The 227725-nt window shown below is 63.4% G+C and carries 220 protein-coding genes, 5 tRNA genes and 2 pseudogenes (1 of these 227 only partly in view); 134 read left to right on the top strand and 93 right to left on the bottom strand.

Features of this window, described 5'->3' with window-relative positions; genetic code table 11:
* Window positions 1-100 precede the first annotated feature (100 nt).
* The 3 genes from AWB77_RS12370 to AWB77_RS12360 form a co-directional block, all read right to left on the bottom strand.
* A complete protein-coding gene (locus tag AWB77_RS12370) occupies window positions 101-589 on the bottom strand; it encodes an SRPBCC family protein (RefSeq protein WP_061134713.1) in 489 nt (162 codons plus the stop codon).
* A gap of 39 nt (window positions 590-628) precedes the next feature.
* Window positions 629-1027 carry an OsmC family protein gene (locus AWB77_RS12365; RefSeq protein ID WP_061134712.1) on the bottom strand — a complete coding sequence of 133 codons (399 nt, stop codon included), beginning with the start codon at window positions 1025-1027 and terminating at the stop codon, window positions 629-631.
* Between the two features lie 138 nt (window positions 1028-1165).
* Window positions 1166-2038: a pirin family protein gene (locus AWB77_RS12360; RefSeq protein ID WP_061134711.1), complete on the bottom strand. Its 873-nt coding sequence runs from the start codon at window positions 2036-2038 to the stop codon at window positions 1166-1168.
* A gap of 165 nt (window positions 2039-2203) precedes the next feature.
* Between AWB77_RS12360 and AWB77_RS12355 the strand changes: the two genes are divergently transcribed.
* Entirely contained in the window at window positions 2204-3166 is a 963-nt protein-coding gene (locus AWB77_RS12355) for a LysR family transcriptional regulator (protein ID WP_061134710.1), read from the top strand.
* A gap of 350 nt (window positions 3167-3516) precedes the next feature.
* Here the strand turns inward: AWB77_RS12355 and AWB77_RS12350 are convergent, their stop codons facing one another.
* The 10 genes from AWB77_RS12350 to AWB77_RS12305 all read right to left on the bottom strand — a co-directional run bounded on the left by AWB77_RS12350 (window position 3517) and on the right by AWB77_RS12305 (window position 11060).
* Complete coding sequence (locus AWB77_RS12350) at window positions 3517-3939, bottom strand: ExbD/TolR family protein (protein ID WP_061134709.1); 423 nt, start codon at window positions 3937-3939, stop codon at window positions 3517-3519.
* 18 nt (window positions 3940-3957) lie between these two features.
* Window positions 3958-4704, bottom strand: a complete 747-nt coding sequence (locus AWB77_RS12345) for a MotA/TolQ/ExbB proton channel family protein (RefSeq protein ID WP_061134708.1) — start codon at window positions 4702-4704, stop codon at window positions 3958-3960.
* Window positions 4705-4733: 29 nt separating this feature from the next.
* Window positions 4734-5468, bottom strand: a complete 735-nt coding sequence (locus AWB77_RS12340) for an energy transducer TonB (protein ID WP_061134707.1) — start codon at window positions 5466-5468, stop codon at window positions 4734-4736.
* Between the two features lie 106 nt (window positions 5469-5574).
* The gene (locus tag AWB77_RS12335; RefSeq protein WP_061134706.1) at window positions 5575-5763 is read right to left on the bottom strand and encodes a hypothetical protein; all 189 of its coding nucleotides are present in this window, start codon (window positions 5761-5763) and stop codon (window positions 5575-5577) included.
* A 10-nt stretch (window positions 5764-5773) separates the two neighbouring features.
* Window positions 5774-6010, bottom strand: a complete 237-nt coding sequence (locus AWB77_RS12330; RefSeq protein ID WP_061134705.1) for a (2Fe-2S)-binding protein — start codon at window positions 6008-6010, stop codon at window positions 5774-5776.
* Window positions 6011-6190: 180 nt separating this feature from the next.
* Window positions 6191-7072, bottom strand: coding sequence for a glutamate racemase (murI, locus tag AWB77_RS12325; RefSeq protein WP_061134704.1), 882 nt, complete (start codon window positions 7070-7072; stop codon window positions 6191-6193).
* A gap of 4 nt (window positions 7073-7076) precedes the next feature.
* Entirely contained in the window at window positions 7077-7553 is a 477-nt protein-coding gene (gene bfr / locus AWB77_RS12320; RefSeq protein ID WP_008350427.1) for a bacterioferritin, read from the bottom strand.
* A 215-nt stretch (window positions 7554-7768) separates the two neighbouring features.
* Window positions 7769-9292, bottom strand: a complete 1524-nt coding sequence (locus AWB77_RS12315) for a fumarate hydratase (RefSeq protein WP_061134703.1) — start codon at window positions 9290-9292, stop codon at window positions 7769-7771.
* A gap of 50 nt (window positions 9293-9342) precedes the next feature.
* Window positions 9343-9927, bottom strand: coding sequence for a TIGR00645 family protein (locus tag AWB77_RS12310; RefSeq protein WP_074168878.1), 585 nt, complete (start codon window positions 9925-9927; stop codon window positions 9343-9345).
* A gap of 224 nt (window positions 9928-10151) precedes the next feature.
* Window positions 10152-11060 carry a DMT family transporter gene (locus tag AWB77_RS12305; protein WP_061134701.1) on the bottom strand — a complete coding sequence of 303 codons (909 nt, stop codon included), beginning with the start codon at window positions 11058-11060 and terminating at the stop codon, window positions 10152-10154.
* 307 nt (window positions 11061-11367) lie between these two features.
* On the opposite strand from AWB77_RS12305, the gene acs reads away from it, so the two are divergent.
* The 4 genes from acs to AWB77_RS12285 all read left to right on the top strand — a co-directional run bounded on the left by acs (window position 11368) and on the right by AWB77_RS12285 (window position 15908).
* Complete coding sequence (gene acs / locus AWB77_RS12300; protein WP_061134700.1) at window positions 11368-13350, top strand: acetate--CoA ligase; 1983 nt, start codon at window positions 11368-11370, stop codon at window positions 13348-13350.
* A 77-nt stretch (window positions 13351-13427) separates the two neighbouring features.
* Window positions 13428-13754, top strand: coding sequence for a DUF4212 domain-containing protein (locus AWB77_RS12295; RefSeq protein ID WP_063936506.1), 327 nt, complete (start codon window positions 13428-13430; stop codon window positions 13752-13754).
* Entirely contained in the window at window positions 13751-15775 is a 2025-nt protein-coding gene (locus tag AWB77_RS12290; protein ID WP_061134698.1) for a VC_2705 family sodium/solute symporter, read from the top strand. Before AWB77_RS12295 ends, AWB77_RS12290 begins: the two co-directional genes overlap by 4 nt.
* Window positions 15776-15818: 43 nt before the next feature.
* Window positions 15819-15908 (top strand) — tRNA-Ser (locus AWB77_RS12285).
* Window positions 15909-17031: 1123 nt separating this feature from the next.
* On the opposite strand, the gene AWB77_RS12275 is transcribed toward AWB77_RS12285, so the two are convergent.
* On the bottom strand, window positions 17032-17970 hold the full coding sequence (locus AWB77_RS12275) for a CHAD domain-containing protein (protein WP_244158525.1): 939 nt from the start codon (window positions 17968-17970) through the stop codon (window positions 17032-17034).
* Window positions 17971-17987: 17 nt separating this feature from the next.
* On the opposite strand from AWB77_RS12275, the gene AWB77_RS35755 reads away from it, so the two are divergent.
* Both AWB77_RS35755 and AWB77_RS12270 read left to right on the top strand, forming a co-directional pair.
* On the top strand, window positions 17988-18179 hold the full coding sequence (locus AWB77_RS35755; protein ID WP_157694802.1) for a hypothetical protein: 192 nt from the start codon (window positions 17988-17990) through the stop codon (window positions 18177-18179).
* An 82-nt stretch (window positions 18180-18261) separates the two neighbouring features.
* On the top strand, window positions 18262-19848 hold the full coding sequence (locus AWB77_RS12270; protein WP_061134696.1) for an inorganic phosphate transporter: 1587 nt from the start codon (window positions 18262-18264) through the stop codon (window positions 19846-19848).
* Window positions 19849-19868: 20 nt separating this feature from the next.
* Here AWB77_RS12270 and AWB77_RS12265 read toward each other — a convergent pair whose 3' ends face one another.
* On the bottom strand, window positions 19869-20372 hold the full coding sequence (locus AWB77_RS12265) for a hypothetical protein (RefSeq protein WP_061134695.1): 504 nt from the start codon (window positions 20370-20372) through the stop codon (window positions 19869-19871).
* 210 nt (window positions 20373-20582) lie between these two features.
* Window positions 20583-20858, bottom strand: coding sequence for a hypothetical protein (locus tag AWB77_RS12260; RefSeq protein WP_061134694.1), 276 nt, complete (start codon window positions 20856-20858; stop codon window positions 20583-20585).
* 343 nt (window positions 20859-21201) lie between these two features.
* Here AWB77_RS12260 and AWB77_RS12255 point away from each other — a divergent pair, with 343 nt between their 5' ends.
* Window positions 21202-21666: a hypothetical protein gene (locus AWB77_RS12255; RefSeq protein ID WP_244158524.1), complete on the top strand. Its 465-nt coding sequence runs from the start codon at window positions 21202-21204 to the stop codon at window positions 21664-21666.
* Between the two features lie 437 nt (window positions 21667-22103).
* Window positions 22104-22697, top strand: a complete 594-nt coding sequence (locus AWB77_RS12250; protein WP_244158523.1) for a DUF2968 domain-containing protein — start codon at window positions 22104-22106, stop codon at window positions 22695-22697.
* A gap of 61 nt (window positions 22698-22758) precedes the next feature.
* Here the strand turns inward: AWB77_RS12250 and AWB77_RS12245 are convergent, their stop codons facing one another.
* On the bottom strand, window positions 22759-23070 hold the full coding sequence (locus tag AWB77_RS12245) for a hypothetical protein (protein ID WP_374728687.1): 312 nt from the start codon (window positions 23068-23070) through the stop codon (window positions 22759-22761).
* Here AWB77_RS12245 and AWB77_RS12240 point away from each other — a divergent pair.
* The gene (locus AWB77_RS12240; protein WP_061134690.1) at window positions 23069-23311 is read left to right on the top strand and encodes a hypothetical protein; all 243 of its coding nucleotides are present in this window, start codon (window positions 23069-23071) and stop codon (window positions 23309-23311) included. The two genes, AWB77_RS12245 and AWB77_RS12240, sit on opposite strands and share 2 nt — an antisense overlap.
* Before the next feature lie 59 nt (window positions 23312-23370).
* Here the strand turns inward: AWB77_RS12240 and AWB77_RS12235 are convergent, their stop codons facing one another.
* On the bottom strand, window positions 23371-23877 hold the full coding sequence (locus AWB77_RS12235; protein WP_061134689.1) for a PRC-barrel domain-containing protein: 507 nt from the start codon (window positions 23875-23877) through the stop codon (window positions 23371-23373).
* A gap of 122 nt (window positions 23878-23999) precedes the next feature.
* Between AWB77_RS12235 and AWB77_RS12230 the strand changes: the two genes are divergently transcribed.
* The gene (locus AWB77_RS12230) at window positions 24000-24671 is read left to right on the top strand and encodes a reverse transcriptase-like protein (protein ID WP_061134688.1); all 672 of its coding nucleotides are present in this window, start codon (window positions 24000-24002) and stop codon (window positions 24669-24671) included.
* 12 nt (window positions 24672-24683) lie between these two features.
* Here the strand turns inward: AWB77_RS12230 and AWB77_RS12225 are convergent, their stop codons facing one another.
* On the bottom strand, window positions 24684-25427 hold the full coding sequence (locus AWB77_RS12225) for an SDR family oxidoreductase (RefSeq protein ID WP_061134687.1): 744 nt from the start codon (window positions 25425-25427) through the stop codon (window positions 24684-24686).
* A gap of 307 nt (window positions 25428-25734) precedes the next feature.
* Here AWB77_RS12225 and AWB77_RS12215 point away from each other — a divergent pair, with 307 nt between their 5' ends.
* The 4 genes from AWB77_RS12215 to AWB77_RS12200 all read left to right on the top strand — a co-directional run bounded on the left by AWB77_RS12215 (window position 25735) and on the right by AWB77_RS12200 (window position 29383).
* Complete coding sequence (locus tag AWB77_RS12215; protein WP_061134810.1) at window positions 25735-26811, top strand: porin; 1077 nt, start codon at window positions 25735-25737, stop codon at window positions 26809-26811.
* Between the two features lie 66 nt (window positions 26812-26877).
* On the top strand, window positions 26878-27510 hold the full coding sequence (locus AWB77_RS12210; RefSeq protein ID WP_061134685.1) for a LysE family translocator: 633 nt from the start codon (window positions 26878-26880) through the stop codon (window positions 27508-27510).
* Window positions 27511-27734: 224 nt separating this feature from the next.
* Entirely contained in the window at window positions 27735-29267 is a 1533-nt protein-coding gene (locus AWB77_RS12205; RefSeq protein WP_061134684.1) for a peptide MFS transporter, read from the top strand.
* A 39-nt stretch (window positions 29268-29306) separates the two neighbouring features.
* Window positions 29307-29383 (top strand) — tRNA-Met (locus AWB77_RS12200).
* Window positions 29384-29689: 306 nt separating this feature from the next.
* On the opposite strand, the gene rpsU is transcribed toward AWB77_RS12200, so the two are convergent.
* From rpsU to AWB77_RS12180, 4 genes are all read right to left on the bottom strand, one after another.
* Window positions 29690-29902: a 30S ribosomal protein S21 gene (gene rpsU / locus AWB77_RS12195; protein ID WP_006999077.1), complete on the bottom strand. Its 213-nt coding sequence runs from the start codon at window positions 29900-29902 to the stop codon at window positions 29690-29692.
* Between the two features lie 164 nt (window positions 29903-30066).
* Window positions 30067-30405 (bottom strand): 2Fe-2S iron-sulfur cluster-binding protein, encoded by a 339-nt coding sequence (locus AWB77_RS12190; RefSeq protein WP_061134683.1) that lies wholly within the window; start codon window positions 30403-30405, stop codon window positions 30067-30069.
* Window positions 30402-30995, bottom strand: a complete 594-nt coding sequence (locus AWB77_RS12185) for an IMPACT family protein (RefSeq protein WP_061134682.1) — start codon at window positions 30993-30995, stop codon at window positions 30402-30404. The genes AWB77_RS12190 and AWB77_RS12185 overlap by 4 nt, the downstream gene beginning before the upstream one ends.
* Window positions 30996-31049: 54 nt before the next feature.
* Complete coding sequence (locus tag AWB77_RS12180) at window positions 31050-31589, bottom strand: GNAT family N-acetyltransferase (RefSeq protein ID WP_061134681.1); 540 nt, start codon at window positions 31587-31589, stop codon at window positions 31050-31052.
* 272 nt (window positions 31590-31861) lie between these two features.
* Here AWB77_RS12180 and AWB77_RS12175 point away from each other — a divergent pair, with 272 nt between their 5' ends.
* The 13 genes from AWB77_RS12175 (at window position 31862) to AWB77_RS12115 (ending at window position 45675) form a co-directional block, all read left to right on the top strand.
* The gene (locus AWB77_RS12175) at window positions 31862-33448 is read left to right on the top strand and encodes an EAL domain-containing protein (protein WP_061134680.1); all 1587 of its coding nucleotides are present in this window, start codon (window positions 31862-31864) and stop codon (window positions 33446-33448) included.
* 49 nt (window positions 33449-33497) lie between these two features.
* Window positions 33498-33908, top strand: a complete 411-nt coding sequence (locus AWB77_RS12170) for a hypothetical protein (protein ID WP_082852643.1) — start codon at window positions 33498-33500, stop codon at window positions 33906-33908.
* Window positions 33909-34182: 274 nt separating this feature from the next.
* Window positions 34183-34872 carry an ABC transporter permease gene (locus tag AWB77_RS12165; protein ID WP_061134679.1) on the top strand — a complete coding sequence of 230 codons (690 nt, stop codon included), beginning with the start codon at window positions 34183-34185 and terminating at the stop codon, window positions 34870-34872.
* A gap of 23 nt (window positions 34873-34895) precedes the next feature.
* The gene (locus AWB77_RS12160) at window positions 34896-35627 is read left to right on the top strand and encodes an ABC transporter permease (RefSeq protein ID WP_061134678.1); all 732 of its coding nucleotides are present in this window, start codon (window positions 34896-34898) and stop codon (window positions 35625-35627) included.
* 21 nt (window positions 35628-35648) lie between these two features.
* A complete protein-coding gene (locus tag AWB77_RS12155; protein ID WP_061134677.1) occupies window positions 35649-36476 on the top strand; it encodes an ABC transporter ATP-binding protein in 828 nt (275 codons plus the stop codon).
* Window positions 36477-36532: 56 nt separating this feature from the next.
* Window positions 36533-37504 carry a GlxA family transcriptional regulator gene (locus AWB77_RS12150; RefSeq protein WP_244158536.1) on the top strand — a complete coding sequence of 324 codons (972 nt, stop codon included), beginning with the start codon at window positions 36533-36535 and terminating at the stop codon, window positions 37502-37504.
* Between the two features lie 110 nt (window positions 37505-37614).
* Entirely contained in the window at window positions 37615-38841 is a 1227-nt protein-coding gene (locus AWB77_RS12145; protein ID WP_061134675.1) for an aspartate aminotransferase family protein, read from the top strand.
* A gap of 16 nt (window positions 38842-38857) precedes the next feature.
* A complete protein-coding gene (gene aruF / locus AWB77_RS12140; protein WP_061134808.1) occupies window positions 38858-39904 on the top strand; it encodes an arginine/ornithine succinyltransferase subunit alpha in 1047 nt (348 codons plus the stop codon).
* Window positions 39901-40932, top strand: coding sequence for an arginine N-succinyltransferase (gene astA, locus AWB77_RS12135; protein ID WP_061134674.1), 1032 nt, complete (start codon window positions 39901-39903; stop codon window positions 40930-40932). Before aruF ends, astA begins: the two co-directional genes overlap by 4 nt.
* Window positions 40933-40944: 12 nt before the next feature.
* Window positions 40945-42417 carry a succinylglutamate-semialdehyde dehydrogenase gene (astD, locus tag AWB77_RS12130; RefSeq protein ID WP_061134673.1) on the top strand — a complete coding sequence of 491 codons (1473 nt, stop codon included), beginning with the start codon at window positions 40945-40947 and terminating at the stop codon, window positions 42415-42417.
* 15 nt (window positions 42418-42432) lie between these two features.
* Window positions 42433-43773 (top strand): N-succinylarginine dihydrolase, encoded by a 1341-nt coding sequence (gene astB, locus AWB77_RS12125; RefSeq protein ID WP_061134672.1) that lies wholly within the window; start codon window positions 42433-42435, stop codon window positions 43771-43773.
* Complete coding sequence (gene astE / locus AWB77_RS12120; RefSeq protein WP_061134671.1) at window positions 43757-44767, top strand: succinylglutamate desuccinylase; 1011 nt, start codon at window positions 43757-43759, stop codon at window positions 44765-44767. The genes astB and astE overlap by 17 nt, the downstream gene beginning before the upstream one ends.
* Before the next feature lie 104 nt (window positions 44768-44871).
* A complete protein-coding gene (locus AWB77_RS12115) occupies window positions 44872-45675 on the top strand; it encodes an ABC transporter substrate-binding protein (RefSeq protein WP_061134670.1) in 804 nt (267 codons plus the stop codon).
* Window positions 45676-45742: 67 nt separating this feature from the next.
* Here the strand turns inward: AWB77_RS12115 and AWB77_RS12110 are convergent, their stop codons facing one another.
* The 6 genes from AWB77_RS12110 to AWB77_RS12085 form a co-directional block, all read right to left on the bottom strand.
* Window positions 45743-46135: a type II toxin-antitoxin system death-on-curing family toxin gene (locus tag AWB77_RS12110; protein WP_063936504.1), complete on the bottom strand. Its 393-nt coding sequence runs from the start codon at window positions 46133-46135 to the stop codon at window positions 45743-45745.
* Window positions 46135-46317: a hypothetical protein gene (locus tag AWB77_RS12105; RefSeq protein WP_061134669.1), complete on the bottom strand. Its 183-nt coding sequence runs from the start codon at window positions 46315-46317 to the stop codon at window positions 46135-46137. Before AWB77_RS12105 ends, AWB77_RS12110 begins: the two co-directional genes overlap by 1 nt.
* Window positions 46318-46384: 67 nt before the next feature.
* Window positions 46385-47248: an efflux RND transporter periplasmic adaptor subunit gene (locus AWB77_RS12100; RefSeq protein ID WP_061134668.1), complete on the bottom strand. Its 864-nt coding sequence runs from the start codon at window positions 47246-47248 to the stop codon at window positions 46385-46387.
* Between the two features lie 39 nt (window positions 47249-47287).
* Window positions 47288-47491 carry a DUF1656 domain-containing protein gene (locus tag AWB77_RS12095; RefSeq protein ID WP_061134667.1) on the bottom strand — a complete coding sequence of 68 codons (204 nt, stop codon included), beginning with the start codon at window positions 47489-47491 and terminating at the stop codon, window positions 47288-47290.
* Entirely contained in the window at window positions 47478-49670 is a 2193-nt protein-coding gene (locus AWB77_RS12090; RefSeq protein WP_061134666.1) for an FUSC family protein, read from the bottom strand. Before AWB77_RS12090 ends, AWB77_RS12095 begins: the two co-directional genes overlap by 14 nt.
* Window positions 49671-49672: 2 nt before the next feature.
* Entirely contained in the window at window positions 49673-51184 is a 1512-nt protein-coding gene (locus AWB77_RS12085) for an efflux transporter outer membrane subunit (protein WP_279616182.1), read from the bottom strand.
* Between the two features lie 169 nt (window positions 51185-51353).
* Between AWB77_RS12085 and AWB77_RS12080 the strand changes: the two genes are divergently transcribed.
* Entirely contained in the window at window positions 51354-52292 is a 939-nt protein-coding gene (locus AWB77_RS12080) for a LysR family transcriptional regulator (protein WP_061134664.1), read from the top strand.
* 126 nt (window positions 52293-52418) lie between these two features.
* Window positions 52419-52577, top strand: a complete 159-nt coding sequence (locus tag AWB77_RS35750) for a hypothetical protein (protein ID WP_157694801.1) — start codon at window positions 52419-52421, stop codon at window positions 52575-52577.
* An 18-nt stretch (window positions 52578-52595) separates the two neighbouring features.
* Here AWB77_RS35750 and AWB77_RS12075 read toward each other — a convergent pair whose 3' ends face one another.
* The 5 genes from AWB77_RS12075 to wrbA all read right to left on the bottom strand — a co-directional run bounded on the left by AWB77_RS12075 (window position 52596) and on the right by wrbA (window position 56759).
* Entirely contained in the window at window positions 52596-53306 is a 711-nt protein-coding gene (locus tag AWB77_RS12075) for an SOS response-associated peptidase (RefSeq protein WP_061134663.1), read from the bottom strand.
* A 28-nt stretch (window positions 53307-53334) separates the two neighbouring features.
* Complete coding sequence (locus AWB77_RS12070; protein ID WP_061134662.1) at window positions 53335-54138, bottom strand: metallophosphoesterase; 804 nt, start codon at window positions 54136-54138, stop codon at window positions 53335-53337.
* Window positions 54135-55589, bottom strand: a complete 1455-nt coding sequence (locus AWB77_RS12065) for an FAD-binding oxidoreductase (RefSeq protein ID WP_061134661.1) — start codon at window positions 55587-55589, stop codon at window positions 54135-54137. Before AWB77_RS12065 ends, AWB77_RS12070 begins: the two co-directional genes overlap by 4 nt.
* 157 nt (window positions 55590-55746) lie before the next feature.
* Window positions 55747-56142, bottom strand: coding sequence for a DUF2069 domain-containing protein (locus tag AWB77_RS12060; protein WP_061134660.1), 396 nt, complete (start codon window positions 56140-56142; stop codon window positions 55747-55749).
* Window positions 56139-56759 (bottom strand): NAD(P)H:quinone oxidoreductase, encoded by a 621-nt coding sequence (gene wrbA / locus AWB77_RS12055; RefSeq protein WP_061134659.1) that lies wholly within the window; start codon window positions 56757-56759, stop codon window positions 56139-56141. The genes AWB77_RS12060 and wrbA overlap by 4 nt, the downstream gene beginning before the upstream one ends.
* 96 nt (window positions 56760-56855) lie before the next feature.
* On the opposite strand from wrbA, the gene AWB77_RS12050 reads away from it, so the two are divergent.
* A complete protein-coding gene (locus tag AWB77_RS12050) occupies window positions 56856-58163 on the top strand; it encodes a YihY family inner membrane protein (protein ID WP_061134658.1) in 1308 nt (435 codons plus the stop codon).
* Window positions 58164-58181: 18 nt separating this feature from the next.
* Here AWB77_RS12050 and AWB77_RS12045 read toward each other — a convergent pair whose 3' ends face one another.
* The 3 genes from AWB77_RS12045 to AWB77_RS12035 all read right to left on the bottom strand — a co-directional run bounded on the left by AWB77_RS12045 (window position 58182) and on the right by AWB77_RS12035 (window position 60834).
* Window positions 58182-58502 (bottom strand): Mpo1-like protein, encoded by a 321-nt coding sequence (locus AWB77_RS12045; protein WP_061134657.1) that lies wholly within the window; start codon window positions 58500-58502, stop codon window positions 58182-58184.
* A gap of 155 nt (window positions 58503-58657) precedes the next feature.
* Window positions 58658-59500: an alpha/beta fold hydrolase gene (locus AWB77_RS12040; protein WP_061134656.1), complete on the bottom strand. Its 843-nt coding sequence runs from the start codon at window positions 59498-59500 to the stop codon at window positions 58658-58660.
* Entirely contained in the window at window positions 59497-60834 is a 1338-nt protein-coding gene (locus tag AWB77_RS12035; RefSeq protein WP_061134655.1) for an O-acetylhomoserine aminocarboxypropyltransferase, read from the bottom strand. The genes AWB77_RS12040 and AWB77_RS12035 overlap by 4 nt, the downstream gene beginning before the upstream one ends.
* 249 nt (window positions 60835-61083) lie before the next feature.
* Here AWB77_RS12035 and AWB77_RS12030 point away from each other — a divergent pair, with 249 nt between their 5' ends.
* The 3 genes from AWB77_RS12030 (at window position 61084) to aroC (ending at window position 64806) form a co-directional block, all read left to right on the top strand.
* Window positions 61084-61536, top strand: a complete 453-nt coding sequence (locus AWB77_RS12030; RefSeq protein ID WP_035503407.1) for a CBS domain-containing protein — start codon at window positions 61084-61086, stop codon at window positions 61534-61536.
* Window positions 61537-61702: 166 nt separating this feature from the next.
* The gene (locus tag AWB77_RS12025; RefSeq protein ID WP_061134654.1) at window positions 61703-63646 is read left to right on the top strand and encodes an MFS transporter; all 1944 of its coding nucleotides are present in this window, start codon (window positions 61703-61705) and stop codon (window positions 63644-63646) included.
* Window positions 63647-63699: 53 nt separating this feature from the next.
* Window positions 63700-64806, top strand: coding sequence for a chorismate synthase (gene aroC / locus AWB77_RS12020; protein ID WP_061134653.1), 1107 nt, complete (start codon window positions 63700-63702; stop codon window positions 64804-64806).
* A 43-nt stretch (window positions 64807-64849) separates the two neighbouring features.
* Here the strand turns inward: aroC and AWB77_RS12015 are convergent, their stop codons facing one another.
* A complete protein-coding gene (locus tag AWB77_RS12015; RefSeq protein ID WP_061134652.1) occupies window positions 64850-66523 on the bottom strand; it encodes an electron transfer flavoprotein-ubiquinone oxidoreductase in 1674 nt (557 codons plus the stop codon).
* Between the two features lie 202 nt (window positions 66524-66725).
* Here AWB77_RS12015 and AWB77_RS12010 point away from each other — a divergent pair, with 202 nt between their 5' ends.
* Together AWB77_RS12010 and AWB77_RS12005 are read left to right on the top strand one after the other, a co-directional pair.
* Window positions 66726-67499, top strand: coding sequence for an SDR family oxidoreductase (locus AWB77_RS12010; RefSeq protein ID WP_061134651.1), 774 nt, complete (start codon window positions 66726-66728; stop codon window positions 67497-67499).
* A gap of 36 nt (window positions 67500-67535) precedes the next feature.
* Window positions 67536-67991: an acyl-CoA thioesterase gene (locus tag AWB77_RS12005; protein ID WP_061134650.1), complete on the top strand. Its 456-nt coding sequence runs from the start codon at window positions 67536-67538 to the stop codon at window positions 67989-67991.
* Here AWB77_RS12005 and AWB77_RS12000 read toward each other — a convergent pair.
* Window positions 67968-68513: a LuxR C-terminal-related transcriptional regulator gene (locus AWB77_RS12000; RefSeq protein WP_061134649.1), complete on the bottom strand. Its 546-nt coding sequence runs from the start codon at window positions 68511-68513 to the stop codon at window positions 67968-67970. The two genes, AWB77_RS12005 and AWB77_RS12000, sit on opposite strands and share 24 nt — an antisense overlap.
* A gap of 221 nt (window positions 68514-68734) precedes the next feature.
* Here AWB77_RS12000 and AWB77_RS11995 point away from each other — a divergent pair, with 221 nt between their 5' ends.
* The 14 genes from AWB77_RS11995 to AWB77_RS11930 all read left to right on the top strand — a co-directional run bounded on the left by AWB77_RS11995 (window position 68735) and on the right by AWB77_RS11930 (window position 82284).
* Window positions 68735-69439, top strand: coding sequence for a CoA transferase subunit A (locus AWB77_RS11995; RefSeq protein ID WP_061134648.1), 705 nt, complete (start codon window positions 68735-68737; stop codon window positions 69437-69439).
* 3 nt (window positions 69440-69442) lie between these two features.
* Window positions 69443-70084: a CoA transferase subunit B gene (locus AWB77_RS11990; RefSeq protein WP_061134647.1), complete on the top strand. Its 642-nt coding sequence runs from the start codon at window positions 69443-69445 to the stop codon at window positions 70082-70084.
* 205 nt (window positions 70085-70289) lie between these two features.
* A complete protein-coding gene (locus tag AWB77_RS11985; protein WP_061134646.1) occupies window positions 70290-71210 on the top strand; it encodes an alpha/beta fold hydrolase in 921 nt (306 codons plus the stop codon).
* A 63-nt stretch (window positions 71211-71273) separates the two neighbouring features.
* Window positions 71274-71627 (top strand): RidA family protein, encoded by a 354-nt coding sequence (locus tag AWB77_RS11980; protein WP_061134645.1) that lies wholly within the window; start codon window positions 71274-71276, stop codon window positions 71625-71627.
* Window positions 71628-71659: 32 nt separating this feature from the next.
* Window positions 71660-73894 carry a RelA/SpoT family protein gene (locus tag AWB77_RS11975; RefSeq protein WP_061134644.1) on the top strand — a complete coding sequence of 745 codons (2235 nt, stop codon included), beginning with the start codon at window positions 71660-71662 and terminating at the stop codon, window positions 73892-73894.
* A gap of 78 nt (window positions 73895-73972) precedes the next feature.
* A tRNA-Val gene (locus AWB77_RS11970) sits at window positions 73973-74049 on the top strand.
* 293 nt (window positions 74050-74342) lie between these two features.
* Window positions 74343-76250: a threonine--tRNA ligase gene (gene thrS, locus AWB77_RS11965; RefSeq protein ID WP_061134643.1), complete on the top strand. Its 1908-nt coding sequence runs from the start codon at window positions 74343-74345 to the stop codon at window positions 76248-76250.
* Window positions 76251-76297: 47 nt separating this feature from the next.
* Window positions 76298-76825, top strand: coding sequence for a translation initiation factor IF-3 (gene infC / locus AWB77_RS11960; protein WP_074168877.1), 528 nt, complete (start codon window positions 76298-76300; stop codon window positions 76823-76825).
* A 233-nt stretch (window positions 76826-77058) separates the two neighbouring features.
* On the top strand, window positions 77059-77256 hold the full coding sequence (gene rpmI, locus AWB77_RS11955) for a 50S ribosomal protein L35 (RefSeq protein WP_061134642.1): 198 nt from the start codon (window positions 77059-77061) through the stop codon (window positions 77254-77256).
* A gap of 28 nt (window positions 77257-77284) precedes the next feature.
* Window positions 77285-77644, top strand: a complete 360-nt coding sequence (gene rplT, locus AWB77_RS11950; protein ID WP_008350196.1) for a 50S ribosomal protein L20 — start codon at window positions 77285-77287, stop codon at window positions 77642-77644.
* A gap of 180 nt (window positions 77645-77824) precedes the next feature.
* Window positions 77825-78838, top strand: coding sequence for a phenylalanine--tRNA ligase subunit alpha (gene pheS, locus AWB77_RS11945; RefSeq protein WP_061134641.1), 1014 nt, complete (start codon window positions 77825-77827; stop codon window positions 78836-78838).
* Between the two features lie 77 nt (window positions 78839-78915).
* Entirely contained in the window at window positions 78916-81348 is a 2433-nt protein-coding gene (gene pheT, locus AWB77_RS11940; RefSeq protein WP_061134640.1) for a phenylalanine--tRNA ligase subunit beta, read from the top strand.
* A gap of 62 nt (window positions 81349-81410) precedes the next feature.
* On the top strand, window positions 81411-81815 hold the full coding sequence (locus AWB77_RS11935; protein ID WP_061134639.1) for an integration host factor subunit alpha: 405 nt from the start codon (window positions 81411-81413) through the stop codon (window positions 81813-81815).
* Between the two features lie 88 nt (window positions 81816-81903).
* The gene (locus AWB77_RS11930; protein WP_061134638.1) at window positions 81904-82284 is read left to right on the top strand and encodes a MerR family transcriptional regulator; all 381 of its coding nucleotides are present in this window, start codon (window positions 81904-81906) and stop codon (window positions 82282-82284) included.
* A gap of 92 nt (window positions 82285-82376) precedes the next feature.
* Here the strand turns inward: AWB77_RS11930 and AWB77_RS11925 are convergent, their stop codons facing one another.
* From AWB77_RS11925 to AWB77_RS11910, 4 genes are all read right to left on the bottom strand, one after another.
* Entirely contained in the window at window positions 82377-82724 is a 348-nt protein-coding gene (locus AWB77_RS11925; protein WP_061134637.1) for a hypothetical protein, read from the bottom strand.
* A gap of 137 nt (window positions 82725-82861) precedes the next feature.
* A complete protein-coding gene (locus AWB77_RS11920) occupies window positions 82862-83116 on the bottom strand; it encodes a hypothetical protein (protein ID WP_061134636.1) in 255 nt (84 codons plus the stop codon).
* Window positions 83117-83215: 99 nt separating this feature from the next.
* Window positions 83216-83292 (bottom strand) — tRNA-Pro (locus AWB77_RS11915).
* 89 nt (window positions 83293-83381) lie between these two features.
* A complete protein-coding gene (locus AWB77_RS11910) occupies window positions 83382-83651 on the bottom strand; it encodes a hypothetical protein (protein WP_244158521.1) in 270 nt (89 codons plus the stop codon).
* Between AWB77_RS11910 and AWB77_RS36825 the strand changes: the two genes are divergently transcribed.
* The gene (locus AWB77_RS36825; protein WP_244158520.1) at window positions 83650-83919 is read left to right on the top strand and encodes a hypothetical protein; all 270 of its coding nucleotides are present in this window, start codon (window positions 83650-83652) and stop codon (window positions 83917-83919) included. The genes AWB77_RS11910 and AWB77_RS36825 overlap by 2 nt on opposite strands.
* Window positions 83920-83936: 17 nt before the next feature.
* On the opposite strand, the gene AWB77_RS11905 is transcribed toward AWB77_RS36825, so the two are convergent.
* The 3 genes from AWB77_RS11905 to AWB77_RS11895 all read right to left on the bottom strand — a co-directional run bounded on the left by AWB77_RS11905 (window position 83937) and on the right by AWB77_RS11895 (window position 86642).
* Window positions 83937-84827 (bottom strand): LysR family transcriptional regulator, encoded by an 891-nt coding sequence (locus AWB77_RS11905; RefSeq protein ID WP_061134634.1) that lies wholly within the window; start codon window positions 84825-84827, stop codon window positions 83937-83939.
* Window positions 84828-84892: 65 nt separating this feature from the next.
* Window positions 84893-85816 carry a LysR family transcriptional regulator gene (locus AWB77_RS11900; RefSeq protein ID WP_061134633.1) on the bottom strand — a complete coding sequence of 308 codons (924 nt, stop codon included), beginning with the start codon at window positions 85814-85816 and terminating at the stop codon, window positions 84893-84895.
* 7 nt (window positions 85817-85823) lie between these two features.
* On the bottom strand, window positions 85824-86642 hold the full coding sequence (locus tag AWB77_RS11895) for an IclR family transcriptional regulator (protein ID WP_061134632.1): 819 nt from the start codon (window positions 86640-86642) through the stop codon (window positions 85824-85826).
* A 210-nt stretch (window positions 86643-86852) separates the two neighbouring features.
* On the opposite strand from AWB77_RS11895, the gene AWB77_RS11890 reads away from it, so the two are divergent.
* Genes AWB77_RS11890 through pcaC form a run of 6 tightly spaced genes read left to right on the top strand, consistent with a single transcriptional unit; the run spans window position 86853 to window position 91990 of the window.
* Window positions 86853-87545 (top strand): 3-oxoacid CoA-transferase subunit A, encoded by a 693-nt coding sequence (locus AWB77_RS11890; protein ID WP_061134631.1) that lies wholly within the window; start codon window positions 86853-86855, stop codon window positions 87543-87545.
* 12 nt (window positions 87546-87557) lie between these two features.
* Entirely contained in the window at window positions 87558-88214 is a 657-nt protein-coding gene (locus AWB77_RS11885; RefSeq protein WP_061134630.1) for a 3-oxoacid CoA-transferase subunit B, read from the top strand.
* A gap of 22 nt (window positions 88215-88236) precedes the next feature.
* Window positions 88237-89439, top strand: coding sequence for a 3-oxoadipyl-CoA thiolase (gene pcaF, locus AWB77_RS11880; protein WP_061134629.1), 1203 nt, complete (start codon window positions 88237-88239; stop codon window positions 89437-89439).
* Between the two features lie 4 nt (window positions 89440-89443).
* A complete protein-coding gene (locus tag AWB77_RS11875) occupies window positions 89444-90811 on the top strand; it encodes a 3-carboxy-cis,cis-muconate cycloisomerase (RefSeq protein ID WP_061134628.1) in 1368 nt (455 codons plus the stop codon).
* Window positions 90812-90815: 4 nt separating this feature from the next.
* The gene (gene pcaD / locus AWB77_RS11870; protein ID WP_061134627.1) at window positions 90816-91604 is read left to right on the top strand and encodes a 3-oxoadipate enol-lactonase; all 789 of its coding nucleotides are present in this window, start codon (window positions 90816-90818) and stop codon (window positions 91602-91604) included.
* A gap of 2 nt (window positions 91605-91606) precedes the next feature.
* On the top strand, window positions 91607-91990 hold the full coding sequence (gene pcaC, locus AWB77_RS11865; RefSeq protein WP_008350165.1) for a 4-carboxymuconolactone decarboxylase: 384 nt from the start codon (window positions 91607-91609) through the stop codon (window positions 91988-91990).
* A gap of 64 nt (window positions 91991-92054) precedes the next feature.
* On the opposite strand, the gene AWB77_RS11860 is transcribed toward pcaC, so the two are convergent.
* Together AWB77_RS11860 and AWB77_RS11855 are read right to left on the bottom strand one after the other, a co-directional pair.
* Window positions 92055-93344: a DUF3443 domain-containing protein gene (locus AWB77_RS11860; RefSeq protein ID WP_061134626.1), complete on the bottom strand. Its 1290-nt coding sequence runs from the start codon at window positions 93342-93344 to the stop codon at window positions 92055-92057.
* A gap of 10 nt (window positions 93345-93354) precedes the next feature.
* Window positions 93355-93816 carry a DUF2844 domain-containing protein gene (locus AWB77_RS11855; protein ID WP_061134625.1) on the bottom strand — a complete coding sequence of 154 codons (462 nt, stop codon included), beginning with the start codon at window positions 93814-93816 and terminating at the stop codon, window positions 93355-93357.
* A gap of 418 nt (window positions 93817-94234) precedes the next feature.
* On the opposite strand from AWB77_RS11855, the gene bamC reads away from it, so the two are divergent.
* Together bamC and AWB77_RS11845 are read left to right on the top strand one after the other, a co-directional pair.
* Window positions 94235-95425, top strand: coding sequence for an NlpB/DapX family lipoprotein (gene bamC, locus AWB77_RS11850; protein ID WP_061134624.1), 1191 nt, complete (start codon window positions 94235-94237; stop codon window positions 95423-95425).
* Window positions 95426-95886: 461 nt separating this feature from the next.
* Window positions 95887-96177, top strand: a complete 291-nt coding sequence (locus AWB77_RS11845) for a putative quinol monooxygenase (RefSeq protein WP_061134623.1) — start codon at window positions 95887-95889, stop codon at window positions 96175-96177.
* Between the two features lie 27 nt (window positions 96178-96204).
* Here the strand turns inward: AWB77_RS11845 and AWB77_RS11840 are convergent, their stop codons facing one another.
* The 3 genes from AWB77_RS11840 to AWB77_RS11830 all read right to left on the bottom strand — a co-directional run bounded on the left by AWB77_RS11840 (window position 96205) and on the right by AWB77_RS11830 (window position 99071).
* Entirely contained in the window at window positions 96205-96465 is a 261-nt protein-coding gene (locus AWB77_RS11840; protein ID WP_035503563.1) for a hypothetical protein, read from the bottom strand.
* A gap of 155 nt (window positions 96466-96620) precedes the next feature.
* A complete protein-coding gene (aceB, locus tag AWB77_RS11835) occupies window positions 96621-98231 on the bottom strand; it encodes a malate synthase A (protein WP_061134622.1) in 1611 nt (536 codons plus the stop codon).
* Between the two features lie 18 nt (window positions 98232-98249).
* A complete protein-coding gene (locus AWB77_RS11830) occupies window positions 98250-99071 on the bottom strand; it encodes a haloacid dehalogenase type II (protein WP_061134621.1) in 822 nt (273 codons plus the stop codon).
* A 138-nt stretch (window positions 99072-99209) separates the two neighbouring features.
* Between AWB77_RS11830 and AWB77_RS11825 the strand changes: the two genes are divergently transcribed.
* Together AWB77_RS11825 and AWB77_RS11820 are read left to right on the top strand one after the other, a co-directional pair.
* A complete protein-coding gene (locus AWB77_RS11825) occupies window positions 99210-100112 on the top strand; it encodes a LysR family transcriptional regulator (protein WP_061134620.1) in 903 nt (300 codons plus the stop codon).
* A gap of 131 nt (window positions 100113-100243) precedes the next feature.
* Window positions 100244-100678 carry a universal stress protein gene (locus tag AWB77_RS11820; RefSeq protein WP_061134619.1) on the top strand — a complete coding sequence of 145 codons (435 nt, stop codon included), beginning with the start codon at window positions 100244-100246 and terminating at the stop codon, window positions 100676-100678.
* Between the two features lie 137 nt (window positions 100679-100815).
* Here the strand turns inward: AWB77_RS11820 and aceA are convergent, their stop codons facing one another.
* The 3 genes from aceA to AWB77_RS11800 all read right to left on the bottom strand — a co-directional run bounded on the left by aceA (window position 100816) and on the right by AWB77_RS11800 (window position 104913).
* Window positions 100816-102123: an isocitrate lyase gene (aceA, locus tag AWB77_RS11815; RefSeq protein ID WP_061134618.1), complete on the bottom strand. Its 1308-nt coding sequence runs from the start codon at window positions 102121-102123 to the stop codon at window positions 100816-100818.
* A gap of 394 nt (window positions 102124-102517) precedes the next feature.
* Entirely contained in the window at window positions 102518-104179 is a 1662-nt protein-coding gene (locus AWB77_RS11805) for a DEAD/DEAH box helicase (protein ID WP_061134806.1), read from the bottom strand.
* A gap of 464 nt (window positions 104180-104643) precedes the next feature.
* Window positions 104644-104913, bottom strand: coding sequence for an acyl-CoA-binding protein (locus tag AWB77_RS11800; RefSeq protein WP_061134805.1), 270 nt, complete (start codon window positions 104911-104913; stop codon window positions 104644-104646).
* 190 nt (window positions 104914-105103) lie between these two features.
* Here AWB77_RS11800 and tsaB point away from each other — a divergent pair, with 190 nt between their 5' ends.
* From tsaB to AWB77_RS11780, 4 genes are read left to right on the top strand one after another with little or no spacing between them, the layout of a single operon-like run.
* Window positions 105104-105907: a tRNA (adenosine(37)-N6)-threonylcarbamoyltransferase complex dimerization subunit type 1 TsaB gene (gene tsaB, locus AWB77_RS11795; protein WP_061134616.1), complete on the top strand. Its 804-nt coding sequence runs from the start codon at window positions 105104-105106 to the stop codon at window positions 105905-105907.
* Complete coding sequence (rimI, locus tag AWB77_RS11790) at window positions 105904-106398, top strand: ribosomal protein S18-alanine N-acetyltransferase (protein WP_061134615.1); 495 nt, start codon at window positions 105904-105906, stop codon at window positions 106396-106398. The genes tsaB and rimI overlap by 4 nt, the downstream gene beginning before the upstream one ends.
* The gene (locus tag AWB77_RS11785; RefSeq protein WP_061134804.1) at window positions 106385-107278 is read left to right on the top strand and encodes a uracil-DNA glycosylase; all 894 of its coding nucleotides are present in this window, start codon (window positions 106385-106387) and stop codon (window positions 107276-107278) included. The genes rimI and AWB77_RS11785 overlap by 14 nt, the downstream gene beginning before the upstream one ends.
* Window positions 107278-108255, top strand: a complete 978-nt coding sequence (locus AWB77_RS11780) for a DUF1853 family protein (protein ID WP_061134614.1) — start codon at window positions 107278-107280, stop codon at window positions 108253-108255. The genes AWB77_RS11785 and AWB77_RS11780 overlap by 1 nt, the downstream gene beginning before the upstream one ends.
* 12 nt (window positions 108256-108267) lie before the next feature.
* Here the strand turns inward: AWB77_RS11780 and thiD are convergent, their stop codons facing one another.
* Genes thiD through lplT form a run of 4 tightly spaced genes read right to left on the bottom strand, consistent with a single transcriptional unit; the run spans window position 108268 to window position 111871 of the window.
* Window positions 108268-109074, bottom strand: a complete 807-nt coding sequence (gene thiD / locus AWB77_RS11775; protein WP_061134803.1) for a bifunctional hydroxymethylpyrimidine kinase/phosphomethylpyrimidine kinase — start codon at window positions 109072-109074, stop codon at window positions 108268-108270.
* A gap of 10 nt (window positions 109075-109084) precedes the next feature.
* Window positions 109085-109732, bottom strand: coding sequence for a thiamine phosphate synthase (gene thiE / locus AWB77_RS11770; RefSeq protein WP_061134613.1), 648 nt, complete (start codon window positions 109730-109732; stop codon window positions 109085-109087).
* Between the two features lie 2 nt (window positions 109733-109734).
* Window positions 109735-110550, bottom strand: coding sequence for a hydroxyethylthiazole kinase (gene thiM, locus AWB77_RS11765; protein ID WP_061134612.1), 816 nt, complete (start codon window positions 110548-110550; stop codon window positions 109735-109737).
* A gap of 13 nt (window positions 110551-110563) precedes the next feature.
* A complete protein-coding gene (gene lplT, locus AWB77_RS11760; protein WP_061134611.1) occupies window positions 110564-111871 on the bottom strand; it encodes a lysophospholipid transporter LplT in 1308 nt (435 codons plus the stop codon).
* Window positions 111872-112152: 281 nt separating this feature from the next.
* On the opposite strand from lplT, the gene alr reads away from it, so the two are divergent.
* The 3 genes from alr to AWB77_RS11745 all read left to right on the top strand — a co-directional run bounded on the left by alr (window position 112153) and on the right by AWB77_RS11745 (window position 115072).
* The gene (alr, locus tag AWB77_RS11755) at window positions 112153-113223 is read left to right on the top strand and encodes an alanine racemase (protein ID WP_061134610.1); all 1071 of its coding nucleotides are present in this window, start codon (window positions 112153-112155) and stop codon (window positions 113221-113223) included.
* Between the two features lie 37 nt (window positions 113224-113260).
* On the top strand, window positions 113261-114646 hold the full coding sequence (gene radA / locus AWB77_RS11750) for a DNA repair protein RadA (RefSeq protein WP_061134609.1): 1386 nt from the start codon (window positions 113261-113263) through the stop codon (window positions 114644-114646).
* A 162-nt stretch (window positions 114647-114808) separates the two neighbouring features.
* Complete coding sequence (locus AWB77_RS11745) at window positions 114809-115072, top strand: DUF2866 domain-containing protein (protein ID WP_061134608.1); 264 nt, start codon at window positions 114809-114811, stop codon at window positions 115070-115072.
* Here AWB77_RS11745 and AWB77_RS11740 read toward each other — a convergent pair.
* Together AWB77_RS11740 and AWB77_RS11735 are read right to left on the bottom strand one after the other, a co-directional pair.
* Complete coding sequence (locus AWB77_RS11740; protein WP_061134607.1) at window positions 115069-116091, bottom strand: CaiB/BaiF CoA transferase family protein; 1023 nt, start codon at window positions 116089-116091, stop codon at window positions 115069-115071. The genes AWB77_RS11745 and AWB77_RS11740 overlap by 4 nt on opposite strands.
* A gap of 16 nt (window positions 116092-116107) precedes the next feature.
* A complete protein-coding gene (locus tag AWB77_RS11735) occupies window positions 116108-118048 on the bottom strand; it encodes an ATP-binding cassette domain-containing protein (RefSeq protein ID WP_061134606.1) in 1941 nt (646 codons plus the stop codon).
* A 154-nt stretch (window positions 118049-118202) separates the two neighbouring features.
* On the opposite strand from AWB77_RS11735, the gene AWB77_RS11730 reads away from it, so the two are divergent.
* Entirely contained in the window at window positions 118203-118694 is a 492-nt protein-coding gene (locus AWB77_RS11730) for a glutathione peroxidase (protein ID WP_061134605.1), read from the top strand.
* Between the two features lie 6 nt (window positions 118695-118700).
* Here AWB77_RS11730 and cls read toward each other — a convergent pair whose 3' ends face one another.
* The 6 genes from cls to dapC form a co-directional block, all read right to left on the bottom strand.
* Complete coding sequence (gene cls / locus AWB77_RS11725; protein ID WP_061134604.1) at window positions 118701-120191, bottom strand: cardiolipin synthase; 1491 nt, start codon at window positions 120189-120191, stop codon at window positions 118701-118703.
* Window positions 120192-120318: 127 nt separating this feature from the next.
* The gene (gene prmB, locus AWB77_RS11720) at window positions 120319-121203 is read right to left on the bottom strand and encodes a 50S ribosomal protein L3 N(5)-glutamine methyltransferase (RefSeq protein WP_061134603.1); all 885 of its coding nucleotides are present in this window, start codon (window positions 121201-121203) and stop codon (window positions 120319-120321) included.
* Between the two features lie 30 nt (window positions 121204-121233).
* Complete coding sequence (gene dapE, locus AWB77_RS11715; RefSeq protein ID WP_061134602.1) at window positions 121234-122370, bottom strand: succinyl-diaminopimelate desuccinylase; 1137 nt, start codon at window positions 122368-122370, stop codon at window positions 121234-121236.
* A 98-nt stretch (window positions 122371-122468) separates the two neighbouring features.
* Window positions 122469-122837, bottom strand: a complete 369-nt coding sequence (locus AWB77_RS11710; RefSeq protein ID WP_061134601.1) for an ArsC family reductase — start codon at window positions 122835-122837, stop codon at window positions 122469-122471.
* Window positions 122838-122839: 2 nt separating this feature from the next.
* Complete coding sequence (dapD, locus tag AWB77_RS11705) at window positions 122840-123667, bottom strand: 2,3,4,5-tetrahydropyridine-2,6-dicarboxylate N-succinyltransferase (RefSeq protein ID WP_061134600.1); 828 nt, start codon at window positions 123665-123667, stop codon at window positions 122840-122842.
* A gap of 41 nt (window positions 123668-123708) precedes the next feature.
* Window positions 123709-124926 carry a succinyldiaminopimelate transaminase gene (gene dapC, locus AWB77_RS11700; protein WP_061134802.1) on the bottom strand — a complete coding sequence of 406 codons (1218 nt, stop codon included), beginning with the start codon at window positions 124924-124926 and terminating at the stop codon, window positions 123709-123711.
* A gap of 210 nt (window positions 124927-125136) precedes the next feature.
* Here dapC and AWB77_RS11695 point away from each other — a divergent pair, with 210 nt between their 5' ends.
* The 5 genes from AWB77_RS11695 to def all read left to right on the top strand — a co-directional run bounded on the left by AWB77_RS11695 (window position 125137) and on the right by def (window position 133981).
* Window positions 125137-126114 (top strand): DMT family transporter, encoded by a 978-nt coding sequence (locus AWB77_RS11695; RefSeq protein WP_061134801.1) that lies wholly within the window; start codon window positions 125137-125139, stop codon window positions 126112-126114.
* Between the two features lie 148 nt (window positions 126115-126262).
* A complete protein-coding gene (smc, locus tag AWB77_RS11690; protein ID WP_061134599.1) occupies window positions 126263-129778 on the top strand; it encodes a chromosome segregation protein SMC in 3516 nt (1171 codons plus the stop codon).
* 153 nt (window positions 129779-129931) lie between these two features.
* Window positions 129932-131182: a cell division protein ZipA C-terminal FtsZ-binding domain-containing protein gene (locus AWB77_RS11685; protein WP_061134598.1), complete on the top strand. Its 1251-nt coding sequence runs from the start codon at window positions 129932-129934 to the stop codon at window positions 131180-131182.
* Window positions 131183-131372: 190 nt separating this feature from the next.
* Window positions 131373-133451 (top strand): NAD-dependent DNA ligase LigA, encoded by a 2079-nt coding sequence (ligA, locus tag AWB77_RS11680; RefSeq protein ID WP_061134597.1) that lies wholly within the window; start codon window positions 131373-131375, stop codon window positions 133449-133451.
* The gene (gene def / locus AWB77_RS11675) at window positions 133448-133981 is read left to right on the top strand and encodes a peptide deformylase (protein ID WP_061134596.1); all 534 of its coding nucleotides are present in this window, start codon (window positions 133448-133450) and stop codon (window positions 133979-133981) included. Before ligA ends, def begins: the two co-directional genes overlap by 4 nt.
* 71 nt (window positions 133982-134052) lie before the next feature.
* Here def and AWB77_RS11670 read toward each other — a convergent pair whose 3' ends face one another.
* From AWB77_RS11670 to map, 4 genes are all read right to left on the bottom strand, one after another.
* Entirely contained in the window at window positions 134053-134289 is a 237-nt protein-coding gene (locus tag AWB77_RS11670) for a hypothetical protein (RefSeq protein WP_061134595.1), read from the bottom strand.
* A gap of 267 nt (window positions 134290-134556) precedes the next feature.
* A complete protein-coding gene (locus AWB77_RS11665; protein ID WP_061134594.1) occupies window positions 134557-136665 on the bottom strand; it encodes a pseudouridine synthase in 2109 nt (702 codons plus the stop codon).
* Between the two features lie 6 nt (window positions 136666-136671).
* Complete coding sequence (locus AWB77_RS11660) at window positions 136672-139251, bottom strand: [protein-PII] uridylyltransferase (RefSeq protein ID WP_061134593.1); 2580 nt, start codon at window positions 139249-139251, stop codon at window positions 136672-136674.
* A 63-nt stretch (window positions 139252-139314) separates the two neighbouring features.
* A complete protein-coding gene (gene map / locus AWB77_RS11655; RefSeq protein WP_061134800.1) occupies window positions 139315-140124 on the bottom strand; it encodes a type I methionyl aminopeptidase in 810 nt (269 codons plus the stop codon).
* 402 nt (window positions 140125-140526) lie between these two features.
* On the opposite strand from map, the gene rpsB reads away from it, so the two are divergent.
* From rpsB to AWB77_RS11575, 16 genes are all read left to right on the top strand, one after another.
* Window positions 140527-141279, top strand: coding sequence for a 30S ribosomal protein S2 (gene rpsB, locus AWB77_RS11650; protein ID WP_008350088.1), 753 nt, complete (start codon window positions 140527-140529; stop codon window positions 141277-141279).
* Between the two features lie 141 nt (window positions 141280-141420).
* Window positions 141421-142302, top strand: coding sequence for a translation elongation factor Ts (tsf, locus tag AWB77_RS11645; RefSeq protein WP_061134592.1), 882 nt, complete (start codon window positions 141421-141423; stop codon window positions 142300-142302).
* A 260-nt stretch (window positions 142303-142562) separates the two neighbouring features.
* The gene (pyrH, locus tag AWB77_RS11640) at window positions 142563-143276 is read left to right on the top strand and encodes a UMP kinase (RefSeq protein WP_008350086.1); all 714 of its coding nucleotides are present in this window, start codon (window positions 142563-142565) and stop codon (window positions 143274-143276) included.
* Between the two features lie 93 nt (window positions 143277-143369).
* Entirely contained in the window at window positions 143370-143930 is a 561-nt protein-coding gene (gene frr, locus AWB77_RS11635) for a ribosome recycling factor (RefSeq protein ID WP_061134591.1), read from the top strand.
* Window positions 143931-144013: 83 nt separating this feature from the next.
* Complete coding sequence (gene uppS, locus AWB77_RS11630; RefSeq protein ID WP_061134590.1) at window positions 144014-144796, top strand: polyprenyl diphosphate synthase; 783 nt, start codon at window positions 144014-144016, stop codon at window positions 144794-144796.
* Window positions 144790-145602 carry a phosphatidate cytidylyltransferase gene (locus AWB77_RS11625; protein ID WP_061134589.1) on the top strand — a complete coding sequence of 271 codons (813 nt, stop codon included), beginning with the start codon at window positions 144790-144792 and terminating at the stop codon, window positions 145600-145602. Before uppS ends, AWB77_RS11625 begins: the two co-directional genes overlap by 7 nt.
* Window positions 145603-145620: 18 nt before the next feature.
* Window positions 145621-146838 (top strand): 1-deoxy-D-xylulose-5-phosphate reductoisomerase, encoded by a 1218-nt coding sequence (locus AWB77_RS11620; RefSeq protein ID WP_061134588.1) that lies wholly within the window; start codon window positions 145621-145623, stop codon window positions 146836-146838.
* 7 nt (window positions 146839-146845) lie between these two features.
* Entirely contained in the window at window positions 146846-148228 is a 1383-nt protein-coding gene (gene rseP / locus AWB77_RS11615; protein ID WP_061134587.1) for an RIP metalloprotease RseP, read from the top strand.
* Window positions 148229-148305: 77 nt separating this feature from the next.
* The gene (bamA, locus tag AWB77_RS11610; protein ID WP_061134799.1) at window positions 148306-150618 is read left to right on the top strand and encodes an outer membrane protein assembly factor BamA; all 2313 of its coding nucleotides are present in this window, start codon (window positions 148306-148308) and stop codon (window positions 150616-150618) included.
* Window positions 150619-150724: 106 nt separating this feature from the next.
* Window positions 150725-151231, top strand: a complete 507-nt coding sequence (locus tag AWB77_RS11605; protein ID WP_061134586.1) for an OmpH/Skp family outer membrane protein — start codon at window positions 150725-150727, stop codon at window positions 151229-151231.
* A 28-nt stretch (window positions 151232-151259) separates the two neighbouring features.
* Window positions 151260-152351: a UDP-3-O-(3-hydroxymyristoyl)glucosamine N-acyltransferase gene (lpxD, locus tag AWB77_RS11600; RefSeq protein ID WP_061134585.1), complete on the top strand. Its 1092-nt coding sequence runs from the start codon at window positions 151260-151262 to the stop codon at window positions 152349-152351.
* 151 nt (window positions 152352-152502) lie between these two features.
* Window positions 152503-152961 (top strand): 3-hydroxyacyl-ACP dehydratase FabZ, encoded by a 459-nt coding sequence (fabZ, locus tag AWB77_RS11595; protein WP_061134798.1) that lies wholly within the window; start codon window positions 152503-152505, stop codon window positions 152959-152961.
* Between the two features lie 62 nt (window positions 152962-153023).
* Window positions 153024-153812, top strand: coding sequence for an acyl-ACP--UDP-N-acetylglucosamine O-acyltransferase (lpxA, locus tag AWB77_RS11590; RefSeq protein WP_061134584.1), 789 nt, complete (start codon window positions 153024-153026; stop codon window positions 153810-153812).
* A gap of 12 nt (window positions 153813-153824) precedes the next feature.
* Window positions 153825-154991 (top strand): lipid-A-disaccharide synthase, encoded by a 1167-nt coding sequence (gene lpxB, locus AWB77_RS11585; protein ID WP_061134583.1) that lies wholly within the window; start codon window positions 153825-153827, stop codon window positions 154989-154991.
* Window positions 154991-155695, top strand: coding sequence for a ribonuclease HII (gene rnhB / locus AWB77_RS11580; RefSeq protein WP_061134582.1), 705 nt, complete (start codon window positions 154991-154993; stop codon window positions 155693-155695). Before lpxB ends, rnhB begins: the two co-directional genes overlap by 1 nt.
* A 17-nt stretch (window positions 155696-155712) precedes the next feature.
* The gene (locus tag AWB77_RS11575) at window positions 155713-156489 is read left to right on the top strand and encodes a TrmH family RNA methyltransferase (protein WP_061134581.1); all 777 of its coding nucleotides are present in this window, start codon (window positions 155713-155715) and stop codon (window positions 156487-156489) included.
* A gap of 6 nt (window positions 156490-156495) precedes the next feature.
* Here the strand turns inward: AWB77_RS11575 and ppsR are convergent, their stop codons facing one another.
* Window positions 156496-157314, bottom strand: a complete 819-nt coding sequence (gene ppsR / locus AWB77_RS11570) for a posphoenolpyruvate synthetase regulatory kinase/phosphorylase PpsR (protein WP_061134580.1) — start codon at window positions 157312-157314, stop codon at window positions 156496-156498.
* A gap of 503 nt (window positions 157315-157817) precedes the next feature.
* Here ppsR and ppsA point away from each other — a divergent pair.
* From ppsA to AWB77_RS11555, 3 genes are all read left to right on the top strand, one after another.
* A complete protein-coding gene (gene ppsA / locus AWB77_RS11565; protein WP_061134579.1) occupies window positions 157818-160235 on the top strand; it encodes a phosphoenolpyruvate synthase in 2418 nt (805 codons plus the stop codon).
* 97 nt (window positions 160236-160332) lie between these two features.
* Window positions 160333-160764, top strand: coding sequence for an NfeD family protein (locus AWB77_RS11560; protein ID WP_061134578.1), 432 nt, complete (start codon window positions 160333-160335; stop codon window positions 160762-160764).
* A gap of 19 nt (window positions 160765-160783) precedes the next feature.
* Entirely contained in the window at window positions 160784-161710 is a 927-nt protein-coding gene (locus AWB77_RS11555; RefSeq protein WP_061134577.1) for an SPFH domain-containing protein, read from the top strand.
* A 51-nt stretch (window positions 161711-161761) separates the two neighbouring features.
* On the opposite strand, the gene smpB is transcribed toward AWB77_RS11555, so the two are convergent.
* Entirely contained in the window at window positions 161762-162211 is a 450-nt protein-coding gene (gene smpB / locus AWB77_RS11550; protein ID WP_061134576.1) for an SsrA-binding protein SmpB, read from the bottom strand.
* Between the two features lie 119 nt (window positions 162212-162330).
* Here smpB and AWB77_RS11545 point away from each other — a divergent pair, with 119 nt between their 5' ends.
* Both AWB77_RS11545 and AWB77_RS11540 read left to right on the top strand, forming a co-directional pair.
* Complete coding sequence (locus AWB77_RS11545; protein WP_014191146.1) at window positions 162331-162768, top strand: type II toxin-antitoxin system RatA family toxin; 438 nt, start codon at window positions 162331-162333, stop codon at window positions 162766-162768.
* Entirely contained in the window at window positions 162765-163088 is a 324-nt protein-coding gene (locus tag AWB77_RS11540; RefSeq protein WP_061134575.1) for an RnfH family protein, read from the top strand. Before AWB77_RS11545 ends, AWB77_RS11540 begins: the two co-directional genes overlap by 4 nt.
* Window positions 163089-163095: 7 nt before the next feature.
* Here the strand turns inward: AWB77_RS11540 and AWB77_RS11535 are convergent, their stop codons facing one another.
* Window positions 163096-164055 carry a DMT family transporter gene (locus AWB77_RS11535; protein WP_061134574.1) on the bottom strand — a complete coding sequence of 320 codons (960 nt, stop codon included), beginning with the start codon at window positions 164053-164055 and terminating at the stop codon, window positions 163096-163098.
* A 212-nt stretch (window positions 164056-164267) separates the two neighbouring features.
* On the opposite strand from AWB77_RS11535, the gene guaB reads away from it, so the two are divergent.
* From guaB to ltaE, 21 genes are all read left to right on the top strand, one after another.
* On the top strand, window positions 164268-165728 hold the full coding sequence (gene guaB, locus AWB77_RS11530; protein WP_061134573.1) for an IMP dehydrogenase: 1461 nt from the start codon (window positions 164268-164270) through the stop codon (window positions 165726-165728).
* A gap of 15 nt (window positions 165729-165743) precedes the next feature.
* The gene (locus AWB77_RS11525) at window positions 165744-166553 is read left to right on the top strand and encodes a hypothetical protein (RefSeq protein ID WP_061134572.1); all 810 of its coding nucleotides are present in this window, start codon (window positions 165744-165746) and stop codon (window positions 166551-166553) included.
* 166 nt (window positions 166554-166719) lie between these two features.
* Window positions 166720-168303: a glutamine-hydrolyzing GMP synthase gene (gene guaA, locus AWB77_RS11520; protein ID WP_061134571.1), complete on the top strand. Its 1584-nt coding sequence runs from the start codon at window positions 166720-166722 to the stop codon at window positions 168301-168303.
* 24 nt (window positions 168304-168327) lie between these two features.
* The gene (gene thpR / locus AWB77_RS11515; protein ID WP_061134797.1) at window positions 168328-168888 is read left to right on the top strand and encodes an RNA 2',3'-cyclic phosphodiesterase; all 561 of its coding nucleotides are present in this window, start codon (window positions 168328-168330) and stop codon (window positions 168886-168888) included.
* 91 nt (window positions 168889-168979) lie between these two features.
* The gene (ddpX, locus tag AWB77_RS11510) at window positions 168980-169543 is read left to right on the top strand and encodes a D-alanyl-D-alanine dipeptidase (protein WP_061134570.1); all 564 of its coding nucleotides are present in this window, start codon (window positions 168980-168982) and stop codon (window positions 169541-169543) included.
* A 13-nt stretch (window positions 169544-169556) separates the two neighbouring features.
* A complete protein-coding gene (locus AWB77_RS11505; RefSeq protein ID WP_061134569.1) occupies window positions 169557-171140 on the top strand; it encodes an ABC transporter substrate-binding protein in 1584 nt (527 codons plus the stop codon).
* Window positions 171141-171211: 71 nt separating this feature from the next.
* Complete coding sequence (locus AWB77_RS11500) at window positions 171212-172186, top strand: ABC transporter permease (protein ID WP_244158533.1); 975 nt, start codon at window positions 171212-171214, stop codon at window positions 172184-172186.
* Between the two features lie 19 nt (window positions 172187-172205).
* Window positions 172206-173117, top strand: a complete 912-nt coding sequence (gene nikC / locus AWB77_RS11495; RefSeq protein ID WP_061134796.1) for a nickel transporter permease — start codon at window positions 172206-172208, stop codon at window positions 173115-173117.
* 1 nt (window position 173118) lies between these two features.
* Window positions 173119-173979, top strand: coding sequence for an ABC transporter ATP-binding protein (locus AWB77_RS11490; protein ID WP_061134567.1), 861 nt, complete (start codon window positions 173119-173121; stop codon window positions 173977-173979).
* Window positions 173976-174719, top strand: coding sequence for an ABC transporter ATP-binding protein (locus tag AWB77_RS11485; protein ID WP_061134566.1), 744 nt, complete (start codon window positions 173976-173978; stop codon window positions 174717-174719). Before AWB77_RS11490 ends, AWB77_RS11485 begins: the two co-directional genes overlap by 4 nt.
* A 277-nt stretch (window positions 174720-174996) precedes the next feature.
* On the top strand, window positions 174997-175389 hold the full coding sequence (locus AWB77_RS11480; protein WP_061134565.1) for a DnaJ family domain-containing protein: 393 nt from the start codon (window positions 174997-174999) through the stop codon (window positions 175387-175389).
* A complete protein-coding gene (gene tadA / locus AWB77_RS11475) occupies window positions 175386-175994 on the top strand; it encodes a tRNA adenosine(34) deaminase TadA (protein ID WP_074168876.1) in 609 nt (202 codons plus the stop codon). Before AWB77_RS11480 ends, tadA begins: the two co-directional genes overlap by 4 nt.
* A complete protein-coding gene (ldcA, locus tag AWB77_RS11470; protein WP_208601515.1) occupies window positions 175988-176911 on the top strand; it encodes a muramoyltetrapeptide carboxypeptidase in 924 nt (307 codons plus the stop codon). Before tadA ends, ldcA begins: the two co-directional genes overlap by 7 nt.
* 298 nt (window positions 176912-177209) lie before the next feature.
* A complete protein-coding gene (locus tag AWB77_RS11465; protein WP_061134563.1) occupies window positions 177210-177932 on the top strand; it encodes a GntR family transcriptional regulator in 723 nt (240 codons plus the stop codon).
* A gap of 385 nt (window positions 177933-178317) precedes the next feature.
* Window positions 178318-179823 carry an NCS1 family nucleobase:cation symporter-1 gene (locus AWB77_RS11460; protein ID WP_061134562.1) on the top strand — a complete coding sequence of 502 codons (1506 nt, stop codon included), beginning with the start codon at window positions 178318-178320 and terminating at the stop codon, window positions 179821-179823.
* A gap of 52 nt (window positions 179824-179875) precedes the next feature.
* Complete coding sequence (locus tag AWB77_RS11455; protein WP_061134561.1) at window positions 179876-180610, top strand: aspartate/glutamate racemase family protein; 735 nt, start codon at window positions 179876-179878, stop codon at window positions 180608-180610.
* Between the two features lie 133 nt (window positions 180611-180743).
* Window positions 180744-181694, top strand: coding sequence for an allantoinase PuuE (gene puuE / locus AWB77_RS11450; RefSeq protein ID WP_061134560.1), 951 nt, complete (start codon window positions 180744-180746; stop codon window positions 181692-181694).
* Window positions 181691-182215, top strand: a complete 525-nt coding sequence (gene uraD, locus AWB77_RS11445) for a 2-oxo-4-hydroxy-4-carboxy-5-ureidoimidazoline decarboxylase (RefSeq protein ID WP_061134559.1) — start codon at window positions 181691-181693, stop codon at window positions 182213-182215. The genes puuE and uraD overlap by 4 nt, the downstream gene beginning before the upstream one ends.
* Before the next feature lie 70 nt (window positions 182216-182285).
* Window positions 182286-183293, top strand: a complete 1008-nt coding sequence (gene alc, locus AWB77_RS11440) for an allantoicase (RefSeq protein ID WP_061134558.1) — start codon at window positions 182286-182288, stop codon at window positions 183291-183293.
* Window positions 183290-183793: an ureidoglycolate lyase gene (locus AWB77_RS11435; RefSeq protein ID WP_061134557.1), complete on the top strand. Its 504-nt coding sequence runs from the start codon at window positions 183290-183292 to the stop codon at window positions 183791-183793. The genes alc and AWB77_RS11435 overlap by 4 nt, the downstream gene beginning before the upstream one ends.
* A 110-nt stretch (window positions 183794-183903) precedes the next feature.
* Complete coding sequence (gene ltaE / locus AWB77_RS11430; protein WP_061134556.1) at window positions 183904-184908, top strand: low-specificity L-threonine aldolase; 1005 nt, start codon at window positions 183904-183906, stop codon at window positions 184906-184908.
* Window positions 184909-184968: 60 nt separating this feature from the next.
* On the opposite strand, the gene AWB77_RS11425 is transcribed toward ltaE, so the two are convergent.
* Both AWB77_RS11425 and uraH read right to left on the bottom strand, forming a co-directional pair.
* On the bottom strand, window positions 184969-186162 hold the full coding sequence (locus tag AWB77_RS11425) for a urate hydroxylase PuuD (protein ID WP_061134555.1): 1194 nt from the start codon (window positions 186160-186162) through the stop codon (window positions 184969-184971).
* A 72-nt stretch (window positions 186163-186234) separates the two neighbouring features.
* The gene (gene uraH, locus AWB77_RS11420) at window positions 186235-186588 is read right to left on the bottom strand and encodes a hydroxyisourate hydrolase (protein WP_061134554.1); all 354 of its coding nucleotides are present in this window, start codon (window positions 186586-186588) and stop codon (window positions 186235-186237) included.
* Between the two features lie 474 nt (window positions 186589-187062).
* Here uraH and AWB77_RS11415 point away from each other — a divergent pair, with 474 nt between their 5' ends.
* The gene (locus tag AWB77_RS11415) at window positions 187063-188433 is read left to right on the top strand and encodes an 8-oxoguanine deaminase (RefSeq protein WP_061134553.1); all 1371 of its coding nucleotides are present in this window, start codon (window positions 187063-187065) and stop codon (window positions 188431-188433) included.
* Window positions 188434-189125: 692 nt separating this feature from the next.
* Here AWB77_RS11415 and AWB77_RS11410 read toward each other — a convergent pair.
* A complete protein-coding gene (locus tag AWB77_RS11410) occupies window positions 189126-190058 on the bottom strand; it encodes a LysR substrate-binding domain-containing protein (protein ID WP_008349998.1) in 933 nt (310 codons plus the stop codon).
* 271 nt (window positions 190059-190329) lie between these two features.
* Between AWB77_RS11410 and AWB77_RS11405 the strand changes: the two genes are divergently transcribed.
* The 4 genes from AWB77_RS11405 (at window position 190330) to AWB77_RS11390 (ending at window position 195158) form a co-directional block, all read left to right on the top strand.
* Window positions 190330-191904, top strand: coding sequence for an ABC transporter ATP-binding protein (locus AWB77_RS11405; RefSeq protein WP_061134552.1), 1575 nt, complete (start codon window positions 190330-190332; stop codon window positions 191902-191904).
* Window positions 191905-191911: 7 nt separating this feature from the next.
* Window positions 191912-193018, top strand: a complete 1107-nt coding sequence (locus AWB77_RS11400; protein WP_061134551.1) for an ABC transporter permease — start codon at window positions 191912-191914, stop codon at window positions 193016-193018.
* A 16-nt stretch (window positions 193019-193034) separates the two neighbouring features.
* A complete protein-coding gene (locus tag AWB77_RS11395) occupies window positions 193035-193964 on the top strand; it encodes an ABC transporter permease (RefSeq protein ID WP_061134550.1) in 930 nt (309 codons plus the stop codon).
* Window positions 193965-194072: 108 nt separating this feature from the next.
* Window positions 194073-195158, top strand: a complete 1086-nt coding sequence (locus tag AWB77_RS11390) for a BMP family ABC transporter substrate-binding protein (protein WP_061134549.1) — start codon at window positions 194073-194075, stop codon at window positions 195156-195158.
* Window positions 195159-195268: 110 nt separating this feature from the next.
* On the opposite strand, the gene AWB77_RS11385 is transcribed toward AWB77_RS11390, so the two are convergent.
* The 4 genes from AWB77_RS11385 to AWB77_RS11365 form a co-directional block, all read right to left on the bottom strand.
* Window positions 195269-195478, bottom strand: a complete 210-nt coding sequence (locus tag AWB77_RS11385; RefSeq protein ID WP_061134548.1) for a dodecin — start codon at window positions 195476-195478, stop codon at window positions 195269-195271.
* 233 nt (window positions 195479-195711) lie between these two features.
* A complete protein-coding gene (locus tag AWB77_RS11375; RefSeq protein ID WP_061134546.1) occupies window positions 195712-196203 on the bottom strand; it encodes a hypothetical protein in 492 nt (163 codons plus the stop codon).
* 316 nt (window positions 196204-196519) lie between these two features.
* Entirely contained in the window at window positions 196520-196963 is a 444-nt protein-coding gene (gene mscL, locus AWB77_RS11370) for a large conductance mechanosensitive channel protein MscL (RefSeq protein WP_061134545.1), read from the bottom strand.
* 159 nt (window positions 196964-197122) lie between these two features.
* Window positions 197123-198508: a DUF2252 domain-containing protein gene (locus AWB77_RS11365; protein ID WP_061134544.1), complete on the bottom strand. Its 1386-nt coding sequence runs from the start codon at window positions 198506-198508 to the stop codon at window positions 197123-197125.
* A gap of 271 nt (window positions 198509-198779) precedes the next feature.
* On the opposite strand from AWB77_RS11365, the gene glgX reads away from it, so the two are divergent.
* Entirely contained in the window at window positions 198780-200978 is a 2199-nt protein-coding gene (gene glgX, locus AWB77_RS11360; RefSeq protein WP_061134543.1) for a glycogen debranching protein GlgX, read from the top strand.
* 346 nt (window positions 200979-201324) lie between these two features.
* Here the strand turns inward: glgX and AWB77_RS11355 are convergent, their stop codons facing one another.
* The 3 genes and pseudogenes from AWB77_RS11355 to AWB77_RS37435 all read right to left on the bottom strand — a co-directional run.
* A complete protein-coding gene (locus tag AWB77_RS11355; protein ID WP_061134542.1) occupies window positions 201325-202533 on the bottom strand; it encodes a tetratricopeptide repeat protein in 1209 nt (402 codons plus the stop codon).
* 126 nt (window positions 202534-202659) lie between these two features.
* A complete protein-coding gene (locus AWB77_RS11350) occupies window positions 202660-203340 on the bottom strand; it encodes a PspA/IM30 family protein (RefSeq protein ID WP_061134541.1) in 681 nt (226 codons plus the stop codon).
* Window positions 203341-203604: 264 nt separating this feature from the next.
* A pseudogene (locus AWB77_RS37435) lies at window positions 203605-203934 on the bottom strand (plasmid mobilization protein); the annotation flags it as partial.
* A 487-nt stretch (window positions 203935-204421) separates the two neighbouring features.
* Here AWB77_RS37435 and AWB77_RS11340 point away from each other — a divergent pair.
* Window positions 204422-206974, top strand: coding sequence for a penicillin-binding protein 1A (locus AWB77_RS11340; protein ID WP_061134539.1), 2553 nt, complete (start codon window positions 204422-204424; stop codon window positions 206972-206974).
* Between the two features lie 61 nt (window positions 206975-207035).
* On the opposite strand, the gene AWB77_RS11335 is transcribed toward AWB77_RS11340, so the two are convergent.
* On the bottom strand, window positions 207036-207467 hold the full coding sequence (locus AWB77_RS11335; protein WP_061134538.1) for a copper chaperone PCu(A)C: 432 nt from the start codon (window positions 207465-207467) through the stop codon (window positions 207036-207038).
* A 7-nt stretch (window positions 207468-207474) separates the two neighbouring features.
* Window positions 207475-207840, bottom strand: coding sequence for a copper resistance CopC family protein (locus AWB77_RS11330; RefSeq protein ID WP_061134537.1), 366 nt, complete (start codon window positions 207838-207840; stop codon window positions 207475-207477).
* 25 nt (window positions 207841-207865) lie between these two features.
* Between AWB77_RS11330 and AWB77_RS37555 the strand changes: the two genes are divergently transcribed.
* Together AWB77_RS37555 and AWB77_RS11320 are read left to right on the top strand one after the other, a co-directional pair.
* Window positions 207866-208471 carry a hypothetical protein gene (locus tag AWB77_RS37555; RefSeq protein WP_445343884.1) on the top strand — a complete coding sequence of 202 codons (606 nt, stop codon included), beginning with the start codon at window positions 207866-207868 and terminating at the stop codon, window positions 208469-208471.
* A gap of 16 nt (window positions 208472-208487) precedes the next feature.
* Window positions 208488-208564, top strand: a tRNA-Met gene (locus AWB77_RS11320).
* A 33-nt stretch (window positions 208565-208597) separates the two neighbouring features.
* Here AWB77_RS11320 and AWB77_RS11315 read toward each other — a convergent pair.
* From AWB77_RS11315 to tssC, 8 genes and pseudogenes are all read right to left on the bottom strand, one after another.
* Complete coding sequence (locus tag AWB77_RS11315) at window positions 208598-208900, bottom strand: hypothetical protein (protein ID WP_061134535.1); 303 nt, start codon at window positions 208898-208900, stop codon at window positions 208598-208600.
* A 16-nt stretch (window positions 208901-208916) separates the two neighbouring features.
* Window positions 208917-209573 (bottom strand): recombinase family protein, encoded by a 657-nt coding sequence (locus AWB77_RS11310; RefSeq protein ID WP_374728686.1) that lies wholly within the window; start codon window positions 209571-209573, stop codon window positions 208917-208919.
* A gap of 7 nt (window positions 209574-209580) precedes the next feature.
* A pseudogene (locus AWB77_RS37430) lies at window positions 209581-209793 on the bottom strand (IS256 family transposase); the annotation flags it as partial.
* Window positions 209794-209941: 148 nt separating this feature from the next.
* Entirely contained in the window at window positions 209942-210217 is a 276-nt protein-coding gene (locus AWB77_RS11300) for a PAAR domain-containing protein (protein ID WP_061134533.1), read from the bottom strand.
* Between the two features lie 27 nt (window positions 210218-210244).
* Window positions 210245-210679, bottom strand: coding sequence for a type VI secretion system baseplate subunit TssE (tssE, locus tag AWB77_RS11295; RefSeq protein WP_061134532.1), 435 nt, complete (start codon window positions 210677-210679; stop codon window positions 210245-210247).
* 19 nt (window positions 210680-210698) lie between these two features.
* Window positions 210699-211358, bottom strand: coding sequence for a DotU family type IV/VI secretion system protein (locus tag AWB77_RS11290; RefSeq protein ID WP_061134794.1), 660 nt, complete (start codon window positions 211356-211358; stop codon window positions 210699-210701).
* 5 nt (window positions 211359-211363) lie between these two features.
* Window positions 211364-212710 (bottom strand): type VI secretion system baseplate subunit TssK, encoded by a 1347-nt coding sequence (tssK, locus tag AWB77_RS11285; RefSeq protein WP_074168873.1) that lies wholly within the window; start codon window positions 212708-212710, stop codon window positions 211364-211366.
* Between the two features lie 22 nt (window positions 212711-212732).
* The gene (gene tssC, locus AWB77_RS11280) at window positions 212733-214130 is read right to left on the bottom strand and encodes a type VI secretion system contractile sheath large subunit (protein WP_341844965.1); all 1398 of its coding nucleotides are present in this window, start codon (window positions 214128-214130) and stop codon (window positions 212733-212735) included.
* A gap of 298 nt (window positions 214131-214428) precedes the next feature.
* Here tssC and AWB77_RS11275 point away from each other — a divergent pair, with 298 nt between their 5' ends.
* The 9 genes from AWB77_RS11275 to AWB77_RS11250 all read left to right on the top strand — a co-directional run.
* Window positions 214429-216750 (top strand): type VI secretion system Vgr family protein, encoded by a 2322-nt coding sequence (locus AWB77_RS11275; protein ID WP_061134530.1) that lies wholly within the window; start codon window positions 214429-214431, stop codon window positions 216748-216750.
* 18 nt (window positions 216751-216768) lie between these two features.
* Entirely contained in the window at window positions 216769-219744 is a 2976-nt protein-coding gene (locus AWB77_RS11270; protein ID WP_082852641.1) for a lysozyme family protein, read from the top strand.
* A gap of 18 nt (window positions 219745-219762) precedes the next feature.
* On the top strand, window positions 219763-220341 hold the full coding sequence (locus tag AWB77_RS34325; RefSeq protein WP_074168872.1) for a lysozyme inhibitor LprI family protein: 579 nt from the start codon (window positions 219763-219765) through the stop codon (window positions 220339-220341).
* A 336-nt stretch (window positions 220342-220677) separates the two neighbouring features.
* Window positions 220678-221079 carry a hypothetical protein gene (locus AWB77_RS35740; protein WP_157694799.1) on the top strand — a complete coding sequence of 134 codons (402 nt, stop codon included), beginning with the start codon at window positions 220678-220680 and terminating at the stop codon, window positions 221077-221079.
* Window positions 221076-221828, top strand: coding sequence for a glycoside hydrolase family 24 protein (locus tag AWB77_RS35735; protein WP_157694798.1), 753 nt, complete (start codon window positions 221076-221078; stop codon window positions 221826-221828). The genes AWB77_RS35740 and AWB77_RS35735 overlap by 4 nt, the downstream gene beginning before the upstream one ends.
* 3 nt (window positions 221829-221831) lie before the next feature.
* Window positions 221832-222365 (top strand): hypothetical protein, encoded by a 534-nt coding sequence (locus AWB77_RS34320; RefSeq protein ID WP_082852640.1) that lies wholly within the window; start codon window positions 221832-221834, stop codon window positions 222363-222365.
* A 46-nt stretch (window positions 222366-222411) separates the two neighbouring features.
* Window positions 222412-222873, top strand: a complete 462-nt coding sequence (locus AWB77_RS11260) for a hypothetical protein (protein WP_061134527.1) — start codon at window positions 222412-222414, stop codon at window positions 222871-222873.
* Between the two features lie 176 nt (window positions 222874-223049).
* Entirely contained in the window at window positions 223050-224270 is a 1221-nt protein-coding gene (locus AWB77_RS11255; RefSeq protein ID WP_063936507.1) for a KPHS_23130 family T6SS system protein, read from the top strand.
* A 55-nt stretch (window positions 224271-224325) separates the two neighbouring features.
* Window positions 224326-227725 carry the 5' portion of an ImcF-related family protein gene (locus AWB77_RS11250; RefSeq protein WP_244158519.1) on the top strand. Its footprint extends 98 nt past the window's final position, so the window shows 3400 of its 3498 coding nt (coding positions 1-3400); its start codon is at window positions 224326-224328; the stop codon falls past the right edge of the window.

Genomic DNA, 227725 nt, shown 5'->3' with positions numbered 1-227725 from the left:
TAACTATTCCTATTTGCAACTAGAGTTTCCGATTGAAGCGCAAGTTCCGATAGTCAAGTTCGATGCGGCCGCGAAACTGCCGCCGCATCGTGAAAGCGCCTCAGTGCAGGGGCGTCTCGCCCTTGCGACCGTGCGCGTATTGCCGAATGAGCCGCACCGTGTCGATATCCGATTCGCGATAGGCCGACTTCACGATTTCCTGCGTCTGCCGTTCGTCGGGCGTCGCGTTCTCGTTTTCCGGCAGCGTCGTGCTGTACGTGAAGCGCAGGAAAAGCTGCAGCGCGTCCAGCTGTTCGATCGCCATGGTGAGCGAGCCGCCGACGTATTCGGCGGTCGGCAGGATGTCATAACGCACGCTGGAATCCGGCATCAGCGTCACGCGATCGCGCACGGTGGCCTGGCCGTAATGGAGCTCGCGTTCCATTGTGTCGCCATCGCGCGAAAGGATGTCGCAGCTATCGAGGCCCAGCACGAACAATTGCGGCTGCTCGGCGCGCAGCACGAGACCTTCCCAGAGCTGCTCGCGCGTGAGCGACTCCAGAAGCGGGTTGAGCGGATCGTTGATCTGGATCAGGTGTTCGAAATTCAAGACGACGTTTCCTTGGACGTTCGTGGTGTCCGCGATGTATTACTGCGGCGCGAGGCCGGACTCGATGTGAATCGCGCCGGACAGGACCTTGTGCATCGGACACGCATTGGCAATTTGCAAGAGCCGTTCCCGCTGTTCATCGCTCAGCGCGCCGGTCAGCGTGATGCGCCGGTCGATGTTCGTCCCTTCCGCCGTGCTCTTCATCGACAAATCGACATGCACGCCTTCGAGCGGCCATTCCTTGCGCTTCGCATACATCTTGAGCGTGATGGACGTACACGCGCCGAGGCTCGCCAGCAGCAGCGACGCGGGTTCCGGACCGGTATCGCCGCCGCCGAGGCTGGCCGGCTCGTCCGCGATCCACGAATGCGTGCCGTCTTCGAGACGCACTTGATAGTCGATGCCGCCGATGCTGGCGCTCACGGAAGGTCCGGCCATGCGTTGCTCCTGGTTCGGTGATTCGATGATTCGGGTTGTGACCGCAAGAATGACGAAAACGGCGCGGCAAGAACGGTCATTGTGACGCAATGTGTCCGTTCCTGCCGCACCGTTTCGCGGTTTCCGCGTTTGGCTCGCTCAGTGCGTGATCGCGCCCATGCGCCCCGCCTGATAATCGATGACGGCTTGCCGGATCTCATCCTCCGTGTTCATCACGAAAGGACCGTAGCGTACGACCGGCTCCTTCAGCGGCACGCCGCCAATCAGCAGAAGCTCAACGGGCTCGTCGCCGGCGGCAAGCGCGATCGTGTCGCTGTCGTCGCGGAAAATCACCATCTGCTGCGCGCGCACCGGCTGGCTTTGCGGGCCGTACAGCGCGGTGCCAGAAAGCGGATACGCGAACACGCGGTAATCGCGCGGCACGGCCAGTTCGACCTTCGCGCCCGGCTTCAGCGAAAAGTGCTGATACAGGATCGGCGTGCGCGTCTCGATCGCGGCCTTCACGCCGAGCGCCTCGCCCGCGATGACCTTTACGCTGACCGTGCCGTCTTCGCTCGTCGCGACGGGAATGCGCGCCGACGGAATCTCCTGATAGTGCGGCGCGATCATCTTGTCGCGTTGCGGCAGGTTGACCCAAAGCTGCAGGCCGTGCACGCGGCCGCCACGGCGCGTGAACTCCTCGGCCGGCATTTCGCTGTGCACGACGCCCGCGCCGGCGGTCATCCATTGCACGTCGCCGGGACGCAGCGTCCCCGAATGGCCCGCCGAATCCTTATGGCCGAATTCGCCTTCGAGCATGTACGTCACCGTCTCGAATCCGCGATGCGGATGGTCGGGTGCGCCTTTCGCCTCGCCGGGCGCGTAGTCGGCGGGACCCATTTCGTCGAGGAGCAGGAACGGATCGAAATCCATCAGAAGACGGGTCGGAAACGGGCGATGCACGACGAACCCGCCGCCTTCGACAGTGCGGGTCGCCGGAATGATGCGTTCAATGCTGCGGCTGGTGGACATGGTGGTCTCGCGTCGGAAATACGGAAAAGAGGGGAATAGCGATAAATTTGAAACACAGGGCTATTATATGGGCCGCATTTCGCGGTAAAAGGCGTCGCGGCGCAATGGATTGTCCCGCTGGCGATAACGACCGCGTTCACTTCATCCCCGATCCGACGAGCGACCATGAAAGCCGACTCGCATGACCTGAACGATCTGATGTATTTCTCGCACGTCGTCGAGCACGGCGGGTTTTCGGCGGCGGAGCGCGTGCTGGGCATTTCGAAGTCGCGTTTGTCGCGGCGCGTGTCGGAACTTGAGGCATCGCTCGGCGTGCGTCTTTTGCAGCGATCGACGCGCAAGCTCGCACTGACCGAGGCCGGCCAGCTCTTCTATCAGCATTGTCAGGCGATGCTCGCCGAAGCGCAGGCGGCGGTCAACGTCGTGCAAAGCCTGCGCGATTCGCCGCGCGGCACGGTGCGCGTGAGCGTTCCGGTGACCATCGCGCAGACGTTTCTGTCGGCGGTCATGCCCGATTTCATGCATCGCTTTCCGGAAGTGCGGATCGTGTTGCGCGTGACGAACCGCGTCGTCGATCTGTTCGAGGATGCCGTCGATGTCGCTTTGCGCGTGCGCTCCGAGCCGCCCGCGAACTCGAACGTCGTCGCGCGCCCGCTGTGGCGCACGGAGCAGATGCTCGTCGCCGCGCCGTCGCTGCTGCGATCGAACGCGCCGCCGATGACGCCTGCCGAACTTGCCCAGTACGACACGATCGACACGCCATCGGCGGATGGCCGTCACGTCTACCGGCTGATCGCGCCCGACGGCTCGCGGCACGAATTCGAGCACGAGCCGCGCCTCGTCACGGCGGATTTGTCGATGATCCGCGAAGCCGTGATGCGCGGCGTCGGCATCGCGGCGCTTCCGGAGATGATGTACGGCGCGCCGCTGCGCACGGGGCAGCTATCGCCGGTGATGCCCGGCTGGACGTTTCCGTCGCCGCAACTCTACGCGGTGTTCTTGTCGCGGCAGGGCATGGTGCCCGCCGTGCGCGCGTTCGTCGATTTTCTCGTGGAGTCGATCGGCAGCGGTCAGCGCTTTCCCGGAGAATGTCCTGTTCACGAAGCGCCGGAACGGGAAACAGTTTGACCGCATCGGCGATTGTCATTGATTTATGACATTGAAGCGCGCGCTTGCGATGGACAGATTCAATTGATCGTCAAAAATTGTGGCGGTATATTGAAGTTCCCTTCGCTAAGGAGCTCCTTATGCGAAAACTGACGGCTGCTCTGATAGTTAGCCTGATAGGGTTGATTGCACTGTCCGTGTCGACCACGGCTGCTGCATGTGACGGGACTTCTGGTTCTGGCTACTCGAACCCGAAGTGACCGCCTCACCCGAATGCGCCGCGCGCGCACGAAAAAAGGCCTTCATCCGACGATGAAGGCCTTTTACTTTGTGCGCGCGGAAATAGGGCGCGTCCGTGCGTCGTCCGTGCGTTACTTGCCGCTCTTCGGCTCGGTGACGAAACCGATCTTCGTCAATCCGCCCGCCTGCGCCGCAGACATCAGATCGGCGACTTTCTCGTACGCGACCTGACGGTCCGCGCGCAGGTGAATCTCCGGCTGCGGATTCTGCTGCGCGGCCTGCGCGATACGCGCGTCGAGCGTGGCTTCGTCGATCGGCTGATCGTCCCACAGCGTCGTGCCGTCGGCCTTGATCGCGATGTTCACGTGCGCGGGCTTCTCGTCCTGCGGCTGGCTGCTCGCGTGCGGCAGATCGATCTTGACCGCGTGATGCATGGCCGGAATCGTGACGAGGAAAATGATCAGCAGAACCAGCATGACGTCGACGAGCGGCGTCATGTTGATCTCGCTCATCATGCCGTCGTCTTCGTCTCCGGCGAAAGGGCTCATGGCCATGATGCGACTCTCCCCGGCTTACGACGCGCGCGTCGCGAGACGCAGGCTGTCGCTCGACGCGTTCGTCGCGCGCTTGGTCGACGAAAGTTTCGTGCCCGTGACGAAGAACGCGTGCAGGCCGTGGGCGAAGCGGTTCAGCTTCGTGACGATGCCTTTGTTCGCCCGCGTCAGCGCGTTGTAGCCGAGCACCGCCGGAATGGCGACGAAGAGGCCGAACGCGGTCATGATGAGCGATTCGCCGACCGGGCCGGCGACCTGATCGATCGATGTCTGGCCCGTCGCGCCGATGGTCAGGAGCGCGTGATAGATCCCCCACACCGTGCCGAACAGCCCGACGAACGGCGACGTCGAACCGATCGACGCAAGCACCGCGAGACCCGCTTGCATGCGGCCGACGCCTTCGTCCATCACGTCCTTCAGGCAGCGCGTGATCCAGTCCGACACGTCCATGCGGTCGTGCAGATGCGGCTGCGTCTGGTGATGATGTTCGGCGGCTTCCTGACCGGCGAGCGCGAGCGCGAGAAACGGATTGTCCGCCGGGCTCGACGACTGGCTGCCGAGCTTCTTGATGCCGTCGTTGAAATCGTCGGAATGCCAGAACGCCTGTTCGGCGTTCTTGGTCAGGCGCTTCAGACGCACGACGTTCCATGCCTTCACGACGATCACCGTCCATGAAAGCACCGACATGATGACGAGCGCGAGCGCAATGCCCCGCGTCACGAAGTCGCCTTGCGCCCATACGTGCGCAATCCCGTAGTTTTCCATTTCTCGTTCCTTGTATCTAAAAAAACAGGCTAGTCGTTCAGGCTGAAGACGAACGGGACCGTGGCGGTCGCGCGAATCGCTTCGCCGTTTTCCTTGTAGGGGCTGCATGCGCTGCCGCGCACCGCGTCGAGCGCCGCGTCATCGAGGCGCGACGAGCCGCTGCTCTTTTGCAGCGTGACGTTTTCGATCTTGCCAGAGAGACCCACCGTCAGCCGGATCACCGCCGTGCCGGTTTCGCCGCGGCGCTTGGACATCGCCGGATAGTCCGGCTGGGCGATGTTGCAGCTCAAATGCGCGACGTTCTTCGGCGCGGCCAGATCCATGCTCGGTTTGCCGATGGCCGGCGCGGCCGGCGCTGGCTGAGGCGGCGCGGGCGGGGCCGGCGGCGTGGGTTCCGGCGCGGGCGCGGCGATTTGCGACGGCGCTTCGGTGACCGGCATCGGCGTGGGCTTCGGCTCGACTTTCGGCTTGACCTTCGGCTTGGGCTGCGGCTTCGGAACGGGCTGCGGCACCGGCTTGGGCGGCGGCGGCGTTTCGACCGCGACTGGCTGCGGCGCGGGCTGCGGCGTTTCGCTGATCAGTTGCGCGGTGATCGATTTGGCCTCGATCGGACGCGGCAGCGGCGCATTGCGCGTCGTCAGCGCGACGCCGAGCAGCGCGGCATGAATGACGACGACGGCGACGCACGCCGCGATGACGCGCGGATTCGTGTTCGATGCCGGCGCCGTCTGGAAAGCGGCGGGAGAAGTGGTCGGGGACTGCATTCTTATTGGCTGCTTGCGATGCTGCGTGAATGCCGGCCGGCGACGTTGCCATCCAGCTCGAGGTCCAACGACTGCACAGGCGCGGTGCGGAAGAAACCGGACGACATCATTTTCGAAAGATGAGCAGGAAGATAAACAGGGTGGCCACGAAGCAGATCAGCAATTCCATCTTTCCCTCCAGGGGTAAAGGGTTGCGCGGCTGGCTCGGAGTGACCGGAAGTTCGAAGGTAACCTGGCTTGCTGAAGGCGGTGAAACGGCCGGCTGCGCTCGGAAGCGCGAGGCCGGCATGGCCATGCGACTAGCGTCAGGCAGCCTGGCGCTCGTAGAACGTAAGCGGTGCGACCTGTTCGCGCTGCTCGACGCCGCAGCGAGAGGCGCACACGCCGCTTTTCGCGAGGACATCGCGAACGCTTTCTTCGCACTTGCCGCAACACAGCGCGACGCCGAGTTCGAATTGCAGTTCGTCGAAGGAATCGACGCCTTCGGCGATGGCAGTTCGGATCTTGCGGTCGGACACTGATTTGCAGACACAGACAATCATGATCTTCGCTTCGCAATAGTTAGCGTTAATGCGAATTATTATCATTCGGTATTGGCGCGTTTGCAAGCGGGGCTCAGTGTTTTTTGTAACAGACCACGAAAGTGAGCGAGTTTATTGCTTAGAGCCTTGCCTGGCGCGGGAAAGCGCGCAGTAGGACGCTGCGCGCGGCGAGAGAAACCCTCAGGCGATGTCGGGTTCAGCGAGACGTGTGCGACGCGAAGGGATGTCTACATGTTCGACTTTGGCGTCGAGCTGGAGCAGTGCCGCGGCGAGCTGGCGTTGCGATTCGCCGTCGGCGGTAGAGCAGAAGCGCGGCATCGACTCGGCTGCGCCGGCGGGATTTTTGAGCGCGTGCGCGTCGAGCAGACGATCGAGCTGCCGCGCAATGGCGACGCTCGTATCGACGATCTGCAGCCGCTCACCGGCGATGTCGCGGATCGCGCGGTCGAGAAACGGGTAGTGCGTGCAGCCGAGCACGAGGGTATCGGCGCCGGCATCGAGCATCGGCGCGATATAGCTTTCGAGCAGCGCCATCAGCGCCGGCGACGACGTGTCGCAGCGTTCGACCGCCTGAACCAGCCCGTGTCCCGGCTGGCAGATGAAGCGGCAGTCGCCCGCGTAACGGTCGAGCAGCGACTGGAAACGCGCGGAGCGCAGCGTGACGGCGGTCGCGAGCACGCCGACCACGCGCGACTTCGACGCCGCCGCCGCGGGCTTCACGCCCGGCTCCACGCCGACGAGCGGAATGGGCAGACGTTCGCGCACGAGGGCGATCGACTGCGCGGTGGCCGTGTTGCACGCGACGACGAGCGCCTTCGCGCCCTGTCCGACGAGCCATTCGCCAATCGCCATCGCGCGGTCGACGATGAAGTCGTCGTCGCGCTCGCCGTACGGCGCGTGCAGCGAATCGGCGACGTAGATCAGATGCTCGTGCGGCAGGCCCGCGCGCACGGCGCGCAGCACGGACAAGCCGCCGAGTCCGGAATCGAAAATGCCGACCGGCGCGCTCGCGGTCGACGCGGCAAGCTCGTTCGGCATCGGGAAGGGCGCTGCGGCAGACATGCGCTTATTCGTGGTCGCCCATCATGGTCTGCTGGTAGTTCTGGATGCCGACCTTGTCGATCAGATCCAGTTGCGTTTCCAGCCAGTCGATGTGCTCTTCGGTGTCATGCAGGATCTTTTCGAAGATTTCGCGCGAGACGAAATCACGTACCGATTCGCAATATGCGATGGCTTCCTTGCAGGTCGATTGGGAAATCTGCTCGAGCTTCAGATCGCATTCGAGAATTTCCTTGGTCTCTTCACCGATCAGCAACTTGTGCAGGTCTTGCAGGTTCGGCAGTCCGTCGAGCATGAATACGCGCTGAATGAGCCAGTCGGCATGCTTCATTTCACCGATGGATTCGTCGTACTCATGCTTGTTGAGTTTCTCGAGGCCCCAGTGCTGATACATCCGAGCGTGCAGGAAGTATTGATTGATCGCGGTCAGTTCGTTCTTGAGTTGCGCGTTCAGATATTCGATGACTTTGGCGTCGCCTTGCATAATTTCGTTTCCTGTTCGTAACGTGGGGCTTCTGGAAAGATAAACCTTGAGCGTGACAATGCCAAGGTTGAGTAGAAATTTTTTGTTTCAGACAAAACTGAGAATGAAAACTTTTCTCGACTGGCGGCTTATCAAAGAAAAAGCCGGGCGGCTTGCCCGGCTCTTGTCAGTCGATCACATCGATAAATCGACAATCATCCTTCGATAAGCAGCGATCAGGCCGTCGCGACCGGAATCTTGCCGATCTTCGCCTGCCATTCGGCGGGGCCCGTCTTGTGGACCGACGTGCCGCTCGAGTCCACAGCCACCGTGACCGGCATGTCCTGCACGTCGAATTCGTAAATCGCTTCCATGCCGAGGTCTTCGAACGCGAGGACCTTCGCTTCGCGGATCGCCTTCGACACGAGATACGCCGCGCCGCCGACCGCCATCAGATACGCGGCCTTGTGATTCTTGATCGCCTCGATCGCGACCGGGCCGCGCTCGGCCTTGCCGATCATTGAAATGAGGCCGGTCTGCGCGAGCATCATCTCGGTGAACTTGTCCATGCGCGTGGCCGTGGTCGGGCCTGCGGGACCGACCGCTTCGTCGCGCACCGGATCGACCGGGCCGACGTAATAGATCACGCGGTTCGTGAAGTCGACCGGCAGCTTTTCGCCCTTCGCGAGCATGTCGGCGATGCGCTTGTGCGCGGCATCGCGGCCCGTCAGCATCTTGCCCGACAAGAGCAGCGTCTGGCCCGGCTTCCACGATGCGACTTCTTCCGGCGTCAGCGTGTTCAGATCGACGCGCTTGCTCGTCTCCGTATTCGGCTGCCACGTGACCTTCGGCCAGGCGTCGAGCGGCGGCGCTTCGAGCTTCGCCGCGCCCGAACCGTCGAGCGTGAAGTGCGCGTGGCGCGTCGCCGCGCAGTTCGGAATGATCGCGACCGGCTTCGACGCCGCGTGCGTCGGCGCGGCCATGATCTTCACGTCGAGCACGGTGGAAAGACCGCCGAGACCTTGCGCGCCGATGCCGAGCGCGTTCACCTTCTCGTGCAGTTCCACGCGCAGTTCTTCGATCCAGTCCTGCGGTCCGCGCGCGATGACGTCCTGAATGTCGATGGGGTCCATCAGCGATTCCTTCGCCATGACCATCGCCTTTTCAGCCGTGCCGCCGATGCCGATGCCGAGCATGCCCGGCGGGCACCAGCCCGCGCCCATCGTCGGCACGGTCTTGATGATCCAGTCGACGATCGAATCCGACGGATTCAGCATCGCGAACTTCGACTTGTTTTCCGAGCCGCCGCCCTTGGCCGCGACCTGCACGTCGACCTTGTCGCCCGGCACGATCTCGTAATGGATCACGGCCGGCGTGTTGTCCTTCGTGTTCTTGCGGCCGCCTTCGGGCGGCGACACGATCGACGCGCGCAGCACGTTGTCCGGATTCAGATAACCGCGGCGCACGCCTTCGTTGATCATGTCGGTGACGCTCATCGTCGCACCGTCCCAGCGCACGTCCATGCCGACCTTCACGAACACCGTGACGATGCCCGTGTCCTGACAGATCGGGCGCTTGCCTTCCGCGCACATGCGGCTGTTGGTCAGGATCTGCGCGATCGCGTCCTTCGCGGCGGGGCTTTCTTCCAGCTCGTAGGCGCGGCCGAGCGCCTGGATGTAGTCGAGCGGATGGTAGTAGCTGATGTACTGCAGCGAATCAGCGATGCTCTGAATCAGGTCTTCCTGCTTGATGACGGTCATGGCTTCAGCTCTGGGGGACGAAATTATGTGCTGGCGTTCTGGGCGACGCTTCACTCGATTGCGTTACGGGGCGGCGAAAAGGATTCGTCGTGAAAATGGCGCGGATGCGTATGCGTGGTCAGCCGGTCGACATACGCCATGATGAGGGCGGAAACGAGGAACGCGACGTGAATGATCACCTGCCACAGCACGGTATGGAACGTGTGCTGGTCGGGATTGATGAAGGTTTTCAGCAGATGGATCGACGAGATGCTGATGAGCGCCATCGACAGCTTCACTTTCAGCACGCCCGCGTTGACATGATCGAGCCATTCCGGTTCGTCCGGATGACCCTCCACGCCGAGGCGCGACACGAAGGTCTCGTAGCCGCCCACGATCACCATGATGAGCAGGTTCGAGATCATCACCACGTCGATCAGGCCGAGCACGACGAGCATGATGTTGGTTTCGTCGAGCGTCATCGCGTGCGTGACGAGGTGCCACACTTCCTTCAGGAACAGCACGACGTAAACGGCTTGCGCGACGATCAGGCCCAGATACAGAGGCACCTGGAGCCATCGGCTCATGAAGATGACTTTCGGCAGCACTCTCATGGAGCGGGGCTGCGGGGGCGAAGCATGCTTGGGAGCGGACATGGGCGGCTTTTCAGTCGGAGCGGGTCGAACCGGAATGATGGCTGGCGATTATGACGAACCAAAACGTGCAAATCGCTTGCAAAAGCGCGTGCGGAGCGTTTGCGGAGTGTTGCAATACGCCGGCGAGCGCGCGCATCGGCGCATTCGCGGTGTCGGGAAGCCCGCTATTGTAGCGTGTCGTCGCGGCGACTTCCCAAAAGCTTTCGGAATCCGCTGAGCGTTTCCTAGGCGCCGGTTTCGCCCGGCACGGCGCGTGCGGCGCGCGCTTTCAGGCTCGCGAGCGCGATGCCCGTCACGACGCACGCAAGCGCGATGCCGTGCGCAAGCGTCGGCCGCTCGTCGAGGAACGCGATGCCGTAGAGCGCCGCCGCGACCGGCAGCACGGCGCAGAACACGCCCGCGAGACTGCCGTCGACATGGCGGATGCCTTTCATCCACAGCCAGAACGAGAAGATGCTCGCCGAGAGTCCATACCATAGGACGAGCGCCCACGTACTCCACGCGACGCCCGTCCACTCGAAGCCCGCGAGCGAACCCGCGCCGAGCGGCAGCATGAGCAGAAGGCCGATAGCGTGCGTGTACGCGCAGATGTCGATGGCGGGCAGCGTCTGCGTGAGACGGCGCGACAGGATCACGTAGAGCGATTCGCAGCACACCGCGCCGAGCACCATCAGATTGCCGGGCAGCGAGCTCGCGCCCGTATCGCCCGCGCTGCCCGTCTGCGCGACGTTGATGACGAGCACGCCTGCGATCGCAAGTCCGATCGATGCCAGCGCGCGAGCGCCCGGTTTCTCTTTCAGGAAGAGCCACGCGAAGATCGCGACGACCGCCGGAATCGTGCTCGTGATGACGCCCGCCGCGACCGCGCTCGTGCGCGCGACGCCGTTCAACATCAGCAAGGTGAAGCCGAACGTGCCGAAGAACGCCTGCAGGAAGAGATTGATCCATTCGCCGCGCGCGACGCGCTTCATCTTCGACCAGCGCAGAAGCGGCCAGAGCACCGCGAGCGCGATCACGAAGCGCAGCAGCGCGAGGAGCGGAACGGGCACATGCGCGACGATCGACTTGCCGATGCCGACATTGCTCCCGACGAGCAGCATGGCTGCGATCAAAAGAAAGGCGTAGCGATTCAAGCTGGATACCGCGCGGTTAGTTCAGTTACGATTGTGGGGACGCATTGTAGAAGCCGCGCGGACTCCGTGTATACCCCGTGCCTGTTGGCCCTGTTACGTAAGAAGCGGGTAAGTTGAGCGGCTTATCTTGAATTCAATGCGATGACATTCGTCCGCGCCCGCGCCGCGCGGTAGAAGGAGACAAGGTTCGATTCGGCCACGCCCGGACGTGTCCCGTTCTCGAGCCTCACCAACATGCGGTGCGCGCAGCCCAGTGCACGATGCGCGCGCCGCCGGATTTCAGAAACACCATCAGGAGAGGTTGTCGATGTCTGCGATCGAATCGGTTCTTCAGGAAAAACGTGTGTTCCCGCCGTCGGCCAAGGCGACCGCGGGTGCGGCAATCTCCGGCATGGACGCCTACAAGGCGCTTGTAGCGGAAGCGGAGCAGGACTACGAAGGCTTCTGGGCGCGCATCGCGCGCGAGACGCTCGGCTGGCACAAGCCGTTCACGAAGGTGCTGGACGAATCGAAGGCGCCTTTCTATACGTGGTTCGAGGACGGCGAACTGAACGCGTCGTACAACTGTCTGGACCGTCACGTCGAAGCGGGCCGGGGCAACGAGAACGCGATCATCTTCGAAGCCGACGACGGCACCGTCACCAACGTCACCTATCAGGATCTGCTCGAGCGCGTGTGCCGCCTCGCCAATGCGCTCAAGAAGCGCGGCGTGAAGAAGGGCGACCGCGTCGTGATCTATCTGCCGATGTCGGTGGAAGGCGTCGTTTCGATGCAGGCGTGCGTGCGCATCGGCGCGACGCATTCGGTCGTGTTCGGCGGCTTCTCGTCGAAGTCGCTGAATGAACGTCTCGTCGATGTCGGCGCGGTCGCGCTCATCACCGCCGACGAACAGATGCGCGGCGGTAAAGCGCTGCCGTTGAAGAGCATCGCCGACGAAGCCCTCGCGGCGGGCGGCTGCGAGAAGGTGAAGGACGTCATCGTGTATCGGCGCACGGGCGGCAAGGTCACATGGACCGAAGGCCGCGACGTGTGGCTGCACGAGATCGTCGGGAACGAAGCGGCGCAATGCGAGCCGGAATGGGTCGGCGCGGAGCATCCGCTTTTCATCCTGTACACGTCCGGCTCCACGGGCAAGCCCAAGGGCGTGCAGCACAGCACGGCGGGCATTCTGCTGTGGGCCGCGCAGACGATGAAGTGGACCTTCGACATGAAGCCGGGCGACATCTTCTGGTGCACGGCGGATATCGGCTGGATCACCGGGCACAGCTATATCGCGTACGGTCCGCTCGCGATCGGCGCGACGCAGGTCATGTTCGAAGGCGTGCCCACTTATCCGCACGCGGGCCGCTTCTGGGAGATGATCGCGCGCCACAAGGTCACGATCTTCTACACGGCGCCCACCGCGATCCGCTCGCTCATCAAGGCATCGGAGGCGGACGCGAAGGTGCATCCGAAGAGCTTCGATCTGTCGACGCTGCGCATTCTCGGCACGGTCGGCGAGCCGATCAATCCGGAAGCGTGGATGTGGTATCACGAGAACGTCGGCCGTGGCCAATGCCCGATCGTCGATACGTGGTGGCAGACGGAAACCGGCGGCCACATGATCACGCCGCTGCCGGGCGCGACGCCGCTCGTGCCGGGTTCCTGCACGCTGCCGCTGCCGGGCATCATGGCCGCGATCGTCGATGAAACCGGTCAGGACGTGCCGAACGGACAGGGCGGCATTCTGGTGGTGAAGCGTCCGTGGCCGTCGATGCTGCGCAACGTCTGGGGCGATCCGAAGCGGTATCAGACGAGCTACTTCCCCGAAGAACTCGGCGGCAAGCTGTATCTCGCGGGCGATGGCGCGGTGCGCGACAAGGAGACCGGCTACTTCACGATCATGGGCCGCATCGACGACGTGCTGAACGTCTCCGGTCACCGTCTCGGCACGATGGAAATCGAGTCGGCGCTGGTTGCCAATCCGATGGTCGCGGAAGCCGCGGTCGTCGGCCGCCCGGACGATACGACGGGGGAAGCCGTGGTCGCCTTCGTCGTGTTGAAGCGCGCGCGTCCGGAAGGCGATGAAGCGAAGCAGATCGCAACGGAACTGCGCAATTGGGTCGGCAAGGAAATCGGCCCGATCGCGAAGCCGAAGGACATCCGCTTCGGCGAGAACCTGCCGAAGACGCGGTCGGGCAAGATCATGCGGCGACTGTTGCGCTCGCTCGCGAAGGGCGAGGAAATCACGCAGGACGTCTCCACGCTGGAAAACCCCGCGATTCTCGACCAGCTCGGCGAAGCGCGGTAAGCCGCAAAGACCGCGGCCCGCAATGGGCGGCGGTCTTTCCTGATTGCCGGCGTCACGCGGTTTTGTTAAAAGACCGCATGTCCGATGCCTCCAGTTCCACGCCCGCCTCACCGCCGCCCGTATCGGCGGCGATGGCGCGCGCGCATCGCCGGTACTGGCGCTTCAATCTGGCGCTGATCGCGGTGCTGATGACGATCGGCTTCATCGTCTCGTTCGGCGTGCCGCTTTTCGCGCAACGCTTCGATCACGTGCGCGTCGCCGGGTTTCCGCTGCCGTTCTACTTCGGCGCGCAAGGCGCGATTCTCGTCTACGTCGCGCTGATCTTCGTCTACATCGTGCTGATGCAGTTCGCCGATGCGCGTCTCGCGCGGGCCGTGCGCGCCGAACAGGGCGACGCCGCATGAAGCTCACGAACCGGCTGATCCTTTCCTACACGCTCTACACGCTCGGCTTCCTGCTGTTCATCTTTCTCATGGAGCGCATCGAGCGCACGACCGGACCGGGCACGTGGATCGGCTATGTTTTCCTGTTCGTGCCGATCGCGGTGTACGCGGTCATCGGTTTGCTGTCGCGCACGTCGGATCTCGTCGAATACTACGTGGCGGGGCGGCGCGTGCCGTCGGCGTTCAACGGCATGGCCACGGCGGCGGACTGGCTCTCGGCGGCATCGTTCATCGGTCTCGCGGGCTCGATCTACGCGAGCGGCTACGACGGCCTCGCCTATGTGATGGGCTGGACCGGCGGCTATTGCCTCGTCGCGTTCCTGCTCGCGCCGTACGTGCGCAAGCTCGCGCGCTACACGATTCCCGATTTTCTCGGCACGCGATTTTCGAGCAACACCGTGCGCGCGCTCGCGGCGATCGCGGCGATCCTGTGTTCGTTCGTTTATCTCGTCGCGCAGATTCAGGGCATCGGACTGATCGCGTCGAGGTTCATCGGCATCGAGTTTTCCATCGGCATCTTTTGCGGACTCGCGGGCATTCTCGTGTGCTCGTTTCTCGGCGGCATGCGCGCGGTGACGTGGACGCAGGTCGCGCAATACATCATCCTCATCAGCGCGATGCTGATTCCCGTATCGATGATCGCGCATCGCGAGGGGCTCGGCTGGTTTCCGCAATTCAACTACGGCCGTGTGATGGAACGCGTCGAGACGCTCGAGCGCGCGGTCGCTGTTTCGCCCGATGAAGCCCGCGTGCGCGCCGACTATCAGCGGCAGGCGGCGCGGATGCAGCAACGCATCGATGCGCTGCCGCGGTCGTTCCATGACGAGCGCGCGCGCCTTGTCGGAGAAATCGCGGAGTTGCGGCGGCATAACGGCCCGCTGCGCGAGATCAACGAGCGCGAGCGCGACCTTGCGTCCTTTCCGCGCGATCCCGCCGATGCGCAGGCGAAATGGTCGCGTGAGCGCGATGCACTGATCGATCGCATCGCCGCGCCCGTGCCGATGACCGAGCCGTTCGCGCCCGGCTCGTCCACCGACGAGAGCGCGCGCGTGCATCGGATCAACTTTCTGTCGCTGCTGCTGTGTCTGTCGATCGGCACGGCGAGCCTGCCGCACATCCTCACGCGCTACAACACGACGACGTCGGTGTCGTCGGCGCGGCGCTCGGTCGGCTGGACGCTCTTTTTCGTCGCGCTGTTCTATCTGACGGTGCCGGTGCTCGCGGTGCTCATCAAGCACGAGATTCTCACGGGGCTGGTCGGTCACCGGTTTGCCGATCTGCCGCAATGGGTGACGCAGTGGCGGCGCGTGGAGCCGTATCTGATCCGCATCAGCGACGTGAACGGCGATGGCATCGTGCGCTGGGCGGGCATCCAGATGCAGCCGGACATGGTCGTGCTGGCGGCGCCGGAGATCGCGGGATTGCCGTACGTGATTTCCGGGCTGATCGCCGCGGGCGCGCTGGCGGCGGCTTTGTCGACGGCCGACGGGCTGTTGCTGACGATCGCCAATGCGCTGTCGCACGACGTGTACTACTGCATGGTCGACAAGCGCGCGACCAGTCAGCGGCGCGTGACGATCTCGAAGATTCTGCTGCTTGGGGTGGCGTTGCTCGCGTCGTATGTGGCGTCGCTCAATGCGGGCAATATTTTGTTTCTCGTGGGGGCGGCGTTTTCGCTGGCGGCGTCGAGTCTCTTTCCGGCGCTCGTGCTCGGCGTGTTCTGGAAGCGCACGACGCAGCGGGGCGTGGTCGCGGGCATGATCGCGGGGCTCGTCGTGTGCGTGTATTACATTGTGTCGACGTATCCGTTTTTCGTGCAGCTAACGGGCTTTGCGGGCGCGCGCTGGTTCGGCATCGAGCCGATCAGTTCAGGCGTATTCGGCGTGCCGGCAGGTTTCGCGGTGGCGATCGCAGTGAGTCTTCTGGATCGCAAGCCGGATGAATACACCCGTGCGCTCGTCGATTACATTCGTCATCCATAGGGGCTGGCGCAGGCGCGGGAACTTGGTATAATCGCGGTCTTCCGGAGAGATGGATGAGTGGTTTAAGTCGCACGCCTGGAAAGCGTGTATAGGGTAAAACCTATCGGGGGTTCGAATCCCCCTCTCTCCGCCAGACTTCCAAGCCCTTGATCATCAAGGGCTTTTCTATTTCTGCGCTGCGTTTCTCAAGCGTGCAGTTCAGAAGCCAGCTTCGTCAAATCAAACGATAAACGCAACAGGACGCCGTTTCGCGATTCCCACGTTCCGAGTCGAATCGGCGAATAGTTTCGTCATTCTCCTGGCGACAACGCGATCGTCGGAAAAATTCGGATGACTGAATGGAGGTTGACCGCGCCCGATCGATGAAACGAACCAAGCGGGAGGAGATGTCGTAAGAGTAATGAGTGCCGGCATGACTGCGCCTCTAATAATGCTCGATCAACTCTCGCACATGGCAGGGCGCAGCGGCCAAACAACCCACCTCTTACGACATCCAGAAGGATAGTCGATGCGCGCGGGAAAGAAATCGGAATAGTCGCGTAATCACCGGCGTACTGGCTTTCGGGCGAATGCTGCAATCGGATCGTCGTCCGCTGGGGTCACGGCGGGCGCGACTGGCGCCTTCCTGTTTTCCCGCGATACGGCCGACTTCGACTTCGCCCGCGCGGTCTCTGCGCTCGGCATCCACTGTTCGGTGTAATGCGCACTGACGAGCGTGGCGCTGGAGAAGAGCGCGATGCCGACTGTCACCATAAGGACGTTCAATTCTCGCATATAGGAGTTTGATCTTGAACTGTTCGACTTGACGTAACGATCGCTCTGCGCGCCGGCCTTAAGCGACCGGAACCGTACAGCCTCGCAGAGACGAAAGCCACGCATTTAAGCCGCTCCGACGATAAAAAACGCTCGGACAAGTCCTATTACCTCGCCGCACGACGATCCTTTACTTTCGAAAGGCGCCGGCGATCAGTCGCGCGATTCCGCGCCAGAATGGGCACCGGCAGTTCGGCGCGACGATCCGCGATGCATCGATGTCGCGCTGCCAGGTTGCGCTTTCCTGGTCGTCGCGCGCGCGTGTTACGAGTGTCCCGAAGTACATGGCAGAACCCCTTTCCCGGTATCGATGACGGACGGCGTCGTCTTGTGCGACAGCCATGCGTTCAGGATGCCGACGTTTCATCGGCGGTAAAGCCCGGCTGAAGCGGGAAGCGCAGCCACGCGGGGAGATGGGCGAAAGGAGGGTGCTTGACCGCGCCTCAGGCGCAATGCGGCAGCGAGCGCAGGCGCTTGACCGCCGCGCGCGACTCGTCGCGGGCGGCTTTGCTGAGCCAGCGCGCCGCTTCGTGGAGAGCCGTCTTGTCGCCGAGGCCCGGCGCGACGCGCCGCAGCAGGGCTTCGCTCGCCAGGACGTCGTGCAGCGGCACGAGCGCGGCCTGGGCGGCGAGCAGATGCGCCATCGAACGGCGCTGTCCGCGCTCGAGCACCGGCGCGAACAATTCCAGCAGACATTGCAGCCGCGTTGCCGCTTCCTCGATGCCATGCAGGGCTTTCGCATCGACACGCTTCATCCTGGCCGCGCGATATTCACGCTTGCCGAGCAGATCGTCGGCGAGCGAGACGCGCTGGCGTGCGAACGCTTCGAGCGTGCGGTCTTCGGCGCGCGCTTCCAGACGTCGACGCGCATCGGCGAGCGCGCGACGCAGCAACACATCGACGTGAGCCTTGCGCAGCGTCACGCAACTCGTGGCCGACGCCTCGCGCCGTTCCTGCCGCAACGTACGGACGACGGGCTCGATGCGCTGGCGGCGATCGCCGGCGTGCGCAAGGAGATCGCACGCGGCGTCGAGTTCATGCGGCTCGCCGGCGACGTCAGCGAGACGTTTGAAGCGCTTGCGCACGACGCGCGCTTCCTTTTCGTCGAGCAGCGGCTCGAAGGCCCACCACAGCGCGCGCAGCCGACGAAGCGTCGAGCGCAGTCCCTCGAGCAATTCAGCGTCGGCGCGTTCGGCCATTAGTTCGGTGTGCCGAAAGGCCTCGCGCGCGAGCGGCGCGCTCAGCATGACGAATGCATCGGCGACGGGCTGATCGCGAAGCGCGAACGGATCGGCAGGGCGCGCTCGCGCGGTAGCGGCATGCGGGCCGGGCGCACCGCTCTGGTTCTTGCGGACCGGTGCTGGATCGAAGTTCAGTGTCATCGTCTCGGAATGTGCACTTGTATCGCACGACGTTTCTTTATTGTTCGCGTGTGCGCCGGTCATCCCCGCCGGTGGGTCATTGCGTGATGCTGGCCGAAAACTTAGAGATGCGGAATGTCACCGGTGTGACAGCGCCGGGAATTCCGGATGAAATCGATCTCGTGCCCGTCGCGCACGTGGATGCTGCGCATGGCGAAAGTTTTACGTGAACTGTTGACACAAAAGATTCACAGTCGGAAGCGTCGACGAATCGTATGCTTTGCTCCGCCACGGCAAACGCGCGAGGCGATCATGCCCGACATCGCATTTCCCCAGCAAGGCGGCGTCAGCGAACGCACGCGCCGCACCAGTCTCCTCGTTTTCCTGCTCATACTCATCGGCGGCGTCGGCTACGTCGGGCTGCATCTGGCGAACGATCTCGAATCCGTCCGGATGAGTTCAGTTCTCCCTTACTTCCTGCTCGGCGTCGCGCTTCTGATCGCGCTCGGTTTCGAGTTCGTCAATGGCTTTCACGATACCGCCAACGCGGTCGCGACCGTCATCTATACGCACTCCTTGACGCCGAATGTCGCGGTCGTCTGGTCGGGCACGTGGAATTTCATCGGTGTGCTGGTGTCTAGCGGCGCGGTCGCGTTCGGCATCCTGCAGTTGCTGCCTGTCGAACTGATTCTCCAGGTCGGCAGCAGCGCGGGCTTCGCAATGGTCTTCGCGCTGCTCATCGCGGCGATCATCTGGAATCTCGCGACGTGGTACTTCGGCTTGCCCTCGTCGAGTTCGCATACGCTGATCGGCTCGATCCTCGGCGTGGGGCTCATGAATCAGCTCTTGCGCGGACCGAACGGCACGAGCGGCGTCGACTGGTCGCAGGCCGCGGGCGTCGGCAAGTCGCTGCTGTTTTCGCCGATCGTCGGCTTCATCTGCGCGGGGCTGCTGCTGCTTCTGCTCAAGGCGCTCGTGCGCGTGCCGGCGCTCTACAAGGAGCCGAAGAAGAATCATCCGCCGCCGTTCTGGATTCGCGCGCTGCTGATTTTGACGTGCACGGGCGTGTCGTTCGCGCACGGTTCGAACGACGGCCAGAAGGGCATGGGCCTCATCATGCTGATCCTGATCGGCACGGTGCCCACGGCTTACGCGCTCAACAAGGCGGTGAATCCCGCCGAAACGCAGAACTTCGTCGCCGTGGCGCACGAGGCATCGGCGACATTCGCGAAGTATCTGAACGGCGCGCCGCCTTCATCCGATGCGCGCGAGGACGTGCAATCGTATGTCCGCACGCGCCAGCTTTCGCCCGCGACGCTGCCCGCGCTCAGGCAACTAACCGATATCATCGCGAATCAGGTCGGCGCGTCGGGATCGCTTGCAGCGGTGCCGCAGAATATCGTCGATAACGTGCGCAACAACATGTATCTCGCGTCCGAAGCGATCCGCCTGATGGAGAAGGCGAACACGCCCGCGTTCGTGCCTGCGGACCGCGCCGTGATCGACAACTACAAGAAGCAGCTCGACCACGCGACGAAATTCATTCCGACGTGGGTGAAAGTCGCGGTGGCGATCGCGCTCGGACTCGGCACGATGGTCGGCTGGAAGCGCATCGTCGTCACGGTGGGCGAGAAGATCGGCAAGCAGCATCTGACGTACGGGCAGGGCGCGTCGGCCGAACTGGTCGCAATGCTGACGATCGGCGCGGCGGATGCCTACGGCCTGCCGGTCTCGACGACGCACGTGCTGTCTTCAGGCGTCGCCGGGACCATGGCGGCCAACGGCTCGGGGCTGCAGTGGAGCACGGTGCGCAGCCTCGTGCTCGCGTGGGTGCTGACGCTGCCGGCGTCGATCGCGCTCGCGGCCGGCCTTTACTGGGTGTTCAGGAATCTCTTCTGAGTCCGCTGATTTCGCCGCGTTCAGGTGTTCGCCGGGCGGCCGGTCTTGACCGTCTCGAGCGCCTTGATCGCTTCGACGAGGCGTTTCTCCGGCGCGGCGTCGAGCATCGCGAGTGCGGCGCGCAGCAGTTCGCTCTTCTTCACGCGCACGCCGTTTTTTTGGCACTTGTCCTTCAGCGCGGCGATTTTTGCATAGTCCGACTTGGGCATCGTGAAGCTGTCGCGCACGACCTTTTCTTTCTTCACGCGCTTGGCCTTCGCGTCGGTTTTCGGCTGGCTCTCGACTGCCGTCTTCGCGACCTTCTTCACCGCGGGCGTCTTTGCGGCGGGCTTCTTCGTCGAAGGGTTCGACGTTGTTTCCGGGGCGGCTGCCTTCGCACGAGTTTCCGGCGTCGCGGCTGCCTTCGCCTGCGTCTTCGTTCTGGTTTTGCCTTTGGGCTTCTCGGCGTCGGGCGCCTTGTCGTCGGCGCTCTTGGGGAAGTGGAATGCCTTCTTGGTCGGCGCCTTGACTTGCGGTGTGCTCATCCGTTTTCTCCTCGCATAGGTGGAGAAAACAGTATATACGGTTTATCGCGGGCGCCTTTCGTCGACGTTCGTGGAAACGCATGACACTTCAACGCGATAGGCGCGCGAGCCCCGGGACTTATCTACACCCTTGTCCACCGAAACAGTGCATAAGCGAGCAACGGGCGCCGGCCAGATGGCCGGCGTCGTGGACGAAACACGCGTAGCACGCTATTGCTTGATCGTTCCGGTCGATTGCGAGCCCTGCGCCTGACCCGGCGACATGCCTTGCTCGCGCTGTTGCATCAGCGTGCCGCTGCCGGACGTGCCGGACTGCACGCCACCTTGCGATGCATCGCCCGTGCGCGGGGCGGGCATCGTCTCATTCTTGCCAGGCTGCATTTGCTGCTGGCGCTGCATCATCTGCTCGCGCGAGATTTCCTGCGAGAGCGCGGCGGTGCTGGCAAGCGCGACAAGCGCGCCAGCGATCACGGTGGTGAACTTCATGTTCGTCTCCTTTTCGGCCGGCGCGGCGCGCCGCTTACAGATTTGTCAGCATCGAACGTGCCGCGGAGATACGCGACTAGGACTGTCCTTATTTATGTCTCAAGCGACGATAAATGACAGATAAACGGATAGGATTTTCAGCAGGCGATCAGGCTTCGGTCTATTACAATTCGCGATCCAGACAATCTCGAAGCGCCTGAATTCGACTCAAAAGTCTGCACGCACGGAGTATGTCATGTCGATCAAACTGAACGAATTACTGGATTGGCGCGATCAGTTGCGCGATCAATCAGGCGAAGAAGCGCGCATGCTGAACGCATTGATTACGCGCCGTGAAACGGAGATGCGCACGCGCATCGCGGATTTGATCGCGTCGGTCAGTCAGCGTGAGAACTGGAAACTGCAACGGTGCGCGGCCATTGCGCGACGTGTCGAACAAGCGTCGGTTTACTATCTCGAGGCGGTTCAGGATTTCCCCCAGGGTCGCGACGATGGGCAGCAACCGGCCGACACGCCCGCCGTGCTGGCCGAGTTCTTCGTGGATAACCGGCATGCGCCTGAAGGGCGGCGCGCGCCGCAACTGCCGGCGGTCGTGGCCTTCGCCGCGCCCGACCTGCCGGTGCACATCGCCCAACTGCATGGCGCAATGCGCACGCTCGAATCGCGTGTCGCCAGCACGCCCGGCATCACATGTGGATTGCAAGGCATTCGCATCATGCGCATGGTCGCGCTAATGTCGAAAGCGCGTTCGGCACAGATCGCGAAAATGCGAAAAAGTGGTACGCAGGCATTTTATCGCCATTCATAATCATTCGATAATTTCACTCAGCGACGTCTGATTTTTATTGCATTCCATTTTTGTACCAAAGTTCTCGTAGAATCCGCGCCGCGCATCTGCGCCTTTCGCGCATCGTTTGAATCGTCGGATGTCTCGCCTATACTTGGGTTCGACGGCTTATTCCAGCGATAACCAAGGAACGTCCTTAGTCATGCGGGGAAACTTCGGCATTCGGGACATTCGAATAACACGCGTGGCGGCCCGTTCTTCGCCCGCGTCAACGTAACACCGCTGATCCGAATTGAAGGATCGGCCAGGGAGCCATCGTGAAAAGCCTGCTGAGCAGAAGAGGGAGCTTGCTCGACAATGCACCATCGTTTCTCGTGCGTCAGAGAGCGAATCATCCAGTCCAGTTTCCCGCGCCCGAACTTCGCGCCGAAGACGTGCCCGGAGACAACGACCTCCCAGTGACTCAACCTTCGACGCGCGTGACACCGCTGCGGCCCGCCGTCGTGGCCACGCAGCCTCCCGGCAAGAGTTTGCAGGCAGCGCAACTGGCGGAAGTCGAATGGCTTTCGCAGCAAGGCTCGCTCACGCGCTTTCGCACGTTCGAGAGCTTCGGGTATTCCGCAGGACTTTTGTTCTATCCGCGCGATCTCATCTACTACGCCGTGCTTTATCACGAGGACGCGATCTGGCGCGTGCTCAAGGCCGGCGATATCGATTCAGCCGAGCCGGCGTTCCGTCATTTCGTCGAACAGGCAATGCGTCTTGCCGACGCGGAAATGCGCCGCGCGCACCTCGAAGCGCAGAACGAGCAGTTCACGCGTCTCATTGCGGAATCGGAAGCGCAGATCGAACGGGTGCGTGTCGATTTGCAGCGCGGCAGTGCACACGATCAGGAAGTCGCGCTCAAGCAGCAACAGGTCCGCAAGGAACTCGCGCAACTGGAAGGCCGCCGCGTCGCCGCGCAGGCGCAATTAACCAAAATGCAGCGCCAGCTCCATCAACTCAATTCGACGGTCAACGAAAGCGTGCCGCACTTGCCGGGCGCGCGCTGAGCAGACGCTCATTCGTCCGAAGAAAACTTCCCGATCTCGCGTAGAATCGCCCCTTCGGCAGCTAGTCGATTTTTTCGGCATACTCCGCACCGAACTTCGCAATATAAGTGCTTAGCCCGCGTCCGGCGCGGGCAAGCTGCTTCATTTCCTCGACGCGCGTGCGACCGGGCACGCGATAGTCATACAAGTATGTTCCGCCGCTGACGAAGCGCACTTTGATGCCGTCGCGCAGGATGTCGAATGCTTCGACGCCCGAATTGCCGGCGAGATTTCGATAGGGTTGCATGGTGGCTTCAGACTCGACTTCGCGCAAACGATTGCGCGCTCGCAAGAGGCCTAAAGTTTCGTCGGCCGGGACCGTTAAGGGTGTCATGGATAAAGATCAATTTCCGTCTCTCGACTCGGACGACCCGCACTTTCAGCACGCTCGCGCGCTGAGCCTCTCGGTCGGTGCGATCCGCCGTGCGCAAGGCAAGTGCAGCCCGAACGACTTCCCGGTCGGCTCGCTCGAATGGCACTTCGCCATCGAGGACTTCGCGGGCGACGTCCTGCGCGCGCTGATGGACGAAACCGAGGGCGCCGACATTCAGGTCGGAGAGCGTCCGCGCGACTGAGCGAGCGCACGGCGCCGCGCGTCATTCTGGCCGCCACTCGGCGGCGCTTCCCCTTTTCGTTAGAGCTTCACGCCGCCCGCTTCGGGCGCGTCCACGCCGCCGGGCGGGATGGCGCCGCTCGGGCCGACATCGCTCGTGCGGTCGCTCGACCAGTACGGCTCGCGGCCGTAATGCTGATGCACGGTGCTCGCCCAGACGTGATCGGCCATCGACGGCCACGAATCCTTGTCGAAGCCCGGCGAGTTGCGCACCTGCTCGGCGGTCGCATCGATCCGGAAACAGTGGTTGTCGGTATCGAGCGTGAGCGCGTTCCAGGGCACGGCGAGCAGCTTGTCGCCGATGCCGAGGAAGCCTCCGCTCGACAGCACCGCATACGCGATGCGTCCGCTCGTGACATCGAGCATGATTTCCTTCAGCGAGCCTACATCGTGGCCGTCGCTGCTTCTCACTGAATTGCCGTCGAGCGTGCTCGCCGCCATGACGTCGGGTCCCGGGCCCGCTGCGGTCGCCGCGCCCTTGCCGACGATTTTCGCGCCTGCCGAAGACGCTCCCATCGAATCGCTCATGATCCGCTCCTTGCTGACCGGTTGTGTGACACGCTCTCGCCAGCAACGGCCGTACCCATGACGCGTCACGCCGTTCCACGACGCTCTGCTAAGCTCGCGATTCGTCAATCCGTCGCCCTCTCATGATCGCTTTCGAGGAATTGCTCGCCGTCGCGTACAGAAACGAGCGCATGCAAAGCCGCCGGCTCGCCAAAGGTGCTGCGATGTCCGAGCACGCGGCGCTCGTCAGCGTGCTCCAGAAGGCGGCGGGCGAGCAATCTCTGCGCGATTTCGTCGCTGACCGGCGCGCCGCGCAAATCCGTCACGCCGACGCGCTGCGTGCGCGCGAAGTCCGGCGCGCACAGCGGGGCAAACCGCGCGAGATTGCAGCTGAAACGCCCGGATGGCGCGGCTGGTTCGACGGCTCCGCGCTGCCGAATCCGGGGCGGCTCGGCATCGGCGGCGTACTCGTCGGGCCGGACGGCGAAACAGTCGAGATCGGCATCGCGGCCGGCATGGGCGACAGCAGCGCGGCGGAGTATCTCGCGCTCGTCGCCGTGCTCGAAGCAGCGGCGCGTGCAGGCGCAACGGATGTCGTGATCCACGGCGACAGCCGCGTCGTGATCGATGACGTGAGCGCGCCGCAAGGCGAGGGCATTCGCTCGCTCGCGCATCACGCCGCGCGCGTGCGTGCGCTCATCGCGCAGATCGGCGATGTGCGGCTGCAATGGATTCCGCGTGCGCGCAACGTTCGCGCGGACGCGTTGTCGCGCGCGGCGTTCAGTCCGGCGCGCGCATCGGTCGAAGCGGCTTGACTTAGCTGATCGTCACGCCAGATCGCGGACATCGGCGGTCGGCGTGTCGCCGAATGCATCGCTCAAAAAATAGTCGACGACCTTGCGCGCCGATTCCTCGGGCGTGGCGAGCTGGCCGTCGCGCTTGAGCGCATCGAAGCGTTCGCGCATCGGGAAGCGTTCGAGATCGGTGCCGCGAATTTCCGCCTGCATGTCGGTGTCGACGACACCCGGCGCGACGCTGCAGATGCGCAACGCGCGACTGCCGTCGAGCGTGACCGCGCGCGCGTGGTGATCGAGCGCCGCCTTGGTCGCGCAGTAGATGCTCCATCCGGGGTAGGCATTGCGCGCCGCGCCGCTCGAAATATGAACGATGCGCGTATCGGCCGATTGCTCGCTCGCCCGCACGACGGCCGCCGCGAGCATCAGCGGGGCGGCGACGTTCACGCTCACCGCGCGCGCGACGGCGGCCGGTTCCTGATCCGCGAGCGCGCCGACGGGCGCGAGCATCCCCGCGTTGTTCACGAGCAGCACGCGCCCGGCGCCCGACACGAAGCGCGACAAGGTTTCGCCCGATAGCCAATCGGCGAGCGCGGCCGTATCGGCGAGATCCAGTTCCATTTCGTGCAGCTTGCCGGCGTGACGCGCGGCGAGCGCGCCGTTGCGCTTTCGCGAAATCGCGAGCACCTCGACGCCTTGCGAGAGCAGTTGCTCGACGAGCGCGGCGCCGAGCCCGCGGGTGTGGCCAGTGACGATGGCGCGAATCGAAGGGGACATGAGCGTGATTGGGTTGGCTGAAGTCGTCCCGATTCTAGCGGCAAGCGCGGGCACGCGCCGGCTACGCCGAAGAGCGGCGATCGGGCAAGATGCGCGCGCGCGAAAAACGGTCGTTCGTTGGTTCCAGGACACAGATGCGCGCGGGCGCGTGGTTTCGACTGACAAGCTGCTTCGCACAAAAGACAATCTCGGGAACAAGAACTAGCGGAGCCTTCCAATGCCAATCCGCCGCAAAACATCCCGAATTGCGTCGTCGTTTTCTTCGAGCCGTGCAACCGCGCCCGGCACGCGCTCGCTGCCGTTATCGATGGCCGTGTGCGCGGCGTTCATCGGCACGCCCGCGGCAGCGTGGGCGCAAAGTTCCGTGCAGTTGTACGGCGAACTCGACGCCGGTCTCGCGTACGTCAACAACGTCGGCGGCCATTCGCAATATCGTTTGACGACCGGCACCATCGACGGCAGTTACTGGGGCTTGCAAGGCACCGAGGATCTCGGCGGCGGCGCGCGCGCGATCTTCCGGCTCGAACGCGGTCTTTCGGTCGCGACAGGGGAAGGATTGAACGATCATCCGATGTACGTCGGCGTCGGCACCGACACGCTCGGCACGCTGACCTTCGGCCGCCAGTACGATTCGATCCACGATTACTTTCAGAGCTTCACGCTGACCGGCAACACGGGCGGCACGGCGTTCGCGCACGTGCTAGACAACGACAACGCGAACAACTCGTTTCTCGCCTCGAATTCCGTCAAATACACGAGCGCGAACTATGGCGGCTTCAGCTTCGGCGGCCTCTATGCATTCTCGAATCAGGCGGGCGCGTTCGCGGACAACCGTGCGTACAGCGTCGGGGCGAGCTATTCGGCGGGCTCATTCAACGCGGGCGCGGCATACCTGCATAACAACGGCCGCGGCAGCGCGACGGGCGGCGCTTATGATTCGCTCGCGCTGCCGGGCGCGGACAACACGGTCTACAACGCGAACGTGCAGCGGCAGAACACGTTCGGCGTCGGCATGAGTTATGAGATCGGCGAGTTCACGCTGAGCGGCGCGTTCTCGCGCGCGATCAACGCCGGCGTCACCGATGCCGACACCGGTGAGCCGACGTCGTCGCTCGCGCTCAACAACTATGAAATCAACGGCATCTACAAGCTGACGCCGGCCATTCAGATTTCGGGGATGTACGTGTACACCAACGGCGGCGGCGCGCACTGGCATGAGGGCGCGCTGCAGGTCGACTATCTGCTTTCCAAGCGCACCGACGTATATCTGGAGTCGATCTATCAGCGCGCGTCAGCGGGCGCGCCGGCGGTGATCAACAGCAACGATCCGTCGAGCGGGCGCAATCAGTTGATGCTGAGCACGGGCATCCGTCATCGTTTCTGAGGGTTCTGAGCGTGTCGCGCCCATGCTAATTTAGCGGTCTCGCTTCCGCTGGTCAGCAGGTGTCCCATGTCGCTCCAGACCTTCTCGATTTTTTTGCCCGCGTGCTTCGCCATCAACATGGCGTTCGGGCCGAACAACGTGCTGTCGCTGTCGAACGGTGCGCGCGACGGCGTGCGCGCATCGGTGCTGGCGTCGTTCGGAAGGATCGTCGCTTTCGCGATCATGATCGCCATCGCAGGACTCGGACTCGGCGCGTTGCTGCTCGCGTCGCAAACGCTCTTTACCGCGATCAAGTTCGCCGGCGCGGCGTACCTCGTCTGGATCGGCGTGAAGCTGATCCGTTCGGGACCGGCGCTCGTCGTGAAAGAAGAGAGCGCGGCGCGCGGTCCGGCGAGTATCGCGCGGCTCGTCAAACAGGAATTCTGGGTCGCGGCGGGCAATCCGAAAGCGATACTCGTCTTTACCGCGTTCTTTCCGCAATTCGTCGATCGCAATGCATACGCGACGAGTTTCGCGATTCTCGGCGCCACCTTTCTGCTGCTCGAATTCGTGGCGATTTTCATCTACGCCGCGCTCGGCGCGCATCTGAGTTCGCTCTCACGCAGCGCGCGCGGTCTCATCTGGTTCAATCGCGTGAGCGGCGCGCTGATGATCGGTTTCGGCGTCATGCTCGCATTCGTGCGGCGGCCGGCCGCGTGAGACCGGGCGACATTTCGCAGCGCGTCACGCGTTGATTCACTGCTCGATATCAAGCGAATCTGCCGGATTTGCGATAATCGCGTGCTTGCCACGGATAATCGCCCGCGTATATCCCGAATCGTTTCGCGGAACAACGCGCATATCTCGTTCATTTTGTCATTTAGTGCGATCGCCCCCGTGAAGCTGGCCGAATCGCCTAACGCTGTTTGAAGGATTTTTCTCCGATGCTTACTCACTCGTCCGGCAATTCGCAGACGCGTTCGTTCACGACCGTCTTTCTGATCGAAATATGGGAGCGCTTCGGTTATTACGGCATGGCCGCGGTGCTCGTGCTGTTCATGATCGACAAGATCGGTTTCGCCGACGAGCACGCCAATCTGACCTGGGGCGCATTTACGGCGCTCGTGTTTTCGGCGCCGGCGATCGGCGGCTGGATCGGCGACAAGGTGCTCGGCGCGCGCCGCAGCATGGCCGCGGGCGCGGTCGTGCTCGCGCTCGGCTATCTGATGCTCGCGCTGCCCATCGACACGCTCGGCTTCATCTATGCGTCGCTCGGCGTGATCGTCGTCGGCAACGGGCTGTTCAAGTCGAACGCGGCGAATCTCGTGCGCCGCATCTACGAGGGCGACGATGCGCGTATCGACAGCGCGTTCACGATTTATTACATGGCGGTGAACATCGGCTCGACTTTCTCGATGCTCGCGACGCCGTGGATCAAGGACCATTGGGGCTGGCACGCCGCGTTCGCCGTGTGCTGCGGCGGCATGCTGCTCGGGTTGCTCAATTTCGCGATGATGCGGCGCACGCTCGCGCAGATCGGCTCCGCTCCGGACGATCAGCCGATCCGCTGGAAGCACGCGTTCGCCGTGGCGGCGGGCGGGATTGCGCTGGCGGCGTCGACGGTGTTCATCCTTCAGCACAAGACGGTGGCGGTTGCGTGCGTCTACGCGGCGGGCGTCGCGATTCTCGCGATCTTCGGCTACATGCTCACGAAGTGCGATCGCGGCGAGCGTGCGGGCCTCGCCGCCGCGCTGATCCTCACGCTCCAGGTCATTCTCTTTTTCGTGTTCTATCAGCAGATGTCGACGTCGCTCACGTTGTTCGCGCTGCGCAATGTCGATCCATCGTTCACGATCGGCGGCGTCGAGCTGTTCACATGGAGCGCGGCGCAGTTCCAGGCGCTCAATCCGATCTGGATCATGTTGCTGAGCCCGATTCTCGCGTTCGTCTACACGCGCCAGGCGCGACGCGGCCGCGACATTCCGGTGGCCGCGAAGTACGCGCTGGGTTTCGTCGTCGTGGCGGTCGGCTTCTTCGTGTTCGGCCTGAGCGGACGCTACGCGGTGGACGGGCGTGTGTCGTCGTGGTTCATGGTGGCGGGCTACGGGCTATATTCGCTCGGCGAACTGCTCGTTTCGGGCCTTGGCCTCGCGATGATCGCGCGCTACGTGCCGGCCCGCATGAGCGGTTTCATGATGGGCGCGTACTTCGTCGCGGTGGGCGTGTCGCAATATCTCGGCAGCGTCGTTGCGAACTTTGCGCGCATGCCGTCCGGCAATCTCGAGCCTATTCAATCGCTGCCGCTCTATACGCATCTTTTCCTGGGACTCGGATGGGTCGCGGCGGCGGGCGCGGCGGTCGCGATGGCGCTCCTGCCGGTGCTCGGCAGTTTGTCGCGGGCGCATCAGCGAGCGGTGGAGCAGGCCGTCGACGTGAGAATTCAGCCGACGACGAAATTAAGCACGAACAACGTTTGACTTTGCAGAATGCTTCAGTCTATAATTTAATTCTTCAGACGCGGGGTGGAGCAGTCTGGCAGCTCGTCGGGCTCATAACCCGAAGGTCGTAGGTTCAAATCCTACCCCCGCAACCAGTTTCAAAAAGCAAAGAGCCCGGTTCGGCCGGGCTCTTTGCTTTTCTGCGTTCTCTTTTCTTTCCCTCACGTCGCACTCGTACTCCAGTCACCCCAAAACCACCACCCCAAACACGAAAAGCCTGCGTGAGCGTTCACTCATGCAGGCCTTGTGCGATCTTGCCAACTTCGACCGATGGGGCGCAACCGATAGTGCGCAACTACGCGAGCTTTCACGCGACCTGCGCGCGAAACCGCGACCCGATCGATCTCAAATTGCGATGCCGATCTTGCTGAAACGGACGCGAGCGTAAGGCCCGGCGTCGATCAATAGAACTTCTTCGGCAGTTGCGCGCGACGGATCTGCTTGCGCAGACGAGCAACAGCAGCAGCTTTCTTGCGCTTGCGCTCGGTGGTCGGCTTTTCATAAGCCATGCGCGACTTGAGTTCTTGAATCAGGCCCGTGCGTTCGACGGTACGGCGAAAACGACGCATGGCGACGTCGAAAGGCTCGTTCTCTTTCAACAGTACTTTAGTCATTGAAATCTCGGTTGATCTGGCCCTGCCAGAATTTAGGGCAAAACGCAATTGTACACTTTTTGAGAGTGACCCTGCACGCACTTTGTACGAAAGCATGCATATGCGGACTTGGGAATCACATCGTAGGTCGTTGAATCGAGACGACAATCCCGAAATACCCGCGCTCAGAAGCCGCGCGAGCGGGCAGGGCGCGGATCGGTCACGGCTTCGCGCGCGTCCGGCTGCGCGATCGTCACATCGGACTGTGCGAGCGCGACGCACGGCAGTATCCAGCCTTCCGCTTTCTCCTCGGGGGTAAGCCCCGGCCATTCGATCCGATACGCGATCTCGCCATCGACGAGCCGGCACATGCACGCGCGGCACGTCCCGTTGCGGCACGATCGCGGCAGCGAAAGCCTCGCCCGCAGCGCGGCTTCGAGCAGCGTCTCGCCGCTTTTCACGGCCACGAAGTGCCCGGCGGGCTCGACGATCATCGCGAACGCGCGCGGCTCGTCGTCGCTCATGAGCGGACCTCGACACCCGCGCGGCCATGGGTCAGATCGCGCAACTCGGCGGCGGCGGGCTCGCGCGCGGCGGCGGCCATTCGCACGACGAGGCGCACGGTCATGCCGTATTCGCTTTGCACGAGCTCGGCGTCATGCTGTTCGATCCAGCGGCGCACGCGCGCTTCGTCGGCATAGTCGATTTCGATGCAGATCAGCCCGCGCTCGATGCGCTCCACGCGCTCGGCGAGTTGCATCGCGGTCGCGATCGCATCGGTGTAGGCGCGCACGAGGCCGCCCGCGCCCAGCTTGATGCCGCCGTAATAGCGCACGACGGCGGCCAGCACGCCATCGACTTCGTGATGACGCAGCACTTCGAGGATCGGCCGGCCGGCGGTGCCGGAGGGCTCGCCGTCGTCGGACATGCCCGACTGGCCGCCCGCGAGCAGCGCCCAGCAGACGTGTGTCGCGGCCGGATGCTCGGCGCGCAGACGCTCGAGCTCGCGCATCGCTTCGTCGCGGCCGGCGACGGGAATCGCGAGCGCGATGAAGCGGCTCTTGCGGATGTCGATTTCCGCGCGGACGGACGCGGCGAGTGTGTACGTTGGCAAAGCGGCAAAGGCACGTGAGGCGGATGTCGAATCATAGCCGCTCGGCGCGGCCGTTCATGCCGTGGCGTCGGGCGTTGGTTGCAGCGCGCGCTGCATGAGCACGGTATCGACCCAGCGTCCGTGTTTGAAGCCGACATCGCGCAGTACACCGACATGCTCGAAGCCGAGCCGCGCATGCAGCGCGATCGATCCGGCGTTGCCGCTGTTGCCGATCACCGCGATCATCTGCCGCCACGGTCCGCGCTCGCATCGTTCGATGAGCGCCGTGAGCAGCGCGCGGCCGATGCCGCGGCCGCCGTTGCCATCGGCGACATACACCGAATCCTCGATCGTATGTCGATAAGCCGAGCGCGGCCGATACGCCGACGCATACGCATAGCCCGCGATCCGGCCATCGAACTCTGCAACGAGATACGGCAGGCCCGCCGCCTTGATCGTTGCGTGACGCGCAAGCAGGTCGTCGGCTGAAGGAGCGGTCTCTTCGAAGGTCGCTAGCGCGTTTTCAACGTAATGCGAATAGATGCGCGCGATGGCGTCGAAATCGCCGGGCGCGGCGTCGCGCACGTGTGCCGAAGCGGAATCGTGTGAGGCCATATCTGTCGTTCGATGCAAGGATCGTGCGGTTTCTGGTATGGCCATTTTCGCACGGTGCATCGACGGCAAAAAAAGCGTGCGCGGGCCGTGCGGAAGACCACCAACAGGGGCAGCTTTCGGGCAAAGAAAACGTTGAACCGGGCGATGCGCGGCCCCTACACTAAGTCGTTTGTCCGAGACTCTCACGGGAACGGCGCAGCGCGGGCCGATGGCGTCGAGCAGGGAACAGAAAACGCGCGCGCGAAGCCTCGCGCCGCGGTCCATAACACGCAATGAACAAAATCCAACGTGGGGCGCTGGCGGCGCTTCTGATCGTCATCGTGGGAATCGCGGCACTGGCGCCGGCGGGGATCGGCTTTTTGTTCGCACAGCGCAGCCAGCGGCATGACGAAGCGGAACGGCTGAACACGGTCGCCGCCGCCGCGCTCTCTCGTGCCGAAGACGTGACGCGCCGTCTTTCTGGCGCGCTCGGGGAGATCGGCAAGGTCGCCGCCGCGCCTTGCACGCCGCCGTATCTGAACGAACTGCGGCGCATCACGCTCACGCATCAGCAGGTGCGCGATGCCGGCGCCTACGATCGCAACGGCCGCTGGCAATGTTCGTCGCTGCTCGGCGCGGTGTCGGCGGGCGTGCTCGATGGCCTCACGCTGCCGCCGCCCGACTGGCGCTCGCGCGATGGCGTCGTCGCGTGGTACGGCCTGTCGCGTCTGCCCGGTGGCAAGTCATCCCTCGTCATGGGCCGCAACGGTTTCTATATCGCCGCCGATCCCGCGCTTTACATCGATACGCTCGCCGCCAGCGACGAGGTCGCGAGCGGCGTCGCCGTCATCAACACGGAAGTGAGCCGCGTGATCGCGACGACGCCCGCCACCGACGCCAACGCGATCCTCTCCGTGTATCGCACCGCACCGCCTGTGCGCGACGATTCGCCTTACGTCGTGCGCCGGTCCGCCTCGATGCCGCTCGCGGTCGTCGTGAGCGCGCCGCATCAGTCGATGCGCCAGCGCCTGCGCACGCTGCCGTGGGGCTGGCTGCTCGGCGGCATCGTGGCGGGACTCGCGCTGGCGAGCTGGGCGGCGTTCTTCTTCGTGCGCCGCTTGTCGCCGCGCGGCCAGTTGAGCGACGCGGTGCGGCGGCATCAGTTCATCGTCGCGTATCAGCCGATCGTCGATCTGTCGACGCGGCGCTGCGTCGGGGCGGAGGCGCTCGTGCGCTGGAAGTATCAAAACCGCATCGTGCGGCCCGATCATTTCATCCCGCTCGCGGAGCATCGCGGGTTGATCCAGGCGATTACCGATCAGGTGCTCGACACGATCCTGCTCGAACTCGGCGATTTCCTGAAGCGCTACCCGGACTATTACGTGTCGGTGAACCTGTCCGCGTCCGACCTCACGACGCACCGTTTCCTCGACGTGCTCGGTCCCGCGCTCGCGCGGGAAGGCGTGCGGCCGGAGCAGATCCGCATCGAGGCGACCGAGCGCAGCTTTCTCGATGCCGATGCCGCGAAGGAAGTCATCAGCGCCTTTCGCGGCGCGGGCCACGCCGTCTATCTCGACGATTTCGGCACCGGCTATTCGAGCCTTTCGCACTTGCAGAACTTTCGCATCGACGGATTGAAAATCGACAAGTCTTTCGTCGATACGGTCGGGCAGGACGCGGCGTCGAGCAGCGTCGCGTCGCACATCATCGACATGGCCGCGACGCTCGACGTGCAGGTGGTCGCCGAAGGCATCGAGCGCGAAGAGCAGGCCGCGTATCTCATCGCGCGCGGCGCGCAGTTCGGGCAGGGCTGGCTCTTTTCCGCGCCGCTCACCGCCGCCGAATTCATCCGCTACGCGGGCAGGACGCGCGGCGCTTGATCGGCGTCTAATCGTCCTCATCTGGGATGTTTCCTAAAGAGAGGCGATCATGACGAACCCGCTGAACGACCAGACAGCCACCGCTTTCCTGCGCGACGTGCGCCATCCGCTGCTCACGCTTCATCGCAGCGTGCTCGCACATCTGCGCGCGCGTCATGAGGCCGAGTTCGGGCCGGTGTCGCCGGGCGAGTTCCTGCAGATCGTGATCAACGGCTCGGCGTACCGCTGGCTTACGCCGCTCTCGACGTTGATCGCGGCCATCGACGACGTCCTCGACGACGAGGAAGCCACCGCTGACGCGCGCATTGCGCACGCAAAGGCCGTCGTCGACATGTTCAGCGCCGCCACGCGCGATCCCGCGTTCGCGGAACGCTTTCTGCCCTTGCTGCAGGACAGCCCGGACATCGCCGTGGCGAACGGGCAGGTCGCGCAGCGCGTGCGGGAAGTCGCCAGCGTCTGAACCACCGGCGCGCGGTCTATCGAAAATGCGACCTAAAAAGCGCAATTTCCGGATGCCGCGCGCATGCGGGTTTTCCTCCGTATCGCGCGCGGCCCGCGTTGCACGGCGGGCGCCCCGTCCCGCAATCGCGCGCATGTCAGTCATGCTGCATCGCAACAAGTACACAACGTCACAATTGAGCGATTGATTTTCGCTTGCGAGTATCGCCGCCAATCGCCGGGGCGCGTCTTTCGTGCGCCCCGTTGCTTTCAACGAAAGACGATGGAGGCGACTCTTGATCCTGTACGGCTTCGGCCCGCTCCTTTGGGCGGGCGCCAAAGAGACGCTCGCGCTCGCGGTGCTGTCCCTTGCGGTATCGGTGCTGCTCGGCCTCGCCGGGGCATCCGCGAGACTCTCGCGTCACGCGCCTTTGCGCGCGGTCGCGACCGCGTACACCACGCTCATCCGCTCGGTGCCCGATCTCGTTTTGATGCTGCTGCTTTTCTACAGCATCCAGATCGCCGTCAACAATGTCACCGATGCCTTCGGCTGGGCGCAGTTCGACATCGATCCGTTCACGGCCGGCGTGCTCACGCTCGGCTTCATCTACGGCGCGTATTTCACCGAGACGTTTCGCGGCGCATTTCTCGCGGTACCGCGCGGCCAGCTCGAAGCGGGCAGCGCCTACGGCATGAGCGGCATGCGCGTGTTCGGCCGCATTCTGTTCCCGCAGATGATGCGGTTCGCGCTGCCGGGCATCGGCAATAACTGGCAGGTGCTCGTGAAGGCGACCGCGCTCGTGTCGATCATCGGTCTCGCGGATGTCGTTAAGGCCGCGCAGGACGCGGGCAAGAGCACGTTCAACATGTTCTTCTTCATCCTGATCGCGGCGCTGATCTATCTCGCGATAACCAGCGCATCGAATCTCGTGCTGATGGCGCTCGAGCGCCGTTATTCGATCGGCGTGCGGCACGCCGAACTCTGACCTCTGCCAGCGAGCGACAAGCCATGATCCAGATCTTCGCCGAATGGTGGCGTCCATTTCTTTATTCCGACGGCATGCGCGCCTCGGGTCTCGTCGTCACGTTGTGGCTGCTCGCGGCGTCGATCGCGCTCGGCTTTTGCGCGGCGGTGCCGCTCGCCTGCGCGCGCGTCTCGCGCAACCGCTGGCTGTCGACGCCCGTGCGCATCTACACGTACGTCTTTCGCGGCACGCCGCTCTACGTGCAACTGCTATTGCTTTACACCGGCATGTACAGCCTGGAATTCGTCCGCTCGCAATCCTTTCTCGAAGCGTTCTTCAAGAGCGGCTTCAATTGCGCGATCCTCGCGTTCGCGCTCAACACGTGCGCCTATACGACGGAAATCTTCGCCGGCGCGATCCGCGGCATTTCGCACGGCGAAGTGGAAGCCGCGCGCGCCTACGGCATGAGCACGTTCACGATGTATCGACGCATCATCCTGCCGTCCGCGCTGCGGCGCGCCTTGCCTTTGTACAGCAACGAAGTGATCCTGATGCTGCACGCGACGACCGTCGCGTTCACGGCCACGGTTCCGGACATCCTGAAGGTCGCGCGCGATGCGAACTCGGCGACCTATCAGTCGTTCGAATCGTTCGGCATCGCGGCGCTGCTATACGTGGCGATCTCGTTCGCGCTCGTCGCGGCGTTCCGGCGCGCCGAGCGGCGCTGGCTCGCGTATCTGCGGCCGGCGGGCGCGGCGCGCGCTGTCCGGCATTGACGAGCGGCAAAATTCGAAGCCATGCATCACACCCTGTCATCACCCGAGGAGAAAGCGTTGCAGCCAACCGCCAAAGACGTCGCGACCAAGCTCGTCGCCGAAGACATTCACAAGCGCTACGGTGACAACGAAGTGCTCAAGGGCGTCTCGCTCGCGGCCAAAGCGGGCGACGTGATCAGCATCATCGGCGCGAGCGGCTCGGGCAAGAGCACGTTTCTGCGCTGCATCAACTTTCTGGAGCGGCCGAACGCGGGGCAAATCATCGTCGATGGCGAAGCCGTGCGCACGAAAACCGACAAGGCCGGCAATCTCGAAGTCGCGGATCACAAGCAGTTGCAGCGCGTGCGCACGAAGCTCGCGATGGTGTTTCAGCACTTCAACTTGTGGTCGCACATGACGGCCATCGAGAACGTGATGGAAGCGCCCATTCACGTGCTCGGCGTGTCGAAGAAGGAAGCGGAGGAACGCGCGCGCGAGTATCTGGAGAAAGTGGGCCTGCCGCCGCGTGTGGAAAAGCAGTATCCGTCGCACTTGTCGGGCGGACAGCAGCAGCGTGTCGCAATTGCGCGCGCGCTCGCGATGCATCCCGACGTCATGCTCTTCGACGAGCCCACGTCCGCGCTCGATCCCGAACTTGTCGGCGAAGTGCTGAAAGTGATGCAGCGTCTCGCCGAGGAAGGCCGCACGATGATCGTCGTCACGCACGAAATGGGCTTCGCGCGCAACGTGTCGAATCACGTGATGTTCCTGCATCAGGGACGCACGGAGGAAGAGGGCGCGCCGTCCGAAGTGCTGAGCGCGCCGAAGAGCGAGCGTCTGCGCCAGTTCCTGTCGGGCAGCCTCAAATAACGTGATCGCATAACGTGACCCAGCAAGTTGCGATCGTCGCGTTGCCGCCGGTGTCGATGAGCGGCATCGGGCCGATCGTCGACAGTCTTGCGCTCGCCAACGAGATCGATGGGCATCGTCTCTACGAGTGGCGCATCTGTTCGTGGGACGGCCGTCCCGTGCCGCTCTCGGGCGGCGCGCAGCTTCCCGCCGATTGCGCGTTCAACGACGCCGTGCGTTGCGACTGGCTGATCGTCGTGTCGGAGCGCTACCAGCAGTTCGCCGATTACCGGCTCTTTCTCGCGAGCCTCGCGCGCGTCGCGCCGCGCACGCCGCTCGTCTCCGGCATTCATCACGGCGTCTGGTGGCTCGCGATGGCCGGGCAGCTCGCGCAATATCGCGTCGCGGTGAACTGGGAAACCTATCAGCAATTCACCGAGCAGTTCGAGCGCGCGATCGTCAGCCAGCAAATCTTCGAAATCGATCGCGACCGCGCCACATGCTCCGGCGGACAGGCAAGCATCGATTTCATGCTTGCGATGATCGCGCGCGAGCACGGCCCCGATCTCGCGGAGCGCATTGCGGATTCGCTCGGCATCGGCACCTTGCGCGCGGGCACGGAGCGTCAGCGCATTCCGTTCGTCACGGCGCCGGGCGAGCGACATCCGCGCCTGAACGACGCGCTGCAACTGATGGAAGCGAACATCGAAGATCCGCTCGCGACCGATGAAATCGCGAGTCTCGTCGGCATTTCGCGCCGGCAGCTCGAGCGGCTCTTTCGACAATATCTCGGCGCGATGCCGTCGAAGTATTACCTCAATCTGCGTCTCACGAAGGCGCGCACGCAATTGCAGCGCACGAGCAAATCGGTGGTGCAGATCAGTCTCGCGTGCGGATTTTCATCGGCGGCGCATTTCTCGAATGCGTATCGCGACCGCTTCGGCGTGACGCCGCGCGAGGAGCGCCGCAACTGGATCGAAAAGCAGCGCGGCGGCGCAATCGACGAACCGCGCGGCGGTGCGCTGATCGAGCCGCCCGGTGCGGCATAGATGCTGCGCGAAATCCGCAGGAAAGCTCATCGAAGGATGTCGCGAACGCGCAAGACGGATCGCGGGCGATTGCCTAATATCGACGTAATGCTCAAACCGAGGAGTGGCTCATGACGGACATCAATGTGAATCGCGGTACGTTCGACGAGGTAATGGTTCCGGTGTTCGCGCCGGCCAGTTTCGTGCCCGACCGGGGCCGCGGCTCCCGCGTATGGGACACCGAAGGCCGCGATTATGTCGATTTCGCCGGCGGCATCGCGGTGACGGCGCTGGGCCACGGTCATCCGGAATTGCTGAAAGTGCTGCACGAGCAGGGTGAAAAGCTCTGGCATATCGGCAATGGCTACACCAACGCGCCGGTGTTGCGCCTCGCGAAACGCCTGACCGATCTCACCTTCGCCGACCGCGCGTTCTTCGCGAACTCGGGCGCGGAAGCGAACGAAGCGGCGCTGAAGCTCGCGCGCCGCTATGCGATCGACAATCACGGCGACGACAAGATCGAAATCATCTCGTTCACGCAGTCGTTCCACGGCCGCACGTTCTTTACCGTGAGCGTCGGCGGGCAGCCGAAGTATGCGGAAGGCTTCGGTCCGCAACCCGCGGGCATCCGTCATCTGCCGTACAACGATTTGCCGAAGGCGCTCGAAGCCATCGGCCCGAAGACGTGCGCGGTGATCGTCGAACCGGTGCAAGGCGAAGGCGGCGTGCTGCCCGCCGATCCCGCGTTTCTGGAGGGCTTGCGCGAAGCCTGCGACAAGCACGGCGCGCTCCTCATTTTCGATGAAGTGCAAACGGGCGTCGGCCGCACGGGCACTTTCTATGCGTACATGCAGTACGGCGTGACGCCCGACATCCTCACGAGCGCGAAGGCGCTGGGCAACGGCTTTCCGATCGGGGTGATGCTGACGACGAACGAGATCGCCGCGCACTTCAAGGTGGGCGTGCATGGCACGACATACGGCGGCAATCCCCTGGGCGCGTCGATCGCAGAGAAGGTTGTCGAACTGATCAGCGATCCGAAGCTGCTCGAAGGCGTGAACGAGCGCAGCCGCGCGATCAAGGCGCATCTCGAACGCATCAACGAGCGCTTCGGCATGTTCAGGGAGATTCGCGGACGCGGCCTTCTGATCGGCGCGGAACTGAACGACGCCTACAAGGATCGCGCGAAAGACGTGCTCAACGCGGCAGCGGCCAACGGCGTCATCATGCTGATCGCGGGGCCGAACGTGCTGCGCTTCGCGCCCTCGCTCATCATGCCGATGGCCGATCTCGACGAAGGCTTCGCGCGCATCGAGAAGGCGATCGCGCAGGTCGCAGGCACGGCTTCGGTCAAATAACCGGCGTATTCCGATGATGCTATTCGTCCGCCCCGCAAGACTGTCCGATCTCGACGAGCTCGAACGCATGGCGCGCGCCGCGCTGCCCGTGCTGCATTCGCTGCCGCGCGACCGCCGCGCGCTCGAAACGCGCGTCGCGCTGTCCGAAGATTCGTTTCGCGCGGAAGTGGAATTTCCCGGCGAGGAGTTCTATCTCTTCGTGCTCGAAGATGCGCAGACGGGCAAGCTCCTCGGCACGTCGAGCATCGTCGCGTCGGCGGGTTATTCCGAGCCGTTCTATGCGTTTCGCAACGACGCGCTGATTCACGCGTCGCGCGAGCTCAAGGTGAATCGCAAGATTCACGCGCTCACGATGTCGCACGAGCTGACGGGCAAGAGCCGTCTGACGGGCTTCTACATCGATCCGTCGTTGCGCGACGAAGCGAATCAGGCGGCCGCGCATCTGCTGTCGCGCGCGCGCATGATCTACATCGCGGCGAACCGCAAGCGCTTTTCCAGCGAAGTCTTCTCGCTGATGCTCGGCGTCACCGACGACGCGGGCGCGTCGCCGTTCTGGGATGCGGTCGGACGCAAGTTCTTCGGCCGCGACTTCGAGCAGGTCGAAGCGGAATCGGGCGGACGCAGCCGCACGTTCATCGCGGAAGTGATGCCGAGCTATCCGCTCTATGTGCCGCTCTTGCCGGGCGATGCGCAGTGCGTGCTCGGCGAGCCGAACGAAAGCACGCTGCTCGCGTACGACATCCATCTCGAAGAAGGCTTCGAGCCGGATCGTTACGTCGATATTTTCGATGCCGGCCCGGTGCTGACGATTGCCGTCGACAAGAGCGCATCGGCGAGTTCGGGCGAGTTGCGCACGGTGCGCGAAGCTGCCGCCGAGAGCGGCGCGCCGTATCTCGTCGCGGCGGGCGGCGCGCATGCGTTTCGCTGCATCGTCGCGCAACTTGCGGGCACGCGTGCAGACGGCGCCGCATTGACGGCAGCCGCGCGCGAGGCGCTCGGCGTGGAAGACAAGGGCGCGGTGCGTTGCGTGCCGCTGCATCAGGCATCGGGAGAATTGCAATGATCGTCGTGCGATGCACGCAGCCGGGCGATGTCGATGCGCTCGTCGCGCTCGCCCAGGAAACAGGGCCGGGCCTCACCACGTTCAAACCCGATCGCGGCGCGCTCGCGGCGCGTGTCGAACGCGCGCGCCGCACGCTCGACGGCGGCGCGCAAGCCTTCGAAGCGGGCTATTTCTTCGTGATGGAAGACACCGCAACCGGCGACGTGGCGGGCGTGTGCGGCATCGAAACGGAAGTCGGGCTGGAGCAGCCGTTCTACAACTATCGCGTCTCGACGGTCGTGCACGCGAGCCAGGACATGGGCGTATGGACGCGCATGTCGCTGCTCAACATCTCGCACGATCTGACCGGCTACGCGGAAGTGTGCTCGCTGTTTCTGAGCCCGCGTTACCGGACGGCGGGCGTGGGCGGCTTGCTGTCGCGATCGCGCTTCATGTTCATCGCGCAATTCGCCGACCGCTTTCCGCAGCGCCTGTGCGCGGAGTTGCGCGGCCATTTCGACGAAAACGGCGAGTCGCCGTTCTGGAACGCGGTCGGCTCGCATTTTTATCAGATCGATTTCAACGAAGCGGATTACCTGAGCTCGCACGGCAAGAAGTCCTTCGTCGCGGAACTGATGCCGCGCTATCCGGTGTATCTGGACTTGCTGCCCGAAGCCGCGCAACACGCGGTCGGCGTCACGCACAGGGACACCGCGCCCGCGCGCAAGATGCTCGAGGCGGAAGGGCTGCGCTACGAAAATCACGTCGATATCTTCGATGCCGGCCCCGTGCTCGAATGTCACATCGCGGACTTGCGCACGGTGCGCGAGAGCGTGATCGCGAGCGCGCGTATTGGCGCTCGCAACGAAGCGGACAGCGATGCGAAGAGTCTCGTATCGAATACCTCGCTGGGCGATTTTCGCTGCGGCGCGACGACGGGCGCGGTCGTCGGTGGATATTTCACGTTGACATCGGAAGAAGCGGCGGCATTGCGCGTGAACGATGGCGACCCGGTGCGCGTGCTGACATCGTATCCGCGCGCGAAGTGAACGAGAGAGAACATGAATATTTCGAACCAGTTGTATATCGGCGGTGACTGGCAGGCAGGCGCGGGCGCGGCGTTCGCGTCCCGCAATCCGGGCACCGATGAAACCGTGTGGCACGGTGCGAGCGCATCGGCGGATGACGTCGATCGCGCGGTGGCGTCGGCGCGGCGCGCGTTCGCGTCCTGGTCGGCGCTGCCGCTCGATGAACGCGTTGCGGTCGCCAAACGCTTCGCCGCCTTGCTCAACGAGAACAAGGAAGCGCTCGCGCACGCGATTGGCCGCGAAACCGGCAAGCCGCTATGGGAAGCGCGCACGGAAGTGGCGTCCATGGCCGCGAAGGTCGATATCTCCGCGCAGGCCTACCACGAGCGCACAGGCGAGAAACGCGCGCCGATGGCCGATGGCGTCGCGGTGCTGCGGCATCGTCCGCATGGCGTCGTCGCCGTGTTCGGGCCTTACAACTTCCCGGGGCATCTGCCGAACGGCCATATCGTGCCGGCGCTGATCGCGGGCAATACGGTCGTGTTCAAGCCGTCGGAGCTCGCGCCCGGCGTCGCGGCCGCGACCGTCGCGCTGTGGATTCAGGCGGGATTGCCAGCGGGCGTGCTCAATCTCGTTCAGGGTGAAAAGGATACGGGCGTCGCGCTCGCGAATCATCGGCAGATCGACGGACTGTTCTTCACTGGCAGTTCGGATACCGGAACACTTCTGCACAAACAGTTCGGCGGGCGTCCCGAAATTGTGCTCGCGCTGGAGATGGGCGGCAACAATCCGCTCGTCGTCGCGAACGTCGAGGATGTCGATGCCGCCGTGCATCACGCGATTCAATCGGCGTTTCTGTCGGCGGGGCAGCGCTGCACATGCGCGCGCCGTCTTTTCGTTCCCGACGATGCGGCCGGCGAGCGCTTCATCGCGCGCTTCGTGGATGTGAGCGCGAAAATCCGCATCGGCAAATACGACGACGAGCCGCAGCCGTACATGGGCGCGGTGATTTCGGCGCGCGCGGCGGCGCGTCTCGTTGCCGCGCAGACGCGTCTCATCGAATCCGGCGCGAAGCCGCTGCTCGAAATGACGCAGCGCGCGGCGAACCTCGGTTTCGTCTCGCCCGCGATCCTCGATGTGACGAACGCGCGCGACATCCCCGACGAGGAGCATTTCGGCCCGATGGTGCAACTCACGCGCTACAAGACGTTCGATGAAGCCATCGAGCGCGCGAACGACACCGCGTACGGGCTGTCGGCGGGCCTGCTCGCCGACGACGAGTCGCTCTGGAAGCACTTCCAGCGCACGATCCGCGCGGGCATCGTCAACTGGAACCGGCCGACCAATGGTGCATCGTCGGCGGCGCCGTTTGGCGGCATCGGGCGTTCGGGCAATCAGCGGCCGAGCGCGTACTACGCGGCGGACTATTGCTCGTATCCGATGGCGTCGGTGGAAAGCGCGCAACTGCAGATGCCGGCGAGCGTGTCGCCGGGACTCACGTTTTAAGCGGCGGAAATCAACATGCTTGCAACCGAAGCGAACTTCGACGGGCTGGTCGGCCCGACGCACAACTACGCCGGTCTCTCGTTCGGCAACGTCGCGTCGCGCAGCAACGAGAAATCGGTCGCCAATCCGAAGGCTGCGGCGAAGCAGGGCTTGCGCAAGATGAAGCGGCTCGCCGATCTCGGGTTTCATCAGGGCGTGCTGCCGCCGCTCGAACGTCCGTCGATCAGGCTGTTGCGCGCGGTCGGCTTCTCCGGCGACGACGCCAGCGTGATCGCCCGCGCCGCGCGCGAAGCGCCCGAACTGCTCGCGGCGGCGAGTTCGGCTTCCGCGATGTGGACCGCGAATGCGGCGACCGTCAGCCCATCGGCGGACACGAACGACGGCCGCGTGCATTTCACGCCCGCCAATCTTGCGGCGAAGCTGCATCGCGCGATCGAGCACGGCGAAACGCGCCGCTCGCTCGCCGCGATCTTCGCCGATGAAGCGCGCTTTCGCATTCATCACGCGCTGCCCGGCACGCCCGCGCTCGGCGACGAAGGCGCTGCGAATCACACGCGTTTTGCGCGCGAGTACGGCGAGAAGGGCGTCGAGTTCTTCGTGTATGGACGCAGCGAGTACGCTCAGGGTCCGCAGCCGCAGCGTTATCCGGCGCGTCAGACACTCGAAGCGAGCCGCGCGGTTGCACGCCTGCACGGCTTGTCGGACGACGCGACCGTATTCGCGCAGCAATCGCCCGACGTGATCGATGCAGGCGTCTTTCACAACGACGTGATCGCGGTCGGCAATCGCACGACGCTTTTTTGTCACGAGCGCGCGTTCGTCGATCAGCACGAGGTCTACGACGCGCTCCGTGCAAAGCTCGACGCGCAAGGCACGCCGTTTCATGCGCTCGAGGTGCCGGAGAACGAGGTGAGCGTGCAGGACGCGGTGTCGTCGTATCTCTTCAACAGCCAGTTGTTGTCGAGCGCGGATGGCAGGCAACTGCTTGTCGTGCCGCAGGAATGCCGCGAGAACGCGCGCGTCGCGGCTTATCTCGATTCACTCGCGGGCCGAAAGACGCCGATCGACGAAGTGCTCGTCTTCGATCTGCGCGAGAGCATGAAGAACGGCGGCGGGCCGGCTTGCCTGCGTCTGCGCGTCGTGCTGAACGACGCCGAACGCGCGGCGGTCAACCCGCGCGTATGGATCGACGACGCCCTCTTCACGCAGCTCGATGCGTGGATCGACCGGCATTATCGCGACCGTCTTGCGCCCGCCGATCTCGCCGATCCGAAGCTGCTCGCCGAATCGCGCGCCGCGCTCGACGAACTGACGACCATCCTCGGACTCGGTGCCGTCTATGACTTCCAGCGCTGATCTCCTCGGCGATTTTCTGACGTTCACGCTCGGCGGCGCTCGTCCTGGCGTGGCGCACGGCCTCGCGCCTTCGGGCGTGCGGTGGACATGGCAAGGCGAGGGCGTCCTGCTGCTCGAACCCGCGCAGACGCCGAGGCACAGCGTGCTCGCATCGGCGGGCATTCACGGCGATGAAACCGCGCCGATCGAAATGCTGTCGTCGCTCGTTGCGGATATCGCGAACGGCCGCGCGCCGCTTGCCGCGCGCATGCTCGTGATCCTCGGCAATATCGGCGCGATGCGCGCGGGCGAGCGTTATATCGACGACGACCTGAACCGGCTTTTCAGCGGCCGCCACGCGAGTTCGCCCGATAGCCGCGAAGCGCCGCGCGCTGCGGAACTGGAAGATGCCGCGCTGAAATTCTTCGATGGCGTCGTGCACGCGAAGTGGCACATCGACATGCACACGGCGATTCGCGCGTCGGTCTTCGAGCAATTCGCGCTGCTGCCGCACACCGGCGCGCCGCTCGCCCGCGCGATGTTCGACTGGCTGCGCGATGCGCGTTTGCAGGCGGTGCTGCTGCATCGCGAGAAGGGCAATACGTTCACGCATTTCACGGCGCAGCACGCGAATGCGCTCGCCTGCACGCTCGAACTCGGCAAGGTGAGGCCGTTCGGCCAGAACGATCTCGCGCGTTTTGCGGCATCGGATGCGGCGTTGCGCCGTCTGATCGCCGGCGAGGCGGCAAAGGAAAACGCGCCGCTGCGGGTGTTCACCGTCGTCGCGCAGATCGACAAGCAGAGCGAGCACTTCGTGCTGAACGTCGCGAGCGATGTGCCGAACTTCACCGCGTTCGCCGCCGGCACCGAGCTCGCGCGGGATGGCGATTATCGCTATCGCGTTTCGCACGATGAGGAGCGCATCGTGTTTCCGAATCCGAAAGTGAAGCCCGGCCTGCGCGCGGGCCTGATGGTCGTCGACACGACCGAATCCACGCTCGGCTCTCTCGATTGAACGCGCGCCGGGGCCGCCTTCGGGCGGTCTCGCGCGCGCTACAATCGCGCCCCGGTGCCACATCACAAGCACTCGTATAAAACCGCAATGGAAGGAGAGGGAAGTTGAAGAAATCGCATCTGATCGGCCGCGGGCTCGCCGCGTTCGCGGTGCTGGGCGCCGCTTTGGCCACGTCGAACGCGCAAGCCGCCGATGACATGAAGCAACTGCGCTTCGGCGTCGAGGCGTCGTACGCGCCGTTCGAGTCGAAGTCGCCGAGCGGCGAGTTGCAGGGCTTCGATATCGACATTGGCAACGCGGTATGCGCGAAGCTGAAGATGAAGTGCGTGTGGGTCGAGAATTCGTTCGACGGCCTCATTCCCGCGTTGCAGGCGCGCAAGTTCGACGGCATCAACTCGGACATGACGATCACCGACAAGCGAAAGCTCGCGATCGACTTCACCGATCCGATCTACACGATTCCGAATCAGCTGATCGCGAAGAAGGGCAGCGCGATCCAGCCGACCGTCGACGGTCTGAAGGGCAAGCATGTCGGCGTGCTGCAAGGATCGATTCAGGAAACCTACGCGAAGGCGAAGTGGGCGCCGGCGGGCATCGACGTCGAGTCGTATCAGGCGCAGGATCAGATCTATGCCGATCTGGCGTCGGGCCGTCTGGATGCGGCGTTCCAGGATGCCGAAGCGGCATCGAAGGGCTTTCTGAAGCAGCCGCAGGGCGCGGGTTTCGCGTTCGCCGGGCCGGCAGTGTTGGATGACAAGCTGCTGGGCTCGGGCGTCGGCTTCGGCGTGCGCAAGAACGACAAGGCGCTCAAGGACGCGCTCAATCGCGCGCTGAAGGAACTGAAGGACGATGGGACGATCGACCGCTTTGCCGCGAAGTACTTCGATGTGAAGGTGGTGTTGAAGTAAGGCTTTTGGCCTTGCTTGAGAGAAGCCCGCTCGGGGAGGTCCGATGCGGGCTTTTTTTGTCATGTGCTCATGAACACGTGCAGATCGCAGACAGATAATCAGCCAATTCTTCGCGTTCGATCTTGCCTTCCGCGACTTCGACCATCACTTCGACGAGATCGTCTTCAATTTCCATCGTCGAGGACAAATCGTAGCCTTGCACACTCAGATAGGTGAGAGCGCAGACGAGAGCCGTGCGTTTATTCCCGTCATTGAAGACATGTCCACGCGCGATGGCGACTGCGTACATCGCAGCGATGCCGAACACGTCGTCCAGTCCCTCGTAGTGAGCGTGATTTTCGACGCGCGCCAGAACGGCGTCGACGCCGCCCGGCCCCGCCTGCGCGAATCCGGGCAATCCGCCTTCGAGGTCAAGAATGTCGTCATGTACCGCGATGACGTACCGAGCAGAGAGCAGCATTAGCGCTTGGCGAGCGCCTTAATGGCGATGTTGTGTGTCTCGAGGATTTTCCGTACCGCGGTCGAGACGCGTTCGCGCGATTCCGGCGTCGACATGTCGATTTCACGCTCGGGCTTCGGCGCAATTTTCACACGCGGCGGAATGTTCGATATCGCCAAACGGCCAATCTTTCTGGATTCCATTCGTGCTTCCTTCGGATGCGAAATGTGAAGACATTTTAGCGGCATCCGGATTGGCTGGAAAATTCGCTCAACTCGACGGCGCAACCACCACCGTACAGGTCGTCCCCGCACTCAGCAACACCCCGTCCGGCACCGCATCGATATGCACGCGCACCGGCACGCGCTGCGCGAGCCGCACCCAGTTGAACGTCGGGTTCACGTCGGCGAGCAGTTCGCGGCTTTGCGGATTGTCGCGATCGTAGATGCCGCGCGAAATGCTCTCGACATGGCCCTGCAGTTCGCCGCCGCTCATCAAACGAATCGATGCCTTGTCGCCGATGCGCACGTGCGGCAGCTTCGTTTCCTCGAAATAGCCGTACACCCAGAACGAATGGCTATCGACGATTGCGAGCTTGGCCGCGCCCGCCGTCGCGTAATCGCCGCGAAACACGTTGAGGTTGGTCACGTAGCCGTCGACGGGCGAAAAGACCTTCGTGCGCTCGAGATTGAGCTTCGCGGCATCGAGCGCGGCCTGCGCCTGCTGCAACTGCGCTTCGGCGCCCGCTGCGGTCTGCATCGCGTTTTCGCGCGCTTCCTTCGAGACGACCTCGCTGTCCATGTCGGCGCGGCGCGCGGCGTCCGCGCGGCGCATGCGCAACTCCGCGGCGCGCGCGGTGACGTTCGCCTGCGCCTGCTCGACCGCAATCCGGTAATGCGACGGATCGATCTCCATCAACAGGTCGCCCTTTTTCACGAGCTGGTTATCGTGGACCGGCAATTGCACGACCGCGCCCGACACGTCCGGCGCCACGTTGACGACATCCGCGCGCACGCGGCCATCGCGCGTCCACGGCTCGTCCATGTAATGCACCCACAGCACGCGTCCGATGACGAGCGCGACCGCGAAGATGGCGATCGTCAAGACCAGGCCGATGATTTTCCTGAGAATCATGATGCAACTCTTTTTCAGCTTGTATGAAGGTGATGAAGTTCATCGATACGCGACGAGTCCGAGCGTCCCGCAGATGCAGACGAGCAGACTGGCGCGAAAGAGCGCCGGATGCCACACCACGCGATAAAGACCCGTCAGCGCGAGCACGCGGTCGACGATCCACGTGATCATCGCGCCCGCGATGAAGAGCAGCAGGATCGTCGGCACATAGGCTTCGAGGATCGCGACGTTACGCGGAAACATGAGACGCTCCTTCGTGCGATGGATACTTTGCGGGCGCATGTTGCGCGAACGGTGATGCGGGGTCGAGCAGCGCGGTACGGACAAAATGCAGATGACTCATGATGCGCTGCAGCCGATGCCTTTCCTCGCGCGGCGGATCCGCGAGCGCGAGCAGATCGCGCGTATCGGCGATCGCCTGTTCGGCCGCGGCGAGCGCGGCATCGAAACGCTGCGCCTTCGGACGGTCGAAGAGACGCGCGACGGCATCGAGCGTCGCATCGACCGAGCGGCGCCACGACATCGACGCCGCGTAGTGCGGCGCGTTCGCGAGTCCCGCGATCTCGCGCCGCAAGTCGATCACCGCATTGCCGAACTCCAGCACCGCGAAAAGCCACTGCAACGCGTCGCGCTGCAAGTCGGCGCGCTGCGCGGCGAGCGCATTGATCTGCGCCAGCAGGTCGCGCGTGCGGCTTTCGAAGTGCGTTGCGAGACTCGAAAGACGTCCGTGACGCGCGCTCACGACCTCGCGCCGCAGATCGGCGAGCAGGAGACGCCGCAGCCACGGCGCATCGGTCGGCAGCAGGACGGCAAAGGCGATCGCCGCGACGATCATCGAGAGCACGAGCGCCAGGGCATCGTTCATGAAGCCGGTCGGATCGTAGTGGACGAGATTGTCCGGCCCCGCGAGAAAGCAGAAAAAGATGCAATAGCCGATGCCGACGCCTGCCAGCGCGCGCCGCGTGCTCAGATACGCGCCGAAGAGGAGCGCGGGCGCGAGCGCGGCGCACATCATCGCGAAGCCGTCGATATGCGGAAACACGCCGAACACGACGATCATGCCGGTGACGCTCGCGAGCATCGTGCCGAGCGCCATCTGCGCCGACATGAGCGTCGGACGCGCCGACGATGACGCGAGCGCGCACACGGCCGCCGCGTTGAGCACCATCGTCCCGCCGCTCGGCCACGCGGTCGCGATCCAGAACGCCGATAGCACGAACATCACGACCGCGCCGCGCAAGCCCGAGATCGCCGCCGCGATCATGTTGGTCTTCGGCACGTAGCGCGCGATCCAGCGCTCGCGCTCGTGCGACGGCGCGCTCAGCGACGCATAGGTTTCCGCGTACGCGAGCATGTCGTCGACGAAGCGGTAGAGCAGCTCCGTCGCGGTATCGAACTCCAGTTCCACGAAGGCCGGATTCGCTTCGAGCTGCGCACGCGCCGCACGCACGCGCTTGGGCAACGCCGCCTTGTAGTCGCGCAGTTGCGCGGCGGCGTGCGCGGCGTCGGCGGCGTTTCTCACCGGCTCGCCCGAGACCGCGAGAAGCGGCGGCACTTCGCGAAAGAACGGTTCGAGCGCATCGATGGTCGCAGCCGATGCGTTCCCGCGCAGCCGGTTCATCAACTGATGCAGCGCGTGAAAGCGCGTCGATGCGCTCATGAATTCGCTGTTCAGCCGCGCGAGCCGTCCGCCGCGTCTGCGCGATTCGGGATTCTCGAATACGGCGACGCTGCGCGCGGCCTCGAAGCCGACGATATCCGACACGAACGCGAGATTGGTCCGCTCGATCTGCGCGCGTTCCATGTTGCCCGACAGCGCGCGGCACACGTAATCGACGAACTGCGTGAAGCGGCGGCGCACCGTCGTGCGGACCTGTTCGCCCGCGTGCTGCGGAAAGACGAGCGCGCTCACCGCGCCCGAGCACACGATGCCGAGCGTCACTTCGCCGACGCGCGTGAGCGCCGACAGATACGCCGCCTCCGGATGCTGCGCCGCCGGAATGCCGATCAGCGCCGCCGTGTAGCCCGCGAGCACGAAGCCGTACGAACGGAAGTTGCGGTTGCGCGCCGCGCCCGCCGTGCAGAGGCCGACCCACAGCGCGGTCGCGGACAGAAAGAGCACGGGCTGCTGCGCGAACAGGCCGATGAAGATCATCATCACGACGAGGCCGACCATCGTTCCGCAAAAACGATAGAAGCTTTTGGCGAGCACCATGCCGCTTTGCGGCTGCATCACGACGAACACGGTGGTCATCGCGGTGCGCGGCTGCGCCATGTCGAGACGCATCGCGATCCACAGCGACAGCAGCGCCGCGAGCACGGCCTTGAAGATGTAGACCCACGCGAGACCGTCGGTGCGCGCCCAGTCGAGCAGGGCATCCTTGAGGGGCTGTCGTCCGATGAGGGAAGCAGGTGTCGACATGCTCAGTCCCGTGCCTTGCTGAACGGCCCGATGTGCTTCGACGGCGCGAGCGCGGTTTCTTCCGGCCCGTTCGACGGATCGTCGATGCCGCCGCCGAGCGCCGAGGTCAACGTCGCGTATGACGCGAGCCGTTGCGCGCGCACGCGTGCTTCGCCGTCCTGCGCCTTGAGCAATTGGGTCTGCGCGATCAGCACGTTCAGATAATCGGTGAGGCCGCGCTTGTAGCCCTGATTGGCGAGATCGTAGTTCTTGCGCGCGGCGGCGACGGAGCGGCCCGAGGCGTCGAGCTGCGTATCGAGCGAGTGCACGCGCACGACCTGATCGGCGATGTCCTTGAGCGCGGCGACGAGCGTCGCGTTGTAGTGATCGACGGCCTGATCGTATTGCGCCGATGCCGCGCCGAGCTGCGCGCGCAGGCGTCCGCCTTCGAAGATCGGCAGCGAGACCGCCGGGCCGAAGCTGTAGCCGGACGCATCACGTGTGAGAAAGCTGAGCAGCGCGCCACCCGCGAACGCCTGGGTCAGCGACGCGGCGAGATTGATGTTCGGATAGAAGCCCGCCTTCGCGACATCGATGCCGCGTGCCTGCGCGGCCACCATCCAGCGCGCCGCGACGATGTCCGGCCGATGTCCGACGAGTTCCGCCGGCAGCGCCGACGGCAAGGGCAGCGGCGTCGCCAGCGACAGCGCGGGTCGCGTGAGCGCTTCGCCCGCGCCGGGGCCGTCGCCGGCGAGCGCGGCGAGCTGGTTGCGTGCGAGCGCGATCGCTTCCTTGTAGATGTCGACCTGACGTTCGTACTCGGGCAAGGGCGCTTCGGCCTGGCTCACTTCGAGCTGCGTGCCGAGGCCGCCTTTCAGACGCCGCCGCGCGAGACCGGCAATGCGCTCCTGCTGCGCGAGCGTCTCTTCGGCGATATCGAGCAGCGCGAACGACTGCGAAAAACCGATATACGCGCGCACGACGTTCGTCTCGAGTTCTAGCTGCGCGGCGCGCGCATCGGCCGCGCGCACATGCGCGACGTCGAGCGCGCGTTCGGCGTTATTGTCGTCGCGATGCCAGAGGTCGAGGTTGTACGACAGCGAGAGTCCGGCGGTGTTGTCCCACGTCGTCGTGTCGGCGTAGGGGCCCGGGCCGTAGAAATCGTTATTGGGCCAGTTCTTGCGCGCCATGCTCAACGAGCCGTCGACGTGCGGCAGCAGTTCCGAGCGCGCGACGCCCGCCTGTTGCTGCGCTTCGCGCACGCGCGCCGCGGCCATCGCGAGCGTCGGGCTGCCGTTGGTCGCGCGTGCGATCCACGCGTCGAGTTGCGGATCGCGATAGGCGCGCCACCATTGCGCTTCGGGCCATTGCGCGTCCGCGTTGGCGGCGCGGATGGCGCTGCCGGCGTCGAGCGTCGATGCATCCTTGAGCGAGTCCTGCGGCGCGATCTTGCCCGTGCTCGCGCACCCGGCCATTGTCAATATCGCTGTAAGAACGGCGGCGCACGCTGCGCTTCCGGACAGTCGCCCTCGCACGATTCACTCCTAAAATTGAACTAGATTCCAGGAAGTGATTATATTTTTGCGGAGATTGTCGAATAACCGGTAAGGATGCAAAGCATTCTTACGGACAATGTGATAATTGTTGTTGCCCATCGTGTAACAATTTGGCTCACGAATAGTTCTCAAAGACGGAAACAGCGCCATGGACACGCTGCAAAACATGCGCGTATTTGTGCGGGTCGTCGAAGCGGGCAGTTTTACGGCCGCCGCCCAACATCTCAATACGACGACGGCCTACGCATCGCGAGCCGTATCGGATCTCGAAGCGCATTTGCGCGCGCGCTTGCTGAACCGCACGACGCGGCGCATCGCGCTGACCGAAGCGGGCGAGCGTTATCTGCAACGCTGCGAGCAGATCCTGGCTTATGTGGATCAGGCGGAAGCGGAGGCGGGCGATGCGCACGCGCGTCCGTCCGGCAAGCTCAAGGTTCATTCGATGACGAGCTTCGGCCAGCATTACATCGTGCCGTTGATCTCGCGCTATCAGCAGCGCCATCCGGCGGTGCAGGTCGATCTGACGCTCGCGCAGCGCGTGCCCGATCTGCTCGACGAAGGCTACGACGTGTCGGTCGTGCTCGCTTCAGAACTGCCGGATTCCGGTCTCGTGTCGGCGCGGCTCGGTTCGGTGTACAGCATCGCGTGCGCGTCGCCGGCTTACATCGAAAAAAACGGCGCGCCGCATGTGCTTTCCGATCTCGTGCGCCACACCTGTCTGCAACTGATGACGCCGGTCTTTCCGCCCGACCGCTGGGTCTTCGACGGCCCGAACGGTCAGGAAACGGTGAGTCTCGGTCCGTCGACGTTCACGGTGAATGTCGCCGAGGCGATGGTCGCCGCGATCCGCGAGAGCATGGGCATCGGCGTGCTGCCGACGTCGTCCGCGCTGCCCGGTTTGCGCGCGGGCACGCTCGTGCGCGTGCTGCCGCAATACACGATGCAGGAGCTGAACGTGTACGCGCTCTATCCGTCGCGCCAGTATCTCGATGCCAAGATTCGAACTTGGGTCGAGTTCCTGCGCGAGGCGCTGCCCGATACGCTCGCCGCCGACGCCGAATCGCTGAAGGAATTCGTCGTCACCTGAAACGGCACGCGGCGGCGCGTCCGGTTACCAAAAAAGCCGCGGCGCAACACTTGCTTACTTCGCATTTGTCCGCAGCTTGGTAGTGTCTGCACTGGTTCCAACGCTTCTTTTACCGGGATAAGCCACATGGGTACGCCACTCTTGCTCGCGCTCGCCGCGCTTCTGGTGCTGATCGCCGTTCCGGCGTCGCGCGATCTCTTCAACGCGATGCGCGCGCAGTCCGAGCGCAACGCGAAACGAAGTCTCGTTCCCGTGCGTATCGACGACGATCGTCCACGACGCTGAACCCGCCTCACACGGCATTCACAGCAGGCTTTCCAGCGGTTCGATGAGGCGCGGCTCGTCGTTGGCCGCGCGATTCACATCCGTCGATACGCGATGCCAGACGAAGTGCGACGCGGGTACGCCGTCCGATCTGACGAGCGCCGCGAGATCGTCGGGCGATGCGTCCGGGTCGAGCCAGCGGCGCGCGTTCGCGGGCGCGAAGACGAGCGGGCGCCGATCGTGCACGTCGACGAGTCCTTCGTCCGCCGCCGCCGTCACGATGACGAAGCCCGCGCCTGGTGCGGCGGCGTCATCGTCGCGCAGGATGCTCGTGAGCGCGGCGAGATACATTGGTTCGCCGTCCGCGCGCCGGATGAAGTAGGGCTGCTTGAAGGGCTTCGCGGCCGGATCGCCGGGACGCGGCTCGATGCGCCATTCGAACCAGCCGTCGGCGGGCACGAGAATGCGCGCTTTCTTCCACAAATGCTTGAAGTACGCGCTCGTCGCCGCCGTCTCGACACGCGCGTTGATGGTTTGCGGCAGCTTCTTCTGAATGGCCCACGGCGGGCAATATCCCCAATGCACTGCGCGGATGGTTTCGTCCGGATAGACGGCGAGCGGATGCGTGCCGGGCGAGAGGTTATAGCCGGGACGCCTGTCGGCTGCATCCACGAGCACGAACGGATTTTTCAGATGCAGGCGTTGCGCGTAATGCATCGGCAGTCGGTACTGGCTGATTCGGCCGCACATGGCGTTCCTCCGCGAAGTCCGCGACGTTTCAAATTTCGACGACCTTGTCCCACGCGAAATCCGGATTCTCCCAGCGCTGCTCGCGCCGGCTGAAATAGCCGCGCGGATTGCACACGACGCGTGTGCCGTTCACTTCATAATCGAACGATGTGTGCGTATGCCCGTGAATCCATAGCAACGCGGGCGCGCGCGCGAGCGACGGCAAATGATTCACGAATCCCGCCGACACGAGATCTTCCGCGTAGCGCGCCGCGAGACTCTGACGCATCGGCGCGTGATGTGTGACGACGATCGTCTGCCCCGCGAACGGCTTCGCGAGTTCGGCTTCGAGCCACGCGCGCGACTGCTCGTGCAGCGCGAGGGAATCGTCGGGTGCGAATTCGCGCGGCTCGCCGTCCGGCTCCGGCCACGCGAGCTGAATCAGGCCCTTGTAGTCGAGCATCACTTTCGTGCAGGCGGCCTTCGCGTTTTCGATGTCCGTGTCGTCCGAACCGAAGAGCGCGAAGTCGGTCCAGAGCGTCGTGCCGAGCACGCGCCACGCGCCGCGCCGATCCACCAGCGACGCGTTGTTCAGATAGTGCACGTTGTCGACGCTGCGCGCGGCGTCCTGCATCGCCGCTTCCATCGCGCCGAACTCGGCGTCATAGTACTCGTGATTGCCGGGCACGTAGACCACGGGGACATCGGAATCGAAATTTTCCGCCGCCCAGCGCAAGCCTTCGGCGTGATTGTGGATGTCGCCCGCCAGCACGACGAGATCGGCCTCGGCGTACGGAATTGCCAGCGGCTCGTCGCATTCGAGATGCAGGTCGGACAGCACGCGAATCTTCATGCGATGTTCTCCTTCGCGGCCGGCGCGTCCGCGCGCACGACCTTGCCGGGATTCATCAAGTTGTGCGGATCGAGCGCGGCCTTGATCGCACGCATCAGACGCACTTCCACCGGCGATTTATAGTGCATCGCCTCGTCCACTTTCAACTGGCCGAGACCGTGCTCCGCGCTAATGCTGCCGCGATGCGCGTGCACCTGGTCATACACGAGCGCGTTGATCGGCGTCTGGAATTCGTCGAGAAAGCGCTTTGCATCGACGCCCTCGGGCGCTTGCACGTTGTAGTGCAGATTGCCGTCGCCGAGATGGCCGAAGGTGACCATGCGCGCGCCGGGCACCGCTTTCGCGATGATCGCATCGGTTTCGTCGATGAAGCGCCCGATGCTCGAAATGGGCACTGCGATGTCATGTTTGATGTTCAGGCCTTCCTCGGCCTGCGCGAGCGGGATATGCTCCCGCAAGTCCCAGAAAGCCCGCGACTGCGCGAGATTTTCCGCAACGACCGCGTTCTCCACGATGCCTTCGTCGAGGGCCGCTTCCATCAGGCGTTCGAAGAGGGCGCGCGCGTGGGCGTCGCTTTCGCTATCGGAAAGTTCGAGCAGCACGGTCTGCCCGTGCGGTTCGGCGAACGGATAGCGCAATTGCGGGAAATGCTTGCCGACGATTCTCATCGAGAAATCGGACATCAGTTCGAAGCCGGTCAGGAGCGCGCCCGCGTGATGCTGCGCCATCGACAGGAAATCGAGCGCGGCATGCGGCGACGCAAGGCCCGCAAGCGCCGTGACTTTCGCGACCGGCGCCGGATGCAGCTTCATCACGGCGGCGGTGATGATGCCGAGCGTGCCTTCCGCGCCGATGAAAAGATCGCGCAGGTCGTAGCCGGTGTTGTCCTTGCGCAGTCCGCGCAAGCCGTCCCAGATTTCGCCCTGCGGCGTCACGACTTCGAGGCCGAGGCATAGCTCCCGAGTATTGCCGTAGCGCAGCACCCCGGTGCCGCCCGCGTTGGTGGACAGATTGCCGCCAATCGTGCAGCTGCCTTCGGCGGCGAGACTCAGCGGGAACAGCCGATGCGCGCTCTCGGCGCGCGCCTGAATCTCGGAGAGCACGACGCCTGCTTCGACAGTGATCGTGTTGTTGTGCGGATCGACGCCGCGAATTCGATTGAGCCGCTTCAGGCCGATCACGGCTTGCGCGCCGCTCGAATCGGGCGTCGCTCCGCCGGCGAGCCCCGTGTTGCCGCCCTGCGGCACGATCGCGATGCGATGCTCGTGCGCAAGCCGCATGACGGCCGCAACCTGCGCGGTATCGGCGGGCAGCAGCACGGCGCACGCGCGGCCGCGATAGCGCTTGCGCCAGTCGACGAGGTAAGGCTCGGTGTCGTGGGCGTCGGTCAGGACGTGCGCTGCGCCGAGAACGTCGGCGCAGGCGGCGATGAAGGCTTGAGTTGCGGTCATGGGCGGATGAAAGGATGTCGGTGAAGCATGTGCACAGTATCGCGCAGGGCTGTGGAGCGCGATCCTCGTCCGAATGGCATAGGCACGCGCGTCGGCGAGCGTTTCGTGCTACAAAGCATCACGCCCGGGCGAAACGGGCGTGAAAAAGGCGAATCAATCAGTTCTTTTTCGCACGTGCGTTCAACCGAGCCGCGCGTTTGAACGGCGCGACGTAGCTGAGCGCGCAGACGAAGAAAGCGAGCGCGGTTACGGCCTCGAGCCATGCGAGCGATGCCGAAAGTCCCGCATCCGTCATGCCGCGCACGACGCCTTCGGCAAGATAGAGCAGCACGAGCATCGACGCCCATTGCAGCGTATAGAGACTCCTGCGTGCCACGCCCGGCAGCGCGCACGCGAGCGGCAGTGCCTTCAGGGCGAGCGCCCACGCGCCGGGGCGCAGCGGCGCGAGCCAGAGCTCCCAGAAGAGCGCGAGGACGATCAGCGCGACGAGGCAAGCGAGCGCGCCGAATGCAAACGCATTGTTGGGACGTGTGGCCGGGGTTGATGTGCTCATGCGGTCCGCGCGCCGCGCACGAGATCGAGCGCCGTGCGCGCAAGCCGTGCGCCGAGCGCGACGGCGAGCGCCTTTTCATCGGCGGTGATGCCGTGGCGCTGGTTTTCGTCGCCGCCGGCGCGCGCATGATGCGACGCCCCGTAGGGCGTGCCGCCGCTTTGCGTCGTGGTGAGCCGCGATTCGGTATACGGGATGCCGACGATCATCATGCCGTGGTGCAGGAGCGGCAGCATCATCGAGAGCAGGGTGCTTTCCTGGCCGCCGTGCAGGCTGCCAGTGGAAGTGAAGACGCTGGCGGGTTTGCCCGCAAGGGCGCCGGAAAGCCATTGCGGCGTGGTGCCATCGAGAAAATATTTGAGCGGCGCGGCCATATTGCCGAAGCGCGTCGGCGAGCCGAGTGCGAGGCCGGCGCATTCTTCGAGATCGCGCAATTCGGCGTAGGGCGGGCCGTCGGCTGGAATGTCGGGCCGCGTCGCTTCGCACACGGTGGAAACCGGCGGCACGGTGCGCACGCGCGCCTGCATGCCGGGCACGCTGTCGACGCCCTGCGCGATCGCGAGCCCGAGCTCGCGGGTTGCGCCGTGGCGGCTGTAATAGAGCACGAGGATGTCGTTCATAAGGCTTTTTTAGTGAACGGCTATTATAGGTATTGGGTGATTTTCGTGGCGTGACGCGGCCTGGCGCGTGCGGACCGTCACGACAGGAGAAGGCGTTTGCAGCAACTTTCCATCGATCTCGCGGCGGTCAAGCGTCTCGCCAGTTTCGTCGCGCGGCGCATCGGCGAAGACCGCGTCGCGCAAGTGGCGGGCAGTCTCACGTTCACGAGCGTGCTGTCGATCGTGCCGCTCGCGACCGTCGCCTTCGCGCTCTTCACCGCGTTCCCGATCTTCGGCTCGTTCCAGGCGTCGCTGCAGGATTTCCTCGCGGTGCATCTGATGCCGCCGCAGATCAACGACCAGATCTTCAAGTATCTGAATCAGTTCGCGTCGAAGGCGAAGGGCCTGACGACCGTCGGCATGATCATCCTCTTCGTGACCTCCGTCATGACGATGATGACGGTCGAGTCCGCGTTCAACGTGATCTGGCGTGTGAAGAAGGCGCGTCCGATCGCGCAGCGCGTGCTCGTCTACTGGTCCATCATCACGCTCGGGCCGATTCTCTTCGGCTGCAGCCTGTCGATCTCGTCGTACGTATTCGCGCATTCCGTCGCGTTCGCGGGCTCGCACAACCTGATGCCGCCGATCGTCGAATGGGCGCTCACGGGCGTGTCGCTGCCGCTCACGGCGGTCGGTTTCACGATCATTTACGTGTACATGCCCAACTGCAAGGTCGAATGGCGCGATGCGATCGTCGGCGGGTTGATCGCTGCGGTCGCTTTCGAACTCGGCAAGCGCGGCTTCGGCTATTACGTGCGGCGCATTCCCACCTATACCGCCGTCTATGGCGCGTTCGCCGCGTTGCCGGTGTTCCTGCTGTGGGTTTATCTGTGCTGGATGTTCGCGCTCGTCGGCGCGATGGTCACGTCGGCGCTGCCGGCCATTCGCACGGGACAGTATCATCGGCGCGATTTTCCGGGCAGCGATCTGCTCGATGCGCTCGAGATTCTCGCGCGGCTCGTCGAGGCCCGCGAAGAGGGCAAGCCCGGCTACACCGCGTTGCAGCTTTCGAGCATGGCGCGCTGCGACCTCGATACGTCGACGAGACTGATCGCGCGGCTCGATGCGCTCGGCTGGATCGGACGTCTGGAAGATTCGCGCACGCCGCGCTATGTGCTCATCGCCAATCCGAATCAGATCACGGTGACGATGCTTTTCGAGCAGTTCGTCATCGATCGCGCCGAACTCGAATATCAGTTGAAGCTCGACGCGGCGCAGGTCGATTGCGCCGCCCTCATGAACGCGCTCGCGAACGAGAAGCTCGAAATCACGCTGGGTTCGTTGATCGCCGAGCGGATATCGTCGCTGACCAACGCGCGGCTGAGCGAGGTGCCGCGCTCGTCGATGCCGGAGCAGCCCGCCTGAGCGTTCTTTCGGCGCAGATCAGAGCGAGATCTTGCCGATGCAGATGTCTTTGAACATCACCCAGTCGCCCATCAGGCTGTAGACCGGATGGCGAAACGTCGCGGGGCGGTTCTTCTCGAAAAAGAAATGGCCGATCCACGCGAAGCCGTAGCCGCAGACGACGGCGGCGGGCAGCCAGAGCCAGTCGCCGGTGGCGACCGCCATCGCGAGGCAGCCGATTACGCCGAGCGAGCCGATGAAATGCAGCCTGCGCGAAACCGCGTCGCGGTGCTCGTCGAGGTAATAGGGATAGAACTCGGCGAAGTTCGCGAAATGTTCTCCGTCTGCGGTGTGCGCCATGGCGGCCTCCATGATGATGCCTGCCGGTGTCGTCGAGGCAGTGCGCGTCTCCGCGACGCGCGTTCTGGCAACGAACCAGCAAGAATCATTCTGCGACTGTCCATCACGCCACGCAAGCGGATGCGCCGGGTTGCGCGGCCCGGCGCACGCGCGGCTCAGCCGGATTTCGCCGCCGCGCGGGCACAGTCGAGCGCGAAGGCGAAGAGCGTATCCAGCGTCGCATCGGGCGCTTCGGACATGAGCGCGTGACCGGCGTCGAGTTCCGCCGTTTGCACCGATGCGCCTCCCTTTTTCAGGGCGTCGGTGAGCGCACGCGCGGCGCGCGGCGGCGTCATCACATCGCGCTTGCCGCTCACGATGCACACGGGGCAACGCACGGCGGCCGCGCGTTCGAGCGCATCGGCGTAGGTGTCGCACGCGCTGAAATCGGTGTGGAAGAGCAGCGCTTCGCCGCGCAGGCTCACGCGTTCCATGAGCCGCTGATTCACGCCATGCAGCCAGAATCCCGGCGCAGGGCTCGATGGTTTCGCGGCGATCGTCGAATGCGACCACTGATTGACCATCGCGATGGCTTCGGGCTCGTGCTCGCGAGCGGCGTCGAGCAGCGTGTCGGAGACGGCCATCGGCGCGGCGGTTGCGAGCAGGGCGAGGCCCGTCGCGCGATCTGGATAGCGGCCCGCGGCATCGAGCGCGATCAGCGAGCCCATGCTGTGGCCGACGAAGATCGCCCGGCGCACGCCGGCTGCGTCGAGCACGGCGAGCACCCAGTCGGCGAGTTCGGCGATGGTCGCGAGCGCGGGCCCGGCGCTTCGTCCATGACTCGGCAGGTCGAGCGCAAGCACGCCGAAGCCGTGATGCGCGAAATAGCGGCTCTGCAAAGCCCAGACGCTGTGATCGTGCTCCGCGCCGTGAAAGAACACGACTGCGGGACGCGCCGCGTCGAAAGGCTTGCCGCCGGTATAGGCATAGGCCGCGCGGCCGTTAATGTCGAGGATCATGCGCGGCTCCCGAGCGGCGCGGCGGCGCTCGCGTCCGGCGCGCTTTCGGCCGCTTTCTGCGCGGCCTTCAACCCGCGCTTCAGATCGTCGATGAGATCGTCCGGGTCTTCCAGCCCGATCGACAGACGGATGCGTCCCGGCCCGATGCCCGCCGCTTCGAGCGCGGCGGCGTCCATGCGGAAGTGCGTCGTCGAGGCGGGATGGATCACGAGCGAGCGCGCATCGCCAACGTTCGCCAGATGCGAGAACAGCGTCAGCGTTTCGATGAATTTGCGCGCCGCCGGCACGCCGCCCTTCAAGTCGAAGCTGAACACCGCGCCCGCGCCGTGCGGCAACAGACGCTGCGCGAGCGCGTGGTCGCGATGCGTCGGCAATTCGGGATAAGCGACCCCGTCGACCGCGGCCGAGCTCAACAGGAATTCAATCACCTTGCGGGTGTTCGCGACATGCCGGTCCATGCGCAACGGCAAGGTTTCGATGCCTTGAAGCAGTTGCCAGGCCGCCTGCGGATGCAGGCACGCGCCGAAATCGCGCAAGCCTTCGCGCCGGGCGCGCAGCAGAAACGGCGCGACGGTGCTCTCTTCGGCGAACACCATGCCGTGAAAGCCGTCGTAGGGCTCGGTGAATTCGGGAAAACGTCCGCTCGCGGTGAAATCGAAGGTGCCGCCATCGACGAGCACGCCGCCGATCGTCGTCCCATGTCCGCCGAGAAACTTGGTCGCGGAGTGATAGACGAGGTCCGCGCCGTGCTCGAACGGGCGCAGCAGATAAGGCGTCGTGAAGGTCGAATCGACGAGCAGCGGCGCCGCGTGCTCGTGCGCGATTTCCGCGACACCGGCGATATCGAGCACGTCCAGCCCCGGATTGCCGAGCGTCTCGCCGAAGAAAAGCCGCGTGTTGGGCCGGGCCGCCGCGCGCCAGGCGTCGAGATCGTGCGGCGGCACGAACGTCGTTTCGATGCCGAAGCGTCGCAAGGTGTAATGCAGCAGATTGTGCGAGCCGCCGTAGAGCGCGCTCGATGCGACGATGTGCGAGCCCGCGCCCATCAGCGTCGCGATCGCCAGATGCAGCGCCGCCTGGCCGCTCGCCGTCCCGATCGCGCCGACGCCGCCTTCGAGCGCCGCGACGCGTTCCTCGAACACCGCGACGGTCGGATTCGAGATGCGCGAGTAGACGTGGCCGGAGCGCTCCATGTTGAAGAGCGCGGCGGCGTGGTCGCTGTCGCGGAAGGTGAACGACGTGGTCTGATAAATCGGCGTCGCGCGCGCGCCGGTGGCGGGATCGGGTGCGGCGCCCGCGTGCAGCGCGAGCGTGTCGAAACGGTTGGCTGGCATAGGGGCGGCCGGCGCGCGGGACGCACCGGCAAGCGTCGGAAATGAGGGTCAATCATCCTAACATCGGACGCACGCGCTCAAACTTAGGGCGAACGCGCGGCCGTCCATTGCGCGAAGCCTTGTCCGTTCGGCCGATGCGGGCTAGTCGCCGCGCCGTTCGCTTTCCTTTTACGGGCCTTTCCGATAGCATCGACCTATTGTTTCATCATCGTTTGGGCATCTGGACAGGCATTTCGCGAGGAGACAGTCATGCGAGTCAGCGACATTCTGAAGGTGAAGGGCAACACCCTGTTCACCGTGACACCCGATACGCCGCTCTCCGACGCGATCGACACCATGGCCGCGCACGATATCGGCTCGCTCGTCGTCATGGAATACGGCGACCTGGTCGGCATGCTGACGTTCCGCGAGATTATCCTGACCTTGCACAACAATAGCGGCTCGGTCGGCGCCACGACCATCCGCAAGATCATGGACGATCATCCGCTCACCTGCACGCCGGAAACGGACGTAAACGAAGTGCGCCGCATGATGCTCGAACATCACGTGCGCTATCTGCCGGTCATGGAAAAACGTCAGTTGATGGGCGTGATCTCGTTTTACGACGTCGCGAAAGCGGTCGTGGAAGAGCAGGGCTTCGAGAATCGCATGTTGAAAGCCTATATCCGCGACTGGCCCGAACAGCAGGAAGAAGCACGTTAAGGGCGACGTCGTCTCGCGAGGCGTCGCGCTTCGCGGACGAGTCGGTCGAGCCGATGCTTCACGCAGAAGTCATCATCCGCAGCGCGCCTTCGTGGCGCGCTTTTTTTCGTTCGGATTCGATCGCGACAGGCGCGACCAACCCCGAATACTCATCCCCCCGCAAGACATGAACGACAAGCCGCTGCGCGCGTCTACGCGCACTTCGCCCACTTCCGGCGTCTCGCATACAGAAAGCCAGTTCGGCCTTTTGCGCGAACGCCGTTTCGCGCCTTTTTTCTGGACGCAATTCCTCAGCGCGATGAACGACAACGTGTTCAAGGTAGGCTTCACGTCGCTGGTGACGTTCCAGGCCGCGCGCTTTGCCGGCGTCGATCCGAAAACCGCCGCGTTTCTCATCTCCGCGATCTTCATCGTGCCCTTCGTGCTGTTTTCGGCGACGTCCGGCCAGATCGCCGACAAGTACGACAAGGCCGTGCTTGCGCGGCTCGTGAAGAGCTTCGAGATCGTCGTGATGCTGGTCGGCGGCGCGGGCTTCATGCTGCACAGCGCGCCGCTGCTCTACGCCTGCACGTTCCTGATGGGCGTGCATTCGACTGTCTTCGGCCCCGTGAAATACGCGTACTTGCCGCAGCATCTGGATTCGCATGAACTCGTCGGCGGCAACGGGCTCGTCGAGATGGGCACGTTCGTCGCGATCCTGATCGGCACGATCATCGGCGGGGCGGCGGCGGGCGCCTCGGAACACGGCGCGATGCTGCTCGCGCTCGCGTGCATCGGCTTTGCGATCGCCGGGCGCGTGGCCTCGGCGTTCGTGCCGAAGTCGGAGGCGTCGCAGCCGGATTTGCGCATCAACTGGAATCCGGTGTCGGAAACGTGGCGCAATCTGAAGCTCGCGAAACAGGATCGCACCGTGTTCCTGAGCCTGCTTGGCATTTCGTGGCTGTGGTTCGTCGGCGCGACCTTTCTCACGTCGTTTTTCAATTTCGCGAAGGACGTGCTGTCCGCGAATCCCGATGTCGTCACCGTGCTGCTCGCGACGTTCTCCATCGGCATCGGCACGGGGTCGCTTCTGTGCGAGCGGCTGTCGAAGCGGCGCGTCGAGATCGGGCTCGTGCCGCTCGGGTCCATCGGCATCAGCGTGTTCGCGATCGATCTGTTCTTCGCGAGCCATCGGATCGCGCCTGCGGGTCATTTGCTCGATGTCGGCGAATTTCTCGTCGCGCTGCCGCACTGGCGCATCCTCGCCGACCTCTTTCTGCTCGCGATGTTCGGCGGCTTCTACAGCGTGCCGCTCTACGCGCTGATCCAGGCGCGCAGTCAACCGACGCATCGCGCGCGCATCATCGCGGCGAACAACATCCTCAATTCGTTTTTCATGATCGTCTCGGCGTTGATGGCGCTCGCGCTCACGTCGTACGGTGTCGGCATTCCGGGGCTTTTTCTGACGACGGCGCTGCTCAATGTCGTCGTCGCGGTGTACATCTACTCGCTCGTGCCGGAGTTCCTGCTGCGCTTCATCGCGTGGATTCTGGTGCACACGTTCTATCGCATTCGTCTCGTCGATGCCGGGCGCATTCCGTCGCATGGCGCGGCCGTGCTCGTGTGCAATCACGTGAGTTTCGTCGATGCGGTCGTCATCATGGCCGAAAGCCCGCGCCCGATCCGCTTCGTGATGGATCACCGCATCTTCCGCACGCCGTTCGTCGGCTGGATGTTCCGGCACGCGAAGGCGATTCCGATCGCGCCCGCGCACGAAGACGCCGACATGCTCGAACGCGCCTACGCAGCCTGCGCGCGCTCGCTGGACGAGGGCGATCTCGTCTGCATCTTTCCCGAAGGCAAGCTCACGCGCACGGGCGACATCAATCCGTTCCGTCACGGCATTTCCGAAATCCTGCGACGCCATCCGGCGCCCGTCGTGCCGATGGCGCTGCGCGGGCTCTGGGGCAGCGTGTTCTCGCGTCACGAAGACGCGCAGTGGCCGCGTCCGATCAAGCGCGGCGCGATGACGCGCCTCACGCTCGCGGTCGGCGAGCCGATCGCGCCGGAAGACGCGACGCCCGCGCATCTGCAGGACGCGGTGTCGGCCTTGCGCGGCGCGCGGCGTTAGACGGCGCTGGCATAATACTGGTTTCCCCGACACATTTTTTCAGGTCGACGCCCATGTCCGGCAATACCCTTGGCACGCTCTTCACCGTCACGAATTTCGGCGAGTCGCATGGTCCCGCGATCGGCTGTGTGATCGACGGCTGCCCGCCGGGCATGGCGCTCACGGAAGCCGATATCCAGATCGAACTCGACCGGCGCCGCCCCGGCACGTCGCGTCACGTCACGCAGCGCCAGGAACCGGATCAGGTCGAGATTCTTTCCGGCGTGTTCGAAGGCGTGACGACGGGCACGCCCATCGCGCTCCTGATCCGCAATACCGATCAGCGCAGCAAGGACTACGGCAACATCGCGCAGACGTTCCGCCCGGGTCACGCGGACTACACCTATTGGCAGAAGTACGGCGTGCGCGATTATCGCGGCGGCGGCCGCTCGTCGGCGCGGCTGACGGCGCCGACGGTCGCGGCGGGCGCGGTTGCGAAGAAGTGGCTGCGCGAGAAATTCGGCCTGGAGACGCACGGCTGCATGAGCGCACTCGGCGGCATCGAGATTCCGTTCGTCGACTGGCGGCATGTGCCCGAGAATCCGTTCTTCTCGCCGAACGCGGACATCGTGCCGCAGCTCGAGGAATACATGGACGGCTTGCGGCGCGATGGCGACTCGGTCGGCGCGCGCATCGAGGTCGTCGCGACGGGCGTGCCGGTCGGGCTTGGCGAGCCGCTCTACGATCGGCTGGATGCCGACATCGCCCACGCGATGATGGGTCTGAACGCCGTGAAGGGCGTCGAAATCGGCGCGGGCTTCGCGAGCGTCGCGCAGCGCGGCTCGGAACACGGCGACGAGATGTCGCCCGAAGGTTTCGCGACCAACAACGCGGGCGGCATTCTCGGCGGCATTTCGAGCGGACAGGACATCAGGGTATCGATCGCGATCAAGCCGACGTCGAGCATCCGCACGCCGCGCCAGTCGATCGACAAGGAAGGCGCGGGCGCGACCGTCGAAACGTTCGGGCGTCACGATCCGTGTGTCGGCATTCGTGCGACGCCGATCGCCGAAGCGCTGCTCGCGCTCGTGCTGATGGATCACGCGCTGCGGCATCGCGCGCAGTGCGGCGACGTGGTCGTCGAGACGCCGAAGATAGCGGCGCAGGCGCCGTCGAAATAAAAGAAAAGGGCGCCGAAACCGGCGCCCTTCGTACTTTCAGGCCTTACATGTTCGGATAGTTCGGCCCGCCGCCGCCTTCCGGCGTGACCCACACAATGTTCTGCGTCGGGTCCTTGATGTCGCAGGTCTTGCAGTGAACGCAGTTCTGCGCGTTGATCTGCAAACGCTCGTTGCCGTCGTCCGATTTGACGAACTCGTACACGGCCGCCGGGCAGTATCGGGCTTCGGGACCGGCATACGTGCGCAGGTTGACGTTGACCGGCACGCTCGGGTCTTTCAGCGTCAGATGCGCGGGCTGATTCTCTTCGTGGTTCGTGTTCGAGATGAACACTGACGAAAGACGGTCGAACGTGAGCTTGCCATCGGGCTTCGGATAGACGATCGGCTTGCACTGCGACGCGGGCTTCAGCATCTCGTGATCCCAGTGCTGATGATGCAGCGTCCACGGCACGTTGCCGCCCATCACCTTCTGCTCCAGACCGACCATGAAGGTGCCGAGGTAGAGACCCTTGCTCATCCACTGCTTGAAGTTGCGCGCGCGGTAGAGCTCCGTCTTCAGCCACGAGCTGTCGAACGCTTCGGGATAAGCCGTGAGTTCGTCGTTCTGGCGGCCGGCCTGGACCGCTTCGAACGCGGCTTCGGCGGCCATCTTGCCGGATTTGATCGCGGCGTGACTGCCCTTGATGCGCGACGCGTTGAGAAAGCCCGCGTCATCGCCCGCGAGCGCGCCGCCCGGGAACGCGAGTTTCGGCAGCGACATCAGGCCGCCGGCGGTGATCGCGCGCGCGCCGTACGAAATGCGCTTGCCGCCTTCGAGGAACGCACGGATCGACGGATGCGTCTTGTAGCGCTGGAATTCCTCGAACGGCGACAGATACGGATTCGAATACCCGAGCCCGACGACGAAGCCGACGACCACCTGGTTGTTGTCCATGTGATAGAGGAACGAGCCGCCGTAAGTGTCCGGGTCGAGCGGCCAGCCCGCGGTGTGGATCACGAGTCCGGGCTTGTGCTTGACCGGATCGATTTCCCACAATTCCTTGATGCCGATGCCGTACACCTGCGGATCGGCATTCCGGTTGAGCTTGAATTTATCGATGAGCTGACGGCCGAGATGCCCGCGCGCGCCTTCGCAAAAAAGCGTGTATTTCGCGTGCAGTTCCATGCCGAGCTGAAAATTTTCGGTCGGCTGGCCGTCCTTGCCGACGCCCATGTTGCCGGTGACGACGCCGCGCACCGAGCCGTCATCGGCATACAGGACTTCTGCTGCGGGAAAGCCCGGAAAAATCTCGACGCCCAGCGCTTCGGCCTGCTGCCCGAGCCAGCGCGTGACGTTCGCAAGCGAAATGACGTAGTTGCCGTGGTTCTTGAAGTTGTCGGGGAGCAGCCAGTTCGGCACCTGTTTCGCGTCGTTCTGCGACAGGAACAGGAAGCGGTCCTCGGTCACCTCGACATCGAGCGGGGCGCCTTTTTCCTTCCAGTCGGGAATGAGCTCGGACAGGCCGCGCGGGTCCATCACCGCGCCAGACAGGATATGCGCGCCGATCTCGGAGCCTTTCTCCAGAACGCAGACGCCGATCTCGACGCCTTTTTCCTCCGCCAGTTGCTTCAACCGGATGGCCGCCGACAAACCGGCTGGTCCGCCGCCGACGATGACGACGTCGTATTCCATCGATTCGCGGGGACCGTATTGCTCGATGAGGCTCGCCGGGGTCATCAATGCTCCTATGTGCCGTTAGAATGCCCTTTCGGGATCGCGTATTTTCAGGGAAGGTGACGCGGGCCGCAACCGAAGCCCGCGTATTTCGCACGATCGTACTATTATTCACGACACCCGCGCCATCGGTGTTGACGCTGACAGCCTGCATCGGCGCCTCGCGCGCCTGCCACGGCTGAGCCAACCAAAACAAGGAAGCACAATGGGCCGTTCGATCAACCTGGAAGGCAAGGTCGCGCTGATTACAGGCGCGTCCAGTGGTTTGGGCAAGCGATTCGCGCAGGTGTTGTCGCAGGCGGGCGCCAAAGTGGTGCTCGCTAGCCGGCGCACGGAGCGCCTGAAGGAATTGCGCGCCGAGATCGAGTCGTCGGGCGGCGCCGCGCACGTGGTGACGCTCGACGTGACCGACTACCAGAGCATCAAGGCCGCGATCGCGCATGCAGAGACGGAAGCGGGTACCATCGACATCCTCGTCAATAACTCGGGCGTTTCGACGACGCAGAAGCTGACCGACGTCACGCCCTCGGACTACGAGTTCGTGTTCGGCACGAACGTGCGCGGCGCGTTTTTCGTCGCGCAGGAAGTCGCCAAACGCATGATCATGCGCGGCAACGGCCCGGCCAAACCGGCATACCGGATCATCAACGTGGCGTCGGTGGCGGGCTTGCGCGTGTTTCCGCAGATCGGCCTCTATTCGATGAGCAAGGCCGCCGTCGTGCAGATGACGAAGGCGATGGCGCTCGAATGGGGCCGTCACGGCATCAACGTCAACGCAATCTGCCCCGGTTATATCGATACCGAGATCAACCACCACCACTGGAAGACCGAGCAGGGGCAAAAGCTCATTTCGATGCTGCCGCGCCGCCGCGTGGGTTCGCCCAACGACCTCGACGGCCTGCTGCTGCTGCTTGCCGCCGACGAATCGCAGTTCATGAACGGCTCGGTCATTTCGGCGGACGATGGTTTCTCGCTCTGAACATCGCCCTCATCGACCTTTCCCTGACTGCAAGCAATGACCACGCATAACGACTTCCACCCCGTCTTCGAACTGTCCATGCCGATCCGCTGGGGCGACATGGACGCCTTCGGCCACGTCAACAACACCGTCTATTTCCGCTACATGGAGCAGGTGCGCATCTCGTGGTTCGAAGAGAGGGGAATCGTCGGCGGCGGCACCGAAGGGCAGGGCCCGGTGATCGTGAATGCGTCGATGGAGTTCCTGAAGCAGCTTCATTATCCCGGCGACGTGATCGGCCGCATGCTGGTCGGCAAGCCCGGACGCAGCAGTTTCGATACGCGCTTCGAGCTGTATCGCGCCGATGCGCCCGGCATGCTCTACGCACGTGGCGCGGCGAAAATCGTGTGGATCGATTATGCGGCGGGCAAGTCGGTGCCGATTCCCGACGTGCTGCGGCAGATCATCGAGACGAATCTGCCCGTGATTTCAGGTGCCGAGCAGGCGCTGTAACAGTTCGGTGGCGTTGCCGGTGTCGTACTTTCGCATGAGCCGCGCGCGATAGATGTCCACCGTGCGCGGGCTGATCTCGAGAACGCGGCCGATCTGCTTGCTCGTCTTGCCCGTGACGAGCTGCGCGGCGATCTCCCGTTCGCGCGGCGTCAGTTCGATCGCCACGCGCCGCGTCGCGCTCAAGTCCTCGAAAGTCCAGACGCCCGCTGCATGCGGCGCGGCGCGATCGAGCGCGCGGCCGGTCACGTGACACCAGAACAGTTCGCCGTTCCTGCGCTTCATGATGCGGTCGTCGCTGTACGTGCCTTCGCGGCTGATATGCGCGGCGATGCGCTCGCCGATGCGCGCGAACTCGTCCGGCGACGGATACAGCACCTCGAACGACTTGCCGATGAGCGCCTCGCGCGCGGAACCGAAGATCGCGCAAAGCTGCTCGTTGCAGTCCTCGATGGTGCGCTCGCGCGAAAGCACGAGCCCGACGGGCGCGAGATGAAACGCGGTTTGATAGTCCAGTGCACGCATGTGGAATCGGGCGCGCGGCGTAGGCGTTTCGCGGCGAAAAGCGCCGGGGAACCAAACGCGCGCGGGCAATGACTTATGTATTTTTGCGTATTGTGCCGGATCGCCGGGCCAAAGTACGCTTGAGCCACGTCAAAAAGGCCGCGTGACGCGCTCGGGAGAGCGCATCGGCGGCACCAAAAAGCCGATTTTCAGTTGGTTTCAAACATGGAAGGGACACACAGATGAACAAGGTCTATCCCAGCGCGAAAGCTGCGCTCGAAGACATCGTCAAGGACGGGCAGACATTCGCCGTCGGCGGTTTCGGGCTGTGCGGCATTCCCGAAGCGCTCATCGCCGCGTTGCGCGACACGGGCGTGAAGGGCATCACCTGCATCAGCAACAATGCGGGTGTCGACGGCTTCGGCCTCGGCCTGCTGCTCGAGACGCGCCAGATCAAGAAGATGATTTCGTCGTACGTCGGCGAAAACAAGGAGTTCGAGCGGCAATATCTCGCCGGCGAACTCGAACTCGAATTCACGCCGCAAGGCACACTCGCCGAGAAGCTGCGCGCGGGCGGCGCGGGCATCCCGGCGTTCTTCACGAACACCGGCTTCGGCACCGTGATCGCCGAAGGCAAGGAAACGCGCCAGTTCGGCGAGAACCACTACGTGCTCGAACATTCGCTGACCGCCGACGTCGCGCTCGTCAAAGCCTGGAAGGCCGACAAGTCCGGCAACCTGATCTATCGCCGCACGGCGCGCAACTTCAACCCGAACTGCGCGATGGCGGGCAAGATCACCGTCGCCGAAGTGGAAGAGATCGTCGAAGTGGGCGAACTCGATCCGGACGCGATCCACACGCCCGGCATCTTCGTGCAGCGCCTCGTCCTGAATGCGCATCCGGAAAAGCGCATCGAACAACGTATCGTCCGCGCGAAAGGAGCGTAAATCATGGCTTGGACTCGTGACCAGATGGCCGCGCGCGCGGCGCAGGAACTGCAGGACGGCTTCTACGTGAACCTGGGCATCGGCTTGCCGACGCTCGTCGCCAATCACGTGCCGGACGGCATGGAAGTGTGGCTGCAATCGGAAAACGGCCTGCTCGGCATCGGGCCGTCGCCGTATGAGGACGAAGTCGACGCCGATCTCATCAACGCCGGCAAGCAGACCGTCACCACGCTGCCGGGCTCGTCGATCTTTTCGTCGGCTGATTCGTTCGCGATGATCCGCGGCGGCCACATCAACCTGGCGATCCTCGGCGCGATGCAGATCAGCAAGAAGGGCGATCTCGCCAACTGGATGATCCCCGGCAAGATGATCAAGGGCATGGGCGGCGCGATGGACCTCGTCGCCGGCGTGAAGAAGGTCGTCGTGCTGATGGAACATGTCGCAAAGGGCGACCAGCACAAGATTCTCGAAGAGTGCACGCTGCCGCTGACGGGCGTGGGCGTCGTGAATCGCATCATCACGGACCTCGGCGTGATCGATGTCGTCGACGGCGGGCTGAAGCTCGTCGAACTGGCCGACGGCGTCACTGTCGAGGAAATCCAGAAAAAGACGGGCGCGCCGCTCGACGTCGCCAACGTCAAGTGACGCCGGCGTGAGTCGCACGCCGCATCTCGCGGCGTGAGCGCGTGAGCGCGTGAGAAGGGGGGCGGGCGGAGCTTTCGGGGCTTCGCCCGCTTTGCTTTTGAACGCCGGTTCGGCCGCGTCCGGGTCGTCCGTCCGGCATAGGCGCGCTCGATCTTGCGAGATGCGCTTTACAATCGTTTCGACACTTGCCACGAGGGACTCTCCAATGACCGCATCCATCGTCGTCGAAGCCGTGCATTCCGATCTGAGTCAGCCGCGTCAGCGCTTCGTGCAATGCGCGAGCCCGGCGGGTCTGCATCGCATCGCCTATACGGAGTGGGGCGATCCGGCCAATCCGCGCGTGCTTCTGTGCGTGCACGGCCTCACGCGCTCGGGCCGAGATTTCGACAAGCTCGCGCAGGCGTTCGCGCGGGACTATCGCGTGGTGTGCCCGGATGTGGTCGGGCGCGGCCTGTCCGACTGGCTCGCCGATCCGCGCCACTACGGCGTGCCGCAATACGTCGCCGACATGGTCACGCTGATCGCGCGGCTCAACGTGGAGACAGTGGACTGGTTCGGCACGTCGATGGGCGGGCTCATCGGCATGGCGCTCGGCGGACTGCCGAATACGCCGATCAGAAAGATGCTGCTCAACGATGTCGGGCCGCATATCGAGCCGATCGCGCTCAAGCGCATCGGCGAGTATCTCGGCAAGCCGGCGCGCTTCGCGTCGCTCGACGAAGGTGTACGGCACGCGGCGGCGCTCGCGTCCTCGTTCGGGCCGCTGACCGACGAAGAGTGGACGAGCATCAACACGCCGCTCCTGCACGAACGCGATGGCGCGTGGGGCTTTCGATACGACCCGGGCATCGCGACGCCGTTCACATCGGCGACCGACGAGCAGAACGCGGCCGGCGAGGCGTTTTTGTGGCGCTCGCTCGCGTCGATCAAAACGCCGGTGCTCGTCGTGCGCGGCGAGACATCGGATTTGCTGTCGCGCGAGACGGTCGCGCAGATGGTCGAAAAAGGGCAGGCCGTGACGAGCGCGGAAGTGCCGGGCGCGGGGCATGCGCCGGCGTTTCTCGACGAGGATCAGATCGCCATCGCCCAGGGCTTCTTTCTCGGCGATGGCGGCAGAGAGGCATAATAATGCGCTGAGCGTGCGTCGCTTGTGCCGTTTTTTTCATCATTCATCGATCAGGAACACACAATGGCAGTCATTCGTCATCACGTCGGTCCGCGCCTTTCCGAAACCGCGATCCACAACGGCACGGTGTATCTCGCAGGCCAGATCGCCGAGGACACGGAGCAGGACATCACCGGCCAGACGCGCGAAGTGCTCGGCCATATCGACCGCTTGCTCGAAGAAGCGAACAGCGACAAAGCGCATCTGCTGTCGGTGCAGATCTACATCTCGGACATGATTCACTTCCCCGGCATGAACGCCGTGTGGGACGCGTGGGTCGCCGAAGGCAACACGCCGCCGCGCGCAACCGTCGAAGCGAAGCTCGCCAATCCGGCCTGCCTCGTCGAAATCGTCGTGATCGCCGCGCAGCGCGGCTGAATCGCATCGATTGAAGTCGTGGCGTCGCCCGCATGACCGAGACCGCCGTTCCCGCCCAGACGCTGCCCGAGCCGTCCATCGACGACGCGCTCGCGTTCGTGCGCGAGCACGCGAAGGACGCGCGCGTCTCCACGGGCGAACTGCTCGCGGACCACGCCGCGGGCACCGCGCGCATCATGCAGACACTCAACGTCGACTCGCACGCGATCGCGGCGGCCGCGCTCTTCGTGCTGGCGCCCCATCTCGACGATCCCGAGAAGGTCATCGCGGAGCGTTTCGGGACGGAAGTGCAGCGGCTCGTCGGCGACGTGCGCAAGCTCCTGCGTCTCGGTTCGGTCAGCTCGCGCGCGACGCTCGCGGAACTGCCCGAAAACACGCGCGATGCGCAAGCCGCCCGGCGCGCGCAGGTCGAAGCGCTGCGCAAGATGCTGCTCGCGTTCGCGCAGGACATCCGCGTCGTGCTGATCCGGCTCGCATCGCGCGTGCAGACCTTGCGCTACTACGCCGCGCACAAGATGGAACCGTCGCCCGACGTGCCGCGCGAGACGCTCGAGATCTACGCGCCGCTCGCGAACCGGCTCGGCATCTGGCAACTGAAGTGGGAGCTCGAAGACCTGTCGTTCCGCTTCGAGGATCCGGTCACGTACAAGCGCATCGCGAAGCTGCTGGACGAGAAGCGCGTGGAGCGCGAGTCGTATGTGACCGAGGCGATCGCGCGTCTGCAGAAGGAACTCGACACCGCGCACATCAAGGCGGAAGTGAGCGGGCGGCCGAAGCACATCTACAGCATCTGGAAGAAGATGCGCGGCAAGCATCTCGACTTCTCCGAACTGAACGACGTGCGCGCGTTTCGCGTGATCGTCGGCGATATCAAGGATTGCTACACCGTGCTCGGCATCGTGCACAACCTGTGGCAGCCGGTACCGCGCGAGTTCGACGACTACATCTCGCGTCCCAAGCCCAACGGCTACAAATCGCTGCATACGGTCGTGATCGGCGACGACGGGCGCGCGTTCGAAGTGCAGATCCGCACGTACGAGATGCATCAGTTCGCCGAGTACGGCGTGGCCGCGCACTGGCGTTACAAGGAGGCGGGCGCACGCGGCTATGCGGGGCAGGTCACGGCGAGCGAGAAATACGACGAGAAGATCGCGTGGCTGCGCCAGCTTCTCGCGTGGAAGGACGACGTCGAAGGGGAGGGTCGCGGAGAACAGCGCGGCTGGCAGCATCTTCGCGATGCCACGCTCGACGACGACCATATCTATGTGCTGACGCCGCAGGCGCGCGTGATCGCGCTGCCACAGGGCGCGACGGCCGTCGATTTCGCGTATCACCTGCACAGCGAACTCGGGCATCGCTGCCGCGGCGCGCGCGTCGATGGCGCGATGGTGCCGCTCAACACGCCGCTGCAGAACGGACAGACGGTCGAGATCGTCGCGGTGAAGGAAGGCGGGCCGTCGCGCGACTGGCTCAATCCGCAACTCGGCTATCTGCATAGCGCCCGCGCGCGGCAGAAGGTGCGCTCGTGGTTCCTCGCGGCAGACGCGGCGGAGAACATCGCGGCGGGACGGACGATCGTCGAAAAGACCTTGCAGCGCGAAGGCAAGACGTCGGTCAGTCTGGATCAGCTCGCGAGCAAGCTCGGCTTCAAGACGCCTGAAGAGCTCTACGCGGTCGTCGCGAAGGAAGAGTTCAGTCTGCGCAATATCGAGCAGGCGCTGTCCGACGCGCCGCCGCCCGAGCCCGAACCCGAAGCGCCCGAGCAGTTCGAAAAGCGCAGCAGCGGGCAGAGCGTGGCGCACGGCGCGTCGACGGGCGTGCTCGTCGTCGGAGTGGATGCGCTGCTCACGCAGCTCGCGCGCTGCTGCCGCCCGGCGCCGCCTGACCCGATCGCGGGTTTCGTCACGCGCGGCAAGGGCATGTCCATACACCGCACGGATTGCGCGACGTTCCAGCGCATGGCGCAGCGCTCGCCCGAGCGCGTGCTGCACACGACCTGGTCCGCCGACGTGATGGACGGGCGCGGTTCTTCGGTATATCCGGTGGATCTCTCGGTCGAAGCGGCTGACCGTCAGGGTCTGCTGCGCGATATCTCCGAAGTGTTCGCGCGCGAGAAAATCAACGTGATCGGCGTGAAGAGTCAGAGCCGCAGGAATATCGCGTATATGCAGTTCACCGTGGAAGTGTCGAGTGCGGCGCAGATTCAACGCGCGTGTACCTTGCTCGGCGAAGTGGCGGGCGTGATTCGCGCATCGCGTCGCGCATGATCGGCGAATGTTTTTCATTTTTTCTGCAGATAAACACTTGCCAAGATCAGAAACGCTCCATATAATCTCACTTCTTTCAGGCTCGTAGCTCAGCTGGTTAGAGCACCACCTTGACATGGTGGGGGTCGTTGGTTCGAGTCCAATCGAGCCTACCAACGAAAACGAAATTCAGCGTACTTCGGTTCGTGGAGTTTCAAACCGCAAGAAGCGCGCTGCGCAAAAGGCGAAAATAAAATGGCACGTCGAACGTTGACCGAAACAACTTCGGAGCGACGCTAGTCGAGGACCATATTCGCCTTCTGCCAAAATGTTTCGCGGTATGTGTGAAAAGTGAATGCGGCCCCTCGATAGCGGGGCCGCATTTTTTTTGTCTTGCGATTTTCGAAACGAATCGCGCGGCAATGCTTAAACGAATTGCCCGGCAAGCGCCGGCGTCTTGGAGAACGATATGGTTTCGGTACGTTTGCCTGATGGGTCGGTCCGACAATACGATCACCCGGTGACGGTCGCGGAAGTCGCGGCATCGATCGGCGCGGGCCTCGCCAAGGCGGCGCTCGCCGGCAAGCTGAACGGCGAACTCGTCGATACCTCGTTTGTCATCGACAAGGATTCGTCGCTCGCCATCGTCACGGACAAGGATCCGGAAGGCGTCGATGTCGTGCGCCACTCGACCGCGCACTTGCTTGCGTACGCCGTGAAGGATCTGTTTCCGGAAGCGCAAGTGACCATCGGGCCGGTCATCGACAACGGCTTTTACTACGACTTCTCGTACAGCCGTCCTTTCACGCCCGAAGATCTCGAGAAGATCGAAAAGCGCATGCAGGAGCTCGCGAAGAAGGACGAGCCGGTGTCGCGCCGCGTCGTGTCGCGCGACGAGGCGGTCGAGTACTTCAAGAGCATCGGAGAAAAGTACAAGGCGGAGATCATCGAGTCGATTCCTGACAGCGACGAGATCCGGCTGTATGGTCACGGCAATTTCATCGACCTGTGCCGCGGCCCGCACGTGCCGTCCACCGGCAAGCTGAAGGTCTTCAAGCTGATGAAGGTCGCGGGCGCGTACTGGCGCGGCGATTCGAAAAACGAGCAGCTGCAGCGCATTTACGGCACCGCGTGGACGAAGAAGGAAGACCAGGATCAGTACCTGCACATGCTCGAAGAGGCCGAGAAGCGCGACCATCGCAAGCTCGGCAAACAGCTCGACCTGTTCCATCTGCAAGACGAAGCGCCGGGCATGGTGTTCTGGCATCCGAAGGGCTGGTCGCTGTGGCAGCAAGTGGAGCAGTACATGCGCCGCCGCGTCAACGACGCCGGCTATCTCGAGATCAAGACCCCGATGGTCATGGACCGCTCGCTGTGGGAAGCGTCGGGTCACTGGCAGAATTATCGTGAAAACATGTTCACGACCGAATCGGAAAAGCGCGACTACGCAATCAAGCCGATGAATTGCCCGGGCCACGTCCAGGTGTTCAATCACGGCCTGCGTTCGTATCGCGATCTGCCGCTGCGTTACGCGGAGTTCGGTTCGTGCCATCGCAACGAGCCGTCGGGCGCGCTGCACGGTCTGATGCGCGTGCGCGGCTTCGTTCAGGACGATGCGCACATTTTCTGTACCGAAGACCAGTTCATCGCGGAGTCGATCGCGTTCAATACGCTCGCGATGAGCGTCTACAAGGATTTCGGGTTCGATCACATCGACATCAAGCTGTCGCTGCGTCCGGAGCAGCGCGCGGGCACCGACGAAACCTGGGATCGCGCGGAACAGGGTCTGCGCGAAGCATTGACCGCGTGCGGTTTGCAGTGGGAAGAGCTCGCGGGCGAAGGCGCGTTTTACGGCCCGAAGATCGAGTATCACATCAAGGACGCGCTCGGCCGTTCGTGGCAGTGCGGCACCTTGCAGCTCGACATGGTGCTGCCGGAGCGTCTCGGCGCGGAGTATGTGGCGGAAGACAACAGCCGCCGCCGCCCGGTGATGCTCCATCGCGCAATCGTCGGATCAATGGAGCGTTTTCTCGGCATTCTGATCGAACACCATGCCGGCGCCATGCCGCCGTGGCTCGCGCCGACTCAGGCTGTTGTGCTGAATATTGCTGAAAGTCAGGCCGAATATGCCGGAAATCTGGCTCAATCGTTGCAAAAACAAGGGCTTAGAGTGGAGTCCGATTTGCGCAATGAGAAGATTAGCTATAAAATACGCGAGCACACGCTGCAAAAGGTCCCGTACCTGCTGGTCGTCGGCGACAAGGAGCGTGATGCGCAAACCGTAGCCGTGCGTGCTCGTGGCGGTGTCGACCTGGGCGTGATGCCGGTCGACGCATTTCTGGAGCGCCTGCAGCAGGAAGTGCGGGCGTTCAAGTAAGTCACTCGCAGCGCGGCTTGTTTTTTCATTTTTAGAGGAAACGTAACATCGCTACTGATAAGTCGTCACATCGCATCAACGGTGAAATTACCGCACCGGAAGTGCGCTTGGTCGGAGTGGACAACGAGCCGCTCGGAATCGTGAAACTGGCCGAGGCTTTCCGACAGTCGGAACAGCTCGATGTGGATCTCGTCGAAATCGCGCCGCAGGCATCGCCGCCTGTCTGCCGTTTGATGGACTACGGCAAGTTCAAGTATTCGGAAGCGAAGAAGCAGCACGAAGCGAAGTTGAAGCAGAAGATCGTGCAGGTGAAGGAAGTCAAATTCCGCCCCGGCACGGATGACGGTGATTACAACGTCAAGCTGCGCAACCTCACGCGCTTCCTCGAAGACGGCGACAAGACGAAAATCACGTTGCGTTTCCGCGGCCGTGAAATGGCGCACCAGGAAATCGGCATGCGCATGCTCGAACGTCTGAAGACGGATCTGGACGAATATGGCCAGGTCGAGCAGATGCCGAAGATGGAAGGGCGTCAGATGATCATGGTGCTTGCCCCGAAGAAGAAGGGTAAGTAACAGAACAGCAGTAAGGCGATGGATCGCGCGCCGTCGAAAGGCGGTCGGCGCGGCATCGCCGGCGGTTTCGGGCCGGTGTCACGCTGTTGACACGGGTCATGAAAGCGGCGGCTCCTCACCGGGCCGCTCGCACACAAGTGGAGCGTGGGTTTCGAAGGGCGGGAAGGGGTTCGTTGGCGGTATTTACGAATCAGCCGCACACCCATGACCATCTAATAAACTGGAGTTGTTTCATGCCGAAGATGAAGACCAAGAAGAGTGCTGCAAAGCGCTTCGTGGTGCGTCCGGGCGGTACCGTCAAGCGCGGTCAGGCCTTCAAGCGCCACATTCTTACCAAGAAAACCACCAAGAACAAACGCCATCTGCGTGGCATCACCGGAGTTCATGAGTCTGATCTGAACTCCGTCCGCGCAATGCTGCCGTTCGCGTAACCTCAACTTACACTCATAGGAGCGCTACATGCCTCGAGTAAAACGTGGGGTTACCGCACGGGCCCGTCACAAGAAGATCATCCGTCTGGCCAAGGGTTACCGCGGCCGTCGCAATAATGTCTATCGCATCGCCAAGCAGGCGGTCATGCGCGCAGGCCAGTACGCCTACCGCGATCGCCGCAACAAGAAGCGTGTGTTCCGTGCACTGTGGATCACGCGTATCAACGCGGCGGTGCGTCAGCACGACATGACCTATAGCGTGTTCATCAACGGCCTGAAGAAGGCTTCGATCGAACTCGACCGCAAGGTTCTGGCTGACATGGCTGTGTTCGACAAGGCTGCTTTTGCTGCGATCGTCAAGCAGGTGAAAGCCGCCGTTGCAGCCTAATTGCGAAATTAGTACTGCGTGGTTTGCCTGAGCGTTGTCCCTTGAGGGCAGCCCGAAGGCAGAAAACGGGGCTCTCACCGAGCCCCGTTTTTGTTGGTCGGACGGTTTTGCACATGGCTTGCGATCGCTCAGGCCACGTCCAAAACCGAACTTAGTCAGAACTTCGAAAAGATGGGATCAATGGATCTGGACCAGATTGTCGCCGACGCGAAAAGCGCCTTTGAACACGCCACCGATACCACCACGCTCGAAAACGAGAAGGCGCGGTTTCTCGGCAAGTCCGGCGCGCTGACTGATTTGCTGAAGGGATTGGGCAAGCTCGATCCGGAAGCGAAGAAGACCGAAGGCGCGCGCATCAATCAGGCGAAGCAGCAGGTCGAAGCCGCGCTGAACGCGCGGCGTCAGGCGCTCGCCGATGCGCTCCTGAACCAGCGTCTCGCGGCAGAAGCCATCGACGTCACGCTGCCCGGACGCGGCGCGGGCGCGGGCACGCTGCATCCGGTGATGCGCACATGGGAGCGCGTCGAGCAGGTCTTTCGCACGATCGGCTTCGATGTCGCCGATGGTCCCGAGATCGAAACCGACTGGTACAACTTCACCGCGCTGAACAGCCCGGAGAACCATCCGGCGCGCTCGATGCAGGACACGTTCTACATCGACGGCAAGGACGCCGATGGCCGGCCGCTGCTCCTTCGCACGCACACGAGCCCGATGCAGGTGCGCTACGCGCGCATGAACAAGCCGCCGATCAAGGTGATCGTGCCGGGCCGCACGTATCGCGTGGACAGCGACGCCACCCATTCGCCGATGTTCAACCAGGTCGAAGGCCTCTGGATTGAGGAAAACATCAGCTTCGCGGACCTGAAGGGCGTCTACACCGATTTTCTGAAAAAGTTTTTCGAGCGCGACGACATTCTCGTACGCTTCCGTCCGTCGTATTTCCCGTTCACGGAGCCGTCCGCCGAGATCGACATGATGTTCGAGCATGGCAAGAACGCGGGCAAATGGCTGGAAATCTCCGGCTCGGGCCAGGTGCATCCGACCGTCATCCGTAACATGGGGCTGGACCCGGAGCGCTATATCGGTTTCGCGTTCGGCAGCGGCCTCGAGCGCCTCACGATGCTGCGCTACGGCGTGCAGGATCTGCGTCTGTTCTTCGAGAACGACCTGCGCTTCCTGCGCCAGTTCGCGTAAAGCGCTTAGCGCCCGCGGCGATCGGCGTCCGAAAGAAGCCGATCGAGAGACTCCAAACATTTCGAACGTAGACACACATGCAATTCCCAGAATCCTGGCTCCGCAGTTTCGTCGATCCCAAGCTCTCCACCGACGAACTCGCGCACGCGCTGACGATGGCCGGTCTCGAAGTGGAAGACCTGCGTCCGGTCGCGCCGCCGACCACGAAGATCGTCGTCGGGCAAGTGCTCGAAGTCGCCAAGCATCCGAACGCCGACAAGCTCAACGTCTGTCAGGTCGATGCCGGCACGGGCGAGACGCTCAACATCGTGTGCGGCGCGCCGAACGTGGCGCCGGGCATCAAGGTGCCGGTCGCGCTGATCGGCGCCGTGTTGCCGCCGGCCGAAGCGGGCGGCGAGCCGTTCGCGATCAAGCCGACGAAGCTGCGCGGCGTCGATAGCCAAGGCATGCTGTGCTCGGCGCGCGAGCTCAAGCTGTCGGAAGATCACAGCGGCCTCTTGATCCTGTCCGCCGATGCGAAGGTCGGCCAGGACATCCGCGAGGCGCTCAATCTCGACGACACGGTCTTCGAGATCAAGCTCACGCCGAACAAGGCGGATTGTCTGTCGGTGTTCGGCGTCGCGCGCGAAACCGCCGCGATCACCGGCGCGCCGCTCAAACAAATCGACATGCCCGCCGTCGAAACGAAGCTCGACGAAAAGCTACAGGTAAAGGTGCTCGCGCCCGATCTGTGCGGCCGTTTTTCGGGCCGCGTGATTCGTGGCGTGAACGCGCACGCGAAGACGCCGCAATGGATGGTCGAGCGACTCGAACGCGCGGGCCAGCGCAGCATCTCCGCGCTCGTCGACATCTCGAATTACGTAATGCTCGAACTCGGCCGTCCGACGCACGTGTTCGATCTGGACAAGATCCACGGCGCGATCGAAGTGCGCTGGGGCAAGAAGGGCGAGTCGCTGAAGCTTTTGAACGGCAACACCGTCGAGCTCGATGAAACCGTCGGCGTCATTGCGGACGATCGTCACGTCGAAAGCCTCGCGGGCATCATGGGCGGCGACAGCACGGCCGTGTCGCTCGACACCACGAACATCTATCTCGAAGCCGCTTTCTGGTGGCCGGACGCAATCCGCGGCCGCGCGCGCAAGTACAACTTCTCGACCGATGCGGCGCATCGCTTCGAGCGCGGCGTCGATTACTCGACGACCGTGGAGCATATCGAGCGCATCTCGCGCCTGATCCTCGACATCTGCGGCGGCGAGGCCGGTCCCGTCGACGACCAGATCGTCAACGTGCCGGAGCGCAATCCGGTGTCGATGCGCGTGTCGCGTGCGCATCGCATCATCGGCGTAGAAATCGGCGCGGAAGAGATCGCGCAGATTTTCACGCGCCTGAACCTCGCGTTCGAGCGCGACGGCGACACCTTCAAGGTCACGCCGCCGCCGTATCGCTTCGATATCGAGATCGAAGAAGATCTGATCGAGGAAGTCGCGCGTATCTACGGCTTCGAGAAGATTCCGGCGCGCCCGCCGGTTGCGCGTAGCGAAATGCGCATCACGAACGAAACGAAGCGCTCGATCCACACGCTGCGCCATGAAGTCGCCGCGCGCGATTATTCGGAGACGGTGAACTTCAGCTTCGTCGATGCCGAATGGGAAAAGGACTTCGCCGGCAACGACAATCCGATCAAGCTGTTGAACCCGATTGCGAGCCAGCTATCGGTCATGCGTACGACGATGTTCGGCAGCCTGATCGAAGTGTTGCGTCACAACCTGAACCGCCGCGCGGATCGCGTGCGCGTGTTCGAGGCGGGCCGCGTGTTTCATCGCGATGCAACGGTGAAAGCGGGCGAGCTCACGGTCGAGGGCTTCGCGCAGCCGAAGATGATCGGTGGCCTCGCGTATGGCCCGGTGATCGAGGAGCAATGGGGCGTGGCGTCGCGCAACGTCGACTTCTTCGACGTGAAGGGCGATGTCGAAGCGCTCTTCGCGCCGGTCGTGCCGCGCTTCGTGAAGGCGGAGCATCCGGCGCTGCATCCGGGACGCAGCGCGCGCATCGAAGTGGCGGGTCGCGCCGTCGGCTGGATCGGCGAGCTGCATCCGCGCTGGCTGCAAAAGTACGATCTGCCGAACGCGCCAATCCTCTTCGAAATCGATGCCGACGCGCTCATGGATCGCGCGTTGCCGACGCCGTCGGAAGTCTCGAAATTTCCGCCCGTTCGTCGCGATATTGCTGTTGTCGTGGATCAGGACGTGCCTGTGCAAGCGTTGCTCGACGAGCTCGAAAACGCGCGTTCGGAGGACGTTTGCAGACACGTCACAAGGGTTGCGCTTTTCGATGAATTTCGTCCAAAATCAAATACTTCCGGTGGCTTGGGAGCGCATGAGAAAAGTCTTGCCTTCCGTGTAACGTTGCAAGATACTGGCGGCACGCTTCAGGACGAAACGGTCGATACGGCCATCAAAACGCTGGTGGATCGCCTGGCTCGAGTACACGGCGCGCGGTTGCGCGGATAGCCTGCAGTTGGCCCGTCCGTCGATCGCCAAGTCTTCAATGTGGCAAGCGCCGTTTTACCGATATGAACCAAATGAACTCGAGTGATTTCGAAGCCCTTCTTTCGGCGCAGCGTAGCGCCATGACCCGAGATACCCAGACCTCGAGCGCACCCGGCGACACGCCGACGCTCACCAAAGCCGAACTGGCGGAAATGCTGTTCGACCACGTCGGTCTGAACAAGCGCGAAGCCAAGGACATGGTCGAAGCGTTCTTCGAAGTCATCCGCGATGCGCTGGAGAGCGGCGAGAGCGTCAAGCTCTCCGGCTTCGGCAATTTCCAGCTGCGCGACAAGCCTCAGCGTCCAGGCCGCAACCCCAAGACGGGCGAGGCGATTCCTATCGCCGCGCGGCGGGTCGTCACGTTTCATGCAAGTCAGAAGCTGAAGGCGCTGGTCGAAACGGGAGCGGAGACCGATCTCACTCGCTGATGTCCCGGCGGCGTGCGATGATCCGCGCGCCGCGCTGCCTGACCACCGCGCTTCAATCGACATCACTTATAACGATGGTTGATCGACGATGGAAAAAGTCGTCTTGCCTCCGATCCCCGCCAAGCGTTACTTCACGATTGGCGAAGTCAGCGAGCTGTGCGGCGTCAAGCCTCACGTGCTGCGCTATTGGGAGCAGGAGTTCACGCAACTGAGGCCGGTCAAGCGGCGCGGCAATCGCCGCTACTATCAGCATCACGAAGTCCTGCTGATCCGGCGGATTCGCGAGTTGCTATATGAACAGGGCTTCACGATCAACGGCGCGCGCAATCGGCTCGATTCACAAGGCCGCGCAACCAGCGACGAAGCCGACATGATCGAAGCGCAAACTTCGACGCAAGCTCAGGCGAGCGTCGATGTCGATCAACTGCGCAAGGATATTCTTCAGGTGATCGATCTGCTGGGTGGGTGATCGCCGTTACGATTCAACTCGCAAAGCCGCGCATCGACGCGGCTTTTTTCCGTCCGTGCATCGGGCGCTGCTTGCGGCTCAAGACGTCATGCTCAAGGCTTGACGCCTACGCGAAAGCGCTTCTTGGGACCGGGCGCTTGCGAAGCCGGCAGCTTCATCTTGACCGACCAATAGACAATGCTCGGCCCGACGCCCCAGGGCGGATAGATGCGCCAGTCGCCGGCGCCGTGATGAAAGAAGTAGAGTGCGAAGCATCGTCCTGGTCTCGTGGCGCTGACGCACACATAGCGGCTGCCGCCGGGATAGATGCGCCCGAAGCGCGTGACGCGCGCGCGGCTCCCCGCATCGAACCATCGCGCGACTTCGGCGCGCAGAGCAGAGTGGGTTCGACGGGAGCGATTGCGCCGCTGTTGCGCGGGCGCTGGGACAGACAAAGGCATGGGACGCCGTTCCTTATGTGTCACGTTAAGACTAGGGCTTAAAGCACTGACACACAAGTATTTTTTGCGATTCTTATGTCTGAATATACAGTGAAGCGCGCTCGTTTCGCGGCCGGGACGGGCGACAACACATGATGTCAGACGCGCATGCCCATCATCGAGTTCGTGCTGGTCAGCGCTTCATCATCTGCGCGGACCTTGAGCATGGCATCGGCCAAGCGGTAGTAGAGTTGCGCGCGTGCTTCGAGAAGTGCGGACGACGCGTCGTTGGGGATGGCCGCATCGGCGAAATCGGCGGCCATCGCCTGGCCAGCAAAGTAGTCACGCAGGGACATGCCGTAGTTGCTAGTGCCGGGAAACGCGCGCGGGTTGTTGAGCTTGTTGTATGCCATTCTTTTCTGCTCGAATTGATCGATGGATCGATGCGGCGACTCGCGATGAGCCAAAGAAAAAAGGCTCTCCGGCCAGAAGCCGGAGAGCCTTTGATTTCCTGGTCGGGGCGAGAGGATTTGAACCTCCGACCACCTGCACCCCATGCAGGTACGCTACCAGGCTGCGCTACGCCCCGAAAGAGCGAAAGTATATCAGAGCGAAACGAATAGTAGAACTGCTTCGAACAAATTCGCTGTCGCACTTACCAAATTCACTCGACGCTCGTCATATCCTCAGCTTCGCACGTGTGCGACGGAAGGTTTGAATCTCCGCCGGGTTTTCACGCGCGGCATCGTTTCCGAGGCGGCCGGGCTCGCGCGCAGAATGTTGACGTCGACGAAACCTCAGCGCCAAAAGCATCGAAATCACGCATGGAATCAGGTACGTGAGGATGCGCTCGCTCCATGCGATCCGCGATCCGTAGCTGTCGTACCGCGTGCGCTCTGCGAAGCCTGCCGACGCGAAGATCATCGTCAGCGTGAAGTCGAGCAGCATGGCCGCGCAGCACAGAACGAGAAAGATCAGCGCGCCGTTCCACCGCAGAGCGCCTTCGCTCGCATTCAGCGTGCTGCAGATGAAGAGCGTGACTCCGAGCAACGTCAGAATGAATGACAGGGGAAGCCAGGGAAATTCCATATCGCGCGTGCCTCGCGTGCGGGTAACGGGAACGATCCCGGCGGCGCGAACGATGAAATTTTTTGTCACCTCGCAATCGCCCGATCCGGAAGCGGGCGCGATGATTACACGCGAGGTGCGACGCTAAAATAAGAGTAATCCTAATTACATTGGCTGTTCGGCTAGTGCTTCCGACAGAAAATCGATGAAAGTCCGTACCTTCGTCGTCATGTATTTGCGGCTCGTATACACCGCGTACACGGACGGCGCGAACGCCGCATAGCTGGGCAGCACGCGCACGAGCGCGCCCGACGCCAGTTCCGGCTCGACGATCCACGCCGGAAAGTACGCGAGCCCGAGCCCGGCGCGCACGAGTTGCAGCGCCATCGACGTATCGTTGGTCTTGAGCACGGCCTGATTCTTCACGGTGAACGCGCCGTCGGGACCGGTCAGCGTGACGGCGTCGATGTTGGTGTACGTCGGCAACACGAATCGGTGACGCGCGACGTCGTCCGGATGGCGCAGCTTGCCGTGCTGTTCGAGATACGCGCGCGAGGCTGCGAGCATGAAGGGCATCTTGCACAAGGGCCGCACGATCAGCGACGGCGACGGCTCGGAGGTCGCGCGAATCGCCATGTCGTAGCCTTCCTCGACGAGATCGACGAAGCGGTTCTCCAGCCGCAGATCGACGAGCACGCCCGGATAGCGCGTCTGATACGCGACGAGCAGGTCCGCGAACTTGCGATTGGCGAACCAGCCCGGCGCGGTCACTTTGAGCACGCCTTGCGGCTGCGCGGTCTGGGCGCCGACGGCGGCTTCGGCGGCCTGGAGGATATCGAGCGCCTCGCTGCACTGCTCGTAATACACGTTGCCGGCTTCGGTGAGACTCAGATGGCGCGTCGTGCGGTTCAGAAGACGCACGCCGAGTTGCCGTTCCAGATTGGCGACGTGCTTGCTCGTCATCGCCGTCGATATGTCGAGCCGTTCCGCAGCCTTCACGAAGCTGCCTGCTTCGACGACCTGGCGAAACACGCGCAAGCTGGTCAGAGCGTCCATCGATCATTTCCTGCGGGGAAACAAAACGCTCATGTTAGCCGGATTGATCGAGGCTGCGTGAACGCCTACTTGGGCCACTCGTCGAGTTCGTCGTTGAAGAGTGATGCGACGATGCCGCGCAGCCACATCGTGCGCGCATCGTTGTGAAACTTGCGATGCCAGTGCTGCTTCAGATCGAAGCGCGGCAACGCGAGCGGCGGCTCGGCGAGTGTGATCGACGCGTGTTCGGCGACATACGCGAAGCCGATCGCATGCGGCACCGTCGCGATCAGATCCGTGCGCGACAAGATGAACGGCAGACTCATGAAGTGCGGCGTTTCGAGCACGGCGCGGCGCCGCACGCGTTCCTTGTCGAGATGATTCTCGAGCACTTCCTGGCTGCGGCCTTCGGCGCGCACGACAGCGTGGCCGCATTCCATGAAGCGCTCCAGCGTGAGCGGCTCGTTCGCATAGGGATGATCGCGGCGCATCAGGCAAATGAACCGATGCGAGAAGAGGCGTTGTTGAAAAAAATTGTTACCGCGCAGATCTGGAAAATAGCCGACGGCGAGATCGATATCGCCCGCTTCGAGTCCGCGCTCGACTTCCCCGTGCGATGCCGACACCGACCTCAAATTCGCATCCGGCGCTTCTGTCGCAAAAGCCTGCAAAAGTCGCGGCAGGAACACGATCTCGCCGACATCGGAAAGCGCGATCGAAAACGTCTCCGTGCTCGTCGACGGATCGAAATGCTGCCGATCCAGCAAGCCGCGTTCGATTCGCGCAAGCGCCTCGCGCGCCGCGGGCACGAGCGCGATGGTGCGCGGCGTCGGCTCCATGCCGCGCGAGGTCCGCACGAAGAGCGGGTCGTTGAAGTATTCGCGCAGCCGCGCGAGCGCCGTCGACACGCGCGGCTGACTGACGCCGAGGCGCTCGGCGGCGCGGCTCACGTTGCGCGTCTCCTCGATAGCGACGAGGTACGGAATCAGGTTGAGGTCGAGATCATGCATGGCAGCGTCATCCGCGACGCGCGACCATGTCCGACACGCGCTGCGCCGCTTCCTGCAGCGGCTCGAGAAACGCCTTCACCATCTGCTTTGCGTTCTTGCGCTGCGCATTGCCGCTGATGTTCAGCGCCGCGATTACGCGCCCTTGCCGGTCGTGGATCGGCGCGGACATCGAAATCAGTCCTTCTTCCAGTTCCTGATCGACGATCGCCCAGCCCTGGCGCCGCACGACGGCGATCGCTTCCTTGAGCGCGTCGCGGTCGATGATCGTGCGCGGCGTGCGCGCGACGAGCGAACTCGCATCGAGCGCTTCGTCTAGGCGCGCCGGATCGAGCGCGGCGAGCAGGACGCGGCCCATCGACGTGCAGAACGCGGGCAAGCGGCTGCCGATCGACAGATTCTGCGTGATGATCTTGTGCGTCGGCACGCGCAGCACGTAGACGATTTCCGCGCCGTTGAGCACGGCCGCCGAACAGCTTTCGTGCACTTGCTCGACGAGATCTTCCATCACCGGCTCGGCGAGATTCCAGAAGGGCATCGACGTCAGATACGCGAAGCCGAGATCGAGGATTTTCGGCGTCAGTTGGAAAAGCCGTCCATCCGCTTCGACATAACCGAGTGCCTGCAGCGTCAAAAGGATGCGCCGCGCGCCCGCGCGCGTGAGGCCCGTCGCGGCGGCGACATCGGTGAGCGTCTGGGCGGGGCGGCTCGCGTCGAACGAACGGATCACGGCGAGGCCGCGCGCGAACGACTGCACGTAGGCATCGCCGGGACGCGACTGCGCGTCTTGCGGCTCGGCGTCGGAATTAGGAGCGACTGAATTCTTCATAAGACTCTTCATGTAAGCGCGAACCGGCCGCGCGAGCGCCGCGCGCCTTCGTGAAAACCCGCAGTTCGCACTTGCTTCGTTGACACGACAACGAATGCGGGACTACCATGCCGATGTTCGCTAAACGAATCCATGTTCGCATGACGAACATTTCGGCGCAAGCGCGCTGACGAGCAGGTAAACCCCAGTTCGAGACAGACAGGAACGGCAATGATCAACAAGATTTTCGATTCGCTCGCCTCGGCCGTGGCCGATGTTCACGACGGCGCGACCATCATGATCGGCGGTTTCGGCACGGCGGGCATGCCGTCCGAGCTGATCGACGCGCTCATCGAGCAGGGCGCGCGCGAACTCACGATCGTCAACAACAACGCCGGCAACGGCGACACGGGACTCGCCGCGCTTCTAAAGGCAAAGCGCGTGCGCAAGATCATCTGCTCGTTCCCGCGCCAGACGGATTCGCATGTGTTCGACGCGCTCTATCGCGCGGGCGAGATCGAGCTGGAACTCGTGCCGCAAGGCAATCTGGCGGAACGCATCCGCGCGGCGGGCGCGGGCATCGGCGGATTCTTCACGCCGACGGGCTACGGCACGAAGCTCGCCGAAGGCAAGGAAACGCGTGTCATCGACGGACGGCACTACGTGCTCGAAGCGCCGCTGCACGCCGATTTCGCGCTCGTGAAGGCGTACAAGGGCGACCGTTGGGGGAATCTGGTCTATCGTAAAACTGCGCGCAACTTCGGGCCGATCATGGCGAGCGCGGCGAAGACGGCTATCGTGCAGGTGTCGAAGGTCGTGGCGCTCGGCGAACTGGACCCCGAGAATATCGTGACGCCGGGCATCTTCGTGCAGCGCGTCGTGGAAGTGCCGCAAGCCGTGCATCAAGCCGAACTCGCCGCTTAAAGGATCGAAGCCATGAAAAAACTCACTCGTGACGAAATGGCCAAGCGCGTGGCCGCGGACATTCCCGAAGGCGCGTACGTGAACCTCGGCATCGGCGTGCCCACGCTCGTCGCCAACCATCTCGCGGCGGATCGCGAAATCTTCCTGCATAGCGAAAACGGCCTGCTCGGCATGGGCCCGGCGCCCGCCAAGGGCGAGGAAGACGACGAACTCATCAACGCAGGCAAGCAGCACGTCACGCTGCTCACCGGCGGCGCATATTTCCATCACGCGGATTCGTTCGCGATGATGCGCGGCGGCCATCTCGACTTCTGCGTGCTCGGCGCGTTCCAGGTGTCCGCTAAGGGCGATCTCGCCAACTGGCACACCGGCGCGCCCGACGCGATTCCGGCTGTCGGCGGCGCGATGGACCTCGCGATCGGCGCGAAGCAGGTCTACGTGATGATGGAATTGCTCACGAAGCAGGGCGAGAGCAAGCTCGTCGACGTGTGCACGTATCCGGTGACGGGCGTGGACTGCGTGAATCGCGTGTACACGGATCTCGCCGTATTCGACGTCACGCCGGAAGGCTTCGTCGTGCGCGAAATCGTGGACGGCCTGTCGTTCGAGGAATTGCAGAAGCTCGCCAAGGTGCCGCTCCAATACGCGCCGCTGACCGAAGCAGCCTGAGAGAACTCTGGAGACGTTGAAGATGAAAGACGCTTTTATTTGTGATGCCATCCGCACGCCGATCGGACGTTACGGCGGTTCGCTGTCTTCGGTGCGCGCCGACGATCTGGGCGCCGTGCCGCTGCGCGCGCTCGTCGAACGCAACAAGGAAGTCGACTGGGAAGCCATCGACGAAGTGATCTACGGCTGCGCGAATCAGGCGGGCGAAGACAACCGCAACGTCGCGCGCATGTCGGCGCTGCTCGCGGGCTTGCCGGTCGGCACGCCGGGCTCGACGGTCAACCGCCTGTGCGGTTCGGGCATGGACGCGATCGGCGTCGCGGCCCGCGCGATCAAGGCGGGCGAGACGAGCCTGATGATCGCGGGCGGCGTCGAAAGCATGAGCCGCGCGCCGTTCGTGATGGGCAAGGCGACGAGCGCGTTCTCGCGTTCGGCCGAAATCCACGATACGACCATCGGCTGGCGCTTCATCAATCCGCTGATGAAGAAGCAGTACGGCGTCGATTCGATGCCCGAAACCGCCGAAAACGTCGCGGACGACTACAAGATCAGCCGCGCCGATCAGGACGCGTTCGCATTGCGCTCGCAGCAGAAGGCGGCGCGCGCGCAGAAGGACGGCACGCTTGGCGCAGAAATCGTCGCGGTGACGATTCCGCAGAAGAAGGGCGATGCGCTCGTCGTCGATCGCGACGAGCATCCGCGTGAAACGAGCCTCGAAGCGCTCGCGAAGCTGAAGGGCGTCGTGCGCCCGGACGGTTCGGTGACGGCGGGCAACGCGTCGGGCGTGAACGACGGCGCGGTCGCCATGCTGATCGCCGACGAGGAAACCGCGAAGCGCAACGGCCTCACGCCGCGCGCGCGCATCCTCGGTCTCGCAACCGCGGGCGTGCCGCCGCGCGTGATGGGCATCGGGCCGGGTCCGGCGTCGCAGAAGCTGCTCGCGCGTCTGGGCATGACCATCGACCAGATGGATGTCATCGAGCTGAACGAAGCATTCGCGTCGCAAGGACTCGCGACGCTGCGCATGCTCGGCGTCGCCGACGACGATCCCCGCGTCAACCCGAACGGCGGCGCGATCGCACTCGGCCATCCGCTCGGTGCATCGGGCGCGCGGCTCGTGACGACCGCGAGCTATCAGTTGCAGCGCACGGGCGGACGCTACGCGCTCTGCACGATGTGCATCGGCGTGGGCCAGGGCATCGCGATGATCATCGAGCGGGTCTGAGCGCATGTTCTCATCGACCGGACGTCTTACCGATCTGATCTGCGGCAACGCGGACGCCAACGCGATCTGGTCGCCGCGCGCGACCGTGCAGGCGATGCTCGACGTCGAAGCGGCGCTCGCGCGGGCAACGGCTGCGCACGGCGTGATTCCGCCCGAAGCGGTCGAGGCGATCGCCGCCGCCTGCAACGCCGATGACATCGACGCCGACGCGCTGATGCTCGGCGCGCAGGCGGGCGGCAATCTGGCGATTCCGCTCGTCAAGCAACTGACGGCCGTCGTGAAATCGCGCGATGCCGAAGCGGCGAAATACGTGCATTGGGGCGCAACGAGCCAGGACATCATCGATACGGGCGTCGTGCTTCAATTGCGCGCGTGCCTCGATCTGATCGATGCCGATCTGCGCGCGCTCTCCGACGCGCTCGCCGCGCAGGCGCACGCGCACGCGAAGACGCCGATGATCGGCCGCACGTGGCTGCAACAGGCGCTGCCGATCACGCTCGGCCTGAAGTTCGCGCAATGGCTCGACGCGGTGACGCGTCATCGCGAGCGGCTCGGCGAGTTGAAGGCGCGCGCGCTCGTGCTGCAATTCGGCGGCGCGGCGGGCACGCTCGCGAGCCTGCGCGACAAAGCATTGCCGGTCGCGGCGACGCTCGCGCAAGACCTGAAGCTGACGTTGCCGGCATTGCCGTGGCACACGCAGCGCGACCGCATCGCGGAGAGCGCGGCGTTTCTCGGCATGGTGACGGGCACGCTCGGCAAGATCGCGCGCGACATTTCGCTGATGATGCAGACCGAACTCGGCGAAGTCGCGGAACCGGCGGCGGCGGGCAAGGGCGGATCGTCGACGATGCCGCACAAGCGCAATCCGGTCGGCTGCGCGGCCGTGCTCACGGCAGCTACGCGCGCGCCGAATCTCGTGGCGACGATCTTCGCGGGCATGGTCCAGGAACACGAACGCGCGCTCGGCGGCTGGCAGGCCGAATGGGAAGCGCTGCCCGATCTCGCGCGTCTGACGGCGGGCGCGTTGTCGAACATCCTCGCCATCGTGCCGTCGATGGAAGTCAACGCCGAACGCCTTGCGCGCAACCTCGGCGCGACCAACGGACTGATTCTCGGCGAAGCGGTAATGCTCGCGCTCGGCGATGCCATCGGCAGGCTGGAGGCGCACAAGCTCGTCGAAGGCGCGTCGAAGGCGTCGGTGGCGAACGGCACGTCGCTCTTCGACGAACTCGCCGCGAACGAAACCATCGCGCGTCATCTGCCGCAAGATCGGCTGAAGCAGTTGCTCGATCCGGCGAACTACGTCGGCGAGGCGCAGGCGTTCGTCGCCGCCGCCATCGCACGCGCTAACTCGAACAAACAGGAGCAGTAAAAACATGCCTCTTGCCGAAGTGAACGGAACGCGGATTCACTATCGCATCGATGTCACGGCGGGCGATGACGCCCCCTGGCTCGTGCTGTCGAATTCGCTCGGCGCGGATGTCTCGATGTGGACGCCCAACATCGAAGCCTTCGCGAAGCATTACCGCGTGCTGCGCTACGACACGCGCGGCCACGGCCACTCGGACGCGCCGCCGGGACCGTACACGATCGATCAACTGATCGGCGACGTGATCGGCCTCATGGATCGTCTTTCGATCGATCGCGCGAACTATTGCGGGCTGTCGATGGGCGGTCTCACCGGCATCGGGCTTGCCGCGCGCCATCCGGAACGCTTCGCGCGCGTGGTGTTGTCGAACACCGCCGCGCTGATCGGCTCGGACGCCGTGTGGACGCCGCGCGCCGCGAAAGCGCGCGAGCCGGGCGGCATGCCCGCGCTTACCGATGCCGTCATCGCGCGCTGGTTCACCGCGCCGTTCATCGAGCGCGAGCAGCTTGCGCTGTCGAACATCCGCGACGTGTTCCGCCACACGAACGGCGACGGTTACGCGTCGAACTGCGAAGCGATCCGCGACGCGGATTTGCGCGACGAAGCGAAGACCATTGCGCTGCCGGTGCTGGTGATCGCCGGCACGCACGATCTCTCGACGACAGCCGCGCAGGGCCGCGAGCTCGCGGGTTACATCGGCGGATCGCGTTATCTCGAACTCGATGCGGCGCATCTGTCGAACATCGAAAAGCGCGACGAATACACGCGCGCCGTGCTCGACTTTCTCGGAGAATGAAGATGACCGACGACGAACGTTACGAAGCCGGGATGAAGGTGCGCCGCGCGGTGCTGTCGGACGCGCACGTGGACCGCTCGCTCGCCAATCGCACCGAACTGACAACCGAATTCCAGAACTTCATCACGCGCTATGCATGGGGCGAAATCTGGACGCGCGACGGCCTGCCGCGCCACACGCGCAGCCTCATCACGATCGCGATGATGGTCGCGCTCAATCGCAGCGAGGAACTCGCGCTGCATTTGCGCGCCGCGAAGAACAACGGCGTGACGCAAGACGAGATCAAGGAAGTGCTGTTGCAGACGGCGGTGTATTGCGGCGTGCCGGCGGCCAATTCGGCGTTCCATCTCGCGCAGAAGATTTTCGACGAAGAGAGCAAGGCATAGTCGCGCAGGTGCTCATCAAAGCCGTCTCCGGAGAAACCGGAGACGGCTTTTTTAGTTTGCGCGCTCAGAACGCGTAATAAGGTCCCGGTCCCGCTGGCGTCGCGCGCCCGGCGAGCGCCGTGAAGATGCGCCGTCCGTAGAAGAACGGCAGGCCCCAGTCGAAGTAGCCGCTCGCGGAACCGGCGAGATTGTCGAAGGCGAAGTGGCCGCTGCCGAACAGCGCCGTCGATTGCGCGACTGTGAAGCTCACCGCGCTCTGCGTCTGCGCGCCGCTCGACGAACGGATCGTCGCGGAGATCGTCTGCGGCGTCGACGGGCAATACCATACGCCGCACTTATCTAGCGTCGTCGACGGGAAGAAGACGCCGTTCGATCCGCTGTCGATGAAGCTCGATCCGTACTGGTTGCCGCCGAAATCCGTCGTGACGTAACCGGACAGCGAGCTCGACTTGAGCACCGTCGCCGAGCCGAGCACGTTGTTCGACTGCGAGCCGATGCCGAAGGTCATCGTCCCCGTGACCGCCGATGCGCCGCTATCCGGCACATCGGGCAGTTCGATCAGCACGCCGTTGTTGTCGGTGGCGAAGTTGGCGACGGGATTGGTCACCTGCTGCGCGACCGCGACCGTGCTCGCGACGCAGTTGCCCGAGGTGCAGTCGTAGTACCAGCGCGGCATCGCGGAGGCCGCGCAGCCCGCGCCGCAATCTGCGGTGAACGGTCCGACGCCGAGAATGCCGTTGCCGCGCAGGCTGGATGCAGTGAGCATCGGCAGGCCGGACTGGCTGCAGTCCTGGGCGGCGTTGCCCGCGGCGTTATCGGCGATCAGTTGCACGGATGTCGCGGGCGCGACCTGGCTCGCGAGCCGGACATCGGCCGTGCGCACCGCGCCCCATGTGTAGCCCGAGCCGAACACCGCGCATTCCGCGACGACCGCGCTCGGGTTGTTCGCCGCGAGCAGCGGCAGTGCGATCGACGGATCGAGCGCCGACGCCAGCACGCGCAGGCCGTGTGACCCGGTATCGACCTGAATGTCGTCGATGGTCTGACAGGTGTTCGTGCCGGGCACGCAAATCGTCACGCTGGTTTGCAGCATGTTGCGCGTGTTGGTCGGCGTGCTCGCGACGTGGATGACCTGCACGTTGGGCGTCGTCGATTGCGCGACAGTCGTGTCGACGGGCGCGGCCGATGGCGCGCTCGCCGGCGTGGCGGCGCTGGCTGTCTGGGGCGCGCTGGCCTGCGGGGCCGGCGCGGCGGGAGCGGCGTTCGACGTGCTGCCGCCACCGCCACCGCCGCAGGCGTGCAGCAGAACGCAGGCGGCGAGCGCGGAAATCGGGAGAAGGGCGCGTGAGATCATCGCGGGCCCCTCACTGAATATCGTCCGGCGTGACGCCTGGCGGCAAGTCGCTCGCGAGCCAGGCGCGTCCGGTGAATTCGCGCAGCCGCACGCGATTTTCGACGACGAGATCGTCCTGCGCGACGTGCGCGGCGTGCAGGCCCGCATCGCCGGCAGACGCACTCGCGCCCTGGCGGAACGCTTCGAAATGCTCGCCGAGCAGCGACCGGACATCCGGCATCGCCGGGCCACGCCAGGACACCGCGTAGACATCGCCGCCCGTGCCGACGTATTCGCGCACGACGATGCCGTGGGCGTCGGTCGTTTCGTGGTATCGCACGACGCCGTTCTGCGCCTGATGCACGACATCGCCTTGGGATGCGGTCCCGGCGCGTCCCGTCGCGCCGAGTTGAGCGTTCGCATCCACCGATGCGCCGATCGCAAGGGCGATCAGACAAGCCGTCCCGTAATGAGGAATTCTGATTTTTGTCACTTTTTTCTCTCCGTTATTTAGGACTCTTCTTATTTTCGAGATGCGATTTTAAGAGGAAGGAGGAGCATTGCAATAAGCACAGACGCGCGCCACGATGTCGGACAAAAGCCGGAGAGGAGAGGCAAATCGTCTAAAAATCAAGACGTTGCAGGCATCGAAAGACCGAATTGCGATTTTTACTGATTGTCATAAATTGTCAATTCGATCCGAAGCGGCTTAAATACGAGATGCGGCCTGGGCGGCTTCGCTGCCTATTGGCTTCTTTCTCCATTGAAAGGCAACTTTCAAAGACGCGCGCCGCGATGGGCTTTGGCGAGGCCGCGCAAACCTCTTTTTTTCACGGCATACCGCCGGACCGGTAAAATAACGGGTTGATCCACGGAAGAACGCCCGTGGCGTAGCGGAAGGACTTCTCCAAATGACAGATTTTCGTGTAACGAAGCGAATGGCTGCGCTTGTCGCGGTGGCCGGAATCGTGGCGGGATGTGGCTCGACCAATCCCAATGCGTTCAACTACAAGAGCGATCAGCGTTCTAAACAGGTGTCCCTCGCCGTTCCGCCGAACCTGCTCGACGAAGCGTCCGACCAGCGTTCGCTGCCGCCACAGGGCGGGCAGGCATCGCTGTCGGATCTGCAGCAGATCCAGAAAGTCGCGCCCAACGCACCCACGGTGGTCCCGCCGGTGACGGGCATGCGAATTCAGCGCGACGGCACCGAGCGCTGGCTCGTCGTCGACGGCAAGACGCCCGACCAGGTATGGCCGCAAATCCGGCGCTTCTGGCAGGAGCAGGGCTTTCTGCTCGTCGTCGATCAGCGCGACAAGGGCGTGATGGAGACGGACTGGAACGAAACCCATCCGCAGATTTCCGACGGCCTCATCCGCGACACGCTCGCCAAGGCGACCGGCAACTCGTATGTCACCGCCGAGCGCAACAAGTACCGCACGCGTCTCGAAACGGCCCCGAGCGGCGGCACATATGTGTTCATCAGCCAGAAGGGCATGCGTGAGGCGCTGACCGGCGTGAATAACGACACGAGCCAGTGGCAGGCGCGCCCGAACGATCCGGCGCTCGAAAACGAATATCTGAAGCGCCTGATGTCCTCGCTCTCGGCGGCCGATCAGCGCACGGCTTCCGGCGGCGCGACGCCGCTCGACGCGCCGGCGGCGGGCGCCAAGCCCGGCGATTCGAAGGCGGCATCGGTGGCGGCGCAGAACGTCGCGAACGCGAGCAACACGCCGATTCGCAACGAAGTGGTGCCCGAGGCGGCATCGTCGCAACTGACCTTGCCGGAAGCGTACGACCGCGCATGGCTGCGCGTGGGCACCGCGCTGGACCGCGCGAACTTCACGGTGGACGACCGCGACCGCAGCAAGGGCGTCTACTACGTGCGCTACGTCGATCCGACCGACAAATCATCGGCGGAACAGGGTTTCTGGAGCCAGGTGTTCCACGGCCGCAAGGAAATGAAGGCGAAGCAGTATCAGGTCAACGTGCGCGCGGTGACGGATCAACAGACCCGCGTGGCGATCGTCGACGACAAGGGCAATGTCGATTCGTCGCCGCAGGCGCGTCAGATCATGGCCTTGCTCGCCGACCAGATCGGCTGATATTTTCTTCGGTTCAAATCCGACGAAACCGCCTCCTTCGCGAGGCGGTTTTTTTATGCGTTTCACTCGCTGGATGCTCGCAAACGATTTCCTCAGCATGCACGGAAATGCGAATGACGAGTAAGAATTGCGCAGACAATTCTTTCTATCGGGAAATGTGCGCAAAAGCTTATAGAAATGAACGGGCGGACAGTACATTACATCAATGGCGAAATTCGCCCGCCAGAAGTTCTTCGAAGCGCGCTCATTCAGCACGTTGCACCGGACAAACAGACGATTGGTTCGCCATGCGCGAACCCCGATGGCCCCGTCGCCTATCCTCGTAGGGCGACGGTTTTTGCCCGCGTTTCTCTTGGAACGCGGGCTTTTTCTTTGGCTCGATGAGCGGCCGTTTTCGGCGATGTCCCGCGCGCGCGGTTATGCTCCTGCTTTCATCGTTTCATCGAAACAGGAGAACGCTCATGTCGGAAGTAGCCGTCGTCGCGATTTTTGTCGCCAAGCCGGGCAAGGAAGAGGAACTGAGGCAAGTGCTGGAAGCGAACGTCGAGCCGACGCGCAAGGAAGCAGGCGCGCTGCAATACGACCTGCATCGCGACATCAAGGAGCCGCGGCGCTTTATCTTCGTCGAGCGCTGGGAAAGCGAAGCCGCGCTCGCGAAGCACGGCGAAACGGCGCATATTCAGACGTTCCGCGCCAAGTCGCCTGATTTGTGCGAGCACGGCGAGGTGCGTGTCGCCAGCAAGATTCTCTGACGCACGCGGGCGCGCATCGTCGCGCTTTCAGTGGGTTTCGTGCGGGACGTCGAGGATCAGGATGATGGTCCAGTCGGCGTCGCCGTCATGGTGATACTGGCGCTCCGCGACGATGAAAGGCTGCTGCTTGCCGGACGGCCCGAGGAAGAGCACGTCGCCTTCCATCGGCAGACATTCGACGGGCGGCAGCGCCAGATACGAATCCTTGTTCACGTTGCGCGGCATCAGCTTTTCGATCTTGCGCGATGCCGCTTCGGTCCATTCGATGTCGAGCTGGATATTGCTCATGCTGTCGTTCGCACGCCTGGGTGCGCTCCACGTTTGAATCGTTGAAAAGACGATGCGCAATGTAGCACACGGCGCGCGCGTTCCATGAGGCGCGCCAGACGAAAAAAACGGCCCGAGGGCCGTTTCTTCTTCGTGCGCGGCAACGCCGCGAACGCTCAGATTTCCTCGTAGAGCGGCAGCGTCAGAAACTCGGTGAACTGCGCCGACGTCGACATCTCCTCGAAAATCTTCGCCGCGCGTTCGTACGGCTTCGTGTCCGCGCCCGATGCGCCCACGGCCTGCTTCACCTTTTCCAGTTCGTCGATGGTGATCTCGCGCACCATCGCGGCCGTGACTTTGCGGCCGTCGTCGAGCTTGCCCTTCGGCGAGCGGATCCATTGCCACACCTGCGAGCGCGAGATTTCGGCGGTCGCCGCGTCTTCCATCAGATTGTGGATCGGTACGCAGCCATTACCCGCAAGCCACGAACCGAGATAGTGCACGCCGACATTCACGTTGTTGCGCAAGCCCGCTTCGGTGATCGGCTCTTCCGGACGGAAATCGAGCAGGTCGTGCGCGGTCACCTGAACGTCGGTGCGCTGCTTGCCGATCTGATTCGGCTTGTCGCCGAGCACCTTCACGAACTCTTCCATCGCCACCGGCACGAGACCCGGATGCGCGACCCAGCCGCCATCGTAGCCATCGGTGGCGTCGCGCGCCTTGTCGGAGCGCACGCCGCCCATCGCCTTGTCGTTCGCGGCCGGATCGTTCTTGATCGGAATCAGCGCGGACATGCCGCCGATCGCCGGTGCGTTACGCTTGTGACACGTCTTCAGCAATTCGAGCGCGTAGGCGCGCATGAAGGGCGAGGTCATCGTGATCTTCGCGCGGTCGGCAAGGCAGAAGTCCGTGTCGTTCTTGAACTTCTTGATCGCCGAGAAGATGTAGTCCCAGCGGCCCGCATTGAGGCCCGCGCTATGTTCGCGCAGCTCGTACAGGATTTCGTCCATCTCGAAGGCGGCGAGAATGGTTTCGACGAGCACGGTCGCGCGAATCGTGCCGCGCGCGATGCCCACGCCCTCCTGCGCGGCGACGAAGATGTCGTTCCACAGCCGCGCTTCGAGATGGCTTTCCATCTTCGGCAGATAGAAGTAGGGGCCGCTGCCGCGCGCGATCAGTTCCTTCGCGTTATGGAACAGGTAGAGCGCGAAGTCGAAGATGCCGCCCGACACGCGCTCGCCATCGACGGTGACGTGCTTTTCGTCGAGATGCCAGCCGCGCGGACGCACGATCAGCGTCGCGATCTTGTCGTTGAGCGTGTACGACTTGCCGTTCTGCTCGAGCGAAATCGTGCGGCGCACCGCTTCCTTCAGATTGATCTGGCCGACGATCTGGTTGTCCCAGCTCGGCGCGTTCGAATCCTCGAAGTCGGTCATGTACGAATCCGCGCCGGAGTTGAGCGCATTGATGATCATCTTGCGCTCGACCGGGCCGGTGATTTCCACGCGACGGCATTGCAGATCGTTCGGCAGCGGCGCGACTTTCCAGTCGCCTTCGCGGATCGATTTCGTCTCTTCGAGAAAGTTCGGACGCTCGCCGGCATCGAGACGCTTCGTGCGCTCGACGCGCGCGCCGAGCAACTGCCGGCGGCGCGGCTCGAACTGCCGATGCAGCGACGCGACGAACGCGAGCGCCTCGGGCGTCAGGATGGTCTCGTAGCCGGGCTTGATATCGGCCGAGATTGCCATGCCTTTCGGAAGCGAAAGCGGATTCGATGGATGCGTCATGGTTTTCTCCTTGGTCGGTCAGACGGTTTTGCTGATGGTTTTGCGAGTTTGTTGAAGGCGCGCAAGTTGTTTGCGACCGCGCGATGCGTTGCCCGGGCGCGCGAAGCCGCCTTCGATGAATGCGATGAGTTCCGCCATGCCGCGGCCGCTGCCGTGCGGCGCGACGCCCAGTTCTTCGGGCGGCAGCCCGGCGCGGTTGATCCAGAAAGTGGTGTAGCCGAACCATGTCGCGCCGGCGACGTTCCAGCCGTTGCTCGACGCGAACACGATGTCGCGCGCACTGGCGTCGAACGCCTGCGTGCCGAGCGCATAGGCGGCGGGCGCGGGCTTGTAGACGCGTGCGGCGTCGGCCGACAGTACGTGATCGAAAAGTCCGCTCATGCCCGCGCTTTTTACGGCGATGTCGAGCATCGGCGGATTGCCGTTCGACAGGATCGCGAGCGGCATGTCGAGGTCATCGTGCAACGATCTGAGCGCGGGCAGGGTGTCGGGGAATGCGGACAGGCATGCGTATTCGTCGAGAAGGCGCTTTTCAGCGGCGCTCGAGAGCGCATCGGCGAGTTTCAGGCGCGCGGCGGCGTGGCGCAGCGCATCGATCGTGATCTTCCAGAACGGCTCGTAGCGCGCGCCCGACGGGTCCGCGAGCGTGCGCAGTTGCGTGTATTCGATCTGCTTGCGGCGCCAGAGCTTCGAGAGCGCATCGCCGTGGCCGGGGAAAAGCTGTTCGGCAGCCGCGACGACCGAGTGGACGTCGAAAAGCGTGCCGTAAGCATCGAAGATGACTGCGCGAGGAGATTTGGACAAATCGATGGACGATGCGTGTGTCGTTATGGCCGACATAGCCTTGCGCTCCGTTTAGAGGTCGGGATCGATTGTATTCGTGATCTCAGTGAAGGAAAAAGCACCGCAGCATCACTTGATCTTTTACTTTTACTTACCTAATCTGTGCTCCAACGACGTAATTGACGACGAACACGCATGGATCGGTTCAAGCAGATAGAAACGTTCGCCTCGGTGGCCGCGAAAGGCAGTCTGTCGGCGGCGGCGCAGGCGGAAGGCATCGCGCCGGCGGTCATCGGACGCAGGCTCGACGCGCTCGAAGAGCGGCTCGGCGTGAAGCTGCTCGTGCGCACGACGCGCCGGATCACGCTGACGTTCGAAGGCTCGGCATTCCTCGAGGACTGCCAGCGCATCATCAACGACATGCAGAACGCGGAGGCGAGCGTGTCGGCGGGCGGCGTGAAGGCGAGCGGGCATCTGCGCGTGTCGGCGCCGGCGGGCTTCGGGCGGCGTCACGTCGCGCCGCTGGTGCCGAAATTCACCACGCTGCATCCGGATGTCTCCGTGAGTCTCGATTTGACCGATCGCATGATCGATCTCGTCAACGAAGGTTTCGATTGCGCCGTGCGTCTCGGCGAGCTGCCGGACTCGTCGCTCGTATCGCTCAAGCTCGGGGAAAACCGGCGCGTGTGCGTCGCATCGCCGGAGTATCTGGAAAAGCGCGGCGAGCCCGCCGATCTCGCCGCGCTCGCGCATCACAATTGCCTCGCGCTCGGGGCTTCGGCGAATCAGCAGCGCGGCTGGGTCTTCGAGCAGGACGGCAAGGTCGTGACGATCAAGGTCTCCGGCACCATGGAATGCTCGGACGGCGCCGTGCTGCACGAATGGTGTCTCGAAGGCCGCGGTCTCGCGTGGCGATCCTGGTGGGAAGTCGGCGACGACATCGGCGCGGGGCGCCTGGTGAGCGTGCTCGATGCGTTCGCCGCGCCGCCGATCGGCATTCACGCGGTGTTTCCGCAGCGACGGCACTTGCCGTTGCGTGTGCGGCTTTTCCTCGATCTGCTCAAGCATACGTATAACGCGACGGGCTATTGGGCATGAAAGCAAAACGTTTCGGATTCCTATGCTGGCGCCTTGAACGGCGGAGCCGGCGCGGCGCATCGAAACTTTCTTCGCCTGCGTGGCCGTTACTACAATAGAAGCACGCACCGCACACTTGCGGGGAGGACACCATGTTCAAACACATCCTCGTGCCGACCGACGGCTCGGAGCTATCGCAAAAGGCCATCGACGGCGCGATCGATCTCGCACAATCCGTTGGCGCGCGCATCACGGCTTACGCGTGCCTGCCGCAATATCCGTATTCCCCTTTCGCCGATGTCGCCGTCGAGCCGCCCGACGATTTCCACGCGCGCGCCGAAAACGAAGCGCGCGAACATCTGCGCGCGGTCGAGCGCGCCGCCGAAAGTGCTGGCGTGCCCTGCGCGAGCGTGACGAGCATCGACGCCGCGCCGTACATCGGCATCATCGAGGCTGCCGAGCAGAACGGCTGCGACGTGATCCTAATGGCGTCGCACGGTCGGCGCGGCATCGGCAGCCTCTTGATCGGCAGCGAAACGCAGCGCGTGCTCACGCACACGAAAATTCCGGTGATCGTCTACCGCTGACTTGATCGCTCGTCATCGCTCAAACGAAAGCGCACGCGATGCGCTTTCGTTTGAGCCGCGGCCACGGCGCATCATTGCATGCGCCGTGGCCGCCGCTTCTTTTCACCGCTCTCCCTGATGCGCCTGCTGGAGCCGTATTACGCGACCTTCTTCTCGAAGAACTGCTCGTCTTCAGTCGAGCCGTGCAGGGCGGTCGTCGATGCATCCTTTTCGACCGTCTGCGTCACCGCGTCGAAGTAGCCCGTGCCCACCTCGCGTTGATGCTTGACCGCCGTGAAGCCCTTGTCGGCGGCGGCGAACTCGGCCTGCTGCAACTCGACGAACGCGCTCATCTGCGAGCGGGCGTAGCCGTGCGCGAGGTTGAACATCGAGTAGTTCAGCGCGTGGAAGCCAGCGAGCGTGATGAACTGGAACTTGTAGCCCATCGCGCCCAACTCGCGCTGGAACTTGGCGATGGTCGCGTCGTCCAGATTCTTCTTCCAGTTGAACGACGGCGAGCAGTTGTACGACAGCATCTTGCCCGGGAATTCCTTGTGGATCGCCTCGGCAAACTTCTTCGCGTATTCGAGATCCGGCTTGCCGGTTTCGCACCACACGAGATCGGCATACGGCGCGTAAGCGAGACCGCGCGACACTGCCTGTTCGAGGCCCGGCTTCGTGCGGAAGAAGCCTTCCACGGTGCGCTCGCCGGTGAGGAACGGCTTGTCGTTGTCGTCGATGTCGGAGGTGACGAGATCGGCGGCTTCGGCATCGGTACGGGCGATGAGCAGCGTCGGCACGCCGCACACGTCCGCCGCGAGCCGCGCGGCCGAAAGTTTCGCGACGTTCTCGCGCGTCGGCACGAGTACCTTGCCGCCCATGTGACCGCATTTCTTGACCGACGCCAGCTGGTCTTCGAAGTGAACGCCCGCCGCACCGGCTTCGATCATCGCCTTCATCAGTTCGAACGCGTTGAGCACGCCGCCGAACCCGGCTTCGGCATCGGCGACGATCGGCGCGAAATAGTCGATATAGCCTTCATCGCCCGAATTCTTCCCTTCGGACCATTGAATCTGATCGGCGCGCGTGAGCGTGTTGTTGATGCGCTTCACGACGAGCGGCACCGAATTCGCCGGATACAGCGACTGGTCCGGATACATCTCGCCCGCGACGTTGGCATCGCCCGCCACTTGCCAGCCCGACAGATAGATCGCCTTGAGGCCGGCTTTCACCTGCTGCATCGCCTGATTGCCGGTCAGCGCGCCGAGCGCGTTGACGAACGGCTCTTCGTTGATCGACGTCCACAGGCGTTCGGCGCCGCGCCGTGCGAGCGTGTGCTCCTGCTGCACCGAGCCGCGCAGACGCACGACGTCATCCGCCGAGTAGCCACGCTTGATGCCTTTCCAGCGCGGATCGCTTTCCCATTGCTGCTGGAGTTGCTGAGCTTGTTGTTGACGTGAGGTCATAGCGTTTCTCCTTGAGATTGGACTGAATGACGATTCCTGAACGATGTTCTGGACGACTTGAGCTCCGGTGCGCCGCGTTTGGCTATCTGCGTTTGCTCAACTCTTATATAAGAGTCTAGGCAAAACGCGGCTCGCGAAACACCCCTCTCTGGGAGAAATGCGGATTATTTTATTGCTTTATTTTCAATGATATATGCGCAGTTTATCGTAATGCGGAACGGCTTTTTCTATCTTGCAATGAACACGTTTGTGCCGCGCAGCACATCTTTTGCGACGCAAAAGGCCATTGCGCATGGTGAAATATGGAGGCGGGGCGAAAAAAAACCGATGCGCAAGGCATCGGTTTCTTCCTGCAACGAAGGCGGCGCCCGGAAGCGCGCCTTGCGATAGCCGCTTAGTTGCCGCGGCGCGGTGCGCGCGGGCCATCGTTGCGGCGTGCGCTGTAGCCGTCGCGCGAGCCGAAGCCGCCTTCGCCGCGGTTGCCGCCACGATAACCGCCGTCGCTGTTGCCACCACGATAACCGCCGTCGCTATTGCCACCACGATAACCGCCGTCGCTGTTGCCACCGCGATAGCCGCCTTCGCGCGAACCGGCGTTCGACTTGTTGCCGTAGCCGCCGGCGTTGCCCGGACCATAGCCGCGGCCGCTGCCGCCGCCGTTACCGCTGCCGAAGCGACGGCCGCCGCCATTGCCGCTCGGGCGGCCTCGACCCCCGCCGAAGCCACCCTTGGGCGGCGACTTGCGCGGTTCGAAGCCCACGACGACGTTCACCGGCAGCGGCGAGCGCACGAAGCGTTCGATGCGCTTGAGCGCGCCCATCTCGGCGTAATGCACGAGGCTGACCGCAGTGCCGCTGCGGCCCGCACGGCCGGTGCGGCCGATACGGTGCACATAATCTTCCGCGAACTTCGGCAGGTCGTAGTTGAAGACGTGCGTGATGCCCGGAATGTCGATGCCGCGCGCGGCGACGTCGGTTGCGACCAGCACGCGCACGCGCTTTTCGCGCAGCGCGCGAATGGTGCGGTTACGCGCGCCTTGCGGCAGATCGCCGTGGAGCGCCGCGGATTCGAAGCCCGCGTCGGCGAGACGATTGGCGATGAGATCGGCGTCGCTCTTGGTCGCCGTGAACACGATCGCCTGATCGAGTCCGGCGTCGCGCAGCAGATGATCGAGCAGACGATCCTTGTGATCGCGGTCATCGACGTAATGCACGGTCTGCGCGATGTTGCTCTTCGCTTCGAGCTTCTGGACGATCTCGATGCGCTCCGGATCCTTCAGCAGGCGTCCGGTCAGCGACGTGATCTTGCCGTCGATGGTCGCCGAGAACAGCAGCGTCTGGCGCGACGCGGGCGTGGCGTCGACGATCGTCTCGATGTCTTCGATGAAGCCCATGTCGAGCATGCGGTCGGCTTCGTCGAGCACGAGCATGTTCAGTTCCGACAGATCGATGCGGCCGCGTTCGAGGTGGTCGATCAGACGGCCCGGCGTCGCGACGAGAATCTCGGGATTCTTGGCGAGAAGCATCAACTGCTGGCCGTAAGCAACGCCGCCGAGAATGCTGACCGTGCGCAGACGGCGCAGATGCTTGCCGTACGTGGTCGCGGCGGTGGAAACCTGCATCGCGAGTTCGCGCGTCGGCGTGAGCACGAGCAGCTTCGGGCGCGCGATCGGCTGCGGACGGCGGCCGCGCGGTGCGTTCGGGTCACGCGGCGCGCGCGGCTGCGAGGCTTCGAGCTTTTGCAGTTGCGCGAATTTTTCGATGGCCGGCAACATGAATGCCGCCGTCTTGCCCGAACCGGTCGGGCTGGAGACAAGCAGATCGCGGCCGGCGAGCGCGGCGGGAATCGCGCGCTGCTGCACGGGCGTAGGCGACTGATAGCCCGCGGCGGTCAGCGCGGACACGATATCGGCGGAAAGGCCGAGCGATTCGAAAGTGGGGCCGGCGGGCTTGTCGGCGGGTGCGGGTGCGTCGGTGGCCGGGGTGTCGGCCGTCGGGGTGATACCAATGTTTGCTGCGAGATTGTCCAACGGACTAGCGGTGAAGCTCGAAGTCATGTCGATCCTTGAAACGAGGAATAAGGCGTCGGCGCCAATCGGCATACCCAAGTCGTTGGATTCAGCGAGCGAAGAAACAGCGAGCAAATCGAAAAACGGGGGCGACTCGCGCGAACATACGGCGAGCATCTTTGTTAGAAGCTGTATCGGATACGGCAGGCTCGACCGTTCGATGAGAACGACGGGCGCTGACGTCAGCCTGATGCATGACGGGCCGGGGAACATACTGCGCGCAAGACAACCGCGCAACGGCCTAGCAGGGAGGGGACAGTTTCTAAACTGGATTGGGGCGAAACGCTACGAAGCACCTTGCTGCGTGGAACGTGCTGGTTTTGTCAACCCGCTTGCAACCCGCAGTCGAGCGCTAGCCGCTAGTATATCTGAATTTGCTGCACCGCGCCACATTTTGACGCACGATCGCGCCATCTTCGGGCATCGATCGCGCGATCAGGCTTTCGGCGCTATCAGGCTGCTTCGCCGCGCTTGAGCGATTCGACCAGTTCGACGTAGCGCGCCTTGGCATCGTCGGCGCTCGTGCCTTGCAGCGCGGCCCACGCTTCGTACTTGTATTTGCCGGCGATGTCGGTGAAGCCCGGCTTCTCGCCTTGCACGTCGCCGACGCTCGCCTGCTTGAAAAGCGCGTACAGGCGCAGCAGCGTCAGGTTGCCCGGGCGCTCGGGCAGTTGCGTCACGTCGGACTGGGCCTGGGCGAATTGCTGATCGATGTCGGTCATGCGCGTTCCGTTCGGTTCGAGTTGAGATCGGACGATCTTAGCAAGCGAGCGCACGCGGCCCGTCGAGGCTTTCCTCGAACCGAGGACGTCTTCGGAATGGCTTCGGCGTGCTGCCTGAAGGCCGCCCGGGTCTCGGCGCTTCGCGCCGATCGCGCGAATCCGGCGCATGTCCCGCATTACAATACCGCCTATGACACGCACCGTTTTGCTCGCCCTCGATACGTCGACAGAGTTCTGCTCCGTCGCGCTCCTGCTCGCCGACAGCACTTCTTCCGCCAACGCGTCCGCCGTTCAGTCCGCCAACAATTCCGCTGCCGCGCCGCAATACGCGAGCGGCGACACGCGCGTCTGGTTTCGCCACGAGGCGACCGGCGCGGTGTCGAGCACGCGGCTTTTGCCCGCCGTGCGCGAACTGTTCGACGACGCCGGTCTCGCGCTCGCCGATTGCGCGGGCATCGCGTTCGGTGCCGGCCCCGGCTCGTTCACCGGCTTGCGCACCGCGACGGGCGTCGCGCAAGGGCTGGCGTTCGGGCTGAACGTGCCGGTCGTGCCGGTCAGCACGCTGCTCGCATGCGCGGAAGGCGCACGCATCCACGATCCGTCGATGCCGCCGCGCGTGCTCGCCGCGCTCGATGCACGCATGGACGAGGTCTACTGGGCCGACTTCGAATTCGACGCCGCCGCCGGCGACTGGCGCACGCTGCATCCCGCCGCGCTCGATGCGCCCGGCGCGCTGCCACTGCCGGACGTGCCGTTCGCGCTCGCCGGCAACGCGGCCGCCGCGTTCGGCGAACGCCTGCCGGCGCTGGCCGCCGCCGCGCATGTCGATCGCGAAGCGTTGCCGCACGCGCTGCCGGTCGCGCTCATCGGCTTGCGCGCGTGGCGGGCGGGCCGCACCGTCGCGCCCGAGCACGCGGCGCCGGAATACGTGCGCGACAAGGTGGCTCAGACCACGGCGGAGCGCACGAAGGCGCGCGAGGAGGCGCTTCGGTGAGCGGCGTGTTGCTGGCCGATCGGTATCTGACGCCGATGACCGAAGCCGACCTCGACGAAGTCGCCGCGGTCGAAAAGCTCGCCTACGAATTTCCCTGGAGCCGCGGCAACTTCCAGGACTCACTGCGCAACGGCTACTACGGCGTCTGCTTGCGCCATGTGACCGGCACGCTGATCGGCTATTGCGTGCTGATGCCTGTCGTCGATGAAATGCATCTGCTCAATCTGTGCGTCGCGCCGGCGGCGCAGCGTGCAGGCGCGGGCCTCACGCTGCTGCGCGAAGCCGTGCGCCTCACGCGCGCCGAAAAGCTCGATGGCGTGCTGCTGGAAGTGCGGCCGTCCAATCCGCGCGCGATCCAGCTTTACGAGCGCTTCGGCTTCACGGCAATCGGGCGTCGCAAGAACTATTACCCCGCGCGGCATCGCTCGCGCGAGGACGCAATCGTCATGCGTCTGACGTTCACGAAGGAGAATGCGCATGGCGCTCGATGAATCGCTGATCGAAGAACTGGGCCTCGGGCCGATCTGGGTCCGGCGCGCAGTCGTGCCCGTGGTGCCCGTGGTGCCCGCCGAGGAAACGCGTCAGCCCACCGCGCAAGTCGAGCGAGTCCAGCAAGTCGTCGAAGCAGTAGAAGCTCCGGCGCCCGTCGTGATACGCGAAGCCCCGCAGCCCGAACCCGACGTGCCGCCCCTCGACGCGTACGACGATCTGCCCTGGACCGACGACGCGCCCGTCCACATCGAACCGGCCGAAGCCCCGAGCGACATTCACACGCTCGACTGGGACGCGCTCGCCGCGCGCGTCGCGAATTGCGAACGCTGCCGGCTGTGCGAACGCCGTACGAACACGGTCTTCGGCGTCGGCGATCGCGAAGCCGACTGGATGCTGATCGGTGAAGCGCCGGGCGAGAACGAGGACAAGCAGGGCGAACCCTTCGTCGGCCAGGCGGGCAAGCTGCTCGACAACATGCTCCGCGCGCTCGCGTTGTCGCGCGAGTCGAATGTCTATATCGCGAATGTCATCAAGTGCCGTCCGCCCGGTAACCGCAATCCCGAACTCGATGAAGTCGCGCGCTGCGAGCCGTATCTGCAACGGCAGGTCGAGCTCGTGAAGCCGAAGGTCATCGTCGCGATGGGCCGCTTCGCCGCGCAGAGCCTTCTGAAGAACGAAGCCAGCATCGCGTCGATGCGCGGCCGCGTGCACGAATATCGCGGCGTGCCGGTCATCGTCACGTATCACCCGGCTTATCTCCTGCGCAGCCTGCAGGACAAGGCCAAGGCGTGGGCCGATCTCTGTCTTGCGCGCAGTACCTATCGCGATGCGCTCGCCGCGCTCGGCGTCGAGCAAGGAGCGGAGAAGGGCGGCATCTGATGGCCGCCGGGGCGAGCGAACTCGCGCACCTCGTCGATCGTTTCGGCGATGTCACGGTGCGCGATCTCGCCTGGCTGCTGTTCGCCCCCGATCTGCTGCGCAAGGGCGACGCCGAGCTCGCGCATCCGTTCGCATCGGCGCCGGAGCGCGAAACGACGCTCGCCTGGCTCGACGCGCTCGACGCCGCGCCGCAAGCGCTCCACGATCACGCGCGCAATCCAAAATCCACGCGGCTCGGCATCTATGCCGAAAGCCTACTGCGCTTCTTCCTGGCGAACGGGCCCGCGGCGCGCCTCATTGCGGCGAACGTGCCGTTGCGGTACCAGCGGCGCACCATCGGCGAATGCGATTTCCTGCTCGAAGCGGCGAACGGCGCGCAACTGCACTGGGAACTCGCGGTCAAGTTCTATCTGCATATCGACGGCGAGGATGCGTCCCGCGCGGTGCGGCTGTCGGACTATGTCGGGCCGAATCTGCAGGATCGCTTCGATCTGAAGCACGCCCGTCTCGTCACGCATCAACTCGCGCTGAGTTCGCGCGCCGAGTTCGCCGCGCTCGGCTTCGGCGGGCCGTGGCGCGCGCAGTTGTTCATCAAGGGGCGGCTTTTCTATCACGGTCTGAACGGCGCGCGGATCGAGCCCGCGCCCGAGATCGGCGCGGACCACTTGCGCGGATGGTGGCTGACGGCGTCGGAATGGCGCGAGGCGCGGGCTAATCTACCCGGCGACGATCGCGCGTGGGTCGTGCAGCCGCGCATGGCGTGGCTCGCGTCGCGGCGGCTCGAAGCACATGCTGCGCAGACGCTGGTCGCGGAGTCGGATGCGATGCGCGCGCGTCTGGAAAACACGCTCGCCCCGACGATGATCGCCGCCTACGCGCGCGACGAAGCGGGAAGCTGGATCGAGCAGTCGCGCGGCTTCATCGTTCCGGACGACTGGCCGGCCCGGGCGCGCGCGTTCGCCGCATCGGCGCCCTGACCGGATCGCGAATCACCACCAGCGAAAGAAATGATGCACCGGCCCGACGCCGTGACCGACGTCGAGCCGCGCGCTCGCTTCGATCGCGCCGGTCAGATAGCGCTTCGCGTCGGCGGTCGCGCTCGCAAGGTCGCCGGTTTGCGCAATCAGCGCGGCGATCGCCGACGACAGCGTGCAGCCCGTGCCGTGCGTGTTCTTGAGCGGCACGCGCGCCCCGCCGAGACGCAGCGCGCCGTTCGCTTCGATGAGCCAGTCGGGGCTCTCTTCCGACGCGAGATGGCCGCCTTTCATCAGCACCGCTTGCGCACCGAGCGCGCGCAATGCTTCGCCCTGTCGGACCATCGCGTCTTCGTCGGCGGCGCTCCCGGTGCCGAGCAGCGCCGCCGCTTCGGGCAGATTCGGCGTGACGAGCGTCGCGAGCGGCAGCAGTTCGTCGCGCAGCGCGGCGACGGCTTCCGGCGCGAGCAGCGCGTGATGGCTCTTCGAGATCATCACGGTGTCGAGCACGATGTGCCTGGGCCGATGGCGCTGCAACGCGTCGGCGACCGCGCGCACGATGCCCGCGTTCGCCAGCATGCCGATCTTCACGGCGTCGATGCGAATGTCGTCGAACACGGCGTCGAGTTGCGCGGTAATGAATTCGGGCTCCGGCGCGTGGACGGCGGTGACGCCGCGCGTGTTCTGCGCCGTGAGCGCCGTGATGACGCTCGCGCCGTACGCGCCGAGCGCGGAGAACGCTTTCAGATCGGCCTGGATGCCCGCGCCGCCGCCCGAGTCGGAACCGGCGATCGTGAGTACGTTGTGAATGGGTTTCGTGATTGCCATGAGCTTAGTTGCGAGACTGGGCGATGATCGCCGCAAGCGATGCCGCCGCCGCGCGCGGATCGGCGGCCTTGCAGATCGCGGAGACGACGGCGAGACCGGCCGGTTTCGCGCGCATCACGTCCGCGGCGTTGTGCGCCTGGATGCCGCCGATCGCGACCGTCGGCAGGCGCGCGGCGGCGCAAAGTCCGGCGAGGCCGTCGATGCCGCAGGGCGCCGAGGCGTCGGTCTTGGTCGGCGTCGCGTACACCGGCCCTGCGCCGAGATAATCGATCACGCCCGCGAGTCGTCCGGCGGCGGCGGTTTCATCGGATGTCGATACCGACAGCCCGATCAGCGCATCCGGCCCGAGCAGGCGCCGCGCGACATCGGCGGGCAGATCGCGCTGGCCGATATGCACGCCGTCGGCGCCCACGGCGAGCGCGACATCGACATGATCGTTGATGACGAACGGCACGCCGTGCGCGCGCGTGACCGGCAGCAGTTCGCGCGCGAGGTCGAACCATGCGCGCTTGTGCCACTCAGGCGCGCGCAGTTGCACGATGGTCGCGCCGCCTTCGAGCGCGGCGCGCGCGACGCGGATCGCCGCGTCATGGCCGCCGCACTGCACGGGATCGAGCACGAGATAAAGCGATAGATCGAACGATGCGCGCATGGTCAGTCCGCGACGATATCGCGTTGCACGAGCGTTTTCGCGAACGCTTCGGCGTCGAGCGATGCGAGACGGTCCAGATACGCGACCGCGAAGCTGCCGGGCAGGGCGGCGTCGCGCGCGGCGAGCTCGCCCGCGATCGTCGAACAGGCGATGGCGGCGACCGTCGCGGTCCAGAACTGGTCGCGATCCGACGCCGCCCCTATGAACGCCGCGACCGTCGCCGACAGCGCACAGCCGACGCCCGTCACGCGCGTCATCAAGGGCGAGCCGTTCGAAAGCGCGATCACGCGGCGGCCATCGGTCACGTAATCGGTTTCGCCCGTCACCGCGACGACGGCCTGCGTCTTCAGCGCGAGGACCTGCGCGGCGTCGAGCGCGGCATCGGTGGCGGCGGTGCTGTCGACGCCGCGTGCGCTCGCTGCGCCTCCCGACAAACTGATGATCTCCGACGCGTTGCCGCGGATCGCCGCGGGCTTCGCATCGAGCAGATCGAGCGCGAACTCCGTGCGAAACGCGAGCGGGCCGACCGCGACCGGATCGAGCACCCACGGCTTGCCGGCGGCGTTCGCGGCATCGACGGCGGCGCGGATCGCGCGGCTTTGCGGCACGTCGAGCGTGCCGAGATTGACCGACAGCGCATGGGCCACGCCCGCGAACTCGCCGACTTCCTCGCGCGCGACGACCATCGCGGGCGCGGCGCCGATCGCGAGCAGCACGTTCGCGGTGAAATTGGTGACGACGAGATTCGTGAGGCAATGCACGAGCGGCGCGCGTTCGCGCACGCGGGTCACGAAGGAAAAAAGTTCGGAGGCGGGCATGATGCGAAGGAAGTCAGTGCCGCGCTTCGCCGATCAGCGCAACCGAATCGAACGCGCGCTGATTGGCCTGATGCCGCCGCATCACGAAATACATCATGAGGCACACGAACGAGCCGAACAGCACGATGACGAACTGGATCGGCATGTCGAGCCACACGAGCACGGCGTAGAGGCACAGCATGACGAGCACGGAGAGGTTCTCGTTGAAGTTCTGCACGGCGATCGAATGTCCGGCGGAGAGCAGCACGTGCCCGCGATGCTGCAGCAGCGCGTTCATCGGCACGACGAAAAAGCCCGACAGGCCGCCGACGATCATCAGAAACAGATACGCGACCAGCAGATAGCCGGGGAAATGCATCTTGCCGAAGTAAATGCCCCAATGCGCGGGAAAGAGATGGCGCGTATAGAACGCCATCAGCATGACGGCGAGCCCCATGATGATGCCGACCGGCAGCACGGAGAGCGAGCGCTTGAGCGGCACGCGCGCGGCCGCGAGCACCGCGCCCACCGCGACGCCGACGGCGATCACCGCCTGCAGGATCGCGGCCTGCGACAGCGTCATGCCGAGCGACACTTCGGCCCATTTCAGCACGATGAACTGCAGCGTCGCGCCCGCGCCCCAGAAAAGCGTCGTGACGGCGAGCGAAATCTGGCCGAGCTTGTCGCGCCAAAGCACGAGAAAACAGTCGGCGAAATCGGTGATGAGCTTGAGCGGCCGCGTTTCCTGTTTCGGATAGCGCGCGCCGGTGTCGGGAATGCGCAGGTTGAACATCGCGGCGACCACGTACATCAGCATGATGACGAGCATCGCGGCTTCGGCGGGCGTGTTGATGCGCGGAATATGCAGCGACAGCAGATGACTCGCGATATGCGGACTGATGAGCGCGCCGCCCATCACCGTGCCGAGAATGATCGAGCCGACGGTCGTGCCCTCAATCCAGCCGTTCGCGGCGACGAGCCGGTCGGCGGGCAGAAGTTCGGTGAGAATGCCGTATTTTGCCGGCGAGTAAGCGGCCGCGCCGAAGCCGACGATGCCGTACGCCAGCAACGGATGCGCGCCGAAGAGCATCGTCACGCAGCCGACGACCTTGATCGAATTGGTCACGAACATCACGTGGCCCTTGGGCCGCGAGTCCGCGAAGGCGCCGACGAAAGCCGCGAGAATCACATACGACAGGACGAAGAACAGCTTGAGCAGCGGCGTCATCCAGTTCGGAGCGTGAAGGTCTTTCAGCAGTGCGATGGCAGCGATCAGTAGAGCGTTATCGGCCAGCGACGAGAAAAACTGCGCGGCCATGATGGTGTAAAAACCTTTTTTCATCTGATCCGAAGCTTTCCTCACTGCGGGTGATCCGCCCCGAGCGCCTTTCATGCACTCGGGCTTATGCCTTTCGAAATGGGTTGTGCGCACGGCTTTATAACACGAAAATAGGCGCATTCTGACTAGCAGTGATCTGGATCGCGCGAGAAATGACACGTCCGTGCATGGGTTTCCTCATAAGATACTGATTCGCAAGACGTCCCGGTTGACGCAGCACGACCGCTTCCGCTCGCGTATGCTCGTCATTCAGACCGCACTCACTGCAATTCCACCAAACGCTCATGCCGCGCCCCCTTTCAGCAACGATTCACACCGCCGCGCTCGCCAACAACCTCGCCATTGCACGCAAGTACGCGCCTAAATCCAAGATTTGGGCCGTCGTCAAGGCCAATGCATATGGCCACGGTCTCGCGCGGGCGTTCCCCGGACTGCGCGCGACGGACGGCTTTGGCCTTCTCGACCTCGAAGAAGCCGCGAAGTTGCGTGAATTGGGCTGGGCCGGGCCCATTCTTTTGCTCGAAGGCTTTTTCCGCCCGACCGATATCGACGTGATCGACCGCTATAGCCTCACCACGGCGGTCCACTGCGACGAGCAGTTGCGCATGCTGGAAATGGCGCGGCTGTCGAAACCGGTCAATATCCAGCTCAAGATGAACAGCGGCATGAACCGTCTCGGCTACACGCCCGAGAAGTTCCGCACCGCGTGGGAGCGCGCGCGCGCGGTGCAGGGCGTGGGTCAGATCACGCTCATGACCCATTTTTCCGATGCCGACGGCCCGCGCGGCATCGCGCATCAATTGGAAGCGTTCGAGCGCGGCGCGGAGGGCATCGCGGGCGCGCGCAGCCTCGCGAATTCGGCGGCGGTGCTGTGGCATCCGGGCGCGCACGTCGACTGGGTGCGGCCGGGCATCATGCTGTACGGCGCGTCGCCGTCGGGCGTGACGGCCGATATCGCCGATACCGGCCTCAAACCCGCGATGACGCTCCAGTCCGAACTCATTGCCGTGCAGACGGTCGCGGCCGGCAGCAGCATCGGTTATGGCTCGACCTATACGGCGGGCACGTCGATGCGCATCGGTGTGGTCGCGTGCGGCTATGCGGACGGCTATCCGCGGGTCGCGCCGGAAGGCACGCCCGTCATCGTCGATGGCGTGCGCACGCGGCTCGTCGGCCGCGTGTCGATGGACATGCTGACCGTCGATCTGACACCGTGTCCGCAAGCGGGCATCGGCTCGCGCGTGGAGTTGTGGGGCGCGAATATGCCGATCGACGACGTCGCGAGCTCCGCCGGCACCATCGGCTACGAACTCATGTGCGCGATCGCCCAGCGCGTTCCGGTGCGCGCGGAATGACAAAAAAATACCGAAAAGAAAACAGGCAAGGCTTCGAGTGGCAAAAGTAGCGAAGGCAAAAACGCTGTACGTATGCAGCGAATGCGGCGGGGAATCGCCGAAGTGGACCGGCCAGTGCGCCGCATGCAACGCGTGGAACACGCTGACGGAATCGGTGGCGCAGACGGCGTCGAACCATCGCTTCCAGGCGCTCGCGAAAAGCTCGCCGGTGCGCAAGCTCGCGGAGATCGAGGCGTCGGACGTGCCGCGCTTCACGACGGGCGTCGGCGAATTCGATCGCGTGCTGGGCGGCGGCCTCGTGCCGGGCGGCGTCGTGCTGATCGGCGGCGATCCGGGCATCGGCAAATCGACGCTGCTGTTGCAGTCGCTCGCCGAAATCGCGCGCGACCGGCCCGCACTCTATGTGAGCGGCGAGGAATCCGGCGCGCAGATCGCGCTGCGGGCGCAGCGGCTCGGGCTGATTGGCGGTGCAAGCGCGGCGGGCGATCTCGCGCTGCTCGCGGAAATCCAGCTCGAAAAGATTCAGGCGACGATCGACGAGCAACGGCCCGAAGTCGCCGTCATCGACTCCATTCAGACGATCTACTCCGAAGCGCTGACCTCCGCGCCCGGCTCGGTCGCGCAGGTGCGCGAGTGCGCGGCGCAACTGACGCGCATCGCGAAGCAGACGGGCACGTCCATCATCATGGTCGGCCACGTGACGAAGGAGGGCAGCCTCGCGGGGCCGCGCGTGCTGGAGCATATCGTCGATACCGTGCTGTATTTCGAGGGCGATACGCACTCGTCTTTTCGCCTCGTGCGCGCGTTCAAGAATCGCTTCGGCGCGGTGAACGAACTCGGCGTCTTCGCGATGACGGAAAAGGGCTTGCGCGGTGTCGCCAATCCGTCGGCGCTGTTTCTGTCGCAGCACGAGCAGAGCGTCGCGGGTTCATGCGTGCTCGTGACCCAGGAAGGCTCGCGGCCGCTGCTCGTCGAAGTGCAGGCGCTCGTCGATACCGCGCATGTGCCCAATCCGCGCAGGCTCGCGGTCGGGCTCGAGCAGAACCGGCTTGCGCTGCTTCTGGCGGTGCTGCATCGGCACGCGGGCATCGCGTGTTTCGATCAGGACGTGTTCCTGAACGCGGTCGGCGGCGTAAAGATCACCGAGCCTGCCGCCGACCTCGCCGTGCTGCTCGCGATCCACTCGTCGATGCGCAACAAGCCGCTGCCCAAGGGCCTCATCACGTTCGGCGAAGTGGGCCTTGCGGGCGAAATCCGGCCGTCGCCGCGCGGGCAGGATCGTCTGAAGGAAGCGGCGAAGCTCGGCTTCTCGGTCGCGCTGATTCCGAAGGCGAACGCGCCGAAACAGTCGATCGACGGTCTGAAGGTGATCGCAGTCGACCGCATCGAGGAAGCGATCGACCGGGTTCGCGATCTCGAGTGATTTTGCGGTCGGACCCTTCGTAACGTGGCGTAAAAATCCCGTTGCGCAATGTAACCCAAGCGACGCGCGGTTTTTCTATCCTTACAGGGCTACGGACCCGGCCAACTTTGCAAGGCGCAGTTCAAGAAGCGAAGTGACTGGAAGGATCGAGAGGACCACGCATTGAAACACTCAAATTCAACCCGGCCGAAGCCCGCGTTTCATTTGCGCGGATGCCGTGTTTCCGCGCCGCTGCAGCAGCCTTGGGGCAGCGGCTGCCGGATCGTCGAATGGATCGACGAGCAGGGTCAGATTTCGCGCCGCGTCGTCGCGGCCGATGTCACCGAGGATCAGGTCGTCGCGACCATTCGCGAGCACGTGACGGGACGCAAGCACGTGCTCGTCGATGACGAACGTCAGCCGCGTCAGGTCTTGCCGCGGCGTTAGTCCTGTTTGAAGAGCGGGTGCACCGCGGCTTCGGCGGGCGTGAGCACGGGCGCCACGCAGCAATCGAGCGGCTCCAGCAATGCCATCCATTCGTCGCGCGTGCGCTCGCGGAAAAGCGCGGCAACTTGTGCGGACAACTCCGCCGCGTCCGCTCCGCCGATCGCCTGTCCAAGGCTCCAGTGGCGGGTCGCCCAGTCGGGGCGGCCGAGCGCCTCGCACAAGGTCTGCCAGAACTTCAGTTCCAGCGCGCCGACGGCGATGAAACGGTCGTCGCGCGTGCGATAGACGTCGTAACAGGGCGCGCCGCCGTTGAGCAGTCCCGCGCCGGCGCGCGTCGCGGTCTCGTCGGCATTCGCCAGCGCGACTTGGGCCATCACGTTGTGCGCGTGGATCGCGTGCGTCATCGAGACGTTCAAACAGCGGCCTTCGCCGCCGCGCGCGACATGCCACGCGGCGGCAAGTATTTCCATCACGGCCGAAAGCGCGCCGCCCAGCAGGTCCGCCAGTTGGAAGTTCGGCGCGACCGGCGTGCCGTCGCGCGCGGCGAGTTGATCGAGCACGCCCGCATATGCGACGTAGTTCAGGTCGTGACCGGCCTTGTTCGCGAACGGGCCGTCGCTGCCGAAGCCGGTGATCGCGCAATAGACGAGCTTCGGATTCGCCTCGCGCAACACATCGTAGCCGACACCGAGCCGCGCCATTACCGAAGGCCGAAAGCTCTCGACCAGCACGTCGGCGTCGCGCGCGAGTTCGATCAGCGTCGCGCGACCTTCGTCGGTTTTCAGATCGAGCGTCAGTTGCCGCTTCCCGCGATTGACGATGCGATAGAACGCGCTCGGCGCGTCGCTTTGGCGGTCGGCATCGCTGCGCAGCATCGTGCGCGCATAGTCGCCTTCGCCGGGCGGTTCGACCTTGAGCACGTCGGCGCCAAGTTCCGCGAGCCGCAGCGTGGCGATGGGGCCGGGCAGGAGCCGCGTCAGATCCAGCACGCGCAAGCCGGTGAGGGAAGGCGTCGTCAAGTCGTCGATCTCCGATTCATGAGCCGATTTGTTCCAGTTCCTCGTGCGCTTCGAGCCACTCCATTTCGAGCGTTTCGAGGCGTGCGTTCACCTCGCCCTGACGGCGGATCGTCTCGGTGAGCTTCGCCTTCATCGTGGCCTCGTAACTTGCCGGATCCGCGACGAACGCATCCAGTTCCGCCTTCTCTGCGTTGAGCTGCTCCATCTCTTTCTCGATCTTCGCGATGCGCGACTTGAGCGGCTTCGTCAGATGCGCGAGCTTCTGCCGTTCCTGCGCTTCCTGCCGGCGCTGCTCCTTGCGGTTCGGGCCGCCGTCCTGTGCATCGCCCGACGTTGCGCCGCTCGCTTCCTTCGCCGCCGCGCGGGTTTCGGCGGCGTGTTGCAGGAGCCAGTCGCGATAATCGTCGAGATCGCCGTCGAACGGACTCAGGCGATGCTTCGCGACGAGCATGAACGTGTCGGTCGTCGCGCGCAGCAGATGCCGGTCGTGCGATACGAGGATCAGCGTGCCTTCGAACTGCGCGAGCGCCATGGTCAGCGCGTGGCGCGTTTCGAGGTCGAGGTGGTTGGTCGGCTCGTCGAGCAGCAGCAGATTCGGCTTCTGCCAGATGATGAGCGCGAGCGCGAGCCGCGCCTTCTCGCCACCGGAGAAAGGGGCGATTTTCGCGGTCGCCATGTCGCCGGAAAAATTGAAGCTGCCGAGGAAGTCGCGCAATTCCTGCTCGCGGGTATCGGGCGCGAGGCGCGCGAGATGTTGCAACGGGGAATCGTCCGGGCGCAGCGTCTCGAGCTGATGCTGCGCGAAATAGCCGATCTGCAAACCCTTGCCTTGCCGCACGCCGCCGGACAGCGGTTCGAGCGTCTGAGCGAGCGTCTTGATGAGCGTCGACTTGCCCTGACCGTTAGCGCCCAAAAGACCGATGCGCTGGCCGTTCTGGATCGACAGCGTCACGCCCTCGACGATCGGAATCTCCCCGCCCGCGTCGTCGTGATAGCCGCAGCGCACGCCTTCCATGACCATCATCGGATTGGGCGCGGCGTCGGGCTCGCGGAATTCGAACGTGAAGGGCGAGCTCGCATGCGCTGGCGCGATCAGTTCCATCTTTTCCAGCGCCTTCACGCGGCTTTGCGCCTGCTTCGCCTTGGTTGCCTTGGCCTTGAACCGGTCGATGAAACTCTGCAGATGCGCGACCGTTCTCTGCTGCTTCTCGTACGCGCTCTGTTGCAACGCGATCTGTTGCGCGCGCAGCACTTCGAACTGGCTGTAGTTGCCGCCGTAGCGCTTCACCTGGCGGTTCTCCAGATGCAGCGTGACGTTGCAGACCGAATCGAGGAACTCGCGATCGTGCGAAATGACGACGAGCGTACCCGGATAGCGCCCGAGCCAGTCTTCCAGCCAGACGATGGCGTCGAGGTCCAGGTGGTTGGTCGGTTCGTCGAGCAAGAGCAGGTCGGACGGACACATCAGCGCCTGCGCGAGGTTCAGGCGCATGCGCCAGCCGCCCGAGAAGCTCGAGACCGGCTCGCAGGTCTGCGCGAGCGTGAAGCCCAAGCCGAGCAGCAGCGTCTCGGCGCGCGCGGGCGCCGTGTAGCCGTCGGCGTCGGCGAAGGCGGCGTGGGCTTCGGCTTCGGCTGCGCCGTCATGCGCGGCGGATGCCTTCGCGATGCGCGCTTCGATCGCGCGCAAGTGCGTGTCGCCGTCGAGCGTGTAATCGAGCGCGCTGCGATCCACCGCCGGCGTTTCCTGCGCGACGTGCGCGATGCGCCACGACGGCGGCATCGAGAAATCGCCGCCGTCCGCGTGCAGCTCGCCGCGCAACACGGAGAAAAGCGTCGATTTGCCCGCGCCGTTCGCGCCGACGAGACCGGCCTTCTCGCCCGGATTGAGCGTGAAGCTCGTGTCTTCGAAAAGCGGCTTCGTGCCGCGGGACAGGCTGAACTGGTTGAAGCGGATCACGTCGGAATGGCGGCGAAAGGGCGCGGCTTGGAAGGAAAGCGCTATTTTAGACCGGACCGGTTGCGAGACAGGGATCGTCCGTTCGGCTAATGGCGGCCGCGCGCGCGGCGGGTTAGCATCGCGACACTTCCATCGAATTTATCCGGAGCACGCCATGAGCGCAGCCAGCGAAGACATCTACGGCTTCTCGGCCGAAACACTCGACGGCGCGACCGTCAGCCTCGACACGTACCGCGACAAGGTGCTGCTCATCGTGAATACGGCGAGCGAATGCGGTTTCACGCCGCAATACAAGGGTTTGCAGGACGTCTATCAGCAGTACGCACCGCGCGGCTTCGAAGTGCTCGGCTTTCCGTGCAACCAGTTCGGCAAGCAGGAACCCGGCGACGCACAGCAGATCGGCGCGTTCTGCGAGAAGAACTTCGGCGTCACGTTTCCGATGTTCGCGAAGATCGAGGTGAACGGCGCGAACGCGCATCCGCTCTACAAGTATCTGAAGGACAAGGAGCCGGGACTGCTCGGCATCGAAGCAATCAAGTGGAATTTCACGAAGTTTCTCGTCGATCGCAGCGGCAGGGTCATCAAACGCTATGCGCCGCAGACGAAGCCGGAATCGATCACCGGCGACATCGAAAAGCTGCTCTGAGCCCGCTCACAGAATGGGCGAGAACAGCCGCGCAACGTGCATCGCCATGCGCCGCCAGAACGCCTTGCCGCGATAATCGTCAGCGTCGATCTCGAAGGCATGCGCGAAGTCGGCGAGCAACATCGCTTCAACTTCGCCCGCGAACGCGCGATCGACGGTCAGCACCGTGATCTCGAAGTTCAGGCGAAAGGAGCGGTTATCCAGATTCGCGCTGCCGATCGACGCGGCGATATCGTCGACGAGCACGACCTTCTGATGCAGAAATCCAGGCCGGTAGCGGAAGATGCGCACGCCCGCCTGCACCAGATCGTATGCATACAGGCGCGAGGCCGCGAACACCACGCGATGATCGCGCCGGCTCGGAATCAGGATGCGCACGTCCACGCCGCGCATCACGGCGAGCCTGAGCGCGGAGAACACGGCTTCGTCGGGAATCAGATACGGCGACGTGATCCAGATGCGCTCGCGCGCCGCGTTGATCGCCTCGACGAAAAAGAGCGAGCAGGTTTCCTGCTTGTCCGCCGGGCCGCTCGACAGCACCATGCAGTGCATGTTCTCGCCGGAGGCGGGCGCAGGACCGAGCTCGGGCAGGCGTTGCGTCGCCCAGTACCAGTCTTCGGTGAAGACGAACTGGATGCTCGCAACAGCCGGGCCGCGCACTTCGATATGCGTGTCGCGCCACGGTGAAAGCCGCGGATTGCCGCCGAGATATTCGACGCCCACGTTATGCCCGCCGACGAACGCGCGCTTGCCGTCCACCACGACGATCTTCCGATGATTGCGGAAGTTGATCTGGAACCGGTGCACGAACTTGCGCGTGGCCGCGAACGGATGCGCCTCGACGCCGCCCGCGCGCAACGCATTCACGTAGCGATGCGGCAGGTCGAAGCTGCCGATGCTGTCGTAGAGAAAGTACACGCGCACGCCCGCCTGGGCTTTTCTGATGAGCGCGTCCTTGAGCATGTCGCCGAGCGCATCGGCGCGCACGATGAAGAACTGCACGACCACATAGCGTTCGGCGGCGGCGATCGCTTCGAGAATCGCGGCGAACGTGGCGTCGCCGTTGATGAGCACGCGCGCCGAGTTGCCGCGCAGAAACGGCATGCCGGAAAGACGCTGCAGCGTGCGGATCGTCGGATTGCCGAGATAGGCGGCCGGTCCCGGTGCGATTTCGCCGCGCGCGCCGGTGGAGTCGATGAGCGGCGCGCCTTCGGGCGCATCGCTGCGGGCGCCCGAATCCCATTCGGCGGGCTTCGAACGGCTGCGCAGGATGTCGAGCTCCAGCCGCCGCTCGTCGATATAACCGGCGAACTTGCTGCGGCCGAGGAAGAGATAGGGGATTAGCGTGAAATAGGGCATCGCGACGAGCGACACCGCCCACGCCACCGCGCCTTGCGACGTGCGTGTGTTGATGACGGCATGGATCGCGGCGATCACGCCGAGCACGTGCGCGGCCATCACGAGCGTGCCGAGGTGTAGCCAGTCGGAGGCTTGCATAGACGCGGGACGGAGCGAGGCTGGGCTATTGGCGATTCGCCATATTACCCAACCCGTCCGCGCGATGTGTTAGCGATCGTTGCAGCCTTCGCGCCGCGGCAACGATCGCTCGTCCAAACGCAGTGGATCAGGCGGGCAGATCGGCGGCCTGGATCAGGAAGACGTTGTCGTCGCCGGCGCTTGTCGAGAGCCACACGAGATCGAGCCCGCCGAGCGCGGCTTCCACGTTCGGCCGCTCGTTGCCGATTTCGACCACGAGCACGCCGTCCTCCGTCAGCCACTTGCCCGCATCGCGCACGATACGCCGCACCACGTCCATGCCGTCCGCGCCGCCGGCGAGCGCGAGTTCGGGCTCGTGCCTGTACTCTTCGGGCAGCGCCTGCATGGCGTGCGCGTTGACGTAAGGCGGGTTCGTGATGATGACTTCGTAGCGCGCCTGCGGCAGCGGCGCATAGAGGTCGCCTTCGTACAGGTTCACGCGCTCTTCGAGAGCGTAATCGTCGACATTCCGGCGCGCGACCGCGAGCGCATCGGCGGAAATATCGACGGCATCGACATCGGCGTTTTCGAAGGCCTGCGCCGCGAGGATCGCGAGGCAGCCCGAGCCGGTGCATAGTTCGAGTACGCGCGTAACCTGATCCGGATCGGCGACGTAGGGCTGCAAGCCATCCTGCAGCAATTCGCCGATGAACGAGCGCGGCACGATCACGCGCTCGTCCACGTAGAAACGGCGGCCGTGCATCCACGCTTCCTGCGTGATGTACGCGGCGGGAACTCGCTCCGTCGCGCGGCGCTCGATCACTTTCATGACGGCGTCGATTTCATGGTCGAGCAGGCGCGCATCGAGAAACGGATCGAGCGTGTCGAGCGGCAGATGCAGCGTGTGCAGGATCAGATACGCGGCTTCGTCGTAGGCATTGGACGAGCCGTGGCCGAACGACAAGCCCGCTTCGGTGAAGCGCGAAACGCCGAAACGCAGCAGGTCGCGCACGGTGGTGAAGGGCAGCGCCATCGAAGGCTCCTTTTTATTGTGAAATTTGAATCAGGCGATCAGTGCTTCGAGCACGCGCCTGTAGACGTTCTTCAGCGGCTCGATGAAACGCACTTCGACATGCTCGTCGATCTTGTGAATGGTGCCGTTCGGCGGGCCGAACTCGACGACCTGATCGCAGATGTGCGCGATGAAACGTCCATCGGATGTGCCGCCCGTGGTAGACAGCTCGGTGCGCACGCCGGTTTCATCGAGAATGGCGTGTGCCAGCGCATCCGAGAGCGCGCCGCGCGGCGTGAGAAACGGCAGCCCGCTCACGATCCACTGCAGATCGTAGTCGAGGCTGTGTCTGTCGAGAATCGCATGAACGCGGCTTTGCAGGCTTTCGACCGTGCTCGCCGTCGAGAAGCGGAAGTTGAACATCAGGTCGGCGTGGCCGGGAATGATGTTGGTCGCGCCCGTGCCCGAATGCAGGTTGGACACCTGCCAGGTCGTCGGCGGGAAATATTCGTTGCCGTCGTCCCATTTTTCGGCGACGAGATCGGCAAGCGCGGGCGCGAGCAGATGCACCGGATTCTTCGCGAGATGCGGATACGCGATATGCCCCTGCACGCCCTTGACGACGAGCTTGCCCGTCATCGAACCGCGACGGCCATTCTTGACCATGTCGCCGAGCGTCGCGTTCGAAGTGGGTTCGCCGACGATGCAGTAGTCGAGCCGCGTGCCGCGCGCCTGCAATGCCTCGACGACCTTGATCGTGCCGTCGGTCGCGGGGCCTTCTTCGTCGCTCGTGATGAGCAGCGCGAGCGTGCCGCGATGCTCCGGGCACTTCGCGACGAATTCCTCGCTCGACACGACGAACGCCGCGAGCGACGCCTTCATGTCCGCCGCGCCGCGCCCGTAGAGCTTGCCGTCGCGATGCGTCGGCGTGAACGGCGGCGAGATCCATTGTTCGAGCGGGCCGGTCGGCACGACGTCGGTATGGCCGGCGAACGCGAGCAGTTTGCCGTTCGCATCCGTGCCGCGCTTGACGGCCCACAGATTCGTGACGCCGCCCGATTGGAAAGTTTCGCATTCGAAGCCGACGGCCGCGAGCCGCTCGATCATGAGCGATTGGCAAGCCTTGTCGTCGGGCGTGACGGATGCGCGTTCGATCAGCGCTTCGGTGAGAGAGAGGGTGCCGGACATGGTCGTGTCGAATCGATGCGATAAAAAAATGCCGGCGCGCGGGCCGGCACTCGTAGCAGGCTCGCGATGACCGTCGAGTTCACAGTCATCGCTGTCGCTCAGGCAAAGAGCGTTTCGTACTGCTCGGCGGAAAACCCGAGCGTCTTCACGCGCCCGTTCACCACCAGGACCGGCCGCTTGATGATCGACGGCTTGTGGATCATCAGCGCGATGGCGCCGTTGGTCGTGTCCGCTTCGGCCTTGTGCACGTCGGACAGGCCGCGCCACGTCGTGCCGCGCTTGTTGATGAGCTGATCGAGCGAGACATCCTTCAGCCAGTCCTGCACGAGCTTCTCGTTCACGCCGGCCTTCTTGAAGTCGTGGAACTCGAACGGCACGCCGTGCTCTTCCAGCCACACGCGCGCTTTCTTCACGGTGTCGCAGTTCGGAATGCCGTAGACGACGGTGGTAGCGGTGCCTCGTGCCAAGATCAGTCGCCTCGCAGCAGTTCGTTCAGGCCAACCTTCGCGCGCGTCTTGGCATCGACCTTCTTGACGATGACCGCGCAGTACAGGCTATGCGAGCCGTCCTTCGACGGCAGGTTGCCCGCGACGACGACCGAGCCCGCCGGAATGCGGCCATAGCTCACCTCGCCGGTTTCGCGGTCGTAGATCTTGGTCGACTGGCCGAGATAGACGCCCATCGAAATGACGGAATTCTCTTCGACGATCACGCCTTCCACCACTTCCGAGCGCGCGCCGATGAAGCAGTTGTCCTCGATGATGACCGGGTTCGCCTGCAACGGCTCCAGCACGCCGCCGATGCCCACGCCGCCCGACAGATGCACGTTCTTGCCGATCTGCGCGCACGAGCCGACGGTGGCCCACGTATCGACCATCGTGCCTTCGTCGACATAGGCGCCGATGTTCGTGTACGACGGCATCAGCACGACGTTCTTTGCGATGAACGAGCCGCGGCGCGCGATGGCCGGCGGCACTACGCGAAAACCGCCCGCGGCGAAATCTTCGGCGGTGTAGTTCGCGAACTTCGAGGGCACCTTGTCGTAGAACTGGGAGTAGCCGCCGGCGGGCATCGGCGCATTGTCTTCCAGACGGAACGACAGCAGCACGGCCTTCTTGAGCCACTGATTCACGACCCATTCGCCATCGCGCTTCTCAGCGACGCGCATCTGGCCGTGATCGAGTTGCTCGATTGCATGCGCGACGGCTTCGCGGACTTCGGCGGACGCGGCCTTCGGCGAGAGCTCGGCGCGGTTTTCCCAGGCGGTATCGATGATGCTCTGAAGTTGTTGCGACATAGTTGATATCAAGGATGGGTAGTTTTGGACCGGCAACGCTGTCAGGACGCGAGCGTGCGGCAGAATTCGACGATGCGGCGGGCGCCTTCGACACATTCCCCGGTTTCGGCGACGAGCGCGATACGCACGAAGCCTTCGCCCGGATTCGTGCCGTGCGCGGTGCGCGCGAGAAAAGAGCCCGGCAGAACCGTCACATTATAGTCGGCGTACAGGCGCGCCGCGAACTCGGTATCCGTAAGCCCGGTGCCCGAAACGTTCGCCCAGAGGTAGAACGCGGCGTCGGGCAGACGCACGTCGAGCACGTTGGCGAGCATCGGCGTGACCGTCTGGAATTTCTTCAGATACTGCGCGCGATTGTCGCGCACGTGCGTTTCATCCTGCCACGCGGCGACGCTCGCGCGCTGAAACACCGTCGACAGCGCCGCGCCGTGATACGTGCGGTAGAGCAGGAAATCCTTGAGGATCGACGCATCGCCCGCGACGAATCCCGAGCGCATGCCCGGCACGTTCGAGCGCTTCGACAGGCTCGACAACATCACCAGACGATCGAAACTTCGATCGAGCAGGCGCGCGGCTTCGAGGCCGCCGAGCGGCGGATTGGCCTCGTCGAAATAAATCTCCGAATAGCACTCGTCGGACGCGATCACGAAGCCGTGCCTGTCCGACAGCGCGAACAGTTCGCGCCAGTTCTCGAGCGTGAGCACGGCGCCCGTCGGGTTGCCCGGCGAGCATACATAGAGCAGTTGCGTGCGCGCCCAGATGTCCTCGGGCACGGTCGAGTAATCGCACGCGAAGTTGCGCGCCGGATCGCTGTTGACGAAGTAAGGCTCCGCGCCCGCGAGCAGCGCCGCGCCTTCGTAGATTTGATAGAACGGGTTCGGACAGAGTACGATGGGCGGTTCCGCGGCGCCGGCCGCGCGGCTGTCGATCACGGTTTGCGCGAGCGCGAAGAGGGCCTCGCGCGAGCCGGACACGGGCAGCACTTCGGTTGCCGGATCGATCGATTCGAGTCCGTAGCGCCGCATCGCCCATGCCGCGATGGCGCGGCGCAACGGCTCGCTGCCGAGCGTCGCGGGATACAAGGCGAGGCCGTCGAGCGAATCGATCACGGCCTCGCGGATCAGCGCGGGCGTAGGATGCTTCGGCTCGCCGATGCCGAAGCTGATCGGCGTGAATCCGGCGCGCGGCTCGATGCCTTTGAAGAGCACACGGAGCTTTTCGAACGGATAAGACTGAAGTTTCTCGAGAAGTGGATTCACGGCGTGACCGGTGAGCAGTGGACAATGCGCGCGAGGCATGATCGAAGCACGAAGCAAGAAGCGCCTGCGAGCGCGGCATCGAAGGAATCGAACGGACGTGAAACGAACTCACGATTATAACGCGTGGTGCCGCACCGGAAAGCGCAGGCGGCGCGCTGCACGAAGGGCAAAAGAACGAACGATGCGGGACGCAACACAAGGGCAATCGCAATGACCGGCGGCGTGCGCAATGCCTGGCCGACGCTCGCCATCATGCTCGGCGCATCGGTGTGGGGCCTCGTCTGGTATCCGATGCGCATGTTGGCCGCAATGGGCCTCTCCGGCACCGCCGCGAGCGCGACGACGAGCGCCGCCGCGTGCGTCTTCGTGCTGCTCGCGAAACGCCGCTCGATCAGCACGCTGTCGTGGCACTGGCTGCTCGTCGGGCTCGGCGTGGCGGCGGGCGTGACCAACATCGGCTTCGTGTGGGGCGCGATCCACGGCCAGGTGATGCGCGTCTTGCTGCTCTTCTATCTGACGCCCGCGTGGACCGCGGTCTTCGCGCACTTCATCCTGAAGGAACGTCTGAGCCGCGCCGACGCCGCGCTGTCACTGCTCTCGCTCGCGGGCGCGGTGACCATGCTCTGGTCGCCGAAGCTCGGCCTGCCGCTGCCCGCCAATCTCGCAGAATGGGCCGGCCTCATGGGCGGCATGGGTTTCGCGATGAGCAACGTGCTCGTCGTCAAGGTCACGCGCACGCTGCCCGCGATGAAGCCCGAGATGCGCACCGCGGTGATCTTCGGCGGCGCGGCGCTCATCGCGTCGATCGTCACGCTGTTCGAGCCGATGCCCGCGCCGCCCGCCGCCGCGCTTTTGCCAGCCGTGACGGCCATCGTGATCGGGCTCGGCGTCGTGCTCGCCGGCAACAACATGATCGTGCAGCTCGGTCTCGCGCGCGTGCCGGCCAATCGCGCGTCGATCATCATGCTCTTCGAACTCGTCGTCACGGCGCTCTCCGCGTGGCTCTTCGCGGGCGAGGTTCCTGGCCCGCGCGAATGGGCGGGCGGCGCGTGCATCGTGGTGGCCTGTGTGTTGTCGGCGTGGGTGCATCGCCCGCGCGCGGCGCGCCCGGCAGCCGTGGCCGACACGCCCGGCATCGTCGACGGCGTGCCGGAAAGCAAAAAGAAATCGACTCGCGCGATGGTATGATGGTGTCCGCTTTTGCCGGGCCAGTTGATGGACTAGTTGATGAGCCAGATATTGGCGCTTCACTGCCGCGCGGCCGGGAAACGACGGGACGCGCTGCGGCCTGTCCGCTATATATTCTCCGTCACTCTTTCAAAACAGCGATATCGCCGTGCGTCTGACCTCGATAAAACTCGCTGGCTTCAAATCCTTCGTCGATCCCACGCATTTCCAGGTCCCCGGCCAGCTGGTCGGCGTCGTCGGGCCGAATGGCTGTGGCAAGTCCAACATCATCGATGCCGTGCGCTGGGTGCTCGGCGAATCGCGCGCCTCCGAGTTGCGCGGCGAATCGATGCAGGACGTGATCTTCAACGGCTCGACCGCGCGCAAACCCGGCAGCCGGGCGAGCGTCGAACTCATTTTCGATAACGGCGACGGCCGCGCCGCCGGTCAGTGGAGCGCCTACGGCGAGATCGCCGTGAAGCGCGTGCTGACGCGCGACGGCACCTCCAGCTACTACATCAACAATCTGCCCGCGCGCCGTCGCGACATCCAGGACATCTTCCTCGGCACCGGTCTCGGACCGCGCGCGTACGCGATCATCGGGCAGGGCATGATCGCGCGCATCATCGAGGCGAAGCCCGAAGAGCTGCGCGTGTTTCTCGAAGAGGCCGCGGGCGTGTCGAAGTACAAGGAGCGCCGCCGCGAGACCGAGAACCGGCTGCACGACACGCGCGAGAATCTGACGCGCGTCGAAGACATCGTGCGCGAACTGTCGACGAATCTCGAGAAGCTCGAAGCGCAGGCGGTCGTCGCGACGAAGTACAAGGAACTGCAGACCGAAGGCGAAGAGAAGCAGCGCCTTCTGTGGCTTCTGCGCAAGAAGGAAGCGGGCAACGAGGCCGAGCGTCAGCAGCGCGCGATCCGCGAGGCGCAGGTTGAACTGGAAGCGCAGACCGCGCGTCTGCGCGAGGTCGAGGCGCAGCTGGAAACGCTGCGCGTCGCGCACTACAGCGCGAGCGACACAATGCAGGGCGCGCAAGGCTCGCTCTACGAAGCCAATGCCGAAGTGAGCAGGCTGGAGGCGGAGATCCGCTTCATCGTCGAATCGCGCAATCGCGTTCAGGCGCAGATCGCCGCGCTCACCGCGCAGCGGGAGCAGTGGCAGGTGCAGGCGCAGAAGGCGCGCGACGAAATCGACACCGCGACCGAAGCGCTCGCGGAAGGCGAGCAAAAGGCGGCCATCGCGCAGGAAAACGCCGCCGCTCAGCACGACGCGCTGCCTGCGCTCGAAGCCCGCTGGCGCGATGCGCAGGCGCAACTGAACGAAGAACGCGCGGGCATTGCGCGCGCGGAACAGGCGCTCAAGCTCGAAGCGGCGCATCAGCGCAACGCGGATCAGCAGCTTCAGCAATTGCAGCAGCGTCAGGAACGCCTGAAGAGCGAAGCGAGCGGACTGGACGCGCCCGACGAAGCGCATCTCGAAGAGTTGCGCATGCAGCTTGCCGAGAACGAAGAGATTCTCGCCGAAGCGCAGGCGCGTCTCGCCGATGCACAGGAAACCGTGCCGCGCCTCGACGCCGAACGCCGCGCCGCGCAAGAGCGCGTGCAGAAGGAGAGCGCGCAGATCCATCAGCTCGAAGCGCGTCTCGCCGCATTGAAGCAGCTTCAGGAAAGCGTGCAGACCGAAGGCAAGATCCAGCCGTGGCTCGACAAGCACGAGCTCGGCGCGCTGCCGCGTCTGTGGAAGAAGCTGCACGTCGAGACCGGCTGGGAAGCGGCGCTCGAATCCGTGCTGCGCGAGCGTCTTGCTGCGCTCGAAGTATCGAATCTGGATTGGGTCAAGGCCTTCGCCACCGATGCGCCGCCCGCCAAGCTCGCGTTCTTCTCGCCGCCGGTCGCGGGCAAGCCGGTCGAAGCGCCGCAGGGCTTGCGCGCGTTGCTGTCGCTGGTTCGCATCGACGATCCGGGCCTGCGCGCCGTGCTCAACGAATGGCTCGCGACGACCTTCGTCGCCGACGATCTCGCAACGGCGCTCGCTTCGCGCAATCAGTTGCCGGATGGCGCGACGTTCGTCGTGAAGGCAGGGCATATCGTGACGCGCGTGGGCGTGCAGCTCTACGCGCCGGACTCCGAACAGTCGGGCATGCTCGCGCGTGCGCAGGAAATCGAGAACCTCACGAAGCAGGTGCGCGCGCAAGCCTTACTTTCCGATGAAGCCAAGGCCAACGCCGTGCGCGCCGACGCCGCCCATACGCAAGGTTCGCAGACGCTCGCGGAAGCGCGCGCTGCCGCCGAGCGCGCGACGCAGCGCGTCCACGCATTGCAGCTGGATGTGCTCAAGCTCGCGCAGGCGCATGAGCGCTATACGCAGCGCAGCACGCAGATCGGCGAGGAACTCGAAGAGATCGCCGCGCAGGTCGACGAGCAGCGTGCATTGCGGGCCGAATCGGAAGCCGCGTTCGAGCGTCACGACGGTGAGATCGCGCAATTGCAGGCGCGTTTCGAAGACAACCAGCTTGCGTTCGAATCGCTCGACGAGGAACTCACGAACGCGCGCCACGAACTGCGCGAACTGGAACGCGCCGCCAGCGACGCGAGCTTTGCCGTGCGCGGGCTCGCCGCGAAGATCGACGAATACAGACGCAACATCGAGACGGCGCACGATCAGAGCGAGCGCATTGCGGGCACGCTGGAAGACGCGCGCGCCGAACTGGAAACCATCAACGAGCAGACGGCGCAGACCGGCCTGCAGGACGCGCTCGAAGTGCGCGCGGCGCGCGAGGAGTCGCTGCATGCGGCGCGCGTCGAACTGGAGGATCTGACCGCGCGTCTGCGTCAGTCCGACGAGCAGCGCCTCTTGGCCGAGCGCTCGCTGCAGCCGCTGCGCGACAAGATCAACGAATTGCAGTTGAAGGAGCAGGCCGCGCGCATCAGCGGCGAGCAGTTCGTCGAGCAGTTGCAGGCGGCGGGCGTCGACGAAGCCGAACTCGCCGAAAAGCTCACGCCGGACATGAAGCCGTCGTATCTGCAAGGCGAAGTCACGCGTCTGAACAACGCGATTACCGCGCTCGGCCCCGTCAACATGGCCGCGCTCGAAGAGCTCGCGGCTGCAACCGAGCGCAAGCATTTCCTCGATGCGCAATCGGCCGATCTGAACGACGCCATCGGCACGCTCGAAGACGCGATCCAGAAGATCGACCAGGAAACGCGCGCGCTCCTGCAGGGCACGTTCGACGAGGTGAATCGTCACTTCGGCGAGCTGTTCCCGCGGCTTTTCGGCGGCGGCCAGGCGAAGCTCATCATGACCGGCGATGAAATTCTCGACGCCGGCGTGCAGGTCATGGCGCAGCCGCCCGGCAAGAAGAATTCGACGATTCACCTGCTTTCGGGCGGTGAAAAGGCGCTGACCGCGACCGCGCTCGTGTTCGCAATGTTCCAGTTGAACCCCGCGCCGTTCTGTCTGCTCGACGAGGTCGACGCGCCGCTCGACGACGCCAACACGGAACGCTTCGCGAACCTCGTGCGCGCGATGGCTGCCAAAACGCAGTTCCTGTTCATCTCGCACAACAAGATCGCGATGGAAATGGCGCAGCAACTGATCGGCGTGACGATGCAGGAGCAGGGCGTGTCGCGCATCGTGGCGGTCGACATGGAAGCGGCGGCGGGCTTCGCGCAGAACGGCTGAAGCCCGGCGTCTCGCCGGTTTGAAATATGAGTGACGCCGGACGACGTTCCGGCGACGTGCGTCATGGCGCGGAGTGCGCGCATCGGCCGGACGGCGCGATGCGTGCGACAGATCGCGCGGCGCTTCGTAACCTAAAAGGATGATGGAGCCTGCATGGACGAGTTGACACTCGGTTTGGTTGGAGCCGGAGCCGTGGTGGTGGGCGGCGTGGTCGTGTACAACGCGTGGCAGAGCGCGAAGGTGCGCCGCAAGATGCCGCGTCCGATGCCCGACGAAGCGGCCGATGCGCTCGCTCGCCAGGAAACCGACGACGAGCAGCCGTTCATCGAACCGGTGCGCCAGTCGCGGCGCGAGCCGGTCGCGGGCGAGGTCGACGCCGAGCCGCGCGATGTGCGCGTCGAGCCGAGCTTCGGCGCGGCGAACGAGGAGACGGCGGCGGTTCCCGTTGCCCCGGCCGACACGGCCGTCGATCTGCAGGCGGAGGCCACGTCGGCCAACGGCGTTTCCGACGAAGCGCAGAGCATGCCCGAAGACGAACGCACCGAGCCGGTGATGCCCGCCGCGACCACGATTTCGTCGACGCCGCCGGCGGTCGTCGACCGGCGCATCGATTGCGTCGTGCCGATTCGCCTCGCCGCGCCGGTAGCTGGCGATCGCGTGATTCCGCTCGCGCAGCGGCTGCGTCGCGCGGGCACGAAGCCCGTGACGATCGAAGGCAAGGCGGAAGGCGAGAGCACGTGGGAACTGCCGCGCAACGGCGTGCGTTACGACGAACTGCGCGCGGCCGCGCAGCTCGCGAACCGCAGCGGCCCGCTCAACGAGCTTGAATTTTCAGAGTTCGTGACGGGCGTGCAGCGCCTCGCCGATGCCATCGACGGCGCACCCGAATTCCCCGACATGATGGAAACCGTCGGCATGGCGCGCGAGCTCGACGCGTTCGCCGCGCAATGCGACGCGCAGCTCTCGATCAACATCCTCTCCGATGGCGCGCCGTGGTCCGCGAACTACGTGCAGGCGGTCGCATCGCAAGACGGCCTGCTGCTCTCGCGCGACGGCACGCGCTTCGTGAAGCTCGACGCCAAGCAGAATCCCGTCTTCATGCTCCAGTTCGGCGACACAAACTTCCTGCGCGACGACCTCACCTACAAGGGCGGCCAGATGATCACGCTGGTGCTCGACGTGCCCGTCGCCGACGAGGACATCCTGCCGTTTCGCCTGATGTGTGATTACGCGAAGTCGCTGTCGGAGCGCATCGGCGCGCGGGTCGTCGACGATCAGCGCCGGCCCTTGCCGGAATCCGCGCTGCTTGCCATCGAAAAGCAGTTGATGACGCTTTATGCGAAGCTGGAGCAGGCGGGCATTCCGGCTGGCTCGCCCGCGACGCGCCGTCTTTTCAGCCAGTAATTCCCGCTGCGCGCGACGCAACGCGCGTTCCGCCGACCCATGATCGCGCCCCGGCCGGGGCGCTTTTCTTTGCGTGCGCGCTGCCGCACCGGCGCGCGTACTTAGGCCATTCGGCCGACGCCACGATTTACCGATCTTCTGAGACAATCGAACGGTCGGTTGACTGACTTACCTACTTTTCCGAAGCCGCATGTCCGCCAAAACAAAAGCCGAATCCGCCGCCACCGCCAAGTCGGGCGCCGCCGTGCCCAGCGCCGATCGTCCGGCCGAGCGCGCGGCGTGGCTGCGCGCGGAACTCGAGCGCGCGAACTATGCGTACTACGTGCTGGATCAGCCGGATTTGCCCGACGCGGAATACGACACGCTCTTCAAGGAGCTTCAGAGCATCGAGACCGGGCACCCGGATCTCATTACGCCGGATTCGCCGACGCAGCGCGTGGGCGGCGAAGTCGCCGAAGGTTTCACGCCTGTCGTTCATGACGTGCCGATGCTCTCGCTGAACAACGGTTTCGCGGACGAAGACATCGCCGCATTCGACAAGCGCGTGTCCGACGCGCTGGGCCACGCGAGCGTCGAATATGCGTGCGAGCTGAAGTTTGACGGCCTCGCCATCTCGCTGCGCTACGACGACGGCCGCTTCGTGCAGGCCGCGACGCGCGGCGACGGCGCGACGGGCGAAGACGTGACGGCCAATGTCCGCACCATCCGCTCGATTCCGCTCACGCTCAAGGGCAAGAACCTGCCCAGGCGGCTCGACGTGCGCGGCGAAGTGCTGATGTTCAAGCGCGATTTCGAGCGCCTGAATGCGCGTCAGCGCGACGCGGGGCAGCGCGAGTTCGCGAATCCGCGCAATGCGGCGGCGGGCGGTCTGCGCCAGCTCGATCCGAAGATGACCGCGCAGCGTTCACTGTCGTTCTTCGCCTACGGCATCGGCGTGCTGGACGGCGCCGAGATGCCGGCCACGCACGCGGCGCTGCTCGATTGGTACAAGGAAATGGGCTTGCCGGTGAATGCGGAGCGCGCCGTGGTCGAAGGCGCGGACGGCTTGCTCGGCTTTTTCCGCAAGATCGGCGAGAAGCGCGAGAAGCTGCCGTACGACATCGACGGCGTGGTCTACAAGGTCGATCGCCGCGATGAGCAGGACAAGCTCGGCTTCGTGTCACGCGCGCCGCGCTTCGCGCTCGCGCACAAGTTTCCGGCGCAGGAGGCGCTGACGGAACTGCTCGCCATCGACGTACAGGTCGGGCGCACGGGCGCGATCACGCCGGTCGCGCGTCTCGCGCCGGTGTTCGTCGGCGGCGCGACGGTCACGAACGCGACGCTGCACAACGAGGACGAAGTCCGTCGCAAGGACATCCGTATCGGCGATACGGTCACCGTGCGCCGCGCGGGCGACGTGATTCCCGAAGTCGTCGGCGCGATTCTCGAGCGCCGTCCCGCCGATGCGCGCGAGTTCGTCATGCCGACCGAATGCCCGGTTTGCGGCTCGAAGATCGAACGTCTGCCGGACGAGGCGATCGCGCGCTGCACGGGCGGGCTTTTTTGTCCCGCGCAGAGGAAGCAGGCGCTGTGGCATTTCGCGCAGCGCCGCGCGCTCGACATCGACGGGCTGGGCGAGAAGATCATCGACCAGCTGGTGGAACAGAATCTCGTGCGCACGCCCGCCGATCTTTTCCATCTCGGCTTCTCGACGCTCGCGGCGCTCGACCGTTTCGCCGACAAATCGGCGCAGAATCTGATCGATTCCCTGGAGAAGGCGAGCAAGACGACGCTCGCGCGCTTCATCTACGCGCTCGGCATTCGTCACGTGGGCGAATCGACGGCGAAGGATCTGGCCAAGCACTTCGGTTCGCTCGATCCGATCATGGCGGCGTCGGTCGAAGAGTTGCTAGAAGTCAACGATGTCGGTCCGATCGTCGCGGAGGCGATTCACAATTTCTTCAGCGAAGAACACAACCAGCATGTAATCGAGCAGTTGCGCGCGAAGGTGTCGTGGCCGGAAGGACCCCCCGCGCCGAGAGCGCCGCAAGGCGTGCTGGCGGGCAAGACCGTCGTGCTGACGGGCACGCTGCCCACGCTGTCGCGTGAGGAAGCGAAGGAAATGCTGGAAACGGCCGGGGCGAAGGTGGCCGGCTCGGTATCGAAAAAGACCGACTACGTCGTAGCGGGCGCCGAAGCGGGCAGCAAGCTCGCGAAAGCCGAGGAACTCGGCGTTCCGGTTCTCGACGAAGACGGCATGCGTAAGCTTTTGGAAGGAGTTACTCCATGATTCGCGAAATCCTGAAGATGGGCGATCCGCGCCTGTTGCGCATCGCGCAGCCGGTCGAGCATTTCGACACGCCCGAATTGCACGCGCTCGTGCAGGACATGTTCGACACGATGCGCGACGCGAACGGCGCGGGCCTCGCCGCACCGCAGATCGGCGTCGATCTGCAGGTGGTGATCTTCGGCTTCGGGCAGAACGAGCGCTATCCGGATGCGCCGTCGGTGCCCGAGACGGTGCTCATCAACCCGATCATCATGCCGAACGGGCACGACATGGAGGAGGGCTGGGAAGGATGTCTCTCCGTGCCGGGTTTGCGCGGCGCGGTGCAGCGTTTCTCGATGATCCGCTATCAGGGCTTCGATCAGTACGGCAACGCCATCGAGCGGCTCGCGGAGGGCTTTCACGCGCGCGTCGTTCAGCACGAATGCGATCACCTGATCGGCAAGCTCTATCCGATGCGTATCACCGACTTTTCGAAGTTCGGGTTCACGGAAGTGCTATTCCCCGGACTCGATCCGGCGCGGGACGAATGAGTCCGCGCGGTTTGCATCGCGAAGAATAGTCTGAAAACGAAAAGCCGCTCTCGCAAGGAGCGGCTTTTTCGTTACGCCAACGTTTTCGGACTGCCGCTAACGTCGGGTTGACGGAAGAGCGCGACGTGCTCCGGATTCGCGGATGCCTGCAGGCGCCCATCGGGCAGCCGGGCGATCACCATTTCACCGATGCCGGGACTCATCACGACGACTTCGTCGCGCAGAGCGAGCAGCGTTTCGAGCCGTCGTCGGCCGCTCACGATTTCCAGACCGGTTCCCGTATCACGAACGATGATTTCAACTGACATGGCGATTCTCCATCAATGTCGTTCAATGCTGCTGATCCTACTGATCCTGCTGCCCTGCGTTCCTCGGCGAAGTGAGCGCCCCGCGCATCCGCCTGTCAGGTGTATCGGATCGATGAAACATTTTCTTTAGCCAAAAAGCGGTCGAAAACGAAAAGGCACGATCGGGACGGCATCGTGCCTGTTTAGTGCTGAAAACGTGGTGTTTTTGCGACGCAACATCCGGCTGCGCGCACGATCGATCGGACGTGCGCGCAGTCGCAGGTCTGCTTAGAAAGTCTCGTTCGGGCCGAGATAGCGCCACTGACCCGGCGGCAGCGCGCCGAGCGTGACTCGGCCCATGCGGATGCGCTTCAGGCCGACGACGTCCAGCCCGACCAGTTCGCACATCCGGCGAATCTGCCGCTTCTTGCCTTCGCGCAGCACGAAGCGCAGTTGCTCGCCGTTCTGCCAGCTCACTTGCGCCGTCTTGAGCGCGACGCCGTCGAGTTCGAGGCCGTGACGCAGGAGCGCGAGCTTCTCGGCGGGCAGATGCTGATCGACATCGACTTCATGCTCGCCGTAGCGCACGCGCACGAGGTATTCCTTGTCGACTTCCGAGTGGCCGCCGATCAGTTGCTTCGCGATCCGGCCGTCCTGCGTGAGCACGAGCAGGCCAGTGGAATCGATATCGAGCCGGCCGGCCGGCGCGAGCGTGCGCAGATGGTTGGGCGCGAAGCGGATGCCCGAGTGGTCTTCATTCCAGTGATTGGCCGGGTTGATGAGCGTGACCGCGGGTTCGTAGCCGTCTTCCGCTTGACCCGACACGTAACCCACCGGCTTATGCAGCAGGATCGTGACGAGGCGCGCCTGCGCGGAATGCGCGGCGGGCAGGATTTCGATTTCCTGCGTCGGACGGATGCGCGTGCCGAGCGTATCGATGACGACGCCATCGACGAGCACCCAGCCTTTCTCGATCCATTCGTCGGCTTCGCGGCGCGAGCACAGGCCGAGTTCCGACATGACCTTGGACAGGCGCACGAGGCCGTCGTTGTGATCGCGGTGTTTCGGCGCGGACTCGACGACACGCGCGGCGGGCTGCGGCGCGGGCTTGCGTTCTTCGCGCGGCTTGAACGTACGGTCTTCAGCCGATTTGCGCGGGCCACGTTCATTGAACGCAGGACGTGAGTCATCGCCACGCGGCTTGAAGGGGCGACGTTCATCGCCGTGCGGTGCGGGCCGTCCTTCGAACGACTTGCGCGGACCACGTTCGCCGAACGCAGGACGCGAATCATCACCACGCGGTTTGAACGGGCGACGTTCATCGCCGCCCGCCGCCGACCGTCCCTCGAACGACTTGCGCGGACCACGATCGTTAAACGGAGGACGCGAATCGTCGCCACGCGGCTTGAACGGGCGACGTTCATCGCCGCTCGGTGCGGGCCGTCCTTCGAACGACTTGCGCGGGCCACGCTCGTTGAACGGAGGACGCGAATCGTCACCACGCGGTTTGAACGGACGACGCTCATCGCCGCTCGGTGCAGAACGTCCTTCGAACGACTTGCGCGGACCACGCTCGCCAAACGCAGGACGCGAATCATCGCCACGCGGTTTGAAGGGGCGACGTTCATCGCCGCTCGGTGCAGAACGTCCTTCGAACGACTTGCGCGGGCCACGTTCATTAAACGCAGGACGCGAATCATCACCACGCGGTTTGAACGGGCGACGCTCATCGCCGCCCGCCGCCGACCGTCCTTCGAACGACTTGCGCGGACCACGTTCGCCAAACGCAGGACGCGAATCGTCGCCACGCGGTTTGGACGGACGACGTTCATCGCCGCTCGGTGCGGGCTGTCCTTCGAACGACTTGCGCGGGCCACGTTCGCCAAACGCCGGACGCGAATCATCGCCACGCGGTTTGAACGGGCGACGCTCATCGCCGCCCGCCGCCGAGCGTCCCTCGAACGATTTGCGCGGTCCACGCTCGTTAAACGGAGGGCGCGAATCATCACCACGCGGCTTGAACGGGCGACGTTCATCGCCGCCCGCCGCCGATCGTCCTTCGAACGACTTGCGCGGACTACGCTCGCCAAACGCCGGACGCGAATCGTCGCCACGCGGTTTGAACGGACGACGTTCATCGCCGCTTGGCGCCGATCGTCCTTCGAACGACTTGCGCGGACCACTGCCCGAACGCGAATCATCGCCACGCGGCTTGAAAGCGCGTGGTTCACGCGGCGCATCACCGCGCTTCTCGGCAGGCTTGTCCGTCCGCTTGGGACGCGTCTCTTCCGGCGCGCTCGGGCGAACGGGCTTGCGCCCCGTGGTCGTGCCGGTCCGAACCGGCGAGCGCGCCGCCGATGTCGGACGCGGATGTTTGGCTGTCAGTTTGACGCGCATAAAGTCTCAGGCTGCGATCGCGCGCAGCAGTTCGGTTTCCACCTGGATCTGGGTGCGGTTATTCGACAAGCTCTTGCCGTCGAGCAGGAACACGTCCTCGACGCGTTCGCCGAGCGTGTTGATCCGCGCCGCCTGCACGCCGATCCGGTGTTGCGCCAGCACGCGCGCGATCGAATAAAGAAGGCCCTGCCGGTCGTTGGCCGACACGGACAGGATGTAGTACTGGCCGCGGTCGTCGGGACGCAGGTCCACGCGCGGCGTAATCGGAAACGTGCGCACGAGCCGCGATACACGGCCCTTCGACGGTTCCGGGAGAATGCGCTCGTCCGTCAGCAGCGCGGCGAGTTGCTGCTCGACGAGATTGGCGATGTCGCGATAACTTCCGTCGTGATCCGGATGGGCGACGAGGAAGTTGTCGAGCGCATAGCCGTGGCGCGTCGTCGTCACGCGCGCATCGAGCACGGACAGACCGTTCTTGTCGAAGTACGCGCAGATGCCCGCGAAAAGATCGGGCCGATCCTTCACGTAGACGAGCACTTGCAGCGCCGCGCCGATCGGCGAGGGCCGCGCGCGCACGATCGGCGCCTCGCTCGTGACGTGCCGGTAGAGCACGCGCGTCTGCCACGCGATATCGGCGGGATCGTGACGCAGGAAATAGCCGACATCGAGCTGATCCCACAAACGCTCTTGCGCGCCATCCGGCACGGTTTCGAGGCGCAGCAGGGCGAGCGCCGCTTCCTGACGCGATTTGAGTTCCGAATGCGTATCCGGCTGCGCGCCGCCGAGCACTGCCTGCGTCGCGCGGAAGAGGTCCTCGAGCAGCTTGCCTTTCCAGTTGTTCCAGACCTTCGGGCTCGTGCCGCGAATATCAGCGACCGTCAGCAGATACAGCGCCGCGAGCCGCCGCTCCGTTTTCACGACGGACGCGAACTGCTTGATGACCTCGGGATCGCTCGTATCCTGCTTTTGCGCGACCTGGCTCATCGTCAGATGCTGCTGCACGAGCCACACGACGAGCTCACTGTCTTCGCGTCCGATGTCGTGCTCGCGGCAGAAGCGGCGGGCGTCGGCCATGCCGAGCGTCGAGTGATCGCCGCCGCGTCCTTTCGCGATGTCGTGAAAAAGCGCCGCGACGTACAGCACCCACGGGCGTTCGAAGTTGCCCATCAACTGACTGCAGAAGGGATACTCGTGCGCGTGTTCCGCGATCGCGAAACGCCGCAGATTACGCAGCACCATGAGGATGTGCTGATCGACGGTATAGACGTGATACAGATCATGCTGCATCTGTCCGACGATGCGCCGGAAATTCAGCAGATATCGCCCGAGCACGCTCGTCTGGTTCATCAGTCGAAACGCGTGCGTGATGCCTTCGGGCTGCTTGAGAATCTCCATGAAAAGCCGGCGATTCTCAGGATCGCGCCGCCAGTTGCGGTCCATCAGATCGCGTGCGTTGTAGATCGCGCGCAGCGTCCGAGCGGAAAATCCCTTGATGCCGCGCGTCTGCTCGTACAGCAAAAATGCTTCGAGAATGGCGTGCGGCTCGCGCTCGAAAACATCGTCGTCGGAAATTTCGAGCATGCCTTGCTTCTCGACGAAGCGCCCGGAAATCACGCGCGTGACGCCGCTCGTCGACGGGAAAAGCTGCGCCTCGACGTTCTGGATCAGGATGGTCGCGAGCTGCGTGACGGCCTTCGCCGCCCAGTAGTAACGGCGCATCAGCTGCTCGCTCGCGCGCTTGGCATCGGTCGCCTCGAAGCCGAAACTTTCCGCGAGCGCCGTTTGCAGATCGAACACGAGAATGTCCTGCCGACGCTTCGCGATCACATGAAGGCGCGCGCGCAACGCCTTGAGAAAGCCCTCGTTGCGACGCAGCTCGCGCGCTTCGCGTTCGGTGATGAGGCCGCGTGCGTCGAGTTCGCGCCAACTGCTGCCGAAACCCGCCGCGCGCGCGATCCACAAGATCAGTTGAAGATCGCGCAGCCCGCCTGGACTTTCCTTGATGTTCGGTTCGAGGCTGTACGGCGTGTCCTGGAACTTCGCGTGCCGCTGGCGCATTTCCAGCACTTTCGCTTGAAAGAACGCGCGCGGATCGAGCGTCTCGCGGTAGCGCGCCGAAAAGCGCTGAAAAAGCTGCGGATCGCCACAGATGCGCCGCGCTTCGAGCAGCGAGGTCTGCACGGTGATGTCGTTGCCCGCCTCGGCGATGCATTGCTCGACCGAGCGCACGCTGCTGCCGATATCGAGCCCGAGATCCCACGCCATGCCGATGAATCGTTCGACGCGGCCGTTCAGCGATGCATCGTCGGACGCGAAATCCGGCAGCAGCACGAGAATGTCGACGTCGGAGTAGGGCGCAAGCTCGCCGCGCCCATAGCCGCCGACCGCGACGAGCGCCGCGCCTTCGGGCATGTCGCACGCGGACCACGCGCCTTTGAGCGCGTCGTCCGTGGCGCGGCCGAGCGCGTGCATCAGCGGCTCGACGTTCGATGTCGACTGGAAGCGTTCGATGAGCGCCGTCTTCGCCGCCTTGTAGGCAGCGCGCAGCGTTTCACAGGGCGTGGCGACGGCGGCGATGACGCTCATGAATTCGCGGAAGAGATGAGGTGAGGGCGCGCCTGCCGGAAAGCAAAGCGCGCGGGAAGAGGGTCAGGCCGTCGCCGCGATCAGGTGCGAAGGCGCTTGCGTGCCCGCCGAAACGGTCAGCACTTCGTAGCCGGTCGGCGTGACGAGCACCGTGTGCTCCCATTGGGCCGACAGACTGCGGTCGCGCGTCTTGACGGTCCACTGGTCCGGCATCGTGCGGATTTCGCGGCGGCCGGCGTTGATCATCGGCTCGACGGTGAAAATCATGCCCGCCTGCAATTCGATGCCCGTGCCCGCGCGGCCGTAGTGCAGCACTTGCGGCTCCTCGTGAAACACCTGGCCGATGCCGTGGCCGCAATATTCGCGCACGACGCTGTAGCCCTGCGATTCGGCGTGCTTCTGGATCGCCGCGCCGATATCGCCGAGATGCGCGCCGGGGCGCACCTGATCGATGCCGAGCCACATGCAGTCGAACGTCGTCTGCACGAGGCGCTTCGCCAGAATCGACCCTTCGCCGACGATGAACATGCGGCTCGTATCGCCGAAATACCCATTCTTGATGACGGTGATGTCGATATTGAGCGCGTCGCCGTTCTTCAGCACTTTCTCGCCGGGAATGCCGTGGCAGATCACGTCGTTGACGGAAATACACGTGGCCTTCGGATACGGCGGATAGCCGGGCGGCTGGTAGTTCAGCGGTGCGGGAACGGTGCCCTGTTCTTTCACCATGTATTCGTGGCAGAGGCGATCGAGTTCTTCGGTCGTCACGCCGGGAACGATATGCGGCGTGATGAAATCGAGCACTTCGCTGGCGAGCCGGCAGGCGATGCGCATTTGCGCGACATCGTGTTCGTTTTTCAGCGTAATGGACATGACTTGGCCCGGAATTGCGTGCATGCGGCAGTGAGCCGCGAAAGCGGCATTATCGCACCTTAAGAATTGCGCCGCACCCGGATAGTTGGGGACGAGCGGCGCGGCGGCAAGCTTCGGCCAGCGGCGCGCCCCGAGTCGGTTCGGTTATGCGGCTTGAGCCGGTCAATCCTCACATGCTATACTCTAGGGCTAAGTCGTAATCCATATTGCCGTCGCGATGTCATAAGAGAATCTCGTAACAATCTCGGCGGCATTGGCGGATCACGCCTTGGAACTGATAGTCAAGTCGATACGCAAGCCGGCGCACCCAGGGTGTCCGGCGTCCGGAAGCGGAAGAACCGCAAAAAACCGGGCGCGGGATGCGGCAGCCGGCTTAAGACCTAACCCTCGCGGAGAATTTTCATGGCAGTCACGATGCGTCAAATGCTGGAAGCCGGTGTCCACTTCGGTCACCAAACGCGCTTCTGGAATCCGAAGATGGCCCCGTACATCTTCGGTCATCGCAACAAGATTCACATCATCAACCTCGAAAAGACCCTGCCGCTCTACAACGACGCGCTGAAGTACGTGCGCCAGTTGGCAGCGAATCGCGGCACGATCCTTTTCGTCGGCACGAAGCGCCAGTCGCGCGACACGATCGCTCAGGAAGCCGCGCGCGCCGGCATGCCGTTCGTCAACGCCCGCTGGCTCGGCGGCATGATGACCAACTTCAAGACGCTGAAGGTGTCGATCAAGCGCCTGAAGGACATGGAAGCGGCGCTGGAATCGGGTGAAACCGAGCGCATGAGCAAGAAGGAAGCGCTTCTGTTCGAACGCGAAATGGTCAAGCTGCAAAAGTCGATCGGCGGCGTGAAGGACATGGGCGGCATTCCGGACGCGATGTTCGTCATCGACGTCGGCTACCACAAGATCGCCGTCACCGAAGCGAAGAAGCTCGGCATTCCGGTCATCGCCGTGGTCGACACGAACCACTCGCCGGAAGGCATCGACTACGTGATCCCGGGTAACGACGACGCATCGAAGGCCGTCGCGCTGTACGCGCAGGGCGTCGCCGACGCGATCCTCGAAGGCCGCGCGAATGCGGTGAACGACGTGGTCCAAGCCGTCCGTAACGGCGAAGGCGACGAGTTCGTCGAGGTCAACGCAGAGGCGTAATCGAGCCCTGTGGCCGACAAAAAAGGGGGCTTTGCAAAAGGCCCCTTTTTTTTAGTCGGCGCAACGCAAGTTCGAATTTTTCCTGTCGTGGGCGAGTCGTAGAGCCGGCGGCATGTATCAAACAGACTCAAGGAGCGAATGATGGCGGCAATTACCGCAAGCATGGTGGCAGAACTGCGCGCGAAGACCGATGCGCCGATGATGGAATGCAAGAAGGCGCTGACGGAAGCCGACGGCGACATGGCGCGCGCGGAAGAACTGCTGCGCGTGAAGCTCGGCAACAAGGCGAGCAAGGCGGCATCGCGCGTGACGGCTGAAGGCATCGTCACGGCGCACGTCGAAGGCGGCGTGGGCGCGCTCGTCGAACTGAACTGCGAAACCGACTTCGTCGCGAAGAACGACGACTTCCTGGCCTTCGGCAAGACGATCGCCGAACTGGTCGCGAAGAACAATCCGGCCGACGTCGCCGCGCTGTCGGCGCTGCCGCTGGAAAGCTCGACGGTCGACGCCGTGCGCCTCGCGCTCGTCGGCAAGATCGGTGAAAACCTGTCGATCCGCCGCTTCGTGCGTTTCGAAAGCGCGAACAAGGTGGCGTCGTACCTGCACGGCACGCGCATCGGCGTGCTGGTCGAGTTCACGGGCGCGGACGAGCAAGTCGGCAAGGACGTTGCGATGCACGTCGCCGCGATGAAGCCGGTCTCGCTGTCGTCGGACGAAGTGCCGGCCGACCTGATCGCGAAGGAGCGCAGCATCGCCGAGCAGAAGGCCGCCGAGTCGGGCAAGCCGGCGGAAATCGTCGCGAAGATGGTCGACGGTTCGATCCAGAAGTACCTGAAGGAAGTGTCGCTGCTGAACCAGCCGTTCGTGAAGAACGACAAGCAGACGATCGAGCAATACCTGAAGTCGGCGGGCGCGTCGGTGCAGAAGTTCGCGCTGTTCGTCGTCGGTGAAGGCATCGAGAAGCGTCAGGACGACTTCGCGGCCGAAGTGGCGGCGCAAGTCGCGGCGGCAAAGCAGTCTTAAGGCTTGCTTTCGGCACGCTAAGGCTCTTTTAAGGCGCGTGTGCTGTCATCGCGGCCACGCGTCGAGCCCGCGGCATCAGCAGCGGATTCGTCCGCCGCAGTATTCAGCGATCCGGTTCGCACGAGCAGCGGGCGCGGCAGATCAGGGAAAACCCTGACTTGCCGCGCCCGCCGCCCGATCCGGCCCGCTTGCGGTAAGTAATGTTTCACCCCTACAGTTCTACGTTGTTGCAACCCTCCTCGGCGCGATCGGAAACTCATATGCCCACAGCCTACAAACGCGTACTCCTCAAACTCTCCGGCGAAGCCCTGATGGGCGACGATGCTTTCGGCATCAATCGCGCAACGATCGAAAGGATGGTGGCGGACGTCGCGGAGGTGGTGCGCATCGGGACGCAACTGGCCGTCGTGATCGGCGGCGGCAACATCTTCCGCGGTGTCGCGGGCGGCGCGGCCGGCATGGACCGCGCGACCGCCGACTACATGGGCATGCTCGCCACGATGATGAACGCGCTCGCGCTGCAGGACGCGATGCGTCACGCGGGCATCGAAGCGCGCGTGCAATCGGCGCTGCGCATGGATCAGGTCGTCGAGCCGTACATCCGCCCCCGCGCGATCCGCCAACTGGAAGAGGGCAAGGTCGTGATCTTCGCGGCCGGCACCGGCAACCCGTTCTTCACGACCGACACGGCCGCCGCCTTGCGCGGCTCGGAAATCGGCGCCGAAGTCGTGCTGAAGGCGACGAAGGTCGATGGCGTATACTCCGCCGACCCGAAGAAGGATCCGCACGCAACGCGCTACAGCACGATCAGCTTCGACGAGGCGATCGGCAAGAATCTTCAGGTGATGGACGCCACCGCTTTCGCGCTGTGCCGCGACCAGAAGCTGCCGATTCGCGTGTTCTCCATCACGAAGCCGGGCGCGTTGAAGCGCATCGTGCAGGGCGACGACGAAGGTACGCTCGTCCACGTGTAAACTCTTGCGATAACGCGCGCCGCGCGGCGGGCATGAGCCCCGCGCGTCAGTGCGCCGCGTTTCGCCGGTAAAACCCAGGTTTGGAGGTTCAAAATGAGTGTGGCTGACATCAAGAAAGGCGTCGACCAGAAGATGCAGCGGTCGATCGAAGCGTTCAAGGCGGATCTCGCCAAGATTCGCACGGGCCGCGCGCACACGGGGCTGCTCGACCACATCCAGGTCGACTACTACGGCTCGAACGTGCCCATCTCGCAGGTGGCGAACATGACGCTCGTCGATGCCCGCACGATCGGCGTGCAGCCCTGGGAAAAGAAGATGGTCGCCGTGATCGAAAAGGCGATCCGCGAGTCGGATCTCGGTCTGAACCCGGCCACGCAAGGCGATCTGATCCGCGTGCCGATGCCCGCGCTCACCGAAGAGCGCCGCCGCGAACTCACCAAGGTCGTAAAGAGCGAAGGCGAGACCGCGAAGGTCGCCGTGCGCAACCTGCGCCGCGACGCGAACGATCAACTGAAGAAACTCGTGAAGGACAAAGAGATTTCCGAGGACGACGAGCGCCGCGCAAGCGACGAAGTGCAGAAGTTCACCGACAAGTTCGTTGCCGAGATCGACAAGCTCGTTCAGACCAAAGAAGCCGAAATCATGACGGTGTGAGGCCGTAAAGACGGTCCTGTCAGTCCGGAGCGTGCATGCTGCGGGCTGACCTTCACCCCTTCAGATTCCCAGATTCAGCGGCCATGACCTATACCAGCTCTACCGTTACCGTGCCCGATGTCGCGGCTGTCCCGCGTCACGTCGCGATCATCATGGACGGCAATGGCCGATGGGCGACCGAGCGGCGTCTGCCGCGCGTCGCCGGTCATACGCGTGGCGTCGATGCGGTCCGCGCGACCGTCGAAAGCTGCGCGCGGCGCGGCGTCGAATTCGTCACGCTCTTCGCGTTCAGTTCCGAAAACTGGCGGCGCCCGACCGACGAAGTGTCCTTCCTGATGCGCCTGTTCGTGACCGCGCTCGAGCGCGAAATCGGCAAGCTGCACGCGAACGGTATCCGTCTGCGCGTGGTCGGCGACATCGCCATGTTCGACGACCGCATCCGCGCGCTCATCCAGCGTGCCGAAACCAAGACGGCCCGCAACACGCGCCTCACGCTGACCATCGCCGCCAACTACGGCGGGCGCTGGGACATCATGCAGGCGACCAGGAAGCTCATCGCCGAATCCCTCGAAAAGGGCGTGCCCGCGCGCGTGGACGACGAATCGTTCGCCGAGCACCTCGCGATGGCCTACGCGCCGGAGCCGGATCTCTTCATCCGCACGGGCGGCGAGCAGCGCATCAGCAACTTCCTGCTGTGGCAGCTCGCATACACCGAGTTCTATTTCACCGACATCTACTGGCCCGACTTCGACGCCGGCGCCCTCGATCGCGCGATCGCGTCGTACGGCGACCGCGAACGCCGCTTCGGGCGCACGAGCGCGCAGCTCGCCTCCCAATCGCAGAAGGCCGACACCCTTTCATGCTAAGAACCCGTGTCATCACGGCAATCGTCCTGCTCGCGGTACTGGTGCCGATCACGCTGTTTGCGCCGATCGGCGCGTTCGGCGCGCTCATCGGCTTCGTCGTCGTGTTCGCGGCGTGGGAATGGGGGCGGCTCCTCAAGCTGAACGGCGCGGGGCCGGTGGCGTATGCGCTGATCGCAGGGCTCGCGCTCATTTTCAGCACGTTTCTCGGCATCAAATCGACACCGCTGTATCAGATGGCCGGCATTTTCTGGGTGCTGGCCGGTCCCTACGCGTTGCTGCGCAAGCCGACGCTTGCCGCGCACGCGTGGCGCGCGTTCCTGCTTTTCGCCGGGATTGTCGTGTTTCTCGCGTGCTGGCATGCGGTCGTCGATGCGCGCACGCGCGGCGTCGCCTTCGTGCTATCGCTTCTGCTAGTAGTCTGGCTGGCTGATATAGGCGCATACTTCGCCGGAAAAGCGCTTGGCCGCCATAAACTCGCGCCGTCGATCAGCCCCGGCAAGACTTGGGAAGGCGCGGTCGGCGGATGGCTCGCGGTCATCGTCATCGGCGCGCTCGCCGCCGCCACCGGCTTTTATGCGCCCACCGTATTCACGGCCTTCGTCGGGCATCTCGGCTGGGATCGCTCGTTCGTCGCGCTTTCCGTGCTAGTCGCGTTTAGCGTCGTCGGCGACCTGTTCGAGTCGCTGCTCAAGCGCCAGGCGGGCGTCAAGGATTCGAGCGGCCTCCTGCCGGGTCACGGCGGCGTCCTCGACCGCATCGACGCATTGTTGCCTGTATTGCCGATCGCGCTGCTCATGCTTGGCTAATCGGCTAGAGAAGAATTTATGCAAACACGTCTCACATTGCTCGGTTCCACGGGCTCGATCGGCGACAGCACGCTCGACGTCGTCGCGCGGCATCCGGACCGCTTCTCGGTCTACGCGCTCACCGCTCATCGCAACGGCGACAAGCTCGTCGCGCAATGCCTGAAATTCCAGCCCGAAGTGGCGGTCGTCGGCGACGCCGAAACGGCCGCGCGCGTCGCGGCCGCGTTGCGCGCGCAAGGCTGCAAGACCGAAGTGGCGCACGGCCCCGAAGCGCTCGTCGAAGTGGCGCGCGCGGCGCAGTGCGACACGGTCGTCGCGGCCATCGTCGGCGCGGCGGGCTTGGCGCCCACGCTGGCCGCTGCGCGCGCGGGAAAACGCATCCTGCTCGCGAACAAGGAAGCGCTCGTCATGTCGGGCCAGATTTTCATGGACGCGGTACGCGACAACGGCGCGATCCTGCTGCCGGTCGACAGCGAGCACAACGCCGTGTTCCAGTGCCTGCCGCCCTGCGCGGACAAGGAAGCGAAGCTGCACGGCGGCGTCGCGAAGATCATTCTCACGGCATCGGGCGGCCCGTTCCGCACGCGCGAACCCGCGTCGCTCGTGAACGTCACGCCCGAAGAGGCCGTAAAGCATCCGAACTGGGCGATGGGCCGAAAGATCTCCGTCGATTCCGCAACGATGATGAACAAGGGCCTCGAAGTGATCGAGGCGCACTGGCTGTTCGATCTGCCCGGCTCGCGCATCGAAGTGCTGATTCATCCGCAAAGCGTGATTCATTCGATGGTGTCCTACGCCGACGGCTCGGTGCTCGCGCAACTGGGCAATCCCGACATGCGTACGCCGATCGCGCACGCACTGGCGTATCCTGATCGTGTCGATTCGGGTGTCGCGCCGCTCGATCTCGCACAGATCGCGACACTCACGTTCGAAAAGCCCGACTTTGCGCGCTTCCCGTGTCTTGCGCTCGCCATCGAAGCGCTCGAAGCGGGCGGCATCGCGAGTGCGGCGCTGAACGCGGCGAATGAAATCGCCGTGGAAGCGTTCCTCGAGCGGCGCATCGGTTTCATGGCGATCGGCGACGTGGTGGATCGCGTGCTGAACGCGCTGCCGAACACGAGCGCCGCGACGCTCGCCGACGTCCTCGCCGCGGATACCGACGCGCGCCGCCTCGCATCCCGTTTCGTCGCAGAGCTCACCGCGAGCGCGCCAGGCGCCGAACCCATCGCCCATTGAGGCCGTCATGAACTTTCTGACCGAAATCGTCGCCTTCGTCGTCGCGATAGGCGTGCTCGTCGTCGTCCACGAATTCGGTCACTACAGCGTCGCGCGACTGTGCGGCGTGAAAGTGCTGCGCTTTTCGGTCGGCTTCGGCAAGCCGCTCGTGCAGTGGGTGAACAAGAAGACGGGCGTCGAATGGACGATCGCGGCGTTGCCGCTCGGCGGCTACGTGAAGATGCTCGACGAGCGCGAGGTCGATCCCGAAAGCGGCACCAGAATTCCCGACGAGGACCTGCCGCGTGCGTTCAACCGGCAGAGCGTCGCGAAGCGCATCGCGATCGTCGCGGCGGGGCCGATCGCCAATTTCGTGCTGGCCATTGTGCTGTTTTCGGCGGTTTTCGCGGGCGGCGTGACCGAGCCCGCGGCAATCGTCTCGCAGCCCGCACCCGATACGGCAGCCGCACGCGCGGGCTTCGAAGGCGGCGAAACGGTTCTTTCGATGCGCGACGCGCAAGGCGGCGAGACGCATCCGATCCGCTCGTGGTCCGATCTGCGCTGGAAGATGCTCGACGCGTCGTTCGATCATCGCCGCGTCGTGCTGACGGCGAAGACTCGCGAGGGCACGTTCGATTTCCCGGTCGCGGTCGGGGGCATCACCGATGCCGGAGCCGAGCAGGACTTCATGGACAAGCTCGGCTTCGCACCGGGCGGCGGCACGCTGACGGTCGCGGGCGTCGAGGCGGGCAGCGCGGCGCAGAAAAGCGGCTTGAAGCCGGGCGACACGCTGCGCGCGATCGACGGCCGCGGCATCGAAAACGCGACGAATTTCATCGACTACGTGAAGGCGCACGGCGGCAAGCCGGTGACGCTCACGATCGAGCGCAACGGCAAGCGAGATGCGGTGCAGATCGTGCCGGACGTGAAGCGCGATGCATCGACGGGCAAGGACGTCGGCCGCATCGGCGCGGCGCTCGCTAATCAGCTGCCGACGGTGGACGTGCGCTACGGTCCGCTCGAAAGCCTGCGCCTGGGCGTGAATCGCACGTGGGATATCAGCCTGTATTCGCTGCGCATGTTCGGGCGCATGATCACGGGCGAGGCATCGCTCAAGAATCTCTCGGGGCCGGTCACGATTGCCGACTATGCCGGCAAAAGCGCAAGACTCGGCGCGACGGCCTTTATTTCGTTTATCGCACTCGTCAGCATCAGCCTCGGAGTGTTGAACTTGTTACCGATTCCGGTTCTGGACGGTGGGCATCTGTTATATTATTTGGTTGAGGCTGTTACCGGCAAAGCCGTATCCGACCGCTGGCAGCTTGTTCTGCAAAGGGCGGGCCTGGTCTGCATCGTCGCGCTTTCGATGATCGCACTGTTCAATGATCTCGCTCGCCTGATTCGTTTTTGATCCACTTTGACAATTTCTGGCGGCGTCTTTCGAGCGACCGCCGGAACGAATGCAGCTTTAAATACTGGGGAAGCACGTTGTTCAAACCTCATCGCTTTGTTCCTAAGACGGCTGTGGCCGCGGCGCTCGCCGCAACGGGTATGGCGGCACACGCCACCACACCGTTCGTCGTGCAGGATATTCGGATCGACGGTCTCCAACGCATCGAGCCGGGCTCCGTGTTCGCTTATCTGCCGATCAAGCAAGGCGACACTTTCACCGACGACAAGGCCTCCGAAGCGATTCGCGCGCTCTACGCGACGGGCTTCTTCAACGACGTTCAGATCGCCACTGAAGGCAACGTGGTGATCGTGCAGGTGCAGGAGCGCCCGGCCATCTCGGCCATCGACTTCGCCGGCCTGCACGAGTTCGACAAGGACAATCTCACGAAGGCGCTGCGCTCCGTGGGCCTGTCGCAAGGCCGCTCGTACGACAAGGCGCTCGTCGACCGCGCGGAGCAGGAGTTGAAGCGCCAGTATCTGACGCGCGGCTACTACGCGGCGGAAGTGACGACCACCGTGACGCCGGTCGACCGCAATCGCGTGCAGATCCTGTTCTCCGTCGCCGAAGGTCCGAGCGCGAAGATCCGCCAGATCAACTTCGTCGGCAACAAGGCCGTCAGTTCGGGCACGCTGCTCGGCGAAATGCAGCTCTCCACGCCGAACTGGTTCTCGTGGTACACGAAGAGCGATCTCTACGCGAAGGAAAAGCTCACGGGCGACCTCGAGAACGTGCGCTCGTACTACCTGAATCGCGGCTACCTCGAGTTCAGCATCGACTCCACGCAGGTGTCGATCTCGCCGGACAAGAAGGACATGTATCTGACGATCGCCGTGCACGAAGGCGAGCCGTACAAGATCAGCAGCATCAAGCTCGCGGGCAATCTGCTCGACCGCGAAGCCGAACTCAACAAGCTCATCAAGATCAAGCCGGGCGAGCGCTTCTCGGCCGAGAAGCTGCAGGCGACGACCAAGGCGATCGTCGACAAGCTCGGCGAATACGGCTACGCGTTCGCGCAGGTCAACGCGCAGCCGGCCATCGATCAGGCGAATCACACCGTGGCGCTCACGCTGCAGGTCGATCCGAGCCGCCGTGTGTACGTGCGGCGCGTGAACATCGTCGGAAATACACGCACGCGTGACGAAGTGGTGCGCCGCGAAATGCGCCAGCTCGAAAGCTCGTGGTTCGATTCGAGCCGCCTCGCGCTGTCGAAGGATCGCGTCAACCGTCTGGGCTACTTCACCGACGTGGACGTCACCACGACGCCCGTCGAAGGCACGAACGACCAGGTCGACGTCGACGTGAAGGTCGCAGAAAAGCCGACCGGCGCGATCACGCTGGGCGCGGGCTTTTCGTCGACGGACAAGGTGGTGCTGTCGGCGGGCGTGTCGCAGGACAACGTGTTCGGCTCGGGCACGAGCCTCTCCGTCAACGTGAACACCGCGAAGACGTACCGCACACTGACCGTGACGCAGGTCGATCCTTACTTCACGATCGACGGCATCAAGCGCATCACGGACGCTTACTACCGTACGTACGAGCCGCTGTATTACTCGACGGACTCGAGCTTCAAGATCATCACGATGGGTGCGGACACCAAGTTCGGCATTCCGTTCTCCGAGCAGGACACGGTGTTCTTCGGCGTCGGCGCCGAACAGAACACGATGGACGTCGACAGCAACACGCCGGCTTCGTACCAGAAGTACGTGCAGGACTTCGGCCGTGTCGTGAACAACTATCCGCTGACGGTCGGCTGGTCGCGCGACAATCGCGATAGCGCGCTGGTCCCGAGCCGCGGCTATTACGTTCAGTCGAACGCGGAATACGGCACGCCGCTCGGCAACACGACGTACGCCAAGTTCGACGCGCAGTTCCAGTATTACTACTCGTTCGCGCGCGGCTTCGTGCTCGGCTTCAACCTGCAGGGCGGCTACGGCAAGGGCCTGCAAGGCCAGACGTACCCGATCTTCAAGAACTACTACGCGGGCGGTATCGGTTCGGTGCGCGGCTACTCGCCGAGCTCGCTGGGTCCGCGCGACGCGAAGACCAACGACCCGATCGGCGGCTCGCGCATGGCGGTGGGCAATATCGAGCTGACGTTCCCGCTGCCGGGTACGGGCTACGACCGCACGCTGCGCGTCTTCACCTTCCTCGATGCCGGTAACGTCTGGGGCGATCCGAACCAGGGCGGCACGAGCAGCGGCGCGAACGGCCTGCGTTATGGCTACGGTGTGGGTCTCGCGTGGATCTCCCCGATCGGCCCGCTCAAGCTGAGCCTGGGCTTCCCGCTGCAGAAGCACGATGGCGACCAGTATCAGAAGTTCCAGTTCCAGATCGGTACGGCCTTCTAAGCGGCACGCCGATGAACGCGAACTTCATTTATTTCGACGTAACGTGAGGAACACTTTGGGAACCGGTAAGCATTCGAAACATAGGGCGCTGGCGCTTGCGTTGTCGATGGTTCTCGGCCTGGGCACGGCTATGTCAGCCAGTGCTCAGGAAGCGCGCATCGCGGCGGTCAATTCCGACCGCATCCTGCGCGAATCGTCTGCGGCGAAGGCCGCCCAGTCGAAGCTCGAGCAGGAATTTTCCAAGCGCGACAAGGCGCTGCAGGACATGGCGCAGCGTCTGAAGGCGATGTCGGACAACATCGACAAGAACGGTTCCTCGATGTCGCCGACCGACCGCGCGGCGCGCCAGCGTGACCTCGCGCAGCTCGACGCGGACTTCCAGCGCAAGCAGCGCGAGTTCCGCGAAGACCTGAACCAGCGCCGCAACGAGGAACTCTCGGCGGTGCTGGACCGTGCGAACAAGGTCATCAAGCAGATCGCCGAGCAGCAGCATTACGATCTGATCGTGCAGGAAGCGGTGTACGTGAGCCCGCGTATCGACATCACCGACCAGGTGCTGAAGGCGCTGGCGGCCGGCGCGACCGGCACGGGCTCGCTCACGAACCCGAACTGACGAGGACTGAGACGAGATGGCATCAGGCATGGCGATCACGCTCGGCGAACTGGTGAAGCGCTTCGGCGGCGAGGTGGTCGGCGACGGCGCGCTCGCGGTCGGCAGTCTTGCACCGCTCGACAAGGCCGGCCCCGCGCAACTCGCGTTTCTCGCGAATCAGAAGTATCTGCCGCAGGTGGAGACGACGCGCGCAGGCGCGGTGCTGATTTCCCCGGAAGACCTCGAGAAGCTGGCGAATCGCGCAGGCGGTAATTTCATCGTCACGCCGAACCCCTACGCTTATTTCGCGCGCGTGGCGCAGGCGTTCATCGACCTGGCGACGCCCAAAGCGGTGCCGGGCGTGCACCCGAGCGCTTTCGTCGATCCGCAGGCGAAGGTCGCGGCAAGCGCCGTGATCGGGCCGCACGTGACGGTGGAAGCGGGCGCGGTCGTCGGCGAGCGCACGAAGCTGGATGCAGGCGTAGTCGTCGGACGGGGCGTTACGCTCGGCGACGACGTGCATCTGTATCCGAACGTCACCGTGTATCACGGCTGCAAGCTCGGCGCGCGCGTCATCGTGCACGCGGGCGCGGTGATCGGCGCGGACGGTTTCGGCTTCGCGCCGGATTTCGTCGGCGAAGGCGATGCGCGCACCGGAAGCTGGGTGAAGATTCCGCAGGTCGGCGCGGTCGATATCGCCGACGACGTGGAGATCGGCGCGAACACGACGATCGATCGCGGCGCGATGGCGGACACCGTCATCGAGGAATGCGTGAAGATCGACAATCTCGTGCAGATCGGGCACAACTGCCGGATCGGCGCTTACACGGTGATCGCTGGCTGTGCGGGCATCGCGGGCAGCACGAACATCGGCAGGCATTGCATGATCGGCGGCGCAGTGGGCATCGCGGGCCATGTGACGCTCGCGGATTACGTGATCGTCACGGCGCAATCGGGCGTGTCGAAGTCGCTGCTGAAACCCGGCATGTACACGAGCGCGTTCCCGGCCGTGCCGCACGCGGACTGGAACAAGAGCGCGGCGATCATGCGCAATCTGGACAAGATGCGCGAGCGCATCAAGGCGCTGGAAACGGCGCTCGCCGATACCGCCCGGCACGAAGACACGAACGGCGGCGCATAAACGCCGGCGTCGTTCGAACAGGAACGAATCACAAGCAGGAGCGGGCCCGTTCGAGCCGCCGATGCGAGATGGCAATCCCGGGCGGGCGTCCGACACGATACGGCCCGCCATCCAAATTTCCGCGCCCGACGCGCGCGTGAGCAGAACGACCATGAGCACAGAAAAAATCAATCTCGATATCCACAAGATCCTCACGCTGCTGCCGCATCGCTATCCGATCCTGCTCGTGGACCGCGTGCTCGAACTCGAGCCGCACAAGAGCATCAAAGCGTTGAAGAACGTGACGATCAACGAGCCGTACTTTCAGGGCCACTTCCCGACGCGGCCGGTGATGCCCGGCGTGCTGATTCTGGAAGCGCTCGCGCAGACCGCGGCGCTCCTGACGTTCGCCGAAGAGCCGCACGATCCGACCAACACGCTCTATTACTTCGTCGGCATCGACGGCGCGCGCTTCAAGCGCGTGGTGGAGCCGGGCGATCAACTGATCCTGAACGTGACGTTCGAACGGTATATGCGCGGGATCTGGAAGTTCAAGGCGCGCGCGGAAGTCGACGGCGTGACCGCAGCCGAGGCCGAACTCATGTGTACCGTCAAGAACACGGACGCCTAAGCGCACGCGTTCACCCCGCGTTCAACGTAACAAGCAGCACGAACAGCATAGGCGAAAAGCGCATGAGCAAGATTCACCCAACCGCGATCATCGAGCCGGGCGCTCAGCTCGACGAGTCCGTCGAAATCGGGCCGTACGCGATCGTCGGTTCGCACGTCGTGATCGGCGCGGGCACGACCGTCGGCTCGCACAGCGTGATCGAAGGGCATACGACGATCGGCCGCGACAACAGCATCGGCCATTACGCGTCGATCGGCGGCCGTCCGCAGGACATGAAGTACAAGGGCGAGCCGACGCGCCTCGAGATCGGCGACCGCAACACCATCCGCGAATTCACGACGCTGCATACGGGCACGGCGCAGGATCAGGGCCTCACGACCATCGGAAGCGACTGCTGGATCATGGCGTACGTGCACGTCGGCCACGACTGCCGGCTCGGCGACAACGTCATCATGTCGAGCAACGCGCAACTGGCCGGACACGTGATCGTCGGCGATCACGCGATCATCGGCGGGATGTCGGGCGTGCATCAGTTCGTGCGCATCGGCGCGCATTCCATGCTGGGCGGCGCATCGGCGCTCGTGCAGGACGTGCCGCCGTTCGTCATCGCGGCGGGCAACAAGGCGGAGCCGCACGGCATCAACGTCGAAGGACTGCGCCGCCGGGGTTTCACGCCCGACGCCATTTCGGCGCTGCGCTCGGCGTATCGCATCGTCTACAAGAGCGGTCTGTCGCTCGAAGAGGCGAAGGCGCAACTGAAGGAACTGAGCACGGCGGGCGGCGAGGGCGATGCGCCCGTCAAGGCATTTTCCGATTTCATCGCGGCGTCGCAGCGCGGCATCATCCGCTAGACACGCTGTCCGATGACCCTCATCACTAACCCGCCACGCATTGCGATGGTCGCGGGCGAGCCATCGGGCGACCTGCTCGCGGCATCGCTGCTCAAGGGCCTCAGGCAGACGCTGCCGGAAGGCACGCGCTATAGCGGCATCGGCGGTCCTCGCATGACGGCCGAAGGCTTCGAAGCGCACTGGCCGATGGACAAGCTGACCGTGCGCGGCTATGTCGAAGCGCTCAAGCACATTCCCGAGATTCTCGGCATCCGCAACGAAATCAAGCGCCAGTTGCTCGCCGAGCCGCCTTCGGTGTTCATTGGCGTGGACGCGCCCGATTTCAACTTCGGTCTCGAACAGCCGCTGCGCGAAGCCGGCATTCCGACCGTGCATTTCGTGTGTCCGTCGATCTGGGCATGGCGCGGCGGGCGCATCAAGAAGATCGTGAAAGCGGTCGACCACATGCTGTGCGTGTTTCCGTTCGAAACGGCGCTGCTGGAGAAGTCGGGCGTATCGGCGAGCTACGTCGGCCATCCGCTCGCCGACGACATTCCGCTCGAACCCGACGTCATGGGCGCGCGCCGCGAACTCGGCATCGCGGAAGGCGGCCCGGTGATCGCCGTGCTGCCGGGCAGCCGCCGCTCGGAAATTTCGCTGATCGGCCCGACCTTCTTCGACGCGATGGAGCTGATGCAGCTTCGCGAGCCGACCGTGCGCTTTCTGATGCCGGCCGCGAATCCGGCGTTGCGCGCGCTCCTGCAGCCGCTCGTCGACGCGCATCCGCATCTGTCGCTGACCATCACCGACGGCCGCGCGCAAACCGCGATGACCGCCGCCGATGCGATTCTCGTCAAAAGCGGCACCGTGACGCTCGAAGCGGCGCTGCTCAAGAAGCCGATGGTCATCTCGTACAAGGTGCCCTGGCTCACGGGCCAGATCATGAAGCGTCAGGGCTATCTGCCGTATGTCGGCTTGCCGAACATCTTGGCGGGGCGTTTCGTCGTGCCGGAAATTCTGCAGCATTTCGCGACGCCCGAAGCGCTCGCCGACGCCACGCTGAAACAGTTGAACGACGACGCCAACCGCCGTACCCTGACGGAAATCTTCACCGACATGCACATCGCGCTGCGTCAGAATACGTCGCAGAAGGCGGCCGAGGCCGTCGCGCGGGTGCTCGACACGCGGAGGCCGCGGTAATGGCCGCTAGACAATCGGCTCAGGCAGGACTCGATTTCACCTCGCCGCTCGACATCATCTGTGGCGTCGATGAAGCGGGGCGCGGGCCGCTGGCCGGTCCGGTCGTGGCGGCGGCCGTAATCTTCGACCCCGCGAAGCCGCGCATCAACGGACTCGACGATTCCAAGGCGCTCAGCGCGAAACGGCGCGAGGAGCTTTACGAGAAGATCGTCGATCGCGCGCTCGCGTTTTGCATCGCGTCGGCGAGCGTCGAGGAAATCGACACCATCAATATCCTGCACGCGAGCATGCTCGCGATGAAGCGCGCGGTGGAAGGGCTGTCGGTCATGCCGACGCTCGTAAAAGTCGATGGCAACCGCTGCCCGGTTCTGTCGATCCGCAGCGAAGCCGTGATCGGCGGCGACGCGCTCATCAAGCAGATTTCGGCCGCGTCGATACTCGCGAAAGTCACGCGCGATCGCATGCTCGTAGAACTGCACGAAACCTTTCCGATGTACGGCTTCGACGCGCATTCCGGCTACGGCACGCCGCAGCATCTGAAGGCGCTGCGCGAGCATGGTCCGTGCGAGCATCATCGGCGTTCGTTCGCGCCGGTGCGCGAGGCGCATGCGCTCGTGTTCGGCTCGGTGCTGCCTGAGGTCGCGCCGGAAGTGCTTCAGGTCTCATCGACGCTCGAAGGCGATCCCGGCGCGCTGGCGTTCTGAGCGGCATTCAATTCAACGTGAAATCCATCACTTCGCGGGACAACCCGCTCTACAAGCGCATCAAGGCGCTCGCCGGCTCGACCGCGCAACAGCGCCGCAGCGGTCACGCGCTGCTCGAAGGTCTGCATCTGGCATCGGCGTATCTCGATGCCGCTGGCCAGCCGGAAACCTGCGTCGTCACCGAGGGCGCGCTCACGCACGAGGAAGCGCGCGAGATCGTCGCGCGTGTCGAGCAGAAGCATGTCGTCGTGTTGCCGGATGCGCTCTTCGGGCAGCTTTCGAGCGTCGCGCATGGCGTGGGCATGTTGCTGCTCGTCGAGAAGATCGATGCTGAACTTCCAACGCGCGTCGAGCAAACCTGCGTGATCCTCGACGGCATTCAGGACGCCGGTAATGTCGGCTCGATTCTGCGCAGCGCGGCAGCGGCAGGCATTACGCGTGTGTTTTGCGCGCCGGGAACGGCGTACGCGTGGTCGTCGAAAGTGCTGCGCTCGGGCATGGGCGCGCATTTCCTGCTGGATATTTTCGAAGACGTCGAACCGGCCGAACTGATCTCTCGACTCGACGCGCCCGTGACCATCACGGATTCGCACGGCGCGGTCGCGCTCTACGACTGCGATCTGTCAGGCGCGCTCGCTTGGGTCTTCGGCAACGAAGGGGCAGGGGTGTCGCAAATTTGGCGCGATGCCGTGACGCATCGCGTGACCATTCCGCAGCCGGGCGGCATGGAGTCGCTCAACGTGGCGGCTGCGGCGGCGATCTGTCTTTTCGAGCAGTGCCGCCAGCAGCGCTGACCTCGGTCAATAGTAGGAAGGCCGCTCCGGCTTGATTTCCTGCAGGATCGTCGTGGCGATTTCCTCGATCGACTTGTGCGTCGACGAGAGCCACTTGATGCCTTCGCGCTTCATCATCATTTCCGCTTCGTTGATCTCGTAACGGCAATTCTCCAGCGCCGCGTACTTGCTGCCCGGACGGCGCTCGTTACGGATCTCGGCAAGCCGCTGCGGATCGATCGACAAACCGAACATCTTCGTCCGATGCTCGAGCAGTGGCGTGGGCAGCTTGCCGCGCTCGAAGTCTTCGGGAATCAGCGGATAGTTCGCCGCTTTGACGCCATATTGCATCGCGAGATAAAGGCTCGTTGGGGTCTTGCCGCTGCGCGACACGCCGACGAGAATGACATCGGCTTCGGCGAGATTGCGGTTGGACTGGCCGTCGTCGTGCGCAAGCGAGAAGTTGATCGCCTCGATCCGATTCTTGTATTCCTCGGTATCGGCGTTCTGATGGACGCGGCCCATGGCATGCGTCGACTTCAGCGAAAGCTCGTGTTCGAGCGGCTCGATGAAGGTCTGGAACATGTCGAGCACGAGCGCGTTGCAGCCTTTGACGACTTCGTTCGACGCGCTGTCGACGAGTGTCGTGAACACGATGGGCCGGCGGCCGTCGAGCTCAACGACCTCGTTGATCTTCTCGACGGTCGCGAGCGCCTTGTCGATCGAATCGACGAAAGGCACGCGCACGAGCCGAAACTTTTGATCGAACTGGGCGAGGATCGAATGCGCGAAAGTCTCGGCAGTGATCCCGGTCCCGTCGGAAACGATGAATACGGAAGGCGGCATCGCAAAAAGAGGGAACGTGTTGGAGCGCGGTGGCTCAAAAGCTGACCAGCAGCGGGAAGCCTGAAAGCACGGACGCCGGAAAAACCTGTGTTAAGGTAGCTGACCGCTGACAGGCAGCGGCTTCGCCGCCCGGGTGTGGGCAGACCCACGATCAGGCGCGAAAGACCTCGATTTTGCCGTGGAACGACTACCCGGTCGAACCAATTATGAAATGCGGCAAGGTAGAATAGCGGCAACCTGTTCGATAAGCAATTGCGGACAAATTGATTCGGATTTTCGTCAAATCGCGGTCGTTTCGTGGCTTTTCGTTGGGTAAATCCACGTTTTCGAGCAGATTCGGACGTTTCCCCGCTTCTTTTTGAACGCGCCTCGGTTCTCGCAGGCGTTTCTTCCCCGATCGTTTATCAAACAGGTTGTACGAGATGCGGCGGCGCTTCCAATGAGCGCTCCCGCATATGAGCCCACTCGTGCGATCGTGAATTCCATCCACCTTAGGGGCTTGTATGACTAACGCAGTCAATGTTGCGAAAGATGTCGCAAAGGATCAGGCGTATGTAGTTCCATTCGAGCAGTTGCGAATGACCGACGTGGAAATCGTCGGCGGCAAGAATGCCTCGCTCGGCGAAATGATCAGCCAGCTTTCCGAAGCCGGCGTTCGTGTGCCGACGGGCTTCGCCACGACTGCGCTCGCATTTCGCGACTTCCTCCATCACAACAACCTGACGGATCGCATCGCCAAACGTCTCGAGTCGCTCGACGTGGACGACGTGAAGGCGCTCGCCGAGTGCGGCAAGGAAATCCGTCAGTGGATCGTCGACGCGCCGCTGCAGCCGCGTCTCGAAGACGAAATCCGCCGCGGTTTCGACGTTCTCCAGGCCAGCTCGCCGGAAGAGCTTTCCTTCGCCGTGCGCTCGTCCGCGACCGCCGAGGACTTGCCCGACGCATCGTTCGCGGGTCAGCAGGAAAGCTATCTGAACGTGGTCGGCATCGAAGACGTGCTCGATCGCATGAAGCACGTGTTCGCGTCGCTCTACAACGACCGCGCCATTTCCTATCGCGTCCACAAGGGCTTCACGCATGCGGAAGTGGCGCTGTCGGCGGGCGTGCAGCGCATGGTGCGCTCGGACGTCGGCGCGGCGGGCGTCATGTTCACCATCGACACGGAATCGGGCTTCAAGGAAACCGTGTTCATCACGTCGAGCTACGGTCTCGGTGAAACCGTCGTGCAGGGCGCGGTGAATCCGGACGAGTTTCACGTCTTCAAGACCACGCTCGAACAGGGCAAGTATCCGATCATCCGGCGTTCCATCGGCTCGAAGCTCGTCAAGATGGAGTTCACGAAGCCGGGCGAACCGGGCCGCGTGAAGACCGTCGACGTGCCGCACGAGCAGCGCAACCGCTTCTCGATCACCGACGAAGACGTCATCACGCTTGCGAAGTACGCGGTCATCATCGAGAAGCACTATCAGCGTCCGATGGACATCGAGTGGGGCAAGGACGGCCGCGACGGCAAGATCTTCATTCTCCAGGCGCGTCCGGAAACGGTGAAGAGCCAGGCGTCGGGCAAGGCCGAGATGCGCTTCAAGCTGAAGGGGCAGTCGAACGTGCTGGCGACCGGCCGCGCGATCGGCCAGAAGATCGGCGCGGGTCCGGTGCGCGTGATTCACGATCCGTCGGAGATGGAACGCGTGCAGCCGGGCGACGTGCTCGTCGCCGACATGACCGATCCGAACTGGGAGCCGGTGATGAAGCGCGCATCGGCCATCGTGACGAATCGCGGCGGCCGTACCTGTCACGCGGCGATCATCGCGCGTGAGCTGGGCGTGCCGGCGGTCGTCGGCTGCGGCGACGCAACGGACATCCTGAAGGACGGCGCGCTCGTCACGGTGTCGTGCGCGGAAGGCGACGAAGGCAAGATCTACGACGGCCTGCTCGAAACCGAAGTGACCGAAGTCCAGCGCGGCGAGCTGCCGAAGATTCCGGTCAAGATCATGATGAACGTCGGCAATCCGCAACTCGCGTTCGACTTCGCGCAGTTGCCGAATGCGGGCGTGGGTCTCGCGCGCCTCGAATTCATCATCAACAACAACATCGGCGTGCATCCGAAGGCGATTCTGGAGTACCCGAACGTCGACGCCGACTTGAAAAAGGCGGTCGAGTCCGTCGCGCGCGGTCACGCTTCGCCGCGTGCGTTCTATGTCGACAAGCTGACCGAAGGCATCGCCACGATCGCGGCGGCGTTCTATCCGAAGCCCGTCATCGTGCGTCTGTCGGACTTCAAGTCGAACGAGTACAAGAAGCTCATCGGCGGTTCGCGTTACGAGCCGGATGAAGAGAATCCGATGCTCGGTTTCCGCGGCGCGTCGCGTTACATCGCGGAAGACTTTGCCGAAGCGTTCCACATGGAATGCGTTGCGCTGAAGAAGGTGCGCGAGGAAATGGGTCTGGACAACGTGCAGATCATGGTGCCGTTCGTGCGTACCCTCAAGCAGGCGGATCGCGTGGTCGAACTGCTGAAGAAGTTCGGTCTCGAGCGCGGCAAGAACGACCTCAAGCTCGTGATGATGTGCGAAGTGCCGTCCAACGCGATTCTCGCCGAGCAGTTCCTGGAGCGCTTCGACGGCTTCTCGATCGGTTCGAACGATCTGACGCAGTTGACGCTCGGCCTCGACCGCGACTCCGGCATGGAACTGCTCGCCGCCGATTTCGACGAGCGCGACGAAGCCGTGCAGTTCATGCTGAAGCGCGCGATCGAAACGTGTCTGCGCCTCAACAAATACGTCGGCATCTGCGGACAGGGTCCGTCGGATCATCCGGACCTCGCCGTGTGGCTGGCGGAGCTTGGCATCGAATCGATGTCGCTGAATCCGGACACGATCATCGACACGTGGCAGCAGCTCGCGAAGACGTTGTCAAAATAGGTTGACCGCGCACCTTTCCGCTTGCTTTCGGATTGGTGCAGCATGATATAAAAAACACCCCGGACTTTTCCGGGGTGTTTTCGTTTGGAGACGGATGATGGAAACCGGCGGGCTGTTCTGGTGGTTCGCAGCGGGGGCGCTGATCGTGGCGGAGTTGTTTACCGGCACGTTCTACCTGCTCATGATCGCGCTCGGCATGATCGCGGGCGGCATCGCCTACGTGATCGGCGCCTTGCCGCATGTGCAGATGGGCGCGGCGGCGGTGATCGCGCTGATCGCGGTAGCAGTGTTGCGGCGTTCGCGCTTCGGCAACTGGAAGCAACGCAACGACGCATCGCGCGATGCGGCGGTGAATCTCGATATCGGCGCGACGCTGGAAGTCGATCAGTGGCGCGACGGCCGCGCGCGGGCCATGTACCGGGGCGCGCAATGGGACGTGGAACTCGCGCCGGGGGAGACCGAAGGCGCGCGCTTTTACCGCATCACGGCGCTGGACGGCAACCGGCTCATCGTCGCGGCCAAACGCTAGCTTCACAAGGAGAAAAACAATGTACTTCGCGCTAATCGTGCTCGTTATCGCGATCGTGATCGTGGTGAACACGGTCAAGATCGTTCCTCAACAGCATGCCTGGGTGCTGGAGCGGCTCGGCCGCTATCACGCGACGCTCACGCCGGGCCTGAACATCGTGCTGCCGTTCATCGACCGCATCGCCTACAAGCACATACTCAAGGAAATTCCGCTCGAAGTGCCGAGCCAGGTCTGTATCACGCGCGACAACACGCAGCTGCAGGTCGACGGCGTGCTGTACTTCCAGGTCACCGACGCGATGAAGGCCTCGTATGGATCGAGCAACTTCGTGTTCGCGATCACGCAGTTGTCGCAGACGACGCTGCGTTCTGTCATCGGCAAGCTGGAACTCGACAAGACCTTCGAGGAACGCGACTTCATCAACCAGAGCATCGTGAACGCACTCGACGAAGCCGCGTCGAACTGGGGCGTGAAAGTGCTGCGCTACGAGATCAAGGATCTCACCCCGCCGAAGGAAATCCTTCACGCGATGCAGGCGCAGATCACCGCCGAGCGCGAGAAGCGTGCGTTGATCGCGGCGTCGGAAGGGCGCAAGCAGGAGCAGATCAATCTGGCATCGGGCGCGCGCGAGGCCGCGATCCAGAAGTCCGAGGGCGAACGGCAGGCGGCGATCAATCAGGCGCAGGGCGAGGCTTCGGCCATTCTCGCGGTGGCGGAGGCGAATGCGCAGGCCATTCAGAAGATCGGCACGGCGATCCAGACGGCGGGCGGCATGGAAGCGGTCAACCTGAAAGTCGCGGAGCAATATGTCGGCGCGTTCGGCAATATCGCGAAGACAGGCAACACGCTGATCGTGCCAGGCAACATGTCCGATATGAGCACGATGATCGCGTCGGCGCTTTCCATCGTGAAGGGCGAGGGCGGCGGCGTCATCAGGAAGAGTTGACGCGGTAAAAGCAATCGGGGCGCTGAGAAGCGCCCCGATTCGTTTGATCGCTTAGCGCGAAGCCGAGCGCATCAGGCGCCCGCGTTCGCGTTCCCAGTCGCGCTTCTTTTCGGTCTCGCGCTTGTCGTGCAGCTTCTTGCCCTTCGCCAGACCGATTTCACACTTCACGCGGCCGTCCTTGTAGTGGAAGTTGAGCGGCACGAGCGTATGCCCGCGTTGCTCGACCTTGCCGATGAGCTTGTCGATCTGTTCGCGATGCAAAAGCAGCTTGCGCGTGCGCACCGGATCGAGATTGGCGAACTTCGATGCCTCGGGCAGCGGGCTGATGTGCGTGCCGATCAGAAAAAGCTCGCCGTTCTTGATGACGACATAGCCTTCCTTGATCTGTGCGCGGCCCGCGCGCAACGCCTTGACTTCCCAGCCTTCGAGCACGAGACCGGCCTCGTAGCGCTCTTCGACGAAGTAATCGAAGAAGGCTTTTCTGTTGTCGATGATGCTCATGAATGGAAAGCGCCCAACTCGTTTAAAATCCTGATTTTAGCAGCGCGCCGGCATGTGTTCGAACCGATGCCTCGTTCTCTTGCGCGTTGCCGCCCAATTCAGCTACCGCTGCGCCCTATATGGCAGACGTCCAGAAAACCGTATTGATCCGCCATTCAGCGGAAGAAATGTTCGACCTCGTCACCGATGTCGCCGATTACCCCAATTTCCTGCCCTGGTGCGGCGGCGTCGAAATCGGCCGCCAGGACGAGAACGGTATGGAAGCGAAGATCGACATCAGCTTCAAGGGCATCAAGCAGCATTTCGCGACGCGCAACACCCAGAAGCGTCCGACCAATATCGATATGGAGTTCTTGAGCGGCCCTTTCAAGAAGTTCACCGGCTACTGGCACTTTACGCCGCTGCGCGCGGACGCGTGCAAGATCGAATTCGCGTTGCACTACGAGTTCTCGAACGTGATTCTCGAGAAGCTCATCGGGCCGGTGTTCAGCCATATCGCCAACACGTTCGTCGATTCCTTCGTGAAGCGCGCGGATCAGCGCTACGGCAAGCCATGATGCGTATCGATGTTTGCTACGGCCTGCAGGATGGCGCGTTTCTCGAGCGCGTCGATCTGCCCGAAGGCGCGACGGTGCGAGATGCGATCGAAGCGAGCGGCGTGCTGCGTGCGTACGGGGGCATCGATCTGGCGACGCAGAAGGTCGGCGTGTTCGGCAAGCTGAAGCCGCTCGACGCGGCGCTCGCCGATCTCGACCGCGTTGAGATTTATCGGCCGCTAAAGGTGGATCCGAAGGCCGCGCGTCAACGCCGGGTCGACAAGGCGCGCAAGGCGGGTTCCATCGAAGGGCGCAAGTGGCAGTCGAAGGATTCGCGTTGAAGCGCGTTCAATGCGCGGGCGCTTCCTTCGCCACGGCGGAGGCGGGCGCGAGCGTGTGCTGCCTGACCGACCAGATCACGCCGACGAGCAGCAGCACGATCGCGAGCACTTCGGGCGTGCGCGGCCAGCGGCCATCGTAGACGAAGGCGTAGAGCAGCGCGAAGAGCGTCTCGAACACGATCATCTGGCCCGACAGCGTGAGCGGCAGGCGTTTGGCCGCCGCGTTCCACAGCATGTTGCCGAGCCACGAGCCGCCCGTCGCCAGCGCGAAACAGACTATCCAGAACACGTGCCAGCGCGAGGCCGGCACGCTCGCCTGAACGGTGCCCGAGGGCAGCATCCACACGATCGCGCCGAGCGCGACGCCGAGCAGCCCCGTCACGATGCCCCACAGCACTGACCACTCGTTGCCGTCGAAATGGCGATTCGATTGCAGATAACGTGCGTTCACGACCGCGTACCACGTCCACGACGCGAGCGCGCCAAGCGCACACCCAAGCCCGGCCAGGCGCGTGAGGACGCTCGCCGTGTGATGGGCGTCGCTGAACACATCGAGATTGATGCATGCGATGCCGGCGAGCACCAGCACGAGCGGCCCGACGAGCCGTCTGAGATCGACCGCGCCGTGATCGCGCCGGCCGGCGAGCGTGACGGTCACGGGCAGAATGCCGACGATCAGCGACGATGGCGCGACGCCCACGAGCTGCACCGCGCTCGCGAGCAGCATGTAGTAGAGCAGGTTGCCCACTAAAGCGAGCTTCACGAGTGCGATGAGATCGGCGCGCGTGAGCTTGGCCGCGAGACGCCGGGCGATCGGCAGCGCAACCGCCAGCGACACCGCGCCGTACATCAGATAGCGTCCGACCGAGAGCGTCAGCGGCGAAAAATCCGGCAAGAGCCGTGGCGCGAGAAAGATGAAACCCCAGATCGCTCCTGCCGTCATTCCGTACATCACACCGCGCTGCATCGTCCGACCCCGCCGAAATTTCAACTGACGGCGCGAAGCGTAGCATGCGCCCCGGGAGGCCCGTCTTGTCGAAAACTGCAACGGCGGCGGTGCGAAAGGCGCGGGCGCGCGACGGCCCGGATTTTGCGCCGCAATCGCCTAAGCTGCTGTTCGGGCAGTGAAAATGCGGGGAACTATCGGTATAATCTGCTTTTGCGCCCATAGGATTTGCCATGCGTCTGATCCAGAAAGCACTCACGTTCGATGACGTGCTCCTCGTGCCCGCCTTCTCCAGCGTTCTCCCGCGCGACACCAGCCTGAAATCCCAGCTGACTCGCAATATTTCCCTGAACATGCCTCTCGTGTCCGCCGCCATGGACACGGTCACCGAAGGCCGGCTCGCCATCGCCATGGCGCAGATGGGCGGCATCGGCATCGTCCACAAGAATCTCACCGCCAAGGAACAGGCCCGCGAAGTCGCGAAAGTGAAGCGCTTCGAGTCCGGCGTCGTGCGCGATCCGATCACGATTCCGCCGCAGATGCGCGTGCGCGACGTCATCGCGCTCACGCAGCAGCACGGTATCTCGGGCTTTCCGGTGGTCGAAGGCGCGCAACTGATCGGCATCGTCACGAACCGCGACCTGCGCTTCGAAGAACGGCTGGACGAGCCGGTGCGCAACATCATGACGCCGCGCGAGCGTCTCGTGACGGTCAAGGAAGGCACGTCGCTCGCCGAGGCGAAGGCGCTGATGCACAGCCATCGCCTGGAGCGCGTGCTCGTTGTCAACGACGCATTCGAACTGCGCGGCCTGATGACGGTGAAGGACATCACCAAGCAGACCGAAAACCCGGACGCCTGCAAGGACGAAGACGGCAAGCTGCGCGTGGGCGCGGCGGTCGGCGTCGGTCCGGACAACGAGGAGCGCGTCGATCTGCTGGCGCAGGCGGGTGTCGACGTGATCGTCGTCGACACCGCGCACGGTCATAGCCAGGGCGTGCTCGAACGCGTGCGCTGGGTGAAGCAGAACTATCCGCACGTGCAGGTGATCGGCGGCAATATCGCGACGGCGGCGGCGGCCAAGGCGCTCGTCGAGTACGGCGCGGACGCGGTGAAGGTCGGCATCGGGCCGGGCTCGATCTGCACGACGCGGATCGTCGCGGGCGTCGGCGTGCCGCAGATCACGGCCATCGCCAACGTCTCCGAAGCGCTGCGTGGCACGGGCGTGCCGGTCGTCGCGGATGGCGGCGTGCGTTTCTCGGGCGACGTGTCGAAGGCGCTCGCGGCGGGCGCGAACGTCGTGATGATGGGTTCCATGCTCGCCGGCACCGAAGAATCGCCGGGTGACGTGTTCCTTTATCAGGGCCGCCAGTACAAGTCGTACCGCGGCATGGGTTCGGTCGGCGCGATGAAGGACGGCGCGGCGGACCGCTACTTCCAGGACAACTCGGCGAACATCGACAAGCTCGTGCCGGAAGGCATCGAAGGCCGCGTGGCCTACAAGGGCTCGGTCAACGCGATCCTGTTCCAGATCGTCGGCGGCGTGCGCGCGAGCATGGGCTACTGCGGCTGCCGCACCATCGGCGAGCTGCACGAGAAGGCGGAATTCGTCCAAATCACGGCAGCGGGCATGCGCGAGTCGCATGTGCATGACGTGCAGATCACGAAGGAAGCGCCCAACTACCACGTCGACTAATCGAGCGGACTGACCATGAAACCGTTGCTGCGGGTCGTGCTCGTCATCAATGCCCTGATTTTTCTGGCGTTCGGCCTGCTGTTTCTGCTGACGCCGTGGGCCGGCCTGTACGGCGCGCTGCAACTGGATTCGATCCGCGTCCAGCCGGCGTTCGCCGGGCAGTTGCTCGGCATCGCGCTCGTCGGTCTGTCGTGGCTCGCGTTTCACGCGGCCGTCGATGGCGCGCTGACCGCACGCGCCGCGCGTGTTTCGGGCCACGTGCAGTGGCTGTCGGGCGTCGTCGTGCTGGTGTGGCTGCTCGGGCTGCACACACCTGAAGTCGATGGCATCGGCCAGATCAGCGCGGCGGTGGTCGGCGCGGTGCTGCTCGTGCTGGGTCTCGGCAGCGTGCGGTTGTCGTCGGCGGTGCGGCGGCGCGAGCGCGCGGCGCTGGCGGGCGCGGCATCGGCGCAGCGCGCGGAGAAGAAGGCGGCGCAAAAGCGTGAGGAAGTGCCGCCCGCACGCGCGGAACCGATCGATATCGCATCGCGCCCCGCAGCCCGGGCGCCGGACGCAACGGCCATCGATCCGATATCGGGCCGCGCGATCGATTCAGCAGGACGGCCGCTCGATCCCGCGTCGCCCATCGGTGCGGCGTCGGTGCGCGCGCATCCGGACGGCGCGGTCGATCCGGTCACCGGTGGCACGCTCGATCCGCTGACGGGCCGCGCGATCGATCCGGTCACCGGCAAGCGCATCGAGCCCGTCATCACCGGCGAAATCGATCCTGCGACGGGTCGACGCGTCGATCCGCTCGCGCCGGACGCGAGCCGCGCGCCCCGTTGAGGGCCGCAAGCGCATGCCGGGCGCCACGCACGCGCGGCGACGCAAACACGCAGGACAAGCACGGTCGGCCTATGCGCCGGCCGTCGATTTATTTGCACGCCGGCCGCGCGATGTTGCGTTCCGGCAGCCCAGACATCAATCGTTCACTTAGCCTTTGGCCGCAGCCATGCACGACAAAATCCTGATTCTCGATTTCGGCTCCCAAGTCACCCAGTTGATCGCGCGGCGCATCCGCGAGTCCCACGTCTACTCGGAAATTCATCCGTACGACGTCGACGAGACGTTCATCCGCGAATTCGCGCCGAAGGGCATCATCCTGTCGGGCGGCCCGAACTCGGTCACCGAGGCGAAGTCGCCGCGCGCGCCGCAGATCGTCTTCGATCTCGGCGTGCCCGTGCTCGGCATCTGCTACGGCATGCAGACGATGGCCGATCAGCTCGGCGGGAAGGTCGAGCTCGGCCACGTGCGTGAATTCGGCTATGCGGAAGTGCAGGCGCTGAATCACACGGGCTTTCTCGAAGGCATTCAGGACTTCGCGAGCGACAAGGGCGAGTCGATGCTCAAGGTGTGGATGAGCCACGGCGACAAGGTCGTCGACCTGCCGGCGGGTTTCAAGCTGATGGCCTCGACGCCGTCGTGCCCTATCGCCGCGATGGCCGACGACGACCGCCGCTTCTACGGCCTGCAATGGCATCCGGAAGTCACGCACACGGTGCAGGGCCGCGCGATGATCGACCGTTTCGTGCTCGAGTTGTGCGGCGCGCGTGCGGACTGGGAAATGGGCCATTACATCGACGAAGCGGTCGAGAAAATCCGCGCGCAGGTCGGCGATGAGCACGTGATTCTCGGCTTGTCGGGCGGCGTGGATTCGTCGGTGGCGGCGGCGCTCTTGCATCGCGCGATCGGCGATCAACTGACGTGCGTGTTCGTCGATCACGGCCTGCTGCGCCAGAACGAGGCGGAGCAGGTGATGTCGACGTTCGCGGATCACCTCGGCGTGAAGGTAATCCACGTCGATGCGAGCGAAGAATTCCTGCAGAAGCTCGCGGGCGTGACCGATCCGGAAGCGAAGCGCAAGATCATCGGCGCGGAGTTCGTCGAAGTGTTCCACAAGGAATCGGACAAGCTCACCGATGCGAAGTGGCTCGCGCAGGGCACGATCTATCCGGACGTGATCGAATCGGCGGGCAAGGGCAAGAAGGGCGCGCACACGATCAAGAGCCATCACAACGTCGGCGGCTTGCCGGAAACGTTGAATCTCAAGCTGCTCGAGCCGCTGCGCGAGCTTTTCAAGGATGAAGTGCGCGAACTGGGCGTGAAGCTCGGTCTGCCGCCCGCGATGGTGTATCGCCATCCGTTCCCGGGACCGGGCCTCGGCGTGCGGATTCTCGGCGAAGTGAAGCGCGAGTTCGCGGACCTGCTGCGCCGCGCCGATGCGATTTTCATCGAGACGTTGCGCAATACCATCGACAAGGAAACGGGCAAATCGTGGTACGACCTGACGAGCCAGGCGTTCGCGGTGTTTCTGCCGGTGAAGAGCGTCGGCGTGATGGGCGACGGGCGCACTTACGAGTATGTGGTCGCGCTGCGTGCGGTGCAGACGCTCGACTTCATGACGGCGCATTGGGCGCATCTGCCGCACGATCTGCTCGGACATGTGAGCAATCGCATCATCAACGAGGTGCGCGGAATCAATCGGGTGGTGTATGACATTTCGGGTAAACCGCCTGCGACGATCGAGTGGGAGTGAGCGAGTCCGATGGCGAACGGGCGCATGACTGACTCCGCGTCCGATCGCCCCACCGACTCTCTCTTCTTCGCCCTATACCCCGACCCCAGCGCCGCCGCGCGCATCGCGGAACTGGCGGCGCGGCTGCACATCGAGCACGAACTGAAGGCGAGAGCGATCCCCATCGATCGCCTGCACATCACACTGCATTATCTCGGCGCGTTCGCAGGCATTCCCGCCGATGTCCTGAAGCAAGCCCACATCGCCGCTTCGCAGATCGCGTTGCCGCCCGTCGACGTGACGCTCGACCGTATCGAGAGCTTCTCCGGCCGCCGCGCGAAACGCCCGCTGGTGCTCTCCGGCGATGTCACACAAACGCTCGCCGCGCTCGAACACACTCTCGGCACGACGCTCGAAGCCGAAGGCATCGTCGTCAAACGCCATCCGCGTTTCACACCGCACGTCACCTTGCTCTACGACGAGCATCGCATCGCGCGCGAGCCCGTGGAACCCGTCGCATGGACAGCGCGCGAGTTCGCACTCATGCGCAGCCGGCTGGGAAAATCGCAACACGAAGTCATCGCGCGCTGGCCGCTTGCGTCGTGAATAGCCGAAAACATCGAAAATAAAGGGTTTCGCGGTTTTTTCTTACGCGTTAAGGTGCGTGTATCGGAATGAATCGATTCGAAGCGCTTACATGACCCGGTCCCGCCTGCTGCACATCACGCCCGACACCCATCACGTCCAGATCGATCTCGTCTACGCGACCGATCGCAACTTCACCGGCAAACCGATCTACAAGGCGCAGCACTGCCTGCTGCTGGAACCCGCCGAAGCCGCGCTGCGCAAAGCCGTCGATATCGCGAAGAGCATCGGCACGACGCTCAGGATCTTCGACGCCTACCGCCCGCCGCAAGCGCAAAAGGTGCTGTGGGACTTCCTGCCCGATCCGACGTTCATCGCCGAACTCGGGCGCGGTTCAAACCATAGCCGCGGCACGGCCATCGATCTGACGCTCATCGATGCCGACGGCAACGAGCTCGACATGGGCACCGGTTTCGATGCGATGGTCGCCGAATCCGAACACTTTCACCTCGGCCTGCCGGAGCCCGTGCAACGCAATCGCACGCTTTTGCTCGGCGTGATGCACGGCGCCGGCTTCACGCACATCAAGAGCGAGTGGTGGCATTACGAATTGCCAGGCTCGCGCGAACTTGCTTTGATCGACAACGAAGACAGCGGCCCGCTGCGGCTCATGTAATCGAGGACCCGACATGAAACTGACTGCACTGATCGCGGCGCTGATGATCGCGTTGGCGAGCGCGCCGCCCGCGAGCGCCGCGACGCCAAAAGACATGTTCGTCATGGCCACGTTGCTCGATGAATTCACCTCGCTCGATCCCGGCGAAATCTACGAACTGGTGCCCGAAGAATACGTCGCGAACACGTATGACCGGCTCGTGCGCGTCGATCTGAAAGACCCGTCGAAATTCAATGGCGATGTCGCCGAGTCGTGGACCGTGAGCCCGGACGGTCTCACGTTCACCTTCAAGATTCGCCCCGGTCTCAAGTTCCATTCGGGCAACCCGCTCACCGCCGATGACGTCGCCTGGTCGATTGCGCGCACCGCGCTGCTCGACAAGGGCGCGGCCGCCGTGCTCGCGGGCATCGGCTTGACCAAAGCGAACGCCGCGCAGAACGTGAAGAAGATCGACGACACGACCGTCTCCATCACGACCGATCGACGTTATGCGCCGACCTTCGTGCTCAACGTGCTCGGCTCGTGGCCGGCATCGGTGGTGGATCGCAAGCTTGTCGAGTCGCATGCGAAGGGCAACGATTACGGCAACGAGTGGCTCAAGACCAACGAGGCCGGCTCGGGCGCATACAAGCTCGTGAAGTGGACCGCGAACGACAGCATCGTGCTGCAACGTTTCGACGGTTATCGCATGCCGCTCGCGATGAAGCGCATCGTGCTGCGCCACGTCACCGAAGCGGCGAGCCAGCGTCTGATGATCCAGAATGGCGATATCGACGTCGCGCGCGATCTCTCTCCCGACGATCTCGACACGCTCTCGAAGAACGGCGTCATCAAGGCGAGCGCCGTGCCGCAGGCGACGCTCATGTATCTCGGCCTCAACAACAAGAATCCGAATCTCGCGAAGCCGGAAGTCTGGGAAGCGATGAAGTGGCTCATTGACTATCAGGGCATTCAGAAGAACGTGATCCGCACGACCTACAAGGTCCACGAAGCGTTTCTGCCCGAGGGTTTTCTCGGCGCGCTGAACGAAAATCCGTATCACCAGGATGTGGCGAAGGCGAAGGCGCTGCTCGCGAAGGCGGGTCTCGCGAACGGCTTCACGGTAAAGATGGACGTGCGCAACGATTATCCGTACAGCGAAATCGCGCAGGCCGTGCAGGCCAATCTCGCGCTTGCGAACATCAAGGTGCAACTCGTGCCGAGCGACAACAAGCAGACGCTCGGACGATATCGCGCGCGGGCGCACGATATCTATATCGGCGAGTGGTCGGCGGATTACATCGATCCGCACAGCAACGCGCAGGGCTTCGCGTGGAATCCGGACAACTCGGATGCGTCGAGCTACAAGATGCTCGCGTGGCGCAACGCGTGGAACATTCCGCAACTGACGAAGGAAACCGACGCCGCGCTCGCCGAAAGCGACACGAAAAAGCGCGCGCAGCTCTACGAGAAGATGCAGCGTGAAATGCTCGCGCAGTCGCCGTTCGTCATCATGTTCCAGAAGGTGTCGCAGGTGGCGGCGCGTCCCGGCGTGACCGGTCTTGAAGTCGGGCCGATCAACGATCTCGTGTCGTATCGCAACCTCAAGAAGCAGTGAGCACGGTCACGCTCAACCGTTCGCGGCTCGGCGGCGTGCTCATCGCGCTGGCGCTCGCGCGCTGGATCGCAATGCTCGCCGTCACGTTCACGGGGCTGCTCGCGATCACGTTCTTCATCGGCCGCAAGATTCCCATCGATCCCGTGCTCGCGATTCTCGGCGACCGCGCATCCGCCGCGGCCTACGCGGCCGCGCGTCTGCGGCTCGGGCTCGACAAGCCGCTCATCGAGCAATTCGTGATCTACGCGCGCGATGTGCTGCACGGCAATCTCGGCATCTCGCTCTTGACCGCGAATCCGGTCATCGACGACATCAAGCGCGTCTTTCCCGCGACGCTCGAACTCGCGACGCTCTCGACGTTCATCGGCGTTGCGATCGGCGTGCCGCTCGGCGTCGCGGCGGCGGTGAAGCACAATCGCATCGTCGATCACATCGCGCGCGTGATCGGGCTCGCGGGCAGTTCCGTGCCCGTGTTCTGGCTCGCGCTGATGGGCCTGCTGCTCTTTTACGCGCGGCTGCATTGGGTGTCGGGGCCGGGGCGCATCGATCCGCTCTACGACGGCATGGTCGACACGCGCACGGGCAGCCTGCTCGTCGATTCGATCATCGCGGGCGAATGGGATGTCTTCAAAAACGCGTTCTCGCATATCGCGCTGCCGGCGGGCGTGCTCGCGTTCTATTCGATCGCGTATCTGTCGCGCATGACGCGCTCGTTCATGCTCGAGCAATTGAGCCAGGAATACGTGACGACGGCACGCGCGAAAGGGCTGCCCGAGCGGCGCGTGATCTGGCGGCATGCGTTCGGCAATATCGCCGTGCCGCTCCTCACGGTGATCGCGCTCGCGTACAGCTATCTGCTGGAAGGCTCCGTGCTGACGGAGATCGTGTTCGCGTGGCCGGGCATCGGCTCGTATCTGACGGGCGCGTTATTGAACGCCGACATGAACGCCGTGCTCGGCAGTACGCTCGTGATCGGCGCGACGTTCATCGCGCTCAATCTTCTGACCGACGCGCTGTATCGCGTGTTCGATCCGCGTGCGCGCTGACATGAAGGACCTTGCACAGATGAAACCGGCGCGAACGGGCTTGCGCGCGTGGCTTTCGACCGATACGCCCGCGTCGCCGCGACAGGCCGCGCTCGGGCGTGCGTATCGGCGCTGGCGGCGCTTCTCGTCGAATCCGTTGAGCATGTTCGGGCTCGCGATCTTGCTGCTTCTGATCGCGGTCGCCGCGTTCGGTCCGATGCTCGTCACGCGGGACCCGTTGCAGCAAGTGCTCGCCGAACGTCTCACGCCACCGGGCGCGGCGCACTGGTTCGGCACCGATCAACTCGGCCGCGACATTCTCTCGCGGCTGGTGCACGGCTCGCGCCTGACGCTTGCGATTGCGATGCTCGTCGTCGTGCTCGTCGTGCCGGTCGGGCTTCTGATCGGCACGTTGGCGGGCTATTGCGGCGGCATCGTCGATACGTTGTTGATGCGCGTGACCGATGTCGCGCTCGCGTTTCCCAAGATCGTTCTCGCGCTCGCGTTCGCCGCGGCGCTCGGGCCGGGCGTGCTCAACGCGGTGATCGCGCTGTCGATCACCGCGTGGCCGCCCTATGCGCGGCTCGCGCGCGCGGAGTCGCTGCGGCTCGCGCAGGCCGACTACATTCACGCGGCGCGTCTGCAGGGCGCGTCGCATCTGCGCGTGCTGCTGCGTTATATCGTGCCGCTGTGCTCGTCGTCGGTGATCGTGCGCGCGACGCTCGACATGGCGGGCATCATTCTCGCCGTCGCGGGCCTCGGCTTTCTCGGACTGGGCGCGCAGCCGCCGAGCCCGGAATGGGGCTACATGGTCGCGGCGGGCCGCAACGTGCTGCTCGACGCGTGGTGGGTCGCGACGATTCCCGGCCTCGCGATCCTCGCGGTGAGCCTTGCCTTCAACCTGCTCGGCGACGGTCTGCGCGACGTCTTCGACCCGCGGCACGGAGGCTGACATGACCGATGCGCTCGCCGAAATAGACGGCCTCGAAGTGGCCTTCGCGGGCCACGACGGCGCGCTCGTGCCCGCGGTGCGCGGCGTGTCGCTGACGGTGCGGCGCGGCGAGCGGCTCGGCATCGTCGGCGAATCGGGATCGGGCAAATCGCTGACCGGGCGCGCGCTGCTCGGGCTTTTGCCGCCCGAGGCGGAATGGTCCGCCAAGGCGCTGCACTTCGAAGGACAGGACCTGCTCGCGATGCGCCCGAAAGCGCGCCGCCGGCTGTGCGGCACGCGCATGAGCATGGTTTTGCAAGATCCGAAATATTCCCTCAATCCGGTGATGACCGTCGCGCAGCAGATGCGCGAAACCTTCGCGCGCCAAGGCGTGAAGGAAAGCGGCCGGCGCTTGCGCGAACGCATCGTGAAAGCGCTGGAAGCCGTGCACATCCACGATCCGCAGCGCGTCGCGCACGCGTATCCGCACGAACTCTCCGGCGGCATGGGCCAGCGCGTGATGATCGCGATGATGGTGTCGGCGGGCCCGAGCCTTCTCATCGCCGACGAACCCACGAGCGCGCTCGACGTGCTCGTGTCGATGCAGGTGCTCTCGGTCCTCGACGAGATGATCGCCCGCCACGATACGGGTCTCGTCTTCGTCAGCCACGACTTGCCGCTCGTAATGTCGTTCTGCGACCGCGTCGCGGTGATGTACGGCGGGCGCGTCGTCGAAACGTGCGCTGCGCGCGATCTCGTCCACGCGACGCATCCTTACACGCGCGGGCTGCTCGAAGCGAATCCCCCGCTCGACAATCCACCCGGTGAGTTGCCGACGCTGCGCCGCGACCCGGCATGGCTCGACGAAGGCACGCCGCGATGATCGAGATCGACCGCGCGCTCATTCGCTTCCGGACGAAAACCGGTCACGTCGATGCCGTGCGCGACGTGTCGTTGCGCGTGGAAACGGGCGAGGTGTTCGGGCTCGTCGGAGAATCGGGCAGCGGCAAGTCGACGCTCTTGCGCGCGCTCGCGGGACTCACGCCGCTCGCGGGCGGCAGCATGCACACCGGTTCTCGGCCCGATCGCCCCGCGCGGCGCGACGTGCAGATGGTGTTCCAGGATCCGTACGGCGCGCTGCATCCGCGCTTCACCGTCGACAAGACCTTGCGCGAGCCGCTCTCGATCAACGGCATCGGCGACGAAGACGCGCGCATTCTCGCGGCGCTCGCCGAAGTCGGCCTCGGCCCGGCGTTCCGCTTTCGCTATCCGCATCAGTTGTCGGGGGGACAGCGTCAACGCGTGTCTATTGCGCGGGCGTTGATCGTCGAACCACGCGTGTTGCTGCTCGATGAACCGACGTCCGCGCTCGACGTCTCCGTGCAGGCGGAAATTCTGAATCTGCTGCGCCGGCTGCACCGCGAACGTGATCTGACGATGATCCTCGTAAGCCACAACCTCGCGGTGATCGGCTTTCTGTGTCAGCGCGTCGCGGTGATGCGCAATGGCGAGATCGTCGAGCAACTGGGCATCGATGCCGTGCGCGCACGCAACGTCGCGCACGAATACACGCGACGGCTGCTGCGTGCGACCGAAGGCTACGTGCGCGGGCAAGGCGCGTAGTCATCGTACAAGCACAGTTGCAATGAGGCAGTCAACGAATGTTGCGCAAACGACGCATAAGGACGGCGGTAAGCCCGGTATACGGCAACGCGCGGCGAACGCGCGTGCCTTCGGCAAAAACCGCTCGCCGGCCACTGATAGAATGTGTGCTGGATTGTCGAGACGTGCCGAACAACGCGCGAGCGTGGTTTTCCGGCTGCCTTCCGACTTCGAGCTAACCAACGGAAATCGTGACAGACCGCGCCCGTTCGCGGGTGAAAGCCGGTCGTATTCCCCGATGAAATTGCTAGATGCTTTGGTCGAACAGCGGATCAACGAAGCCGCTGCGCGTGGCGAGTTCAACAACCTGCCGGGCGCGGGCGCACCGCTCAATTTCGACGACGACGTCCTCGTGCCCGAGGAAGTGCGTGTCGCCAATCGAATCCTCAAGAACGCGGGTTTCGTCCCGCCGGCCGTCGAACAGCTTCGCGCATTGCGCGGGCTTCAGGAAGAGTTCGACAAGGTGACGGACCCCGCCGCTCGCTGCCAGTTGCAGGCCAAGATGCTCGCGCTCGACATGGCGCTCGAGTCGCTGCGCGGCGGCGGCTGCGTGCCGCATGAATATCGCCGGCGCATCGCGGAGCGGCTCTCCGAGCGCGCGCAGTCGCGCGTGGCGGTGGAAGTCAAATGACCGCAATGTCGGACGCGCCCGAACCCGCGCCCGGCGCTCTCATCGCCGATTCATCCGAAAAATCTTCCGCCGAGCGCGATCGGCGCTTCATGGCGCTCGCGCAATGCGCCGCCGACGAAGCCCGCAGCGCCGGTGAGGTGCCCGTGGGCGCGGTGATCGTGCTCGGCGACGAAGTCATCGCGACCGGATTCAATCATCCGATCCGCGGACACGATCCGTCCGCGCACGCCGAAATGGCCGCGCTGCGCGCCGCCGCCGAGAAGCTTCAAAACTATCGTCTGCCAGGCTGCGAACTCTACGTGACGCTCGAGCCGTGCCTCATGTGCGCGGGCGCGATCATGCACGCGCGCATCGCCCGCGTCGTGTTCGGCGCGACGGACCCGAAGACCGGCGCGTGCGGCAGTGTCGTCGACATGTTCGCGAACGCGCAGCTCAATCATCACACGACGGTGACGGGCGGCGTGCTCGCCGACGAATGCGGGCACGCGCTCAAGAACTTCTTCGCCGAGCGGCGGCGTCTTGCGCGCGAAGAACGTGATGCGCGCCGCGCGCGTGAAGGCGGGCAGCGCGCCGCCGACTCATCTCATCCAATAACGACATCGTGAAATCACGCACCATCGAACTCGTTGCGCCTTCCGGCTATCCGCACGATCCGGCAGCAGTCGAGCGCGGCATCGGACGACTGCGCAGGGAAGGGCATCGCCTCGAAAACGTCGACGCTACGCGGCGGCGCTTCCAGCGCTTCGGCGGCACCGACGCCGAGCGCGCCGCCGATCTGAACCGTCTCGCGGATGCGTCGAGCCCTTTGCCGGACATCGTACTGGCGGTACGCGGCGGCTATGGCGCGTCACGCATTTTGCATGGCCTCGACTATCTCGGTCTGCGCCGGCTGGCCGATCAACCGGTCGCGATTGTCGGCCATAGCGATTTCACGGCAATTCAGTGCGCGCTCTTCGCCCATGCGGGCGTGAAAAGTTTCGGCGGCCCGATGTTCGCGGGCGATTTCGGCGCAGAACAGGTCAGTTCGTTCACGATGCAGCATTTCTGGAACGCGATCTCGCGTTCGAGCTTCACGGTCACGAGCAACGTGCCGCAGCGCCAGCGCGTGGACGCGACCGGCATGTTGTGGGGCGGCAATCTCGCGATTCTGGCGTCGCTCGTCGGCACGCCGTATCTGCCGCCGGTCGAGGGCGGGATTCTGTATATCGAGGATGTGAACGAGCATCCGTTCCGCATCGAACGGATGATCTATCAGCTTTATCAGGCCGGCGTGCTCGGGCGTCAGCAGGCGATCGTGATGGGCGAATTCTCCGGCGGCCGCCTCTCGGACTACGACAACGGCTATTCGCTCGACGCGATGATCGAGCAGGTCAGGTCGGTGACCGGCATTCCGGTCGTGACGGGATTGCAGTTCGGGCACGTGGAAAATCTGCTGACGCTGCCGTTCGGTGCATCCGCGCACCTTGTCGCGACGGAGCGGGGATTCACGTTGAAACTCTCCGATTACCCGCATCTGGCTTGAACAAAACGAAACGAGGCGCTCGACCGAGCGCCTTATTTTGCATGCAACGGTGCAACTAACGGTCCTAGACAGCACTCACCATGTGCATCAGGCGCACCAATTTCGTTCCTGTGATTGTCAACAAAAAAGTGCTGGCAATGCTGACAAAAACGCATGAAATTCCGTGGAAGCCTTGTCCTTCCTAGGCTTCGAAAGCATACGCAGACCAAATTTGCGCGCGCATCGGCGCGTTTTTAAAATGAATTGTTGACAATCTTTATGTCGATTCTAAGATGCTTAACATGCAAGCGAGCACATCATGTCCGACACCAAGCGTAGTGCCGCATCGAATGCTTCGGATGCCGCTTCGAACGGGGCGAATGCCGAGTCGATCGCCGAGAATATCCGCGCCGCGATCCTCGAGCATCGGCTGGCGCCGGGCGCGAAGCTGACCGAAGCGCAATTGTGCGAAGTGTTCGACGTGAAGCGCGGTCCAGTCCGCCAGGCGCTCGCGCAACTGGCGAACGAAAAGCTCGTCGATCTCGAGCCGAATCGCGGCGCGTTCGTCGCGAGTCCTTCGCTGCAGGAAGTGCATGAAGTCTTCGAGATGCGCCGCATCATCGAGCTGGCGGTCGTGGAGCGGATCGCGCAAGGGCACGGCGTACGCCGGCTGAAGTCGATCAGCGCGACGATCGGAAAAGAGCGCCGCGCTTTCGAAAGCCACGATTTCTCGTCATGGATACGGCTTTCCGGCGAGTTCCACACCGAACTCGCGGCGCTCACCGGCAACACGGTGCTGTGCGAATGCCTGTCGGGGCTCGTCGCGCGTTCGACGCTGATCTCGGCGCTGTATGAATCGCTCGGCAAGAGTTCGTGTTCGTTCGAAGATCACGAAGACATTCTCGCCGCGCTCGATGCCGGCGATGCGGCGAAAGCCGGCGTCCTGATGGCGCAACATCTGCGCGACGTCGAATTAAAGATGCTGGAGCGGCCGGCGCGCGGCGCGGTCGATCTGAAGGAAGTGTTCACGAGGCCCGTCTGACGCCGAAAAGGCGCTCGATAGATAGGGCGGAAGGGCGGCGGATCGGAGAACCCGCCATCGGCTGAATCAAGCAGGACTACTTAATCGGACACCGTGCTTTCGCGCGCATGCGCAAAGCGCGCGGAGAGTCGCACGCGCAAGGAAGCGCGGCGTGCGTCGCATCGAACAGGACGCTCGTGTGAGCGTGAAATGAAAGTCGCCGCTGGGCGGGCGTGACGGGTCAATGCCCGCGCGCTCTCGGCCGTAAGCCCAAAGGCGCAAACGCAAATCCAAAGAATGCCGCGCTGGATCGAATCATCGAGACCGCAGCGAAGGCATCCGATCGAAGCTTCACTCGGGTGTTTGCAGTTTTTTCATTACGCAAGCAGCCAATGAAGGAGACGTCATGGCCCAGTTCAGTGCATCCGGCAGTTCAGCTTTGCCGCCGCTTGAAAACGAGTATGAAGAGCAGACATCCGGACACGATCCGAACCTGCCCGCCGGTTACAGCGACCGCCTCTACAACGAGGATCTCGCGCCGCTCAAGAATCAGACCTGGGGCGCATACAACATCTTCGCGTTCTGGATGTCCGACGTGCACAGCGTCGGCGGCTACGTATTCGCGGGCAGCCTCTTCGCGCTCGGCCTGACGAGCTGGCAGGTGCTCGTATCGTTGCTGATCGGCATCGGGCTCGTGAACGTGTTGTGCAACATGATCGCGAAGCCGAGCCAGGTGGCGGGCGTGCCGTATCCCGTCGCGTGCCGTGCGACATTCGGCGTGCTCGGCGCGAACATTCCAGCGGTGATTCGCGGGTTGATCGCGGTGGCTTGGTACGGCATCCAGACGTATCTGGCGTCGAGCGCGCTCGTCATCGTCGTGCTGAAGTTCGTGCCGTCGCTGATGCCCTATGCCGATGTCCACAAGTACGGCTTCGTCGGTCTTTCGGCGCTCGGCTGGGCGGGCTTCATGCTGCTGTGGGTCTTGCAGGCCGTCGTGTTCTGGCGCGGCATGGAGATGATCAAGAAGTTCATCGACTTCGCCGGTCCCGCCGTCTATGTCGTGATGTTCATTCTCGCCGGCTACATGGTGTGGCGCGCGGGCCTCGGCAACATCGGACTGAATCTCGGCGGCGTGAAATACCACGGCATGGAAGTGATTCCCGTGATGATCACCGCGATCTCGCTCGTCGTGTCGTACTTCTCCGGCCCGATGCTCAACTTCGGCGACTTCTCGCGCTACGGCAAGAGCTTTCGCAGCGTGAAGCGCGGCAACTTCTGGGGTCTGCCGGTCAACTTCCTCGCGTTCTCGCTCGTGACCGTCATCACGACCGCGGCCACCTTGCCGGTGTTCGGCCAGCTGATCACCGATCCGGTCGAGACCGTGGGCCGCATCGATCATCCGAGCGCGGTGATCCTCGGCGCGCTGACTTTCACGATCGCAACCATCGGCATCAACATCGTCGCGAACTTCGTGTCGCCGGCTTTCGACTTCTCGAACGTCGCGCCGAAGCTCATCAGCTGGCGCATGGGCGGAATGATGGCCGCGGTGGCGTCGATCTTCATCACGCCGTGGAACCTCTTCAACAATCCGGCCGTGATCCACTACACGCTGGATATTCTCGGCAGCTTCATCGGACCTTTGTATGGCGTGCTGATTCTCGACTTCTATATGGTGAAGCGCGGCAAGCTCGCCGTCGACGATCTCTACACGGTGTCCGAAGAAGGCAAATACTGGTACACGAAGGGCGTGAATCGCCGCGCGGTGATGGCGCTCCTGCCTGCCGCCGTGATCGCGATTCTTTGCGTGATGCTGCCGTCGCTCGAAGGCGCCGCGAACTTCTCGTGGTTCATCGGTGCGGGCCTGGGCGCGGTGTTCTATTACTTCCTCGCCGACCGCAAACGCGAAGTCTGAAAAATAGACACACAGAACCTGAGAGAACCATCCAAAGCAGTGGAGAACAGCAATGCGCATCAAACTGATCAATCCGAACACGACGCAGCGCATGACCGACTCGATGGGCCGCTGCGCCCGCGAGGTCGCGGCGCCCGGCACGGAGATCGTCGCGGTGAGCCCGACGATGGGCCCGCCGTCCATCGAAGGCTACCATGACGAAGCGATCGCGTCGCTCGGACTGCTTGCCGAAGTGGAAGCGGGCGAGAGGCAGGGCTTCGACGGCTACGTGATCGCGTGCTTCGGCGACCCGGCCCTCTACGCCGCCCGCGAACTGGCGCACGGGCCGGTTATCGGCATCGCGGAGGCGGCGATGCACGCGGCGAGCGTCATCGCGCCGGGGTTTTCCGTCGTCACGACGTTGCAGCGCACGGTCGGCATGGCCTGGCACCTCGCGGAGCGCTACGGCATGACGCGCTTTTGCAAGAACGTGCGTGCGACGGATGTGCCCGTGCTCGAACTCGACGTGCCCGGATCGCCCGCGCGCCGGACGATCGTCGACGAATGCCGCCGCGCGCTCGACGAAGACGGCTCGGACGCGATCGTGCTGGGCTGCGCGGGCATGGCGGAGTTCTGCCGCGCAGTGGAGGACGCGATCGGCGCGCCGGTCGTGGAAGGCGTGACGGCGGCGGTGAAATGGGCGGAGGCGTTGATCGCACTGAGGCTGCATACGGCAAAACGCGGCGACTATGCGCGCCCGCTCACGAAACGGTACGACGGCGTGCTGTCCGATTTCAGCCCGCGCTGACGGTTTTCCGCGCCGGCACATACCGACGACGTGACCCGGAATATCTGACCTGATGTATGGGCGCGTCCGGGTCTTTTAGCTACACTGAATCGTCGACAATCCCGTTCTCCAACGCTTGAGCACAACGCCAGCCATGTCACTCGATCCTCATTACCCACGCGACCTGATCGGCTACGGCCGCCACCCGGTGCAGGCGAACTGGCCGGGACGCGCGCGCGTCGCCGTGCAATTCGTGCTCAATTACGAAGAGGGCGGCGAGAACTGCGTGCTGCATGGCGATCCGGGCTCGGAGCAGTTCCTGTCGGAGATCGTGGGCGCGGCGGCGTATCCTTCGCGCCACATGAGCATGGAGTCGATCTACGAATACGGGTCGCGCGCGGGCGTGTGGCGCATTCTGCGTGAGTTCGAGAAGCGCGGCATGCCGTTGACGATTTTCGGCGTCGGCATGGCAATCGAGCGGCATCCGGAACTGGCGAAGGCGTTCGTCGAACTGGGACACGAGATCGCGTGTCACGGCTATCGCTGGATCCACTATCAGGACATGTCGCCGGAGAAGGAAGCGGAGCACATGCGCCTCGGCATGGAAGCGATCGAGCGCGTGACGGGCGTGCGGCCGCTCGGATGGTACACCGGGCGCGACAGTCCCAATACGCATCGGCTGGTCGCGGAATACGGCGGCTTCCTGTACGACTCGGACAATTACGGCGACGACCTGCCGTTCTGGACCGAAGTCGAAGTGACGGGCGGCGAGAAGAAGCCGCATCTGATCGTGCCGTACACGCTCGACACCAACGACATGCGTTTCGCCACGCCGCAAGGCTTCAACACGGGCGAGCACTTCTTCACGTATCTGAAAGACGCGTTCGACGTGCTCTACGAAGAAGGCGACGAAGCGCCGAAGATGCTTTCCATCGGCATGCACTGCCGTTTGCTCGGCCGCCCCGGACGCTTCCGCGGCCTGCAGAAATTTCTCGATCACATCGAGAAGCACGATCGCGTGTGGGTCACGCGTCGTATCGACATCGCGCGTCACTGGCGCGAGCAACATCCTTTCGACAAAGCTAACAACGGGACGGCGGCATGAAGGCGATGCAATACACACTCGACCAACTCAACACCATGCCCGCCGACACGTTCGTGACGGTGCTCGCCGGTATCTTCGAGCATTCGCCGTGGGTGCCGGAAGCGGCGGCGCTCAAGCGTCCGTTCAAGGACATCGATGCGTTGCACGCGGCGATGTCGCATATCGTCGAAACCGCCGGCGCCGACAAGCAGCTCGCGCTCATCAACGCTCACCCGGAACTCGCGGGCAAGGCGGCGGTGCGTGGCGAACTGACCGCCGAATCGACGCGCGAGCAGAGCGGCGCGGGCCTGAGCCTCTGCACGCAGCAAGAGTTCGACCGTCTGCAATCGCTCAACACGCAGTATCGCGAGAAGTTCGGCTTTCCGTTCATTCTCGCGGTGCGCGGCTATGACCGGCACGGCATCATCGCGAACTTCGAGGAGCGCGTGAATCATGACCGCGCCGAAGAACTGCGCACGAGTCTCGACCAGATTTACCGGATCGCCGGTTTCCGATTGAACGACCTCATCGAGGCCGCTTGAGGCCGCTTAAGGCCGCCTGAGACTGCGTGCTCCGCATCACCGTAACGAACGAAAGCAAGGACAGAGACAAATGGCAATCCCCACACTCGATCCCAACGCGCCCGAATTCACGCGCCGCTATGTGAACCTTGCGGACCCGCGTCTGGGCGCGCAGGCGCTCGAGGCGAGCGACGATTTCTTCGCGCCGAAGGAACGCATGCTGAACCCGGAGCCGGCGGTGTTCATTCCCGGCAAGTACGACGATCACGGCAAGTGGATGGACGGCTGGGAAACCCGCCGCAAGCGCACGACGGGTTATGACTGGTGCATCGTCAAGCTGGCGCGTCCGGGCGTGATCAAGGGCATCGATCTCGATACGAGCCATTTCACCGGCAACTTCCCGCCGGCGGCGTCGATCGAAGGTGGCTATGCGGCCGACGGCGAGGCACCGGCACAATGGACCGAAATCGTCCCGTCGACCACGCTCCAGGGCAACAGCCACCATTATCTCGACGTCCGCGCGGAGCAGCCGTTCACGCATCTGCGCGTGAACATCTATCCCGATGGCGGCATCGCGCGTCTGCGTGTCTACGGCCAGCCGCAGCTCGACTGGAGCAACGCGGACCGCAATGAGCTCGTCGATCTCGGCGCGATGGAAAACGGCGCGTACATGGTCGGCACGAACAACCAGCACTTCGGTCTCGCATCGACCTTGCTGATGCCGGGGCGCGGCGTGAACATGGGCGACGGCTGGGAAACGCGCCGTCGTCGCGAGCCGGGCAACGACTGGTGTATCGTCGCGCTGGCGCAGCCGGGCATCATCAAGAAAGTCGAAGTCGATACCGCGCACTTCAAGGGCAACTTCCCGGACCGCTGTTCGTTGCAGGCGGCGTACGTGAAGGGCGGCACGGACAGCTCGCTCGTCACGCAGGCGATGTTCTGGCCCGTGCTGCTCGGCGAGCAGAAGCTGCAGATGGACAAGCAGCATTTCTTCGAGTCGGAAGTGGCCGCGCTCGGGCCCGTGACGCACGTGCGCTTCAACATCTACCCTGACGGCGGCGTGTCGCGTCTTCGTCTCTTCGGAACGCTCGCATCATGAAAAAGCTGGAGATCGTGCCGTTGACGCGCGCCGCGTTCGAGCCTTATGGCGATGTCATCGAGCTCGAAGGCGCGAAGCAGATTCCGATCAACCTCGGCACCACGATCCGCTTCCACGATCTGTGCAAGGTCGACGTGACGGATGGCGGCGGCCATGCCATCGTCAATCTGTTTCGCGGTCAGCCGCGCACGCTGCCGTTCGAATGCAAGATGATGGAGCGGCATCCGCTCGGCAGCCAGGCGTTCATTCCGCTCGATGACCGGCCGTATCTCGTCGTCGTCGCGCCCGCGGGCGATCTCGACGAATCGAAGATCCGCGCGTTCGTCACGAGCGGCTGGCAGGGCGTGAACTATGCGAAAGGCGTGTGGCATCATCCGCTGCTCGCGCTGGGCAAGGTGAGCGATTACATCGTCGTCGATCGCGGCGGCGGCGAAGGGCAGAATCTCAACGAGCAGGATCTGAAGGAATCGTTGTGGCTCACGCAAGAGGCGCTGCGTTAAGGCGCTTCCTTGCGGGCTGCAGGATTGAAAGGGACCGGCGCGGTATGGCCGGTCCTTTCGCTTTTGGGGCGTTAATATAGGCGATCCATTCCTGACGACCCGAACCCACGATGATCGATCTTCGCAGCGACACCGTCACCCGTCCCAGCAAGTCCATGCTCGCAGCCATGTCGGCGGCCGAAACCGGCGACGACGTCTGGGGCGACGATCCCACCGTCATCCGGCTGCAGGCCACGCTCGCGGAGCGCACGGGCAAGGAAGCGGGGCTCTTTTTCCCGAGCGGCACGCAAAGCAATCTCGCGGCGCTGATGGCGCATTGCGCGCGCGGCGACGAGTACATCGTCGGGCAGCAGGCGCACACGTACAAGTACGAAGGCGGCGGCGCGGCGGTGCTCGGCAGCATCCAGCCGCAGCCGATCGAAAACGCGCCGGACGGCTCGCTGCCGCTCGAAAAGATCGTGGCGGCGATCAAGCCCGTCGACAATCACTTCGCGCGCACGCGGCTCTTCGCGCTCGAAAACACCATCGGCGGGAAGGTGTTGCCGGCGTCGTACGTGAGCGAGGCGACGAAGCTCGCGCGCGATCGTGGTCTCGCGACCCATCTCGACGGCGCGCGCGTGTTCAACGCGGCGGTGGCATCGGACAAGGCGGTCGGCGAGTTGTGCGCGCCGTTCGATTCGGTGTCGATCTGCTTTTCGAAAGGGCTGGGCGCGCCGGTCGGTTCGGTGCTGGTCGGATCGAAGGCATTGATCGATGTCGCGGGCCGCTGGCGCAAGGTGCTCGGCGGCGGCATGCGCCAGTCGGGCGTGCTCGCCGCGGCGTGCCTGTACGCGCTGGATCATCACGTCGATGGTCTCGCGCAAGATCACGACAACGCCGCGCATCTCGCCGCCGGCCTCGCGCGCATCGACGCGATCAAGGTGCAGTCGCACGCGACGAATATGGTTTTCGCGCAGATTCCCGGGCCGCATTGCGCGCCGCTCGAGGCGTTTCTGAAGGAGCGCGGCATTCTCATGCAGATGCTGTATGCGTCGCGCTTCGTCACGCATCGCGATGTGTCGCGCGCGGATATCGACACCGTCGTTCGCGCGATGCAGGATTACTTCGCGCGCTGAATGAAAAATGCCCCGCTTCGAACGAAGCGAGGCAATTCGGCGAAACAGAAGCGGGAAGGCTTATTCGACCGCGCCGCCCGCGAACCATGCGGCGACCTTCTGGCGCTCCGCATCGGTCATCTGCGTGACGTTGCCGAGCGGCATCGCCTTCAGCGTCACAGCTTGCTGATGCACGCGCTGCGCGTTCTGCTTGATCTCGGCGGGCGTATCGAGCAACACGCCGGCGGGCGCGCTGCCCATCATCGTCGGATGCGCGGAGTGGCACGTCGCGCAGCGTTGCTGGATGATCGGCTGGATGTCGGAGACCTTGATCGTCGGCGCGCCGGCGGCTTGCGCGACGGGCACGGTCGGCGCGGGCATCGTCCATGCAAACGCGCCGAGGACCAGCACGAGACCCGCGACCGGCATGTACCACAGCACCTGGCCGCGATGGCGCATCACGAAGAACTGACGGATCAGCGCGCCGGCCAGCATGATGAGCACGAGGATCAGCCAGTTGAACTTGTGCGTGTAGGTCATCGCGTAGTGATTCGACAGCATCGCGAACACGACCGGCAGCGTGAAGTACGTGTTGTGCACGGAGCGCTGCTTGCCGCGCTTGCCGTAGATCGCGTTCGGCGTCTCGCCCTTCAGCATCGCGGCGACCATCTTGCGCTGGCCCGGAATGATGACGAAGAACACGTTCGCCGACATGATCGTCGCGATCATCGCGCCGGTGATCAGATACGCCGCGCGGCCCGCGAACACATGACACGCGATGAACGCCGCGATCAACACGTAGATGCCCACGCAGATGCCGAGCAGCTTGTCGTTGGTGCCGAGCACGCGGCACAGCGTGTCGTACACGATCCAGCCGGCCATCAGGAAGCCGAGTGCGGCCGATACGGCGACGACCGGGCCCATGTCGAGCACGCTCTTGTCGATGAGATACGTGCTCGGCGACATCAGATACAGCACGAAGAAGAGGCCGAAGCCCGACATCCACGTGGTGTACGACGGCCAGAACGACCAGTGCAGGTTCTCCGGCATGTCCTGCGGCGCGACGGAATACTTCTGCATGTGATAGAAGCCGCCGCCGTGGACGTGCCAGAAGTCGCCGAAGACGCCGCGACGGCGCGCGTTCGGGTCCGTGGGCGGTTTCAAACTGTTGTCGAGCGCGACGAAATAGAACGATTCGCCGATCCATGCAATCGCGACGATGACGTGCAGACAGCGCAATACGAGATTGAGCCAGTCGGTGACAAAGCCTTCCATGTACTCCTCCAACTACCGATTCGTTATGTGCTTGCGGGGTTCAAGCTGTGTTTTGGCTTCCGTTCGCGCAGCTCAACTGCCGCGATACGTGCTGTACGCCCACGGCGACACGAGCAGCGGCACGTGATAGTGCGACGAAGCATCCGCGATGCCGAAGCGCAGCACGACGCGATCGACGAAGCGCGGCTCGGGCACTTTGACGCCGAGCGTGGCGAAGTAATCGCCTGCATGGAACACGAGTTCGTATTCGCCGGTTTCGAATTCGGCGCCTTCGAGCAGCGGCGCATCCGCGCGGCCGTCGTCGTTCGTGTGGATGGTCTTGATCGCGCGGCGGGCGTCGCCGTTGAGCGCGAACAGCTCGACTTTGAGGTTCGCGCCCGGGCGGCCGTGCGCGGTGTCGAGGACGTGGGTAGTGAGCTTGCCCATTCGCAGTTTCCTTGAGTTGTGCGAGATCCGGCTTTGCGCATCGATCCGAAATTCGGCACCTGATTACTCGAGGTGCGTCAGCGGCGGATCGAGGCTCCACGTCAGTGGCTACATACCCGTCGGCGTTTCAGATGCGCGCCGTGTACAGCATTGTAGGAATTTGAGACGCGCTGTGCGACCGCGATAGGAAAGATAATGCCCAACGCATGACAGCGGGGCGTAAGCCTTGCCGCACGGACCCGGCCGCGTTTTCTTCCGGCGTTTTCGGCGATGCTACCCGCGCCAATATTCGGGAATATATTGCGGCCGTGAAGATGACTATGACGGACGCTTGATTGCGCACGATTTTTTGGCTGCTGACAGTAGCGGTGCGCGCGATATCGATCGATATTTGCGGCGTCCCGAAGACGGCGGCCGACGCTGGGTAACCGGGGCTTTTCACTGGTTCCCGACTCTTCAATGGAGATTTAGCCGATGCCACGCAGTCTTTTGGTCAAGAACGCCCGCATGCTCGTCACGATGGACGAAGACCGCCGCGAAATCGCCGATGGCGGTCTTTATATCGAGGACAACCGCATCGTTCAGGTCGGACCGACGAGCGAACTGCCGTCTTCCGCCGACGAAGTGCTCGACATGAGCGGACATCTCGTGATTCCGGGCCTCGTCAACACGCACCATCACATGTATCAGAGCCTGACGCGCGCGATTCCCGCCGCGCAGAACGCCGAGCTTTTTGGCTGGCTCACGAATCTTTACAAGATCTGGGCGCATCTGACGCCCGAGATGATCCATGTGTCGACGAAGACCGCGATGGCGGAGTTGCTGCTCTCCGGCTGCACGACATCGAGCGATCATCTGTATATCTATCCGAACGGCAGCCGGCTCGACGACAGCATCGAGGCGGCGCGCGAGATCGGCATGCGTTTTCACGCGGCGCGCGGCAGCATGAGCGTCGGACAGAAGGATGGCGGCTTGCCGCCCGATTCGGTCGTCGAAAAGGAAGACGCGATTCTGAAGGACTCGCAGCGCCTGATCGAGACGTATCACGACGAAGGCCGATACGCGATGCTGCGCGTGGTGGTCGCGCCGTGTTCGCCGTTCTCGGTGAGCCGCGAACTGATGCGCGATGCGGCGCTGCTCGCGCGCGAGTACGGCGTGTCGCTGCACACGCATCTGGCCGAGAACCTGAACGATGTCGCGTATAGCCGCGAGAAGTTCGGCATGACGCCGGCCGAGTATGCGGAGGATCTCGGGTGGGTCGGGCATGACGTGTGGCATGCGCATTGTGTGCAGCTGGACAAGCCGGGCATCGATCTTTTTGCGCGCACGGGGACGGGCGTCGCGCATTGTCCGTGCTCGAACATGCGGCTCGCGTCGGGCATCGCGCCGATTCGTGCGATGCGCGATGCGGGCGTGCCGGTGGGCATCGGCGTGGATGGATCGGCATCGAACGATGGCGCGCAGATGGTTGCCGAAGTGCGGCAGGCTTTGTTGCTGCAACGCGTTGGCTTCGGCCCGGACGCGATGACGGCCCGCGAGGCGCTGGAGATTGCCACGCTGGGCGGCGCCAGGGTTTTGAATCGCGATGATATTGGCTCGCTCGCGCCGGGCATGGCGGCGGATTTCGTTTCTTTCGATCTTGCTCAGGTCGCGTTTGCCGGGGGGCTTTCCGATCCTGTTGCGGCGCTGGTGTTTTGTGCGCCTTCGCAGGTGTCGACTAGTGTTATCGATGGGAAGGTTGTGGTGAAGGATGGGCGGTTGACTACGGTGGATCTCGGCGCGGTCGTCGAGCGCCATAATCGTCTGGCGCGGGATTTGGTTTTGGCATCTTCTTCGGGTTCTTGAGCGTTTTTTGTTCGGAGAACTTGCTTTCTTTTTGGTTCATTAGCGCTGCCCCTGTGCGGGGCGGCAGTCACTTTCTTTGCTGCTGCAAAGAAAGTAACCAAAGAAAGCAGCTTTTCAGGCCCGCGGTCACACGCAGTTTGGGTAGTCCTCTCGTCCAAGGTGGCACTCGCCTAAAGAGTGCCCTCGTGAGACCAAGCGGGCTTGGCTCGCGGACGGTCTGACGTGCCGTACCGCCAAGTGTGCTGGTTCAGCACGAAACGGTTCCGGCACAGCGCTACGCGCTGCCGCCGGGTGTGCGCGGGAAACCGATGGTGCGCGTGCGCATCGAGATGGCGGCTCTAGGAAGAGGCACACGCAAACCCGATCAACCCATCGGCCGCGAAGCGGGCCGGAGCTTTTTGGTGCTGAACCCGCGCGCGGAACGAACTAGCTAGTCAGACCGTGCGCGAGCCAAGCTGGGTGAATATGATGAGGGCACACGTTAGGCGAGTGCCAGGGTGGATGAGAGGACTACCCAACGTGCGTATGACCGCGGGCGTAACAGAAGCTGCTTTCTTTGGTTACTTTCTTTGCAGCAGCAAAGAAAGTGACTGCCGCCCCGCACAGGGGCAGAGCCAATAGACCGACGCGAAAACAAGTTCCACCCCGAAACAAAGCAAAGAAACAAAGCAAAGAACCAAGCAAAAAACCAATCAAGGCTGATCGATCAAAGAGCGAGTCGCCTCCGCGACAAGTCCCCGTAACCATCGAACCTCATCCGAATAATGACACCGCTCATGCCACAACTGGTAATACTGCATAGGCGGAAAATCGAGCGGCGCGGGCACGACCGCGAGCGGCAGAAACCGCGCGTAATGATCCGCAAAAAGCCGCGTCGTCGTGAAGACGAGATCGGACTTGATCAGCACGTAAGGCGCGAGATTGAAGTAAGGCAGCGTCACGACGACATGACGCTTCAACCGCTCCCGCGCGAGATGCACATCGATCGCGCCGCGTTGGCCGACGGAATAGGGCGTCGGCGCAAGATGCGGCGCGTTCAGATACTGATCGAGCGTCAGCCCGCCGCGCTTCGCGAAGGGATGCGTATTGCTCACAAGACACACGATCTTGTCGACAAACAGGTTGGAAAGGTGCAACTGCTCGGGCGGCTCCGGCCAGTTGCCGACGACGATGTCGAGCTTGCCATCCTCGAGCGCGAGCTCGTAATCGAACGCGGGACCGAGCGAATGAAACTCCAGCGTGGCATTGGGCGCGGCCTGCCGGAATCGTTCGACGACAGTCGGCACGAACAGCACGTTCAGATAGTCCGGACAACCAATGCGATAACACCGCACCGAAGTGGAAGGATCGAAATTGTGCTGCTGAACCTTGATGCGCTCGATTTCGCGCAGCGCGTTCTGCGTCGGCTCCAGCAGGCGCAGACCGTATTCGGTCGGCACCATGCCCGACTTGCCGCGCACGAGAAGCGGGTCGCCCGTGATGTCGCGCAGCCGGCGCAGCGCGGCACTGATGGCAGGTTGCGACTGATTGAGCTTGACGGCCGCGCGCGTCACGCTGCGCTCCATCAAGAGGGTATGCAAGACGCGCAATAGATACGTATCGATCGCCTCGCGTTGCTGACTCATGTTATCTCCACTATATGTTCTGGCTGATCGATGCGGGGGTGTCGCATATCATTTTTAATATGACGCAAAAATTTCGTCAAGGTGTGGGTTACCCGCAAATATTGGCTTGGCAGCACACAACACATAATTTTGAGTTATCGACTTAGCGTCGCGAATTCTGTAAATTCTGCCCGCGATATGAGTAAGTGCGACATGACGCTGTCTCACGCTCTTGAGCGGTAACTTTTTCCAGCCTGGCCTGCTCGGTGACCGGGCGCATTTCTGGATCTCAATGGGCGACGCCATCTCCACGTCGACGATGCCACCGCGCCTGGCGTTGTCGGGTATCAGCAAGCAGTATCCGTCCGTCAAGGCGAACGACGGCGTGAACCTCGTCGTCATGCCGGGCGAAATCCATGCCGTCCTGGGCGAGAACGGCGCCGGCAAGTCCACGCTGATGAAGATCATCTACGGCGCGGTGCGCCCGGATGAAGGCGAAATCCGCTGGCAAGGCGAGGCGGTCGAGATCGGCAGTCCGGCGGCCGCGCGCAAGCTCGGCATCGGCATGGTGTTCCAGCACTTCTCGCTGTTCGAGACGCTGACGGTCGGCGAGAATATTGCGCTCGCGCTCGACGACAAGTTCGACATGAAGGCGCTCGGCAAACGCATCCGCGACGTGTCGAAGGACTATGGGCTCGATGTCGATCCGCAACGCCATGTGCACAGCTTGACCGTCGGCGAACGGCAGCGCGTCGAGATCGTGCGATGCCTCTTGCAGAATCCGCGCTTGCTCATCATGGACGAGCCGACTTCGGTGCTCACGCCGCAAGCCGTCCAGAAACTCTTCAAAGTGCTGCGCCGCCTCGCTTCCGAAGGCTGCAGCATTCTCTACATCAGCCACAAACTCGACGAAATTCAGTCGCTGTGCGAGAACGCCACCGTGATGCGCGGCGGGCGCGTCACCGGCAATGTCGATCCGCGCCGCGAAACGCATGCGTCGCTCGCGCAGCTGATGGTCGGACATTCGCTGCCTGACTACACGCGCCGCGAACACAATCCGGGCGACGTGCGGCTCGCCGTCAGAAATCTTTCGGTGGTAAGCCCGGACCCGTTCGGCACGTCGCTCGAGAACGTCTCGTTCGCGGTACACGCGGGCGAGATTTTCGGCATCGCGGGCGTCTCGGGAAACGGGCAGGCGGAATTGCTCGCGGCGCTGTCGGGCGAAATTCGCGATAAACACGTATCCGCCGATGCCGTGTCGATCTGCGGCAAGCCCGCCGCGCGTCTCACGGCCGGCGGACGACGTCGCCTGGGCTTCGCGTTCGTGCCGGAAGAGCGCCTCGGGCGCGGCGCGGTCCCGGCGATGTCGCTCGCCGAGAACGGCCTGCTCACCGCACATCGAGAAAACATGGTGCGTGGCGGCTGGGTCAAGGCTGGCGCGGTGAGGGCGTTCGCGGAGCGCTGCATCAAGTCGTTCGACGTGCGCTGCGGCGGCAGCGATGCGCTCGCGCAAAGTCTCTCCGGCGGCAACTTGCAGAAGTTCATCGTCGGGCGCGAGATTCTTCAGGAGCCGAAAGTGCTCGTCGTCGCGCAGCCGACCTGGGGCGTCGATGTCGGCGCGGCGGGCTTCATCCGTCAGCAACTGCTCGATCTATCGGCGCGCGGCGTTGCGATTCTCGTGATCTCGGAAGAACTGGAAGAACTCTTCGACATCTGCGACCGGCTCGCCGTCATCGCGCGCGGCAAGCTCTCGCCGGTGCGCAAGACGAGCGAAACCAACGCCGAGGAAGTCGGCCTATTCATGGCCGGCCTCTTCGAAGGCAAGCCCGCGCCCGCAGCCGCACCCGACTCTCTTCTGAAGCATTGAAAGAACGATGATCTTCCCTTATCGACTCGAAGCGCGGCCGACGCCCTCGCGCGTCATGCAGCTCGCGGTGCCGGTGGTCGCCGCCGTCGCGACGCTCGTCATCGGTTTTCTGATTTTCAGTCTCGTCGGACAGGACCCGCTGCGCGCGATGCACGCGTTCTTCGTCGAGCCGCTTTCCAGCATCAACGGCTGGTCGGAGCTCGTGTTGAAAGCGTCGCCGCTGTGCCTGATCGGACTCGGGCTCGCGGTCGGCTATCGCGCGAATGTGTGGAACATCGGCGCGGAAGGGCAGATGCTGCTCGGCGGCATCGTCGCGGGCGGCATCGCGGTGCACACCGGCGACGCCTCCGGCTGGTGGACGCTGCCGCTGATGATGGCGGGCGGCGTCGTCGGCGGAATGATCTGGGCGGCGATTCCCGCGCTGCTCAAGAGCCGCTTCAACACGAACGAAATCCTGACGAGCCTGATGCTCACCTACGTCGCGACGCAATTGCTCATCTATCTCGTGAGCGGCCCGTGGCGCGATCCGGAAGGCATGAACTTTCCGATTTCGGCGATGTTCGGCGACGACGCGCTGTTCCCGCGTCTCTACGGCGACTGGCACTGGACGTGGCTGAAGGGCACGCGCATCAACGCTTCGGTGTTTCTGACGGCGATCGCGATTCCCTGCGTGTGGCTCTTCATGAGAAAGAGCTTCGCGGGCTTCCGGATGAACGTCGGCGGTCTTGCGCCGCTCGCCGCGCGCTACGCCGGTTTCTCCGACAAGAAGACGATCTGGACATCGCTCCTGCTCTCGGGCGGCCTCGCGGGTCTTGCGGGCATGGGCGAAGTCGCCGGGCCGATCGGCCAGCTTCAGGCCGGCTGGTCGCCGGGCTACGGCTTCACGGCGATCATCGTCGTGTTCGTCGGACGGCTGCATCCCGTCGGCATCGTGCTCGCCAGTCTGCTGATGGCGCTGCTCTATCTCGGCGGCGAAGCGGTGCAGACGTCGCTGCAACTGCCGCAAGCGCTCGCGGGCGTGTTCCAGGGCTTGCTGCTCTTCTGCCTGCTTGGCTGCGATCTCTTCGTGAATTACCGTATCAAGCGCAGAACGCCCGCGCATCACGCCGTCTGACGAGGCTTCGAAGAACATGGACATCAATCAGGCCAGCAATCTCGCCTCGAGCGCCGTGATCGCCGCCATCCCGCTGATGTACGCGGGCGCGGGCGAACTCGTCGCGGAAAAATCCGGCGTGCTCAATCTCGGCGTCGAAGGCATGATGCTGATGGGCGCCGTCACCGGCTACGCCGTCACCGCGATCACGGGCAGCCCGTGGCTTGGCATCGTCGCGTCGGTGTTCGCCGGGCTCGCGATGGCGCTGCTCTTCGGCTTTCTCACCATCACGATGCTCGCCAATCAGGTCGCCACCGGCCTGTCGCTGACGATCTTCGGCATCGGCTTTTCCGCGTATGTCGGCAAGCCGTACACGTCGGCGGCGGTGCGCTCGACGATCGACGTGATGCCGATTCCCGGTCTCGCGTCGATTCCCGTGCTCGGCCCGGCGGTCTTCTCGCTCACGCCGCTCGGCTACCTCGCGTTCATCATGTTCGCGGTCATCGGCTGGTTTCTCTACAAGACGCGCGCGGGGCTCGTGCTGCGCTCGGTCGGCGAATCGCCGGCGGTCGCGCATTCGGTCGGCTTTCCGGTCGTCGGCGTGCGCTACGGCGCGACGCTCTTCGGCGGCGCGATGGCGGGCATCGCGGGCGGTTACTACTCGATCGTTTATCTGCACGTCTGGCAGGAACAGTTGACTTCGGGGCGCGGCTGGATCGCGCTCGCGCTCGTCGTGTTCGCGACGTGGCGGCCGGGGCGGCTCCTGATCGGCGCGCTGCTCTTCGGCGCGGTGATGGCGCTGCAGTTCTACGCGCAGGCGATCGGCGTGCCGGTGCCGACGCAGTTCCTCGCGATGCTGCCGTATATCGCGACGATCGTCGTGCTCGTGCTCATCTCGCGCAATCCGAACACGATCAGGCTGAACGCGCCCGCATCGCTCGGCAAGCCGTTTTTCGCGGCGAGCTGATTGTTGCGCTCGCGCCGCATCGCGGTATCGCTCTCATTTTTGACCGACCACACTGATGCGGGCCTTGCACTTCCGTTTCACACACAACATCGACCAGGAGAAATCACAATGAATAAACCATGGCTGAAGGCGATCACCGCGACCGTCGCGCTGTCCGCCACCGTCGCGGCGTTGAGCGCGCGGGCGGCGGACGCGCCGGGCGTCGCGTTCGTCTATCTCGGCAATCCGGGCGATGCAGGCTGGACCTTCGCGCACGACGCCGGCAGCAAGGAGGCCGAAGCGAAATTCGGCAGCAAGATCAAGATCACGCGCGTGGAGAACGTGCCGGAATCAGCGGATTCGGAACGCGTGTTCCGCGATCTCGCGAACAAGGGCAACAAGGTCATCTTCGCGACGAGCTTCGGCTATCAGGACTTCGCGCTGAAGGTCGCGAAGGACTTCCCCGACACGATCTTCCTCACGGCGACGGGCTTCAAGAAAGCGAAGAACTTCGGCACGTACGACGTGCGCATGTATCAGGGCGCGTATCTCGCGGGCGTCGCCGCGGGCTATGTGACGAAGACGAACACGCTCGGCTTCGTCGCGTCGGTGCCGATTCCGGAAGTGGTGCGCAACATCAATGCGTACACGATGGGCGCGCGCTCAGTGAACCCGAAGGTCCACACGAAGGTCATCTGGATCAATAGCTGGTTCGATCCGGGCAAGGAGAAGCAGGCGGCCGAAACGCTGATCGGACAGGGCGCCGACGTGCTGCTGCAGAACACCGACTCGAACGCGACGCTCAACACCGCCGCCGAGAAGAAAGTGTATGCATTCGGCTGGGATTCGAACATGAAGAAGTTCGGCCCGAGCGCGCATCTGGGCTCGGTGGTCGCGCACTGGGGCGTGTATTACAACGACGTGATCCCGAAGGTGCTCGACGGCAAGTGGAAGAACGATCCGGTGTGGCTCGGCATTCCGCAGAAGGCCGTCGATCTCGAAGACCTGAACACTGGCACGCTGCCCGCGAAGGCGGTGCAGGCGGTCGCCGCCAAGCGCGACGAGCTGCACGCCGGCAAGTGGGACGTGTTCAGCGGCCCGATCAAGGATCAGTCGGGCGCGGAGAAGGTGCCGGCCGGCAAGACGCTGACCGACCCGGAACTGCAGCGGATCAACTGGTACGTCGAGGGCGTCGACGGCTCGCTGCCGAAGTAAGCACGCATCGTTCGTTCGACGCAAAGAAAAACCGCGCTTCGTTGCAAAACGAAGCGCGGTTTTTTCATGCAGAGCGTGAAGGCGTCGATCAATCGCCGCTCAATCGTTGATCAATCGTCGATACGCAGTCCGACCTTGATCGTCACCTGCCAGTGCAGGATCTTCCCGTCCTCGATGTGTCCGCGCGTTTCCACCACTTCGAACCAGTGCATGTTGCGCAATGTTTTCGATGCCTTCGCCAGCGCGACGCGCACGGCATCATCGCTCGATTGCTGCGACGAGCCGGTCAGTTCGATCTGCTTGTAGACGTGTTCCGACATGGTGTTCTCCTTGTGTGTGATGGATCGGCTGGAGCGGCCCGATGTTCGCGGCCGCGAGATGCTTGCAATTCCGATTCAGCAAGGCACGCGCCATGACGCCGGTCGCGCGTGGCTTCCATTAAAGGACAGGAAAGCGTGTGGGAGTAGTCGGGGTTTGCGCGAAGCGCGCTTCGAGCGCGAGCCTTATCGATAAGGCCCGCGCGCGTCGGAAGGAAGGGAAAGTCGATGCGGGATCAGCGCAGCGGGCGCGAGGCGGCGTCGCCGGCGTCCTGACGGCGCGTGCCGCGACGCCTGCGCGCCGATACCGTCGCGCCGAATTCGCTCAGAATCTGCGCGCGGGCGCGGCTCGCGAAGACGAGGAAACCGAATCCGTTCGCCTCGTACCAGTAACCACCGTTCTCGAGCCCGTCGAGCGGCTGTTCGAGCGCGTTGGTGATCGATTCGACACAGCGCCGGTGCAGTTCGTCGATGGCCGCGTACGGCGGCTGGGCGCCGCGCACGCTGCACAGTAGGACGTCGAGCCCCGGCAGCACATGCGCGTAGAGCACCGGCTCGTCCTGGGCGCGCGCCCGGGCGATCTTCGTATCGAGCTGACCAAATGGCTTGAAGTGCCGCAGCACGGCGAGAAAAGACTCGTCGCCATCGGCCTTCACGCGCTTACGCTTTTTCGGGAAGGACATAAAAACTCGCCTGAAAAAGAATTGCAAGAAACGCAGCGTCCTCATGCGGCCACTCCCGTCTTGCGCGCCGCACGTCGATCTTTTATAGCGCATCGATGTGATCAGGTCACGGTGAATCGGGCCAGTCATCGTTGCCGGACAACTGCCGGTACACGTTACTGGCGCACGATTCGTGCCGATGACCATTTGGCGGCCCGCTTGGCATCTCTCTGAGCATCTATCCCAATAATAGTCCTGCTGCTACCCGCCCGAACAGCTTTCGCGAAGAAAAAAGCGGGTGGGCGCACCAAGTGGGCGGGTGGTCAAAGAGGCAGACCGCCGCGAGCCGCGCGGGTTCCACACTTTCGGCGAGAATACGCGGCTAGATGCGCGGCGCCCTCTTGAGTTCGTCGCGAATTTCGCGCAGCAGCAACACGTCTTCCGGCGTGGCGGGCGGCGGCGTGGCTTCGGCAGGCTTGCGCAGATTGTTGATGAACTTGACCATCAGAAAGATGATGAACGCGAGGATGATGAAGTTGATCAGCGTCGTGATGAACGAACCGTAGCCGAACACGGCGACGCCTGCCGTCTGCAAGTCCTTGTAGGAATCGGGATTGCCCTTGAAGGTTGGCGGTATCGGCCCGAGCCGTACGAAGAGATTCGAAAAGTCGAGCCCGCCCGTGGCGAGGCCGACAACCGGCATGATGAGATCCTTGACGACGGAGTTCACGATCGTCGAGAACGCACCGCCGATGATGACGCCGACCGCGAGGTCCATGACGTTGCCCTTCAGGGCGAAGTTCTTGAATTCTTCGATCATGCTCATGCGCGGCTTCCTCCAGTTTGGGTCCGACGGTTGTGCGGGGCAAGGCGGCAGCAAGGGCTATGCCATTGGGAGGCCCACGAAACGCACGATGGCGCGCGTTTCATTGCGGGCACCGACAATGATAGTCAATTCAATCGAGGATCGCGCGCTAAGGCGCGCTCAGGCGGCCGGCACGCGCCCGACGCTGATTGCCGCGCAGAAGGCCGCGTGGTCCGCGACCGTCTGCGCGCCGTAGCGCTCGGCCCACGTTGCGTAGGCTGCATCGAGCCGGTCGGAGCTGCCGCAGTAGCCCGCGATGAGCGCGGCGTCGCCGGTGCGTGCGTGGGCGCGCGCGAGCAGCAGGCCGAGACACCACGCGTAAAAGTCGAAGGTGGCGCCGTGCAGCCAGTCGACGGGAATCGATCCGCGAATCTGCTTCATCTGCCGCACGTAGAAGTCGCGGCCCGAGATGGTCGTCCAGCCGAGCAGCGCATCGGACGAACTCTGCATGAGGCGCTGGCCGTGCACGACGCGCCGTCCCTGATGCCGATACGGCTCCGGCAGCGGCGGCACGAACGGCGCGGCGGCGGGCACGATGCCTTCCTTCACCTGAATGAAGAGCGGGTCGCCGAGCGCGCGGCCCTGCATCAGCACGAGATACGCGCGCGTACCGACACTGCCCACGCCGACGACGCGATGCGCCACATCCACCACCTCGTAACGTTCGAGCATCATGCGCCACTCGCCCGCGAGCGTTTGCAGATACGCCTTCAGGCCATCGGTCACATGATTCTTTTCGGCGGCGTCGAGCTTCGTCAGGATCGGCGGATCGACCTTGAAGCGATAGCTCTTGCCGACCGGTTCGGCGACCTTCGCGAGCATCGTCGCGTGGGAGCGTTTCATCGCGCGCTCCACGGTCTTTTCGATGGTGGCTTTTTCGTCGGCGTCGAGCTTGGTCGGTGCGTCCATATGCAGCGCGCTCGCGTAGGAGCGCATCTGCCAAAGATCGTAGGGGCTCACTTGCCAGAGCCCGCCCATCGTCGTGCGATACGCGGTGCAGGCCGAACGCACCGCGCGCTCGCGCCCGGCCGCGTCGACGCCATTTTCGCGCGCCGCGACATTGATGCTCGCCGTCAGACGCTTCAGGTCCCATTCCCACGGACCGACGAGCGTTTCGTCGAAGTCGTTCAGATCGAACACGACGTCCTGGCGCGGCGTGCGAAAAAGGCCGAAGTTATTGACGTGCGCGTCGCCGTCGATGATGACGTTGTGCCCGATCGACGGCGACTTCGCCAGATCCCACGCCATCACGGTCGCGGAGCCGCGCAGGAACGCGAACGGCGACTCGGCCATGCGCTGCATGCGCAACGGAATGAGCCGTTCCTGCCGTCCGGCATTGCCAGCGAGCACGCGCTCGACGGGATCGGGGCGGTCGGGTTCGGGCGACCATGCGCCGTGCGCGTCGAACGGTACGGCGTCGCGCAGCGCGCGGCCAGCGGCGCGGCTTTCGTTCGCGCTGCCGGTGGTCTGCGCGTCAGTCGTGGCGGAACCGGGGCGTGTAGACAAGACGTGACCTCCTCGGACTCGGAAAAAGGCGTGTCCAGCGTTCGTCGAGCGTTTCAGCATGCGTCGCGCCCGGCAGGAACGTTTTACATGCGCGAAGCATGAAAAGCGGAGGGTTGCGACGGCGCGAAGGGTGCATCCAAAGCGCCGTGCGCCGCGTGACGACATAGGCACGCGAAATGCTCACCCTCATGCGCTTAAAGCCCCGCAATGCCGCTGCACTCCCGACGCAATCCCGACGCCGCGCGCGTCAACCATTCGAACACATCATCTCATGCCGAACGAACTCCGCATTGCCGAAGGCTCTCCCTTTCCGCTCGGCGCGACCTGGGACGGAAAGGGCGTCAATTTCGCGCTGTTTTCCGCGAACGCCACCAAGGTCGAACTGTGCCTTTTCGACGAGAAAGGCGACAAGGAAACGCAGCGCATCGAACTGCCCGAATACACCGATGAAGTCTGGCACGTCTACGTGGAAGGGCTCGCACCGGGCGCGGTCTATGGCTACCGCGTACATGGTCCGTACGAGCCGGAAGCCGGACACCGCTTCAATCCGAATAAGCTGCTGCTCGATCCGTACGCGAAGGCGCACGTCGGCGACCTGAAGTGGGACCCCGCCGTGTTTGGCTATACGCTCAACGCCGAAGGCGACGATCTCACCTTCGACGAACGCGACAGCGCGCCCTTCATGCAGAAGTGCCAGGTCATCGATCAGAGCTTTACGTGGACGCACGCGACGCGCGCGCGCGTGCCATGGGAACACACGATCTTCTACGAGACGCACGTGCGCGGCTTTACCAAGCTGCATCCGGCGATTCCCGAACACATGCGCGGCACGTTCGAAGGGCTCGGGCAGAAGGAAGTGGTCGACTACATCAAGAGTCTTGGCGTAACGTCGGTCGAACTGCTGCCGATTCACGCTTTCGTCAACGATAGTTATCTGCTCGACAAAGGCCTCACGAACTACTGGGGCTACAACACGATCGGCTTCTTTGCCGCCGATCCGCGCTACTTCGCGCGCGGGCCGGGCGTCGTCGCCGAGTTCAAGGAGATGGTCGACCGGCTGCACGAAGCAGGTCTCGAAGTGATCCTCGACGTCGTCTACAACCACACGGCGGAAGGCAACGAGCGCGGGCCGACGCTGTCGTTCCGCGGCATCGACAATGCGTCGTACTACCGGCTGATGCCGGAAGAGTCGCGCTACTACATCAACGATACCGGCACGGGCAACACGCTCAACCTGTCGCATCCGCGCGTGCTGCAGATGGTCACCGACAGCCTGCGTTACTGGGTGACCGAGATGAACGTCGACGGCTTCCGCTTCGACCTTGCGACGATTCTCGGCCGCGAGCCCTACGGCTTCGACGAAGGCGGCGGTTTCCTCGACAGTTGCCGGCAGGACCCGATCCTCTCGAGCGTGAAGCTGATCGCCGAGCCGTGGGATTGCGGTCCCGGCGGCTATCAGGTCGGCGGCTTCCCGCCGGGCTGGGCGGAATGGAACGACCGCTATCGCGACACGGTGCGCGAATTCTGGAAGGGCGACGAGGGCGTTGCGCCGGAACTCGCGAAGCGTCTCACCGCATCGGGCGACAAGTTCAACAAGCGCGGACGCCGGCCGTGGGCGAGCGTGAACTTCATCACCGCGCACGACGGCTTCACGCTCAACGATCTCGTCTCGTACAACGACAAGCATAACGAGGCGAACGGCGAGGACAACAAGGACGGCCATTCGGACAACAAATCGTGGAATTGCGGCGCCGAAGGCCCGACCGACGACCCCGAAATCCGCGCGCTGCGCGAGCGCCAGAAACGCAACATGCTCGCGACGCTGCTGTTCTCGCAAGGCACGCCGATGCTGCTCGCCGGCGACGAGTTCGGCCGCACGCAGAAGGGCAACAACAACGCGTACTGCCAGGACAACGAGATCAGCTGGGTCAACTGGGACATCGACGAAGACGGCCGCGCGCTCACCGAATTCGCGCGCAAGCTGACGACGCTGCGTCACACGCTGCCGGTGCTGCGTCGACAGCGCTTCCTGACCGGCGAGTACAACGACGAGATGCAGGTCGCCGATGTCCGCTGGCTCGGCACGACCGGCGACGAACTTACGCAGGAGCAATGGGACGATCCGAACATGCGCTGCTTCGGCGTCGTGATGGACGGCCGCGCGCAGGCAACGGGCATCCGCAAGCCGGCATCGGATGCGACGCTGCTGCTCATCGTCAATTCGTATCACGATGTGGTCGATTTCACGCTGCCCGATATTCCCGGGCCCGACGAGTGGATTTGCCTGATCGATACGAATGCGCCGATCCGCGAGGAATTGCCCGAGTTCGGCGCCGACGACGTATATCAGGTAACCGGCCGCTCGCTGCTGCTGTTCGCGCTTCAGCCGCGCGGCGCGACGCGTCGCATCTTCAAGCGGCTCGAAGAGGCACTGACGGACGAAGTGCCGCCGGAAAGCGGCACGAACTGAAATCCGCGCGGGCGGGGCGTATCGTTCGACCGGTTATCATCTGGTTTTAGCGATAGCGACAGAAGGCGGCGCGAGCCGCCTTCTTTTTTTACGATGCCTGTTTCTTTCACGCATGAACGCGCGCAAGCCCAAGAGCGCGCGGCGCCGGCCGCATGATGCTGCATGCGATCCTGCGCGTCGCAAGCTGGGATCAGTTCGAACGCATCTGGGAATTCATCGTCGGGTTCTTCAAGTTCTTGTGGGGCCTGTTGCGCTTTCTCGGCGGCGGCTGATGCGCTGATTCCTCACGTCGAAACGAAAAAGGCCCCGCGTGTGCGGAGCCCTTGAGAAAGGATGCGCGAGCGGATCAGGAATCGCGCCAGCTATCGTCGTTGTTGCCGAGATCGAGGCCGCCTCCGCCTCCGCTGTCGCTCCAGTCGTTCGAACCGTTGCCGAAGTCGAGGCCACCGCCGCCGTTGTTGTTGCCGAAGTCGAGACCGCCGTTATCGTTCTGCGGCGGACGGTCGACCGGCACGTCACGCTCGATCACGCGATCGCGTCCGTGAGACAGCGCTTCGCCCAGCAGGACGCCTGTCAGAAGCCCGCCCATTCCGCCGCCGAAACCGCCGCCGCCTTGCTGAATGATGACGGGCGGCTGCTGTCCCTGCTGCGGCGGATAAGGCCCTTGCTGCGGATATTGCGGCTGCCCGCGCCCGAAGCGCTCCGCTTCCTGAGCATACGGCGAGGCGTTCGGCGCGCCCGTTTGCGCGTAGTTGTTCGCGTTCGGATCGGGCCGGCCTTCGGCGCGCGCCTTCAGACTCGCGACCTGATTCTCCAGATCTTCGACTGCATAGGGCGGCACGGGATTTTTCGAATTCGACAGCGACTCGACCATCTCGCGCAACTGCGTTTCCGCGCCTTCGACATCCTTCAGCAACGCTTCATGACCCGGCGCGGTGGAAAGCCGCACATCGAGCTTGAGCGTGCGCACTTCATTGAGCAGTTCCGTCGCGCGCTTGATCTGCGCGCGGCGGTCGTTCTCGGCCTGACCGTCGTCGCGTGAGCGCGCCCGGCGCAAACCCCAGCGCAACACGAGCCCGATCGCCGCGATCAGGATTGCGAAACCGATCCATGCGCCCATGCCGATGCCGTGCTTTTGCGGCGCGGCGGCGGCCTGATCCTGATTGAACGGATTCTGCGCGTTCGCGGTAGCCGCGCCGTTGTTCGACGAGCGCGGCGAGATGCTCGCGCGCGTGGCATCGGCCTGAATGCGGGCTTGCGTCGACGCGAATCGCGACGGATCGGTGAAGCTCAATGAAGGATCGATCGATTTCGCCTGCTGCAGATGCGAAAGGGCGTCGCTGTAACGGCCCTCGCGATCCAGCATCTGCGCATAAAGATAGTGCGCCTGCGCGTTCTTCGGATGCGCGTCGAGCACTTCGCTCAACTGCGAGTCGGCTTTTTGCCAGTTGCCCTGCGTCATCGACTGCTCGACCTGCTGCGCGGTCGGCACGGCGAACGCGAGCGGAGAAGCGAGTGACAGCGACAACGCCAGAGCCGTCAAAGTCTTTTTCATGATGCGGACCGGACGCGCTGAACGTCCGTCTCCTGTCGGTGCAATCGTGTGCTGCGCGAGGTAACGCATATTTCGGCGACGCGTGGCTCGCCCGGCGGCTCACCACGCGCACGCACTTGCCAGCACTTATTGCGCCGGCGTATTCAACTGCTTTTTCAGCGCTTCGAGCCGGTCTTCGACGGACGGCCCGCGATTGAGCGCGGCGAGCTTGTCGTCGAGCGCCTTGCCGGATTTCTGATCCGCCGAATTCAGACGCGCATCCGAGCGGGCATTGGCAAGTTGAACCTTGTCTTCGAGCTTTTGAAAGTCCTCCGAAAGATTCTTCCCGCCGATGCCGCCCAACGCGGTCGCGGCGGTGTCTTTTGCCTGCGCGATCTGCTGCTTCGCCTGAAGGATGTTCGAGCGCGCGTTGAGGTCGTTGCGGCGCTGACGCATGTCGGTGATCTGCTGCTTCAGATGATCGACGGACGGCACCAGCGTCTGCAACTCGGCCGCGAGCGCGTCGCGTTCGGTTTCGGCGTTCGCCTGTGCCGCGAGGGCTTCGCGCGCGAGGCCTTCATCGCCCGATTGCAATGCGCGCTTCGCGCCGTCTTCGTACTTCTTCGCCTTGTCTGCGGCGGCGTCGCGCTTGCTTTGCTGCGTCGCGACCTGCGCTTCGATCTCAATGAGGGAGTTCTCCGCCTTCGCGATGCTGTCGTCGAGCTCGCGCACGATCTGTCGTGCGTCGCGCGAAGGATCCTGCATGGTGTCCGCGGCGTCGTTCAAGAGTCCCTTGACCGTGCGCGTGATGGAATCGAAAAGCGACATGTATTTCTCCTGGATGAAGACGGCGGCGTGCGCGCGCCTTGCGTGCCACGCGGCTCGAATGTGAGGCGAGACGCGCGGGATTGCAAGCGCAACGGAGCGTCACGTTCACGCCGGGTTTACCCGTTCATTAGAGCATGCCGTGGCTTAATCGGGACTTAACGGAAGGTTAAGGAGTGTAACGACGCGCTAGCGCTCCGAATGCGTATCGTCGGTGAGCGAGGCGTCGCCGCCCTGATCGGTGTCGTGCTCGATTTCGTCTTCGGAGGCAGTTGGGCCCGGACAAGCCTGCGGCATGGTGCGCGCCTGCGCGGCCCGCTTGGTCGCATCCGCGGCAGCTTCGCGGGCTTCGCGCGCGGCGGCTTTCGCGGCGACGCTTTTCAGCGCGGCATTGAGCGCATCGGGCGCTTTGGGCGCGCGCAGGCGATCGACGATGCCCGCGACCTTGATCTGCTCGCTCGTTGCGTTGAAGTTGAGCACGGCGCGCCGCATGAGTTCGCTCACGCTGATGCCGAGCGTGTCCGCTGTCTTGCTGATGGCCAGCTTTTGCGCGGGAGTCACGAAAACAACGATGCGTTCGCTGGGTTTGGTCGTCATGAGCGGCTCGCAAACAGTAAGGCGATCGTAACGGGACGATCGGGGCTTCGGTTCATCAAACGGCACGACATCGTGTTCGCGGGTACGCGCGAGTGGCGTTGCGGGAACCTGCGATACATTCAGCCATCATATCGGTTTGCGCGTGGCCGTGGGTGCGGACGGCCGCGCATCGCGCGCAATGAGCGCCGTCCGAAAACGGCACGCGATCAACGACTTGGACATTTTCTCATAGGGTTGTCCACAAGGCTCTCAACACTTTCTGTGGGTAACCCGGCATTTGCGCCCACTTACGCCGGCGCGCGGCATTTACTTACAAAAAAATCCGGCCGGTTTTGCGGTGGCGCGCGCGGATTCTTTAAAATGCGCTGTTACCCTCGGTCGAAACCGGCCCGCACATTCGCTCGTCCCGTCTTCGCAGTCGCGCCAATAACGGCGCATCGCAGCGCGGCAGCGCGCGCGCTTCACGGCGCGCCGAACGAACCCAGTCATGCCTATCATCAAACGACCCGACTCATCGAATTCTTCGCGGCACGATCGCGAGCCCCGCTGGAACGACTCTCGCAACGACTCACGCAATGACTCGGGCGGCCGCGACGGCGGCGGTGGCCGTAACGGACGCGGCGGACGCAATGAACGCAATGACCGCAATGACCGCGGCGGACGCGGCCGTTCGCCGCTCGCGCGCATCGCGCTGTGGTTCGCGGGACTCGCGGCCATCGGCGTGGTCGTCGGCGCGCTCATCGTCGGCTATGCGCTCGTCGTCATGGGACCGAATCTGCCGTCGCTCAACGCGCTCATCGACTATCGGCCGAAGGTGCCGTTGCGCGTCTACACGGCCGACCACGTGCTGATCGGCGAATTCGGCGAGGAGCGCCGCAGCCTCGTGCGCTTCCAGGACATTCCCGATCAGATGAAGAAGGCGGTGCTCGCGATCGAGGATTACCGATTCTACGATCACGGCGGCGTCGACTTTCTCGGCATCCTGCGCGCGGGCGTGACCGATCTGATGCACGGCGGCGCATCGCAGGGCGCGAGCACGATCACGATGCAGGTCGCGCGCAACTTCTTTCTGTCGAGCGAAAAGACCTACACGCGCAAGATCTACGAAATGCTGCTGGCCTACAAGATCGAGCGCGCGCTCACGAAGGATCAGATTCTCGAGCTGTACATGAACCAGATTTATCTGGGCGAGCGCGCGTACGGATTTTCGGCTGCGGCGCGCGTGTACTTCGGCAAGGATCTGAAGGACATCACGCTCGCCGAAGCGGCGATGCTCGCGGGGCTGCCCAAAGCGCCGTCGGCGTATAACCCGGTCGTCAACCCGAAGCGCGCGAAGGTGCGTCAGCAATACATCCTGAAGCGCATGCTCGATCTGAACTTCATTACGCGCGAGCAGTTCGATCAGGCAAGCGCGGAGGAACTCCACACGAAGTCCGCGGGCACCGAATACGGCGTGCATGCCGAATACGTCGCGGAAATGGTGCGGCAGATGATGTACGCGCAGTACAAGGAAGAGACCTACACGCGCGGCCTCACGGTGACGACGACCATCGATTCCGCCGATCAGGACGCCGCCTACAAGGCCGTGCGCAAGGGCGTGATGGACTATGAGCGCCGGCATGGCTATCGCGGGCCGGAGGGCAACATCAATCTGCCGTCGAACGCGGACGACCGCGCCGAGGCGATCGAAGACGCGCTCGTCGATCACCCGGACAACGGCGAACTGGTTGCAGCCGTCGTGACATCCGCGAGCCCGAAGCAGGTGAGCGCGCAGTTCGTCGGCGGCGATACGGCGACGATCGCGGGCGAGGGCTTGCGCTTCGTTTCGGCGGCGCTGCGCAACAATGCGTCGAAGGCGCTCGCGATCAAGCCGGGCGCGATCGTGCGTCTCACTAAGGACGGCAAGGGCAACTGGCAGATCACGCAACTGCCGCAAGTCGAAGGCGCGCTCGTGTCGATGACGCCGCAGGACGGCGCGATCCGCGCGCTCGTCGGCGGTTTCGACTTCAACAAGAACAAGTTCAACCACGTCACGCAGGCGTGGCGTCAGCCGGGTTCGAGCTTCAAGCCGTTCATCTATTCGGCCGCGCTCGACAAGGGTCTGGGACCTGCGACCATCATCAACGACGCGCCGCTGTACTTCCCGGCGGCGGGCGGCGGCGACGCATGGGAGCCGAAGGACGACGACCAGCCCGACGGCCCGATGTCGATGCGCACCGGCCTGCAGAAGTCGAAGAACCTCGTGTCGATCCGCATCCTGTCGTATATCGGCACGGGCTACGCGCAGGACTTCGTCACGCAGAAATTCGGTTTCGACAAGGACAAGACGCCGCCTTATCTGCCGCTCGCGCTCGGTGCCGGGCTCGTCACGCCGCTGCAGCTGAGCGGCGCGTATTCGGTGTTCGCGAACGGCGGCTATCGCATCAATCCGTACCTGATAGCCGATGTCGCCGATGCGCGCGGCACCGTGATCTCGCGCGCCAATCCGCTCACGGCCGGCAGCAATGCGCCTCAGACGCTCGAGCCGCGCAACGCGTACATCATGAACAGCCTGCTGCATACGGTCGCGACGCAGGGCACGGGCTCGGGCACCAACGTGTTGAAGCGCAACGATCTGCAAGGCAAGACCGGCACGACCAACGATGCAAAGGACGGCTGGTTCGCGGGCTATCAGAAGCAGCTCGTCGCGGTCGCGTGGATGGGCTACGACCAGCCGAAGACGCTCGGCAGCCGCGAGTTCGGCGCGCAGCTCGCGTTGCCGATCTGGGTCGAGTACATGGGGCGCGCGCTGCGCGGCATTCCGCAGGAACAGATGGCCAAGCCCGATGGCATTACGACGGTCGACGGCGAACTGTTCTACGCCGACCGCACGCCGGGCGCGGGCTTCGTCGCGAGCATCGGGCTCGACAACACGAATCCGATGGCGGGCGATGCCACCACGATGGGCGGCGTCGGACCCGCGGGCATGCAGGCGCCGCCCGCGCCGCAAGTCACGACCGACGAGCGCAAGCAGATCATGGATCTCTTCAGCAAGCACTAGCGATAAAAAAGCGCGCCGGATTCGAAACCCGGCGCGCTTTTTCTTTGAAGGATGCTGCGGTCTAGTGACCGACCGTCGCCGGCGACTTGACTTCGCAGTTCACGTCGAGCGTGGACTTGTCCGCGAACGAAAGGGTGAGAGGAATCGTCGAGCCGACCTTGAGCGGCTTGCCGGGTTCTTCGAGCATCAGGTGATAGCCCTTTGGCGCGAAGCTCAGCGTGCCGTGCGCGGGGACGTCGACGGAATCGACCGGGGACATCGTCGCCGTGCCGTTCTTGCTGTCCGACTTGTGCATCATCGTCATGCGGAAGGCGGGCGTTTGCGCGGCCGTGAGTGTCGCGGGCTTGTCGCCGTTGTTCGCGACCGTGAAGTAGCCCGATGACGGCAGGTTCGGCGGCATCGCGCGAACCCAGCAATCGCGCGCTTCAAGCGTCGCGGCCTGAGAGATGGACACGCAGGCGAGCGCGCCCGCGAATACGGCGATTCTTTTCATTGTGTTCTCACTTGACGGTGAAATTGTAGTGACCTTGCGTGCGATGGCCGTCTGCGGCGACCGCGCTCCATTGCACCGTGTAGACGCCCGGCGCCATATCGGGAAGCGCGACGCTCATGTGCTTCTTGTTGCCGGCATCGACGGATGATTGGGCGGTGTTGACCTGCGTGCCCTGGGCGTTGGTGACGATGAGCTTGCTGAAGGCCGGTTCGAGCGCCTCGCCGAAGTCGATCGCGACTTGGTGCGGCGCGCTGACGGTCGCGCCGGGACCGGGCTGCTGCAGCTTCGGCAACGCGTGCGCGAACGCGAGTTGCGCCGAGCCGATGAGCGCCAGCGCGAGCGCGCCGCGCATCGGCGATGATGATGAAAACATGACGTGTCCTTGCTTGCTCGAAAGGATGACTTCATCGCGCGATACGGCGAGCGAAGTCTCGATGTGCGAATGCGGATCAGCCGACGGCGGGCGGGGCGCGTGGTTGCGCGGGGCCGAGCGGATCGCGGCGAGGCGCGTCGGCGTGATGATGCGTGAGGAAGAATTCTCGCGGTGGCGGGGCCGCGAAGGTGTGATGAGGCGATGCGGGCGGCGTTGGCGCGTGAGCGATCAGATCGCAATATGCGCAAGCTCGCAGATGATCGACGGCGCCGTGCTTTGGAAGATGCGTATCGCGGGCGGCTTGCGTATCGGATGCGCAGATGGACGCGAGCAGCGCCTCGATGCGCGCATGCTCGAACGCCTGCGATGCGGCGGGCGCGAGCGAAAGCAGGAGGATCGCGCATATCGCAGCGAACCCCCCGATTTTCCCGATGATGCCTCGACGCAAGTGATGCATGCCGCACAAGAAGACGATGATGATGAACGAACGATTATGCCATGCGCCCTATGGCGCTTTCCCTGCATGGGAAGGCGACGCTTCGACGCATTCTTCGTTCTCTTTCTTCTTTTTCTTCTCTTTCTTCGATCGAAGCGAATGAACTATTGCGGCGTAGTCATCGATGACTTATAATCTTTTCTTCGACGGACGCGGGGTGGAGCAGTCTGGCAGCTCGTCGGGCTCATAACCCGAAGGTCGTAGGTTCAAATCCTACCCCCGCAACCATTCTTGTAGACACATTTCCGACGGTGGTTTCAATCAGTCGCTCGGAAAGGTCGTCGAAGCTGGCGTAGTAAGCCCCTCACGTAGTTCAACTGTGATCGGCCCGAAGAGGGTGGCAATGAGTTGCCGGGCTTCACTGGTGCTTCCAGCTAATACTTCCCTCAGTTCAGCGGTTCTCTGGCGCACGCGCAGCGCAATCTCTGCGTACTGGTCGCCGCTCATTTTCTTTTTTGCCAAAATTTGTTGACACGCCTCGCGTTCGGCTTCGGTGCGCTTGAACCGTTCGATAAGCGTGGGCGACACGCTGAGTTCGGCAATGGCCTGACTCAGGTTGTCCATTTCCTTCGTCAGCGCGTCAATTTTTGCTTTGGCGACCTTGGCCGCGTCCCGGTGGGTATCGTCGCGCCCGAGATATCGGCGAACGACCGGCATCTATGTCTGCCTGAGCAGGCTCGGAACACAACTCATCGCGCAGCACGCTGAGTAATCGCTCGTCGGTCTGCTCGCGATACACGGAGATGCCCTCGCATGCGTGCTTGCCGCGTTCCTTACGCGTGACGCAACCGTAGTAGCGTGGATTGATCGCTGTAAGCGCGCCGCCACACAGTGCGCAGCACAGCACGCCCGAGAACAATGTTCTCGGCGGCGCGCTTTTGCCTTTGGCGCCGGAATTCAGCCGATCGGCGCCCATGCGAGCACGCACGGCATGCCACAGGTCATCCTGCACGATGCGATAGTGGTCGCGGTGATCCGTCTTCCATTCAAGCTCTGGACGATCTTCCCGCACACGCTTGCCGCTGTCGGGATCCTTGAGCCATTGCGACCGATTCCAGATATAGACGCCGATGTAGGCCGAGTTATTGAGAATGCCCGAGCCTTTGTTCGGGCTGCCGTAGAGCGCAGAACGCCTCCACGTTCCGCCGCGCGGCGATGGAACGCCGCGACCGTTCAGATCATCGCAAATCTGGAGGGTCGACCAGCCTGCCGCGAACTTTTCGAAGATGAAGCGCACGATCGCGGCTTCTTCCTTGTTGACTTGATAGTCGCTGCCGCGCTCGGTTTTGACGCTCGGCCAGTTGCTTCTTGAGCCGGCCTGCCAGGCCCTATTCGCCCAGAACCGACTCGGCATCCTTGTTCTGGACTTGCGTAAGCAATTGGTCGATTAGCTCGTCGGAAAACAGCTTCGGTGCCTTCGGGTTCTTGCTCTTCTTCATTACGGCTGCTTCGGTCATAGGTCGTTATCCCCGTTTTCGTCTCATGACCTCGGCACACTAAAATTTTGACAGGCTCGTCGCGAGCAGTGTGCCAGAAGGCATGAGTTTTCTGGGAATAGTCTTTCCCCCTCCGACCCCTGTCAGATTTAGTCTGGCCCACGACTCCTTACTCGTCGAAGATCGTCGAGCGTGCAATGATTCGATTCTCTCCGCGCGGACAATCACACATGACGATGTCGCCATCCACCACGCCACGGGTACCGGTAAAGCCCCAGTTCGAGGCAGTTCCCAAGATCGACCCGTTCCTGCAGCAACGAGGACACGATGCGAGTCCCATGTGACGTGCAATCGGTCTTCCGCCATCGAGCATCGAGTCGTCGCCATCCAGCACGCGCCCGCCGGTGGTGGTCAGGTTTCCCTTCAAGGCAATCATCTTCGCCATACTGCTTTCTCTTGATGTGAAGTCAACTCAATACTGATCCGGCGCCTGCTGCATCATCCTCAACCGCGTCTGGCCATCGGGTGTGAAGTCTGTGCCGAAACGCACGAGTCCCTCGCGCCGCAGATGACACGCCATCGTGAAACTCAGCAGCATGCCCGGTTCCGGCTTGTTGATCTCGATGTCGATCGATTTCAAACGCGGCTCATATTCCAGCAATGTCGCCTCGATTTCGGTTTTCAGCTTATGCGCGGAGGCCGGCAGATGTCGGTAGATCTCCGACAGATCATCGAGCCCATAGTCCGGCAGATGCGCGAGCGCCTTGCGGCGGCTGTTGAGGATCCGCTGGATGTTGTCGCGCACCGAATAGAACGTTTGCTCTTCGGGCGAGTGATCGGTGATCGCCGTGCCATCGGCGAAATGTCCGGTGATTCTTTCAAAGAGACCTGGTCCAATGCGTGTCATCGTTTCGCCTTGTCGCTGATCAATGCGTCATTCGAGCAACCGACGCGTCCAGCCATCCGCTGATCCCGAACCAGACCAGCCCGACCGTCATGCAGCCGAGCGCAATGCCCGCAAGCGGCGATATACGCTGCGTCCACGCACGCGTGACTGTCGCTTTGACGACGACGGAGCTGTCATCGTCACCCGACTCTCGCACGATGCCAAGCCGCGCATCGATCGCCTGTCTAAGCCGGACCTTCGCCTCGCCGCCTTCGAGCGCGAGCTGTCCCGTGAAGCCCAGATCCAGCACCGCGCCGAAGATCGAGAGCAACGGACGCACCGGCGTCGGCTCTTGCAGCCGCTCGCGAATGCGCCGCACGAGCGCTTCGCCAGCATCGTTGGTCCCGAATTCATCCAACTGCAACGGTCGGCGTTCCCAGTCGTCGCGCTCTTCGTCGTCGAAACTGTTTAATGCCGCCTCGTCGAGCAGCGCGCATTGCGCGTATCGGGCGTCCTCGATCACGTCGGGCGCATATCCTTTCGCTTTGAGTTCGGCATTCAGCGCCGCAATCTGCGCCTTGCATGTCATCTTCAGATCGTCCGCGGACTTCTCTATGCTTTTGTCAGCCAAGTCGGCAACCGTGAGTGCGGTGTCGCGCAGCGCCACGGGCAGCAGATCGGCGTCACTATTCGATGTCATGCTGTTCACGTCGGCAGCACCGCATAGAGTTCGAGCGAGACATCCGGAATCGAAGCCGGCACGTAGAACTGACACGCGCGCGCATCGATCATGCGCTTGAACGCCGGGTGCGAGGCATCGAGCGCGAAGTACTGGTTCTCGATGCGCACCGGAATCGCCGCCGGCAGACGCGACATCGGCTTGATCGGAATGCCGGAGAGCGCCGAGTTGACGATCTGTTCGACTTCATCGGGCGCGCCCGCCTTGCACAGACGCGGGAACTGCTCGATGAGCGCATGCGCGGGCAGTGCGGCCTGCACTGAGAGGTAATAGTCCGCGTCCTCCACGAGCCGCTCGTCCTTGATCTGGGCCGTCCAGATGGTGCCGCGAACGCGTTCAAGGGCGATCGGCACCACACGCGACGGAATGACCGTATCGAGCAGGTTTCGAATGAGCGATTCCAGCTCCGCGAACACGGGCTCCGGCGCGCGATGGTCGTAGGCCGGAATTGCCTGCAACGTCTCGGTGGTCGAGAAGGTCAGCAGCGACCCCGCCAGACGCGAGAGCAGTGCATAGAGCCGCTCCGGATGCTGACTGGGCGCCTGCACCAGCCGCGCGAGCTCCGGCCACGACGAGTTCACGCTGTGCAGCAGCCAGAAGAGCGAGACATCGGCGACTGCGTAGTCGGCGATCTGGTCCGAGCGTTCGCGCCGACGTACCGCGAGGCTGGCGCTCTTGGCGCTGAGGATTTCCAACAGGCGCTTCATGCGCGTCGTCAGCATCGCACTGGCCGACAGGAACAGGCATGGCGGCACGAACGCCGCATCGACTTCGAAACGTCCTTGCGCGTTGCGAATAAAGCGCGCAACCGGGCAACTCACGTAATCGCCGCCTGCCTCGAAATCGAACAGCAGCGAGACGGCGTGGCGTTCGACGCTGATCTCTTCCTTGCCTTCTCCGTACACATCGGCGACGTGCAGATACTCGCGCACAAAGCGTCGCGGACGGGCAGGCTTCGCACCCGGCTCGATGCAGTTGCCGCCTTGCGCATCGATGAGCGCGACGCCGGCGAGCACCGTCACCGCGTCGTATTGCGAGGCGACGTCATCCAGACTGCGCGCGGCCGGCAGCCAGTCGGACGTGTCGCTGTCGATGAGCGTGCCGTCGGGCAGACGCAGCGAGAGCTTCGTGAACTGCACGCGATCGATGGAGAGTGCCTGTTTGTCGACCGCGACGTCGATCACGCCCCACGGATCGGGGCTCGCCATCTCGGCTAAGCGCGCGTTGGCGAACTGCTCCCACAACGCTTGTTGCTGGAAGTGCTGAGGCGTCATGAAGACGCCTTGCGCCCATAGGGGTCTCGATATTTTCATCTTTGATAACTTTACTGGTGTGCTAACTTTTTGCCTTGGGCATTTGCGAGGTGAGCGAGAGGCTGATGTCCATGCCTTCGATCTGGAAATGCGGCACGATGAAGAGCTTCATGCGAAAGAAGCCTGGATTGTCCTCGATATCCTCGACCGCCACGCGCGCCTCGCGTAGCGGGTGCGAGGCCTGCAAGTCGTCGCCTGGCGCGGTCATTTCGGTGACGAGCGTCTTGACCCAGGTGTTGAGTTCCAGTTCGAGCAGCCGCCGGTCCTTGGTCGTGCCGATGTTCTCGCGCTGGATCATCTTCAGATGATGCGCGATGCGCGAGAGCAAAAAGATGTACGGCAGCCGCGCATTGACGCGGCTATTGGCGCTGGCCTCCTTGGTGTCGAGGTCTTCGGGCTTCTGAACCGAGTGTGCGGAATAAAAACACGCCTCGTCGTGGTTCTGATAGTGCGATAGCGCGATCAGACCGAGATGGGCGAACTCGAACTCGCGCGTCTCGGGTACGAGCGCGTCGGTCCGAATCTTGGCGAGGTTGCCGGCGCCGAGCGCATACAGTTGCGTCGGCAAGCCCTCGACGATGCCGCCCGCGCGCGGTCCGCGAATCTGGATGCACCAGCCGTTACGCACGAAGCTGCGCACGAGGTTGGTGGCGAACGCGAACGAGGCGTTGGCCCAGAGATAGCTGTCGCTGTCTGCGTGCTTTACCGTCTCGGTGTAATTGAAAGGCTGCACCGGCGTTGTGTCGTCATCGTAGGGAAGCCGCGCCAGAAAGCGTGGCAGCGTGAGTCCGAGGTAACGCGCATCGTCGGTCCTGCGCAGACTGTTCCATCGCACATACTCGGCGCGCTCGACATAAGCGCGCACGTCGCGAATGGCGATGACCTCTTCCATCGATGCCTTGCCGAAGAACGCGGGCGATACCGCGCCGATGAACGGCATGTGCGCGGCCGCCGCGACCTTCGAGATATCGCGCAAGAGCGCGATGTCGCGCGGGCTGCGGTCGAACGCATAGTCCGAGATCAATGCCGCGATCGGCTCACCGCCCGGCGTGTCGTATTCCTCGGTGTAGGTGTGTCTGAACAGACCGCTCTGAATGATATCGGGTGCGTCTTCGAAGTCTTGCCGCAGGGTTTCCTTGTCGACATCGAGCACCTCGATGCGTACGTTCTTGCGGAAGTCCGTGCTGTCGACGAGAAACTTCAGCCCACGCCAGGCCGCTTCGAGCCGCTGGAAGTGGGGGTGATGCAGGATCGCATCGAGCTGATGGCCGAGTTGTTCGTCGAGGTTGGCGATCTCGAGGTCCACCCAGATCGGATCGAGTGCGTGGGCGGACCGGTGCGGACTGGAAGTAGGCCGAGGGGACGCGTCTAGGAGTGCCTGCGCGGTGATGTGTCGAGAGTCGGACGAGGGTTGGCCCACGATGCTTGCTTATTTTTTCAGGCGCTTGTCACGCGAGCAACGGCGTGAGCGCGAAGACTGCGTAACCGGGCGTCAGTAGTTCGATGAGGCGCAACGTATATCACGTCCGGGCGCGAGGCGCTATCGATCATTGAGAAAAATCAGGAATGCGGATGAATAAGCCTGCCTTGGGATATTTGCTGTTACAGATCGCTTGCCGATGGGATAGGATCAGGCCCTAATGCGCATCCATGCGAACTGATCACCGCTTGCCTGTCGGCAAGCTTCGATAGCAGTGCAGAAGAAGGAGTGTACGGCCATGTCCAGTGTATTGGACGCAGAAGACGCGGTAAGGCTGATGTCGAGCCTTGTGACGGGACGTCAATCTCAGCATCTCGACGTGCCGGGCGCCGAGAGCGCGGCGCTCTTGTCGGTGTCGGCGCATCATATCTCGGAAAAGATGGGAGAGCCGACCGTTTTAACGGTTCAGGTCTCCCATCCTCGTGCGGTTGCTCGTCGCGATTATCTGAACCAGGAAGCGAGTTTTTCGCTGACCTCAGATGACGGTACCACGCGCAAGTGGTCCGGGTTTATTGCGTCGTTCTCGAAGCTCAAGTCGACGAACGACTTCGTGAGCTATGAGATTGTTGTTAAATCTCACCTCGCCCGTCTTCAGGGCATTCGCGACACCAAGATTTATCAGCACCAGACGATCCCTCAAATCCTTGAGGCGATCCTGGTGCGTCATGGGTTCAAGCCGCATCAGTATATTTTCCGGCTACGGGGCCAGTATCCGCAAACGCTGTTCCGGTTCCAGTACGCTCAGGATGACCTGGCGTATCTCCAGATGCTCATGCAAAAGTGGGGCATCTACCTGTATGTGGAAGAAACCCAGTACGGCGATCGGATCGTCTTTGCGGATGACATAGATCATTACATTTACGACCCCGAGCGCATCCTCCCTTATCGTGAGAACGCAGGGCTGGAGGCGGCGGTTGAGTCGGTGTATGAACTGGCTTGCCGCAGCCATGTCGTGCCGCAAGCGATGGTGGTCGCGGACTACAATCCGGAGAAGGCTTGGGAGCGCTTCAGGGCCGAAGAGAACATCGCGCCACAAGACCCGACCACGTATGGCAAGCCGTATTTTTATGGTACAGCGCATCTCGATCAAGCCGAAGCTCAGCGCAAGGCGCAGCTGTATCACGAGGAAGCGATCTGCTGGCAGGTGCTGTTCGAAGGCCAAAGCAATGTGCAGGAGTTGCGCTGCGGCCGCGTGTTCCGCACGGACGCCGAGTTGCCTGATGCCGAAGACGGGCTGGTGGCGATCGAGGTCACGCACAGCGGCGCGCGGGATAAGGCGTATAGCAACACCTTCAAAGCGATTCCTGCGAGCCGACGCTTTCGATTAAAAATCGACGAATCGAAGTGGCCGAAAATCGCGGGGACGCTCAGTGGTCGAGTCACGAGCCCCGACAAGTATAAATATGCGTATTTGACGGCCGCCGGCTATTACGTCGTTCGTTTCGATGTGGATTTCGAGGAGTGGCCGAAGGGTGGCGAGAGCGTGCCGCTGCGGCTGGCCAAGCCATTCGCGGGCGCGTTGCAGACGGGCTTTCACTTCCCGGCGCTGGACAACGCCGAGGCGGTGATTGGATTCCGGGACGGGGATCCGGATAAGCCTGAAATCTTGGCGTTCCATCACAACAGTCTGGCAATCGATCACGTTACGAATGATCGGCGGTGGCTGTCGCGAAATGTTATCCGCACGCAGAGTAACAATAAGCTGCGGATGGAAGACTGGGCGGGCGAGGAGGGCATCAAGCTCAGCACCGAGCACTCCGGGAAGTCGCAGCTCAACCTCGGGCACCTTGTTGATTCTGATCTTAAAAAGAGGGGTGAAGGTTTTGAGCTGAGGTCGTCGGGTTACGGTGCCGTCCGTAGCGGAAAGGGCCTATACCTCACTGCCTATGATCAGCCTTCCGCGTCGGGCAAGCAGCTCGATATGCTGCAGACGATCGCACAGCTCGAGGGTGCGCTGGAACTCGCCCGGGCGCTGGCGGATTCGTCCCGTGCGGCCAAGGCTGAACCCGCCGACACGGATGCGCAACAAGCCATCAACAAAGAAGTCGATGGGCTGAAGGATGCCGCGCTGCTTGCGAGTGCGCCGGCATCAATCGGTATTGTGGCAGGTCGCGGGGTGCATGTGGCCGCCAAACAGAATATCTCGGCAGTGGCCGGCAAGAACGCTGACTTCAGTGTGATGAAGCGCTTCACGGTCGCGGCGGGTGAGTTGGTGTCGATCTTTGCGCAGAAGATGGGAGTAAAACTCTTCGCCGCCAAAGGTCCGGTGGACCTTCAGGCGCAGACCGATGCGATGTCGTTGGCTGCCGACAAAGACATGACGATCACGAGCGTGAACGGCAAGGTGACGGTTGCGGCGGCGAAGGAGCTGGTTCTCGAATGTGGTGGAGCGTTCGTTCAACTGAAGGACGGCAACGTCACGCTGGGCGGACCTAACGATCTGTTCTTCAAGGTCATCACGATTCAGAAGCAGGGGGCGGCGTCGCTGAATTCCAACTTCACCATGCCCCATGGGGCTGGCTCACTATCCGAAGGCCGTGTCGGCCGCTTCTCTGATTGAACACAGCGATTTTAAGCAATGACAGTCTCAAACAAGGACAAGAAGCATTCTGCATCTAAGCCCCCGGTGCCGGTACCGGCGGAGCCGCCGCGTCCGAAGCCGCTGAATTGGAGTTATCCGTTCGCTCCGAGCAACGGCAATGCGAGTGACCCACAGACATTTCTTTCAGCGCTGGGTCGTTCTCAAAGCGGGTACTACCCGCTCGGTGCGAACGGATTGTGGCACGGCGGGATTCACTTCGACACTGCGACAGGCGGTGCTTTGAAACAAGGCGATGGCGTGCGCGCCATTGCTGACGGTGAGGTTATCGCTTATCGGCTTGATACGACTTATCCCGAATTGAAGTACAGCGATCGGCGCATGGCGTTGTTTTCTACGGGGTTCGTCCTGCTTAGACACAAGCTGGTTCTTCCACCTGATGCAAAGCAGTCTAACGTTCCGGCCAAGCCTCATGGCGCCTCCACGAGCGCATCAGTGGCGAGCCCTGCAAGTGCGCCTGTCGCTTCCACTCCGTCGTATACGCCTCCGGCCGAAGATGTTCTGGAGTTCTATAGCCTGTACATGCATCAGCTCGATTGGGCGAGCTATCAAAGCGCTCAGTCGGATAAGAGCGCGCAAGGCGCAGGGCAAGGCGCCACGTCGTCTCAACCGGCGTCATCGGTTCGCCGGATGTCGTATTGGAAAGGTGACCGACGCTTTGTGGTTGGAGCGAAGGCAAACGCCACGCAGCGCACTCCTGCTCCGTCCGGCATAGCCTATCGCTTCGATCAACTGTCGGGCCAGGAGGACCAACAGATCCAGACAGCCGCCGACACTATGCCATCGGATGGCTTGGGCAACATCGTGGAGATGGAGGCGATACCGGACACGGCATCGGCGCGTTATTCCGCGGCACGTCTGCGGGTGAGCGCACCGCCCGTTGATCCTGCAGAGGTAAATGCCCAGAAGCCTGCACAGGGTGCGCAGGTCAGGGATCGTGCCGACGGCGAGGTGATCGGTTTATTGCCGCGAGGAGGTGAGGTTGCTGTCATCGGTGATGCGACAACCGGTTGGGCGCAACTCGCGAAGATCGTAAGTGGCTCACTGGTGCCAGTCAAGGTTGGCGATCAACTGGATCCCCGCGTGGAAATCGGTTGGGTTTCGCTTGATGAACTCGATGCGCTTATCGACCCGAATCCGCTCGATCGTGTCGTGGTGCTGGACAAGCCGTTCGCTGTCCAGGCGGGCGATGTTATCGGCTATCTGGGTGAATACCAGAACTGCAGTGACGCGCAGATTCTGCCGCCCAAGCCAAATCGACCGATATTGCACGTCGAGGTGTTTGCGGGAGATACCTTCAAAGCGTTTGTCGAACGCAGCCGTGAGCGCGCTAAGGCATTGCCGGGCACACAGCGCTCGTTGATGCTGATCCATCAGGGCGTCAAACTCGTCACGCCTGCCGATGCGGATCTGAACGTGCCTGCGGGCCAACTGCTTAAACTTGCCAAGGGCGATCCCGGCAAAGGTAAGTGGGCCAGGGTTCAGCCGATGCGCATGCCGAGCGTGCCGGACAGGAAAGGGCATCACAAGTCAAGCGGTACGGCCGCGGGGCCCGAGATGTGGGTGGAACGCGAGGCGAGCGGCAAGACGGCCGACGCGCCCATTAAGGGATGGTCGAAGTTTCCACTGCAATTGGCCAACGCGCGCCCGCCGGAGGCGGCGTTCGAGCAAGTCATTGCACGGGCCACGCTGGAGCAACTGGACGGTATGGCGCAAGACGACGCCAACGTGCGTTGGTGGAATGTCTCGGTTGGCGATAGTTCAGGCCGTAGCGCGTGGGGCTGGGTGTGTGAGGCAGGTCACCCGGGCACGGAGTGGCAGAGTCCGTGGTCGTGGCCAGGCTTCGAACTCGTTGACAGTTCGAGCATCCCGCCCGTGAACATGTTCAAGCGCTTCCTTTTCGTGACGGAACAATTGCTTGATGGGGAAGCCGAGGAGTTTAGCGCTGCTGCGGCTTCAGTCAACGCAGGCATGCTAATTGGTCGGCTTGAGAAGGCAGTCGATTGTCAGGGCGATGGTAATGGGAAAGTCACGGGCAACGAACTGCGCAAAGCGCTGGGACAGAGATGGCTTGCGAGTGCGTTATCGCATATTGCTGTGCGATACGAAAGCGAGTGGGGCGGCAGTTTGAGCAAGTGCGATGCGCTGTCTTCGTACATGGGCACTGGGCGCTACATCTGGCAGGGAGAGTTGGAGCGGATTCAGAAGCTGCAATGGTGGGATAAGGTCAAGTCGGTCAAGGGATTTCCGGCTGAACCGATCGTTTGGCATTTGCATCCGATTGGGGTGGTGGCAAATTTTATGCAAGGCGCTGCGTCGCCGGCGGATGTTTTTGAATTCCCAACGTCGGAAGGCATCTTTAGAGTTTCAAAAAAATCTTTCGATTTCATTCTTTCGAAAGAAGGCTACAAAGATCACCCGTATGTACCGGGTGGTGACCAGTCGAGCGGGGTTACGATTGGGTATGGATATGATTTGGGGCAGCAGACAACGGAGCGTATTGAAATTGATTTAGATGGAATTTTTCCGCCGACAGAAATTTCGAGGCTTCAGGCAGTTTCTGGACGTCATGGGGATGGAGCAAGACACTTGGTGACGTCTTTGGTTGATATAAAGATCACTAAAGACATGGCGCTCGCGTTGGCCGTTGTTATGAAAAAACGATATGCTCAATATACCGTCGATGCCTTTCCAGGTGTTACTAGTCTTCATCCTCATTGCCAGGGAGCCTTGTTGAGTTTAGTCATAAATCGTGGCTCCGGCATGGAAGATCGGCCTCATCAGAAAACGCGGAAACATATGCGTGCCATTCGCGATGACGTTGCAGCGAAGAATCTAAGTGACGTACCGGTACAGTTGAGATCAATGAGATCCCTTTGGGAAGGGTCGGGACAAGGTGGGTTATTGGAGCGACGGGCTCAAGAAGCCGCGTTGTTTGAAGAAGGAATTCGCTGAAAATTTCAGGACAATCTAATGTTTAAAATAATTTCCGTGTCTATTTTTATCTCATTCTTCTTGTCAAATTTGGCGTCGGCTGCTTCAATGTGTGACAGCAACATAACAAGAGAACTGGAAGATTGCGCTAAATCTAATTTTGATTTAGCTGATCAGGTATTAAACAAGCGATACCGGGAAGTTACATCCAAGCTGCCTGAATTGGATAGAACGCTTTTCATAAATGCGCAGAAGGAATGGATAAAATATAAAGAGACTACCTGTCGAGGGGCTTATGAGTCTACCTCGCCGGGGCAAGAGGCAGGAATTGATCGGTGGACGTGTCTCGATCAAATGACGAGAACGCGCACCAATGAAATTAACTATATCGACACAGGAATAGGGGCGGATGAATTTTATCGTGCATTAGATGTGGTCGCCAGATATTACGAACAGGGAGACCGTAATCGATTCATTACCAAACTTGTAGCCGACTTGGCCAAAGACGAAAACCGTGATTGGCAAATGTATGTTAGAGACACATGCGCTCTCGCCGTTCGTCGGACTCGAGAGGAAAAAGACACTTGCGTTGCGCGCCAACAATTTTATCGTTATTAATTAGTGTCGTTAAAATCTGGCGGAGCTAATCTGACTCTGATGCGCGATGAGGCGCCCTGCGCCGAAATAAGATCGGGAATGTTCAATTTGTTAGGATGAATGACGCGTGCTGGCGCTTTGTAGCGTAAGCTGTTGATCGAATTTTGTGGTGAGAAACGAGGGCCTCGTGTAGGCAAAATCAAGAAGTGATCCTTTTCGAAGAGGGACCCAAAGGTTGGGAAAGGGGCAACTCGAAACAAGTGGTTCCTTCGGGGCTAGACCTGTTAAGACGAGTTGGCGCGTCGAAGCGATTTAGCCGTCCCGATCGTTGGCCTTTACGATTTGCTGAAGTGAAAAATGAAACAAGAGCTTCTTGTTAATATCATATTGGTGTTCATGGCATTCGCTCATGCTGTGGGTTATGCGAAGGAAGAAGGCAGACCTGCTCTTAGCGATTTTGCGGCGCACCCGTATGGAGGGGAGGTAAAAATTCCCTCCTATTATAAAAAAGGTGATGATGGCTGGCGCGATAATCTGGGGAAGTCTGTCGAAGCGCCGCATGTGAATCTTGCGGCGAGCTATTTTGTGGCTGTGCACAGCTGTGGCGCAAGTTGCGGATATTTTACGCTTTCCGACTTGAGGACTGGGCAGGACGCAGCGGCGCTTGAGAATTGCGTAAGGCGCTGGGACAAAGATGGCTTGCGAGCGCCCTGCCGCATATCGCCGTGCGGTATGAAAGCGAGTGGGGCGGCAGTATGAGCAAGTGGGATACGCTGTCCTCATACATGGGTACGGGTCGCTACATCTGGCAGGGGCAGTTGGAGCGGATTCAGAAGCTGCAATGGTGGGATAAGGTCAAGTCGATCAAGGGATTTCCGGCTGAACCAATCGTTTGGCATTTGCATCCGATTGGCCTGGTTGCAAATTTCTTTTCCGATACTCCTTCGAGTACGGCACTGACACTTGAAGAAGCAAGGGTGCGTGCCTTCTTAAGGATGATCCGAGTGGGTGAGGGCACGGTTTCGCCGGTAGGGTATGAAAGATTGTTTGGCGGGCAATCATTCATCAAAGACTATGGGAAAGATTTTAGCGATCATCCACGGGTGAAGATCACACGAAATATGCGTGGAGGTAAAAGCATTACGTCCTCTGCAGCAGGCGCATATCAAGTGATGGGATACAACTGGGATGATCCAGCTAATGTGGCACGGCGGAAGCAATACAAAATCACGGATTTTTCTCCTGCTTCCCAAGATAGATATTGCGTTGTTTTGATTAAATTCGTGAGAAAGGCATTGAACGCGATTAAGAGCGGAGATCCTAAAGCGGCTGTTTTCGATCATTATTGTAATCTTGAATGGGCTAGTCTTCCGGGGAACAACTATGGGCAAGGGGGTGTTTTGATTGACCGAGTAACTGAAGAATTCAACAAATACCTTAAGGAGGAGTTGTCAGGTCGAAGTGATTTAGCAGTTCCTGTCGGTGGACTAAGAAATTTGATAGATTAAGAAATGAGAATTAAACTGATTATTTTCGCTTTCGCCGCATTATCAATTTTGGTCAACAAGGCTGGTTATGCACAAGCCAAAGACCATCCTGCCTTTAGCGACTACCCTGCACACCTCTATCAAGGAAGGTTGAAAATTCCCTCTTATTATCACAGCGATGGAGACACTTGGCGTGATGACTTAGGGAAAACCGTCGATGCACCTCATGTGAATCTGGGAGGAAGATTTTTCGCTGCGGCGCACAGCTGCGGAATGGATTGCAGGTATTTTACTATCTCCGACTTGCGCTCTGGAGAGGATGGTCTAGCGCTAAGTTTGTTCAATGCTGACGAACAACATCGATCGGTTACAAATGATGGGCGTTCTTACGTTACGGAACTGATCACGCGAGCAGACAGTTTTCTTTTTTTGGCGCGCGATCACATCGAGTCTGATGCAATTAATGGTAAAGAGTGTCGGGAACGTTATTTTGTTTTGGAAAATGATGGCAATAAGGTGTTGCCGATAAGTCGGACATTTCCAAAATGCTCTGCTTGAGCAAATACGTTCAGCCGAATTCTTAAAAAATGGGTAGGTTCAGCCGATGCGCATGCCGAGCGTGCCGGACAAGAAAGGGCATCACAAGTCAATCGGTACGGCCGCGGGGCCCGAGATGTGGGTGGAACGCGAGGCGAGCGGCAAGACGGCCGACGCGCCCGTTAAAGGATGGTCGAAGTTTCCACTGCAATTGGCCAACGCGCGCGCGCCGGAGGCGGCGTTCGAGCAAGTCATTGCACGGGCCACGCTGGAGCAACTGGACGGTATGGCGCAAGACGACGCCAACGTGCGTTGGTGGAATGTCTCGGTTGGCGATAGTTCAGGCCGTAGCGAGTGGGGCTGGGTGTGTGAGGCCGGTCACCCGGGCACGGAGTGGCAGAGTCCGTGGTCGTGGCCAGGCTTCGAACTGGTTGACAGTTCGAGCATCCCGCCCGTGAAAACAGTCGTCTACTATTGCTTCTCGGATCATGATGAAAAGAAATTCAAAACGATGCATATCGGTCACTAACCAGTAGTTGGAGATTGATTCACTATGGGAGCTAAAGTGATCACGAATTCGATCGCTTCAGCTACTCTAGAGATATTGGATTCTGCCGATATTGCTATCTATCGAATGGTTCCGCTTCGCGCGGCAATTTTCCGAAATTAATGAGATGGCAATCTAACCCCCATCAGAGTTTTCTCATGCCGTGGCCCATCCCGACGATGCTCGAGATCGAGCATCCCAAAGCCCTTTCGTGGCGCGTCTGGCTGCCGACGCTGGTCGTTATTGCATCGAGTGCGGTCGGCGCTGTGCTGTTGCTTTGGCCTCACGATAAATTAACAAACACCGCGACCTTTTGGGTTTTGCTCATCGGCGCGCCACTGGTTGCGTATTGTCTTGTGTTTGGCGTGGCGCTCGATCGTTGGGAAAGCGCGAAGGTCCAGGCAGAAGAGAAAGAGAATGAACAGGATCGCTTGGTTGCCTTATGGCGATCGTGGTGTCAACGGCATTTGCGCGTCGCCGCTGCGGTGGCGATAACCCCCGTACCTACGGTTAGCTTTGATGATGTAACCGGCGACCTGCCAGTGAACAAAGACCGCGCGAAAGGGTTGGAGTGGAAAGCTGTTAAGGCGGGAGACAAACGATACGGCAAAGTTCTGTCCGAGCTTGCTGGCAGCCTAAAGCCAGCGATAGAAAATAGACGCGAGATTGCGGTCACGCTGCTTCACGGCGAAATATCAACCGAGATAATCGGGTTCGAGAGTGAATTAAAGGGCGCGCTGGAGAAAGCCGCGCCGGATGTGCGATTTATCATGACCTGCGGGCCGATCACGGAATGCGCGCCGTGGATCGCCAAGAAGGTGGACGAGCGCGACGCTACAGTCAGGCTGATCGTTGCGACCCAGATCTGGCCCGAAGCTGATTCGCCTCACGAATTCTCCGAGGGTGTCGCAGCGATTCTGTTGGAGCCGAGGGAACCGGTTAACGCCGGCACGCATGCCAGCGGATCCTCGGCCCCTTCGGACGGCGCGCACACGAGCCGCATTTTGCGTCCGATGCCGTCGGTAACGGACAATCTCGAAGCGGAAATCGCGCAGATGGTGCAGATGCAAACCGCTCCTCAACAGCCTACGCATCTCTGGCATACGGGCTGCGACGCTGAACTGAGTGCTGCAATTCAGTCCGCGATTGAATCTGATCCCAAGCACCCCCTGGTCGAGCGCTCGTTCGACCACGCCGTTGGCCTTCCAGGTCCGGCGACCGGTTGGATCATGCTGGCGACGGCGTTGGAAGGTGCACCAGCAGGTTCCGGTCCGCAGCTCCTCGCCTGGCGCGACGCTGCCACTCAACAACTGCATCTGTGTATGATTGCGCCGCCGGCGCGAAAGCAAGATTCAGAAGGAGCACGAAGTGAAGGTTAAAAGTCGTTCATGGGGGCGGTGGTTTGGCATCGCGGGGCTTCTGTTGGGCATCGCAGTGATCGTTCTTTCCCTGATCGATGCGCGAACGGTGTGGGGATGGCTGGTCGAGCACTATCTGACGCTGTTTGGCGCATTGCTGTTTATCGTTCCAGGACTGTACAAGCTGCTCGAGCGACGCAAGCCCATGCGTATTGCTTTGCAGGCAGCGTCGAAAAAGCAGGGACTTGAGCCGTCGACGCCAACCGGTGACATCGCTCAGGCGCAAGAGGACCGTGTGCAACGTGGCGTCGAGCGGGCCCAAGCGCTGCGCTTTCATCTTCGACAGATGCGCTGGTTCCGCTGGGCCTACGACCGTCCTTGGCTGTTCGTCACGGGTGAGGCCGCGAGCGTGCTGCGTCTTCTCCCCGAGCTTGCCATGCAGTATTGGCAAATTACTGACCATGCGGTTCTGCTGTGGGGCGATGTCTCGTCCGATGGCCTCGATCGAGGGTGGCTCGAGCAGATCAGAAAGCTGCGCCGCGGTCGTCCGATCGATGCCATCGTGCTCGCGCTTGATGGCGCAGCCGCACTTCCCAGCGCATCACGCGGTGAAAGCGGGTGGGGCACGACGCTCGTCCGACTCGCTCAAACATTGCACTGGTCGGCGCCGATTTATCTGCTCGATCTCGACGGCAGCGACACTGCAAAAGCGCTCACACCCGTGATGGGCAGCGAATTCGCGGATTCCGGCGGCCAGGCCGCGATCGAAGCCGCGCTTTACACGTTGCGCGGTCGACTCGCGGATATCGGAACGAAGCGGCTGGGACAGGATCGCCGCGACCGCTTCGCATCGGAACTTTCCCAGAGCCTCGACACGCGTGCGCCTGCGCTGGCGCAGTGGATCGCCGATCTGTCGATGTGGCAGCGTCGCCCGCTACCAATAGCGGGTGCATTTTTCGCGCCGTGGCCGGTCATTGACACGCAGGCATCCAACCTTGGTCCGGGCACCGAGCTTCCGCTGTGGCGACATCTTGCGGAAGCCTCCAAAGAGCGACGTGGCCGCAGGACAGGCCTGCATCCAGTCACGCTGTTCTCTGTCGTGATGTTTGGTGCGCTCGGCCTCTGGAGCGCCGGCATGTTGTTCTCCGGCATGTCCAACGCCAATCAGATCGTGCGAACGAATGGGGCACTCGCCGCGTTGAAGCAAGCGCCCGACACCGCATCGCGTCTGCGCGCGCTGATGGCGTTGCAGCAGCGCATCGGCTTCTACGAATACCGCACAGAGCACCACGCACCCTTACTCTCTCGCTTCGGCCTGAACCACGACCGCGAAGCGCTCGATGCGCTGTGGACGCCCTATGCTCGCGAAAGCCGCGCGTTGCTGAGCGCACCGATCCAGCAGGACATCGAAGCACGTCTGGTCGATCTCGGCCAGATGCCGACCACGCAGATCGACGACCAGCTCACGCATGTGGCGCAGGACGGGCAGGGCGCGCTGAAGACCTATCTGATGATGGCCGAGCCGCAACGCGCTGACGCCGCTTTTCTGACTCAATCTCTGCCGAAGTACTGGAACACGGATGCCAGTCTTACCGCCGGCGAGAAGATCGATCTGTCGCAACATTCGCTTGCCTTCTGGTCCGAGCACTTACGCAGCCATCCCGACTGGCGCATCCAGCCGCGCGAGGAACTGATCGGCGCCGCGCGCCAGACGCTGCTGGCGGTGATCGGCGTGAAGAACTCGGAGGACACGCTGTACCAAAGCGTGCTGGCCTCGGTTGGCCACAAGTATCCCGACCAGACGCTCGCGTCCATGACAGCGGGCACGGACACGCGCGGCCTGTTCCGCACGGCGGCGGTGATACCGGGCGTCTACTCGCGTCAGGCATGGGAAGGTTCGATCGAGAAAGCCATCGACGAGGCGGCGAAGCACAACGGCGTGGCTGGCGACTGGGTGCTGGGCAACGTCAGCCAGGGCGACAAGGCATCCGCCCAAACTCCAGACGCCTTACGCACCGCCCTGCGCGCGCGTTACTTCGCTGACTACGCCGAACACTGGCAAGCCTTCATGAACAGTCTGCGGTGCGACACAGCAGCGACATTGCCCGCCGCCATCGGCCAACTGAAGCTGATCGCCGATGCGCGGCAGTCGCCGCTCATCGCGCTGATGAAAGCGCTCGAGTATCAAGGCGGAGCAGGTGCGCGACACGATTCGCTTTCGGACACGCTGGTCGGCAAGGCGCAGAACATCTTCGGCAAGAAGGATGATGCGCCGCAGGCGGCCCAGCCCGATCCAGCGGGTCCTCTGGGCGCATCGTTCGGCCCGGTGCTGCGCCTCGTTGCGCAATCGAACGCCAACGTTAGCGCGAACACCCGCAGCGACCTGAGTCTCGAGCGCTTCACCGAACGCCTCACGAGCCTGCGTCTGAAGCTCCAGCAGATCAGCGACAGCCCGGATTCTGACGAGCAAGCCCGGCAAGTGGCGCAATCGCTCTTCCTCGGCAAAGGTTCGGAACTGGCCGACACGCTCGCCTACGCGCAACTGGTGGCCGCCAGTCTCGGCGAGCAATGGGCAGGCATGGGCGCGGAACTGTTCGTGCGTCCTGTTTCTCAAGCGACACAAACCGTGCTCGAACCCGCGCAGGCGAGCCTGAACGATGCGTGGCAAGAGACGATCGTCGCGAGCTGGAACCGTTCGTTCGCGGGACGCTATCCGTTTGCGAACACGGCCAACGACGCCTCGCTGCCCGAACTCGCGCGCTTCCTGCGTCCGCAGGGTGGTTTGATCGACACGTTCCTCGCCACGCAATTGGCGGGCGTGATTCAGTTGCAAGGCGATCAATGGGTGCCCGCACCGGGTGCAACCGGAACCGGCAGCGCCGCACGCGCGATCGATCCGGCGTTTCTGAAGGCGATCAACACGCTGCAGCGCATAGCCGGTCACTTGCTTGCGCAGGGCGAGCCGTCATATCGCTTCGAATTGAAGCCTGTGCCGACACCGGGCATCACCGACACGCTCTTGACGATCGACGCGCAGAAGTTGCACTACTACAACCAGATCGAAACGTGGAGCGGCATGGCATGGCCGACGAGTGATCCGCAAAGCGCGGGCACGCGGCTGGAATGGCAAACGGAGACGGCGGGCACCAACAAGCGCTTCGAATTCGCCGGCCGCTGGGCGTTAGTGCGGATGCTGGAGCGCGCGCATGTGGAGCCGATCGACACGGCGACCTATCAGGTGACGTGGCAGGCCAAGGCGCAGTTCGAAGACACGCGCTCGATGTCGAAGCCGAGCGAGGGCGATCAGGACGCGCTCAACGCGCACGGACCGGCCACGGCTGCCCCGGCGGATATGACGTATCCGCTTGCCTACATGTTGCGCACCGATGTGGGCAAGGGGCCGCTGGAACTCTTGGAGCTACGTGGCTTCACGTTGCCGACGCGCATCTTCGTGAAACGCGAGATGGCCGCCCGCA

The organism is Caballeronia fortuita, assembly GCF_001544835.2.
GTDB lineage: Bacteria > Pseudomonadota > Gammaproteobacteria > Burkholderiales > Burkholderiaceae > Caballeronia > Caballeronia fortuita.
Note: the sequence above shows the minus strand (reverse complement) of the source record. Positions and strands in the feature narration are given on the sequence as shown.

Bases quoted from the DNA above. Each gene is read 5' to 3' on its own strand.
- AWB77_RS12365 (WP_061134712.1), bottom strand. From the start codon at position 1,027: ATGGCCGGACCTTCCGTGAGCGCCAGCATCGGCGGCATCGACTATCAA.
- AWB77_RS12360 (WP_061134711.1), bottom strand. From the start codon at position 2,038: ATGTCCACCAGCCGCAGCATTGAACGCATCATTCCGGCGACCCGCACT.
- AWB77_RS12355 (WP_061134710.1), top strand. From the start codon at position 2,204: ATGAAAGCCGACTCGCATGACCTGAACGATCTGATGTATTTCTCGCAC.
- AWB77_RS12350 (WP_061134709.1), bottom strand. From the start codon at position 3,939: ATGGCCATGAGCCCTTTCGCCGGAGACGAAGACGACGGCATGATGAGC.
- AWB77_RS12345 (WP_061134708.1), bottom strand. From the start codon at position 4,704: ATGGAAAACTACGGGATTGCGCACGTATGGGCGCAAGGCGACTTCGTG.
- AWB77_RS12340 (WP_061134707.1), bottom strand. From the start codon at position 5,468: ATGCAGTCCCCGACCACTTCTCCCGCCGCTTTCCAGACGGCGCCGGCA.
- AWB77_RS12335 (WP_061134706.1), bottom strand. From the start codon at position 5,763: ATGGCCATGCCGGCCTCGCGCTTCCGAGCGCAGCCGGCCGTTTCACCG.
- AWB77_RS12330 (WP_061134705.1), bottom strand. From the start codon at position 6,010: ATGATTGTCTGTGTCTGCAAATCAGTGTCCGACCGCAAGATCCGAACT.
- murI (WP_061134704.1), bottom strand. From the start codon at position 7,072: ATGTCTGCCGCAGCGCCCTTCCCGATGCCGAACGAGCTTGCCGCGTCG.
- bfr (WP_008350427.1), bottom strand. From the start codon at position 7,553: ATGCAAGGCGACGCCAAAGTCATCGAATATCTGAACGCGCAACTCAAG.
- AWB77_RS12315 (WP_061134703.1), bottom strand. From the start codon at position 9,292: ATGACCGTCATCAAGCAGGAAGACCTGATTCAGAGCATCGCTGATTCG.
- AWB77_RS12310 (WP_074168878.1), bottom strand. From the start codon at position 9,927: ATGTCCGCTCCCAAGCATGCTTCGCCCCCGCAGCCCCGCTCCATGAGA.
- acs (WP_061134700.1), top strand. From the start codon at position 11,368: ATGTCTGCGATCGAATCGGTTCTTCAGGAAAAACGTGTGTTCCCGCCG.
- AWB77_RS12295 (WP_063936506.1), top strand. From the start codon at position 13,428: ATGTCCGATGCCTCCAGTTCCACGCCCGCCTCACCGCCGCCCGTATCG.
- AWB77_RS12290 (WP_061134698.1), top strand. From the start codon at position 13,751: ATGAAGCTCACGAACCGGCTGATCCTTTCCTACACGCTCTACACGCTC.
- AWB77_RS12275 (WP_244158525.1), bottom strand. From the start codon at position 17,970: ATGACACTGAACTTCGATCCAGCACCGGTCCGCAAGAACCAGAGCGGT.
- AWB77_RS12270 (WP_061134696.1), top strand. From the start codon at position 18,262: ATGCCCGACATCGCATTTCCCCAGCAAGGCGGCGTCAGCGAACGCACG.
- AWB77_RS12265 (WP_061134695.1), bottom strand. From the start codon at position 20,372: ATGAGCACACCGCAAGTCAAGGCGCCGACCAAGAAGGCATTCCACTTC.
- AWB77_RS12260 (WP_061134694.1), bottom strand. From the start codon at position 20,858: ATGAAGTTCACCACCGTGATCGCTGGCGCGCTTGTCGCGCTTGCCAGC.
- AWB77_RS12255 (WP_244158524.1), top strand. From the start codon at position 21,202: ATGCGCACGCGCATCGCGGATTTGATCGCGTCGGTCAGTCAGCGTGAG.
- AWB77_RS12240 (WP_061134690.1), top strand. From the start codon at position 23,069: ATGGATAAAGATCAATTTCCGTCTCTCGACTCGGACGACCCGCACTTT.
- AWB77_RS12245 (WP_374728687.1), bottom strand. From the start codon at position 23,070: ATGACACCCTTAACGGTCCCGGCCGACGAAACTTTAGGCCTCTTGCGA.
- AWB77_RS12235 (WP_061134689.1), bottom strand. From the start codon at position 23,877: ATGAGCGATTCGATGGGAGCGTCTTCGGCAGGCGCGAAAATCGTCGGC.
- AWB77_RS12230 (WP_061134688.1), top strand. From the start codon at position 24,000: ATGATCGCTTTCGAGGAATTGCTCGCCGTCGCGTACAGAAACGAGCGC.
- AWB77_RS12225 (WP_061134687.1), bottom strand. From the start codon at position 25,427: ATGTCCCCTTCGATTCGCGCCATCGTCACTGGCCACACCCGCGGGCTC.
- AWB77_RS12215 (WP_061134810.1), top strand. From the start codon at position 25,735: ATGGCCGTGTGCGCGGCGTTCATCGGCACGCCCGCGGCAGCGTGGGCG.
- AWB77_RS12210 (WP_061134685.1), top strand. From the start codon at position 26,878: ATGTCGCTCCAGACCTTCTCGATTTTTTTGCCCGCGTGCTTCGCCATC.
- AWB77_RS12205 (WP_061134684.1), top strand. From the start codon at position 27,735: ATGCTTACTCACTCGTCCGGCAATTCGCAGACGCGTTCGTTCACGACC.
- rpsU (WP_006999077.1), bottom strand. From the start codon at position 29,902: ATGACTAAAGTACTGTTGAAAGAGAACGAGCCTTTCGACGTCGCCATG.
- AWB77_RS12190 (WP_061134683.1), bottom strand. From the start codon at position 30,405: ATGAGCGACGACGAGCCGCGCGCGTTCGCGATGATCGTCGAGCCCGCC.
- AWB77_RS12180 (WP_061134681.1), bottom strand. From the start codon at position 31,589: ATGGCCTCACACGATTCCGCTTCGGCACACGTGCGCGACGCCGCGCCC.
- AWB77_RS12175 (WP_061134680.1), top strand. From the start codon at position 31,862: ATGAACAAAATCCAACGTGGGGCGCTGGCGGCGCTTCTGATCGTCATC.
- AWB77_RS12170 (WP_082852643.1), top strand. From the start codon at position 33,498: ATGACGAACCCGCTGAACGACCAGACAGCCACCGCTTTCCTGCGCGAC.
- AWB77_RS12160 (WP_061134678.1), top strand. From the start codon at position 34,896: ATGATCCAGATCTTCGCCGAATGGTGGCGTCCATTTCTTTATTCCGAC.
- AWB77_RS12155 (WP_061134677.1), top strand. From the start codon at position 35,649: ATGCATCACACCCTGTCATCACCCGAGGAGAAAGCGTTGCAGCCAACC.
- AWB77_RS12150 (WP_244158536.1), top strand. From the start codon at position 36,533: ATGAGCGGCATCGGGCCGATCGTCGACAGTCTTGCGCTCGCCAACGAG.
- AWB77_RS12145 (WP_061134675.1), top strand. From the start codon at position 37,615: ATGACGGACATCAATGTGAATCGCGGTACGTTCGACGAGGTAATGGTT.
- aruF (WP_061134808.1), top strand. From the start codon at position 38,858: ATGCTATTCGTCCGCCCCGCAAGACTGTCCGATCTCGACGAGCTCGAA.
- astA (WP_061134674.1), top strand. From the start codon at position 39,901: ATGATCGTCGTGCGATGCACGCAGCCGGGCGATGTCGATGCGCTCGTC.
- astD (WP_061134673.1), top strand. From the start codon at position 40,945: ATGAATATTTCGAACCAGTTGTATATCGGCGGTGACTGGCAGGCAGGC.
- astB (WP_061134672.1), top strand. From the start codon at position 42,433: ATGCTTGCAACCGAAGCGAACTTCGACGGGCTGGTCGGCCCGACGCAC.
- astE (WP_061134671.1), top strand. From the start codon at position 43,757: ATGACTTCCAGCGCTGATCTCCTCGGCGATTTTCTGACGTTCACGCTC.
- AWB77_RS12110 (WP_063936504.1), bottom strand. From the start codon at position 46,135: ATGCTGCTCTCTGCTCGGTACGTCATCGCGGTACATGACGACATTCTT.
- AWB77_RS12105 (WP_061134669.1), bottom strand. From the start codon at position 46,317: ATGGAATCCAGAAAGATTGGCCGTTTGGCGATATCGAACATTCCGCCG.
- AWB77_RS12100 (WP_061134668.1), bottom strand. From the start codon at position 47,248: ATGATTCTCAGGAAAATCATCGGCCTGGTCTTGACGATCGCCATCTTC.
- AWB77_RS12095 (WP_061134667.1), bottom strand. From the start codon at position 47,491: ATGTTTCCGCGTAACGTCGCGATCCTCGAAGCCTATGTGCCGACGATC.
- AWB77_RS12090 (WP_061134666.1), bottom strand. From the start codon at position 49,670: ATGTCGACACCTGCTTCCCTCATCGGACGACAGCCCCTCAAGGATGCC.
- AWB77_RS12080 (WP_061134664.1), top strand. From the start codon at position 51,354: ATGGACACGCTGCAAAACATGCGCGTATTTGTGCGGGTCGTCGAAGCG.
- AWB77_RS35750 (WP_157694801.1), top strand. From the start codon at position 52,419: ATGGGTACGCCACTCTTGCTCGCGCTCGCCGCGCTTCTGGTGCTGATC.
- AWB77_RS12075 (WP_061134663.1), bottom strand. From the start codon at position 53,306: ATGTGCGGCCGAATCAGCCAGTACCGACTGCCGATGCATTACGCGCAA.
- AWB77_RS12070 (WP_061134662.1), bottom strand. From the start codon at position 54,138: ATGAAGATTCGCGTGCTGTCCGACCTGCATCTCGAATGCGACGAGCCG.
- AWB77_RS12065 (WP_061134661.1), bottom strand. From the start codon at position 55,589: ATGACCGCAACTCAAGCCTTCATCGCCGCCTGCGCCGACGTTCTCGGC.
- AWB77_RS12060 (WP_061134660.1), bottom strand. From the start codon at position 56,142: ATGAGCACATCAACCCCGGCCACACGTCCCAACAATGCGTTTGCATTC.
- wrbA (WP_061134659.1), bottom strand. From the start codon at position 56,759: ATGAACGACATCCTCGTGCTCTATTACAGCCGCCACGGCGCAACCCGC.
- AWB77_RS12045 (WP_061134657.1), bottom strand. From the start codon at position 58,502: ATGGCGCACACCGCAGACGGAGAACATTTCGCGAACTTCGCCGAGTTC.
- AWB77_RS12040 (WP_061134656.1), bottom strand. From the start codon at position 59,500: ATGATCCTCGACATTAACGGCCGCGCGGCCTATGCCTATACCGGCGGC.
- AWB77_RS12035 (WP_061134655.1), bottom strand. From the start codon at position 60,834: ATGCCAGCCAACCGTTTCGACACGCTCGCGCTGCACGCGGGCGCCGCA.
- AWB77_RS12030 (WP_035503407.1), top strand. From the start codon at position 61,084: ATGCGAGTCAGCGACATTCTGAAGGTGAAGGGCAACACCCTGTTCACC.
- AWB77_RS12025 (WP_061134654.1), top strand. From the start codon at position 61,703: ATGAACGACAAGCCGCTGCGCGCGTCTACGCGCACTTCGCCCACTTCC.
- aroC (WP_061134653.1), top strand. From the start codon at position 63,700: ATGTCCGGCAATACCCTTGGCACGCTCTTCACCGTCACGAATTTCGGC.
- AWB77_RS12015 (WP_061134652.1), bottom strand. From the start codon at position 66,523: ATGACCCCGGCGAGCCTCATCGAGCAATACGGTCCCCGCGAATCGATG.
- AWB77_RS12010 (WP_061134651.1), top strand. From the start codon at position 66,726: ATGGGCCGTTCGATCAACCTGGAAGGCAAGGTCGCGCTGATTACAGGC.
- AWB77_RS12005 (WP_061134650.1), top strand. From the start codon at position 67,536: ATGACCACGCATAACGACTTCCACCCCGTCTTCGAACTGTCCATGCCG.
- AWB77_RS12000 (WP_061134649.1), bottom strand. From the start codon at position 68,513: ATGCGTGCACTGGACTATCAAACCGCGTTTCATCTCGCGCCCGTCGGG.
- AWB77_RS11995 (WP_061134648.1), top strand. From the start codon at position 68,735: ATGAACAAGGTCTATCCCAGCGCGAAAGCTGCGCTCGAAGACATCGTC.
- AWB77_RS11990 (WP_061134647.1), top strand. From the start codon at position 69,443: ATGGCTTGGACTCGTGACCAGATGGCCGCGCGCGCGGCGCAGGAACTG.
- AWB77_RS11985 (WP_061134646.1), top strand. From the start codon at position 70,290: ATGACCGCATCCATCGTCGTCGAAGCCGTGCATTCCGATCTGAGTCAG.
- AWB77_RS11980 (WP_061134645.1), top strand. From the start codon at position 71,274: ATGGCAGTCATTCGTCATCACGTCGGTCCGCGCCTTTCCGAAACCGCG.
- AWB77_RS11975 (WP_061134644.1), top strand. From the start codon at position 71,660: ATGACCGAGACCGCCGTTCCCGCCCAGACGCTGCCCGAGCCGTCCATC.
- thrS (WP_061134643.1), top strand. From the start codon at position 74,343: ATGGTTTCGGTACGTTTGCCTGATGGGTCGGTCCGACAATACGATCAC.
- rpmI (WP_061134642.1), top strand. From the start codon at position 77,059: ATGCCGAAGATGAAGACCAAGAAGAGTGCTGCAAAGCGCTTCGTGGTG.
- rplT (WP_008350196.1), top strand. From the start codon at position 77,285: ATGCCTCGAGTAAAACGTGGGGTTACCGCACGGGCCCGTCACAAGAAG.
- pheS (WP_061134641.1), top strand. From the start codon at position 77,825: ATGGATCTGGACCAGATTGTCGCCGACGCGAAAAGCGCCTTTGAACAC.
- pheT (WP_061134640.1), top strand. From the start codon at position 78,916: ATGCAATTCCCAGAATCCTGGCTCCGCAGTTTCGTCGATCCCAAGCTC.
- AWB77_RS11935 (WP_061134639.1), top strand. From the start codon at position 81,411: ATGAACCAAATGAACTCGAGTGATTTCGAAGCCCTTCTTTCGGCGCAG.
- AWB77_RS11930 (WP_061134638.1), top strand. From the start codon at position 81,904: ATGGAAAAAGTCGTCTTGCCTCCGATCCCCGCCAAGCGTTACTTCACG.
- AWB77_RS11925 (WP_061134637.1), bottom strand. From the start codon at position 82,724: ATGCCTTTGTCTGTCCCAGCGCCCGCGCAACAGCGGCGCAATCGCTCC.
- AWB77_RS11920 (WP_061134636.1), bottom strand. From the start codon at position 83,116: ATGGCATACAACAAGCTCAACAACCCGCGCGCGTTTCCCGGCACTAGC.
- AWB77_RS36825 (WP_244158520.1), top strand. From the start codon at position 83,650: ATGGCCGCGCAGCACAGAACGAGAAAGATCAGCGCGCCGTTCCACCGC.
- AWB77_RS11910 (WP_244158521.1), bottom strand. From the start codon at position 83,651: ATGCTGCTCGACTTCACGCTGACGATGATCTTCGCGTCGGCAGGCTTC.
- AWB77_RS11905 (WP_061134634.1), bottom strand. From the start codon at position 84,827: ATGGACGCTCTGACCAGCTTGCGCGTGTTTCGCCAGGTCGTCGAAGCA.
- AWB77_RS11900 (WP_061134633.1), bottom strand. From the start codon at position 85,816: ATGCATGATCTCGACCTCAACCTGATTCCGTACCTCGTCGCTATCGAG.
- AWB77_RS11895 (WP_061134632.1), bottom strand. From the start codon at position 86,642: ATGAAGAATTCAGTCGCTCCTAATTCCGACGCCGAGCCGCAAGACGCG.
- AWB77_RS11890 (WP_061134631.1), top strand. From the start codon at position 86,853: ATGATCAACAAGATTTTCGATTCGCTCGCCTCGGCCGTGGCCGATGTT.
- AWB77_RS11885 (WP_061134630.1), top strand. From the start codon at position 87,558: ATGAAAAAACTCACTCGTGACGAAATGGCCAAGCGCGTGGCCGCGGAC.
- pcaF (WP_061134629.1), top strand. From the start codon at position 88,237: ATGAAAGACGCTTTTATTTGTGATGCCATCCGCACGCCGATCGGACGT.
- AWB77_RS11875 (WP_061134628.1), top strand. From the start codon at position 89,444: ATGTTCTCATCGACCGGACGTCTTACCGATCTGATCTGCGGCAACGCG.
- pcaD (WP_061134627.1), top strand. From the start codon at position 90,816: ATGCCTCTTGCCGAAGTGAACGGAACGCGGATTCACTATCGCATCGAT.
- pcaC (WP_008350165.1), top strand. From the start codon at position 91,607: ATGACCGACGACGAACGTTACGAAGCCGGGATGAAGGTGCGCCGCGCG.
- AWB77_RS11860 (WP_061134626.1), bottom strand. From the start codon at position 93,344: ATGATCTCACGCGCCCTTCTCCCGATTTCCGCGCTCGCCGCCTGCGTT.
- bamC (WP_061134624.1), top strand. From the start codon at position 94,235: ATGACAGATTTTCGTGTAACGAAGCGAATGGCTGCGCTTGTCGCGGTG.
- AWB77_RS11845 (WP_061134623.1), top strand. From the start codon at position 95,887: ATGTCGGAAGTAGCCGTCGTCGCGATTTTTGTCGCCAAGCCGGGCAAG.
- AWB77_RS11840 (WP_035503563.1), bottom strand. From the start codon at position 96,465: ATGAGCAATATCCAGCTCGACATCGAATGGACCGAAGCGGCATCGCGC.
- aceB (WP_061134622.1), bottom strand. From the start codon at position 98,231: ATGACGCATCCATCGAATCCGCTTTCGCTTCCGAAAGGCATGGCAATC.
- AWB77_RS11830 (WP_061134621.1), bottom strand. From the start codon at position 99,071: ATGTCGGCCATAACGACACACGCATCGTCCATCGATTTGTCCAAATCT.
- AWB77_RS11825 (WP_061134620.1), top strand. From the start codon at position 99,210: ATGGATCGGTTCAAGCAGATAGAAACGTTCGCCTCGGTGGCCGCGAAA.
- AWB77_RS11820 (WP_061134619.1), top strand. From the start codon at position 100,244: ATGTTCAAACACATCCTCGTGCCGACCGACGGCTCGGAGCTATCGCAA.
- aceA (WP_061134618.1), bottom strand. From the start codon at position 102,123: ATGACCTCACGTCAACAACAAGCTCAGCAACTCCAGCAGCAATGGGAA.
- AWB77_RS11805 (WP_061134806.1), bottom strand. From the start codon at position 104,179: ATGACTTCGAGCTTCACCGCTAGTCCGTTGGACAATCTCGCAGCAAAC.
- AWB77_RS11800 (WP_061134805.1), bottom strand. From the start codon at position 104,913: ATGACCGACATCGATCAGCAATTCGCCCAGGCCCAGTCCGACGTGACG.
- tsaB (WP_061134616.1), top strand. From the start codon at position 105,104: ATGACACGCACCGTTTTGCTCGCCCTCGATACGTCGACAGAGTTCTGC.
- AWB77_RS11785 (WP_061134804.1), top strand. From the start codon at position 106,385: ATGGCGCTCGATGAATCGCTGATCGAAGAACTGGGCCTCGGGCCGATC.
- AWB77_RS11780 (WP_061134614.1), top strand. From the start codon at position 107,278: ATGGCCGCCGGGGCGAGCGAACTCGCGCACCTCGTCGATCGTTTCGGC.
- thiE (WP_061134613.1), bottom strand. From the start codon at position 109,732: ATGCGCGCATCGTTCGATCTATCGCTTTATCTCGTGCTCGATCCCGTG.
- thiM (WP_061134612.1), bottom strand. From the start codon at position 110,550: ATGCCCGCCTCCGAACTTTTTTCCTTCGTGACCCGCGTGCGCGAACGC.
- lplT (WP_061134611.1), bottom strand. From the start codon at position 111,871: ATGAAAAAAGGTTTTTACACCATCATGGCCGCGCAGTTTTTCTCGTCG.
- alr (WP_061134610.1), top strand. From the start codon at position 112,153: ATGCCGCGCCCCCTTTCAGCAACGATTCACACCGCCGCGCTCGCCAAC.
- AWB77_RS11730 (WP_061134605.1), top strand. From the start codon at position 118,203: ATGAGCGCAGCCAGCGAAGACATCTACGGCTTCTCGGCCGAAACACTC.
- cls (WP_061134604.1), bottom strand. From the start codon at position 120,191: ATGCAAGCCTCCGACTGGCTACACCTCGGCACGCTCGTGATGGCCGCG.
- prmB (WP_061134603.1), bottom strand. From the start codon at position 121,203: ATGGCGCTGCCCTTCACCACCGTGCGCGACCTGCTGCGTTTCGGCGTT.
- dapE (WP_061134602.1), bottom strand. From the start codon at position 122,370: ATGTCCGGCACCCTCTCTCTCACCGAAGCGCTGATCGAACGCGCATCC.
- dapD (WP_061134600.1), bottom strand. From the start codon at position 123,667: ATGTCGCAACAACTTCAGAGCATCATCGATACCGCCTGGGAAAACCGC.
- AWB77_RS11695 (WP_061134801.1), top strand. From the start codon at position 125,137: ATGACCGGCGGCGTGCGCAATGCCTGGCCGACGCTCGCCATCATGCTC.
- AWB77_RS11685 (WP_061134598.1), top strand. From the start codon at position 129,932: ATGGACGAGTTGACACTCGGTTTGGTTGGAGCCGGAGCCGTGGTGGTG.
- ligA (WP_061134597.1), top strand. From the start codon at position 131,373: ATGTCCGCCAAAACAAAAGCCGAATCCGCCGCCACCGCCAAGTCGGGC.
- def (WP_061134596.1), top strand. From the start codon at position 133,448: ATGATTCGCGAAATCCTGAAGATGGGCGATCCGCGCCTGTTGCGCATC.
- AWB77_RS11670 (WP_061134595.1), bottom strand. From the start codon at position 134,289: ATGTCAGTTGAAATCATCGTTCGTGATACGGGAACCGGTCTGGAAATC.
- AWB77_RS11665 (WP_061134594.1), bottom strand. From the start codon at position 136,665: ATGCGCGTCAAACTGACAGCCAAACATCCGCGTCCGACATCGGCGGCG.
- AWB77_RS11660 (WP_061134593.1), bottom strand. From the start codon at position 139,251: ATGAGCGTCATCGCCGCCGTCGCCACGCCCTGTGAAACGCTGCGCGCT.
- map (WP_061134800.1), bottom strand. From the start codon at position 140,124: ATGTCCATTACGCTGAAAAACGAACACGATGTCGCGCAAATGCGCATC.
- rpsB (WP_008350088.1), top strand. From the start codon at position 140,527: ATGGCAGTCACGATGCGTCAAATGCTGGAAGCCGGTGTCCACTTCGGT.
- tsf (WP_061134592.1), top strand. From the start codon at position 141,421: ATGGCGGCAATTACCGCAAGCATGGTGGCAGAACTGCGCGCGAAGACC.
- pyrH (WP_008350086.1), top strand. From the start codon at position 142,563: ATGCCCACAGCCTACAAACGCGTACTCCTCAAACTCTCCGGCGAAGCC.
- frr (WP_061134591.1), top strand. From the start codon at position 143,370: ATGAGTGTGGCTGACATCAAGAAAGGCGTCGACCAGAAGATGCAGCGG.
- uppS (WP_061134590.1), top strand. From the start codon at position 144,014: ATGACCTATACCAGCTCTACCGTTACCGTGCCCGATGTCGCGGCTGTC.
- AWB77_RS11625 (WP_061134589.1), top strand. From the start codon at position 144,790: ATGCTAAGAACCCGTGTCATCACGGCAATCGTCCTGCTCGCGGTACTG.
- AWB77_RS11620 (WP_061134588.1), top strand. From the start codon at position 145,621: ATGCAAACACGTCTCACATTGCTCGGTTCCACGGGCTCGATCGGCGAC.
- rseP (WP_061134587.1), top strand. From the start codon at position 146,846: ATGAACTTTCTGACCGAAATCGTCGCCTTCGTCGTCGCGATAGGCGTG.
- AWB77_RS11605 (WP_061134586.1), top strand. From the start codon at position 150,725: ATGGTTCTCGGCCTGGGCACGGCTATGTCAGCCAGTGCTCAGGAAGCG.
- lpxD (WP_061134585.1), top strand. From the start codon at position 151,260: ATGGCGATCACGCTCGGCGAACTGGTGAAGCGCTTCGGCGGCGAGGTG.
- fabZ (WP_061134798.1), top strand. From the start codon at position 152,503: ATGAGCACAGAAAAAATCAATCTCGATATCCACAAGATCCTCACGCTG.
- lpxA (WP_061134584.1), top strand. From the start codon at position 153,024: ATGAGCAAGATTCACCCAACCGCGATCATCGAGCCGGGCGCTCAGCTC.
- lpxB (WP_061134583.1), top strand. From the start codon at position 153,825: ATGACCCTCATCACTAACCCGCCACGCATTGCGATGGTCGCGGGCGAG.
- rnhB (WP_061134582.1), top strand. From the start codon at position 154,991: ATGGCCGCTAGACAATCGGCTCAGGCAGGACTCGATTTCACCTCGCCG.
- ppsR (WP_061134580.1), bottom strand. From the start codon at position 157,314: ATGCCGCCTTCCGTATTCATCGTTTCCGACGGGACCGGGATCACTGCC.
- ppsA (WP_061134579.1), top strand. From the start codon at position 157,818: ATGACTAACGCAGTCAATGTTGCGAAAGATGTCGCAAAGGATCAGGCG.
- AWB77_RS11560 (WP_061134578.1), top strand. From the start codon at position 160,333: ATGGAAACCGGCGGGCTGTTCTGGTGGTTCGCAGCGGGGGCGCTGATC.
- AWB77_RS11555 (WP_061134577.1), top strand. From the start codon at position 160,784: ATGTACTTCGCGCTAATCGTGCTCGTTATCGCGATCGTGATCGTGGTG.
- smpB (WP_061134576.1), bottom strand. From the start codon at position 162,211: ATGAGCATCATCGACAACAGAAAAGCCTTCTTCGATTACTTCGTCGAA.
- AWB77_RS11545 (WP_014191146.1), top strand. From the start codon at position 162,331: ATGGCAGACGTCCAGAAAACCGTATTGATCCGCCATTCAGCGGAAGAA.
- AWB77_RS11540 (WP_061134575.1), top strand. From the start codon at position 162,765: ATGATGCGTATCGATGTTTGCTACGGCCTGCAGGATGGCGCGTTTCTC.
- AWB77_RS11535 (WP_061134574.1), bottom strand. From the start codon at position 164,055: ATGCAGCGCGGTGTGATGTACGGAATGACGGCAGGAGCGATCTGGGGT.
- guaB (WP_061134573.1), top strand. From the start codon at position 164,268: ATGCGTCTGATCCAGAAAGCACTCACGTTCGATGACGTGCTCCTCGTG.
- AWB77_RS11525 (WP_061134572.1), top strand. From the start codon at position 165,744: ATGAAACCGTTGCTGCGGGTCGTGCTCGTCATCAATGCCCTGATTTTT.
- guaA (WP_061134571.1), top strand. From the start codon at position 166,720: ATGCACGACAAAATCCTGATTCTCGATTTCGGCTCCCAAGTCACCCAG.
- thpR (WP_061134797.1), top strand. From the start codon at position 168,328: ATGACTGACTCCGCGTCCGATCGCCCCACCGACTCTCTCTTCTTCGCC.
- ddpX (WP_061134570.1), top strand. From the start codon at position 168,980: ATGACCCGGTCCCGCCTGCTGCACATCACGCCCGACACCCATCACGTC.
- AWB77_RS11505 (WP_061134569.1), top strand. From the start codon at position 169,557: ATGAAACTGACTGCACTGATCGCGGCGCTGATGATCGCGTTGGCGAGC.
- AWB77_RS11500 (WP_244158533.1), top strand. From the start codon at position 171,212: ATGCTCGCCGTCACGTTCACGGGGCTGCTCGCGATCACGTTCTTCATC.
- nikC (WP_061134796.1), top strand. From the start codon at position 172,206: ATGAAACCGGCGCGAACGGGCTTGCGCGCGTGGCTTTCGACCGATACG.
- AWB77_RS11490 (WP_061134567.1), top strand. From the start codon at position 173,119: ATGACCGATGCGCTCGCCGAAATAGACGGCCTCGAAGTGGCCTTCGCG.
- AWB77_RS11485 (WP_061134566.1), top strand. From the start codon at position 173,976: ATGATCGAGATCGACCGCGCGCTCATTCGCTTCCGGACGAAAACCGGT.
- AWB77_RS11480 (WP_061134565.1), top strand. From the start codon at position 174,997: ATGAAATTGCTAGATGCTTTGGTCGAACAGCGGATCAACGAAGCCGCT.
- tadA (WP_074168876.1), top strand. From the start codon at position 175,386: ATGACCGCAATGTCGGACGCGCCCGAACCCGCGCCCGGCGCTCTCATC.
- AWB77_RS11465 (WP_061134563.1), top strand. From the start codon at position 177,210: ATGTCCGACACCAAGCGTAGTGCCGCATCGAATGCTTCGGATGCCGCT.
- AWB77_RS11460 (WP_061134562.1), top strand. From the start codon at position 178,318: ATGGCCCAGTTCAGTGCATCCGGCAGTTCAGCTTTGCCGCCGCTTGAA.
- AWB77_RS11455 (WP_061134561.1), top strand. From the start codon at position 179,876: ATGCGCATCAAACTGATCAATCCGAACACGACGCAGCGCATGACCGAC.
- puuE (WP_061134560.1), top strand. From the start codon at position 180,744: ATGTCACTCGATCCTCATTACCCACGCGACCTGATCGGCTACGGCCGC.
- uraD (WP_061134559.1), top strand. From the start codon at position 181,691: ATGAAGGCGATGCAATACACACTCGACCAACTCAACACCATGCCCGCC.
- alc (WP_061134558.1), top strand. From the start codon at position 182,286: ATGGCAATCCCCACACTCGATCCCAACGCGCCCGAATTCACGCGCCGC.
- AWB77_RS11435 (WP_061134557.1), top strand. From the start codon at position 183,290: ATGAAAAAGCTGGAGATCGTGCCGTTGACGCGCGCCGCGTTCGAGCCT.
- ltaE (WP_061134556.1), top strand. From the start codon at position 183,904: ATGATCGATCTTCGCAGCGACACCGTCACCCGTCCCAGCAAGTCCATG.
- AWB77_RS11425 (WP_061134555.1), bottom strand. From the start codon at position 186,162: ATGGAAGGCTTTGTCACCGACTGGCTCAATCTCGTATTGCGCTGTCTG.
- uraH (WP_061134554.1), bottom strand. From the start codon at position 186,588: ATGGGCAAGCTCACTACCCACGTCCTCGACACCGCGCACGGCCGCCCG.
- AWB77_RS11415 (WP_061134553.1), top strand. From the start codon at position 187,063: ATGCCACGCAGTCTTTTGGTCAAGAACGCCCGCATGCTCGTCACGATG.
- AWB77_RS11410 (WP_008349998.1), bottom strand. From the start codon at position 190,058: ATGAGTCAGCAACGCGAGGCGATCGATACGTATCTATTGCGCGTCTTG.
- AWB77_RS11405 (WP_061134552.1), top strand. From the start codon at position 190,330: ATGGGCGACGCCATCTCCACGTCGACGATGCCACCGCGCCTGGCGTTG.
- AWB77_RS11400 (WP_061134551.1), top strand. From the start codon at position 191,912: ATGATCTTCCCTTATCGACTCGAAGCGCGGCCGACGCCCTCGCGCGTC.
- AWB77_RS11395 (WP_061134550.1), top strand. From the start codon at position 193,035: ATGGACATCAATCAGGCCAGCAATCTCGCCTCGAGCGCCGTGATCGCC.
- AWB77_RS11390 (WP_061134549.1), top strand. From the start codon at position 194,073: ATGAATAAACCATGGCTGAAGGCGATCACCGCGACCGTCGCGCTGTCC.
- AWB77_RS11385 (WP_061134548.1), bottom strand. From the start codon at position 195,478: ATGTCGGAACACGTCTACAAGCAGATCGAACTGACCGGCTCGTCGCAG.
- AWB77_RS11375 (WP_061134546.1), bottom strand. From the start codon at position 196,203: ATGAGGACGCTGCGTTTCTTGCAATTCTTTTTCAGGCGAGTTTTTATG.
- mscL (WP_061134545.1), bottom strand. From the start codon at position 196,963: ATGAGCATGATCGAAGAATTCAAGAACTTCGCCCTGAAGGGCAACGTC.
- glgX (WP_061134543.1), top strand. From the start codon at position 198,780: ATGCCGAACGAACTCCGCATTGCCGAAGGCTCTCCCTTTCCGCTCGGC.
- AWB77_RS11355 (WP_061134542.1), bottom strand. From the start codon at position 202,533: ATGAAAAAGACTTTGACGGCTCTGGCGTTGTCGCTGTCACTCGCTTCT.
- AWB77_RS11350 (WP_061134541.1), bottom strand. From the start codon at position 203,340: ATGTCGCTTTTCGATTCCATCACGCGCACGGTCAAGGGACTCTTGAAC.
- AWB77_RS11340 (WP_061134539.1), top strand. From the start codon at position 204,422: ATGCCTATCATCAAACGACCCGACTCATCGAATTCTTCGCGGCACGAT.
- AWB77_RS11335 (WP_061134538.1), bottom strand. From the start codon at position 207,467: ATGAAAAGAATCGCCGTATTCGCGGGCGCGCTCGCCTGCGTGTCCATC.
- AWB77_RS11330 (WP_061134537.1), bottom strand. From the start codon at position 207,840: ATGTTTTCATCATCATCGCCGATGCGCGGCGCGCTCGCGCTGGCGCTC.
- AWB77_RS37555 (WP_445343884.1), top strand. From the start codon at position 207,866: ATGACTTCATCGCGCGATACGGCGAGCGAAGTCTCGATGTGCGAATGC.
- AWB77_RS11315 (WP_061134535.1), bottom strand. From the start codon at position 208,900: ATGGACAACCTGAGTCAGGCCATTGCCGAACTCAGCGTGTCGCCCACG.
- AWB77_RS11300 (WP_061134533.1), bottom strand. From the start codon at position 210,217: ATGGCGAAGATGATTGCCTTGAAGGGAAACCTGACCACCACCGGCGGG.
- tssE (WP_061134532.1), bottom strand. From the start codon at position 210,679: ATGACACGCATTGGACCAGGTCTCTTTGAAAGAATCACCGGACATTTC.
- AWB77_RS11290 (WP_061134794.1), bottom strand. From the start codon at position 211,358: ATGACATCGAATAGTGACGCCGATCTGCTGCCCGTGGCGCTGCGCGAC.
- tssK (WP_074168873.1), bottom strand. From the start codon at position 212,710: ATGAAAATATCGAGACCCCTATGGGCGCAAGGCGTCTTCATGACGCCT.
- AWB77_RS11275 (WP_061134530.1), top strand. From the start codon at position 214,429: ATGTCCAGTGTATTGGACGCAGAAGACGCGGTAAGGCTGATGTCGAGC.
- AWB77_RS11270 (WP_082852641.1), top strand. From the start codon at position 216,769: ATGACAGTCTCAAACAAGGACAAGAAGCATTCTGCATCTAAGCCCCCG.
- AWB77_RS34325 (WP_074168872.1), top strand. From the start codon at position 219,763: ATGTTTAAAATAATTTCCGTGTCTATTTTTATCTCATTCTTCTTGTCA.
- AWB77_RS35740 (WP_157694799.1), top strand. From the start codon at position 220,678: ATGAAACAAGAGCTTCTTGTTAATATCATATTGGTGTTCATGGCATTC.
- AWB77_RS35735 (WP_157694798.1), top strand. From the start codon at position 221,076: ATGAGCAAGTGGGATACGCTGTCCTCATACATGGGTACGGGTCGCTAC.
- AWB77_RS34320 (WP_082852640.1), top strand. From the start codon at position 221,832: ATGAGAATTAAACTGATTATTTTCGCTTTCGCCGCATTATCAATTTTG.
- AWB77_RS11260 (WP_061134527.1), top strand. From the start codon at position 222,412: ATGCGCATGCCGAGCGTGCCGGACAAGAAAGGGCATCACAAGTCAATC.
- AWB77_RS11255 (WP_063936507.1), top strand. From the start codon at position 223,050: ATGCCGTGGCCCATCCCGACGATGCTCGAGATCGAGCATCCCAAAGCC.